This is a genomic window from Marinobacter piscis (genome assembly GCF_007671655.1).
Taxonomy (GTDB): domain Bacteria; phylum Pseudomonadota; class Gammaproteobacteria; order Pseudomonadales; family Oleiphilaceae; genus Marinobacter; species Marinobacter piscensis.
In genome coordinates this window covers 978856-1209541 of the sequence record NZ_VCGX01000001.1, presented here as the reverse complement: position 1 = coordinate 1209541, position 230686 = coordinate 978856, and the positions used below count along the sequence as shown (strand labels likewise).

204 protein-coding genes, 2 tRNA genes, 3 pseudogenes and 1 riboswitch (2 of these 210 running past the window's edge) are annotated in these 230686 nt (G+C 55.4%); of the genes and pseudogenes, 106 read left to right on the top strand and 103 right to left on the bottom strand.

Annotated elements, in window-relative coordinates:
- From dnaG to FFI95_RS05515, 5 genes and pseudogenes are all read left to right on the top strand, one after another.
- On the top strand, positions 1 to 45 hold the 3' end of the coding sequence (dnaG, locus tag FFI95_RS05535; RefSeq protein ID WP_144821364.1) for a DNA primase. The gene continues 1683 nt to the left of window position 1, outside the view; the window shows 45 of its 1728 coding nt (coding positions 1684-1728); its start codon lies beyond the left edge, outside the window; it ends in the stop codon at positions 43 to 45.
- Between the two features lie 120 nt (positions 46 to 165).
- Positions 166 to 2001 carry an RNA polymerase sigma factor RpoD gene (rpoD, locus tag FFI95_RS05530; protein WP_144821363.1) on the top strand — a complete coding sequence of 612 codons (1836 nt, stop codon included), beginning with the start codon at positions 166 to 168 and terminating at the stop codon, positions 1999 to 2001.
- 99 nt (positions 2002 to 2100) lie between these two features.
- Positions 2101 to 2177: transfer RNA gene (locus tag FFI95_RS05525), tRNA-Ile, on the top strand.
- 314 nt (positions 2178 to 2491) lie between these two features.
- On the top strand, positions 2492 to 3688 hold the full coding sequence (locus FFI95_RS05520) for an IS4 family transposase (protein WP_186311965.1): 1197 nt from the start codon (positions 2492 to 2494) through the stop codon (positions 3686 to 3688).
- Between the two features lie 26 nt (positions 3689 to 3714).
- Positions 3715 to 3933 (top strand): annotated as a pseudogene (locus FFI95_RS05515) (IS256 family transposase); the annotation flags it as partial.
- A 583-nt stretch (positions 3934 to 4516) separates the two neighbouring features.
- Here the strand turns inward: FFI95_RS05515 and FFI95_RS15575 are convergent.
- The 4 genes from FFI95_RS15575 to betT all read right to left on the bottom strand — a co-directional run bounded on the left by FFI95_RS15575 (position 4517) and on the right by betT (position 10764).
- Positions 4517 to 4636, bottom strand: a complete 120-nt coding sequence (locus FFI95_RS15575; protein WP_484177365.1) for an integrase core domain-containing protein — start codon at positions 4634 to 4636, stop codon at positions 4517 to 4519.
- A gap of 401 nt (positions 4637 to 5037) precedes the next feature.
- Complete coding sequence (gene betA, locus FFI95_RS05505; protein WP_017429343.1) at positions 5038 to 6711, bottom strand: choline dehydrogenase; 1674 nt, start codon at positions 6709 to 6711, stop codon at positions 5038 to 5040.
- A gap of 95 nt (positions 6712 to 6806) precedes the next feature.
- Positions 6807 to 8285 (bottom strand): betaine-aldehyde dehydrogenase, encoded by a 1479-nt coding sequence (betB, locus tag FFI95_RS05500; RefSeq protein WP_026106061.1) that lies wholly within the window; start codon positions 8283 to 8285, stop codon positions 6807 to 6809.
- A 418-nt stretch (positions 8286 to 8703) separates the two neighbouring features.
- Complete coding sequence (betT, locus tag FFI95_RS05495; protein WP_017429341.1) at positions 8704 to 10764, bottom strand: choline BCCT transporter BetT; 2061 nt, start codon at positions 10762 to 10764, stop codon at positions 8704 to 8706.
- A gap of 184 nt (positions 10765 to 10948) precedes the next feature.
- Here betT and FFI95_RS15570 point away from each other — a divergent pair, with 184 nt between their 5' ends.
- A complete protein-coding gene (locus FFI95_RS15570) occupies positions 10949 to 11113 on the top strand; it encodes a helix-turn-helix domain-containing protein (RefSeq protein WP_222120388.1) in 165 nt (54 codons plus the stop codon).
- 89 nt (positions 11114 to 11202) lie between these two features.
- Here FFI95_RS15570 and FFI95_RS05485 read toward each other — a convergent pair whose 3' ends face one another.
- Entirely contained in the window at positions 11203 to 11733 is a 531-nt protein-coding gene (locus FFI95_RS05485) for an RNA-guided endonuclease InsQ/TnpB family protein (protein WP_222120377.1), read from the bottom strand.
- 335 nt (positions 11734 to 12068) lie between these two features.
- Between FFI95_RS05485 and FFI95_RS05480 the strand changes: the two genes are divergently transcribed.
- The 7 genes from FFI95_RS05480 to FFI95_RS05450 all read left to right on the top strand — a co-directional run bounded on the left by FFI95_RS05480 (position 12069) and on the right by FFI95_RS05450 (position 21514).
- The gene (locus FFI95_RS05480; RefSeq protein WP_186311964.1) at positions 12069 to 13265 is read left to right on the top strand and encodes an IS4 family transposase; all 1197 of its coding nucleotides are present in this window, start codon (positions 12069 to 12071) and stop codon (positions 13263 to 13265) included.
- A 141-nt stretch (positions 13266 to 13406) separates the two neighbouring features.
- Entirely contained in the window at positions 13407 to 14375 is a 969-nt protein-coding gene (locus FFI95_RS05475; protein ID WP_186311963.1) for an Abi family protein, read from the top strand.
- 436 nt (positions 14376 to 14811) lie between these two features.
- Positions 14812 to 15186, top strand: coding sequence for a DUF4398 domain-containing protein (locus tag FFI95_RS05470; RefSeq protein ID WP_144821360.1), 375 nt, complete (start codon positions 14812 to 14814; stop codon positions 15184 to 15186).
- 26 nt (positions 15187 to 15212) lie between these two features.
- Complete coding sequence (locus FFI95_RS05465) at positions 15213 to 16022, top strand: OmpA family protein (RefSeq protein ID WP_144821359.1); 810 nt, start codon at positions 15213 to 15215, stop codon at positions 16020 to 16022.
- 284 nt (positions 16023 to 16306) lie between these two features.
- Positions 16307 to 17638: an alkane uptake protein AupA gene (gene aupA, locus FFI95_RS05460; RefSeq protein WP_144821358.1), complete on the top strand. Its 1332-nt coding sequence runs from the start codon at positions 16307 to 16309 to the stop codon at positions 17636 to 17638.
- A 13-nt stretch (positions 17639 to 17651) separates the two neighbouring features.
- Positions 17652 to 20918 carry an Ig-like domain-containing domain gene (locus tag FFI95_RS05455; protein WP_144821357.1) on the top strand — a complete coding sequence of 1089 codons (3267 nt, stop codon included), beginning with the start codon at positions 17652 to 17654 and terminating at the stop codon, positions 20916 to 20918.
- Between the two features lie 140 nt (positions 20919 to 21058).
- The gene (locus FFI95_RS05450) at positions 21059 to 21514 is read left to right on the top strand and encodes a DUF2489 domain-containing protein (protein ID WP_144821356.1); all 456 of its coding nucleotides are present in this window, start codon (positions 21059 to 21061) and stop codon (positions 21512 to 21514) included.
- A 12-nt stretch (positions 21515 to 21526) separates the two neighbouring features.
- Here FFI95_RS05450 and FFI95_RS05445 read toward each other — a convergent pair whose 3' ends face one another.
- From FFI95_RS05445 to FFI95_RS05435, 3 genes are all read right to left on the bottom strand, one after another.
- Positions 21527 to 22891 (bottom strand): HDOD domain-containing protein, encoded by a 1365-nt coding sequence (locus FFI95_RS05445; protein WP_144821355.1) that lies wholly within the window; start codon positions 22889 to 22891, stop codon positions 21527 to 21529.
- A gap of 131 nt (positions 22892 to 23022) precedes the next feature.
- The gene (gene recG / locus FFI95_RS05440) at positions 23023 to 25098 is read right to left on the bottom strand and encodes an ATP-dependent DNA helicase RecG (protein ID WP_144821354.1); all 2076 of its coding nucleotides are present in this window, start codon (positions 25096 to 25098) and stop codon (positions 23023 to 23025) included.
- A gap of 8 nt (positions 25099 to 25106) precedes the next feature.
- Positions 25107 to 26066, bottom strand: coding sequence for a hydrogen peroxide-inducible genes activator (locus FFI95_RS05435; RefSeq protein ID WP_144821353.1), 960 nt, complete (start codon positions 26064 to 26066; stop codon positions 25107 to 25109).
- Positions 26067 to 26142: 76 nt separating this feature from the next.
- Between FFI95_RS05435 and FFI95_RS05430 the strand changes: the two genes are divergently transcribed.
- Positions 26143 to 27015 (top strand): NAD-dependent epimerase/dehydratase family protein, encoded by an 873-nt coding sequence (locus tag FFI95_RS05430; protein WP_144821352.1) that lies wholly within the window; start codon positions 26143 to 26145, stop codon positions 27013 to 27015.
- Positions 27016 to 27028: 13 nt separating this feature from the next.
- On the opposite strand, the gene FFI95_RS05425 is transcribed toward FFI95_RS05430, so the two are convergent.
- From FFI95_RS05425 to gmk, 4 genes are all read right to left on the bottom strand, one after another.
- On the bottom strand, positions 27029 to 27415 hold the full coding sequence (locus FFI95_RS05425; protein WP_144821351.1) for a RidA family protein: 387 nt from the start codon (positions 27413 to 27415) through the stop codon (positions 27029 to 27031).
- Between the two features lie 89 nt (positions 27416 to 27504).
- Positions 27505 to 29646 (bottom strand): RelA/SpoT family protein, encoded by a 2142-nt coding sequence (locus FFI95_RS05420; protein WP_144821350.1) that lies wholly within the window; start codon positions 29644 to 29646, stop codon positions 27505 to 27507.
- Positions 29647 to 29675: 29 nt separating this feature from the next.
- The gene (gene rpoZ / locus FFI95_RS05415; protein ID WP_144821349.1) at positions 29676 to 29888 is read right to left on the bottom strand and encodes a DNA-directed RNA polymerase subunit omega; all 213 of its coding nucleotides are present in this window, start codon (positions 29886 to 29888) and stop codon (positions 29676 to 29678) included.
- Between the two features lie 88 nt (positions 29889 to 29976).
- Entirely contained in the window at positions 29977 to 30621 is a 645-nt protein-coding gene (gene gmk / locus FFI95_RS05410; protein ID WP_144821348.1) for a guanylate kinase, read from the bottom strand.
- A gap of 176 nt (positions 30622 to 30797) precedes the next feature.
- Here gmk and FFI95_RS05405 point away from each other — a divergent pair, with 176 nt between their 5' ends.
- From FFI95_RS05405 to FFI95_RS05395, 3 genes are all read left to right on the top strand, one after another.
- The gene (locus FFI95_RS05405) at positions 30798 to 31685 is read left to right on the top strand and encodes a universal stress protein (protein ID WP_144821347.1); all 888 of its coding nucleotides are present in this window, start codon (positions 30798 to 30800) and stop codon (positions 31683 to 31685) included.
- Positions 31686 to 31766: 81 nt separating this feature from the next.
- Positions 31767 to 33287 carry a BCCT family transporter gene (locus tag FFI95_RS05400; RefSeq protein ID WP_144821346.1) on the top strand — a complete coding sequence of 507 codons (1521 nt, stop codon included), beginning with the start codon at positions 31767 to 31769 and terminating at the stop codon, positions 33285 to 33287.
- Complete coding sequence (locus FFI95_RS05395) at positions 33287 to 35290, top strand: CocE/NonD family hydrolase (RefSeq protein WP_144821345.1); 2004 nt, start codon at positions 33287 to 33289, stop codon at positions 35288 to 35290. Before FFI95_RS05400 ends, FFI95_RS05395 begins: the two co-directional genes overlap by 1 nt.
- Before the next feature lie 40 nt (positions 35291 to 35330).
- Here the strand turns inward: FFI95_RS05395 and FFI95_RS05390 are convergent, their stop codons facing one another.
- Together FFI95_RS05390 and FFI95_RS05385 are read right to left on the bottom strand one after the other, a co-directional pair.
- Complete coding sequence (locus FFI95_RS05390) at positions 35331 to 36458, bottom strand: alkene reductase (protein WP_144821344.1); 1128 nt, start codon at positions 36456 to 36458, stop codon at positions 35331 to 35333.
- 26 nt (positions 36459 to 36484) lie between these two features.
- Complete coding sequence (locus tag FFI95_RS05385; RefSeq protein WP_144821343.1) at positions 36485 to 37351, bottom strand: YicC/YloC family endoribonuclease; 867 nt, start codon at positions 37349 to 37351, stop codon at positions 36485 to 36487.
- A gap of 166 nt (positions 37352 to 37517) precedes the next feature.
- Here FFI95_RS05385 and rph point away from each other — a divergent pair, with 166 nt between their 5' ends.
- Positions 37518 to 38234: a ribonuclease PH gene (gene rph, locus FFI95_RS05380; RefSeq protein ID WP_144821342.1), complete on the top strand. Its 717-nt coding sequence runs from the start codon at positions 37518 to 37520 to the stop codon at positions 38232 to 38234.
- Between the two features lie 139 nt (positions 38235 to 38373).
- Here the strand turns inward: rph and FFI95_RS05375 are convergent, their stop codons facing one another.
- Positions 38374 to 39180, bottom strand: coding sequence for an exodeoxyribonuclease III (locus FFI95_RS05375; protein WP_144821341.1), 807 nt, complete (start codon positions 39178 to 39180; stop codon positions 38374 to 38376).
- A gap of 81 nt (positions 39181 to 39261) precedes the next feature.
- Here FFI95_RS05375 and pyrE point away from each other — a divergent pair, with 81 nt between their 5' ends.
- Together pyrE and FFI95_RS05365 are read left to right on the top strand one after the other, a co-directional pair.
- Positions 39262 to 39900, top strand: a complete 639-nt coding sequence (pyrE, locus tag FFI95_RS05370; protein WP_144821340.1) for an orotate phosphoribosyltransferase — start codon at positions 39262 to 39264, stop codon at positions 39898 to 39900.
- 3 nt (positions 39901 to 39903) lie between these two features.
- A complete protein-coding gene (locus FFI95_RS05365) occupies positions 39904 to 40554 on the top strand; it encodes a DUF4124 domain-containing protein (RefSeq protein WP_144821339.1) in 651 nt (216 codons plus the stop codon).
- A 19-nt stretch (positions 40555 to 40573) separates the two neighbouring features.
- Here FFI95_RS05365 and FFI95_RS05360 read toward each other — a convergent pair whose 3' ends face one another.
- A complete protein-coding gene (locus FFI95_RS05360; protein ID WP_144821338.1) occupies positions 40574 to 41032 on the bottom strand; it encodes a hypothetical protein in 459 nt (152 codons plus the stop codon).
- 115 nt (positions 41033 to 41147) lie between these two features.
- On the bottom strand, positions 41148 to 41486 hold the full coding sequence (locus FFI95_RS05355; protein WP_144821337.1) for a DUF2782 domain-containing protein: 339 nt from the start codon (positions 41484 to 41486) through the stop codon (positions 41148 to 41150).
- 87 nt (positions 41487 to 41573) lie between these two features.
- On the opposite strand from FFI95_RS05355, the gene polA reads away from it, so the two are divergent.
- Positions 41574 to 44288: a DNA polymerase I gene (gene polA, locus FFI95_RS05350; RefSeq protein WP_144821336.1), complete on the top strand. Its 2715-nt coding sequence runs from the start codon at positions 41574 to 41576 to the stop codon at positions 44286 to 44288.
- 61 nt (positions 44289 to 44349) lie between these two features.
- Here polA and FFI95_RS05345 read toward each other — a convergent pair whose 3' ends face one another.
- The 3 genes from FFI95_RS05345 to FFI95_RS05335 all read right to left on the bottom strand — a co-directional run bounded on the left by FFI95_RS05345 (position 44350) and on the right by FFI95_RS05335 (position 48217).
- On the bottom strand, positions 44350 to 45762 hold the full coding sequence (locus FFI95_RS05345; RefSeq protein WP_144821335.1) for an OmpP1/FadL family transporter: 1413 nt from the start codon (positions 45760 to 45762) through the stop codon (positions 44350 to 44352).
- 123 nt (positions 45763 to 45885) lie between these two features.
- Positions 45886 to 47007, bottom strand: coding sequence for a PilT/PilU family type 4a pilus ATPase (locus FFI95_RS05340; protein WP_144821334.1), 1122 nt, complete (start codon positions 47005 to 47007; stop codon positions 45886 to 45888).
- Between the two features lie 175 nt (positions 47008 to 47182).
- Entirely contained in the window at positions 47183 to 48217 is a 1035-nt protein-coding gene (locus tag FFI95_RS05335; RefSeq protein ID WP_144821333.1) for a type IV pilus twitching motility protein PilT, read from the bottom strand.
- 141 nt (positions 48218 to 48358) lie between these two features.
- Between FFI95_RS05335 and FFI95_RS05330 the strand changes: the two genes are divergently transcribed.
- From FFI95_RS05330 to FFI95_RS05290, 9 genes are all read left to right on the top strand, one after another.
- Positions 48359 to 49063, top strand: coding sequence for a YggS family pyridoxal phosphate-dependent enzyme (locus FFI95_RS05330; RefSeq protein WP_144821332.1), 705 nt, complete (start codon positions 48359 to 48361; stop codon positions 49061 to 49063).
- A 62-nt stretch (positions 49064 to 49125) separates the two neighbouring features.
- Entirely contained in the window at positions 49126 to 49959 is an 834-nt protein-coding gene (gene proC / locus FFI95_RS05325) for a pyrroline-5-carboxylate reductase (RefSeq protein ID WP_144821331.1), read from the top strand.
- A 30-nt stretch (positions 49960 to 49989) separates the two neighbouring features.
- On the top strand, positions 49990 to 50574 hold the full coding sequence (locus FFI95_RS05320) for a YggT family protein (RefSeq protein ID WP_144821330.1): 585 nt from the start codon (positions 49990 to 49992) through the stop codon (positions 50572 to 50574).
- 79 nt (positions 50575 to 50653) lie between these two features.
- On the top strand, positions 50654 to 51802 hold the full coding sequence (metX, locus tag FFI95_RS05315) for a homoserine O-succinyltransferase MetX (protein WP_144821329.1): 1149 nt from the start codon (positions 50654 to 50656) through the stop codon (positions 51800 to 51802).
- Positions 51799 to 52404: a methionine biosynthesis protein MetW gene (gene metW, locus FFI95_RS05310; protein ID WP_144821328.1), complete on the top strand. Its 606-nt coding sequence runs from the start codon at positions 51799 to 51801 to the stop codon at positions 52402 to 52404. The genes metX and metW overlap by 4 nt, the downstream gene beginning before the upstream one ends.
- Entirely contained in the window at positions 52401 to 52859 is a 459-nt protein-coding gene (locus FFI95_RS05305) for a DUF4426 domain-containing protein (RefSeq protein WP_144821327.1), read from the top strand. Before metW ends, FFI95_RS05305 begins: the two co-directional genes overlap by 4 nt.
- Before the next feature lie 7 nt (positions 52860 to 52866).
- Positions 52867 to 53466, top strand: coding sequence for an RdgB/HAM1 family non-canonical purine NTP pyrophosphatase (rdgB, locus tag FFI95_RS05300; RefSeq protein WP_144821326.1), 600 nt, complete (start codon positions 52867 to 52869; stop codon positions 53464 to 53466).
- A gap of 4 nt (positions 53467 to 53470) precedes the next feature.
- A complete protein-coding gene (hemW, locus tag FFI95_RS05295) occupies positions 53471 to 54619 on the top strand; it encodes a radical SAM family heme chaperone HemW (protein ID WP_144821325.1) in 1149 nt (382 codons plus the stop codon).
- Positions 54619 to 55155 carry a hypothetical protein gene (locus tag FFI95_RS05290; RefSeq protein WP_144821324.1) on the top strand — a complete coding sequence of 179 codons (537 nt, stop codon included), beginning with the start codon at positions 54619 to 54621 and terminating at the stop codon, positions 55153 to 55155. Before hemW ends, FFI95_RS05290 begins: the two co-directional genes overlap by 1 nt.
- An 8-nt stretch (positions 55156 to 55163) precedes the next feature.
- Here the strand turns inward: FFI95_RS05290 and trmB are convergent, their stop codons facing one another.
- From trmB to FFI95_RS05275, 3 genes are all read right to left on the bottom strand, one after another.
- The gene (gene trmB, locus FFI95_RS05285) at positions 55164 to 55856 is read right to left on the bottom strand and encodes a tRNA (guanosine(46)-N7)-methyltransferase TrmB (RefSeq protein WP_144821323.1); all 693 of its coding nucleotides are present in this window, start codon (positions 55854 to 55856) and stop codon (positions 55164 to 55166) included.
- A 71-nt stretch (positions 55857 to 55927) separates the two neighbouring features.
- Positions 55928 to 57454, bottom strand: coding sequence for a YifB family Mg chelatase-like AAA ATPase (locus FFI95_RS05280; protein WP_144821322.1), 1527 nt, complete (start codon positions 57452 to 57454; stop codon positions 55928 to 55930).
- Positions 57455 to 57536: 82 nt separating this feature from the next.
- A complete protein-coding gene (locus FFI95_RS05275) occupies positions 57537 to 57797 on the bottom strand; it encodes an accessory factor UbiK family protein (RefSeq protein ID WP_144821321.1) in 261 nt (86 codons plus the stop codon).
- 166 nt (positions 57798 to 57963) lie between these two features.
- Here FFI95_RS05275 and glnK point away from each other — a divergent pair, with 166 nt between their 5' ends.
- The 3 genes from glnK to FFI95_RS05260 are packed head-to-tail and all read left to right on the top strand — an operon-like array spanning position 57964 to position 60993.
- The gene (gene glnK, locus FFI95_RS05270) at positions 57964 to 58302 is read left to right on the top strand and encodes a P-II family nitrogen regulator (RefSeq protein WP_144821320.1); all 339 of its coding nucleotides are present in this window, start codon (positions 57964 to 57966) and stop codon (positions 58300 to 58302) included.
- 12 nt (positions 58303 to 58314) lie between these two features.
- Positions 58315 to 59106: a tRNA cyclic N6-threonylcarbamoyladenosine(37) synthase TcdA gene (tcdA, locus tag FFI95_RS05265; RefSeq protein ID WP_144821319.1), complete on the top strand. Its 792-nt coding sequence runs from the start codon at positions 58315 to 58317 to the stop codon at positions 59104 to 59106.
- A 21-nt stretch (positions 59107 to 59127) separates the two neighbouring features.
- The gene (locus FFI95_RS05260) at positions 59128 to 60993 is read left to right on the top strand and encodes a cation:proton antiporter (RefSeq protein WP_144821318.1); all 1866 of its coding nucleotides are present in this window, start codon (positions 59128 to 59130) and stop codon (positions 60991 to 60993) included.
- Between the two features lie 17 nt (positions 60994 to 61010).
- Here the strand turns inward: FFI95_RS05260 and FFI95_RS05255 are convergent, their stop codons facing one another.
- The 3 genes from FFI95_RS05255 to FFI95_RS05245 all read right to left on the bottom strand — a co-directional run bounded on the left by FFI95_RS05255 (position 61011) and on the right by FFI95_RS05245 (position 63438).
- Positions 61011 to 62003, bottom strand: coding sequence for an NADP-dependent oxidoreductase (locus FFI95_RS05255; protein ID WP_144821317.1), 993 nt, complete (start codon positions 62001 to 62003; stop codon positions 61011 to 61013).
- A 99-nt stretch (positions 62004 to 62102) separates the two neighbouring features.
- Positions 62103 to 62567, bottom strand: coding sequence for an acyl-CoA thioesterase (locus FFI95_RS05250; RefSeq protein WP_144821316.1), 465 nt, complete (start codon positions 62565 to 62567; stop codon positions 62103 to 62105).
- 67 nt (positions 62568 to 62634) lie between these two features.
- A complete protein-coding gene (locus FFI95_RS05245) occupies positions 62635 to 63438 on the bottom strand; it encodes an alpha/beta fold hydrolase (protein WP_144821315.1) in 804 nt (267 codons plus the stop codon).
- A gap of 149 nt (positions 63439 to 63587) precedes the next feature.
- On the opposite strand from FFI95_RS05245, the gene cls reads away from it, so the two are divergent.
- Together cls and FFI95_RS05235 are read left to right on the top strand one after the other, a co-directional pair.
- On the top strand, positions 63588 to 65024 hold the full coding sequence (gene cls, locus FFI95_RS05240; protein ID WP_144821314.1) for a cardiolipin synthase: 1437 nt from the start codon (positions 63588 to 63590) through the stop codon (positions 65022 to 65024).
- A gap of 80 nt (positions 65025 to 65104) precedes the next feature.
- Positions 65105 to 65785 (top strand): GntR family transcriptional regulator, encoded by a 681-nt coding sequence (locus FFI95_RS05235; RefSeq protein WP_144821313.1) that lies wholly within the window; start codon positions 65105 to 65107, stop codon positions 65783 to 65785.
- Here the strand turns inward: FFI95_RS05235 and FFI95_RS05230 are convergent.
- Positions 65782 to 67998 (bottom strand): patatin-like phospholipase family protein, encoded by a 2217-nt coding sequence (locus FFI95_RS05230; protein ID WP_246069399.1) that lies wholly within the window; start codon positions 67996 to 67998, stop codon positions 65782 to 65784. The two genes, FFI95_RS05235 and FFI95_RS05230, sit on opposite strands and share 4 nt — an antisense overlap.
- Before the next feature lie 28 nt (positions 67999 to 68026).
- Complete coding sequence (locus FFI95_RS05225) at positions 68027 to 68593, bottom strand: hypothetical protein (RefSeq protein ID WP_144821311.1); 567 nt, start codon at positions 68591 to 68593, stop codon at positions 68027 to 68029.
- Between the two features lie 171 nt (positions 68594 to 68764).
- On the opposite strand from FFI95_RS05225, the gene FFI95_RS05220 reads away from it, so the two are divergent.
- Positions 68765 to 69127 (top strand): hypothetical protein, encoded by a 363-nt coding sequence (locus FFI95_RS05220; protein ID WP_144821310.1) that lies wholly within the window; start codon positions 68765 to 68767, stop codon positions 69125 to 69127.
- Positions 69128 to 69133: 6 nt separating this feature from the next.
- Here the strand turns inward: FFI95_RS05220 and FFI95_RS05215 are convergent, their stop codons facing one another.
- The 7 genes and pseudogenes from FFI95_RS05215 to argH all read right to left on the bottom strand — a co-directional run bounded on the left by FFI95_RS05215 (position 69134) and on the right by argH (position 77106).
- Positions 69134 to 71914, bottom strand: a complete 2781-nt coding sequence (locus FFI95_RS05215) for an ATP-binding protein (RefSeq protein WP_144821309.1) — start codon at positions 71912 to 71914, stop codon at positions 69134 to 69136.
- The gene (xerC, locus tag FFI95_RS05210) at positions 71911 to 72825 is read right to left on the bottom strand and encodes a tyrosine recombinase XerC (RefSeq protein ID WP_281288514.1); all 915 of its coding nucleotides are present in this window, start codon (positions 72823 to 72825) and stop codon (positions 71911 to 71913) included. Before xerC ends, FFI95_RS05215 begins: the two co-directional genes overlap by 4 nt.
- Positions 72826 to 72865: 40 nt before the next feature.
- Positions 72866 to 73612: a DUF484 family protein gene (locus FFI95_RS05205; protein ID WP_144821308.1), complete on the bottom strand. Its 747-nt coding sequence runs from the start codon at positions 73610 to 73612 to the stop codon at positions 72866 to 72868.
- Positions 73613 to 73628: 16 nt separating this feature from the next.
- Positions 73629 to 74192, bottom strand: a complete 564-nt coding sequence (locus FFI95_RS05200) for a diaminopimelate epimerase (protein WP_144821307.1) — start codon at positions 74190 to 74192, stop codon at positions 73629 to 73631.
- A complete protein-coding gene (gene lysA, locus FFI95_RS05195) occupies positions 74189 to 75439 on the bottom strand; it encodes a diaminopimelate decarboxylase (RefSeq protein WP_144821306.1) in 1251 nt (416 codons plus the stop codon). The genes FFI95_RS05200 and lysA overlap by 4 nt, the downstream gene beginning before the upstream one ends.
- Positions 75440 to 75515: 76 nt before the next feature.
- Positions 75516 to 75611 (bottom strand): annotated as a pseudogene (gene lptM, locus FFI95_RS15565) (LPS translocon maturation chaperone LptM); the annotation flags it as partial.
- An 82-nt stretch (positions 75612 to 75693) separates the two neighbouring features.
- Entirely contained in the window at positions 75694 to 77106 is a 1413-nt protein-coding gene (argH, locus tag FFI95_RS05185) for an argininosuccinate lyase (RefSeq protein WP_144821304.1), read from the bottom strand.
- 173 nt (positions 77107 to 77279) lie between these two features.
- Between argH and FFI95_RS05180 the strand changes: the two genes are divergently transcribed.
- From FFI95_RS05180 to FFI95_RS05155, 6 genes are all read left to right on the top strand, one after another.
- Complete coding sequence (locus tag FFI95_RS05180) at positions 77280 to 78248, top strand: sensor histidine kinase (protein WP_144821475.1); 969 nt, start codon at positions 77280 to 77282, stop codon at positions 78246 to 78248.
- Positions 78245 to 79009, top strand: coding sequence for a LytR/AlgR family response regulator transcription factor (locus tag FFI95_RS05175; protein ID WP_144821303.1), 765 nt, complete (start codon positions 78245 to 78247; stop codon positions 79007 to 79009). The genes FFI95_RS05180 and FFI95_RS05175 overlap by 4 nt, the downstream gene beginning before the upstream one ends.
- Positions 79010 to 79091: 82 nt before the next feature.
- The gene (hemC, locus tag FFI95_RS05170) at positions 79092 to 80033 is read left to right on the top strand and encodes a hydroxymethylbilane synthase (protein WP_144821302.1); all 942 of its coding nucleotides are present in this window, start codon (positions 79092 to 79094) and stop codon (positions 80031 to 80033) included.
- Entirely contained in the window at positions 80014 to 80826 is an 813-nt protein-coding gene (locus FFI95_RS05165) for a uroporphyrinogen-III synthase (protein ID WP_144821301.1), read from the top strand. Before hemC ends, FFI95_RS05165 begins: the two co-directional genes overlap by 20 nt.
- An 8-nt stretch (positions 80827 to 80834) precedes the next feature.
- A complete protein-coding gene (locus tag FFI95_RS05160) occupies positions 80835 to 81944 on the top strand; it encodes a uroporphyrinogen-III C-methyltransferase (protein WP_144821300.1) in 1110 nt (369 codons plus the stop codon).
- Positions 81941 to 83182 (top strand): heme biosynthesis HemY N-terminal domain-containing protein, encoded by a 1242-nt coding sequence (locus tag FFI95_RS05155; RefSeq protein ID WP_144821299.1) that lies wholly within the window; start codon positions 81941 to 81943, stop codon positions 83180 to 83182. Before FFI95_RS05160 ends, FFI95_RS05155 begins: the two co-directional genes overlap by 4 nt.
- A gap of 45 nt (positions 83183 to 83227) precedes the next feature.
- Here the strand turns inward: FFI95_RS05155 and FFI95_RS05150 are convergent, their stop codons facing one another.
- The 3 genes from FFI95_RS05150 to rho form a co-directional block, all read right to left on the bottom strand.
- Positions 83228 to 83962, bottom strand: a complete 735-nt coding sequence (locus tag FFI95_RS05150) for an FAD-binding oxidoreductase (RefSeq protein WP_144821298.1) — start codon at positions 83960 to 83962, stop codon at positions 83228 to 83230.
- 92 nt (positions 83963 to 84054) lie between these two features.
- Positions 84055 to 85542: a 4-hydroxy-3-polyprenylbenzoate decarboxylase gene (ubiD, locus tag FFI95_RS05145; protein ID WP_144821297.1), complete on the bottom strand. Its 1488-nt coding sequence runs from the start codon at positions 85540 to 85542 to the stop codon at positions 84055 to 84057.
- Between the two features lie 38 nt (positions 85543 to 85580).
- Positions 85581 to 86843, bottom strand: a complete 1263-nt coding sequence (gene rho, locus FFI95_RS05140) for a transcription termination factor Rho (RefSeq protein WP_144821296.1) — start codon at positions 86841 to 86843, stop codon at positions 85581 to 85583.
- Between the two features lie 359 nt (positions 86844 to 87202).
- Between rho and moaB the strand changes: the two genes are divergently transcribed.
- Genes moaB through FFI95_RS05120 form a run of 4 tightly spaced genes read left to right on the top strand, consistent with a single transcriptional unit; the run spans position 87203 to position 89722 of the window.
- The gene (gene moaB / locus FFI95_RS05135) at positions 87203 to 87775 is read left to right on the top strand and encodes a molybdenum cofactor biosynthesis protein B (protein WP_144821295.1); all 573 of its coding nucleotides are present in this window, start codon (positions 87203 to 87205) and stop codon (positions 87773 to 87775) included.
- 18 nt (positions 87776 to 87793) lie between these two features.
- Positions 87794 to 89008: a molybdopterin molybdotransferase MoeA gene (locus FFI95_RS05130; protein ID WP_144821294.1), complete on the top strand. Its 1215-nt coding sequence runs from the start codon at positions 87794 to 87796 to the stop codon at positions 89006 to 89008.
- Position 89009: 1 nt separating this feature from the next.
- A complete protein-coding gene (moaD, locus tag FFI95_RS05125; protein WP_144821293.1) occupies positions 89010 to 89270 on the top strand; it encodes a molybdopterin converting factor subunit 1 in 261 nt (86 codons plus the stop codon).
- A gap of 2 nt (positions 89271 to 89272) precedes the next feature.
- Positions 89273 to 89722 (top strand): molybdenum cofactor biosynthesis protein MoaE, encoded by a 450-nt coding sequence (locus tag FFI95_RS05120; protein WP_144821292.1) that lies wholly within the window; start codon positions 89273 to 89275, stop codon positions 89720 to 89722.
- 176 nt (positions 89723 to 89898) lie between these two features.
- Here the strand turns inward: FFI95_RS05120 and mobA are convergent, their stop codons facing one another.
- Positions 89899 to 90513, bottom strand: a complete 615-nt coding sequence (gene mobA / locus FFI95_RS05115; RefSeq protein WP_144821291.1) for a molybdenum cofactor guanylyltransferase MobA — start codon at positions 90511 to 90513, stop codon at positions 89899 to 89901.
- Positions 90514 to 90601: 88 nt separating this feature from the next.
- Complete coding sequence (trxA, locus tag FFI95_RS05110) at positions 90602 to 90928, bottom strand: thioredoxin TrxA (protein ID WP_144821290.1); 327 nt, start codon at positions 90926 to 90928, stop codon at positions 90602 to 90604.
- Between the two features lie 261 nt (positions 90929 to 91189).
- Here trxA and ppx point away from each other — a divergent pair, with 261 nt between their 5' ends.
- Complete coding sequence (gene ppx / locus FFI95_RS05105; protein ID WP_144821289.1) at positions 91190 to 92716, top strand: exopolyphosphatase; 1527 nt, start codon at positions 91190 to 91192, stop codon at positions 92714 to 92716.
- An 11-nt stretch (positions 92717 to 92727) separates the two neighbouring features.
- On the opposite strand, the gene FFI95_RS05100 is transcribed toward ppx, so the two are convergent.
- Positions 92728 to 94707, bottom strand: coding sequence for an ATP-binding cassette domain-containing protein (locus FFI95_RS05100; RefSeq protein WP_144821288.1), 1980 nt, complete (start codon positions 94705 to 94707; stop codon positions 92728 to 92730).
- 46 nt (positions 94708 to 94753) lie between these two features.
- On the opposite strand from FFI95_RS05100, the gene FFI95_RS05095 reads away from it, so the two are divergent.
- From FFI95_RS05095 to bamJ, 3 genes are all read left to right on the top strand, one after another.
- On the top strand, positions 94754 to 95314 hold the full coding sequence (locus FFI95_RS05095; protein ID WP_246069396.1) for a DUF2390 domain-containing protein: 561 nt from the start codon (positions 94754 to 94756) through the stop codon (positions 95312 to 95314).
- A complete protein-coding gene (locus tag FFI95_RS05090; protein ID WP_144821287.1) occupies positions 95311 to 95694 on the top strand; it encodes a DUF4124 domain-containing protein in 384 nt (127 codons plus the stop codon). Before FFI95_RS05095 ends, FFI95_RS05090 begins: the two co-directional genes overlap by 4 nt.
- A gap of 157 nt (positions 95695 to 95851) precedes the next feature.
- Entirely contained in the window at positions 95852 to 96583 is a 732-nt protein-coding gene (gene bamJ / locus FFI95_RS05085; RefSeq protein ID WP_144821286.1) for a BamJ family beta-barrel-assembly machinery protein, read from the top strand.
- A gap of 21 nt (positions 96584 to 96604) precedes the next feature.
- Here bamJ and FFI95_RS05080 read toward each other — a convergent pair whose 3' ends face one another.
- Positions 96605 to 97108, bottom strand: a complete 504-nt coding sequence (locus FFI95_RS05080) for a disulfide bond formation protein B (protein ID WP_144821285.1) — start codon at positions 97106 to 97108, stop codon at positions 96605 to 96607.
- Positions 97109 to 97210: 102 nt separating this feature from the next.
- On the opposite strand from FFI95_RS05080, the gene FFI95_RS05075 reads away from it, so the two are divergent.
- The gene (locus FFI95_RS05075; protein WP_144821284.1) at positions 97211 to 97654 is read left to right on the top strand and encodes a flagellar basal body-associated FliL family protein; all 444 of its coding nucleotides are present in this window, start codon (positions 97211 to 97213) and stop codon (positions 97652 to 97654) included.
- A 79-nt stretch (positions 97655 to 97733) separates the two neighbouring features.
- Here FFI95_RS05075 and gshA read toward each other — a convergent pair whose 3' ends face one another.
- Positions 97734 to 99287, bottom strand: a complete 1554-nt coding sequence (gene gshA / locus FFI95_RS05070; RefSeq protein ID WP_144821283.1) for a glutamate--cysteine ligase — start codon at positions 99285 to 99287, stop codon at positions 97734 to 97736.
- 69 nt (positions 99288 to 99356) lie between these two features.
- Positions 99357 to 101690, bottom strand: a complete 2334-nt coding sequence (locus FFI95_RS05065; RefSeq protein ID WP_144821282.1) for a Tex family protein — start codon at positions 101688 to 101690, stop codon at positions 99357 to 99359.
- A gap of 197 nt (positions 101691 to 101887) precedes the next feature.
- On the opposite strand from FFI95_RS05065, the gene rep reads away from it, so the two are divergent.
- Positions 101888 to 103906 carry a DNA helicase Rep gene (gene rep / locus FFI95_RS05060; protein WP_144821281.1) on the top strand — a complete coding sequence of 673 codons (2019 nt, stop codon included), beginning with the start codon at positions 101888 to 101890 and terminating at the stop codon, positions 103904 to 103906.
- A 50-nt stretch (positions 103907 to 103956) separates the two neighbouring features.
- Here rep and FFI95_RS05055 read toward each other — a convergent pair whose 3' ends face one another.
- The gene (locus tag FFI95_RS05055; RefSeq protein WP_144821280.1) at positions 103957 to 104385 is read right to left on the bottom strand and encodes a c-type cytochrome; all 429 of its coding nucleotides are present in this window, start codon (positions 104383 to 104385) and stop codon (positions 103957 to 103959) included.
- Positions 104386 to 104583: 198 nt separating this feature from the next.
- Between FFI95_RS05055 and FFI95_RS05050 the strand changes: the two genes are divergently transcribed.
- Positions 104584 to 104922: a hypothetical protein gene (locus FFI95_RS05050; protein ID WP_144821279.1), complete on the top strand. Its 339-nt coding sequence runs from the start codon at positions 104584 to 104586 to the stop codon at positions 104920 to 104922.
- A gap of 12 nt (positions 104923 to 104934) precedes the next feature.
- Positions 104935 to 106056 (top strand): phospholipase A, encoded by a 1122-nt coding sequence (locus FFI95_RS05045; protein WP_425463052.1) that lies wholly within the window; start codon positions 104935 to 104937, stop codon positions 106054 to 106056.
- 165 nt (positions 106057 to 106221) lie between these two features.
- Here FFI95_RS05045 and FFI95_RS15360 read toward each other — a convergent pair whose 3' ends face one another.
- The 12 genes from FFI95_RS15360 to FFI95_RS04990 all read right to left on the bottom strand — a co-directional run bounded on the left by FFI95_RS15360 (position 106222) and on the right by FFI95_RS04990 (position 116461).
- Positions 106222 to 106380 carry a hypothetical protein gene (locus FFI95_RS15360; protein ID WP_186311972.1) on the bottom strand — a complete coding sequence of 53 codons (159 nt, stop codon included), beginning with the start codon at positions 106378 to 106380 and terminating at the stop codon, positions 106222 to 106224.
- 8 nt (positions 106381 to 106388) lie between these two features.
- Positions 106389 to 106865: a bacterioferritin gene (gene bfr / locus FFI95_RS05040; RefSeq protein WP_144821278.1), complete on the bottom strand. Its 477-nt coding sequence runs from the start codon at positions 106863 to 106865 to the stop codon at positions 106389 to 106391.
- Between the two features lie 97 nt (positions 106866 to 106962).
- The gene (locus tag FFI95_RS05035) at positions 106963 to 107169 is read right to left on the bottom strand and encodes a bacterioferritin-associated ferredoxin (RefSeq protein WP_144821277.1); all 207 of its coding nucleotides are present in this window, start codon (positions 107167 to 107169) and stop codon (positions 106963 to 106965) included.
- A 96-nt stretch (positions 107170 to 107265) separates the two neighbouring features.
- The gene (gene pepQ / locus FFI95_RS05030) at positions 107266 to 108558 is read right to left on the bottom strand and encodes a Xaa-Pro dipeptidase (RefSeq protein WP_144821276.1); all 1293 of its coding nucleotides are present in this window, start codon (positions 108556 to 108558) and stop codon (positions 107266 to 107268) included.
- Complete coding sequence (locus FFI95_RS05025) at positions 108551 to 109465, bottom strand: LysR family transcriptional regulator (protein ID WP_144821275.1); 915 nt, start codon at positions 109463 to 109465, stop codon at positions 108551 to 108553. The genes pepQ and FFI95_RS05025 overlap by 8 nt, the downstream gene beginning before the upstream one ends.
- Positions 109466 to 109584: 119 nt before the next feature.
- Complete coding sequence (locus FFI95_RS05020) at positions 109585 to 110595, bottom strand: ABC transporter ATP-binding protein (RefSeq protein WP_144821274.1); 1011 nt, start codon at positions 110593 to 110595, stop codon at positions 109585 to 109587.
- On the bottom strand, positions 110592 to 111599 hold the full coding sequence (locus FFI95_RS05015; protein ID WP_144821273.1) for an ABC transporter ATP-binding protein: 1008 nt from the start codon (positions 111597 to 111599) through the stop codon (positions 110592 to 110594). The genes FFI95_RS05020 and FFI95_RS05015 overlap by 4 nt, the downstream gene beginning before the upstream one ends.
- A 2-nt stretch (positions 111600 to 111601) precedes the next feature.
- Positions 111602 to 112534, bottom strand: coding sequence for an ABC transporter permease (locus tag FFI95_RS05010; RefSeq protein ID WP_144821272.1), 933 nt, complete (start codon positions 112532 to 112534; stop codon positions 111602 to 111604).
- The gene (locus tag FFI95_RS05005; protein ID WP_144821271.1) at positions 112531 to 113580 is read right to left on the bottom strand and encodes an ABC transporter permease; all 1050 of its coding nucleotides are present in this window, start codon (positions 113578 to 113580) and stop codon (positions 112531 to 112533) included. The genes FFI95_RS05010 and FFI95_RS05005 overlap by 4 nt, the downstream gene beginning before the upstream one ends.
- A 71-nt stretch (positions 113581 to 113651) precedes the next feature.
- A complete protein-coding gene (locus FFI95_RS05000; protein WP_144821270.1) occupies positions 113652 to 115214 on the bottom strand; it encodes an ABC transporter substrate-binding protein in 1563 nt (520 codons plus the stop codon).
- 166 nt (positions 115215 to 115380) lie between these two features.
- Positions 115381 to 116046, bottom strand: coding sequence for an LrgB family protein (locus FFI95_RS04995; RefSeq protein WP_144821472.1), 666 nt, complete (start codon positions 116044 to 116046; stop codon positions 115381 to 115383).
- A gap of 49 nt (positions 116047 to 116095) precedes the next feature.
- Positions 116096 to 116461 carry a CidA/LrgA family protein gene (locus tag FFI95_RS04990; RefSeq protein WP_144821269.1) on the bottom strand — a complete coding sequence of 122 codons (366 nt, stop codon included), beginning with the start codon at positions 116459 to 116461 and terminating at the stop codon, positions 116096 to 116098.
- 61 nt (positions 116462 to 116522) lie between these two features.
- Between FFI95_RS04990 and FFI95_RS04985 the strand changes: the two genes are divergently transcribed.
- Complete coding sequence (locus FFI95_RS04985) at positions 116523 to 117062, top strand: YaeQ family protein (RefSeq protein WP_144821268.1); 540 nt, start codon at positions 116523 to 116525, stop codon at positions 117060 to 117062.
- A 100-nt stretch (positions 117063 to 117162) separates the two neighbouring features.
- Positions 117163 to 117239: transfer RNA gene (locus FFI95_RS04980), tRNA-Arg, on the top strand.
- Positions 117240 to 117325: 86 nt separating this feature from the next.
- On the opposite strand, the gene wrbA is transcribed toward FFI95_RS04980, so the two are convergent.
- Positions 117326 to 117925 carry an NAD(P)H:quinone oxidoreductase gene (wrbA, locus tag FFI95_RS04975; protein ID WP_144821267.1) on the bottom strand — a complete coding sequence of 200 codons (600 nt, stop codon included), beginning with the start codon at positions 117923 to 117925 and terminating at the stop codon, positions 117326 to 117328.
- 171 nt (positions 117926 to 118096) lie between these two features.
- A riboswitch (yybP-ykoY riboswitch) is annotated at positions 118097 to 118235 on the top strand.
- 38 nt (positions 118236 to 118273) lie between these two features.
- Between wrbA and FFI95_RS04970 the strand changes: the two genes are divergently transcribed.
- Positions 118274 to 118831, top strand: coding sequence for a manganese efflux pump MntP (locus FFI95_RS04970; RefSeq protein WP_144821266.1), 558 nt, complete (start codon positions 118274 to 118276; stop codon positions 118829 to 118831).
- A gap of 24 nt (positions 118832 to 118855) precedes the next feature.
- Here FFI95_RS04970 and FFI95_RS04965 read toward each other — a convergent pair.
- The 4 genes and pseudogenes from FFI95_RS04965 to FFI95_RS04950 form a co-directional block, all read right to left on the bottom strand.
- Positions 118856 to 120023 (bottom strand): annotated as a pseudogene (locus FFI95_RS04965) (IS66 family transposase).
- Between the two features lie 75 nt (positions 120024 to 120098).
- Positions 120099 to 120434, bottom strand: coding sequence for an IS66 family insertion sequence element accessory protein TnpB (tnpB, locus tag FFI95_RS04960; protein WP_186311962.1), 336 nt, complete (start codon positions 120432 to 120434; stop codon positions 120099 to 120101).
- Complete coding sequence (tnpA, locus tag FFI95_RS04955; RefSeq protein WP_144821264.1) at positions 120431 to 120796, bottom strand: IS66-like element accessory protein TnpA; 366 nt, start codon at positions 120794 to 120796, stop codon at positions 120431 to 120433. Before tnpA ends, tnpB begins: the two co-directional genes overlap by 4 nt.
- A 359-nt stretch (positions 120797 to 121155) precedes the next feature.
- Positions 121156 to 122607, bottom strand: a complete 1452-nt coding sequence (locus tag FFI95_RS04950; RefSeq protein WP_144821263.1) for a catalase — start codon at positions 122605 to 122607, stop codon at positions 121156 to 121158.
- 466 nt (positions 122608 to 123073) lie between these two features.
- Here FFI95_RS04950 and FFI95_RS04945 point away from each other — a divergent pair, with 466 nt between their 5' ends.
- Positions 123074 to 123856 (top strand): SDR family NAD(P)-dependent oxidoreductase, encoded by a 783-nt coding sequence (locus tag FFI95_RS04945; RefSeq protein ID WP_144821262.1) that lies wholly within the window; start codon positions 123074 to 123076, stop codon positions 123854 to 123856.
- Positions 123857 to 123943: 87 nt separating this feature from the next.
- On the top strand, positions 123944 to 124480 hold the full coding sequence (locus FFI95_RS04940; protein ID WP_144821261.1) for a CarD family transcriptional regulator: 537 nt from the start codon (positions 123944 to 123946) through the stop codon (positions 124478 to 124480).
- Positions 124481 to 124569: 89 nt separating this feature from the next.
- Here FFI95_RS04940 and FFI95_RS04935 read toward each other — a convergent pair whose 3' ends face one another.
- Complete coding sequence (locus FFI95_RS04935) at positions 124570 to 125340, bottom strand: SpoIIAA family protein (RefSeq protein WP_144821260.1); 771 nt, start codon at positions 125338 to 125340, stop codon at positions 124570 to 124572.
- A gap of 44 nt (positions 125341 to 125384) precedes the next feature.
- On the opposite strand from FFI95_RS04935, the gene FFI95_RS04930 reads away from it, so the two are divergent.
- Positions 125385 to 126641 carry an amidohydrolase family protein gene (locus FFI95_RS04930; RefSeq protein ID WP_186311961.1) on the top strand — a complete coding sequence of 419 codons (1257 nt, stop codon included), beginning with the start codon at positions 125385 to 125387 and terminating at the stop codon, positions 126639 to 126641.
- A gap of 76 nt (positions 126642 to 126717) precedes the next feature.
- Complete coding sequence (locus FFI95_RS15455; RefSeq protein WP_246069391.1) at positions 126718 to 127110, top strand: fibronectin type III domain-containing protein; 393 nt, start codon at positions 126718 to 126720, stop codon at positions 127108 to 127110.
- A gap of 16 nt (positions 127111 to 127126) precedes the next feature.
- Here the strand turns inward: FFI95_RS15455 and FFI95_RS04920 are convergent, their stop codons facing one another.
- The 3 genes from FFI95_RS04920 to FFI95_RS04910 form a co-directional block, all read right to left on the bottom strand.
- Positions 127127 to 129187: a BCCT family transporter gene (locus FFI95_RS04920; RefSeq protein ID WP_144821259.1), complete on the bottom strand. Its 2061-nt coding sequence runs from the start codon at positions 129185 to 129187 to the stop codon at positions 127127 to 127129.
- A gap of 130 nt (positions 129188 to 129317) precedes the next feature.
- A complete protein-coding gene (locus FFI95_RS04915) occupies positions 129318 to 130505 on the bottom strand; it encodes a TAXI family TRAP transporter solute-binding subunit (protein WP_144821258.1) in 1188 nt (395 codons plus the stop codon).
- A 36-nt stretch (positions 130506 to 130541) separates the two neighbouring features.
- Positions 130542 to 132476, bottom strand: a complete 1935-nt coding sequence (locus FFI95_RS04910; protein ID WP_144821257.1) for a TRAP transporter permease — start codon at positions 132474 to 132476, stop codon at positions 130542 to 130544.
- 300 nt (positions 132477 to 132776) lie between these two features.
- On the opposite strand from FFI95_RS04910, the gene FFI95_RS04905 reads away from it, so the two are divergent.
- Genes FFI95_RS04905 through FFI95_RS04895 form a run of 3 tightly spaced genes read left to right on the top strand, consistent with a single transcriptional unit; the run spans position 132777 to position 137012 of the window.
- Positions 132777 to 134186: a DHA2 family efflux MFS transporter permease subunit gene (locus FFI95_RS04905; protein ID WP_178975669.1), complete on the top strand. Its 1410-nt coding sequence runs from the start codon at positions 132777 to 132779 to the stop codon at positions 134184 to 134186.
- Between the two features lie 15 nt (positions 134187 to 134201).
- On the top strand, positions 134202 to 135755 hold the full coding sequence (locus FFI95_RS04900; protein ID WP_144821255.1) for a class I adenylate-forming enzyme family protein: 1554 nt from the start codon (positions 134202 to 134204) through the stop codon (positions 135753 to 135755).
- Between the two features lie 9 nt (positions 135756 to 135764).
- Positions 135765 to 137012 carry an acyl-CoA dehydrogenase family protein gene (locus FFI95_RS04895; protein ID WP_144821254.1) on the top strand — a complete coding sequence of 416 codons (1248 nt, stop codon included), beginning with the start codon at positions 135765 to 135767 and terminating at the stop codon, positions 137010 to 137012.
- A gap of 20 nt (positions 137013 to 137032) precedes the next feature.
- On the opposite strand, the gene FFI95_RS04890 is transcribed toward FFI95_RS04895, so the two are convergent.
- The gene (locus tag FFI95_RS04890; RefSeq protein ID WP_222120376.1) at positions 137033 to 139045 is read right to left on the bottom strand and encodes an acetoacetate--CoA ligase; all 2013 of its coding nucleotides are present in this window, start codon (positions 139043 to 139045) and stop codon (positions 137033 to 137035) included.
- 280 nt (positions 139046 to 139325) lie between these two features.
- Between FFI95_RS04890 and FFI95_RS04885 the strand changes: the two genes are divergently transcribed.
- The 8 genes from FFI95_RS04885 (at position 139326) to FFI95_RS04850 (ending at position 148795) form a co-directional block, all read left to right on the top strand.
- Entirely contained in the window at positions 139326 to 140582 is a 1257-nt protein-coding gene (locus FFI95_RS04885) for a branched-chain amino acid ABC transporter substrate-binding protein (RefSeq protein ID WP_144821253.1), read from the top strand.
- A gap of 125 nt (positions 140583 to 140707) precedes the next feature.
- Positions 140708 to 141964, top strand: a complete 1257-nt coding sequence (locus tag FFI95_RS04880) for a branched-chain amino acid ABC transporter substrate-binding protein (RefSeq protein ID WP_144821252.1) — start codon at positions 140708 to 140710, stop codon at positions 141962 to 141964.
- A 73-nt stretch (positions 141965 to 142037) separates the two neighbouring features.
- Positions 142038 to 142982, top strand: coding sequence for a branched-chain amino acid ABC transporter permease (locus FFI95_RS04875; RefSeq protein WP_144821251.1), 945 nt, complete (start codon positions 142038 to 142040; stop codon positions 142980 to 142982).
- 35 nt (positions 142983 to 143017) lie between these two features.
- The gene (locus tag FFI95_RS04870; protein ID WP_144821250.1) at positions 143018 to 144289 is read left to right on the top strand and encodes a branched-chain amino acid ABC transporter permease; all 1272 of its coding nucleotides are present in this window, start codon (positions 143018 to 143020) and stop codon (positions 144287 to 144289) included.
- Positions 144286 to 145041, top strand: a complete 756-nt coding sequence (locus FFI95_RS04865; protein WP_144821249.1) for an ABC transporter ATP-binding protein — start codon at positions 144286 to 144288, stop codon at positions 145039 to 145041. Before FFI95_RS04870 ends, FFI95_RS04865 begins: the two co-directional genes overlap by 4 nt.
- Positions 145041 to 145739 (top strand): ABC transporter ATP-binding protein, encoded by a 699-nt coding sequence (locus FFI95_RS04860; protein WP_144821248.1) that lies wholly within the window; start codon positions 145041 to 145043, stop codon positions 145737 to 145739. Before FFI95_RS04865 ends, FFI95_RS04860 begins: the two co-directional genes overlap by 1 nt.
- Before the next feature lie 10 nt (positions 145740 to 145749).
- Positions 145750 to 147549 (top strand): acyl-CoA dehydrogenase, encoded by a 1800-nt coding sequence (locus FFI95_RS04855; protein ID WP_144821247.1) that lies wholly within the window; start codon positions 145750 to 145752, stop codon positions 147547 to 147549.
- Positions 147550 to 147610: 61 nt separating this feature from the next.
- Positions 147611 to 148795, top strand: a complete 1185-nt coding sequence (locus FFI95_RS04850) for an acetyl-CoA C-acyltransferase (RefSeq protein ID WP_144821246.1) — start codon at positions 147611 to 147613, stop codon at positions 148793 to 148795.
- Positions 148796 to 148867: 72 nt separating this feature from the next.
- On the opposite strand, the gene FFI95_RS04845 is transcribed toward FFI95_RS04850, so the two are convergent.
- Positions 148868 to 149842 carry an NAD(P)H-dependent flavin oxidoreductase gene (locus FFI95_RS04845; protein WP_144821245.1) on the bottom strand — a complete coding sequence of 325 codons (975 nt, stop codon included), beginning with the start codon at positions 149840 to 149842 and terminating at the stop codon, positions 148868 to 148870.
- Between the two features lie 87 nt (positions 149843 to 149929).
- Entirely contained in the window at positions 149930 to 150943 is a 1014-nt protein-coding gene (locus FFI95_RS04840; RefSeq protein ID WP_144821244.1) for an NADP-dependent oxidoreductase, read from the bottom strand.
- Positions 150944 to 151048: 105 nt separating this feature from the next.
- On the opposite strand from FFI95_RS04840, the gene FFI95_RS04835 reads away from it, so the two are divergent.
- Complete coding sequence (locus FFI95_RS04835) at positions 151049 to 151507, top strand: MaoC family dehydratase (RefSeq protein ID WP_144821243.1); 459 nt, start codon at positions 151049 to 151051, stop codon at positions 151505 to 151507.
- Between the two features lie 103 nt (positions 151508 to 151610).
- Here the strand turns inward: FFI95_RS04835 and FFI95_RS04830 are convergent, their stop codons facing one another.
- From FFI95_RS04830 to FFI95_RS04810, 5 genes are all read right to left on the bottom strand, one after another.
- Positions 151611 to 152684, bottom strand: coding sequence for a phosphotransferase (locus FFI95_RS04830; protein ID WP_144821242.1), 1074 nt, complete (start codon positions 152682 to 152684; stop codon positions 151611 to 151613).
- Positions 152685 to 152779: 95 nt separating this feature from the next.
- A complete protein-coding gene (locus tag FFI95_RS04825) occupies positions 152780 to 153994 on the bottom strand; it encodes an acyl-CoA dehydrogenase (RefSeq protein WP_144821468.1) in 1215 nt (404 codons plus the stop codon).
- A gap of 77 nt (positions 153995 to 154071) precedes the next feature.
- Positions 154072 to 154860, bottom strand: coding sequence for an SDR family NAD(P)-dependent oxidoreductase (locus FFI95_RS04820; protein WP_144821241.1), 789 nt, complete (start codon positions 154858 to 154860; stop codon positions 154072 to 154074).
- Between the two features lie 225 nt (positions 154861 to 155085).
- Positions 155086 to 155532 carry a thioesterase family protein gene (locus tag FFI95_RS04815; RefSeq protein ID WP_144821240.1) on the bottom strand — a complete coding sequence of 149 codons (447 nt, stop codon included), beginning with the start codon at positions 155530 to 155532 and terminating at the stop codon, positions 155086 to 155088.
- A gap of 46 nt (positions 155533 to 155578) precedes the next feature.
- Entirely contained in the window at positions 155579 to 156253 is a 675-nt protein-coding gene (locus tag FFI95_RS04810) for a histidine phosphatase family protein (protein WP_144821239.1), read from the bottom strand.
- Positions 156254 to 156472: 219 nt separating this feature from the next.
- On the opposite strand from FFI95_RS04810, the gene FFI95_RS04805 reads away from it, so the two are divergent.
- From FFI95_RS04805 to FFI95_RS04745, 13 genes are all read left to right on the top strand, one after another.
- The gene (locus tag FFI95_RS04805; RefSeq protein ID WP_144821238.1) at positions 156473 to 157342 is read left to right on the top strand and encodes an alpha/beta fold hydrolase; all 870 of its coding nucleotides are present in this window, start codon (positions 156473 to 156475) and stop codon (positions 157340 to 157342) included.
- Positions 157343 to 157399: 57 nt separating this feature from the next.
- Entirely contained in the window at positions 157400 to 159493 is a 2094-nt protein-coding gene (locus tag FFI95_RS04800) for a 3-hydroxyacyl-CoA dehydrogenase NAD-binding domain-containing protein (RefSeq protein WP_144821237.1), read from the top strand.
- A gap of 71 nt (positions 159494 to 159564) precedes the next feature.
- On the top strand, positions 159565 to 160743 hold the full coding sequence (locus tag FFI95_RS04795; protein ID WP_144821236.1) for an acetyl-CoA C-acyltransferase: 1179 nt from the start codon (positions 159565 to 159567) through the stop codon (positions 160741 to 160743).
- Between the two features lie 82 nt (positions 160744 to 160825).
- Entirely contained in the window at positions 160826 to 162013 is a 1188-nt protein-coding gene (locus FFI95_RS04790) for an acyl-CoA dehydrogenase family protein (RefSeq protein ID WP_144821235.1), read from the top strand.
- Between the two features lie 10 nt (positions 162014 to 162023).
- Positions 162024 to 163172 (top strand): acyl-CoA dehydrogenase family protein, encoded by a 1149-nt coding sequence (locus tag FFI95_RS04785; RefSeq protein ID WP_144821234.1) that lies wholly within the window; start codon positions 162024 to 162026, stop codon positions 163170 to 163172.
- Positions 163173 to 163242: 70 nt separating this feature from the next.
- A complete protein-coding gene (locus FFI95_RS04780; protein WP_144821233.1) occupies positions 163243 to 164016 on the top strand; it encodes an SDR family oxidoreductase in 774 nt (257 codons plus the stop codon).
- Between the two features lie 303 nt (positions 164017 to 164319).
- Positions 164320 to 165639, top strand: a complete 1320-nt coding sequence (locus FFI95_RS04775; RefSeq protein WP_144821232.1) for an ABC transporter substrate-binding protein — start codon at positions 164320 to 164322, stop codon at positions 165637 to 165639.
- A gap of 65 nt (positions 165640 to 165704) precedes the next feature.
- Positions 165705 to 166604, top strand: a complete 900-nt coding sequence (locus FFI95_RS04770; RefSeq protein WP_144821231.1) for a branched-chain amino acid ABC transporter permease — start codon at positions 165705 to 165707, stop codon at positions 166602 to 166604.
- On the top strand, positions 166604 to 167545 hold the full coding sequence (locus FFI95_RS04765; RefSeq protein WP_144821230.1) for a branched-chain amino acid ABC transporter permease: 942 nt from the start codon (positions 166604 to 166606) through the stop codon (positions 167543 to 167545). The genes FFI95_RS04770 and FFI95_RS04765 overlap by 1 nt, the downstream gene beginning before the upstream one ends.
- Positions 167542 to 168318 carry an ABC transporter ATP-binding protein gene (locus FFI95_RS04760; RefSeq protein WP_144821229.1) on the top strand — a complete coding sequence of 259 codons (777 nt, stop codon included), beginning with the start codon at positions 167542 to 167544 and terminating at the stop codon, positions 168316 to 168318. Before FFI95_RS04765 ends, FFI95_RS04760 begins: the two co-directional genes overlap by 4 nt.
- Position 168319: 1 nt before the next feature.
- Positions 168320 to 168985 carry an ATP-binding cassette domain-containing protein gene (locus FFI95_RS04755; protein ID WP_144821228.1) on the top strand — a complete coding sequence of 222 codons (666 nt, stop codon included), beginning with the start codon at positions 168320 to 168322 and terminating at the stop codon, positions 168983 to 168985.
- Positions 168982 to 170112, top strand: a complete 1131-nt coding sequence (locus FFI95_RS04750; protein WP_144821227.1) for a zinc-dependent alcohol dehydrogenase family protein — start codon at positions 168982 to 168984, stop codon at positions 170110 to 170112. The genes FFI95_RS04755 and FFI95_RS04750 overlap by 4 nt, the downstream gene beginning before the upstream one ends.
- A 27-nt stretch (positions 170113 to 170139) precedes the next feature.
- Positions 170140 to 171177, top strand: coding sequence for a cyclase family protein (locus FFI95_RS04745; RefSeq protein ID WP_144821226.1), 1038 nt, complete (start codon positions 170140 to 170142; stop codon positions 171175 to 171177).
- A 28-nt stretch (positions 171178 to 171205) separates the two neighbouring features.
- Here the strand turns inward: FFI95_RS04745 and FFI95_RS04740 are convergent, their stop codons facing one another.
- The 3 genes from FFI95_RS04740 to FFI95_RS04730 all read right to left on the bottom strand — a co-directional run bounded on the left by FFI95_RS04740 (position 171206) and on the right by FFI95_RS04730 (position 174512).
- Positions 171206 to 172468, bottom strand: coding sequence for an MFS transporter (locus FFI95_RS04740; protein ID WP_144821225.1), 1263 nt, complete (start codon positions 172466 to 172468; stop codon positions 171206 to 171208).
- An 89-nt stretch (positions 172469 to 172557) separates the two neighbouring features.
- Complete coding sequence (locus FFI95_RS04735; protein ID WP_144821467.1) at positions 172558 to 173802, bottom strand: acyl-CoA dehydrogenase family protein; 1245 nt, start codon at positions 173800 to 173802, stop codon at positions 172558 to 172560.
- Between the two features lie 77 nt (positions 173803 to 173879).
- Positions 173880 to 174512 carry a QsdR family transcriptional regulator gene (locus FFI95_RS04730; protein ID WP_144821224.1) on the bottom strand — a complete coding sequence of 211 codons (633 nt, stop codon included), beginning with the start codon at positions 174510 to 174512 and terminating at the stop codon, positions 173880 to 173882.
- Positions 174513 to 174631: 119 nt separating this feature from the next.
- On the opposite strand from FFI95_RS04730, the gene FFI95_RS04725 reads away from it, so the two are divergent.
- The gene (locus FFI95_RS04725; RefSeq protein ID WP_144821223.1) at positions 174632 to 176323 is read left to right on the top strand and encodes a long-chain-fatty-acid--CoA ligase; all 1692 of its coding nucleotides are present in this window, start codon (positions 174632 to 174634) and stop codon (positions 176321 to 176323) included.
- A gap of 10 nt (positions 176324 to 176333) precedes the next feature.
- Here FFI95_RS04725 and FFI95_RS04720 read toward each other — a convergent pair whose 3' ends face one another.
- On the bottom strand, positions 176334 to 177977 hold the full coding sequence (locus tag FFI95_RS04720) for an AMP-binding protein (protein ID WP_144821222.1): 1644 nt from the start codon (positions 177975 to 177977) through the stop codon (positions 176334 to 176336).
- Between the two features lie 55 nt (positions 177978 to 178032).
- Positions 178033 to 178671 (bottom strand): TetR/AcrR family transcriptional regulator, encoded by a 639-nt coding sequence (locus FFI95_RS04715; RefSeq protein ID WP_144821221.1) that lies wholly within the window; start codon positions 178669 to 178671, stop codon positions 178033 to 178035.
- Positions 178672 to 178815: 144 nt separating this feature from the next.
- Here FFI95_RS04715 and FFI95_RS04710 point away from each other — a divergent pair, with 144 nt between their 5' ends.
- Both FFI95_RS04710 and FFI95_RS04705 read left to right on the top strand, forming a co-directional pair.
- Positions 178816 to 182115, top strand: coding sequence for a carboxyl transferase domain-containing protein (locus FFI95_RS04710; RefSeq protein ID WP_144821220.1), 3300 nt, complete (start codon positions 178816 to 178818; stop codon positions 182113 to 182115).
- 23 nt (positions 182116 to 182138) lie between these two features.
- Positions 182139 to 182984, top strand: a complete 846-nt coding sequence (locus tag FFI95_RS04705; RefSeq protein ID WP_246069388.1) for an acyl-CoA thioesterase — start codon at positions 182139 to 182141, stop codon at positions 182982 to 182984.
- 58 nt (positions 182985 to 183042) lie between these two features.
- Here the strand turns inward: FFI95_RS04705 and FFI95_RS04700 are convergent, their stop codons facing one another.
- The 6 genes from FFI95_RS04700 to FFI95_RS04675 form a co-directional block, all read right to left on the bottom strand.
- A complete protein-coding gene (locus tag FFI95_RS04700) occupies positions 183043 to 184146 on the bottom strand; it encodes a zinc-binding dehydrogenase (RefSeq protein ID WP_144821219.1) in 1104 nt (367 codons plus the stop codon).
- Between the two features lie 23 nt (positions 184147 to 184169).
- On the bottom strand, positions 184170 to 185972 hold the full coding sequence (locus FFI95_RS04695; protein WP_144821218.1) for an acyl-CoA dehydrogenase: 1803 nt from the start codon (positions 185970 to 185972) through the stop codon (positions 184170 to 184172).
- Between the two features lie 62 nt (positions 185973 to 186034).
- Positions 186035 to 187219, bottom strand: coding sequence for an acetyl-CoA C-acyltransferase (locus tag FFI95_RS04690; protein ID WP_144821217.1), 1185 nt, complete (start codon positions 187217 to 187219; stop codon positions 186035 to 186037).
- 30 nt (positions 187220 to 187249) lie between these two features.
- Positions 187250 to 189343, bottom strand: coding sequence for a 3-hydroxyacyl-CoA dehydrogenase NAD-binding domain-containing protein (locus tag FFI95_RS04685; protein WP_144821216.1), 2094 nt, complete (start codon positions 189341 to 189343; stop codon positions 187250 to 187252).
- Between the two features lie 186 nt (positions 189344 to 189529).
- Positions 189530 to 190357, bottom strand: coding sequence for an IclR family transcriptional regulator (locus FFI95_RS04680; RefSeq protein WP_144821215.1), 828 nt, complete (start codon positions 190355 to 190357; stop codon positions 189530 to 189532).
- Positions 190358 to 190603: 246 nt separating this feature from the next.
- Complete coding sequence (locus FFI95_RS04675; RefSeq protein ID WP_144821214.1) at positions 190604 to 191965, bottom strand: hypothetical protein; 1362 nt, start codon at positions 191963 to 191965, stop codon at positions 190604 to 190606.
- Between the two features lie 209 nt (positions 191966 to 192174).
- Between FFI95_RS04675 and FFI95_RS04670 the strand changes: the two genes are divergently transcribed.
- Both FFI95_RS04670 and FFI95_RS04665 read left to right on the top strand, forming a co-directional pair.
- Positions 192175 to 193380 (top strand): 3-oxoadipyl-CoA thiolase, encoded by a 1206-nt coding sequence (locus FFI95_RS04670; protein ID WP_144821213.1) that lies wholly within the window; start codon positions 192175 to 192177, stop codon positions 193378 to 193380.
- A 21-nt stretch (positions 193381 to 193401) separates the two neighbouring features.
- Positions 193402 to 194571, top strand: coding sequence for an acyl-CoA dehydrogenase (locus FFI95_RS04665; RefSeq protein WP_144821212.1), 1170 nt, complete (start codon positions 193402 to 193404; stop codon positions 194569 to 194571).
- 87 nt (positions 194572 to 194658) lie between these two features.
- Here FFI95_RS04665 and FFI95_RS04660 read toward each other — a convergent pair whose 3' ends face one another.
- The gene (locus FFI95_RS04660) at positions 194659 to 196002 is read right to left on the bottom strand and encodes a porin (RefSeq protein ID WP_144821211.1); all 1344 of its coding nucleotides are present in this window, start codon (positions 196000 to 196002) and stop codon (positions 194659 to 194661) included.
- A gap of 330 nt (positions 196003 to 196332) precedes the next feature.
- Here FFI95_RS04660 and FFI95_RS04655 point away from each other — a divergent pair, with 330 nt between their 5' ends.
- The 3 genes from FFI95_RS04655 (at position 196333) to FFI95_RS04645 (ending at position 199547) form a co-directional block, all read left to right on the top strand.
- The gene (locus tag FFI95_RS04655; RefSeq protein ID WP_144821210.1) at positions 196333 to 197529 is read left to right on the top strand and encodes an acyl-CoA dehydrogenase family protein; all 1197 of its coding nucleotides are present in this window, start codon (positions 196333 to 196335) and stop codon (positions 197527 to 197529) included.
- A 10-nt stretch (positions 197530 to 197539) separates the two neighbouring features.
- Positions 197540 to 198673, top strand: coding sequence for an acyl-CoA dehydrogenase family protein (locus FFI95_RS04650; protein ID WP_144821209.1), 1134 nt, complete (start codon positions 197540 to 197542; stop codon positions 198671 to 198673).
- Positions 198674 to 198785: 112 nt separating this feature from the next.
- Entirely contained in the window at positions 198786 to 199547 is a 762-nt protein-coding gene (locus tag FFI95_RS04645) for a class II aldolase/adducin family protein (protein WP_144821208.1), read from the top strand.
- Positions 199548 to 199588: 41 nt separating this feature from the next.
- Here FFI95_RS04645 and FFI95_RS04640 read toward each other — a convergent pair whose 3' ends face one another.
- The 10 genes from FFI95_RS04640 to FFI95_RS04595 all read right to left on the bottom strand — a co-directional run bounded on the left by FFI95_RS04640 (position 199589) and on the right by FFI95_RS04595 (position 209100).
- A complete protein-coding gene (locus FFI95_RS04640) occupies positions 199589 to 200530 on the bottom strand; it encodes a ketopantoate reductase family protein (RefSeq protein WP_246069386.1) in 942 nt (313 codons plus the stop codon).
- Positions 200531 to 200609: 79 nt separating this feature from the next.
- Positions 200610 to 201758 carry an ABC transporter substrate-binding protein gene (locus FFI95_RS04635; RefSeq protein ID WP_144821207.1) on the bottom strand — a complete coding sequence of 383 codons (1149 nt, stop codon included), beginning with the start codon at positions 201756 to 201758 and terminating at the stop codon, positions 200610 to 200612.
- Positions 201759 to 201805: 47 nt separating this feature from the next.
- Complete coding sequence (locus FFI95_RS04630) at positions 201806 to 202513, bottom strand: ABC transporter ATP-binding protein (protein WP_144821206.1); 708 nt, start codon at positions 202511 to 202513, stop codon at positions 201806 to 201808.
- Positions 202500 to 203267 (bottom strand): ABC transporter ATP-binding protein, encoded by a 768-nt coding sequence (locus tag FFI95_RS04625; RefSeq protein ID WP_144821205.1) that lies wholly within the window; start codon positions 203265 to 203267, stop codon positions 202500 to 202502. Before FFI95_RS04625 ends, FFI95_RS04630 begins: the two co-directional genes overlap by 14 nt.
- Positions 203260 to 204297, bottom strand: a complete 1038-nt coding sequence (locus FFI95_RS04620) for a branched-chain amino acid ABC transporter permease (RefSeq protein ID WP_144821204.1) — start codon at positions 204295 to 204297, stop codon at positions 203260 to 203262. Before FFI95_RS04620 ends, FFI95_RS04625 begins: the two co-directional genes overlap by 8 nt.
- Before the next feature lie 2 nt (positions 204298 to 204299).
- Positions 204300 to 205163, bottom strand: a complete 864-nt coding sequence (locus FFI95_RS04615; protein WP_144821203.1) for a branched-chain amino acid ABC transporter permease — start codon at positions 205161 to 205163, stop codon at positions 204300 to 204302.
- Positions 205164 to 205330: 167 nt separating this feature from the next.
- Positions 205331 to 206992 carry a long-chain fatty acid--CoA ligase gene (locus tag FFI95_RS04610; protein ID WP_144821202.1) on the bottom strand — a complete coding sequence of 554 codons (1662 nt, stop codon included), beginning with the start codon at positions 206990 to 206992 and terminating at the stop codon, positions 205331 to 205333.
- A 25-nt stretch (positions 206993 to 207017) separates the two neighbouring features.
- Positions 207018 to 207797, bottom strand: coding sequence for a 5'/3'-nucleotidase SurE (gene surE / locus FFI95_RS04605; RefSeq protein WP_144821201.1), 780 nt, complete (start codon positions 207795 to 207797; stop codon positions 207018 to 207020).
- A gap of 43 nt (positions 207798 to 207840) precedes the next feature.
- A complete protein-coding gene (locus tag FFI95_RS04600; protein WP_144821464.1) occupies positions 207841 to 208608 on the bottom strand; it encodes an SDR family NAD(P)-dependent oxidoreductase in 768 nt (255 codons plus the stop codon).
- A gap of 51 nt (positions 208609 to 208659) precedes the next feature.
- Positions 208660 to 209100, bottom strand: coding sequence for a PaaI family thioesterase (locus FFI95_RS04595; RefSeq protein ID WP_144821200.1), 441 nt, complete (start codon positions 209098 to 209100; stop codon positions 208660 to 208662).
- Positions 209101 to 209238: 138 nt separating this feature from the next.
- On the opposite strand from FFI95_RS04595, the gene FFI95_RS04590 reads away from it, so the two are divergent.
- Entirely contained in the window at positions 209239 to 210840 is a 1602-nt protein-coding gene (locus FFI95_RS04590; RefSeq protein ID WP_144821199.1) for a class I adenylate-forming enzyme family protein, read from the top strand.
- 6 nt (positions 210841 to 210846) lie between these two features.
- Here the strand turns inward: FFI95_RS04590 and FFI95_RS04585 are convergent, their stop codons facing one another.
- Entirely contained in the window at positions 210847 to 211587 is a 741-nt protein-coding gene (locus FFI95_RS04585) for an enoyl-CoA hydratase/isomerase family protein (RefSeq protein WP_144821198.1), read from the bottom strand.
- A 164-nt stretch (positions 211588 to 211751) separates the two neighbouring features.
- On the opposite strand from FFI95_RS04585, the gene dctP reads away from it, so the two are divergent.
- The 3 genes from dctP (at position 211752) to FFI95_RS04570 (ending at position 214742) form a co-directional block, all read left to right on the top strand.
- Positions 211752 to 212798: a TRAP transporter substrate-binding protein DctP gene (dctP, locus tag FFI95_RS04580; RefSeq protein ID WP_144821197.1), complete on the top strand. Its 1047-nt coding sequence runs from the start codon at positions 211752 to 211754 to the stop codon at positions 212796 to 212798.
- 91 nt (positions 212799 to 212889) lie between these two features.
- Positions 212890 to 213435: a TRAP transporter small permease subunit gene (locus FFI95_RS04575; RefSeq protein ID WP_144821196.1), complete on the top strand. Its 546-nt coding sequence runs from the start codon at positions 212890 to 212892 to the stop codon at positions 213433 to 213435.
- A complete protein-coding gene (locus FFI95_RS04570; protein WP_144821195.1) occupies positions 213432 to 214742 on the top strand; it encodes a TRAP transporter large permease in 1311 nt (436 codons plus the stop codon). The genes FFI95_RS04575 and FFI95_RS04570 overlap by 4 nt, the downstream gene beginning before the upstream one ends.
- Before the next feature lie 63 nt (positions 214743 to 214805).
- Here FFI95_RS04570 and FFI95_RS04565 read toward each other — a convergent pair whose 3' ends face one another.
- Both FFI95_RS04565 and FFI95_RS04560 read right to left on the bottom strand, forming a co-directional pair.
- Positions 214806 to 215774 carry an NAD(P)H-dependent flavin oxidoreductase gene (locus FFI95_RS04565; protein ID WP_144821194.1) on the bottom strand — a complete coding sequence of 323 codons (969 nt, stop codon included), beginning with the start codon at positions 215772 to 215774 and terminating at the stop codon, positions 214806 to 214808.
- A gap of 77 nt (positions 215775 to 215851) precedes the next feature.
- Positions 215852 to 217312, bottom strand: coding sequence for an AMP-binding protein (locus FFI95_RS04560; RefSeq protein ID WP_144821193.1), 1461 nt, complete (start codon positions 217310 to 217312; stop codon positions 215852 to 215854).
- A gap of 154 nt (positions 217313 to 217466) precedes the next feature.
- Here FFI95_RS04560 and FFI95_RS04555 point away from each other — a divergent pair, with 154 nt between their 5' ends.
- Positions 217467 to 218411, top strand: a complete 945-nt coding sequence (locus tag FFI95_RS04555; RefSeq protein ID WP_186311960.1) for a LysR family transcriptional regulator — start codon at positions 217467 to 217469, stop codon at positions 218409 to 218411.
- 23 nt (positions 218412 to 218434) lie between these two features.
- Here the strand turns inward: FFI95_RS04555 and FFI95_RS04550 are convergent, their stop codons facing one another.
- From FFI95_RS04550 to FFI95_RS04540, 3 genes are all read right to left on the bottom strand, one after another.
- Positions 218435 to 219409 carry an arsenic resistance protein gene (locus FFI95_RS04550; protein ID WP_144821191.1) on the bottom strand — a complete coding sequence of 325 codons (975 nt, stop codon included), beginning with the start codon at positions 219407 to 219409 and terminating at the stop codon, positions 218435 to 218437.
- 106 nt (positions 219410 to 219515) lie between these two features.
- The gene (locus FFI95_RS04545; RefSeq protein ID WP_144821190.1) at positions 219516 to 220559 is read right to left on the bottom strand and encodes a helix-turn-helix domain-containing protein; all 1044 of its coding nucleotides are present in this window, start codon (positions 220557 to 220559) and stop codon (positions 219516 to 219518) included.
- Positions 220560 to 220585: 26 nt separating this feature from the next.
- The gene (locus FFI95_RS04540) at positions 220586 to 222829 is read right to left on the bottom strand and encodes an RICIN domain-containing protein (RefSeq protein WP_186311959.1); all 2244 of its coding nucleotides are present in this window, start codon (positions 222827 to 222829) and stop codon (positions 220586 to 220588) included.
- Positions 222830 to 223121: 292 nt separating this feature from the next.
- On the opposite strand from FFI95_RS04540, the gene FFI95_RS04535 reads away from it, so the two are divergent.
- Positions 223122 to 224309 carry a CynX/NimT family MFS transporter gene (locus FFI95_RS04535; RefSeq protein ID WP_144821188.1) on the top strand — a complete coding sequence of 396 codons (1188 nt, stop codon included), beginning with the start codon at positions 223122 to 223124 and terminating at the stop codon, positions 224307 to 224309.
- A 49-nt stretch (positions 224310 to 224358) separates the two neighbouring features.
- Here FFI95_RS04535 and FFI95_RS04530 read toward each other — a convergent pair whose 3' ends face one another.
- A complete protein-coding gene (locus FFI95_RS04530; RefSeq protein ID WP_144821187.1) occupies positions 224359 to 224949 on the bottom strand; it encodes a phenylacetic acid degradation protein PaaY in 591 nt (196 codons plus the stop codon).
- Positions 224950 to 225306: 357 nt separating this feature from the next.
- Here FFI95_RS04530 and paaF point away from each other — a divergent pair, with 357 nt between their 5' ends.
- The 6 genes from paaF to paaK form a co-directional block, all read left to right on the top strand.
- A complete protein-coding gene (paaF, locus tag FFI95_RS04525; RefSeq protein WP_144821186.1) occupies positions 225307 to 226080 on the top strand; it encodes a 2,3-dehydroadipyl-CoA hydratase PaaF in 774 nt (257 codons plus the stop codon).
- Positions 226081 to 226149: 69 nt separating this feature from the next.
- The gene (gene paaG, locus FFI95_RS04520) at positions 226150 to 226941 is read left to right on the top strand and encodes a 2-(1,2-epoxy-1,2-dihydrophenyl)acetyl-CoA isomerase PaaG (RefSeq protein WP_144821185.1); all 792 of its coding nucleotides are present in this window, start codon (positions 226150 to 226152) and stop codon (positions 226939 to 226941) included.
- A gap of 2 nt (positions 226942 to 226943) precedes the next feature.
- Positions 226944 to 228464 carry a 3-hydroxyacyl-CoA dehydrogenase PaaH gene (gene paaH / locus FFI95_RS04515; RefSeq protein WP_144821184.1) on the top strand — a complete coding sequence of 507 codons (1521 nt, stop codon included), beginning with the start codon at positions 226944 to 226946 and terminating at the stop codon, positions 228462 to 228464.
- The gene (paaI, locus tag FFI95_RS04510) at positions 228461 to 228919 is read left to right on the top strand and encodes a hydroxyphenylacetyl-CoA thioesterase PaaI (protein ID WP_144821183.1); all 459 of its coding nucleotides are present in this window, start codon (positions 228461 to 228463) and stop codon (positions 228917 to 228919) included. The genes paaH and paaI overlap by 4 nt, the downstream gene beginning before the upstream one ends.
- A complete protein-coding gene (pcaF, locus tag FFI95_RS04505) occupies positions 228916 to 230163 on the top strand; it encodes a 3-oxoadipyl-CoA thiolase (RefSeq protein ID WP_144821182.1) in 1248 nt (415 codons plus the stop codon). The genes paaI and pcaF overlap by 4 nt, the downstream gene beginning before the upstream one ends.
- 93 nt (positions 230164 to 230256) lie before the next feature.
- Positions 230257 to 230686 carry the 5' portion of a phenylacetate--CoA ligase PaaK gene (gene paaK, locus FFI95_RS04500; protein ID WP_144821181.1) on the top strand. It continues 878 nt past the right edge of the window, so 430 of the gene's 1308 nt are visible here — the first part of the coding sequence; it begins with the start codon at positions 230257 to 230259; the stop codon falls past the right edge of the window.

Below are 230686 nucleotides of genomic sequence, written 5' to 3'. Positions count from 1 at the left end.
GAACGGCAGGAGTTGCGACAGCTGAGCGCGGGGACTCCCCACTAACAGCACTTGAAACTTAACGCACCAGTCACCATCTAATAAGCATTAAGTAGCGGTGCATTTGAGCGACAGCTATAATGGCTGTTTCATTTTTATTTACATAAGCGAGTTCACAGGGTGTCTATGTCAGGCAATTCGCAGAAATCACGTTTGAAAGACCTCATAGCACGAGGCAAGGAACAAGGCTACCTGACTTACGCCGAGGTAAACGATCACCTCCCGGAAGACATTGCCGATCCGGACCAGGTTGAAGACATCATCCGGATGATCAACGACATGGGCATTCAGGTATCCGAAGTGGCACCGGACGCTGATACTCTGCTGATGACCGACGGCGACTCCACGGCTGATGAAGCCGCAGCTGCCGAAGCCGCTGCCGCGCTTGCCGCTGTGGAATCTGACGCTGGCCGCACCACCGATCCTGTACGCATGTACATGCGCGAAATGGGCACTGTGGAACTGCTGACCCGCGAAGGCGAAATTGTTATCGCCAAGCGCATTGAGCAGGGTATTCGCGATGTAATGGCGGCGGTAGCACACTTTCCCGGCACCGTTGGCACGGTTATTCAGGCCTACGATCGCATTATTGAAAACGAAGGCCGCATCACCGACATCGTAACCGGTTTTCTCGACCCGGACGGCGCCGAGCCCTTCATGCCAGAGCCAGCGCCCAAGCCGGAAACCTCGGAAGAAGACAAAGCTGATGACGAGGAAGAAGAAGAGCCGGAAAGCGGTCCGGATCCTGAAGAGACCCGCCTGCGCTTTGAGCTCATCCGGGAAAAACTGGCGGTTGCCGAAGACCTGCTGGCCAAACATGGCCGGGCAGACAAGAAAACCCAGGCCGCGCTGAACGAGCTGGGTGAGGCGTTTGCACCTTTCAAACTAGGCAATAAAGCCTTCGATGAACTGGTGAACGTGGTTCGCTCCACCAACGACCTTGTGCGCGAAAACGAGCGCGCAATCCTTAGGATCTGCGTGCAGGAATGCAAAATGCCGCGCAAAGAGTTCATCAAATCCTTCCCGGGCAACGAGGCAAACCCCGAGTGGGCTGAACAGATTGTTAAAGGCAAGAAGCCCTACGCAGCCGCAATGGAAGAGCGCCTTGATGATATCGTCCGCCTCCAGAAGCGCATTCAGAACGTACAGACTGAAGTGGATCTGGACGTCGCCGATATTAAAGAGATTAACCGCCGCGTTTCTATTGGCGAGGCCAGGGCACGCCGCGCCAAGAAGGAAATGGTGGAGGCCAACCTGCGTCTGGTTATTTCCATCGCCAAGAAATACACCAACCGCGGCCTGCAGTTCCTGGATCTGATTCAGGAAGGCAACATCGGCCTGATGAAAGCGGTCGACAAGTTTGAGTACCGTCGTGGGTACAAGTTCTCTACCTACGCCACCTGGTGGATCCGTCAGGCCATCACCCGCTCCATTGCGGACCAGGCACGCACCATTCGTATACCGGTGCACATGATTGAGACCATCAACAAGCTCAACCGCATCTCCCGCCAGATGCTTCAGGAAATGGGCCGTGAGCCTCTGCCTGAAGAGCTGGGTGAGCGCATGGAAATGTCGGAAGACAAGGTTCGCAAAGTCCTGAAAATTGCCAAAGAACCCATCTCCATGGAAACCCCCATTGGCGATGATGAAGACAGCCACCTGGGCGACTTTATTGAAGACATCCAGGCGCTTTCTCCGGTCGATTCTGCAACCGCAGAAGGTCTGCGTGAGGCCACACGCTCAGTATTGTCGGGCCTTACCGCCCGCGAATCCAAAGTACTGCGCATGCGCTTTGGCATTGAGATGAATACTGACCACACACTGGAAGAAGTGGGCAAACAGTTTGATGTAACCCGTGAGCGGATTCGTCAGATTGAAGCCAAGGCTCTGCGCAAACTGCGCCACCCTTCCCGCTCCGACCACCTGCGCGGATTCATCGACGATCAGGGAAATCAGGGATAATTTGCAACAACACTGGCGGGCGCCCTACCTCATCGGTATAATGGCGCCCGCTTTGCTTCCCCTTCCCGGAACTCCCTGCAAAGCACAAACTGTTTACACGGGCCTATAGCTCAGTTGGTTAGAGCAGAGGACTCATAATCCTTTGGTCGGCGGTTCGAGTCCGCCTGGGCCCACCAGTATTTTCAAACACTTAGCCTGCTTTCGAGCGGGCTTTGTTGTTTCTGGTGCACAAATGGGACACTAAACTGCAATAAAACACCTCACAGCCCTTCGAGTAACCAGCTCTGAACGTTACTCTACCCTCGCGTTGGCCCGACACCTCCCTCGTAACTTAAAACCAAAACCATCCAACTCTAGCGTGCAAAACTGGCTTAAGATCTGAGGAATCCCCATGAAATGGGTAATAAAATCAGCATGATAGGATTGAAAAAGCCTGCATGAGTCATGCATGTTGTGAGTTACGACACACAACAACATGCGAAGGAGACCCATGCAGGCCCCTCGATTCTTGCATAACTTGCTGACGTCTTCACTCTCCGTGATCCATGCCAAGCGGCTACAGACCGTCCTCGATACCGTTGGCGCTCTGCTGGGCGAGCGACGTCTGGGATTAACGGCCATTGGCCGTGCGTTGCCGAGCTCGACGGATGCCAAGCACGCCATCAAACGAGTCGATCGACTATTAGGCAACCCTCACCTTCATCAGGAACGACCGCTGTTCTATTGGCTCATGGCCTCGCTGCTGATCGGCCATACAACGCGCCCACTGATTCTGGTGGACTGGTCGCCGATTGATGACCGCGGCAGGCATTTCCTGCTGCGTGCGGCGGTGCCCTTCGCCGGGCGATCGCTGCCCATCTTCGAGAAGGTTCATCACAAGGAAGGATGCCCATACTGTGAAGCCTATCTGCTGGATGCGCTGGCAAGGTTCCTTCCCGACAAGGCCACGCCGATCCTGGTGACCGATGCCGGCTTTCGTAACCCGTGGTTTCGGGCCGTTGAAGCGCGCGGCTGGTATATCGTTGGACGGGTCCGTCAGCCCGCCCGTTACCAGGCGTCAGGCGAAGCATGGCAACCCGTGAAGACCCTGTTTCAACACGCGACATCGGAACCGCAGGCGTGGGGCTCCGTCCGGATCGCCGAAAACCATCCGTTCCGCGCTCAGATGGTGCTCTATTATCGACCGCCACGGGGACGTAAGCATCGCAATAAACAAGGCCGGATCTCTCGGGACGGCGGCAGCCGGACGATCGCCCGGCGTCAGCAGGAGCCCTGGGTGCTGGTCAGCAATCTGCCGGACCGCTCAACGCTGGCGAATAAAGTGGTAACGATCTACCGACAGCGCATGCAGATTGAGGAAGGGTTCCGCGATGTCAAAAGTCCCTTGTTCGGGCTGGGCTTCGGCATGCATCAGTCTCGCCAGGGCAAGCGCATCGAGGTCCTGCTGCTGATCGCCATGTTGGCGAACGTGGCCATGATGGTGGCCGGCCTGGATGTCCGAGCCCGGGGGCAACAGCGGCGCTATCAGAGCAACAGTATCCGGCACCGGAGCGTGCTTTCCGTGTGGCGCCTGGGCTTGGAATGTCTTCGTCGTCATCAACCCGACGCCGTGCCTTGGCCTGCTTGGACAACCCTCCGAGCACGACTTCGCGAGGAAGTCAGGGAGCAGAGCCTATGCGGCGAGTAGCAACATATTCGTGGGGATTCGTCAGGATTGAATCCACCTTCGCCACAGTACGCCTGAGGACCAAGCGGAGCCGGTCTTGCGGCTCTCGGGACACCACGTTATCGATGGTGTTCAAACTGCTCCAGTCCGCCCAGGAACGCTGGAAGCGGATTAAGGGGTTCGACCAACTGAAGCTGGTCGTGGACAACGTTCAGTTTCAGGATGGAATTCAGGTGGATGATCAATCTGACAGGAGCGCTGCCTGATGGTCATACACCAGATTTGACAATAACTCGTCATCTGCACCAGGTCAAGGCTGAAGAAAACAGCGCAGTGGCCACAACTTGGTCACATTTTGGTCACACGCAAACAAAAAGGCCCTACGCGTTAGCGTAAGGCCTTGATTTGTCTGGTGCGCCCAGCAGGATTCGAACCTGCGACCCTCGGCTTCGGAGGCCGGACACATCCTATTTTTCTTGCCTAGGCCTATAGGCCAAATATACAGCTAAAAAATCTCAAAAACAATTAATATCAAAGACTTACCTTACGATATCTTGCGATTTTGGCTTATTTCGTCGAGCAACTTAACGCCGATTAGCGCCGCCCTTCACCATACGGCTGGACACAGCTTGGCACATAATGTGATTTGGGTGTGTCCGGTTTCCGGACACTTTTGACCCTTGGCCAAACTGTTTTCTGCGGGAAGCGATATCGTCACACAAAAAAATGGTGACATGATTCCAGCCGTAGCCATTTCCCTGCGCTTCGGCCTGCCACCCGGCAGATTGATATCTGCTTTTGAATGGCCAGCTCTCAGCCTGTGTAATAACCCCCTGGTTTCTGCACACCCTACGCTATTAATGCTGGGTGTGCCCGTGGCGCCACATAATCGAGAGACTGATGTGGCCGCTCTTCGTTGTAGTATCGAATCCAGCGATCGATCGCTACCCTAGCTTGGCCCAGCTTGATAGCTATCGGCCGCTGCTGCCTCCGTGCGCGAGTAACTGGCCATAGGTATATGGTCGGCTGGCAGGGTGATAATCAACGCATCATCCTGCGCTCCCTCGCGTATCATGGCAAAATGCCTGGTGCTGCAGACTGCCGGTTACCCGGCAGCATCGACGAAAGAGAGCTACACCAAGCGCGACGGTTAAGGCAATAGGCGGGTACGATCGACTAGCGCAGCAGATCGTGGGTCAGCTCAGTCACCGTTTGCAAGGTAACAGTTGATCATGCGGACCCCGACACCAGGCACCTGTCTAATTTTTGGGGTCCACTTCACTTCCTTGGTTACGCGAAAGAAGCTTATTTTCGAGCAACAAGTCCTGGCTCGGAGCACAGGGGCGAAAGTTGGTCGGCATGAAAAAAAGCTATTGGCGCCGGGCGGGTGCATCCTTAGCCACGTAATAGGGGACGTCCGCCTTGGGTAGCGGGTCTCGGCCGCGCACTTTATCCGCCATCTTCTCGGCGATCATGATCGTCGGGGCATTAAGGTTGCCCGTGGTAATTATCGGCATGATCGAGGCATCGATTACTCGCAGACCTTCGAGGCCATGCACACGCCCGGCACCGTCCACCACCGCCATGGCATCATTACCCATCTTGCAGGTGCCGCAAGGATGGTAGGCGGTTTCAGCATTCTGGCGAACGAATTCGTCGAGTTCCGCGTCGGTTTTTATGTCCGGGCCCGGGGCGATTTCACGGCCGCGATACGGGTCAAATGCCGGCTGGGCGATGATCTCACGAGTGATGCGGATAGCGTCGCGAAACTCCTGCCAGTCCTTTTCCTTGGACATGTAATTAAACAGGATACTCGGTGCCGCGCTGGGATCGCGAGAGGTCAGGCGTATGCGCCCTCGACTCATCGAGCGCATGGAGCCTACATGGGCCTGGAAGCCGTGGGCCTGGACCGCGCTTTTGCCGTTGTAACTAATGGCAATCGGCAGGAAATGGTATTGCAGGTTGGGCCACTCTTCCTCGTCGTTGGTGCGGATAAAACCGGCGGCTTCGAATTGATTGCTTGCTCCGACGCCCTTGCCGAAAAATAGCCATTCGGCGCCGATTTTCGGCTGGTTCCACCACTTGAGCGCCGGATACAGCGAGATGGGCTGCTTGCACTCGTACTGGATATACATTTCCAGATGGTCCTGAAGGTTTTCTCCCACGCCGGGCAGTTCATGTACCACCGGGATATCGAACTCTTTGAGGTGCTCCGGGTTGCCGACCCCGGAGCGCAGCAGGATCTGTGGCGAGGCGATGGCACCACCACAGAGCAATACCTCGCGGCGGACCCGCACCTCCTGCTGCTCCCCCTTGCGTGAATAGCTGACCCCTACGGCACGCTTGCCCTCGAAGAGAATACGATCGGTCAGCGCATGAGTCTCAATAGTCAGGTTGGCGCGTTGTTTGGCGATATCCAGATAGCCCCGGGCAGTAGAGGAGCGGCGCCCTTTGGGGGTGACGAAACGATCCATGGGACCGAAGCCTTCCTGCTGATAGCCGTTGACGTCCTCGGTTGCCGGGAAGCCCGCCTCAACACCTGCCCGCATGAAGGTATCGTAGAGTTCATTGTTGTCTGCCTTGGGCGTGGTGACGTGGATCGGCCCATCTCCGCCGTGGTATTCATTGGGGCCGATATCTCGAGTCTCCCACTTCTTGAAATAAGGCAGGCATTCAAGATAATTCCAATCCTCGAGCCCCGGTATCTCGGCCCAGCGATCGTAATCCAGGGCATTGCCGCGCAGATAGCACATGCCGTTGATCAGGGATGAGCCGCCCAGCCCCTTGCCGCGCCCACACTCCATGCGCCGGTTGTTCATATAAGGTTCCGGGTCCGTTTCAAAGGCCCAGTTGTAGCGCTTGCCTTGTAACGGGTAGGCCAGGGCGGCGGGCATCTGGGTACGAAAGTCGAAACGATAGTCCGGCCCGCCAGCCTCCAGCAGCAATACTTGCACCTCGGGGTCCTCAGTCAGGCGTGTGGCGAGCACGTTACCCGCCGAGCCGGCGCCGATAATGATGTAGTCGAACTCACGAGTCTGCGTCATAACCTACTCTTTTTTTACCTGGTGTTAACGTGAAAAACAGCTGTTTCTTTAAGGGATAAAGTCCCAATCGTCTGTCACTATACCCCCTGAAGCGATCAGAAAACCGCTGGGAAAGGGCCCATCTCGACCTGAACAGACTTGATCTGGGTATACTGATCGAGGGACGAAAGACCGTTCTCGCGCCCGATACCCGACTCTTTGTAGCCGCCCACAGGCATCTCCGCCGGCGAATCCCCCCAGGTATTGACCCAGCAAATGCCCGCCTCGAGACGCTGAATCACCCGGTGAGCCCGGTTCAATCCTTCACTGAATAAGCCGGCAGCCAAGCCGTAACGGGTAGCGTTGGCGCGGCGAATGACTTCCTCTTCGTCATCGAAGGCCAGGATCGCCATCACCGGGCCGAAGATCTCTTCGCGTACGATGCGCATGTCATCCGTGCAATCCGTGAAGACCGTGGCCTCCGCCCAGGCACCTTTGGTGTAGTTGTAATCGGAACCACCAGTCATGCGATTGCCCCCAGCGAGCAGGCGTGCGCCTTCCTGCGGCCCGAGTTCGAGGTAGGACATCACCTTCTCGAGATGTTCAAAGCTGACCAGGGGGCCGAAATTGACTCCGGGGTCGAGGGGGTCGCCAGTTTTGATGCGCTTGACGCGCTCAACAATCTTGTCCTCAAAGGCATCCTTCACGGAACGCTGTACAAAGACCCGAGTGCCGTTAGTACATACCTGACCGCTGGAATAGAAATTGGCCATCATCGCCGCGTCAGCGGCACGCTCGAGATCCGCATCGTCGAAAACGATCAGTGGCGACTTGCCGCCAAGTTCCATGGTCACTTCCTTGAGAGTTGAGCCGGCGGCGGCGGCCATGACTTTCTTGCCGGTTCCTGCCTCACCGGTGAAGGTAATCTTGTCGATATCCGCATGCTGGGTGAGCATCTCGCCAACGCGGCCGTCGCCTTGAACCACATTGAATACGCCGTCTGGCAGTCCCGCTTCCGTAAATATCTCGGCGAGCTTGAGGGTGGTCAGCGGCGTAACCTCGCTGGGCTTGAACACCACGGCATTGCCAGCGGCCAGGGCCGGGGCGCTTTTCCAGCAGGCGATCTGGATAGGATAGTTCCAGGCGCCGATGGCGCCGACCACTCCCAGTGGTTCGCGGCGGGTGTAGACGAAGGAATCCTCACGAAGCGGGATCTGCTTGCCCTCGATAGCCGGGGCGAGGCCAGCATAATACTCCAGCGAATCGGCGCCGGTAACAATGTCGACGCTCTGAGTTTCGCTGATGGGTTTGCCAGTATCCAGAGTTTCCAGATGGGCGATCTCATCGTTGTACTCACGCAGCAGCGCCACGGCACGCAGGAGGATTCGGCTACGCTGCATACCGCTCATCGCGGCCCAAGCCCTCTGACCTTCCCGGGCAGAGGCAACAGCCCGATCGATGTCCTCCTGAGACGCCTGCTGTACGCTGGCGAGCACCGAGCCATTCGCTGGGTTAATAGTATCGAAGGTCTCGTCGGAGGTGGCGTTCACTCGGCTGCCATCTATGTAGAGTTGCTGGGTTGTCAAGGTAGTCATGCGATACTCCTGCTGAAACCGGTGTGAGAAACCTTTGTGCGTCGTCGTTCAGGCGTGCTGTTTGGTACCAGCCCTATTGACTGTGACCTTAGCTGATCTTCCAGATAGCCGCAGACCAAACGCTTGGCGCGTTGTATCCTAAGCGTACCATTCAGCCTGGGGCGGGGAAACATCAAGGGCCACTCGTACTGGTCGAGACAGTTGTGGATCAGTTATGCACCGGTGAGCCCATCACATCATAGGCCTAGCCGCCGTCGTTGGGGGTGCACCTCGAGGCGAGCGTACTTCCCGAGACACAACCCTCAGGAACAGCACCTGCCGGTGCTACGCGCCATTCCTGGCGCACAATAAAAACAGGGAGGCCTACTGGCCTCCCTGTACCGGGCACCCCGGGTACGTTCACTTGCACGCGTTTGCGTCAGTTTACCTCTTGGTCAGTGAGCGCAAATTCCTGCATCTGCAGAAACTCCAGGTGGCGTTCGTATTGATCCAGCACGTTATCCAGCAGTTGCTCTCTGGTGTAGCCCATGATGTCGTAGCCTTGCGCATCGGCGACGTCGAGGTAGACCTCCATGCGCACGAATTTGTCTGCCACCTGGGTCGGACGCCCGCCAAAATGCGGTATCGGTGCTTCCTTGCGAAACACCTGGTAGCGGAAGGGGTGCTCGGATGAGGGGTCAATCTCAAGTTCGATGCAGCTGTCACCTTCCTCGTCGACGTACTTGTCACACTTCGCGGTGATGCCACGCTCGCTGAATTCATCGACGATTTCACCGAAGGTGGGCAACAGGACCTTCTCTTCGAATTCCCGTGCCCGTCCCGCGTTGGAGAAGGTGAGCATCCGCCCCAGGCGTTGCTGCCAGCGCATCTCTCCACCACGAGCGGTGCGCCCTGACAACGTACGGGGCATGGCCTGCTTGCCACTGTCCAGGCGCCGGGCTTCTACCCGTAACGACCGGTACAGGCTGACCATTACCAGAATCATCACGAAGGAGAACGGTAGTCCCATGATGACCGTGGCGCTTTGCAAGGCGCCGATCCCGCCCACGATGAGCATGGCGATGGTAAGCGCACCAGTGGTGATCGCCCAGAAGATCCGCAGCGCGGCCCGTCCATCGTGTTGGGGCGTCGGTAGGCGCGAGGATAGGTTCGCCATGACCAGCGCGGCGGAGTCGGCGCTGGTGACGTAGAACAGCAGCGCGGTCAGCGTCGCCAGCCCGGCGATGAACATGAACGCCGGGTAGTGCGAGAGCAGTTCGTAAAAGCCGCTCTCGGGGTTGAGAACGGTCTGGACACCGAATTCGGCGTCCCCGCTGCGGATAATATCCAGCGCCGAGTTGCCATAAATGGAGATCCACATGAGGATGTACGCAAACGGGATTGTCAGCGTGCCGATGACGAACTGGCGAATCGTGCGCCCGCGAGAGATTCGGGCAAGGAACATGCCAACGAAAGACGCCCACGCGACCCACCAGGCCCAGAAGAACAGGGTCCAGTCGCTCATCCAGCTGCCGGTCTCCTCGAAGGCAAAGGTCTGCAGGACCATGTCGGGGAACATGTTGACGAAATCCCCGATGTTCAGCACTAGGCCATCCAACAGGTATTGGGTTTTCCCCGTGATGAGGATCCACAGGCTCAGACCGATGGCGGAGAACACGTTCAGCAGCGACAGGAACTTGATACCTTTATCGACCCCTGATACCGCCGAGAGAATGGCCACGCCCACGCCCATGATGACAATCGCCACCTGGGTAGCGGTGCTCACCGGCACTCCCAGTACGGTGGCGAGCCCCACGTTGACCATCACCACGCCGATCCCCAGCGAGGTGGCCACGCCGAAGATCGTGCCCAGAAGTGCGGCAAAGTCCACGGTGTCGCCCAAGGGGCCGTGAATGCGCTTACCGAAGACCGGGGCCAGCGCGGAGCGCACGGCGAGGGGAAGCTTCATTCGATAGGCGAAGTACGCCAGGGCCATCCCCATCAGCGCATACATACCCCATCCGGAGAGGCCGTAGTGGAACAATGTCCATACGGTTGCTTGCCGGGCAGCGTCAACGGTTTCTGCTGCACCCGAAGGCGGATGCAGGTACTGGGTGACGGGTTCGGCGACGGCAAAGAACATCAGGTCGGTACCGATGCCGGCGGCAAACAACATGGACGCCCAAGCGAGGGTTGAGAACTCGGGCCTGGAGTTTTCCGGCCCAAGTTTGGTGTTGCCAAAACGCGAAAAGGCGAGATAGATCACAAAGGTGAGCACCCCGCCGGCAAGCAGGACGTAGAACCACCCAAACCAGCCCGAGGCCCACCCCACCACAGCACCCAGCGTTTGCTGAGCGGACTCGGGAGTGATAAGCGCCCACAGGGTGATCGCTATTGACCCGATAGCGGCCCAGATGAACACGGGCCAGTTGACCGGGGGAAGAATCGCCTTGTCTGAATGCTCCGAAGGTCGTTCGGGATCTGCGGTCTCGATGCTCATACCGCACCCCCGGCAATCGCGTAGTCACGGCGTTTCATTTTTTAACTCCTTGATGATTCCCTCAGTGTCCTGATTTCATGGAATAATTGCTACACTTGGGCCAACACAGTAGAGGCAGAAGGATCAGCACCGGTACCCTCCCTGCTTTACCGACCAAAGTGAAGCAGAGCATGAGAACCAACAACTGACCCAGACACAACGATACCAGATTTACGCCCATCATGACTTGGGCGGGGGCCAGCGACAGATCGCCAGGAAACTGGGGCTCCACAGCAGCACGATTAGCTGTGCACTGCGCCGCAGCACGACGGCCAGTGGCTATGATCCCGAACACTATGTAGTCGCGTGACTGCTCCCCGCCCGACGCGCTAATGCGCCACGGACGGGGCTTCCCACTTCAACGGCTGCTACCGACAGTACGCCGGCTTTACGCGAGCCTCATTGGACAGAAACGGACAGCCCTGCCGCCTTTAACTGCACGATGCCTTGATGCTTGATGTTCAGCGCCGCGTTGATGTCCCGGTCGTGGCGTGTATGGCAGGCGGGGCACGCCCACAACCGGACGTTTAGCAGCATGGCATCCATCTTGTGATGGCATGCATGGCAGGTTTTGGAGCTGGGGAACCGCGGGTCAAGTTTGACCAGATGCTTTCCCTTTTCCTCTGCTTTGTAGGCCAACTTGGCGATCAAGGCATGCCAGGACGCATCGCCAATGTGTCTGGCGAGCCTGGCATTTTTCATCATGTTCTTGACTTGCTGTTTTCTCTTGAGGTTTTTCTGCGCCTGCTTGAGAAAACGCGGATTGGCAGTCTTGCGACCGCTTGAGTCAATGGCAAGATGCGACAAGCCCATGTCGAGGCCGACGACGCTTGAGGCGTCGAGGTCTTGCAGACGTTCCGGCGCGTCCTGCCCCGTTTCAAACAGCAGCGCGGCGTAGTGCTTGCCGGTGACGGTGCGCGACAAGGTCATGCTTTTCAGCTTACCCTGAGTACACCGATACACAGCTCAAATTCCCGCCGTGCTTTGTATTCCCGCCCACATTGGGCGAGGGTTTACGCGGATTTTTGCTAACCTGCTCCGCCAGTTCCTATAAACCCCATAAACTTAAAAACCCATATATATATCAGCATGATATTCAATAAAATTTATGAGTTTATCTTTTCCTGCGGCGGTTTTACGCACCGGTTAACGCCTGAGGAATCCCCATGAAATGGGTAATAAAATCAGCATGATAGGATTGAAAAAGCCTGCATGAGTCATGCATGTTGTGAGTTACGACACACAACAACATGCGAAGGAGACCCATGCAGGCCCCTCGATTCTTGCATAACTTGCTGACGTCTTCACTCTCCGTGATCCATGCCAAGCGGCTACAGACCGTCCTCGATACCGTTGGCGCTCTGCTGGGCGAGCGACGTCTGGGATTAACGGCCATTGGCCGTGCGTTGCCGAGCTCGACGGATGCCAAGCACGCCATCAAACGAGTCGATCGACTATTAGGCAACCCTCACCTTCATCAGGAACGACCGCTGTTCTATTGGCTCATGGCCTCGCTGCTGATCGGCCATACAACGCGCCCACTGATTCTGGTGGACTGGTCGCCGATTGATGACCGCGGCAGGCATTTCCTGCTGCGTGCGGCGGTGCCCTTCGCCGGGCGATCGCTGCCCATCTTCGAGAAGGTTCATCACAAGGAAGGATGCCCATACTGTGAAGCCTATCTGCTGGATGCGCTGGCAAGGATCCTGCCCGACAAGGCCACGCCGATCCTGGTTACCGATGCCGGCATTCGTAACCCGTGGTTTCGGGCCGTTGAAGCGCGCGGCTTGTATATCGTTGGACGGGTCCGTCAGCCCGCCCGTTACCAGGCGTCAGGAGAAGCATCGCAACCCGTGAAGACCCTGTTTCAACACGCGACATCGGAACCGCAGGCGTGGGGCTCCGTCCGGATCGCCGAAAACCATCCGTTCCGCGCTCAGATGGTGCTCTATTATCGACCGCCACGGGGACGTAAGCATCGCAATAAACAAGGCCGGATCTCTCGGGACGGCGGCAGCCGGACGATCGCCCGGCGTCAGCAGGAGCCCTGGGTGCTGGTCAGCAATCTGCCGGACCGCTCAACGCTGGCGAATAAAGTGGTAACGATCTACCGACAGCGCATGCAGATTGAGGAAGGGTTCCGCGATGTCAAAAGTCCCTTGTTCGGGCTGGGCTTCGGCATGCATCAGTCTCGCCAGGGCAAGCGCATCGAGGTCCTGCTGCTGATCGCCATGTTGGCGAACGTGGCCATGATGGTGGCCGGCCTGGATGTCCGAGCCCGGGGGCAACAGCGGCGCTATCAGAGCAACAGTATCCGGCACCGGAGCGTGCTTTCCGTGTGGCGCCTGGGCTTGGAATGTCTTCGTCGTCATCAACCCGACGCCGTGCCTTGGCCTGCTTGGACAACCCTCCGAGCACGACTTCGCGAGGAAGTCAGGGAGCAGAGCCTATGCGGCGAGTAGCAACATATTCGTGGGGATTCGTCAGGCTTAAGATGAATATGTTTGATTTCTGGCGCGATGGCATTGGTTCAGGCATGCAGTCGGGGATCAAAATACACTGCGCCTGCAGAGGTTAATGTTAGTTGAAGGAGGTTTTTGTTCATGCGTTACAACAGGCCATGGAAGTCCTTCCACGAGCAACTGGAACTGCTCAAATCCCGGGGCATGGTAGTCACCGACGAGGCCGCTGCTCTGGATTACCTTCAGCGCGTAGGCTACTACCGCCTCAGCGCCTACTGGTACCCTTTTCGTAAGTTCAAGCAGGTCCAGGGCATCAATGCCGGGAAGCAGCTCATGAAAGCCTTAAACCAATTCTACCCGAACACACAGTTTGTGGATGCTGTGAGGCTGTATCTTTTCGATAAACAGCTTCGGCTACAGGCTATGGATGCTCTTGAACGCATCGAAGTTGCCCTACGTGTAGACATTGCCCACCGGCTTGGCAAACGCTCTACTTTCGCTCATCTTGACCCGGAACAGCTACACCCATCTTTCATCCGAAAAAAACTCAGAAGCGGCCACACGCGCTTCGAGAAATGGGAAGAAAAGTGCCTGAACCTGCAACGCCGCTCAAAGGAAGATTTTGTTAAGCACTACCGGGCCAAACACGGTGAGTCATTTCCGGTATGGGTAGCGGTAGAGACCTGGGATTTTGGTGCAGTGTCGCAGTTCTTTTCGATGATGCAGGTAAAAGACCAAAAAGCACTGGCCAAACGCTATGGTGTGAATAGCTGGCACACTTTCCAGACTTGGCTTCGTTCACTGAACTATTTACGCAACCTATGCGCACACCATAGCCGGCTCTGGAATCGCAACGTGGTGGACCAGCCTAGCTTGGCAGGCACGAACAATATCCCATGGTGCCGTAGCTTTGCTGGTAAAGAAGACCTGATTGCCAGGCCATTCCTGCTTCTGGCAATTTGCCGACATATGGTGAAAACCATATGTCCGGACACTGAATGGCACAATCGGCTGGCAGAGCAGATGCGGTCTTTTCCGGAACAACACTCGCAACGGACACTATCGATGATGGATATGGGGATACCGGAAGACTGGAATAGCTGGTGGTAATCATGGAAGGCCTAAATAAGAACCCCCGCGTAAGTTCCTTGCAGAACCAAGAGGCAGGGGCCGTGTTAGTTAGAATGTTAAACACATGAGGAAAATTTCTCAAGTGTGGTTTACCACAAAATACAAAAAGAACCCCCGCGTAAGCTTCTCTCGAAACCAAGAGGCAAGGGTCATGTTAACCGAAACATTAAAACCATAGGGGTTCAACGCGCAAGCAACTTACCCTGATGGCTCCTCAAAAATAATGACAGATCAGGTAGCCTGGCTGGCCCGCCCTTCTTCTGCTCAACACTGACTTAATTGCAAACACGTCATGTTCGATCCCCGTTTGGCTGCTACGCTTATTGTATGGTGCGCATGGTACCTGGCCGTTTTTACGGCAAATCGTACAGCCTTTAAACGTCCGCCAGCCCGGACAGAAGAAAGGAGATCGTGTATGAGCAAGCACAAGACAATTATATACACCGCCGGTATTGCCGGATTAACGCTCGCTTTAGCAGGCTGCGCAAGCAAGGGCCAGCCTCCGGAATCTGACCTTCAGGCTGCAGAAAGCTCTCTGCAACAGGCCGTTGCCTCAGATGCGAGGGAGTTTGAGCCGGTACTGCTCAACCAGGCTCAGAACAAAGTGGCCGACGCCAGGGAGCTGATGGAGAAGGAAAAGTATAAAGAGGCCGAACGACTTCTTGAGCAGGCGGCTGTAGATGCGCAACTGGCAGGCGCGCGGGCAGAAACTGCCAAAGCCAAAGAGGCCGTCAGAGAAGTCAACCGCAGCCTTGAAGAAATGCGCCAGCAAATCAATCAAAACCAGTAATCGCCATATCTGGAAAGGAGACGGTTATGAATACACGCAACATAACACTGGGCATGGCTGTGGGTTTGTCAGTAATGATTGCCGGCTGTGCGACAACACCACCAGACAACGCAATGGTAAGCGAAGCCCGCGCATCCTACGCCAGAATCAAGGATGACCCACAGGTTGCCCGCAGCGGTGACCGCCAGCTCCGCAGCGCCCGGGATCAACTGAACCGTGCCGAATCTCTGCTGGAAGACGGCAAGGATACGGTGCGTATTGAGCACGCGGCCTATCTGGCCAACCGCCACGCAGAGATTGCCAGTGAGCAGGGTCAGCGCGCACGGCTGCAAGAGCAGATTGATTCAGCGGAAGAGCGCCGCCGCAAGCTCGAACTACAGCAACGCTCTGGTGAAGCCGCTCAGGCACAAAAGGAAGCCGAGATGCTGCGCAAGCGCATGGAGGAGCTGCAGGCAGAGCAAACGGATCGGGGCATGGTACTTACCCTTGGCGATGTACTATTCGATGTGGATAAAACCGACCTGAAACCATCAGGAGAGCAGACCATCGGGCGTCTGGCAGATTTCATGAGAGAGTATGAGGATCGCAGAGTTCGCGTGGAAGGCTACACTGACAGCACCGGAGCCGAATCCTACAACCAGAAGCTCTCAGAGCGCCGTGCCCGGGCCGTGAGCGATGAACTGGTCTCCCGGGGCATAGAACGCAGGCGCATCGAAACCAAAGGCTTTGGCGAACAGTACCCTGTTGCCAGTAACGATACGCGCGCTGGCCGCCAGCAGAACCGCCGTGTGGAAATAGTTTTCTCCGATAAAGACGGCAACATTAAAACCCGCTAATCCCACTCCTTTAAGGGGAGGAGGAAACACTCTCCTCCTTCCCGGCTTTGTGAACCAGCCTCTGGCTCCCCTCCCAAAATCATGTTTTGATTCATCTTTCGGGGTGTACAGGCTGCATACATGGTCATTCAGACCCAATGTCGTGTCAAAAATGCCAAAGCCCCTCAAAGTCTAGCCACATATACTTATTGATCAATGAGTGTACCGCCGTGCCCGGCGCCCGACCACTCGGGAGCTAAGCAACGGTCAGAGTATAAAAACAACGAGCTAACCGGAGTATATACATGGTCTCAACCTCCCGTTTTGCAGTACGGGCACTGGCCCTGGCAGTTGCAGCCACATCAGCCGGCTTTTCTGTTTCTGCCTCGGCCAGCATGGGCAACATTGGTACCACCTATGGTGTTATGCCCATAGACGTCGCCACCGCCCAGTCGCTTTCAATGTTTAATGACCAGGTGTCCGCCACCTACTACAACCCCGCCTCGCTTACCCGCGATGAGCGTGGGGAACTGACAACCGGTATCCTGCACTCCGAGCAGGAGCTGCGCTCCAAGAACCCGAACGCCAAAGGTGACGTGGTCTCCGACTCCCCCAGTCAGCACGTACTGGTTGGCATGAAGACCAATCTGGGGTCTCTTACACGCTTTGATCATCCCATTTACCTTGGTTTTATTGCCGGTGTGGAAAAGTACGGCAAAGAGATGATGGCCTTTAACTCAGAGACCAGTGAAGATGGCCAGTTCCTGCAATACGGAAGAGAACCATTATTCCTCAACGTTGGTGGCGCCACACGCATCTGGCGCGGCATTTCAGCGGGCGCTTCTGTACGAATCACCCTTGATGCAGCCGCTAACCTCGACGCAGTTACAACCATTCGCGGTGATGTTTCACGCGACCGCTTATCAGTAGATGCGGAACCTTCATTAAAAACAATTCTCGGCACCACTATTAATCTTGCCGACACCATCTGCCCCGACGAAAGTTGCGGACTGGATGGCTGGGAAGTCGCAATGGCCTACCGTACAAAGTCTTCAGCAAGCACCACTGTTGATTCCGACATGTACGTTACACAACTCAACCCCGAACTGACCCTGGCGGTCTCAACCATCGATTCTTTCCAGCCAGAAACCTTTGTACTTGGCACTCAGTACCAGGGTGATGGTTGGCGCATAGGCGGTAGCATCGAACAGCAAAACTGGTCAGAGCTGGCTGACGAATTCAAAAGTGACACGGTTAAGAACCAGGGCACTGTCCCGTTAAGCGAACGCATCAAGTTTGATGACACCCTAATTCCACGTATCGGCGGAGAGTATGAACTCAACAAAAACTTCGCCTTCCGCGGGGGGGTTTCCTATGAAGAGTCACCACTGAAGACCACAAAGAACCCCGAAATCAACTATCTGGACACAGATAAAATTGTTGTAGGGCTCGGCGTCAGTGCCACTTATGACCGCACCCGACTACTGGCCTATCCGGTTCGCCTCGATCTTGGATATCAGTATCAAAAGCTGCAGGAACGTGACTTCACTCTAGTCGATTATGACGGGAACGAAACCGAAGCAACGGCCGACGGCGATATTCACGTAATCAGTGGTTCCATTACTCTGAAGTTCTGAGGAGATACAGGCCATGAAACAATTCAAATTACTGGCTTTAGTTCCTGCCATGTTCCTTGCAGCCTGCGGCGGGGATGAGCAGTCTGTTGAAGAGAAAGCGGCACCCGGGTCAGTCACCTACTCTTACCCGGCAGATGGGCAGGCTGATGTAAGTCCAAAAACAGACATTATTCTTCGTTTCTCCCACCCTGTTACAGACAACAGCCTGAACGAAAACATCAACCTGAAGGCCAACGGCGACAGTATTAGCTTTAACGTTGAGAAAGTTGATGGCGGCAAAAGCCTTAAACTCACGACTCCAGGTACTTTGATGAATGGAGTGGAGTACAGCATTACATTTGAGGATCCTCTACAGGCTGAAGGCGGACGCATAATTGAAACGCCCAACAGTGTTGGTAAGCCAGGTATCCAATTTCACACCCGCGGCAGTTTTTCGGGTGTAGCCAGTGAGGCAAACACGCAAAACGACTTTAAAATAGCGTGGTCCGCGCCCTCTCTTAACAAACAGGGCGCTGAATACTTTGAGACCATGGATTTTTCAACATTCCGTATTGCCATGACTCAGCCAATTCACCCCGAATGGAAAAAGCTGGGCGGTAGTATAGAACTGCGTGATAAAAATGGAGATCTCGTCCCTGCAACTATATTGGTGAAGGGCAATCGGATTTCGGTTGACCCCTGCGTCGCCGACCGGTGTGGCAGCAAAGAAGATATTCTAAAAGCCGGTGAAACCTACACTCTGGAACTCAGCAACTTAGCAAGTCTAAATAAAGACACGGAGGATCTCAGTGAACGTTTCAAGGGAACTTTTCCGGTTATGCCTAAGGACACTGGATCAACCGTTGTACTTCAGCAATCTGCGGCAGACTCGAATCAGGGGCGGATTACCTCAATTCTGAATGGCCAGGCGATTAACTCGGTCACCCTGAACTCTGTGCTACAAGGGAAAGCCGGCCCGTCTCAACAGGGCGGTGACCTTTTTGCAGAGCTGGCGCCCAACTCCCCGGACATGGATACAGATGATGTACTCCTGCGCATTCCGAAAGGCAGTGTGCTGGAAAGTACCAGCCTAAATGTAAAAGTGGGCGGCAAAGTGCAGGTATTGGATGCTGCCACAGGTGACAAGCAGGAAACCGGTACCATTAAGGTAACCATGCTCTCTGATGCGACGGGTTACATGAGATCAAACCCGTACACGGATGAGTTGGATGCACCTCGACATTTAACCCTATTCATGGATGCCTCCATGAATACGGAAGAAGCGCAACCAAACGCTGCCCTCTCTCAGGATTTAATGAGCATACAGCTGCGCGGTACTGCTGAAGTAATGGATGGTGTTCTCACCATCGACGCCATTGGCATGGTAGAACCCGCGTTGCTGGGCCAGGAATTTACCGATTCGACCATCGCCTTTCACTTAAAGGCAGATACCGATGTGAACTCGGCTCTGGATGCTGAAGATATCTGGAAGCGCGAACAGGAGGACACCACCCCACCCGAGCTGGTTAGCTGGATGCCTGGCGATAAGGAAAACGCCATTCCAAATACACGGCAATCCATGCAGCGCCCGGGCGACCCGGTGATTCTGTTTTTTGATGAGCCGCTGGATCCGGACTCCATTGCTGACGGGGTTAAGCTCTATGCAGATGGCAGCGAGCTGACCGTAGGCAATGGGTTGAATGCTAAATTAGACGGTACGGCTTTAACTCTTAACCCTGAAGGCGGTTTGAAGCCAGGAGTTCAGTACAGGGTTTCAGCTGCGAGTCTGACAGACCTCGCAGGCAATTCTTATGCAAATATGGGGGATGATCTATCCTTCAGTCTTGATGGCGAGCGCGACGCGCTCGCGGACGCTCCACCTCTGGCACTGACAACGTATCCCGGCTTCCCGTGTGAGACGAATCATGACCAGCTTGACTTCGACAAGAATATCCTCGGCGAGTGTTACACAAAAGGTGCCAACTCCATAAATGCTGATGACGATACTACCACGGGCGGCGACCTCCTGCCGGTGAGCGAGATGCCCGAAGATCGCCCAATTACAGTGGTCTTCTCACAACCAATGAAACTTGATTCCATCCGGCTGGGCGAGACCTTTAAAGTTAATAAGGTCGACGCGAAAGGAGAGGACATCGACGAAGGCCAAGTAACCGGCCGGCTGGAAAAGAATTACCAGCGTATCCGCTTCTATCCGGACGACGGCTGGGAACCGGGTGAATTTTATCAGTACACACTGGTCTCTTTAAGAGACACGGATAACACCGATCAAGGCTACACCGCTCACTGCACCGGCCCTAAACCAGACTCTGTGTGCGGAATCAATGACTACCCACTGAAAGCTGACTTGCTGGAAGGCCTGAATAGCGGTTTGGGTAACGGGGCAGACCCAGACCCGCAGTCCTTGAAGATTTACTTCAAAGGTGCACCTGCACAAGACTCAGTGTTTACACCGCTGCGTAACCTTCCCATTCGTGATATGAACGCAAACCTTAAAATAGATGATAATGAACCATTTGCTCATGAGTCAGACGGCAATGGCAGCTATTTACCTTCTGCAAACTCCGCCAAACTGGTAGTTAATTATAAAGACGGCGAGAAGCAGGAAGCTAGAGTTGGATGTGCTGTTGATTCATCCACTGAGAAAGAGGTGGAGCAATGTAAAAGGAACAAGTTTATCTATCAGGCTTACGCCTTAAACACGGAAGTGATTGGTACAACGATCCTCGAAGATGGTCCCGATAAGGGTAAACCTGCACTGGAGGTACTCTTGTACCCTACGACGATAGCTACAACTTCGCTGGATGTGCACCTCAGCTTGTTCAGTATCGTATCCACTACTGGCCCTCAGGTTCTCAGAATGCGCTATGCAAAAAACCCCGACTGTGCTGATAGTGGAACTGATTGCCCCCGAGATAGCTTAATTCCAGGCTATATCGTTGAGGATGAAAGTGGCCAGTCGGTTTTCAAAACAAAGGTAGACGTTTTCCTTGATGCACCCGAACTCAGATTGGAGTCAATTCTAACGGCAGAGCATAATTTGTTTAACTACGAATTCACCCTAGATCTGGTTGGGGATGTGACCTTCTTTGACGATGGGCGCATGCAGATTGAGCAATATAACCTGAACATCCCGCCTATAAATGTTCAGTCAGAAGTGCTCAGCGGTCTCGTTAAAAAGGAAATTCCACTGGTTATTCCCAAACGTGGCCTATACCTAAACTTCATCTCCAACCCGGTAAAAGACCTGCCGGCCCAGTATCAGGAGCAAGTTGCTCAGTAATGTAAGCCGGTCTTACCCCACTCTGGCCAGCCTTCGGGCTGGCCTTTTTATTGTCTGGCCTCCACTACTTTCGCACCACTGCCAATTTCCTGATAATCTCGCTTCTTATCAACCCGCCTGACTGAAACAGGGAGATCAACATGCCCCCATGGCTACAGTGGAGCCTGATTATTGCCGGTACTATCGCCATTATTGCGTTGCTTGTGTTTATCCGGCGGCAGGCGGTTTTGCTGGCTGAAGGGCGCCGGCGCCAGCAAAAGGCCGAAGCCTTTCAGGCCAAGCGGCGTCAGGATATGATCGAAAGTATTCGCGTGATTGCGATGGCCATCGAGGAAGACCAGGTGGAGTACTCGGAGGGGTGTCTGCGCATTAAAGGGTTGCTGGACCATGTCGCACCCGAGCTCATGGAAAAGCCACCCTTTGAGGTGTTTATGGTGGTGTATGAACAGATCCGTCATATGCCCACCCACCAGGCCCGGCAGGATACGGAAACCCGGTTTGTTGAGAAAATGGACAAGGAGCGGTTTGAGGTTGAAAGACGTTATGCGGATGAAATTCGCCGTGCGGCTACAGCCATCCGCCATCACGTTTTTTGAGCCAGAACCGGGTTATTGAGCCATAAGGCCAGCAATAGCCATAATCCCGTCTTCGTTGGCCACCAGCTTATCAAACGTGTCTTCAACCTTAGCGCGGTTCAGGCTCAGTTCGTCATAAATTTTCTGCCCTACAACCTCATTTGCGCCCAACTTTACACCTCGAGCAATCAGCAACTGGCGGCTGAGCCATAACAGCTTTGGGTACACGTTGAGAGCCCCCTGATACCCAGGTTGCTTCTGGTATCGGACAGCCTGAACTACCTCTTCTGGCATGCCCCAGCTTTCCAACAGCTGAGCGGCTATCTGCTCCCGGGTAATTCCCAGAAGGTGCTGTTCGATAACCGCGGAGTCAATATCCGGGTTAACCTCAAGGGACCGGCACAGCAGCCTGAAGTGTGGTGGAAATACATGGGCTAAAAGAAGATACCCAAAGTTATGCAGCAGCCCCCCCAGATAGGCCAGCCCGAATGCGGGTCGTTCGAGCGGCGGCATCATGCTTGTCAGAATACCGGTTGCGTGCGCCTGCCAGATTGCTTGCTGCCAATAACTGACATAGCCGTAGGGATGGTGCTTTGGCAATTTAATGGCGCGTCCCAGTGCCAGCCCCATCGCCAGGTTCATTACCATATCAAAACCCAGCACTCTGGAGATGGCATCGTATACCGAGCGCACGTCCCCTGCTGCTGCGTAAAAAGAGGAAGAGGCCCAACTGACCACCTGTGCGGCCAGCGGCGGGTCACTTTCTACAATATCCACCAGATCTGCCATAACCGCATTCGGGTTGACCCTTAGCTGAATAATGCGCTCGGCGGTTTCCGACAAGGGAGGCACTTCCAGCGTATCCTCCAGGCGCTGCTGAATACGCAGGCGGGTAAATTTCCGAAGGGATGAATTCAACTGCTTCCGATCATCGCCCGGGTTATTCAGGTTTACACTGACATTTTCCTCGGGAATGGTAAAAGACCGTCGCTGCGCGTGGGAAGTCAACTCACGAAAATCATCCACCGGCATGACCATAGCCAGACGCTGCTCCTCCAGCTCCAGAGCAACAAAGGGCAAGGCATCGACCCGGGGGTCTACAACAGCGGGCCAGCCAGTGAGAGACGGTAACGCTGGCAGCTCCCGCAATCCTGTGCGATCTTTTACCAGCACCTGCTCCGCGGGCTTCATCAGCTCAAAATCCCGATCAAAGTGCTCGTTCAATTGCTCCAGATCTACAACATCCGCCTTACGGCAAATAACCTGCAGCTTTTCCTGGCCATCACTCAGCAGAACCATGCGTAACAGTTCCTGCCTGCCCGCCTGACCCAGGTCTCTTAAGGAGACCCCTTTAGCCACATCGCCCAGCGCCTGCTGAACCGCGACAGGTAGTTCCATAGTGCTCTCCCGTTAATAGCGGCTTGCCATTTAACCACAAGTCTGCCAAGGAAACCCCAGTATAAATCTGAAGGCAGCAGAATAAATTGATATGAAACCATTTCCCGAACTGACCGTATTCGGTTTAAAAGCTACACATCGCCATAACGTATTTTCTCCCCCAGCCAGCGCCGGATCAAAGCTTGCACCAACTGCGGCTGTTGCATCAGCCCCGGCGCCATTGTCCGGACAGGCTCTATCCAGCCTTTATCGCGCTCAAAATCGGCCAGACGAAACTGCATCATACCTGTCTGGCGGGTGCCCAGCACTTCCCCCGGGCCGCGTATTTCCAGGTCTTTTTCGGCAATCACAAACCCGTCCTGGCTGTCCCGCAGGGCCTGGAGGCGGGCCTTGCCGTTGGCAGACAGGGGCGGATGATACAGTAGCACGCAGAAACTGGCCTGCTCGCCCCGCCCTACCCGGCCACGAAGTTGATGCAGCTGGGCCAGGCCCAGGCGCTCAGGGTTTTCAATAATGATCAACGAGGCATTGGGCACATCTACCCCCACTTCAATCACGGTGGTGGCCACCAGCAAGTCCAGCTCGCCGTTTTTGAAGCGGTTCATGATGTCGGCTTTTTCTGCCGATTTAAGCCGCCCGTGCACCAGGCCCACCTTCAGATCCGGCAGCCGTTCTGTCAGCTCCTGTGCGGTCACTTCCGCAGCCTGGCACTGCAGGGCTTCTGATTCTTCTATGAGCGTGCACACCCAGTAGGCCTGGCGCCCGTCCGCGCAGGCACTGCGCACGCGCTCGATGACATCATCCCGGCGGCTGTCGGGAATGACGATGGTCTCCACCGGTTTACGTCCCGGGGGCAGTTCATCAATAACCGACGTATCCAGATCCGCATAGGCACTCATGGCCAGAGTACGCGGAATTGGGGTGGCCGTCATGATCAGTTGGTGCGGTGCCAGGGTGCCGCCCACGCCCTTCTCCCGCAAAGCCAGGCGCTGGTGTACGCCAAACCGGTGCTGTTCATCCACAATCACCAGTGCCAGCCGGCTGAACTGCACATCGTCCTGGAACAGCGCATGGGTGCCGATCACAACGCTGACGGCACCTGAGTGCACCGCTTCCAGCGCCTCTTTACGGGCTTTGCCTTTAATTTTTCCGGACAACCAGGCCAGCCGGATACCCAGGGGTTCGAGCCAGTTGCGGAAATTCTCAAAATGCTGCTCGGCGAGTATTTCGGTTGGCGCCATCAGGGCCACCTGGGCTCCAGCCCCTATGGCCTGCAGTGCCGCCAGGGCCGCAACCACGGTTTTGCCGGAACCCACATCGCCCTGCACCAGCCGGAGCATGGGCAGGGGCTGGCTCAGGTCCTGGCGGATTTCGCTCAGTACCTGGCGCTGGGCGCCGGTCAGGGCAAAAGGCAGCTCTTCCAGAAAGCGTTCGGGCAGATCGCCGGTCGGCAACAAAGGCAGTGCCTGTCGCGCCTGTATCTGCTCCCGCACCTGCAACAGGCTTAGCTGATGTGCCAGCAGCTCTTCCATCACCAGACACTGCTGAGCCGGATGCACTCCGTCCATCAACGCCTGCACCGGCGCACTGGCCGGTGGTGCGTGTACTAACTGAACCGCGTCGTTAATTCCGGGCAACTGATAGTCTGCCAGCAGCTCTTCCGGCAGCCAGTCACGAATGGGGTGGCGACGCAGATACCCCAATGCCTGCTCGCATAACCGGCGTACCCGGGGCTGCTGAATACCTTCTGTCAGCGGATACACCGGAGTAAGGGTTGCCTGCTCACCGGTAGGCATGGGGGGTGGGTTGGTCTGATACTCCGGATGATACAGCTCGTAGCCGGCCCGGCCCGGGCGCACTTCGCCAAAGCAACGCACCCGTGTGCCTTCCGACAACTGCTTCTTCTGGGCCGCATTAAAATGAAAAAAGCGCATCACCAGAAACCCACTGCTGTCTTTGAGGGTTACCTGCAGGCTGCGGCGGCGCCCCATGATCAGGTCGGCTTTCATGACCTCGCCTTCCACCACCGCGACATCCCCCACTCTCAAATTACCCATGGGAACAATACGGGTGCGGTCTTCATACCGGTGCGGAAGGTGAAACAGCAAGTCCTGCATGGAAACGATACCCAACCGCGCCAGCTTTTCCGCCAGCGCGTTGCCTACACCCTTGAGCTCGGTAACCGGGATATCGTCCAGTGAGGCCATAATCCGGCTCAGTCAGCGTCGGCTGTCACAGGTGTATCGGCTTTTGCTTTTTCAATAACCCGGCACTGACTGGCGGCCAGTGAGAGAACATCAATGGCTTTGGGTCGCGGAAAGGTGACGCGCCAAGCCAGGGCGACTGTGCGCGAAGGCACGGGCGAGGCAAACGGTCGGGTTACCAGTACATCTTCCTGATACCGCATGGCCGTGGCGGCCGACAGTGGAATAACGGTAATACCAAGCCCGGAAGCCACCATGTGCCGGATGGTTTCCAGTGAGCTACCTTCGGTTACCAATGCGGGCGAGTCTGTATCGGCACGCTGGGTAATGGCATCCACCAACGGCGGACAGGACTCAAGTACCTGGTCCCGGAAGCAGTGTCCGGGGCCCAGCAACAGTAGCTGTTCCCGGGCCAGCTCTTCGCCGGTTACCTCTTTTTTCTGCGCCAGATGGTGATCGGCTGGCAGAAGTACCACAAACGGCTCATCGTACAAAGGCAGGGTGAGCACCTCTGCTTCGTCAAACGGCAGGGCCACAATAACCGCATCCAGCTCTGACTGGCGTAGTTTTTGTCGCAGGTTTGCTGTGTACCCTTCTTCAATATACAGGGGCATTTCCGGGGCCGCGCGGCGCAATTCAGGCAGAAGATGCGGAAACAAATAGGGACCGATGGTATAAATGGCACCCACCTTGAGGGGGGAACTCAGCTGGTTTTTGCCATCCTGAGCCATATCACGGATAACGCCTACCTGATCCAGAACCCGCTGTGCCTGCTCTACAATGCGCTGGCCGGTTTCGGTCACCTGAATGCTGCTTTTGCTGCGTTCGAATAACGGAATACCCAGCTCGTCTTCCAGTTTTTTCACGGCAACGGAGAGGGTTGGCTGGCTCACATGGCAACGTTCGGCCGCTCGGCCAAAATGCCTTTCGCGGGCAAGCATAACGACGTATCGTAACTCGGTAAGAGTCATGGTGATCTCCGGTCATAAGGAAGCTGGGCGAAGTTTCACTGATCTATGAACCAAAGGATAAGGATTGATATTGTCTATGGCAATCACTGAACGCAATAGCATGCCAAAAATCCTGGTTGCCGGTTGCGGCAAACTCGGTGGCGCCATTGCCCTAAAGCTGGCAGCGTCCGCACAGGTTTACGGCCTGCGCCGCTCGCCGGACAAGGTACCTGAAGGTATTACCGGCATAGGCGCAGACCTGACCCGCCCGGAGACGTTGGCAGAAAAGCTGCCCAAAGACCTGGATACGATCATTTACTGTCTGACTCCGTCCAGTTACGACGAGCAGGGCTACCGGGATGCGTATGTTAACGGCCTGTCGAACCTGCTGGATGCACTGGGCAACCAGCAACTCAAACGGCTGTTTTTTATCAGCAGCACCAGTGTTTATGGTCAGGATGATGACAGCCTGGTGGATGAAACCAGCCCCACCTCGCCGGCACGAGTCACCGGTCAGCAGATTCTGGCAGGCGAACAAACCGCCCTGAACAGTCGCCACCCGGCTACGATTGTTCGTTTCAGCGGCATTTACGGGCCGTCAAGGCAGCGTTTTCTGGAAGAGGTCATCGCCGGGCGTTTAAACCCGGATACACCAGCGCCTTACAGCAACCGTATTCATGAAGAAGATGCGGCGGAAGCTGTGGCTTATCTGAACAGGATGGTACTGGCGGGTGAGTCTCTGGAGGATGTCTATGTGGCAAGCGACTGCGAGCCGGTAAGGCTTGATGAAGTGGTTGATTGGGTCCGCCAGCAGGTGGAATGCGCAGACCCGGTGGCCGATGCCAGAAAAGGCGGGCGTGCCGGCAGCAAGCGCTGCGATAATACGCAGCTGCTGCAAACCGGCTTTACCTTCCGGTACCCGGACTTTCGTATCGGCTACCGTGAAATGATCGGGGCTCTGAAACCCTGATCCAGGTTCAGCTTCAGCTGAGAACCATGATGGCTTCTACTTCCAGGGGCACGCCCTTGGGCAGAGCTGATACTTCAACTGCAGCCCGGGCCGGATAGGGCTCGGGAAAATAGGTTGCCATTATGTCGTTAACTTCGGAGAAATTCGCCAGGTCGGTTACGTAAATATTGACCTTAACAATATCCTTCAGCTCGCCGCCGGCGGCTTCACACACTGCCTGGAGGTTATCGAATACCTGGCGGGTTTTTTCGGAAAAGTCTCCGGTCGCCAGCTCCATGGTTTCCGGGACCAGCGGGATCTGGCCAGAGATATAAACGGTATCCCCTGCCTTGACCGCCTGGGAGTAGGGGCCAATTGCCTGAGGGGCGTTCTCAGTCTGAATTACGGATTTGTTTGCCATGCCGTTAAACTTCCTCTCGTTCAAAGAAGCAATCGTGGCTCTTTCAGGCGTAGGCTGTCAACCAGAGGCTTGTGCGCTGCCGGCCCGGATCAGTATTTAACACGGCTAATCGAAGTGACCACCTTGATATTACGCACCCGGCGCATCACCCGTGCCAGATGCTTACGACCGTGCACTTTGATCACCAGCGTAATCTCACCAAAACGGGCGTTCTGCTCATCCACATTGATGCGCTCAATGCTACCGTCTGCCATAGCGACAGCATTGGCCACCTCAGCAACCACACCGCGCTGGCGTTCCATTTCTACCCGCAGCTCTACAGAGAACTCACTGGTAATGTCTTTTGCCCAGGTCAGCTGGGTCAGGCGTGACCGGCCCAGATCATCATCCGGCAACGTGGGGCAGGTATCTGAGTGAATTGTCATGCCGCTGCCCGAGTCCATCACACCTACAATAGGATCACCCGGAATGGGCATGCAGCAGGTTGCAAAATGCAGCAACATGCCTTCAGTGCCCTGTATGGTGACCGGCGCATTACCGCCCCCCTGAAGATCGCCAGTGGTCTCATCCGCTTCACTGCCCTCAGCCCCAGTGACAAGCTGACGAGCTACCAGATAAGCCATCCGGTTACCCATACCGATTTCACTCACCAGATCGTCAAAGCTGTTCACCTGGTTGTGAGTAACCACCGCTTGCTTCTGGGCATCGCTGATATCCGACATGCGTTTACCAAACCCGACAAGGGATTTTTTCAGAAGCTCGCGGCCAAGGTCCATGGACTCGGCATGTTTCCGGCCCTTCAGGGAATGGCGGATGCTGCTGCGCGCCTTACCGGTGACCACAAAACTGAGCCATGCCGGATTCGGACGGGCACCGGGTGCGGTAATGATTTCGACCGTCTGGCCGCTTTGCAGAGGCCGGCTCAGCGACCCCAGGTTCCGGTTAATACGGCAGGCTACGGTGGCATTACCGATATCGGTGTGAATGGCATAGGCGAAATCCACAGGGGTCGCCCCCCTGGGCAACTCCATGATTTTACCCCTTGGGGTGAACACGTAGATTTCATCCGGAAACAGATCGAATTTTACATGTTCGATAAACTCCAGAGAATCGTCGGCCCGCTCACGCATTTCCATCAGGCCCCGGACCCAGCGGTCTACCCGTGTCTGGTTGACACTGGTAACATCGGACGGCTCGTTCTTATACAGCCAGTGTGCGGCAATGCCGTCATTGGCAATATGCTCCATTGCCTCGGTACGGATCTGAATCTCGATATTCACATGCATACCGAATAGCGTGGTATGCAGTGACTGATAGCCGTTTGCTTTGGGCAAGGCAATGTAATCTTTGAACCTGCCGGGCATGGGTTTATAGAGGCTGTGCACCGCCCCGAGAATGCGGTAGCAGTCGTCTTCTGTGTCGGTAATAATGCGGAAGGCGTACACGTCCATGATTTCACGGAACGACTTCTGCTTGAGTTTCATTTTGTTATAAATACTGTTCAGGTGCTTTTCGCGCCCGATGATCCGGCCCGGCAGGCCCCGCTCTTCCAGCTTGGTCTGCAACCGGCCCTGTATTTCTTCAATGATTTCTCGGTGGCTACCCCGTAATTTCTGTACAGCCTTAGAAATGTAACGTGAACGCATCGGATGCAAAGCCGCAAAGCCAAGATCTTCCAGTTCGGTGGAGATGGCATGCATACCCAGGCGATTTGCAATAGGCGCGTAGATATCAAGGGTTTCGGTGGCTATGCGCTGGCGTTTTTCATAGGGCATTGGGCCCAGCGTACGCATGTTGTGTAAGCGGTCGGCCAGCTTAACGAGAATAACCCGAATGTCCTTGGCCATGGCCAGGGTCATTTTCTGAAAGTTCTCGGCCTGCGCCTCTGCCCGGGACTGGAACTCAATCTGAGTCAGCTTACTGACACCGTCTACCAGTTCAGCCACATCATCACCGAATTGCTCGGCGAGCGCGTCTTTGGGGATACCGGTGTCTTCTATAACGTCATGGAGCATTGCCGCCATCAGGCTTTGGTGATCAAGCCTGAGGCCGGCAAGAATGCGTGCAACTGCAAGAGGGTGGGTAATATAACGGTCGCCGCTTTTGCGCATCTGGCCCTCATGGGCCTGTTCGGCATAATAGAAGGCCCGCCGTACCTGATTGATACGACTGGTATCCAGATAAGACCCGAGCTCGTTAGCCAGGTCTCCTACTGCAGCCTCAAGCGACACCACGCCTCCGTAATCTTTTTTCAGTCGTTTTAATCCTCTTCGACTTCAGTCAGCAGATCACGACTAACCAGGTCTTTGGCGATTTCCCGCAGCGCAATCACCGTAGGCTTATCGTTTTCTTCCGGAACCATTGGCTCGGCACCCTGGGTGGCAATCTGGCGGGAACGCTTGGTAGCCAGCATGACAAGCTGGAAGCGGTTATCAACATGTTCCAGACAATCTTCAACGGTAACTCGTGCCATAACATCCCCGATAATATAAAAATGATAGTGTGAACAGACCTTTCAGTTTACTGCTAAGGGAACAATTTGTATACAGCAAAACCCGGCTTCACGCCTGATTGCCGCCCTCACTGCAAAGGCCAGCCAGTAATTGCCTGTGCCGGGCATGCTGGGTTCCCATGCGCAGGCGCTGGGTGCGCACAATACTCAGCAGATCAGTCAGTGCCTCTTTGAAGTCATCGTTTACCACCAGGTAATCAAACTCCACGGCATGCCGGCACTCTTCTCTGGCCTCTTTAAGCCGCCGGCTCACCACCTCGGGCAAGTCTGTGCCCCGGCCAACCAGACGCTCCTCGAGAGCTTGTGCCGAGGGTGGAACAATGAACACACTGACGCATTCAGGAATCAGCCGGCGCACCTGCACCGCACCCTGCCAGTCAATTTCCAGGATAACGTCCCGACCGCTGGCCAGCATTTCCCGGACCCATACCTGAGACGTGCCGTAATAGTTTCCAAAAACGTCGGCGTGCTCCAGGAAATCCCCGCGGTTAATCATTGCCTCAAAATCTTCACGGCTTACAAAATGGTAGTTTACACCCTCTTTTTCGCCTTCCCGCATGGGGCGTGTGGTATGGGATACAGATACCCCCAGCTTATGGTCTGCGTGTAGCATTTCCGCTACAAGACTGGTTTTGCCCGCGCCGGAAGGCGCAGAAATAACAAACAGCGTGCCCGTTTCACCGGCCTGGCTCATGATTCCACCACTCCTGAACTGTCATCGGCCGCCCTGCTGCAAACCGGAAAACCGATAATTATACGGCCTTTGATCTGACACCGCACCCCGTTAGCCCTACAACTGATAAGATCAGCATACTGGCACTTAAACACCACAGGTATAAACCCTGTTCAGCACAATGACGGTAACGCAGCATGGATAAACTTCTGATTGTTATGGACCCGGACCACAAGCACCAGAAAGCTCTGGCCCGGGGTATTGAGCTCGCCCGCGCAACGGGCGCAAACCTGGAAATTGTCGCTTTTACCCATGAACATCTTGGCGCTCTGCCCTCAGACCCTACCGTTCAGCAGCGTGCCCGTGATGCCCTGGTAGACATCCGCCAGCGCTGGCTGGACCAGATGCTGGCTCTGGCCGACTGCACCGACCTGCAGGTGAGTACCCATACAATCTGGGAAAAGAACATTCACCAGTGGATTATCGAACACTGCAGCCGGAACCGGTTCGATGCAGTGATCAAAACCGGAAGCCGTTCGGAAACCTTTTTCTACACACCCACGGACTGGCACCTGATCCGGGAGTGTCCGGTTCCCGTCATGCTGGTGGCGGAACATAAATGGAGCCAGGCTCACCCGATCCTGGCAGCCGTGGACCTGAGCTCCACCAAACCGGTAAAAAAAGCCCTCAATGCGCGCATTATTGAACAGGCCACGGCACTGGCCAAGGCGCTGGGAACACAGGTGCATCTGGTGCATGCCCTGCATATATCGGAAGTACTGGCAGATCTGGAAATTATCAACATGGCCGAGCATGAAAAGAAGCGCCGGGAAGCCCTCGAACCTGTTCTCACGCACCTGTGTAATACCTGGCACCTGAGCCGCGAAAGTATCCATCTAGCTGCCGGTCCCGCCCACAAGGTTATTCCCAGCATTGCTAGTAAACTGAAAGCCGACATGGTAGTGATAGGAACCAGTGGGAAAACCGGCCTGAAAGCCAGAGTGATCGGTAACACCGCAGAAAAAGTACTGACCCATCTGCGCACCGACCTGCTTGCCATTAAGCCCGGAGACGCCGGTCAGTAGCACGCAGAATACCGATCATTACGCTGAACGCGCCGGTAACTACCAGCACTTGTGTCAAAAATAATCACACTGGAGCTACCGATGCAGAAACGATCCAAACTCGACCCCTATGTGTTCTGGCCCGCTATCGCGGTATTGCTGATTATAACCGCAGTACTGGTCAGCTTTCAGGCCACCATCGCGCCCCTGATTACCCAGGGGCTGAGCATAATCACTCATCAGATGGACTGGGTCTTCGAATTTCTGACGTTTGGCATTTTTGTCATGCTGGTGTGGTTTGCCGCCGGGCGCTATGGAAAGGTCCGCTTCGGGGAAGACACAAAAACCCCGGCCTTCGGAAACTTCAGCTATGGCGCCATGCTCTTCTGCGCCGGCATGGGCACCAGCATCATGTTCTGGTCGATCATCGAACCCATGTATTACTACCAGGGGCCGCCGTTCCAGATTGAAGGCCAGACTGCCGCTGCTGCCGAATGGGCCCTGAGCTATGGGCTGTTCCACTGGGGTGTGTCTGCCTGGGCCATCTACACCCTCCCCACCATTGTCATTGCCTACTCGCTCTATAATAAGGGCAACAAATCCCTGAAGATTTCCCAGGCCTGTAAAGGCGTGCTTGGCCACAGTGCCGATGGCTGGCTGGGCCGCATCATTGATATTCTGGTGATCTGGTCACTGGTGGGTGGCCTGGGCACGTCTCTGGGCCTTGGCGTTCCCATGATAGCCGCCGGTATTGGCGACCTGTTCGGTGTAGAACAGTCGGCTCTGCTGAGTATCGGCATTATTCTGATTTGGTCGGTTATTTACCTGACCAGTGCCACGCTGGGTCTGGAAAAAGGCATCAGCAAACTCAGTAACCTCAACGTTTACCTGGCGGTTACGCTGGCACTGTTCGTTCTCATCGTCGGCCCCACAAGCTTTCTGCTGGCGTACTTTACCGACAGCGTTGGCCAGATGGCACAAAACTTTCTGCGCATGAGTTTTTATACGGACCCGGTTCATCAGAGTGGCTTCCCTCAGGACTGGACAGTTTTCTACTGGGTCTGGTTTGCCTGCACAGCGCCGTTCCTGGGCCTTTTCGTGGCGAGGATTTCAAAAGGTCGCACCATTAAATCCGTGATCGTGAACATGCTGGCCTGGGGTACCCTGGGTGGCTGGCTTTATTTTGCGGTTATGGGTGGTTATGCTATGGATCTGCAACTGACCGGCGCGTTCAATGTGGTGCAGAGCATGGCCGATAACGGCAATGCCCAGACCATCATCAATGTGCTCAACACGCTCCCTCTGGCGAAACTTGCCGTCTTATTCTTTGTGGTTCTTGGGTTTATCTTTCTGGCTACCTCACTGGACTCGGCGTCTTTCGTTCTGGCATCTACCGCGTCCACCACGGCGGGAGACGGTGAAGAGCCCGCCGTGTGGCACACCGTTACCTGGGGCATTCTTATGGCCGTTCTGGCCATCTCACTGCTGCTGATTGGCGGCCTGAAGGTTGTTCAGTCGTCAACGGTGATGGTTGCGATCCCGATACTTATCATCTACATACTATTAACCGTGTCCATTCTGCGCTGGCTGCGCCAGGATCACGGCATACAGGAGGAGCAATAATGGGTGTTTTCGATGTGGATTACAGCAAAATCCGCGAGCGAACAGACCTCCCTTACAAAGTTAATGTAACAGAACATGCACCCATACCACTGGCCGATGGCACGGTCCTTTCAGCCAAGCTCTGGCTACCTGAAGGGCTGGATAAAGCGCGCGGTGTTGTTCTGGAATACCTGCCCTACCGTAAGGACGAGTTCACCGCGCTGCGCGATGAGATCCGCCACGGTTACTTTGCCGGTTGCGGGTACGCGGCCATTCGTGTGGATATCCGTGGCACCGGCGACTCCGGCGGCATCATCCAGGACGAGTACCCGCTTCAGGAGCAGGAAGACTGCCTGGAAGTATTCGACTGGATCACCGCGCAGGACTGGTCTGCGGGCAATATTGCCATGATCGGCAAATCCTGGGGCGGCTTCAACGGTCTGCAAATGGCTGCCTACAATCACCCGGCGCTGAAAACCATTGCCAGCCTGTGCTCCACAGATGACCGCTACGCCGACGATGTGCACTACCGGGGCGGCACGCTGATGGGCTCCGATATGCTGTGGTGGGCTTCTACCATGTTTGCCTACAACGCCCGACCACCCTTTCCCCGCTTTGTAGGGGACAAATGGCGTGAGATGTGGCTCGACCGCCTGAAAAATACGCCGCCCTTTGTCGAAACCTGGCTTGAGCATCAGCACAGAGATGCTTACTGGGAGCAGGGATCCATCTGTGAAGATTACAGCGCCATACGCATTCCTGTACTCACCATGAGTGGCTGGGCAGATGGCTACACGGACGCGGTCTTCCGGCTTATGGACAATCTGGATGTGCCCAAGCGCGCAATCATCGGCCCCTGGGCCCATGAGTTCCCCGATCTGGCGATTCCAGGCCCTCAGATTGGCTACCTGCAGGAGTGCATAAGCTGGTTTGATCGCTGGCTCGCAACAGACGCCACCAATGAACCCCACGAAGACAGCTTTGTTGTGTATCTGCAGGACAGTGTCCCGCCGCAGACCAGCTACGAGTACCGGGAAGGCCAGTGGGTCGATCTGCTGGCAACCGACATCTCCGGCGTGGATGTGATGGACTCTCTGAGCGGCCAACAGGTATTGATTAACCGCCAGCACCATGGCCTTTACTCCGGCGTTTTCTGCCCCTTCGGACAGGACGGCGACCTTCCTGACGACCAAACCATCGACAACGCCCTGGCCACCACCTGGACGCTGCCAGCAGCCGATCAGCCGCTCAACCTGCTCGGCAACCCCCGCGTTAACCTGCGTCTGAAAAGTGACCAGCCCACAGGCAACGTACACGCACGTTTAACCGATGTGTCGCCCACGGGAGAGAAAACCTACATCACCGCTGGCCAGTTCAACCTCACCCATCGGCACTCCCATGCAAACCCCGAGGCTGTGCCTCTGGACGAGTGGTTTGAGGTGAGCTTTACGCTGGACGCCATAGGTTACCAGCTACCGGCCGGGCACCAGCTGGAAATCAGCCTGAGCCCCACCTACTGGCCGCAGATCTGGCCTTCTGTGTCTGTCGCCAACCTGGAGGTGGACCTGGATCAAAGCCGGATTCTGGTACCGCAATCCGCCGACCCGGTGTTCACCGAGCTGCCGTTTACCCAGGCAGAAACGGCGAAGCCCCTGGACAAAACCATCCTGCGTGAAGGCAGCCGGACCCGCCAGGTGATCAAATCCCTGACGACGCACGAGTGGGTACTGGACGACTTCTCTGACGAAGGCCTGCGCCTGCTGAATCACAACGGCATCACCTACGGCACCAAGAACCACAACATCTGGCGCGTTCACGAGAACGACCCTCTCAGCGCTGTCACCGAATCCAACTGGGAAGTGGACCTGAGCGATGCTGATATCAGCATTCATGTAGATACTCAGAGCCGCATGTCCTGCGATGCTGAAAATTTCTACCTGGTCAACAGCCTGCAGGCTTACGAAGAAGGCAAAGAGGTGTACCGCAACAGCTGGGAGAAGACCATTCCCCGCCGTTTCTGCTAAGCAGGCGACACACCACGAGCCTTTTAAGAGCAGCGGTCACTCAACTTGGGCGCCGCTGCTGATCGTAGCCGTTATCCAGAAACGGATAGTCGGTATAGCCCTCTTCCTTGCCTCCGTAGAAGGTGGCGGGATCCGGCTCGTTGAGCGCAGCGCCCAGGCGGAAGCGTTCAACGAGATCCGGATTGGCGATATAAGAACGCCCGATGGCTACGGCATCGGCGATACCCGCATCAATAATGCGTTCGGCGCGCTGGGCATCATAGTGGCTGCAAAAGATCAGGCTGCCTTTGAAGCGCTCTCGCAGAGCTCGACGAAAATCATCGGTCAGTTTGATATCACCGCCGGCCCAGTTCGGTTCATTGATATGCAAGTAGGCGATATTCCGTCTGGATAACTCCTCCGCCATGTAGAAGGCCATGGCCTCCGGCTCCTCGTCGGTGAGGCCGAAAATTTCGATGAATGGCGACATCCGGATGCCCGTGCGATCGGGGCCGAACACTTCTGCCACCGCATCGAGTGCTTCCAACGGAAAGCGGGCACGGTTTTCCAGTGAGCCACCATACTGATCGGTACGCTGATTGCTGCCAGTTGCCAGGAACTGATTCAGCAGGTAGGCGTTAGCAGCGTGCACTTCGATCATGTCGAAACCGGCGCGCTTGGCGCGGATTGCCGCCTGGCGATAATCATCGACAATGCCGGGTATTTCATCGGTTTCCAGCGCCCGGGGAGTGCTGGTCTCGTGGCGCCCGGCGCTGCCATCCTCGAATTCAACAAAGCACTGGGCACCTTCGCCCTTGAGCGCACTCGGCGCTACAGGCGCCTGGCCGTCGGGCTGTACCATTTCATGGGAAACGCGGCCTACGTGCCAAAGCTGCAGCGCAATACGCCCACCCCTGGCGTGAACGGCATCGACGACACGCTTCCAGCCGGCTTCCTGTGCGTCGGTCCAGATGCCTGGCGTATACACATAACCACGGGCAGTTGGCGAGATATTGGTAGCCTCACTGATGATCAGACCAGCCCCTGCGCGCTGGCCATAGTAGGCCTGCTGCAGTTCGCCGGGTATGCTGTCCGGCGTACGCGACCGGGTCAGAGGCGCCATCAGGATGCGATTGGGCAGAGTAAGGCTGCCTAAGCGAACCGGTGTCAATAAGGTTTCGTGAGCCATGAGAGTTCCTTTAAAAATGGAAAATATCACTCTATATTCTGCACCTGCTCGCGCATCTGCTCAATCAGCACCTTCAGATCAACCGCCGCCCGGGTCACGGCGGCATCAATACTCTTACTGCTCAGAGTATTGGCTTCGCGGTTGAGCTCCTGCATCAGAAAATCCAGACGGCGCCCAATGGCTTCGTCGCGCCCGAGTGTATCGGCCACTTCACTGATATGAGCCTCCAACCGGTCCAGCTCTTCTGCCACGTCGGTTTTCTGCGCCAGCATCACCATCTCCTGGGCGATGCGTTCAGGATCCAGCTCTACCTGTGCTTTGCGAAAGCGCTCGCGCAGCTGTTCTTCCTGCGCTTCGAGCAGCCCGGGCAAAGCCTCACGAACAGTGGCAACCAGCTCACTCATGCGGGTCAGGCGATCCTCAAACACAGGCCGAAGCCGCTCACCCTCACGCGCCCGCACCTCTACCAGTTCAGCAACGGTTTCCCTGAACAGCTCCAGCGCTGCCTCCCGGGCCGAGCTGTAATCCTGTTCACGAACCGACAACACCCCTGGCCAGCGCAGAATATCCAGTGCGTTGATATGTGCCGGGTTATCCAGCATCCGGTTCACATGATTGGCAGCGTCGTTAACGGCCTGGGCTACCTCTTCATTGATCTCGAACCCAGGTATATCGGTTTCATTACTCTGCAGCCGGATAGAGACATCCACCTTGCCCCGCTTCAGCTGTTTTCGCAGTTCTTCCCGGAACGGGTTTTCAAGCTCACGCAGAGCCTCCGGCAACCGGAACGACGGCTCCAGGTACCGATGATTTACAGTACGAATCTCACAAGTCAGCGTTCCCTGGGCATCCTGCACATCCCTGCGGGCAAAAGCGGTCATACTTCTGATCATGGTCACTCCGGCGTTGAGCGTAATCTTTGAATACAGACTCTGAGTCTAACAGGCTGCTGACACCAGCGGCGAGTACCCCGGCCTGACGTGATATACTCAACGGTTTTCAAAACTCCGCTCAACCGGGACTGGCTCCCGGACATTTACCAAAACATCAGGAAACATTATGCGTCCAAGTGGCAGAACGCCCGAGCAACCCAGAGACATTCGCCTTACCCGAAACTACACACGCCATGCCGAAGGCTCGGTGCTGGTTGAGTTCGGCGACACCAAAGTCATCTGCACCGCCTCTGTAGAAAACAAAGTACCGCCCTTCCTGCGCGGCGAAGGCAAAGGCTGGATCACCGCCGAATACGGCATGCTCCCCCGCTCCACCGGCAGCCGCATGGGCCGGGAAGCCGCCCGTGGCAAACAGGGTGGTCGTACCGTTGAAATCCAGCGTCTGATCGGCCGCAGCCTGCGCGCCGCCGTCGATATGGAAGCCCTGGGCGAACACACCATCACCATCGACTGCGACGTCATCCAGGCCGACGGCGGCACCCGCACCGCAGCCATCACCGGCGGCTGCGTCGCACTAGTTGATGCCCTGAACTTTCTGGTAGAAACCAAGCGCCTGAAGCAATCCCCCCTGAAACAAATGATCGCGGCCATCTCCGTGGGCGTCTACAAAGGTACCCCGGTTGCCGACCTGGACTACCCGGAAGACTCCGAAGCCGAAACCGACATGAACGTAATCATGACCGACAAAGGCGGCTTCATCGAAATTCAGGGAACAGCAGAAGGCGCGCCCTTTGCACAGGAAGAACTGGACAGCATGCTGACGCTGGCGCGTAAGGCTATCGATCAGTTATTTGAAATTCAGAAGGAAGCTTTGGAAGGCTAGTGACTATGTAGCGGGTCCGGAGGGGGGAAACCTTTCCGGGACACGCTACAAGCACATCCCTGTGCGCTCGGCTCCGGCCCTCCCTGGCCGGAGACGGTCCCGGAAAGGTTTCCCCCCTCCGGACCCACGATCGGCAGTCTCACATACCAATCTCAATATCGTAATCCATAATCACCGGCGCATGGTCCGAAAACCGCGTGGTGTTATCAATCCAGCCATCCTGAACCGTCTTGCGAATCCCCGGTGTCATCAACTGATAATCCACCCGGATTCCCGCATTTTTCCGCGAACCCTCAGTTTGCTCCGGCCACCAGGTAAACTGATTACTCTGCTTGTTGATCTCACGGAACGCATCCACACAACCCATCTCATCAAACAGCCGGTCCAGCCAGGCACGCTCGTGAGGCAGAAAACCGGAAAAATCAAACCTGTGGTAAAGCGGGCTGGCATCCGTTACATGATGCGCTGTCTGCAGGTTGGCCCCGAAAATAAACTGCCGGCGCTTTCGCAGCGTTTTTTGCATGTGCAGACCAAAGGCATCCATAAAATCGTCTTTATGGTCCAGCATGGTCAGATCATCTTCGCTGATCGGCTCCTCCTCGCGTCCCAGCGCACAGGGAGCAAGTACAGAAGCAACCGATACCTTGTCGAAATCCGCCTGAATAAAACGCCCTTCCCGGTCCGCCTGCTCATTGGCAAAACCGTACATAATGGCTTTGGGAAAATGCCGGGTGTAAATGCCTACCCCGCCATGTTCATTTTTCTCACCATCAATGAAATAGGCCTCAAAGCCTTCCGGTACAAGGTTATAATCTTCAACCTCATAGGCGCGCATACGGTGATCCTGAACGCAGACAACGTCGGCATCCTGCTTGGCCAGCCAGTCGAAGAAACCTTTATCAACAGCCTGAGCCAGACCATTGACGCTGATTGATACTACCCGCATACGTGTTCCCTGATTCGGTTTATGTGTATGATACCGTTTTTACGCGTTATTAAAAGATCCACACCCGCCAGAAGCCTTGTCATGCACGACTATCAGCAAAAATTTATTGAATTTGCCATCCGCCGTAACGTACTTCGTTTTGGTGATTTCACTCTCAAATCCGGCCGTACCAGCCCATACTTTTTCAACGCCGGGCTTTTTAACACCGGAGAGGATCTGCTGCACCTAAGCAAAGCCTACGCTGCAGCCTTAGAACGCAGTGGTCTGAATTATGACATCCTGTTTGGTCCTGCCTATAAGGGCATTCCGTTGGCTACAGTAACGGCTATGGCTCTGGCAGAGGGGGGCAACAGCAAACCCTTCGCCTTTAACCGCAAAGAAAAGAAAGACCATGGTGAAGGCGGCAACATTGTCGGCGCGCCGCTACAGGGTAAAGTGTTAATTGTGGACGATGTGATTACCGCCGGCACTGCGATACGCGAGTCCATCGACCTTATCCGCGCCGCAGGGGCTGAGCCCGCTGGTGTCCTGATTGCGCTGGACAGGCAGGAACGCGGCAACGGCGAGCTCTCTGCCATACAGGAAGTCGAGAGCGAGTTTGATATTCCGGTGGTCAGTATTATCCGCCTGGAACAGGTTCTGAGTTATCTTGAAGCCAACACCGGTTTTTCTGAGCATGCTGTCAAAGTGGCCAGCTACCGGGAGCGCTACGGAGTCTGAGTGATGCATAAATGCCTGACCGTATTTCTGATAACGACCACAACCCTTCTGCTGCCTCCGGCCACAGCTCAGGCGGAAGCAGATATGTACCGTTATACCGACGAAAACGGCCAGGTAGCCATCAGCAACACCATTCCCGATGCCGCCACAGAGCGGGGTTACCAAATTCTGAATGCCAACGGCCGTGTGATTGAAACCGTCGACCCGGCCCCCACTGAGGCTGAAATTGCCGCCCGCGAGGCAAAAAAGCAGCGCCAGAAAGAACTCAGCATCCAGCGCGAAAAAGACGCCCGGCTTCTGAAACGTTTCAGCCATCCCGACCAGGCAGTGCGGGCCATGCACCGTAAACTGAACGAACTGAAGGGGCTGATTCAACTTAAGCGCGGCAACATTGCGGTGATATCCAGTCAGCTGGATAACGAACAGAGCCGGGCTGCCGACCTGGAACGGATGGGCCGGGATATACCGGAGGCTATTCTGAGTAAGATTCGCAGTCTGGAATCCCGGATCCGCGATATCGAGAGGGAGATTGCCTGGCAAAACCAGGAAAAAGAAACGCTCAAGGCGTCCTATGTGAAAGACATAAAACGCCTTGAAGCGGTTACCGGCGAGCCCCGCACTTTACCACTGGAGCTGCCGGAGACGACCGACTAACGGGCAGTCTGCCCTGGGATCAGGCCGATGTGGTCTGGTCTTTGTTTGTCGTCTGCTTTTTACTGCTTGTCTTTTTCTTTGCGGCTGTCTTGCGGGCCGGCTGCTGCTTGGTGGTTTCAGCAGGCTTTTCAGCCTCTACTGATTTTTTTGCGTCCTGAGCGGCTTCGGATACGTCCTCTGCGGCTTCAGAGACTGTGTCTGCGGTTTCCACAGCTTCTTTTTCAAGCTTTGCAACCAGGTCCGCAGCAAAACTGCCCACACGGCTATTCAGGCCACGCAGCTGCTCGAACAGACTGTCGCTGTAACCGTTATAACGCTTACGCAGTGATTTAACACTGTATTCACGAACACCGGACTCGAGCTTTTCTGCATAGTCAAAAGGCTTGGCTGAAAGCTTCTTTTCCTGCTGTTCAGCGGCGTTGATGCCCTTTTCTACCATGTCCTGAAGTTGTTCCTGATACGTTCTGAGTTTACCCATTTCACATCTCCTGATTACCAAAGTGAATGCAGGCCTTTGCCTTTTATCCGATTCTGTAACCAAGAGTAAGGTGAAAAATTAGAATGTTCATACTAATAACAGGGGGATTTTAACTTTACCAGCGGAACAGCACCCAGCTGGGAACCAGCATGTCGGAATCAGACTCCTCAATCCAGCCGCCACCATCAGCCGGTACCAGGTAATACTCGCGACCGACTTCCGGCACAACCTTGATCTCCATAAGCTGGCCATTAACCCGGTATTCGTAGAAAACCTTGTCCTCTCCCGGCCGGATCACAATCTGCGGGCCATCGGCCGATGGCTGATAATCGGTCACCACCAACGGCTCTTTGGGTGTCTCCACCACTTCGGTATCCAGACCTCCACTTTCCTGCGCCCAGGCGTAACCGGCACTTAAGGCAAGCAGAGCTGCGGAACAGACGATTCGCTTCATTTTCGTGATACCCTTTTATCTATCTATTTACGTACAGAGTTGCACAAGCCAACCTACGCTTCAATCAGAATCCGGAACCGCTTTAACATGACTGATCAAAAGACCCCTCCTGTGGTGCTTGTGGACGGTTCGTCCTATTTATTCCGCGCCTATCATGCACTTCCGCCACTGACGACGAGCAAGAACCACCCGACCGGCGCCATCAAGGGCGTTATTGCTATGATACGTCGCCTGGAGCAGGATTTCCCCGGCTCGAAAGTGGTTGTGGTGTTTGACGCCAAAGGCAAAACCTTCCGCCATGAGCTGTATGAAGAATACAAGGCCAACCGCCCGCCCATGCCGGACGACCTGGCCATACAGATTGACCCGATTCACCAGATGGTAAAGGCCATGGGCCTGCCCCTGCTGATTGTGGAAGGTGTCGAGGCTGACGACGTTATAGGCACCCTGGCCAACGAGGCCACCAGTAAAGGCATTGATGTGGTGGTGTCCACCGGCGACAAAGACATGGCCCAGCTGGTTAGCGACCATGTCACCCTGATCAACACCATGACAGAAGCCCACACAGACAGGGACGCAGTGCTGGAGAGGTTTGGCGTTCGCCCGGACCAGATTATCGATTACCTGGCGCTGGTGGGCGACAAGGTGGATAACATACCCGGCGTCAACAAGTGCGGCCCTAAAACCGCGGTTAAATGGCTGCAGACCTACGACAACCTCGACGGCATTATGGAAAACGCCCATGAGATCAAGGGCAAGGTGGGCGAATACCTGAGGGAGGCTTTGGATACCCTGCCCCTGAGCCGGGAACTGGCAACCATCAAAATGGATGTGGAGCTGGACTTCGGCCTGGAGGATCTTCAGGACCGACAGCAAAACGATGCGGAACTGTTGGCCCTGTTCCGGGAGTACGAACTGCGCAGCTGGATTGCAGAGCTGGAAAACACAGACAAAGCCACAGATTCTTCCGACAACCAGAAGCCCCCCCGGGAAAAACGTTACAGTGTTATCACCGACCAGCAGGAGCTGGATGAATGGCTGGCCAGGCTTAAAAAGTCTGACCTGTTTGCCTTTGATACGGAAACCACCAGCCTGCGCTACATCAGCGCCGAAGTGGTGGGCGTTTCCTTTGCCATCGAGCCAGGTGAGGCAGCATACGTTCCTTTTGGGCATGACTACATGGGAGCGCCGGAGCAGCTGGATCGTGACGACGTGCTGGCACAGCTTAAACCCCTTCTGGAAGACCCGGAACTGAAAAAAGTCGGCCAGAACCTCAAGTACGACAAAAACGTACTGGCCAATCACGGAATATGCCTGGAGGGGATTGCCGAAGACACCATGGTGGAATCCTACGTGCTGAACTCCGTTTCCTCCCGCCACGACATGGACAGCCTCGCCCGGCACTATCTGGGGGAAGAAACCATCAGCTTTGAATCCCTTGCGGGCAAAGGCGCCAAACAACTCACCTTCAACCAGCTGGATCTGGAAAAGGCAGGCCCCTATGCCGCGGAAGATGCGGATATTACTCTGCGCCTGCACCAGGCCATCCGGCCGCAGCTGGCAGAAGTGGGCAGGTTGGAATCTGTATACACCAACATAGACCTGCCCCTGGTGCCCGTGCTGTCCCGTATGGAGCAGCGCGGCGCCCTGATCAGCGCCAGCACCCTGCGCCAGCACAGTCAGGAGCTGGCCGAGCGTATGGGCAGCCTTGAGGAAGAAGCCCATGAACTGGCCGGCGCCCCCTTCAATCTGGGCTCGCCTAAGCAGTTACAGACCATTTTTTATGAACAAATGGGCCTGCCGGTGATTAAGAAAACCCCGAAAGGCGCCCCTTCCACCGCCGAGCCTGTGCTACAGGAACTGGCCCACGAGCACGAGCTGCCCCGGCTGATCCTGGAGCACCGCAGCCTGAGCAAGCTCAAGTCTACCTACACGGACACCCTGCCGGAACTTATTCATCACCGCACCGGGCGGATACACACCTCCTACCACCAGGCCATTACAGCCACGGGCAGACTGTCATCTTCCGAGCCCAACCTGCAGAACATTCCGGTTCGCACTGAACAGGGCCGGCGCATTCGTCAGGCATTCATTGCTCAGGAAGGCTATAAACTCATGGCGGCGGACTACTCGCAGATTGAGCTGCGCATCATGGCGCACCTGTCTGGCGACAAAGGCCTGCTGACTGCCTTTGAGCACGGAGAAGACATTCACAAAGCCACCGCCTCGGAAGTATTCGGTATCCCCCGGGATGAAGTAACCAGCGACCAGCGCCGCAGCGCCAAAGCCATCAACTTTGGGCTGATTTACGGCATGTCGGCGTTCGGCCTGGGCCGCCAGCTGGACGTCGGGCGCAAGGTCGCGCAGGAATATATTGATCGGTATTTTGAACGCTATCCCGGGGTTCTCGAATACATGGACAACATCCGCAAACAAGCTCACGACGACGGTTTTGTCGAAACCCTGTTCGGTCGCCGCCTGTACCTGCCGGAAATCAACGCCCGCAACAAACAGCTGCAACAGGCTGCAGAACGCACCGCCATCAACGCCCCCATGCAAGGTACGGCGGCGGACATCATCAAACTGGCCATGATTGAAGTGGACAACTGGCTGCGGGCAGAACATGCCGACAAAGCCCTCATGACCATGCAGGTGCACGACGAACTGATTCTTGAAGTAAAAGAGGATGCTGTAGAGGAGATCCGGGAAGGACTGGTCAAACGCATGTCCGGCGCAGCGGAACTGGCCGTGCCTCTGCTGGTAGAAGCCGGCGTGGGTGATAACTGGGATCAGGCCCACTAAATAAAAACGCCCGGTGAGTTAATTCTACCGGGCGTTTTTTTGTCAGCTGGTTTGGCTATTTTTAGAAGGCCTTACTGATCTGCAGGGAGGCACTCCAGGCGCTCAGCTCGTATTCAGCCTGATAACTGGATTTAGACTTCTGAACATTCGGTTGCTGGTGATAATACTCGCGATCATCAACCTTCGCATCATCTGCAAAGATTAAGGTGCCGACCGCAGCATCCACAGTCCACCCGTTCTGGTTATCTTTCCACTGCGTACCCAGTGTTAGCCAGTGACGATCTTCAGATGGAATCCTGGCGGTTACATACTGGTCTACCGGGGATTCATCCCAAGCGTACCCTGCTTTGAATGCCCATTCCGGCGTTGCCTGCCAGATACCCCCCACATTAAATTGCCAGGTGTTCTGCCATTTTTCTGTGATATGAGTGATCGGATCGTCACCCGTACGCTTTAAAACCCCGGATATCGCCCCACTGTCGCCTTCTTTACTGAAAACATCCAACTCTTCGAAGCGACCCCAGCGAGAATATGTCGCACCAGCAAGCAGTGTTATTTCCGGATTCAGTTTGTGGCGCACTCCCACTGTCACGTTTTCTGGAATTTCCAGCGGTACTCTTGCATCTTCGGAGAGAGTTTGTGGCCCGGACATCCCCAAGGCCTCACCCGGAAACTGGCTGATTTCCAGGTCACCCTCCAGCTCCAACTCCGTCGCAGTCTGGAAGCTCAGGCCGACTTGTGTAGCTTCAGATAGTTCGTAAAGGAAACCCACTCGAAAGTTAACCGCAACATCATCTCCCTCAACATCTGAATACGTATCAGGGTACTTTTCAGCTAAAGCATTAGCCTCTTGCGGCGTAAGACCAGCGAGCATAGCTGCACCCCGAACATCCTGAAACCGGCTCAGGCGGCCCTCACCATACATAATATTAACACCTACACCCATGGAAAGACCTTTGCCGTTATTAACCGCAATGGACGGGGTAAATGAAAGTACTGTGAGCTCAGTTTTGTCGGCCATATAGCGTCCGGCAAAATCATTGTCGTAATCTGCAGCCAACCCGTAAGGCGCGTGGATGCCAAAACCCACATCAATAGAGTCATTAAGCTCGTGGGTCAGGTAAAGGTTTGGCATAACTGCAGGGTCTGCGATATCGCCGCCGTTAGCGGTGTAGGCGCCCGGGTTACCAAGAGCATCGGTAGTTTTGATACTAGAACGCTTTGCTTCCGCATCAATATCCAGAACCGCCGCACCAAAAGAAAGGTTTGTCCCCTTCAACTGGCTCATACCCGCCGGGTTGAACATAACCGTGGTTGCGTTCTCCGGGTTGGCGGCCGCACCTGCGTTGGCCGTACCCATGGCACTGGCGCTCTGCTCGTTCAGGGAGAAGCCGCCAGCAAACACTGTGGTCGGGGCAGCAACCGCTGCCAGAGTGGCAAGGCGAACCGCACGGGATAGCATTGTTGATCTCATTTCGGGGTTATCTCCTTAAAATTTTGTGACGGAGTATACGCATTAGTCGTGACTGGCCTCAATTGCTGAGCGCATAAATTTGAACCATTCGACATTTTTGAAATAAAACCGGTCTGTGCCGGTTCAGTCATCCTGTATGGTCAATCGGTCGACAGAAGACGACAGCTGATCGACTCCCTGGGCATCGGCCCCGAGCTTTATCATCAGGCGCAGGTCGTTCGCCGAGTCGGCGTGAGCCAGCGCATCCTCGTAGGTAATAGAACCTTCAGCGTAGAGCTGGTAAAGCGCCTGATCGAACGTCTGCATGCCTGACTCATTGGACTTCGCCATCAACTCCTTGAGCTTGTGTACGTCGCCCTTGCGAATCAGGTCAGCAACCAGAGGGGTATTGATCAGCACTTCAATCACCGCCTTACGGCCCTTGCCATCCGGCGTGGGAACCAGCTGCTGCGCTACAATGGCTTTGAGGTTGAGGGACAAGTCCATCCAGATCTGGTTGTGCTGTTCCGGCGGGAAAAACTGAATCATCCGGTCCAGTGCCTGGTTGGCGTTGTTGGCGTGCAGTGTTGCCAGGCACAGGTGGCCGGTTTCCGCAAACTGCACCGAGTATTCCATAGTCTCGCGGGTGCGCACCTCACCAATCAGGATGACGTCGGGCGCCTGGCGCAGGGTGTTTTTCAGCGCCACCTCAAAGCTCTCGGTATCCAGGCCCACTTCCCGCTGGGTAACGATGCAGCCCTGGTGCTGGTGAATAAACTCAATAGGGTCTTCTATAGAAATTATATGACCCCGGCTGTTGCGGTTGCGGTGCCCGAGCATGGCGGCCAACGATGTGGATTTACCTGTGCCCGTTGCCCCCACAAACATGATCAGACCGCGTTTGGTCATGGCCAGCTCTTTCACAATGTCCGGCAAGGCCAGGTCGTCAATCTGGGGGATCTTCACCTCAATCCGACGCAGCACCATGCCACACAGGTTGCGCTGAAAGAACGCACTTACCCGAAAACGCCCTATTCCCCGGGCACTGATGGCAAAGTTGCACTCATGGGTTTCCTGAAACTCGGCCAGCTGCCGCTCGTTCATGGATCCGTAGACCAGCTCTTTTGTCTGGTCCGGCGTTAATGCGCTCTTGGTAATGGGCAGTACTTTACCGTTTACCTTCATACTCGGCGGAACACCCGCCGTGATAAAAAGATCTGAGCCTCCTTTTTCAACCATCAGACGCAGCAGTTTTTCGAATTCCATTTTTATTTACCTATGTTCTTTCTATGATGACTACCCGACTGAAGCCCGAAGGAGAGGGGTGGCAGCAGGCATCGGGACACGCCGTAAATACGTCCGTGTAGGCTTGACGGCAGCATCCCTGCTGCCGACAGTCCCGATGCCTGCTGCCACCCCTCCCCACCACCAACATTCACGTTCAGAAATTATCCGCCATTTTCGCCTTCAGCCGCGCATCCTCCCGGGAAATCAGGCCCTTCTGCAACAAACGCTCAAGACACTGGTCCAGCGTCTGCATGCCCAGGGAACCCCCGGTCTGGATTGCGGAGTACATCTGGGCGATCTTGTCCTCACGGATCAGGTTCCGGATGGCTGAGGTGCCAATCATGATTTCATGGGCGGCTATACGGCCGCCGCCCATTTTTTTCATCAATGTCTGGGAGATAACCGCCTGCAGGGATTCGGAAAGCATGGAACGCACCATGGACTTTTCTTCCGCGGGGAATACATCCACAACCCGGTCGATGGTCTTGGCCGCCGAGGTGGTGTGCAGGGTGCCGAACACCAGGTGGCCGGTTTCAGCGGCGGTAAGCGCCAGGCGAATGGTTTCCAGGTCCCGCAATTCGCCCACCAGTATAATGTCAGGGTCTTCCCGCAGAGCCGAGCGCAGCGCTTCGTTAAAGCCCAGAGTATCGCGGTGCACTTCCCGCTGGTTTACCAGACACTTTTTGGAGTCGTGCACAAACTCAATCGGGTCTTCCACCGTCAGGATATGCTCATAACGGCTGTCGTTGATGTAGTCCACCATCGCTGCCAGTGAGGTGGACTTACCAGAACCGGTAGGGCCAGTAACCAGCACCAGGCCCCGAGGGACGGAGGCAATGTCCTGGAAGACCTGTCCCATGCCCAGGTCTTCCATGGTCAGAACCTTGGAGGGAATGGTACGGAACACTGCACCTGCGCCCCGGTTCTGGTTGAAGGCGTTAACACGGAAGCGGGCAACGCCGGGTACTTCAAAGGAAAAGTCGGTTTCCAGAAACTCCTCGTAGTCCTTACGCTGCTTATCGTTCATGATGTCGTAGATCAGCCCGTGCACTTCTTTGTGCTCCAGGGGCGGCAGGTTGATGCGACGAACATCGCCATCAACACGGATCATGGGTGGTAAGCCAGCGGAAAGGTGCAAGTCAGACGCACCCTGCTTCGCCGAAAATGCAAGCAACTCGGTAATATCCATAAGGGTCCCCGGAAGGCGTTTTTCTTTTATACTGACACCCTCTGCCCCGCAGTGCTTCACATTGATCACTTGGCATTTCAGTGACCTGCGAGTAACGTGTCGGAATTAAGCAGGCAGACCAGGCGCAACGACTTTACGACTATGAGCAGCATATCAGACAACCTCGGGAGCGTAACCCGACGCATACAAAAAGCAACATTGCAGGCCGGCCGTGAGCTGGATTCTGTGAACCTGTTGGCGGTGAGCAAAACGCGAAACGCCGGGGAACTGCGCGAAGCCGCAGCAGCCGGCCAGCGGGCCTTCGGGGAAAACTACGTTCAGGAAGCCCTGGACAAAATAGCCGAGCTCAGCGACCTGCCTGATATCGTCTGGCACTTTATCGGCCCGGTGCAATCCAACAAAACCCGGCAGATAGCCAGCGCATTTTCCTGGGTGCACAGCGTCGACCGTCTGAAAATAGCACGGCGCCTGAGTGAACAGCGGGACGCCCATCTGCCCCCATTGAATATTTGTCTTCAGGTTAATATTAATAATGAAGCAACCAAGTCCGGGTGCAGGCCGGATGAACTGCCAGAGCTGGTGCCAGAGATCGGCCAGTTACCGGGGCTGTCGCTCCGGGGGCTGATGGCGATTCCGGATCCGGATCAGCCGGAGGCTGAGCTGAGGGCGAGTTTCCGGAAGCTTGCCAACACCCTGAAACAGCTGAAACAGGCGTTTCCGGAGGCAGGCCCGCTGGACACACTGTCGATGGGTATGTCTGGCGATATGGAAATGGCGATTGCCGAAGGCGCCACCTGGGTTCGTGTTGGTACTGCGATTTTTGGTGAGCGCCCGCAGAAGAGCTGAAAAGGCCTGTACCTGCTATTATCGCTATCGGATGTATAACCGAATAACCGCGGGAGCATATCTTGAGTAAATCACCGACCATTTCGTTTATCGGCGCCGGTAACATGGCCAGCGCCATCATTGGTGGCATGCTGGACAGTGGCTTTCAGGCCAGCCGGATATGGGCCAGTGCGCCCAACGATGCCCACCTGCAATCCATTCGTAAGCGTTTTGGCATAAGCGTTACCACCGATAACCGCTACTGTGCTCAACAGGCCGATGTGATTGTGCTGGCGGTGAAACCCCAGATCATGGCGGATGTGTGCCGTGACATAGCCCCCATTGCCCAGAACACCCGCCCTCTGGTGGTCTCTATCGCTGCCGGCCTGGGGGCTGACACCATTAATGAATGGCTGGGTGGTGATTTACCCATTGTGCGGGTAATGCCCAACACGCCGTCTCTGGTGGGCAAAGGCGCCGCCGGTCTTTTTGCCAGCGACAGTGTCTCCGGTGCCCAGAAGACCATGATTCAATCGGTTTTCGAAGGCATAGGCGCGGCTGTATGGGTGGATGATGAATCCCTGCTGCATGGCGTTACTGCCCTTTCCGGCAGTGGCCCGGCCTATTTTTTCCTGATGCTGGAATCCCTTGAGGCAGCTGCAGCCGATGCAGGCCTTAATCCGGAAACCGCCCGTGAACTGGCTATCCAGACCATGGCCGGTGCGGCGGAAATGGCGGCCAGGAGCGATCACGACCCGGCGCAGCTGAAAAAGAACGTGATGTCCCCCGGCGGCACAACCGAGCAGGCGATCAATACCTTTGAAGACGGTGGTCTGCGCGATCTGGTGCAAAAAGCCTATAGCGCGGCTTATACACGTTCAGAAGAAATGGCCAAAGAACTGGCAGGCAAAGAGTAAACCCCTCACAAACAACGGAGAAACAGCTACATGCTGGCAGACATCCTGATTACGATCCTGCTGATCGCATCCACGTTTTACATGACCATTATACTGCTGCGCTTTTTGCTGCAGCTGGCCAGAGCCGATTTTTATAATCCGATTTCCCAGTTTGCGGTAAAGGCGACCAATCCACTGCTCAGACCTCTGCGCCGGTTTATCCCTGGCTGGGGCGGATTCGACGGAGCCTCTCTGGTACTGGCCGTTATTATTCAGGCCCTTGCGTTCTTCCTGATTCTTATTGCCCTGAGCGGTGGTATTCCCTCCTTCAACCCTCTGACCCTGGTGGTCTGGGCAGTTCTGAATGTTCTGGACCTGATTGTAAAAATCTACTTCTGGTCGGTAATCGCAGTGGTGGTTGTCAGCTGGATAGCCCCCGGCAGCGGACACCCGGCCATTCAGCTGGTTGCGCAGCTCACCGAGCCTGTCATGCGCCCGGTGCGTAATCTGATGCCCTCCATGGGCGGGCTGGACCTGTCGCCCATTATTGTCTTCCTCATTCTCAACGTGATTGCCGTTGTGATTGATCATATGAAGGTTGCAGCCGGCCTTGGCGCCATTGGGCTGGGAATGTAGACTGCTGAGATCCTATGGGCTTTCTGCCCGGCCCAGCAACGTTGTCACTCACAGACCTAACCAGGAACCTGTCGCGCCAATGCCCGATTCCCTGCCTGCGGACTCTGTCGGGATCGTTACCCCGCAGACATACCGCTTTGAAACACCCCTGAAGCTCGCCTGCGGCCAGTCACTGGAACGCCACGATCTTGTGGTGGAAACCTATGGCGAGCTCAATGCCGACCGTAGCAACGCCGTGCTGATCTGCCACGCGCTGAGTGGTCATCACCATGCGGCCGGCTACCACTCCATGGACGAGCGTAAGCCCGGCTGGTGGGATGCCTGTATCGGCCCGGGTAAGCCTGTCGACACCAACCGGTTTTTTGTGGTCTGCCCAAACAACCTGGGAGGCTGTCACGGCAGCACCGGCCCCAACTCGATCAACCCGGAAACAGGCAAGCATTATGGCCCTGACTTCCCGGTGGTTACCGTGGGGGACTGGGTGAAAAGTCAGGCCCTGCTGGCCGACCGCCTGGGAATAGACTGCTGGGCAGCCGTTGTGGGTGGCTCTCTTGGCGGCATGCAGGCGCTGCAGTGGAGTCTGGACTACCCGGATCGCCTGCGGCATGCGGTGGCCATAGCGTCCAGCCCGCGCCTGACGGCTCAGAACATTGCGTTTAACGAAGTCGCCCGGCAGGCCATCATCTCCGACCGGGAGTTTCATGGCGGCCGTTACGACGATCATGACACTGTGCCGCGCCGTGGCCTGATGCTGGCCCGGATGGTCGGCCATATTACCTATCTTTCCGACGCCGCCATGGGCGAAAAATTCGGCCGTGAGCTCCGCGATCAGGCGTACAAGTTTGGTTACGGCGTCGAGTTTCAGGTAGAAAGCTACCTGCGCTACCAGGGCGAGCGCTTTTCCGAGACGTTCGATGCCAACACTTACCTGCTGATGACACGGGCACTGGACTACTTTGACCCGGCTTATGAATTCAACGGCGATCTGTCGAAAGCACTGGCTCAAGCCACTTGCGAGTACCTGGTGCTATCATTCAGTACCGACTGGCGGTTTACGCCGGCCCGCTCTGAAGAAATGGTCAACGCCATGATTGCTGCCAGACGCAAAGTCAGCTACGCGGAAATCGACGCCCCCTGGGGACACGACGCCTTCCTGATTCCCACACCACGCTATAACGCGATTTTTTCCGCGTACATGGACCGTGTCGCCAGGGAGGTAGGAGCATGAGAGCCGATCTTCAAATCATTCAGCAATGGGTAGAGCCAGGACACCACGTACTGGACCTGGGTTGCGGCGATGGCACCTTGCTGGATTTTCTGCAGCGGGAACGCAATGCCACAGGCTTTGGCCTGGAAATCAACCCGGAGCATATAACCACCTGTATGGGCCGTGGGGTGTCTGTTATTGAGCAGAACCTGGATACGCAGGGCCTGGAAAACTTTGAAGACAACAGTTTCGACATCGTCCTGATGACCCAGGCATTACAGGCCGTGCGGCGCCCGGACCAGGTGCTGGATGAAATGCTGCGCCTGGGCAACGAAGGCATTGTGACCTTCCCCAACTTTGCCCACTGGCGACTGCGCTGGGGACTGGCCCTGAGCGGCCGTATGCCGGAGTCTGAAGCGCTGCCGTACAAATGGTACAACACACCAAACATACGCCTGTGCACCTTCCACGATTTTGAGGCACTCTGCCGCCAGAAAGGCATTCGCATCAAAAGCCGGCGTGTTGTGGATGGTCAGCACCAGGACAGCTGGCTGGCTCGCTTATGGCCCAACCTGCTGGGCGAGATTGCCGTTTATCGTATTACTCAGGAGAAAGCATCATGATAAGCAAGGTGTTACGCAATACGTTCGCCATGGCGACACTGACTCTGTTCGCGCTTTTTGCCAGCCTTCCTGCCCACGCAGGCTCTGAAGATTTTGGCGACTACCTGGTACACTGGAGCGTGTTTCCCAGCACTTTCCTCACCCCTGAGATAGCGGAAGCCAACAACCTGCAGCGCAGTAAAGGCATCGGCATTGTCAACATCTCCATTATGGAAGAAGGTGAGAACGGCTTTATAAAACCTGTGAGTGGCCAGGTAGAGGGCAAGGTTTCCAATGACATTCAGCAGGTAAACTTTCTGGCTTTTCGCAGAATACAGGAAGGTGACTCTGTTTACTTTATCGCCCAGTACCAGTATTCATCTGGTGAGCTGATGACGTTCAACGTTACCGCCCGCCCTACAGGACACAGCCAGGACCTGTCGGTCCGGTTTGCCCACACCCTTTATAACGACTGAGCGGATTATGTCTGAGCAACTTGTTATTGCCAGCAACAACAAAGGCAAAATCAGCGAGTTCACCCGCCTTCTCGCCCCTCTGAACCTCAGCCCTGTCGCTCAGGGTGAGCTAGGGGTGAGTGAAGCGGAAGAACCGGCCGTCACGTTTGTGGAGAACGCTATCCTGAAAGCTCGCCACGCGGCACGGGTAACCGGCCTGCCCGCTCTGGCTGACGACAGCGGTCTGGCCGTGGATGCCCTGGGCGGTGCGCCCGGGGTGCGCTCGGCACGCTATGCCGGGCCTGGCGCATCCGATCAGAATAACGTTGATGCCCTGCTGCTGGCTCTGGCGGATGTACCGGAGAGTCAACGCAGTGCACAATTTCACTGTGTGCTGGCGTTTCTTCGCCATGCTGAAGACCCCACACCGATTATTTGCCACGGTGTCTGGCCGGGCTCGATTCTGCAGGCACCGCAGGGCGAGGGCGGCTTTGGCTATGACCCGGTATTCCGCTGCCCGGAAACCGGTCGCAGTGCCGCCGAGCTGAGCCCCCAGGAGAAAAACCGGCTCAGCCACCGGGGCCGGGCCCTGGCACTGCTGGTGCAGCAGCTCCGGGCAGAGATCTGATCCGGTGGCCAGCACTGTGCCTGCCCGGGTCGCCCCACCCCTGAGCCTGTATATCCACATGCCCTGGTGTGTGCGCAAGTGTCCTTACTGTGATTTCAACTCCCATACAGCCAGTGACACGATACCTGAAGCCGCGTATCTGAACGCCCTGCTTGAAGACCTTGATCAGGACCTTGCACTGGCCTCCGGCCGCACCGTGGAAACCGTGTTTATCGGCGGGGGCACACCATCGCTGATGAGCGGCGATTTTTACCACAAGCTTTTCACGGGTCTGCGGGAGCGGTTGTCGTTCCGGGACGGTGCGGAAGTCACCCTGGAAGCCAACCCGGGCACTCTTGAAGAAGGCCGCTTCCGGGCTTTCCGCGAGGCCGGCATTAATCGTTTATCCATCGGGGTGCAGAGCTTTAACAGAGCGCACCTGAAAGCGCTTGGCCGCATTCATGATGGCACCGCCGCGCACAGAGCCATTGAATCCGCAAAACAGGCAGGCTTCGACAACTTCAACCTTGACCTGATGCACGGTCTGCCAGGCCAGTCGCCGGCGGAGGCCCTGGCGGATCTCAGATCTGCCACAGAGCATGAGCCGCCTCACATTTCCTGGTACCAGCTGACACTGGAGCCCAATACCGAGTTCTACAGCCGGCCGCCGGACCTGCCAGACGATGACCGGCTCTGGGAAATCTCCCAACAGGGAGCAACCTTTCTGCGCCAGCAGGGCTTTGATAACTACGAGATTTCTGCCTGGTGCAAACCGGGCAAAGCCTCAGAGCACAACCTCAATTACTGGACATTCGGCGATTATATGGCTCTGGGCGCCGGCGGCCACGGTAAAATAAGCTTCCCCGACGGCTCAATCCGTCGTTACTGGAAAACGCGGCAGCCAGAAGCTTACCTGAACCGGATAGGTAGCCGGACTGCGGGCCGCCACAACCTTGAAGCAGACGACCTGACTCTGGAGTTCCTGATGAACGCCCTGCGCCTGCGCAACGGTGTTGAAGAAGCTCTGTTCAGTGAGCGTACGGGTTTACCCCTCGCATCTATTGCGGTACAACTTGAGCAACTGCGTAATGATCAGTTACTGGTCAATCACCGCCTGCAGGCAACAGACCTGGGGCAGAGGTACCTGAACAGTTTGCTGGAGCGTTTTGTGTAATGGACACGGGGAAAGGTTTGCCTGCTTTGCCCAAAAGCCTGAAGGCCTGCCTGATTGTAAGCCTGGTGCTTCTGGCCGCCCTGATTATGATCAACCAGCCGCTGAAAACCGGCTCCGCCCCTCAGGGCATGGTCAGTTTCCAGCTGGCTGGCAGTGCCGATCTGGCCCGGGCGATTATACAAAACTGGGGCAGTACCGGCCTGCAGTGGGCAAAGCTGTCACTGGGGCTGGGGTTTCTGTTTATACCGGTTTACAGCCTGGCCCTGATACTGCTGACCCGCTATTGCGTGCGGGACCGGCCCGGCATCCGGGAGCGCACGACAGCGCGCTGGGTTCGCACCCTCTTCATCACCGCCGGGCTGGTGGATTTTACCGGTAACATCCTGCTTCTGAATAACCTGAGCGCCCCTACAGATGCAGTCAGCCTTGCGGCTACACTCAGTTCCCTGATCCGGTTTACGGCTCTGACCCTCGGCGTTGCAGGGCTGGTTATTATCCGGGCCGCCCGGCGCCACCCGTTAACGCCGGGACAGTAACCCGACACTCAGTTGGTGCGGTGGAACAGCAGGTCCCACACACCGTGGCCCAGCTTTTCACCACGCTGCTCAAACTTGGTCACCGGACGATAGTCGGGACGGGGTGAATATTCACCCGGCTCCTGGGTGTTGGCAAACCCTTCCGACTCACTCATCACGTCCATCATGTGTTCTGCGTAGTTTTCCCAATCGGTTGCCAGGTGCAGTATGCCGCCTACCCGCAGTTTATGGCGGATACGCTGAACAAATTCCGCTTGTATCAAGCGACGCTTGTGGTGTCTCTTTTTATGCCAGGGATCGGGAAAGAAGATCATGACCTGGTCCAGACACGCATCCGGCAGGCACATATCAATCACTTCATTGGCATCTATATTGTAAACCCGGATGTTTTCCAGCCCACGCTCCTCAATTTCCTTCAACAGCGCGCCGACTCCGGGCAGATGCACCTCCACCCCGATAAAGTCCTGTTCCGGGGCGGCCTCTGCCATATCGGCCAGTGACTGGCCCATACCGAAGCCGATTTCCAGAGTAAGCATGGCAGAGTGGCCAAACACCTCTCTTGGGTCGATCATGCCGTCGTCCTGGCTGAGACCGTACTTTGGCCAATTGCGCTCGTAGGCTTTCTTCTGACCTTCAGTCATTCGCCCCTGACGCAGTACATAGCTCCGGACACCGCGACGCGGTTCGTTCTGATCGCTCATCTGTCATCCTTAGCCGCAAGCTGCGGGTCTGATTAACGGGATTTGGCTTCAGTTTACCAGAGTACAAGGAATCAGGCAGATACCACAGAACTCTTACCTGCCTGCCGGTCGAACTGACGGTAACCCAGGGCTTCTACCAGATGTGGCTGGGCAACGGCAGAGGCACCTTCAAGATCTGCCAGTGTGCGCGCAACCCGCAGTATCCGATGCAGTGCCCGCGCGGAAAGCCCCAGTTTTTCCATGGCTCCGGAAAGCAGTTTTTCACCTGAGGGCTCAAGACTGCAAGCCGCCTGCAATTGCCGGCCTGACAAGGTAGCGTTCACCACTCCGCGCTCAACCTGTCGGGCCCTGGCCTGCACCACCCGCTCACGCACCACAGCACTGGATTCACCGTCACCGCCAGACTGCATCAGTATATCACCGCTTTGAACCGGCACTTCCACATGCAAATCGAACCGGTCCAGAAGCGGGCCGGATATTTTCGAGCGGTAGCGCATCACCTGCTGGGGTGTACACTGGCACTCAATACTTGGGTGTCCACTGTAACCACACGGGCAGGGGTTCATGGCACCGATAACCTGAAACCTTGCCGGAAAAACCACTTGCCGGGCCGCACGGCTGATGGAAATCTCACCCGTTTCCATAGGTTCACGCAATACTTCCAGAACCCGGCGCTCAAATTCGGGTAATTCATCCAGAAACAGCACCCCCCGGTGAGCCAGGGAGATTTCTCCGGGCCGGGGGCTGCTACCCCCACCCACCAGCGCCACAGCCGAGGCCGTGTGATGTGGCGACCGGAAGGGTGGCTGGCGCCAGCCGCCTTCTCCTACCGGCAACCCGGCCACCGAATGCACACTGGCAACCTCCATGGCGTGATCATCACTCAGGCCCGGAAGGATTCCGGGAAGCCGGCTGGCCAACATGCTTTTACCGGTACCCGGAGGTCCAAAAAATAACAAGTTATGGGCCCCTGCGGCAGCGACTTCCAGCGCCCGCCGGGGCACACTCTGCCCACGCACGTCCGCCAGGTCCGGCTGCCCTGTATCAGCTGTTGCATCCGCGAGCGTACGCGCCACAGGCACCAGCCGCGCACGGCCACACAAATGCTCGCACACAGCCTGTATATGTCCGGTGGCCAGCACATCGTCATCGCTTGCCAGCGCAGCTTCTTCCGCATTACCAAGGGGGATAAGCAAGCGTCGGCCCTGTTTACGTGCCGCCAGCACGGCCGGCAAAACGCCCTTCAGGGGGCGAAGTGCGCCATCAAGTGACAGCTCTCCGAGAAACTCATAAGACGCCAGATCATCCGCGGGAATCTGCCCGGATGCGGCAAGAATGCCCAGGGCAATCGGCAAATCAAAACGGCCGCCCTCTTTGGGCAGATCGGCCGGGGCCAGATTGATGGTGATGCGGCGGGCAGGAAACTCAAAGCCGGCATTCAACAGCGCGCTTCTGACCCGCTCCCGGCTTTCGCGTACACCGGTTTCAGGCAGGCCCACAATCGATAATGCCGGCAGCCCCCCGGAAAGGTGTACCTCTACAGTCACCTCAGGGGCAGAAACGCCAATACTGGCGCGGGAATGGACAACGGCAAGCATAATAACCTTCCATGGTATCTGAATATCAGTGAGGGGCCGGAAAACCGGCCAGACCAAACCCGGCGTCCTGCCGGGAAAGGGGTCAGCCCTGCTCTGTGTTCCGGGACTGCTCCAGTTCGGCCACTCTTTTTTCCAGTGCCTCCACCTTTTCACGGGTTTTCATCAGCACCGCTTGCTGGGCATCAAACTCTTCACGGGTAACCAGTTCCAGGCGAGACAGCACTGACATGACTGTAGCTCGGGCCTGGGTTTCAAAGTCATCCCGGGCAGCCCGGGCCATATCGGGTACAAATTGCCCAAACTGCCCCTGTAATTGTGCGAAAATATCCTGTGGGCCTTTCACTCATCACCTCACTGTTTAAAATAGTGTCCGGTTTTGACCAAAAGAATGGTGCCATGGCCGGTTTACGGGAGTGTAACACACCGCAAGCCCTGCCATACTAGTGCCCTGAACTCAGACGCCGGCTGCCAGGCCTGCACAGCGGAACAGTCTTACCAAGGAGAAAGCAATGAAGCTTGTGACTGCAATCATTAAGCCTTTCAAACTCGATGATGTCCGAGAGGCTCTTTCTGACATTGGCGTACAAGGCATTACCGTTACAGAAGTCAAAGGCTTCGGCCGCCAGAAGGGCCACACAGAACTCTACCGCGGCGCAGAATACGTGGTCGATTTTCTGCCAAAAGTGAAAGTGGAAGTGGCCATTGGAGACAACCTGTTGGAGCAGGTTATCGAGTCCATCACCAAGGCTGCTAATACCGGCAAGATCGGCGACGGCAAGATCTTTGTGACGGAACTGCAACAGACCATCCGCATACGTACAGGTGAAACCGGTGAAGAAGCGATCTGACGCGGAGCGGATATGACCGGCGATGATTATGCCTTCCGTTTCGGCGGCATTGAAAGACTGTACGGACGCCGAGCGCTGCATGCGTTCCGCGACGCCCACGTCGCGGTTATCGGCCTGGGCGGCGTCGGCTCATGGGCCGCCGAGGCGCTGGCACGCAGTGGCGTCTGCAGAATCACACTGATTGATATGGACGATATCTGCGTGTCGAACACAAACCGTCAGCTGCACGCGCTTGAGGGCCAGTATGGTCGCACTAAAACCGATGCCATGGCAGAGCGGCTGAAAGCCATCAACCCGTACGCGGACATCCGGGTTCATTTCAGTTTTCTCACCCTGAATAATCTTACAGGCCTGATTACTCCGGATATGACCGGCGTGGTTGATGCCATTGACAGCATTAAACCCAAGGCTGCCCTGATCGCCCACTGTAAACGCCGGAAGATTCCGGTTATCTGTGCCGGAGGGGCCGGAGGCCAGACAGACCCGACACAAATCCAGGTGACGGATCTCAGCAAAACTTCCCAGGATCCGCTGTTGGCAAAGGTTCGTAACCTTCTGCGCCGGGAATACGGTTTTTCCCGTAACCCCAGGCGTCGCTTCGGCATTGAGACTGTATACTCAACAGAGCAGCTCACCTACCCGGCAGGCGATGGCGAAATCAGCCTGCAGAAGCCGGCAACCGGAGGTCCCGCACGGCTTGACTGTGCCACTGGCTTCGGTGCAGCCTGCCCGGTTACCGCCAGCTTCGGCCTGTTCGCAGCCTCTCGGCTGCTAAACCGCATTGCAAAACGTGCACACCTATAAACCGACGAGCGTCCGACTTATATGCCAGCCAGTACCGTACTGATTCTCGCCAGCATTGGCGTTCTTTCGCTGTCTTTTCAGTGGCTCGCCTGGCGCTTGCGGGTGCCGGCCATTCTCTTTCTGCTTGCAGGCGGTATTCTGGTCGGGCCAGTTCTGGGTTTTCTCAACCCGGATGATGTTTTTGACGACCTGCTGTTTCCGCTGGTTTCTCTGGCTGTTGCCATTATTCTTTTTGAAGGCAGCCTGACGTTACGCTTTGATGACATTCGCGGTCATAGCAAAATGGCCCGTAACCTTATCCCCATGGGGTCTATAGTTACGGGTATTATCGGCACGTTGGCGGCGCGCTGGGTCCTGGACATTTCCTGGGCCGTAGCTCTGCTTTTCGGCGCGATTTCCATTGTGACCGGCCCTACCGTTATTGCGCCACTGCTGCGCTCTGTGCGACCAAGCGCCAAGCTGGCCAATATACTGCGCTGGGAGGGCATTATTATTGACCCGGTGGGCGCCTTGCTTGCGGTTCTGGTGTTCGAGGGGATTATTTCCTGGGGCCAGGGTAATGTGTTCGGCCACGCCTTGTATATTTTCGGGAAAACTCTGGTTATCGGCTGTGTCGTTGGCGCCCTGGCCGGTTACCTGAATGGTCTGGTGCTGCGCAAACACCTGATGCCCCAATACCTGCATAATGCCGCCACACTCACCTTCATGCTCGGCGTCTATGCCTTCTCCAATGAGCTGGCCCATGAATCCGGCCTGCTTACGGTCACCGTGATGGGCATCTGGATGGCCAATATGAAACAGGTTCCTGTTGATAGCATTATTGAGTTCAAGGAATCCCTCAGTGTGCTCCTGATTTCAGCGCTGTTTATTATTCTCGCCGCACGAGTGGAGTTTGCGGCCATTGCTGATCTTGGATGGGGGCTTGCTGTAGTTCTGGCGGTGCTGATGCTGGTGGCCCGGCCACTGAGTGTGTTTCTGTCGGCCATTGGCACGGATCTGAACTTGAGAGAAAAGCTGTTCCTCAGCTGGATTGCGCCCCGGGGCATTGTTGCGGCAGCGGTTTCAGCCCTGTTCGCGTTCCAGCTTCAGGCGCTTGGTTATGATAGTGCCACCGCTCTGGTTCCCATGGTATTTGTATTGATTATTGCCACGGTAACCCTGCAAAGCCTTACCGCGCGGCCAGTGGCCCGGCTGCTGAATGTGACAGAACCGGCAGAGTACGGCTTTCTGGTACTCGGGGCCAACCCGGTTGCCCGCATGATCGGCCAGGCTCTCAAAAAGCACGACGTGCCTGTGGCCCTGGCAGATACCAACTGGGAAAACGTGCGCCAGGCCAGAATGGATAATCTGAAAGTATACTTCGGCAACCCCATCTCTGAGCATGCATCCAACCACCTCGACCTGACGGGTATTGGCAATTTGCTGATCATATCGCCTTACAAGCACATGAACTCACTGGCAACCTACCACTTTCTTGACTGGTTTGGTGATACCAGTGTTTACAGCCTTTCAGAAGGCGACGAGGATCAGAAAGCCAGGCACCAGACGGCAGAAAAAATACAGATGACCCGGGGCCTGTTCAATGGTGTGAGCTACGCCAAACTGGCCAGCCTCGCCAGCCAGGGATACGCCATTAAAACCACGCAACTCAGCGAGGAGTTCAGTTACAGCAACTTTCTGGCGAAGTACCAGGGGCAAGCCCTGGTGTTGTTTGTCTTTGACAGTAAGGGGCGCATCAAACCGGTGCGCAGTATGGAAAACCTGAAGCCGGAGAACGACTGGATACTGATCAGTCTGGTTCCGCCACAGGATCGTAAAGAACGGAAAAATAAAGACAGTAACGGGGCAGCTCGGCCGTCAGCGCAAAGTCAGATGCCGAAAAACTGAACCCGGGGGAGGCCTTTTCAGGCTTCCCCACGGCAGTCCAGAACCAGCTTGCCCTGTACATGACCGGTTTCCAGGCGCTCGTGGGCCTGTTTTGCCTGGTCCAGCGTAAACACCTGTTCAACCTGAACTCTTACCTCACCGTCTTCAACCAGTTCGGCAATCTCGTCAAGGTGAAAAATATCCGGGCGAACGGTTATGCCGTGGGCTCGCAAGCCCTGCTCTTCGGCAGCACTGACTACCTCATCGGCTGTTACCGTAGGGATGGTTACCAGCATGCCGCCCTCGCCCAGAGTGCGCAGGGAGCGTTTGCCGGTTTCACCACCCACCAGGTCCAGGACAACATCCAGGCCGAAACATTCATCAGCAAAGTCCGTGGTGGTGTAATCAATGACTTCGTGCACGCCCAGCTCCGACAGAAAGTCACGGTTACCGGCAGAGGCCGTGGCAATAACATGGGCCCCCCGGGCCAGGGCAAACTGCACAGCAAAGTGTCCTACGCCTCCGGCGCCTGCGTGCACAAGGATTTTCTGGCCTTCTTCCAGACTGGCCACTTCAAACAGTGCCTGCCAGGCCGTGAGCGCGGCCAGCGGCAAAGCTCCGGCTGTCACCAGATCCAGTTCTTCCGGTACAACCGCCAGCTCATCCGCCGTGGCTATGGCATACTCGGAATAGCCGCCACCGTTCAGCGGAAACCCGATGAGCCCCATCACACGATCTCCGGGAGCCAGGGTGTTAACACCCTGCCCCGTTGCAACCACTTCACCTGCCACGTCGTACCCCGGCGTCCAGGGCAGCGCCTCTTCTATCTGCTGCGCCACAAACCCCAGACCACTTCGGGTTTTCCAGTCAATGGGGTTCAACCCGGCACCATGTACGCGGATCAGCACCTCTCCCTGCTGTGGCTCGGGTATCTCTGCGCTTGTCACCTGCAGCACATCACGTTCACCAAACTGGTGATAAACCACCTTCTTCATGGATGCCTCTGTGTTCTGGTTGCTGGATGTAGCCATGGGTATCTCCGGGAATGGGGCCGTCAGCGACTGTTTCGCGTTATGTTTTCCTACCGGTTTCAGGTTACCAGAAGAGGCCGGCAATAGTGACTGGTGTCCCTACAGACCTTTACCCCCGCTGACACAAGCGGCTTGCATTATCTCTGCAAACTCTTTTGGCACCCGTGACGGGCGCTGGGTTTTCAGGTCGACACAAGCGTGGGTCGATACCGCCCGGACCAGCGTTTTACCATCCTCCGGACGCACCAGCTGAAACTGCCGTGCAGAGCGGAAGCGGCCATCAAAGCCGGTCAGCCATGTCCCCATAATCAACCGGTCACCCGGGTTAGCGGCTACAAGATAATCAATTTCTGTGCGCGTGATCGCCATAGCTTTCCCTGTGGCCTCATTGAGGTCCCACGTCATGCCCAGGCGATTCACATGGGCCCAGCTTATATCTTCCAGCCAGCGCACATAGACCACGTTGTTGGCATGGCCGAGTTCATCGGCGTCGTCTTCAGCAACCACAATTTCAAGGGTGAACGGGTCGGGAAGATCCCACTGTATTGGCTTTGATTCTGTCATTACTGCTCTCCAAACCCCGGAGCATGCCTCCGGGTACCTGCCTGATATGCTTGGTGACTACAATTGTTCAGCGGCTATCGCCAGCATCCAGGAACTCACGGCACAAGGCCACGAATGTGTCTGTTTTTTCAGCATGCAGCCAGTGGCCGGTGCCTTCGATGACGCGCAGTTCGGCATTGGGGAACAGCCGGCTGATTTCATCACGGTGTTTTTCCTGGATATAGGCCGAGTCCTCGCCTTTAAGGAACAGAGCTGGGCCGTTGTACGCACCATTAGCTTCCGGCGCTTTAGCCAGGTTTGCGTAACAATCATCAATAGCCTGCAGGTTCAGCCGCCACCGGTACACGGGGCCACTCGCGGACTGCTCTTCTTTTGGTATCCGCTCGAGGTTCATCAACAGAAACTGCCGCACACCGGACATTTCCACAAATTCCGCTAACTGCTCATCAGCGTCCCGACGGGACCGGACGTGTGTGAGGTCCACCTGTTTCAGGCCTTCCAGAATAGCGTCGTGACGTGGCTTATAAGAGACAGGCGATATGTCTGCAACAATCAGGTTCGCAACCCGCTCCGGTGCCTTCAAGGCAACCTGCATGGCGACCTTGCCCCCCATGGAGTGTCCCAGCAGACTGGCTTTATCAAGACCCTGTTCATCCATATACGCCAGCACATCCGCCGCCATGGAGGGGTAATCCATGGTGTCTGAATGGAATGAGCTGCCGTGGTTGCGCTGATCCAGCGCGTGAATCTGCCATTCGTCCTGAAGTTGCCGGGCAATCCCACCCAGGTTTTCCAGTGATCCGAACACCCCGTGCAGAAGAATCAGGGGGGCACCTTCGCCAGTTATTTTATGATTCAGTATAGTGCTCATCGAAAGACAGTCTCCGTAAGGGTTCACAATGATCCAGATGCTGTTACATTAACATTGCCAGTCTGGCGAGCAAGCGCGTATTCTGCATCCTGCATAACGGCACTGATTCAGTAGCCCGCAGGACGCCTTGACCGGGAACACTTTAGATAATGCCTGATACCTCATTATTACTCGCTTTCGCCGTCGGCGTCCTGTACCTGGGCGCGATTGCCTGTATTTATCGCATATTACTGACCTATCGGACCACCCAGGGCGCGATTGCCTGGATTATCAGTCTGATCGGCCTTCCCTATGTTGCCGTACCTCTGTTTCTCGTTTTTGGCCGTTCGCGCTTTGGCGGCTACATGAAAGCCCGCCGGCGCCTGGGCGATAAACGTCTCACCCGGCTGCTTGATGATTTTGAACAGCAGCCCACCTCGTTAACAAAAGCGGAGCAAGCGCAGTTGCCCGGGCAGTTACAGGTACACAGCAAACTCGGACGACAGCCTTTTACCGAAGGTAACCGATGCCATCTGCTCAGGGATGGCGAGGCGACGTTTGATGCTCTGTTCAAGGCCATGGAAAACGCCTGTTCTTACATACTGCTGGAATTCTACATTGTGCGTTCTGACCGGGTAGGTCAGCGCATCAAAGCTATTCTTGAACAAAAGCTGGCCGAAGGGGTTCAGGTGTGGTTCCTCTACGATGAAATCGGCAGCGTCGGGCTGTCCCGCTCCTACCTCAGAGAACTGGCGGCGGCGGGTGCCAGAGTCGCCTCGTTTGGTGACGGCAATATCCGGCGCCGGCGATTCCAGATTAATTTCCGTAACCACCGTAAGCTACTGGTGTGTGATGGCAGGGTTGGTTTTGTCGGCGGTATTAACCTGGGCGACGAGTACCTGGGCAGCGCCATTGGTCAGGAGCCCTGGCGTGATACCCACTGCCTTATTGAAGGCCCTGCAGTCGCTGGCCTGCAACTGGCATGGCTGGAAGACTGGAACTGGGCCAGCAAAGAGTTTCCGGACCTGAACTGGACTCCGGGCGAGGAAGCCCCGGGAGACGAACAGGTTCTGGTTCTGCCCACCGGCCCCGCCGACCGGTGGGAGACCTGTGCTCTTTTTTTCCTGAACTGCATTAATAACGCCCGTTCACGCATCTGGATTGCGTCACCGTATTTTGTTCCGGACTTCCAGATTGTGAATGCACTGCAACTGGCAGCTCTTCGCGGCGTGGATGTGCGCATTATGATTCCGGAAAAGTCAGACAATCAGTTGGTGCGTCTGGCGGCCTACTCCTACCTGGTACAGGCAAGCCAGGCCGGCATTGGCCTTTATCGATATCAGCCCGGCTTTATGCATCAGAAGGTTGTTCTGGTGGATAACCTGTACGCTGCGGTTGGGACCGCCAACCTGGATAACCGCTCCATGCGCCTGAACTTTGAAATTACCGCCATCAACACCTCGGAACGCTTTGTTTCCAGCGTGGAGGCAATGCTGACCGAGGATCTTGCTCAGTGCCACCGGATGACCGAACAGGATTTTCAGGGGCGCTCGCTGTTGTTTCGGCTCACCTGTCGCGCGGTTCGCCTTATGGCGCCATTGCTGTAACCTGAGTCGTTCTGGCCCCTCCAGTGCCGGATATGTAACGATACTGCCTCATCCATTTAACTGAGCCCGGTAAGCCCGATATGACCGCTTTCAAGCCCAAAGGAACACTGACTGAACAGGTCGCCCGCCATATCGAAAACCAGATTGTATTCGGTGAGCTCGGTTCCGGAGAGCGCATTTACGAATCCGCCATGGCGAAACAGATGGACGTGAGCCTTGGCTCCATACGGGAAGGGCTGCTGCTTCTGGAAAAGCGCCATCTGGTACAAAACATTCCGCGTAAAGGCGCCTTTGTGACGTCTCTGGATGACTTTTTTGTCCGCAGCCTTTACGAAACCCTCGAGCTGTACCTTTCCCACACGGGCCGTAAACTTGCCCGCCAGTGGCAGCCAGAGGATCTGGAACGCCTGGAGCAGCTGTTCGGGAAGATGCAAAGCCATTTCCGGAACAATAATCTGATGGCATTCCTCGACCTGGGTGTTGAATACACCAAAGCTTCTCTCGCCTACGCTGATAATTACTTTATTGTAGCGGCCATAGATGATTTATGGCCCTCAGCCCGGCGCTGCGCGTTTGTTGCTTTCAAGCAAGGTGGCAAGCGCGTTCTGGAGGACAACCTGGCTTATATGCAAAACTCCATCAGCGCTATCCGGGACCGGGATGAGGACAGATTATCGTCCATTTTGCATGCATACGCAGTGCAACAATGCCAGCAGGTACTTGAAGCGGCAGCAACAGCTTCACTGGCGCAAGCCCGTTAGTAAAAGAGCTGGGTGAAAGAGAATCCGATATTGAGGTAAGCGGTCCAGTTATCCTCATTGTTATAGGCCGTGGCTATTTGCACGGGTCCCAGAGCCGTATCCAGCCCGGCAAAAACACTCCAGGATTTTACTGTACTGCCCCAACGGGCGTCACTGAGAGAATCCCAGGCATTTCCCGCTTCCAGCCCCATACCGGCAAACCAGGGGGTAATCGGCCCACCGTATGTCTGGCTGGCATAAACAGAACCCATCGCGGCACTGTCACCGGTAATCTGACCCGGGGCATACGCTGACAGTCGCCGAAACCCGCCCAGTCGGATCGTATTTTCAATCCCCGGCTCCCCACGGGTGACTGAGTGCGCGTACAGCAGGCCGGTCAGGGTAAAGTCTTTCCAGCTGCCTGTGCCCAGAGTCATAGCCGTTACCGAATCAAAGTGCCGGTCAGACCCCATCCCCTCACGCTCTACCTGTCCGCGAATTCCGGCAAATGCACCGGAGCGGGGAAAAAACGCATCATCAAGAGAATCATGAACAAGTTGGAGGCTGACGTTTCCCTGGTTTGCCGTATCCTCATAAAGCGGAGACGTACCTACCTCACTGTCTACGGTGGCATCCCCCCGGGTATAGGTCAGACGCACTTCCCCATTCCCGCCCAGCTCCATGCCCAGCCCCAGGTCAGCATTGCGAAAGGTTACATCCAGCTCCGCAGTCCGTTCGCCGCCAGGGCCATAGGCGCTGACTGTATCCCGGGAATACTCCGCCCCCGCGATCAGGAAGTACTCATACCCATAATCAAGCGGCTGATACCACTGGGAGCGAATGCGTGGCTCGGTACCCAGCTGTACCCCGGTCTGCCACTCGGCCCCGAGCCGGTTCAGTTCCGTTACGCGCAGCGACGAGGTGAGGTTGAAGCGTGTCTCACCATCAAAGTTGTATTCGTAATTGAGTCCGAAGGAGAGGTAATTCGGGCCCCAGCTTTTCTCCCGGGCACTGATAACCAACTGAGTTCCATCCTCAGTGCGTGTCTGAGAATAGGATACGGTTTCATAATACCCGAGCCCGTAGATCCGATTGAGGTCCGCCTCCAGCGCCTTAACGTCCAGTGGCTCACCGGTTTTCTGTCGTATGCGCTCCCGCAAAAAGGTGCCGCCCAGGCGTCTGTCATGCTCAATCTCAATGCTGACAACAGGCCCTGCTTCAAAGCCTGCGGAGGCCAGTCGTGAGCTGTAGGCCTGCCAGTCTGCGTCCGATACTGCCAGTGGGTAGAGTTCCAGGGCGCGGGACCGGGCACCACTGGCGCCCAGCTCAAACAATACCGGAGCGCTGTAGAAATCGGCGGAGCTATAACCTTCCAGGTCCGGCCGGACAAGAATATCCTGTTCACCCAGTGAATCCAGTTGCTGGTCGGTGTTACGCCGGGTCATCATGGTGGTCAGCTGACTGAATACGGAGAACGCCTCCCGCAGCTGGTCTGCTTCTTTCAGGGGCTCTGTGATATCGACTGCAATGACCACATCGGCCCCCAGATTGCGGGCAACACTGACCGGCAGGTTGTTGGCCACACCTCCATCCACAAGCAACTGGTCATTAATACTGACCGGGGCATACACACCGGGAATGCTCATGCTTGCGCGTACCGCAGTGGCGAGATTGCCCTCCCCGAGCACCACCATATCCCCGGTTTCAAGATCCGTAGCCACCGCCCGGAAAGGAATGGGTAACCGGTCAAAGTCCTCAACCAGTTCGACACTGCGGGTAAGCTCGTTGAGAATAAACCCCAGGTTCTGGCCGGCAATAATCCCGGCGCCAACATGCAGACCCTCCAGACTGACGCCCAGCCCGGGGGTGATCGGGAAGCGCCACTCCACCTGTTTGCGACGCACAGGCTTGTAGGCCCTGCCCGGATCGTCCCGAAAACTCGACAACCAGTCCAGGTCAATAAAGCGCTGTTCAATTTCTGCCACCGGCATGCCCGATGCGTACAGGGCACCCACAGCCGACCCGGCACTGGTCCCCACCACGATGTCCACCGGGATTTTCATTTCTTCGAGTACACGCAGCACGCCCACATGGGCCATGCCCTTGGCCCCGCCGCCACTGAGCACCAGGCCAACCACAGGCCGTGCCCCGTTGTTGTCAGCTGCCGTAACCGGCAGTGATATCAGGAAGGCGAAAACCAGGCAGATAGCACGCAGTGCCACTGATCGTTTCACGTTATGACACTCCATGCTTCTTCAATCGTCACGTATTATCTGGCTTGTCATCGACCAGTTTCAGGTGGGAAACATCTGGCACACTGTGCGGCAACCTATCCCGCTCAACTCCAAGGTCGCTGCCAGCCGGCGCAAGTTCCCAGTCTTCCAGGTGCTGAAAAACGGGGGGCTCTGATTGTCTGGGTTCTACCAGAGTTACACCAACCGGGTCGAGTCCGAGACTGGAACCGGCAAGAATATCATTCACTTTATCACCAGCGACGGCCAGGCGATCGCCAGGCTCTGTTTCCGGTGCAGCGCTGCCGGGCTCAGGTGTGCGTGTGCTATTGTCTGTGCTCGCCGCCGGGGCGGGCGTTACCTGTGGCCGGGTGCCGGGCATGGGCTGAACATGGGCCACCATGCCATGCTTTTCCATCACTGCCCGGTATTTTTGTGCCTGGGCTTCATCCAGCTTGTTGCGGATAACCACTGTATTGCCACTGAACATGCGTTCTATTTGTTCCGCACTGGCCTTGAATATTGCACGGGCGTTATCACGGGCAGTTGCGCTGTCAGTGCCAGGAGTACACTCTCCCCTGAAGATAAGCTGGAACATAGGGCCACTCTCTTACTGTTCGTTTGCGTTTAATGGTACCTGCAAACTGCAAACAATTGAAAAAAGTCAGTCTGGTCACGCGCAATACGCGAGTGTTTTTGCAATAATCCGCTGTAACGAAACATCACGATCCGTTACATTCAGGCAAACTCTGCGTCCGGGAGCGCAATAATGACTATCCAGACTCTGCTCGGCACTGTCGCCGTTACTCTGCTGCTTGCAACGACTGTGCAGGCGGGCAACCTGGATCTGGCCATGAGCGAAGTATTTCCCCGCGAGCATGCAACCTATATAGGCTATGAAAGCATTGAACGTGAGGACATACCTGTCACTTCGTCTGTTGACCGGAAATACCTGATTGTTGACTTTCGCCTCGCCAGTGGCAGGCAATCTACAGAACAGCTTCAGGCCAGTGTGCACCAGGCCTGTATGGCTCTGTTAAAAAACCGTGAACTGATTCACGACCTGTCAGAGTCCGGCTACGACATGGTGGCCGTTGCGTTTGACCGCCGTTCACAATTCGACTGCCTGTAATCCGGCTCAGTCTTCCCGCCCCAGCAGTCTCGGAAACGCCTCAAGCGAAGCGTTGACCGCATCCAGATTGAAGGCTTCTACATCTGCTTTCAGCTGCTCACCGTAACGGGTGACCGAGCGCGAGCGGTAATGCTGCCCCCACTCCAGCACACGAAGGGCAAAGTCCCGCATTTCTTTCGGGTCGCCACTTTCCCGCACAGACTCCCATTCATCCCCAAAATCCTGTGTTAGCTGTTCTCTCAGCCAGCCACGCTCCTGAATACTCAGGGTCTGTGCCAGCAAACGCTCGGACTCTTTGGTTTCGCCTTCATCTTCTGCCTGTTCGCCAGTGGCCAGCACTTCCGGCAGAGTGAGGGTGAACACCGACCCTTTCCCGGGTTCGCTTTCTACCTCCAGTTCGCCGCCCATCATGCGGGCCAGCTTGCGACTGATAGCAAGCCCGAGGCCGGTACCACCATAGCGTCGGGTGTTCTGTCCTTCCTGCTGCTCAAATGCCTCGAAGATACGTTTAAGCTGACCCGGAGAGATGCCGATGCCAGAGTCACTGACGGTAACCATCAGCCGGTAACTCGGGTACTCCGGTGTTTCACCGGTGCTTTCATCAACCGGGCTTACGGTTGCCCTTACGGCCACGCCACCCTCGTGGGTGAATTTTATGGCATTGCCCACAAGATTGAACAGCACCTGCCGGAAGCGGGTTTCATCGAGAATCATGGCAACAGGCATTTCCGGGCAGACGCTGACTTCCAGCGTGATTCCCTGTTCCCGTGCGCGCAGATCAAAAATGTGCCGCACGTCATCAAGCAGACGGCGCACTGAAACCGGCGAATAGTCCAGCCGCATTTTCCCGGCCTCAATCCGGGACAGATCAAGGATGTCGTTAATCAGCATAAGCAGGCTACGGCTACCTGCCCGGATAGCGTCCAGGTAATTACGCTGTTGCGGGTCGGTGACTGTGTTACTGAGCAGGTCACTGTAGCCAATGACGGCGTTCATGGGTGTCCGGATTTCGTGCGACATATTGGCCAGAAACTCACTCTTGGTGAGATTGGCTGCCTCTGCCTGGCGAGCAAGCCGTTCGGCCTCCAGCTTGGCGGCCCGCAGATCATCCTCACTCCGGCGTAACGCATTCTCCGAGCGAATACGTTCGTCAACTTCCCGGGACAGTTTCCGGTTCCAGTAAAGAAAGATGAGCACCACAACCAGGGCAATCAGGATAACCCGGCGCACAACGGTGTAGTCCGTCTCCTGCTCAATATCCAGGTGAATCCAGCGATTGTAGATTGCTTCGGTCTCTGCCGGCTTCAGGTTACCCAGTGCCTTGTTCAGTATCCGGTGCAGCTCCGGACTGTCTTTGCGCACCGCAAGCCGGAGATCATACTGGTAGGGGGTAATACTGGTAATTCTGAGATTCGACAGCCCCAGCCTGGCGACGGTGTAGCTGACCGCCGGAATGTGGGTCACCATCACGTCCACGTCCCCGTTGGACAGTGCCAGCAATCCATCTTCCACCGTTGTCATGGGGTAGAGGTTCAGATCCGGGTGATTGATCAGCAGATAATCATGGGCCGCATGACGGTTAACAACCCCGACACGCTCATTGCGCAACTCCCGAAGATCCCCGATAAAGCGGCCGTCATCCCGGATCGCCAGAGCTATGGGCACATTCACGTAAGCTCGGGTGAAAAGGAAGGCGTTTTCTGTGCGGGGCGTACGCGACAGGCCGGGCAGTATATCCACCTCTCCGGACGCCAGTGCCTGTTCAGCAACCATACGGTTTTGCAGAATCTCACTCTTGAACTCCGTATCCAGCTGACTCTCCAGACGGGCGACCAGGTCCGGAACCAGGCCGGTTGCACTGCCGTCCTGAGCAAATTCAAATGGGGGCCAGTCGCCGCGGTATGCTACCCGGAGTGTGCCGTGACGCTTAAGCCATTCCATATCGGAACCAGACAGCTCGACGCCATTTTGCTCCAGAGCTGATACATCGGCCTGCAGCCAGGATTGCCGGATTGTCCGGTGCTCATTATGACTGATGGCCTTAACTGACTGCTCCAGAACACGAAACAACGATTGCTGATCCGCATCCACCTGAAACACCACCTCTACAGGCGTCTGGTCAAGCAGCATCGACAGGCCAATGCCATTAATCATGGCCGACTGCAGATAGTCAGACACTACGGGTACCGGCCCCAGAAAAGCATCCGCCTTGCCGGACAGAATGTGGCTGACGGCCTCGCTCACACTCTTGACCGGCACAGGCGTAAAACTGTCAACGGGTTCAAGCATGGCGTACTGGTTAGGATCGCCTTCCACGACCGCAATGCGCAGGCCACCAAGATCTGCCAGGGAGCGGATCGACGCATCACCGGCACTGATAAACAGACCGTAGGTAAGCGTCATCAACGGCGTTGTGTAACGTTCTCCTTCCGGGGCCGCTGCTCCGGGTGTTCTGGTGGTGAGCATTGCGTCGGTTTGTGGTTCGTCGCGCATGGGCCCTTCAGTGGACCCGGCACTGACAACAGGCTCAATAGGCACATCCAGTTTGTCTGAAATACGCGCGAGATAATCAATATAGGTACCGGCCAGCTCGCCCTCTCCGGTCGCAAACACCAGGGGTATCTGGCCCGGGCGCACACCAATTCTGAAACTGTCCTGTTCGCCTACCCAGAGCAGATCCTGCAGACCCAGCACCGGGGCCGGCGATGCCTGGGGCGGGTCGGCCAGAACCTGCGTGTGAGGAACCAGTAATAGCCAGCATGACAGAAAAAGTACGACGAACTTCACCGGGTATCCTCATCATCAAGCGGGTTGCTGCGGCGGGCCCTGGGATGACTTTGGTCATAAACCCGGGCCAGATGCTGGAAATCAAGATGCGTATAAACCTGGGTGGTGGCGATATCGGCATGCCCCAGTAACTCCTGAACGGCGCGTAGATCACCACTGGATTCAAGCATATGGCTGGCAAAGGAGTGCCGCAGCATGTGCGGATGAAGCTTTTGGTCCGCGCCTCTGGTAATGCCCCAGCGGCGCAACCGCGCCTGAATACTGCGGTGGCTGATGCGGTCACCACGCCGGCTTACAAACAGGGCCGGTTCCGGTTCAGGGGCAAGTCCTGCGCGCACAGGTAACCACTGGCTGAGGGTTGCCAATGCCTTGCGACCGACGGGGAGCACCCGCGCTTTGTCCCCCTTGCCGATCACCCGTACCTCGCCGCCTTTGGCATCGATCGAGTTAACATCCAGGCTGGCGAGCTCGGCAAGGCGAAGGCCGGAAGAGTACATAAGCTCAAACATGCACCGGTCGCGAACTTCCAGCGGATCATCCGGTTCGGCCTCCAGAAGGTGATTGAGCTGGTCTACATCCGCCACTGCGGGCAAACGCCTGCTGGCTTTCGGGGCCCGTATATCCAGAGCCGGGTTGTCCGTCGCAAGGCGCTCCCGCAAGAGGTACTGGTAAAAACGCCGGATGGCGGACATGTGGCGAGCAATACTGCGCCCGCCAAGCCCCTGACGGCTGAGACTGGCTATATACCGGCGCAGATCGTGACGGCTGACACTCCCCCAGTCAGTGTTGTTTCCCGCGATCAGCCAGGCTGCAAGCCGGAAAAGGTCCCGCTGATAATTATCGCAGGTCCTGGGTGAATAACGTTTTTCCGAGGCCAGATGCTGAACAAACGCAGTCAGATGCCGGCTCAGTGCGTCGGGCAGCTGATCCGGCACAGACTTCGCGGCAGCTCTATCGGGATTCTGTCGCAAGGCTGGCTACCGGAGCAGCGGTGGTATGGCGGTGAACCATCGGAGGTAACAGCCGGCTGAGGGTGTCACTGATGTAGCTGAGAAACAGCGACCCCATACTCTGGTCAAAATAGCCTGGCTCGCAACTGCCGATTGCAAACACTCCCACGAGCTCGTCATGGCGCAGAGGCACCAGGGCAACCGACGCAATCGGTACATCCCGGTCCGGGAACAGGAACTCCCGCTCACTCTCACGGAACTGGCCGCAAACGGCTCTGCTGCCCTCCAGAAGATTACCCAGGCGCTCCTGAGCTTCTGCGGGGCGGACGACATGAAGGGCACCCTGTGAGCGACCGGGCACATCAGCCTCAGTGAAAAGAATCACCGAGGCGGCATCCAGTCCGAAGTCGCCGCGAATGCTGTCATCAATGGTGGCCGCCATGTCCATCAGGTTACGTGCCTCGATGACCTGCATCAACAGACGCTTGCTTTTCTCAAACAGGCGATCGTTATGGCGGGCAATGGACACCAGCTCCACCAGCTCCCGGCGCAGTGTGTCCCGCTGTTCACGGAACAGATGTACCTGGCGCTCCACCAGCGAAATGGCCCGGCCGCTATCGTGAGGCAGGGTCAGGCTGCGCAGCAGCTCATCCTGATCAACAAAAAAGTCAGGGTTGGTTTTCAGGTACTCAGCCACCTCTTCACGGGTGAGCTCTCCGGCCTTCTTTTGGGCCGTTTGGTCTGTCATCGCGCTCTCCTGACTGTCAGATCCGTTGTTTGTTTGGGCGGCCTGGCTTTCGGCGCCGGCTGCCACCAGACTCTCCGGGCAGTCTTAGCTGTCCTTCAAATACACTTGTGGCAGGGCCTCGAATGGTAACAGTGCCCGCCTCACCTGTCTCAGAGTGTGTGACGGGTTCAGTCTCGCCCATGCTGACTTCTATTCCGTCTTTCAGAATACGAATTCTGAGTACGCCACTGGCCGTCTGAACCCACAGAAGGCTTTTGTTCGTCAGACGCTGATCACGTACAAACCTGGCAAAACACAGGGCACCATTGCCATACTGTTCGGCCTCTGTGCCATCTGCGTTGAACGCCCTGTAGCGAAAGTCCACATCGGGCAGGCCCGGAGGCTCTACAATCAGCAGCTGCGCAAAACCCACGCCAGCGTTCCTGTCAGCCAGCTCACGGATCAGGGTCGGGCGCAGGCGGAAGGGCTGGGTTATGGCGTCAACAACCATAAAATCACTGCCCTGCCCGACCATTTTTGTGAACCTCAGCAAGGGCCCCTGATTCCGACGATGCCGGGCTGCGTCCTGCCCTGCACTCATTCCGGCAGGCAGTTTTCAGGCGCCAGTTGATCTTCAATCGTCTCACGGCGGCGAACAATATGTACCTGTTCACCATCGACCATAAGCTCTGGCGGACGGTTACGGGTATTGTAGTTTGAGCTCATCACAAAGCCATAGGCTCCCGCAGAGCGCACAGCCAGCAAGTCTCCGGGGCATAACGTCATCGTCCGGTCTTTTCCGAGAAAATCCCCGGTTTCACAAACCGGGCCAACCAGGTCCCAGACTTTCTCTTCTGCGCCCTCATGGGGCTGCACAGGAACAATGGCCTGCCAGGCACTGTAAAGAGCCGGCCGGATCAGATCGTTCATGGCGGCATCAACAATGGCGAAATTACGATGCTCGGTACACTTCAGAAGCTCTACACGGGTAAGCATGATGCCGGCATTTGCGGCGATTGAGCGGCCCGGTTCCAGAATCAGCTCCAGTTTGCGGTCGCCAATCCTCTCATCCAGTGCCCTGACGTAGTCTGCAGGCCGGGGCGGCTCTTCATCATCATAGGTCACTCCCAGACCGCCCCCCATATCCAGATGCTCGATATGGATATCGTTCTCGGAGAGTGCATCCACAAGCTCCAGGACCCGGTCGAGGGCATCCAGAAATGGCGAAACCGAAGTAAGCTGTGACCCTATGTGGCAATCCACACCTTTTACCACCAGGTTAGGCAGGGTTGCGGCACGGGCATACACAGCCAGCGCTTCGGTAATATCAATCCCGAACTTGTTCTCTTTCAGGCCAGTGGAAATGTAAGGGTGGGTTCCGGCATCAACATCCGGGTTGACCCGTAAGGATACCGGTGCCTGCACTCCCAGCTCACCGGCTACAGTATCAAGCCTGTCGAGCTCGGTCTCAGACTCGACATTGAAGCAGCGAACGCCGGCTTCCAGGGCCCGGCGCATTTCCCATTCCTGCTTCCCTACTCCGGAAAACACCACTTTTCCGGGCTCGCCACCGGCGCGCAGTACCCGTTCCAGCTCTCCCGCGGAGACAATGTCGAAACCGGCTCCCATGCGAGCCAGCACATCCAGTACCGCCAGATTGCTATTGGCTTTAACGGCGTAGCAGATAAGATGATCACGCTCTGCCAGTGCTTCGCTGTATTCTCTGTAGTGCTGCTCCAGCGCTGCCCGGGAATAAACATACGCCGGCGTTCCAAAACGCTCTGCAATGGTGGATGTGGGTACTTCTTCAGCGAAAAGCTCGCCACCTCTATAGTTGAAATAATCCATTTGAATCCTGATTCGTATCGCGGTGTCTGGTATGCGCCGACTTGCTGGCGACGCTCTCAGCCAGCCCGGACGAGGCTTCCGGGTTTTCCCGGTATAAAGGACCTTTCTGGCCACAGCCACTCAGTGCTGCGGCTAAAAGCAATATTACGACCGGCACTGTCTTCGCACGCATACCTGCCACTCCTGAGTTTATAATGGTGCAGAGTATACCTGACCCGCGCCTTCTGCCGCGAGGGCTACTGTCGGCAAGCCGTTTAAGCTTCCAGGCTTTTGCGCGCCCGCGCTACCGCAGCCCGCACCTGTGCAGGTGCAGTGCCGCCCAGGTGATCCCTGGCCTGCACTGAGCCTTCCAGTGTCAGCACATTGAACACATCGTCGCCGATAATATCGGAAAAGCGCTTCAGTTCCTCCAGCGTCATGTCTGAAAGGTCGCGTTCTTCAGCCACCCCGAAGGCCACCGCTTTGCCGACAACCTCGTGGGCGTCACGGAAAGGCATGCCCTTCTTGACCAGGTAGTCCGCCAGGTCTGTGGCTGTGGAGAACCCCTGCTTGGCCGCTACCCGCATATTGTCCGCTTTGGCCTCGATCGCCGGAACCATATCGGCGTAGGCCTTCAGGCACCCTTTGACGGTATCCACCGTGTCAAACAAGGGCTCTTTGTCTTCCTGGTTATCCTTGTTGTACGCCAATGGCTGGCTTTTCATCAGGGTAAGCAGGCTGATCAGGTGGCCATTTACACGGCCGGTTTTCCCCCGGACAAGCTCAGGAACATCCGGGTTCTTTTTCTGGGGCATGATCGATGAGCCGGTACAGAAACGATCCGGCAGGTCAATAAAATCAAACTGGGCCGAAGTCCACAGAACCAGCTCTTCGCTGAAGCGCGACATATGTGTCAGCAACAATGCAGCGAAGCTGCAGAACTCTATGGCAAAGTCCCGGTCACTGACCGAATCCAGTGAGTTTTCGGTAGGCCGGTCAAATCCCAGCAAGCGCGCAGTTATGGAGCGGTCGATCGGGTAGGTTGTGCCTGCCAGGGCCGCTGCCCCCAGAGGCATCACATTGACCCGTTTGCGACAGTCCTGCAAACGCTCAGCATCGCGGGCCAGCATTTCATACCAGGCCAGAAGATGGTGCCCGAACGTAACCGGCTGCGCTGTCTGTAAGTGAGTAAAACCCGGCATGATGGTCTCGGCCTCACGCTCTGCAAGGTCCAGCAGGCCAGTTTGCAGCCGGCGCAACTCTTCTGCAATCACATCAATTTCATCCCGCAGGTACAGGCGGATATCCGTTGCAACCTGGTCGTTACGGCTGCGACCTGTGTGCAGTTTCTTGCCCGTGATCCCGATGCGCTCAGTCAGCTTCGCCTCTACGTTCATATGAACGTCTTCCAGGCTTACAGACCAGTCAAAGCGCCCGGCTTCTATGTCTTCCTTGACGCTTTTGAGGCCATCAATGATGCTATCCCGCTCTTCTGTTGTGAGCACGCCAACCTCGGCGAGCATGGTCGCGTGAGCGATGGAGCCGGTGATATCGTGGTGATACAAACGCTGATCAAACCCGACGGATGCAGTAAAGCGCTCTACAAACGCATCGGTGGGTTCACTGAAGCGTCCGCCCCAGGGTTTTTCGGAGGTTGTGGCCTGATCCGGTTTTTTCTGATCCGTCATGCTCTATCTTTCCTGCTGACTGCCCGGCATTATCTGGCGGGAACTGGGTACATTGAAGGTATCGGGAGTATAACATTCTGACCCGCAGAAAAGAGACTCACGTGCGCGAAGATACGCCAGCAATCAGACACGACTTTTTCGTCCCGGACCTGTGCCGGGTACGATCTGTTTTCATGCTGCTGATCACCAGCGAGTTGCTGGTGCTGGTACTGGCTATTGTGCAGGCCAGCGACCGCTGGATTGACTGGAACTATTTTGCGCTTCTGTCATTGTTTGTGCAGTGGACCACACTCACCAGCGCAGCGCTGATCTGCCTGTTACGCAACCGTCTGGCGCGGCTTTCGGCTCCCCGTGCGACACTTGCCATTGCTGCCATTGTGGTTCTGGATGTTCTGGCTTTCAGTCTGTTCGCAGACAGTGTGCTACACCCGCAACCGGGGGTGATTGACTGGCAAGCCATTATCAAGAAACTGTTGCTGGCGCTTCTGATCACTCTTATGGTTCTGCGTTACTTCTATCTGCAACATCAGTGGCAACAGCAGCAGGAAGCGGAGATGCAGTCGCATCTGGCTGCGTTGCAGGCACGCATCCAGCCACACTTTCTCTTTAACAGTATGAACACCATCGCCAGCCTTATTGCCAGCAACCCGGAGCAGGCCGAGGATGCCGTACTGGACCTGTCGGAGCTCTTCCGCGCCAGCCTGCGCACCAGCGACCAGCTAATTCCACTGGCCCGGGAACTGGACCTCTGTCAGCGTTACCTTGCCATTGAGTCGCTGCGTCTGGGCCCTCGCCTGGCACTCGACTGGTCTATTGCTGACGGGCTGGAGCGCCAGGCGATCCCACCGCTGACTCTGCAGCCCCTGGTGGAAAATGCGGTTTATCATGGCGTTCAGCCGCGGCCAGAGGGTGGTACTGTGCGCATAAAAGTGGAGTCCCGGGGCGGCTTTGTGTATCTGATGGTGCAGAACCCGAAGCCGGAAGATCACTCAGATCTGCATAGCGGTAACCGCATGGCTCTGAGCAATATACACGCACGGCTGCAGGCTCTTTTCGGAGAGTCTGCTGTCCTCAAGCACAGCCACCAGGGGGATGTCTACACTGTGACCCTGAGACTGCCTGAAACCAGACTGCAACCATGACACAACAAAAGATTCTGATCGCCGATGACGAACCTCTGGCCCGGGAACGCCTGCGGCGGCTGGCTGAAAGCCTGCCCGGATACCAGGTCTGTGGCGAAGCCGGTGACGGTGACACCACCCTTGCCCGGGTAGCCGAACTGCAGCCGGACATTCTGCTTCTGGATATCCGCATGCCCGGCGTCGACGGCATGGAAACAGCAGCACGCCTGGGCCAGCTCAGTAATCCTCCGGCGGTTGTGTTCTGCACCGCTTACGACCGCTACGCCATTCAGGCCTTTGAGGTGCAGGCAACCGCATACCTGCTCAAACCGGTTCGCAAAGAAGCACTGGCAGAAGCACTGACCCGTGCCGGGCGAGTCAACCGGGTGCAGCTACGGGCGCTTGCCGGCGACGGCCGTCAGCCGGCACAGACGGCAAGCGGAACACCGCAACTGGCGGTTCGCAGCCACCGGGGAACGGAGCTGATTGATATAGCCGGGATCCGCTATTGTCAGGCGGATCAAAAATACGTAACCATCCACCATACCCGGGGTGAGACTGTGTGCGACTATACATTGAAGGAGCTGGAGAACACGTATCCGGACCAGTTGCTACGGATCCACCGCAATACGCTGATCGGCACGGGCTACATTCAGGCTCTGCAGCGCTCGCCGGAAGGCCATAACCTGGCTGTGCTCAGGGACGTTCCGGAGAAACTTCCGGTGAGCCGGCGGCACGCCAGTACGCTGCGACAGTGGTTTCAAAGCCATCAGCCACACTGACGTGCAGGCGGTTTCCCGCGGGACTTTTTCGACGCCACAAGGTAACCTTGGCGAACACTTTCAGTAACCGGCAGTGAGCATCATGTCAAAACGAACCCTTCGTATCGCAACCCGCAGCAGCGCTCTGGCGTTATGGCAAGCGGAATTCATCAAATCCGAGCTGGAGCGGCTGCACGATAATGTCGCTGTAGAGCTGATCAAGATCAAAACCCAGGGCGACAAAATCCTTGATGTTCCTCTGGCAAAAATCGGCGGCAAAGGCCTCTTTGTCAAAGAGCTTGAAGAGGCCATGCTCGATGGCCGGGCCGATCTGGCGGTACACTCCATGAAAGACGTTCCTATGGCCTTCCCGGAAGGTCTGGGGCTGGTTGCATACTGTAAACGCGAAGACCCCACAGACGCCTTTGTGAGCAATCATTTTGATAACGTGGATGCACTTCCGCACGGTGCTATTGTGGGGACCGCCAGCCTGCGCCGGGAGTCCCAGCTGCGCGCCTACCGGCCCGACCTGGAAATACGCGTACTGCGAGGCAACGTGAACACCCGTCTGGCCAAGCTCGATGCCGGTGATTACGACGCTATTGTGCTGGCCAGTTCAGGCCTCAAGCGCCTGGGCTTTGATGACCGGATTCGCTACTCCATGCCGGACACCATTTCCCTGCCCGCCGTTGGCCAGGGCGCTCTGGGAATTGAGTGCCGCCTCAGTGATCACGAACTGCGCGACCTTCTGGACCCTCTGAACCATCCGGACACTGCCGACCGGGTCAAGGCTGAACGAGCCATGAACCGTCGGCTTGAAGGCGGCTGTCAGGTGCCTATTGCAGCCTATGCCTTGCTGCAAGAGGATGACAGCCTGTGGGTACGCGGTCTGGTAGGCTCAGTTGATGGCACCCAGATTCTTCGGGTTGAAGGCCGCGCACCGCGCACAGAGGCCGAAAGACTGGGCCGGGATCTGGCAGAAGAGCTGTTGGAAATGGGAGCAGACAAAATTCTGGCGGAAGTTTATGGACACACACCAAGCTGACTCCCCTGACCTGAGCGGCCGGCGCGTGCTTATATGCCGGCCGGAACCGGAAGCCTCGCGGCTGGCCCGGCAGTTTGAAGCTGCCGGTGCCAGTGTCCGCGTATTTCCTCTGGTCGCCAGAGAGCCCCTGCCCGAGACGCCGGAGCGTCGTACCACTTTACTCAGCCTTGACGAGTTCTCGCACGTGATTGCTGTGAGCCCTTATGCGGCTCACCTTTTGCTGGAGGAACTGGACACCTGGTGGCCTCAGTTACCCGTCGGGCTGAACTGGTATGGCGTAGGGTCTGGTACCGCCAGAGCTCTGGCGGAACACGGTCTTGAGCCTCGCATACCGGATTACGGCTGGACAAGCGAAGCCTTGTTGAGCCTGCCTTCGCTGGCCAGCTTCAATGGCGAGCGCATTCTGGTCGCCCGGGGCGAGGAAGGCCGCGAGCTCACACGTAAGACTCTGGAAGCGCGTGGCGCCCGGGTGACGGTCATGCCGCTATACCGTCGGTTCTGTCCGGACTACCCCCCTGCTAAAATCAATGCCATGCTGAACGAGTTTGATCCGCATGCCATTATTGCGCTTTCCGGGGAAACCCTGAACAATCTCATCGCACTCTGTGCGAATAGCAGCCATACTCTATACGATAGACTCATCATTGTTCCCGCCCGCCGTATCGCGGACCAGGCCAGAGCCGCGGGATTCAATGCTCCGTTTATACCAGGAAGCCTTGCTGACAATGATATCGTGGCCGCCGTTGCAGAACAGCTGCCAGGCCGGGAAGGAGGCTCCGGAAAAGCCAAGTAAGGACGCCCGTGACTGAGACAACAAAACAACTACCGGTTCCAACTGACAATGATAAAACACCCCGGCAGAAAGTCTGGCCGGCGTGGGCTATCGCTATTGTGGCCCTCATATGCGTGGTTCTGCTGGCGCTCTGGAACTGGCAGCAATGGCACGACAGCCAGGCCACTGCACAGACGCTTGAACGCCTGCAGCAGGATACCGCCCGGCTGGAAGACCTTTACGGTAACAGTGGTAACCAGCAGAGCCGGCGCCTGGAAAACCTGGAAGATAAACTCTCCTCCCAGCGCGAACTGATTGCCACCCAGCAACGGCAGATTGACCACAACGCCCGGGAATTACTGGAAGCCGGCAACCGTACCCGCACCGACTGGTTACTGGCCGAGGCAGAATATCTGCTGCGCATCGCCAACCAGAGACTGCTGATTGAGAAGGACATCACCGGGGCCCTGTCTGCGCTGAAAGCCGCAGACGAAGTGCTGACCGAATCTGACGATGTGGGTGTGTACCCGGTGCGAGAACAGCTGGCCCGGGAAATACTGTCCCTCAAAAGCATAGAAGGCGTAGACAGAACCGGTCTCTACCTCACGCTTGAGGCTGCCATTGACAGTGTTAACCAACTGACCGACCAGGCCCTTATCAGCGAGCAGGCACCCGGCTTTATCCCCTCAGCACAGTCTGAAGAGAACTCTGAACAAGGCGGCGAGCCCAACTGGCTCACCCGAGGCTGGCAGAAGTTCAAATCCACACTGATGCAAGTGGTTGTGGTCCGGCGCATGGACGAATCGGTTAAACCCCTGCTTTCGCCGGATCAGAGCGCCTACGCCCGGCTCAACCTGCAGCTGATGCTGGAAGAAGCCGAGATGGCCGTACTCAGGGGCAATCAGCCTCTGTATAAGCGCGCCCTTACCAAGGCCCGGACTGCAATAGACGACTGGTACGATGAGACCAATCCCCGGGTAGGCGCCCTGGCTGACTCACTGGAAGAACTGGCGGCCCGCAATGTTGCTCCGGATCTTCCGGATATCAGCAAGTCCCTGGATCTGCTCAAGGAACGGCTTGCGGGCCGCCATGATGGCGATAACGGCAACAAGGAAGCAAACGGAGGCAACAATTCATGATCCGGCTGCTTCTGGTTATCCTGATTGCCCTGATTATCGGTACAGGGCTTTCCCTCGGGTTGCAGTACGACCTTGGATACATTCGCATCAGCCTGGGCAATTACCTGGTGGAAACCAACTTCTGGGTGGGGCTTGCCCTGCTTGTTGTGGTAATTGCGCTGATCATCTTTTGCATCGGCACTCTGCGCCGCATACGTCAGGGCAGCGGGCTGCTGGCTACCTGGGTGTCCCGGGGCAATGAGCGCAGGGCACGGCGCCGCACCACTCAGGGCCTGCTGGCACTGGCGGAAGGCAACTGGCCAAGAGCCCGCAAGATGCTGACATCCTCAGCCAGCCATGCGGATACGCCCCTGATCAATTATCTCGCGGCCGCTCAGGCCGCTTTTGAGTGTGGTGACCATGACGCCGTGGACGAACTGCTGCGACAGGCATTTGAAAGCACGCCCGGATCAGACATGGCCGTAGGCCTCACCCAGGCCCAGCTCCAGCTTGCAGGCAATCGTCTGGAGCAGGCGCTGGCAACACTGGTGCGCCTGCGCAAGCAATCACCACGACACCCATTTGTGCTCAGGCTGCTGAAAAACACCTACCTTCGCCTTGAAGACTGGCGCGAACTGGCGCGACTGTTGCCCGAGCTCCGCAAACGCCATGTACTCCCGGAAACCGAGCTTCATGAACTTCAGCGCCTGGTGTGGCACAACCTTCTGGAAAAGGCGGCAGAAGATATCCGGCGTGACCAGAATGACAACCCGAATACAACTCTGGAGCCACTTACCCGCCTCTGGGATGAGCTGCCCGGCTTTTTACGTAAAGATGAGGCAACGATCGAAAACTATGCCCGCCTGCTTGCAGACCTGGGTGACGAAGCCCAGACCGAAACGCTTCTGCGCAAAGTACTGCATAATCACTGGAGTGATCACCTGGTCAACCTGTACGGGCGCATAGAAGGCCGTGAGCCGGACGAACAGCTCCTGACAGCAGAGCAGTGGCTCAAAGACCGCCCCAACAATGCAGAGCTTTTGCTGGCTCTGGGCCGGCTGAGCCTGCGCAATCAACTGTGGGGCAAAGCCAGGGAATATTTTGAAGCCAGCCTGAAGCTGCGGCGAAGCCGGGAGGCTCTGGCTGAACTGTCCCGCCTGTGCGCTCACATGGGCGATGAAGAGACAAGCGCCAGACTGATGATGCAGGGACTGGCAACCGACAATGGGCTGCCGCAACTGCCTATGCCCAAAGCCTGAACCAGCCCCTCTACCCGGGGCTGATTCCGGACATGCAGCAACGCGTCAGACCCGGGGGGCGTACTCGAGAACGTCAGAGAAAAAGGCTTCTGGCGGTAACCCGGCGGCGACCAGCGAATCCATTAGCGCATACACCATGGTTGGCGAACCACTGGCGTGCACTTCCACGTTATCCCAGTCCACACCCGACGCCAGAACCGCACGCACGAGCTGGTCATGGTGTCCGCTCCACTCACTGTCGTCATCATCGCCAACCACCGGCTGGAATGTAAACCCTGCCCAGTCCTGTTCCCACTGACGGGCCATGGACCGGAGGTACATATCCTCATGGTGGCGCACGCCCCAGAACAGCTTTACCGGCTGCGCAAACTCGGTGCTGCGCAGATACTCCACCAGACTTTTCATCTGCGCAAAGCCGGTACCCGCAGCAATCAGCAACAATGGCTTGTCCGGGACACCGGACATGCAGGCTTTGCCGTGAGGCAGCTGCAGGGTCACAGATTCGCCAGAGGTCAGTGCGTCAATGACTTTCTGGGCCGACCCCCAGGCAGGTGACGTCTGGATATGCAGCTCCAGATGCTGCTCTTTGGGACTGCTGGCAATAGAAAAATAACACGGTTCCGCACCCGGGAGATTAACCGACAGATACTGACCGGCACAAAAGGACACGTCATCCCGCTCTGGCAACTGAAGCTCAACCCGATACACATCGTGATTGATAGAGCGAACATCTACAACATTTGCCTGGAAGGTTCGGGGGAGGCTCTTTCCTGTGGCCATACTGGCGCTTATCTCCGGTTAAAACAGGTCAGGCGCTGCGGCTGTACACACTTCCGCAGTCAGGCGCCGACCAAAGTTGTCTGGTGGTTCTGTCACTCGGGGCGGGCAGGTGAAGTTTCAATACCCAGAGTGTCCCAAAGCTCATCAACCCGCTTTTTTACAGCGTCGGTCATGACAATAGGCTCGCCCCACTCACGGGTGGTTTCGCCGGGCCATTTGTTGGTGGCGTCCATCCCCATCTTGGAACCCAGACTTGAAACAGGGGATGCAAAGTCCAGGTAATCAATCGGCGTGTTCTCAACCAGGGTGGTATCGCGGGCCGGGTCCATCCGGGTCGTTATTGCCCAGATTACATCTTCCCAGTTACGTGCGTTCACATCGTCGTCCGTCACAATCACAAACTTGGTGTACATGAACTGGCGCAAAAATGACCACACGCCCATCATCACACGCTTGGCGTGACCCGGGTACTGTTTTTTCATGGTGACAACGGCGAGGCGATACGAACAGCCTTCCGGAGGCAGGTAAAAATCGGTTATTTCCGGGAACTGTTTTTGCAGAATCGGAATGAACACCTCATTCAGTGCCAGCCCCAGGATTGCCGGCTCATCCGGCGGCCTGCCGGTGTAGGTGCTGTGATACAAGGGGTTCTTACGATGGGTAATACGCTCAACGGTGAACACCGGGAACTCGTCCACTTCGTTGTAATAGCCGGTATGGTCTCCGAACGGACCCTCAGGTGCATGATCGTCTGGGTAAATAAACCCTTCCAGCACAATCTCAGCACTGGCCGGCACCTGCAGGTCGCTGAGGCCACACTGCACCAGCTCGGTACGACTGCCACGCAGCAATCCTGCAAAAGCGTACTCGGATAATGTATCCGGCACCGGGGTTACTGCCCCCAGTATGGTGGCCGGATCGGCGCCCAGCGCCACAGCCACCGGGTAGGGTTTACCCGGGTTGGCTTCCTGGAACTCCTGAAAGTCCAGGGCCCCGCCACGATGACTCAGCCAGCGCATGATCAGACGGTTACGACCAATCACCTGCTGCCGGTAAATCCCCAGATTCTGGCGCTCTTTATGAGGGCCACGGGTAATCACCAGCGGCCATGTAACCAGGGGCCCGGCGTCTGCCGGCCAGCAATGCTGCACCGGAATCTGATACAGGTCTACCTGGTCTTTTTCGAGTACCACATCCTGGCATGGGGCGGACCGGAGCACCTTCGGGCTCATGCGCATCACCTGCCGGAACAGCGGCAGTTTTTCGATGGCGTCCCGGAAGCCCTTGGGCGGGTCCGGCTCCTTCAGGAAGGCCAGCAACTTGCCGATTTCCCGAAGCGCGGTCACGTCGTCCTGCCCCATACCCAGCGCAACCCGTTTGGCTGTACCAAACAGGTTGGCCAGCACCGGCATATCGTAACCTTTAGGGTTTTCAAACAACAACGCCGGACCACCTGCCCGTAATGTACGGTCGCAGATTTCGGTCATTTCCAGATGAGGGTCGACCTCTACCGAGATACGCTTCAGCTCGCCCAGTTTCTCCAACTGGTCAATGAAGTCCCGCAAATCGCTGTATTTCATGGTTCCTCAAAATCCTGAAGGCGCCAGGACGTGGGCTCTTAACGACGTTTCATTGACTGGAAGAACTCGTCGTTGGTCTTGGTGTCTTTCAGCTTGTCCAGCAGGAATTCGATAGCGGCCGTATCGTCGTCCATGGAATGCAGCAGCTTACGCAGTATCCAGATACGCTGGATATCCGCTTCACTCATCAGCAGGTCCTCACGGCGGGTACCGGAACTGCGGATATTAATGGCCGGATACACCCGCTTCTCGGCGATCTTGCGATCAAGATGCACTTCCATGTTGCCTGTGCCCTTGAACTCTTCATAGATCACTTCGTCCATTTTGGAACCTGTGTTCACCAGAGCGGTCGCGAGAATCGTCAGGCTTCCGCCTTCTTCGACGTTACGGGCCGCACCGAAGAACCGCTTGGGCTTTTCCAGGGCATGGGCGTCCACACCACCGGTCAGCACCTTGCCTGATGAAGGTATAACCGTGTTGTAGGCGCGTGCCAGCCGGGTAATGGAGTCCAGCAGGATAATGACGTCTTTTTTGTGCTCGACCAGGCGCTTGGCTTTCTCGATGACCATCTCGGCAACCTGAACGTGACGGGCCGGTGGCTCGTCAAAGGTAGAGGCCACCACTTCGCCACGCACGGTGCGCTGCATTTCAGTGACTTCTTCCGGACGCTCATCAATCAGCAGCACCATGACATGGCACTCCGGATTGTTACGGGTGATCGATTGCGCAATGCTCTGCATGAGCAACGTCTTACCCGCTTTGGGTGGTGATACAATCAAACCACGCTGGCCCTTACCGATAGGTACCACCAGATCCAGGACCCGGGAGGAAAGATCTTCGGTACTGCCGTTCCCTGCTTCCAGCTTCATGCGCTCATCAGGGAACAGGGGAGTCAGGTTCTCAAACAGGATTTTGCTACGGGCATTGTCCGGCTTGTCGAAATTAATCTCCGCAACCTTCAGCAGGGCAAAGTAACGCTCACCGTCTTTCGGCGGACGTATCTTGCCGGCCACTGTGTCACCTGTACGCAGATTGAAGCGACGAATCTGGCTGGGAGAGACATAAATGTCATCCGGCCCGGCGAGGTAGGACGCATCGGCGGAGCGCAGAAAGCCGAAGCCGTCCTGCAGAATCTCCAGTACGCCATCGCCATAGATATCTTCGCCACTTTTTGCATGCTTCTTCAGAATACTGAAGATAACATCCTGTTTGCGCGAACGCGCCAGGTTATCGAGCCCCATCTCTTTTGCGATGTCGAGCAATTCGGGCACGGAGTTCTGCTTGAGTTCAGTAAGGTTCATAAGTTATTAGATTTTCAGGAATGGAAGTAAACGAATCTTGGATTGACAGGGGCGCCCCTGAACGTGGTTTTTCAAATCTTGTCAAAACAGATGCTGGCCAGATGGAGCAACCGGTGCGGATAAAGTCCGGATAATTACAGAAGCCAGTAGAGTGGGTACAACCGTTCGCAGGGCAAGAGCGATAATCTGTCACCTTGCCGGCCAATGTCAAGCCCCCGGGGCAAATTAGCGCATATTTTCAGGGAAAACCTGTCCTAAAGCAGCCGCTCCTCCTCCTGAAGGGTTACTCCCTTCCATTCATATGCTCCGATGGCGATACTGGTAACCTAACTTTCTCTGTGATTTTCGGAGCGCTATTCATGAGCAGTGAACGCACCAGCGAACTCAACCCCCTTAATATTGCCCTTTTGACCATCTCCGATACACGCGGGCCGGATGAAGACTCCTCTGGCCAGTTCCTGGAAGACAGCGTACTGGAGGCGGGGCACAATCTGGTTTCAAGGCGCCTGCTGCCAGACGACGTTTATCTGGTGCGTGCCATTATGTCGTCCTGGATTGCCGAGCCGGATGTTCACGTGGTTATTATCACCGGCGGCACCGGCTTTCACGAGCGTGACAGCACCCCCGAAGCTGTCGCGCCTCTTCTGGACAAGTTTATTGAAGGTTTCGGTGAGGAGTTCCGCCGTCTTTCGGCCTCGGAAATCGGCACGTCCACCATTCAGTCCAGAGCCTTCGGGGGGCTTGCAAACCACACAGCCATTTTCTGCCTGCCAGGTTCTACGGGAGCCTGCCGGACCGGCTGGAACGGTATCCTCAGTACTCAGCTGGATAGCCGTCACGGTCCCTGCAACTTCTCCGCTCTGGTAAGCCGCAAACCCGATCGCGATACTGCACGGCTTCAGCAGACCATCGGCACCCGCGCCGCGCGCTAATTCAGCATTCGGAGAACGATCATGGCAGCCAATCTGACACCGGTTGAAGAAGCAGTCGCCCACCTGCTGACCCAGGCACCGGTGATAACAGAAAGTGAAAGTCTACCGCTAACAGAGTGCCTCGGGCGCACTCTGGCCCAGGATTACCAGGTTCCGGCCGATGTCCCGCCAGCCGATAACAGCGCAGTGGATGGCTATGCCCTGCGCGCTCAGGATTACACAGAAGGCCAATCCTTACCTGTGTCCGACCGCATACCGGCCGGAGCCGCGCCCCGCCCGCTTGAGCCTGGCACTGCGGTTCGTATCTTTACCGGCTCCGAAATCCCGGCCGGTGCCGATACTGTCATCATGCAGGAGCGTGTTGAGGTCACCGATACGGGCATCAGGATTAACACCGATGTAAAGGCCGATCAGAACATACGCCGACAGGGCCAGGACCTGGCTGAAGGCACTCTGGCTCTGGCAAAAGGTACTAAAATACGCTCGCAGGAGATGGGGCTTCTGGCGTCCATGGGCGTAGCCAATGTTGTAGTTACACGGAAAATGCGTGTCGCCGTCTTTTCAACAGGCGACGAACTGGTCGAACCGGGCACCCCTCTTGGCCCCGGACAGATCTATAACACCAACCGGTTTACCCTGCTGGGTCTGCTGGCAGAAGCCGGCTGCGAGGTGGTTCTGTGCGAGACCTTGAAGGACACCCGCTCGGTTACCCGGGAAACCCTGGAAAAGGCGGCCGCGCAGGCTGACCTGATCATCACCAGCGGCGGTGTTTCTGTAGGCGAGGAAGACCACGTCCGGGCCGTCCTTGAGGAGTCCGGCGAACTGTCGCTCTGGCGCATGGCCATCAAACCCGGCAAACCCCTGGCATTCGGAGCCATCAATGGCACGCCTGTCCTGGGCCTGCCCGGAAACCCTGCAGCCGTGCTGGTGACCTTCCTGGTTGTCGGTATGCCCTATATTCGCACCTGCCAGGGACGTTTGCAGGTTCACCCCGTGGGCCAGCAGGTGCCGGCGGGATTTGCGGTCACATCGCCTTCAGTGCGCAGGGAGTTTGTCCGCGCCCGTACGGAGTTGGTTGATGGTAAAACCCTGGTTACGTCCTATTCCAACCAGAGTTCCGGCATGCTGAGTTCTGCCTGCTGGGCCGGAGGGCTGGCGGTCGTCCCGGAGCATGTTACCGTTACTGAAGGCGACCTGTTGACCTACTATCCATTCACTGAGTTATTGACCTGATATGACTGAACAGACTCTGACCGTTCGTTTTTTTGCCCGCCTCCGGGAGGAGCTGGGCACCGAGCAGCTGACTCTACCGGCCGACGGGGAGCAGACTGCTGGTGATCTGCTTGCAGCTCTGGCCAGCCGGGGTGGCCCCTGGGCCCAGTTGCAGGGTGGTCAGCCGGTAATGATTGCCATCAATCAGGCCATGGCAAAACCTGGCTCACCGGTAAAGGCCGGTGATGAGGTGGCCTTTTTCCCACCGGTAACCGGAGGCTAGAAATGATCAGTGTGCAGACAGAGGATTTTGATGCCGCTGCCGAATATGCCGCTCTGCGTGACAGCGGCGCCGGTACCGGGGCAATCGCAACGTTTACCGGCCTGGTGCGGGACAGTGGTGACACTCAGGGTGTGTCCGGGTTGTTTCTGGAGCATTACCCGGGGATGACCGAGCAGATGATTGCCGGGCTGATTGAAGAGGCTTCACGGCGCTGGGATGTGCGTAAGGCGCGGGTAATTCACCGGGTTGGTGAGCTGCTGTTGCAGGAGCAGATTGTATTTGTGGGGGTTTGCAGTGCCCATCGTGCTGATGCGTTTTCGGCCTGTGAGTTTATTATGGATGCGCTGAAGACGTCGGCACCTTTCTGGAAGAAGGAGCTTTCTGAAAGCGGCGAGCATTGGGTGGAGCAGAAGGCTTCGGATGTTGCCCGGGGGGAGGCCTGGAATACGTAATCAGCCTCTCTGGCACTATGCAGGCCGGACTCAGGCGGGGGATTACCTTCCCGAAAAACGCTGTTAATACGTCCTTGTACGCTTGGCTTCGCCATCCATGGCTCCGCACATTTTCGGGAAGGTAATCCCCCGCCTAAGCCCTGGTTTGTGCCAATTTTTTGTAGCTAGTTAGTATTTTAACTCATCAGATCTTCTGGTCGGTTTCTGTTTTTGAAGGCTTCTTCAGCCTCCGGGCAGTCCAGGATTCTCGCGCCTGCGCTTTCGGCGAACACCATGACTCTTCGGTTATCGTCTCGTAGCTGGGTTTCCAGCAGGTTAATCAGTGATACCGGGTATATACCGTGCAGCGGGTGGGATTTTCCCTCGCATTGGGCGATGACGGGGCGTTCAGGCTGTTCGTGCCAGGCGTTCAGCAGGCGCTGGAAGACGTCTGGTTGTATGCCGGGGGTGTCGCAGGGACATACGAGTAAGGCGTCGTAGCCGCGTTTTCTGGCTTCGGTCATGCCCGGGAGTAATCCGGCAAGAGGGCCCTGGCCTTTGAATTCGGGGGCGTCCTGGAGCACATCGCCCAGGCGGCGGTAGTCTTCCAGGGATCGGTTGGCACTGATCAGTAATGGGGTGGCCACGACGCTCAGGGCTTCGGCTACCCAGTGTGCCATGGGACGGTTGCGCCAGTGCATGAGGCCTTTGTCCTGGCCATGCATGCGGGTTCCGGCGCCGCCGGCCAGTAACAGTGCACAGACATGTCTGCAGGTTTCTGTGGCCACTGCCTTATGGGAAATGTCGTCCATTGTGTGTCTCAGGGCGAGGTCTGATTACAAAAAAACCGCCCGGGAGCAAGGCTCAGGGGCGGTTCTTTTTCAGGCAATCAGGATGCAATCAGAGGTTGCTGTCCAGAAATGCCGCGAGCTGGGACTTGGACAGTGCGCCCACTTTGGTCGCGTCCACGTTGCCGTTTTTGAACAGCATCAGTGTCGGGATACCACGAATGTTGAATTTGGGCGGTGTCTGTTCGTTTTCGTCGATGTTGAGCTTGCAGATTTTCAGTTTGCCTTCGTATTCGTCGGCAATTTCTTCGAGCACAGGCGCAATCATCTTGCACGGCCCGCACCATTCTGCCCAGTAATCAACCAGTACGGGGATGTCAGACTGCAGTACATCCTGCTCGAAGGATGCATCGGTTACTTTTACGATATTTGCGCTCATTTCATTTTCCTGATTCATGCACCACAACAGGCCTTCGGCAAAACCGGTACCTGCCTGAACGTGCTGTTGATTGATACTGCTACTTTACGCGATTAATCCTACGTATGTGAAGCAGTAGATCCACCAGCTTGAAACACGCTTCTTCTGACCCGGATCAATTCGGATCGCGTTCCGTGAGTGTAGCTTCCCGGAGCCGACTGACATACCCCCGGGTTTTGGCTTATAGTAGCCTCACGTTTTGACGACAGGATTCCAGACACTGTGACCGCCACTTTATCTCCCCAGAATCAGGCCGCTGCCCCGAGTACGTTAGCCGCCATAGATATGGGCTCGAACAGTTTCCACATGGTTGTAGCCCAGCTGGTGCACGGGGAAATACGTACCATGGAGCGTATGGGCGAAAAAGTACAGCTTGGAGACGGCCTGGACTCAGACAACTGTCTGACTGAGGAGGCTCAGCAAAGGGGCCTGGATTGCCTGCGACGGTTTGCCCAGCGACTCAACGGAACCCCGGCCGAAGGCGTCCAGATTGTAGGCACCAATGCCCTCAGGATGGCGCGCAACGCCAATGAATTCATGGCAAGAGCTGCGGAGGTTCTGGGCTACCCGGTGGAAATTATTGCCGGTCGTGAAGAAGCCCGGGTTATCTATCTGGGGGTTTCTCACACGCTTTCTGATGATTCCGGTCAACGGCTGGTGATCGATATTGGTGGTGGCAGTACCGAGCTGATCATTGGCGAACGCTTTGAGCCCCTGGAGCTGGAGAGTCTGCACATGGGGTGTGTGTCTTTCCGTAACCGCTATTTTGCCGATGGCCGGATTACCCGCAAACAGCTGGATAAAGCGATCACCCATGCCGAGCAGGAGCTGCTGAGCATCCGTAAGCGTTTCCGTTCACTGGGCTGGCAAAGTTCTGTCGGCGCTTCCGGCTCAATCAAGGCCATCAGCAATGTGCTGGCCACTTTGCAGATCACAGACGGTACCATTACCCGCAGCAGCATGGATGAGCTGCGTCGCCGGCTGGTGGCTATGGGCAATGTTGAGAAGCTGGGCGAGCTCGGACTGCGGCCCGAGCGCCGGACTATTTTCCCGGCCGGGTTTGCCATTCTGATGGGGGCATTCCGGTTGCTGAAAATTCAGGAAATGTCCTTTACCGACGGTGCGCTCAGGGAAGGGTTATTGTATGGCATTGCCGGACGTATCCAGCACGAAGATGTCCGGGAGCGCAGCATCTCGGCACTACAGGAAAGGTACCATACAGACAAGAAACAGGGAGCGGCCGTTGAGGCCACAGCTGTGGCAGCGTGGCAACAGGTTGCCCCCGTCTGGGGGCTGGATACTCCGGGCAACGAAGAAGCTTTGCGCTGGGCCAGCCGGCTCCATGAAATAGGTCTTACCATCTCCCACAGCCAATACCATAAACACGGAGCTTACCTGCTGCGCTATTCCGACTTGCCGGGTTTCACGCAGCAGGCGCAGCGCGAGCTGGCCATACTGGTACGGGGACACAGGCGCAAATTCAGTGCCTCTATTTTTGAAGGCATCTACCCGGGCGATTCAAAGCGTCTTAGGTATCTATGCATTCTGCTCCGCCTGGCCGTGCTGATCCAGCACTCCCGCAACCTGGAGCCACCTCCGGATTTCACTCTGCAGGCGGGAGAGAATAATCTGCTGGTGACGTTTCCGGAAGGCTGGTTTGACAAGCGCCCACTCACGCTTGCCGACCTGATGAACGAGCAGGACTATCTCGCCAAACAGAATTTTGTGCTGGAACTGGCCGGAGGCTGACGGGATTCGCTCTACCCCGTCAGCTCCTCTTCCATCACTTCTACCGCTTCACTGACTTCAAGCCACTCGGTCTCAACGTCTTCAAGTTCGGCGTTAGCAGAAGACTGTTTGCTCAGTAGCTCTTTCAGGCGATCCTTTTGTCCGTCTTCGTACAGTTCGGGGACCGAGAGTTCAGATTCCAGGCTACTCAGGGTCTCATTCAGGGACTCCATTTGTTTCTCCAGCAGGGCCTGGCGCTTGCGGTATGGGCTCAGTTTTTTCCGGAGCGCAGCCTCAGCCCGCTTGCGGGCCTTCCGGTCGTCGGCGCTTTCTCCGACGCTGGTATCTGCCGGCGACTTTGATGCAGAATCAGGGGTTGTCCGGGCATCCGCCGTCTGGCGCCTGGGCGCTTCGGTTTCATCTTTACGGCGATCCGCCAGCCAGCGTTCATAGTCTTCAAGATCACCCTGATATTCAGTCACACTGCCATCATTCACCAGCCAGAACTCATCGACCGTATTTCGCAACAAATGCCGGTCGTGGGACACCACCACAATCGCCCCTTCAAAATTCTGCAGCGCCATGGTCAGAGCCTGACGCATTTCCAGGTCAAGGTGGTTGGTTGGCTCATCCAGAAGTAACAGGTTGGGCCTTTGCCAGGCAATAACGGCCAGGGCGACACGGGCTTTCTCGCCACCGGAAAACGAGCGTATCCGGCCCAGGGCATCATCACCGCGGAAATCGAAACCACCCAGAAAATTACGAATACTTTGCTCGGATGCGGTAGGAGATAACCGCTGCAGGTGCAGAAACGGACTGGCATCCAGATCCAGGGACTCCAGCTGGTGTTGCGCAAAGTAGCCTATGGCCAGATGCTCACCACACACACGTTCACCTGATATCAGCGTGCTTGCGGCGCCCGACTCCCCGTCTCCCAGCAAGGCATCCATCAGCGTGGACTTGCCTGCGCCGTTTGGCCCCAGCAGACCGATACGACTGCCCGGCAACAGAGTCAGATTAATATTGTTGAGAATAACCTGCTCGCCATGCCCGGCCTGACCATGGCGAATAGACAGCAATGGGTTAGATACTTTGTCAGCCACTGGAAACTCGAAACTGAAGGGCGAATCTATATGGGCCGGCGCAATCTTTTCCATTCGCTCCAGGGACTTCACCCGGCTCTGAGCCTGACGGGCCTTGGTTGCCTTGGCTTTGAAGCGGTCAATGAACCGCTGTATTTCCGCTATTCGTGCCTGCTGTCGTTCGAAGCCGGCCTGCTGCTGAGCGAGGCGCTCGCTGCGCTGAACTTCAAAGGCAGAGTAATTGCCCGTATACAGGTCCAGTTTGCACCGATCAAAATGCACCACATGCGTGGCCACCCGGTCCATAAAATCCCGGTCGTGGGAGATAAAAAGCAGCGTACCTTCATAACGTCGCAACCAGTTTTCAAGCCACAGACAGGCATCAAGGTCCAGGTGGTTGGTCGGCTCATCAAGTAACAGCAGATCTGACGGCCGCATCAGCGCCTGCGCCAGGTTCAGCCGGATACGCCAGCCACCGGAAAATGCAGACACAGGCCGGTCTGCGTCCCCGTCCTGAAACCCGAGACCCCGCAGCAGTGACTCTGCACGCCTTGCTGCCGACCAGGCTTCATGCACATCCAGCTCGCCGTGTATGTGCGCTACCGCATTATCGTCGCCCCGGGCTTCTGCCTGCACAAGCTCCTGTTCAAGCCGGCGCAGGTCGGTGTCACCATCAAGGACAAAATCCCGTGCACTTTGCTCTGTCGCCCTGACCTCCTGGGCCATATGGGCAATGCGACAGCCTCCGGGAAGTGACACACTGCCCTGCTCTGGCGACAGCTGCCCAAGAAGCAGCTGGAACAGGCTCGACTTACCTGCACCGTTGGCGCCGACGATGGCCATTCGCTGACCAGGCTGCACGGTCAGATTGACGGCGTCTAGTAACCAGTCGCCGCCCCGTTGTAGACTGAGATCTGTTATCGTTAACATGTTTTAATATAATCAGTTTAAAATTTTCAGGGACCGTTTCATACTCATGCCAGGTAACCTGCAAGCCAGCCCGACGTTACCCGTCACCTCTGCTATGGAGTTACCGGGTGATCTGGAAGCTGACAACCCGCTCTGGCGGTTTGCGCTGGAGTTCTGGCGGCTTCCGTCTGTGCAGGAAGCGTCTCTGGCTCTGCAAAATGAAGGCTGGAGCGTAACACGGATTTTGTGCGCGGGCTGGCTTGCACTCAATAACAGAGTTTATACTGGATCCGAGAGCACTAAGGTAACAGAGTGGCGCGGCCGTGTAACCGGCTGCCTGCGGGCCGCCCGCCAGTCATTGCCCAAGGCACAAGCTCCGTACAGCGCTCTGCGTTTAACTCTGGCAGAGCTGGAATTAGAAGCCGAGAAAATCGAGCTGGCGCTGGCCTGGCAAACAATACCGGACCAGAACCCGGAAAAGCACACTATACATACAGAGGATGAGCTGATTCATACCAATCTTGCCGCAGCCGCCCCTGAACAGGGTACCACTGCACATGCCCAGCCCTTTCTTGACCAACTGGGCGCCATTCTTAGCGACTTCAAGCAAAGAGACGCGTCGCCATGATTATGAAATGGCTCATTCGGATCTCATTCCCGGCACTCGGCCTGCTTTTATTGTTGATATTTTTTGGCCTCAATGAACCGGAGCCAACCTCTGAACCGGTTGCAGAGGACACAGAAGCCGAGATTCCTGCGTTTGAGGGACTTGTACCTTCCCCGGTTCCCACAGATGGCCCGGATATTGTTTTCAAATGGCAGGATACGGATGGCAACTGGCATTATGCCGACCAACCGCCAGAACAAGGTCCCTGGAACGCCCTGGCCATAGAGCGGACCGACAGTAACTTGCCGGCTACAGCTAATCCGGGGTCGGACACTGACTGGCAATCCCCTTACAGTGCGCCCTTTTCGCTGAGCCCGGGCACCGGGCGTAATGGAAGCTGAGACCTTATCTACAGTTGTGGCACGCACATCACGTTGTTATCAGCGCCTTAACAGATGTTCAGTGGCATCTGATCCCGGAACCCGTTACCTTTTCCTCCTCAGATAAATACAATGCGTGGGTTGAGACTCACTTGGTACTAACCCTAAGGATGATGATATGAAAAAAACGCTGCTTGCATTGGCGGTAACCGGTCTGGTTGCTGGCTGCTCTACCCCACCCGAGACACCGACGGATCCGGCACTGGACTCCACTGACCAGAAAGTCAGCTACGGCATGGGCCTGGTGCTGGGTGAGCGGATGGGTAACGATCTCCCGGACTTGCAAATGGACCAGTTTCTGCAAGGTATCCAGCATGGCCATGCAGGTGACGAGGACACCACGCGCATGAGTCGCGAAGAAATCCAGCAGGCCCTGATGGAGTACCAGAAGACGCTCCAGCAGAAGCAGGGCAAAGAAATGGAAGAACTGGCACAAAAGAACCAGGAAGCCGGCGAAGCCTTTCTGTCCGAGAACGCCGAGCGCGATGGGGTGCAGACGACAGAGTCTGGCCTGCAGTACGAAGTTCTGCAGGAAGGCTCAGGTGAACAGCCAGCTGCCACGGACACAGTAGAAGTGCATTACACCGGCGAACTGTTGTCTGGCGAAGTTTTCGATAGCTCCCGCGAACGCGGAGAGCCGGTAACGTTCGGCCTGAACCAGGTTATCCCCGGGTGGACTGAAGGGCTTCAGCTGATGAGTGAGGGTGCCCGCTACAAGCTGTATATCCCGTCGGATCTTGCCTATGGCCCGGGAGGCAACCGCGCAATCGGTCCCAACGAAACCCTGATTTTTGATGTGGAACTACTCGCTATCAACCCGGGTGCCGGCGACGACGCCGCCGCCGAATAACCCCGCAAAGCCCCTGCCAGCCTATGGCTGGGGCTTTTTATTACTACCCAGTCCGAAAAGCGTCAGTACCCCGAGCACAATGAGAAGCGCAAAGAAAACGGCACTCCAGCCCGGAATACTCAGACCCAGGAAGCGCCAGACGACAGCAGCACAGTCCCCGGTGCCTTTGAGAGCCGTCATCAGCACTTCGCTCAGCGGAAACACCTCCAGCATATAATCAACAGACGGGCCGCATGCGGGCACCTGATCAGCCGGCAGGCTTTGCAGCCACAGCTGTCGCCCGGCCATCCCCAGCCCTGCCCCAGAGGTGAGTGCCAGCAGTAACCCGTACACTCGCATTCCGGTCTGCCCGGGCCCGTGCAGGGCTGCTACCAGGCTGACAAGGCCCGCCCCCATAAACCCGAACCTTTGTAGCCAGCACAAGGGACATGGTTCCAGTCCTACCACGTACTCCATATAGAAGGCGACACCCAGCAGGCCGGCGCAGACAACAAAAACAAGTGCAAAGAGTGCTCTTCCGTTCACAGGGTTTCCTCAATTTTTAACAAATACGCTTCCTGGACTGCTATTCTCGGGCTAGCCGGCAATTTTGCCACTAAACCCTAAAGTATGACTTACTGCAACCTTATGTCGTTACAATCAAGCATTATTTCCCTTAGCTTCTTGCTGCTGCTTTCATGGCTCCCTGTTACCTGGGCAGAGCAGCCTTCTGACGCTGAAGCTAACGCTGAGCCTCCTTCGGGTATCACGGATTACATTGCCATGGAGCCGCCCTTTGTAACCCACGTCGGCAAACCGGACGGAAAGCTCGCCTACCTTAAAGCAGCGGTCAGCCTGAGAGCTTCTCAAAACACAACTCGTGAAGCTGTGCAGACTCATATGCCAAGGCTGCGCCATGAGCTTGTCATGTTGTTCGGTGAGCAGACAGATACTGACGCCTTGACCACCATGGAGGGCCAGCAGGCTTTGCGGGAAGAAGCAAAGTCGCGATTAAACAACGTACTGGATGAGCAGCAGACTGGCGAGGCTGTTACTGGGGTGCTGTTTACAGAGTTTGTTGTGCAAAAATAAAAACGCTCAGGCTGGAGTCGTTCCAGCCTGAGCACACTGTACCGGTACCTATACCGCAGACCCGGCTATGCATGCTCCGTCAGGAGCGCAGATACTGCTCAAGAAACTCACTGAACGGGAGCGTGTCCGCGGCTTCGATGCGTTTTTGCTCTGCCAGGGACTCCTTGCTGGCAGCGACCAATGCGGCCTCAACACTGGCGTCCATGCCTTCCTCGCGAAGTGTGTTCTGGTGCCTGATGGCCATTTTCATGGTCCAGTCACGGTGGCCAAGGCCGGAAGCCTGCATAGACTCCAGTACCCGCGCCGAGGGTACCAGACGGTCGCCGCTCAGAACCGCCTGTTGGGCTGAAAGCGCCTGCCGGTAGGCATCACTTCCCGTCCAGCTGTCCAGCAAATCCGCCAAAGGCTCCAGCTGATCGAGCAATGCCGTTGCTGCATCACCAATGACGGTGCGCTTACCGGCCTGCCAGATTTCCAACTCCGGATTGCGCCCTTTGGCAACCGTGTCTTTGAAATTATCGTCGAGCCTTTCACACTCGTCATCGTCTATGTGCGGTGCATCGGATAGCAGACAGTCGAGCAGAAACAGGTCAAGAAAATCCACCTGGGCCTCACTGACACCTACCGGCGAAAACGGATCCAGGTCCAGGCAGCGCACTTCCACGTATTCCACACCCCGGGACTCAAGCGCGTGGATCGGCTTCTCGCCGCTTTGAGCGGTGCGTTTGGGGCGAACGGCGCTGTAATACTCATTCTCAATCTGCAGTACGTTGGTGTTAATCTGGATAAACTCACCATCGCGCTGGGTCCCCAGGGCTTCATAGGCGGGCCAGTTGGTGTTAATGGCCCTGTCCAGAGTCTGGGTGTAGGTGCTGAGCTTATTGAAACAGATGTTCAGCGAGGACTGGGCGTTATTATGGTAACCAAGATCGCCCATGCGCAGGGAGGTGGCGTGCTCTCCGAACCAGGTGCGCTCATCCAATCGGCTGAGGTCGTGACGCACACCCTCAACAAAACTGGCGTCCAGAGCCGGCGACGTACCGAACAGGTACATCAGCATCCAGCTCCGGCGCCGGAAGTTACGCACCAGCCAGAAATACTGATCTGATTTAAAGTCTTGCAGGCTTTGCTTATCGCCAAGCACGGCTTGCCACTTCTCCCAGAAGCTGTCCGGTAAAGACAGGTTGTAATGGGTGCCCGCAATACTTTGCATCATGCGTCCGTAGCGCACCGCCAGCCCCTGCCGGTAGACATACTTCATTCGCCCGGAGTTGGAGGTTCCATATTCGGCGATTGGAATACTGGCATCTCCGTTCAGCTCACAGGGCATGCTGGCTGGCCAGAAAACCTCGTCACCCAGGTGCTTTTGAACAAACTTGTGGGTATTGCGCAGGGATTCAAGCATTTCCGAGGTACTGCTACACACAGGTGTAATCAGCTCCAGCAAGGCCTCGGAATAATCCGTGGTTATGGTTGGGTGTGTCAGCGCAGAACCCAATGCTTCCGGATGGGGCGTATGGGCAATAAACCCGTTGCTATCAACGCGCAACCCTTCCTTCTCTACACCTTTCAGAAACCCGCCCCAGTCGCTGGCAGCGAACTGGCGAAATACAGAATGCCGGGACTCGGCCATGATTGACTCCTGCTGCAACCGGCTTTGCCTTATCGGCCTGTGCCGGCTGGTGGATATAGTTGAAACGGTTTAACGTTTACCCTTTTGTGCCGACGCCAGAGCCTGAGCCAGGGCACCGGCCATGGCTCCCTGGCCTGTCTCTTTTTTCCGGGCCCTAGGCGTTGGACCGGCTTTAGCCTTACTCCCCGCCTGGCCTGAGCCTGGCCGCGTGGAGCCGGCCTTCTCACCCGGCTGATCGTCCATACGCATGGACAGCGCAATCCGCTTACGGGGAACGTCCACACTCATGACTTTAACCTTGACGATATCGCCCGCCTTGACCACTTCCCGGGGATCCTTGACGAACGTATTGGAAAGCGCAGATATGTGCACCAGTCCGTCCTGATGCACGCCAATATCAACAAAGGCACCAAAGTTCGTCACGTTGGTCACCGACCCTTCCAGAACCATACCCGGCTCAAGGTCATTGAGCGTTTCAATGCCTTCTTCAAAGCTCGCAAAACGGAATTCCGGCCGCGGGTCCCGGCCTGGCTTTTCAAGCTCAGAGAGGATATCCCGGATGGTTGGTACACCAAACTGATCGGTTACATAGTCTTTTGGGTTGAGGCCACGCAAAAACGCCGCATCGCCAATAATATCATCGACCCGGCGGTTATTCTTTACCGCAATGGCCTCCACTATACCATAAGCCTCCGGATGCACCGATGAGCGGTCCAGCGCATTCTCACCACTGGCTATCCGCAAAAACCCGGCCGATTGCTCAAACGTCCGCTTACCTAACCGGGCTACGCTCAGCAGCTGCTTACGACTGCTGAACATGCCATTCTGGTTACGGTACTCGATGATATTCCGGGCAATGGTCTGATTCAGACCCGACACCCTCGATAAAAGCGGTGCAGATGCGGTATTCAGATCAACACCAACACCGTTCACACAGTCTTCCACGACCGCATCCAGGCTGCGAGACAGCTGCACCTGTGAAACATCGTGCTGGTACTGGCCAACCCCTATGGATTTAGGCTCAATTTTCACCAGTTCCGCCAGCGGATCCTGCAGGCGGCGGGCAATGGAAACAGCCCCCCGAATCGTTACATCCAGATCGGGCAACTCCCTGGAGGCATACTCTGAAGCGGAATAAATGGAAGCCCCCGACTCACTGACCACAATCCGCGCCAGTTTAAGCTCGGGATAACGTTTGCAGAGGTCGGCAACCAGTTTTTCTGTTTCTCTGGAGGCGGTGCCATTGCCTATAGCTACCAGCTCAATACGATGCTCTCGACACCAGGCAGCCAGTTGTTCAATGGAGCTGTCCCACTGATTCCTGGGGGCGTGAGGGTAAATGGCACCATGCCCGGCTACCTGACCGGTCCCGTCAATAACAGCCACTTTAACGCCGGTGCGCAGCCCGGGATCGAGCCCGAGCGTCGGCCGGGGACCGGCGGGCGCCAGTAACAGCAGGTCTTTCAGGTTGGCTGCAAACACGTTGATAGCTTCGGCTTCCGCGGCTTCCCGTACCTGGGCCATCAGATCGGTTTCAATCTGTGTGGACAGTTTTACCCGCCAGGTCCAGCGCACCACTTCTGACAGCCATTTGTCAGCGGCGCGACCGTTATCACGTATGTTGAAGCGGGCAGCAATACGCTGCTCTGCCGGATGCGGCTGGCGACGATCGCTGTCAGCATCGCCCACAACCAGCGCATAGGACAGAATGCCCTCATTGCGGCCGCGCAGTATGGCCAGCGCACGATGCGACGGGACTTTTTTCAGCGGCTCTGTGTGATCAAAGTAATCCCGGAACTTGGCACCTTCGTTCTCCTTCCCTTCAATCACCGTGACTTTTAACTGGCCCTGCTGCCAGATAAAGTCCCGCAGCTCACCCAGCAATTCTGCATCCTCGGCAAAACGTTCCATCAGGATATAACGGGCACCATCCAGAGCGGCTTTGGTATCGGCAATGCCCGCCTCCGCGTTAACGTAGCCTTCGGCGGTGGCCTCCGGTACCAGATCTGGATCCTCAAACAACGCATCAGCCAGTGGCTCAAGGCCAGCCTCCCGGGCAATCTGGCCCTTGGTACGACGCTTGGGCTTGTAAGGCAGGTACAGATCTTCCAGACGGTTCTTGGTATCGGCCTGCTGAATGCTTTGCTGCAGTTCATCGGTCAGCTTGCCCTGCTCCGCAATTGTGTTGAGAATAGTGGTACGACGATCCTCAAGTTCCCGCAGATACCGCAGACGCTCTTCCAGAGTACGCAACTGGCTGTCGTCCAGAGAGCCGGTTACTTCTTTACGGTAACGAGCAATAAAGGGAACGGTGGAGCCTTCGTCCAGCAGGGCGACGGTGGCATTAACCTGTTGCTCACGAATACCGAGCTCATCGGCAATGCGTCTGAAGATACTGTTCATGCAACCTCTGTCTGATGCGTTACGGATAAAGCTGCAAAGGTACAGCGGCAGGGAGTTGCAGGCAAGAGGCCTGTTGTGTGGCGGGCAGGCTGTGCGACCAAAAAGGTGGCACACTGGCAGACTGTTCGCAGCCCGGCTGGTGTAGACTATGGGCTTACCGGGACCGTCTCGTTTCAATCCATTCTGGCAGTGTATCCGTGAATAAACTTAATCCGCGTCAAAATGAAGCTGTGCGCTATACCGGTGGGCCTCTGCTTGTACTGGCCGGTGCTGGCAGTGGTAAAACCAGCGTAATTACCCGAAAAATTGCCTATCTGATTGAACATCAGGGCATTCCGGGGCGCCACATTGCAGCCGTTACCTTCACCAACAAGGCCGCCCGTGAAATGAAAGAGCGGGTTGGCAAAATTGTTGACCGTAAGCTGACCCGCGGGCTGATTGTCTCGACTTTCCACAACCTCGGACTGAACATGATCCGCGAGGAGCACGCCCATCTGGGTTATCACCCCGGTTTTTCGATTTTTGATGCCGAGGATGCCAAGGCCCTGATACGAGATCTGATGCTTCAGGGAGCCAGCGCCGATGCCGGCGATGAGCTCAATGATGTCCAGATGACCATTTCATCATGGAAAAACGCCATGCGCGGGCCGGCTGAGGCCTACAGCAAAGCCGCAGATGAGCGGGAACAGCGTATTGCGATTATCTACAAGCACTACAGTGAATACCTGAAGGCCTATAACGCTGTCGATTTTGACGACCTGATTCTGCTGCCGGTGCTGTTATTCCGGTCCAACCCGGAGGTCCTGACTAAATGGCGGCGGAAAATCCGCTACATGCTGGTGGATGAATACCAGGACACCAACATCTGCCAGTACGAGCTGGTACGCATGCTGGTGGCCGAGCGCGCGGCATTTACCGTTGTCGGCGATGATGATCAGTCGATATACGCCTGGCGGGGCGCTCGCCCGGAAAATCTGGCACAGCTGAAAGAAGACTTTCCCAGCCTGAAAATTGTAAAGCTGGAACAGAACTACCGGTCGACATCACGCATTCTGCGCAGTGCCAATACTGTGATCGCCAATAACCCCCACGTCTTTGAAAAGGCACTCTGGAGCGACCATACCATTGGCGATGAAATCCGCATTGTGCGGTGCCGCAACGAAGACGCGGAAACGGAACGGGTCGCTACCGAAATTCTCGACCTGAAGCTGAAGAAAGGCCTGGCCTTCCGGGACTTTGCTGTGCTGTACCGGGGTAACCACCAGGCGCGTCTGCTGGAGATGAAGCTACAGGGTTATCAGATTCCTTATCATATTTCCGGCGGCCAGTCCTTTTTCTCGAAAAACGAAATCAAGGACGCCATGTCTTATCTGCGCCTGCTGATCAACCCTGATGACGATGCCGCTTTTATGCGGGTCGTTAATGTGCCACGACGGGAAATCGGCCCACGCACGCTTGAGCAGCTCAGCCATTACGCCCGTGCCCGTAATGTCAGCCTGTTCCGGGCGCTGAGTGATATGGGCGCCGAAACCCATGTTACCGAGAAGGGGCTTGGCCGACTGCGGCGCTTTGCCCACTGGGTCGATAATACCTGCGAGCGAGTGCACAGTGAGGACCCGATTCCGGTTATCAAGCAATTATTTACCGATATTGAATACGATGAATGGCTGCACCAGAACTCGGGCACACCCAAGCAGGCGGAACGGCGCATGCAAAATATCTGGTACCTGGTGGAATCAATCCAGCGGATGCTGGACGATGGCAAGGGTACTGCAGACGAGCTGGGCATTGAAGATGCCATTACCAAGCTGATCCTGCGCGATATGATGGAGCAGCGCGAAGAGGAAGACGACAGCGATAAGGTGCAACTGCTGACGCTTCATGCTTCCAAGGGGCTTGAGTTTCCCCATGTGTTCATACTGGGGCTTGAAGAAGAAATCCTGCCGCACAGGTCCAGCATTGAAGAAGGCAATATCGAAGAGGAACGGCGCCTGATGTACGTGGGCATTACCCGCGCCAAAGAAACCCTCACCCTGACCTACGCTGCCCAGCGCAGACAGTATGGGGAAAAAATTGAAACCATTCCCAGCCGGTTCCTGGATGAACTGCCGGAAGATGACCTTCGCTGGGAGGGCACCGGAGACCTGGACGCCGAAGCCAACCACAAAAAAGGCAAGGCAACCCTTAGCGCCCTGCTGGGTGACCTGGGCCTGTAAACAGCAGACCCCGCATAGGGCGGGGTCTGTGTGGTGTGCTCTTTCGGACGTTACTTGCTCTCGGCCACTATATGCTCAACAGCAGCCTCAATCTCTTCATCCGGGCAAGTGGCACACCCACCTTTTGCCGGCATGGCATTAAAGCCATTGATGGCATGGTCCATCAGGGTTTCCATGCCCTGGTCAACGCGAGGAGCCCAGTCATCGGCGTTGCCGATTACCGGTGCGCCAGCAGCACCTGTGGTATGGCAGGCCGTGCACACAGCATCGTAAACCTCACTGCCGGACCTGGCGCTGGAACCGCTATCGGAGCTGGCTGTTTCGGATGCCGCGGCGGCAGCATCACCGCAGTCTTCACCCTGCACGCACACTTCGCCAACCGGCTGGATACGTGCCCGGATTTCATCGTTAACGTTTGCCATAACGGCACTGGCACCAATACCAAAGCCGAGCAATACAACAGCCAGGACTCTCTTCATATTCACAATGCACCTCGCATATGAGCGTTATAATCATTAATCGCCGCATTATAGCGACAGATCCCCGGCAAAAAAACCGGACAACAAAATCATAAATTGATTTCCACCATTTTATTGCTATTTCGTAAGTATGAAGACTCTCGTAAACCTTCCGGTTATCATAGCGTTGCTCACTCCAGAACGTGCAGGATTCTATTCATGAATAACCCCGAAAAACCCTCACCGCACCCACTGCGCAAAGTTCTCCTGATTACGGAGTTCAGCGCTCTGGCCGTGCTGCTGGTTTCAATGGGCTGGTTCTCGAGCCGGGCGGATACAGGCAATAGTATCAATCCGGCGTGGTTACTGATACCTGCGTTTGCAAGCCTGCTGGTGTTCCTGAGCTTTATTGGCCTCATGTACCTGCGGTGGGTCGTTGCTGCCAGCGCGACCAACAGTCTCCGACACAAAATAACCTTTTCGTTACTGGCCATTACACTGGTCAGTGTATGGGTTTATGGCATTACCAGTACTTGGCTCAGCCTCACCACAGGATAAAGAGATCCAGAGATGGAAAAACGTACTTACGCAGGTTTTTTCTTTCCCCGCGTTGCACTGGTTTCACTGTTGTGGCCGACAATGGCCATTGCACAGGAAGCAATATCCACGGAACACCAGCAGCTCGAGTCTCTGGAAGACTGTGCACTGATTGCTGACGGTGTGCAGCGCCTTGCCTGTTATGATGCTTTCAACAACCCGAAAACGGCTCAGGACAATGCATCCGGAGATGAGGTGAAAGCCGCAGAAGGTGCGGCGGAGGCTCTGGCTCCTGAACCGGAACCCACAGCGGATGCGTCCGAAGATGAGAGTTCGGATAAGGATGTGATGAAAACCACTGTGAAACGGTATGCAACCGCCGAAAAGGCGCTGTTTTCGTTTTCTGGTAGTTTTATCAGCCATCGCCCTACGTACATCCTGCCGTTTACCCGGGCGAATGACCCGAACGCCACCCCTTCCAGCCCCCGGCTGGGTACTACAGATTATGACTACGGACTGGAAAAAGAAGAAGCCAAGTATCAGATCAGTTTCAAGGTGCCGTTGCTGACAGGCTGGCTGGATGAGCGCACAACGCTCTGGTTTGGTTATACCCAGCGCTCCTTCTGGCAGGTTTACAACCAGGATGAGTCTGCGCCTTTTCGGGAGACTAACTACGAGCCGGAAGTATTTTTGCGTCACCTGACTAACTGGGACCTGGGGCCGGTCACACTCAGTGGCCTGAAGCTTGGCATTAATCACCAGTCCAACGGGCAGTCGGAGCCTCGCTCACGGAGCTGGAACCGGATTATGGCAAGCGCCACCTTTACCCATGGGCGCTGGCTGTTTGTGGCGGAGCCCTGGTACCGGATTCCGGAGGGCAGTGACAACGACAATGAGGATATTGAGGCCTATCTGGGGCATGCTAACTACAATTTCGTGTATAAGCTTGCAGAAGACCGCACGCTGTCTCTGCGGCTGATGAATAACCTGCGCTCGGATAACCGGACGTCACTGGAGTTTGGTTACAGCTTTCCCCTGGGGGATACCATCAAGGGTTTCTTTCAGTATTACAACGGGTATGGGGAGAGTCTGATTGACTACAATCACCGGATTGAGCGGTTTGGGTTGGGGATTATGCTGAACGACTGGCTTTAATCTCTATCAGGCTTGGTTGTGAGTTGGCGTTGCGGTACCCAAAACTAAAACACGCTCCTTGCGGCACATCCGTGTGACGCTTGGGCTCCGCCATCCCTGGCTCCGCACAGTTTTAGTTTTGGGTACCGCAACGCCAGTCCGACCTTTGACATAACCTGATACAGGTCAGTCTTTCGAGCTGTTTAGCCTCTTCATTTCTGTGAGCAGTTCTTCCGTTTTTGCTTCCATCAACGATATATCTCCACGGGATTCCACGTTCAGGCAAACGACGGGCTCGGTGTTGGACATGCGCAAGTCGTACGCTTTAAAACAGGACACGTCCATGTCGGTGATTACTCCGCCGCAGAGGACTGCAGCTGAATGTAGTTCTGGATGCCCATCTGGCTGATCATTTCCAGCTGGGTTTCCAGCCAGTCGATGTGCTCTTCTTCACTGTCCAGTATGCTGCGGAACACCTGGCGACTGGTGAAGTCCTGAACTTCCTCACAATAGGCAATGGCATCTTTCAGGTCTTTATGGGCGGTATGCTCGAGTTTGAGGTCGCATTCAATCATTTCCTGAACATGCTCGCCTATCAGTAGCTTGTTCAGGTCCTGCAGGTTGGGCAGGCCTTCAAGGAACAGGATCCGCTCAATCAGCTGATCCGCGTGCTTCATCTCATCAATGGATTCTTCATATTCCTTGGCGGCAAGCTTGGTGATGCCCCAGTCCTTGTACATGCGTGAATGCAGAAAATACTGGTTGATGGCCGTCAGCTCGTTGGCAAGAACCTTGTTCAGGAACTGGATGACTTTCTTATCGCCCTTCATTGCGGCTCTCCTCAGGTTAAAATTTTTTGTCACCCATCAGGATAGCGCGTTTAGGGCACATTAAAAAATTGCCGAAAAGAAATAAATGCCCGGTACGTCAGGCAGGGGTGGCCAGCATATTGGCCAATGCCAGGTAATCCGGCGTACGGGTTTCGCGCAGGATGCCACGCGCCATGGAAGCACAGCGCCCGCACTGTGTACCTACGCCCAGTTCTTTCCCGAGCTGGCGCATGGAAGACGTGCCGTTTTCTGCAGCTTCGCGGATGTCCCGGTCAGTGACTCCATGGCAAAGACATACGTACATAAGCAATCTCGCTGTCGATGATAACGTTACTGATAATTATTATCATCAACATCAAAGATTGCAACCCCACTGCATTAATTTTATGCAGTAACGCGCTTAAATTTCCGCTTCCCGGGTCAGATTACGGTTGCCGTTGCGGGTAACCACAACGTTGTCTTCTATACGTATCCCGCCGCAGCCCTGCAACTCACCCAGCAACGATCGGTCGATATGCTGACCAAGCGGGCCCGCCAGCAGCGGCTCCAGTAATGAAGGAATAAAGTACAGGCCAGGCTCAATCGTCACCACCATGCCGGGCTCCAGGGTTCGCATCAGTCTCAGGAAAGGCGCATCAGCAGGCGGCGGAACCGGCTTTCCCGCCACATCATGCACCTGTACACCCAGAAAGTGGCCGATACCGTGGGGGAAAAAGACCCGCGTAATGCCTGCAGAGACCATGTCCTCTGCACTCAGGTCACTGACCAGCCCACTGGCGCTCAGCAGTGTGGCAATTCCAAGATGGGTTTTGCGATGGATCTCAACATACTCGACCCCCGGTGCGACCATATCGCAGAGTCGCCTCTGGAGTTTTTCGAGCCCCAGCACCAGGGAGGCAAAGCGCCCTTCTCCGGTGCCGGCGGTGGTGCGGGTGATATCGGAGCAATAGCCCCGGTAACGTACTCCGGCATCAATCAGCAAGCTGCGTGGGTGCGCGGGTGCGGCGGTGTCATGGTATTGGTAATGCAAGGTACCGGCGTGTTCGTTTAGCCCGATAATACTCGGGTAAGGGGCATCGGCTTCGCGCTGTCGGGTAGCGCGCTGATAGGCAAGGTTGATATCAAATTCGCTGGCCCCCGCCAGAAACGCTTCCCGGGCTGCGCGGTGCCCGGCTAACGCCTGTTCATTGGCGTGGGCCAGACAGGCTATTTCATAGGCGGTTTTATGCACTCGCGTTTCATCCAGCGCGGCGCAAAGTTCTGCGGGGTTGTGCTCGCCGGGCAGAGTATCCAGAAGTGCCGGGTCGCCTATAACGGCTAACCGGTTGCAGTCATCAAGCTCAGGCGCTGCCGTACTTTCACTGTAGCGGAGCTCCAGCGCGTCCAGCCAGGGCTCGGGCTCCAGCTCAAGGTTCGCGTGCCAGAAATCCACCGGCTGGTGCAGTGTGAGCAGCGGCTTGCGTCCTTTACGGATCAGCAGCCAGGCATGTTCGAAACCCGCCAGCCCCGTCCAGTGCAAAAAAGGGCCATACCCCTGAAAGTGCCAGGACTGATCATCAGCGTAGCGTACGGGAGCGGCCCCGGAGCTGATAAGAAGGCTGTCGAAATTGTGATCGCTCAGGGCCTGCTCATAACGTTGCTGAAGGATTCCCACGTGATCAACCTGAAGAGCCAGTAAATCTGTGTCAGGCATATTGAGCTTCCAATTGTTTCCAGAGAGTTAAAAGGTCGTCCGAGCGCGCATGCTGCGAACGGATCAGGCGAATCTCCACAGGCACATCCCAGCGTGTGTCCCCGGCCCGGATAAGGCTGCCAAACTGTTCACTTTTTTCTGTCATCCTGCCCGGCAACCAGCCCATTCCGTAGCCCTGTTTTACCAGCGCCTTTATGCTTGCCGACTGTATGTTCTCATTCAGCGGCATAAGCCTGGCGTTTTCATTGATGCGCATCAGGTGCGCTTCGATAGCAGGCTGCAAAAAGCCTCTCGAGTGATAAGCAATCAGCGGCACCGCCTGGTCTGCGCTGCCTGGCAGCGGGAACCGGGGCTGCCCGTTTCCGGTTGCAACACTCACGGGCACCAGCCGCTCCTGAGCAATCGTGATTGACTCATAGCCGCCCCGGCTGAGCCGGTCGCCCCAGGCCAGATCCTTATGCCAGTAACACAGAACCAGGTCGCACTCGCCGCTTTCCAGCGCATCCAGAAATTGCTCACCGACCCAGCTCGTCGCTTTCAGGTTCAGTTGTAACCGGTCGGCGATACCAGCCTCTCTGGCCCAGCGCTGATAAAAATGGGAGAACAGACCCTGGGTAGAGCCGACGCTGATCCGGGCAGACACCCTGGCCTCCATCTCGGCAATCTGGCTCTTCACATCCCGTACATCCCGGGTGATACGCTGGCACAGCTCGAGGAACTGCTCACCTGCCGGCGTCAGTGACAACGGCAGGGTTTGCCGGTTGATCAGAGTGGCTCCCATGGACTCTTCAAGCAGCTTGATCCGCCGGCTGAACGTGGGCTGGCTGACGTGCTGAAGCTCCGCTGCACGGGAAAAATGGCGGGCGCGGGCCAGTACCATAAAATCTTCCAGCCAGCGTATTTCCATGGGCTCCCCAGCAAGTGACAGGTTTAAAGGTGGCGGATGACAACACTGAAATTACTGTTGACCGTGGCATCATAGCCTATGGTGCCCGCTCTCATAAAACCTGTCTGCAATACTGGCAGTTACAACCGCCCCTCCTCTACAGCGTGGCATGCCACCCGGGTACCGCTATCCGTTGCGATCAGCCGGGGGACTTCCTGACGGCAACGTTCGTTGGCATAGGGACAGCGGCCGTGGAACACGCATCCGGAAGGCAGATTAACCGGCGTTGGTACTTCGCCCTGCAGCTTTATGTAATTGGGCCTGTCATCTTCCAGCCTCGGAATCGCGGAAAGCAAGGCCTGGGTGTACGGATGCCGTGGCTCAGCAAACAGAGTTTTGGTATCTGCAAGCTCACACACCCGCCCCAGATACATAACGGCCACGCGAGTACCAAAATGCTCAACCACGGCCAGATCGTGGGTAATGAACAAATAGGTCAGATTGCGTGTGTCCTGGGCGTCCATCAGCAGGTTCAGTACCTGCGCCTGAATCGACACATCCAGCGCCGAAATAGGCTCATCTGCGACAATGAATTCCGGGTCGACCGCCAGCGCACGGGCAATCGCAATGCGCTGGCGCTGCCCCCCCGAAAACTCGTGGCCGAAGCGGCTGCCCCAATCGGGGTCGATTCCCACGGACTGCATGACTTCCTGAACCTTGTCACGCACCTCTTTGCGTGCCAGGTCCGGGCGGTGAAAGCGGATAGGCTCCTCCAGAGTCTGCTGAATCGTCATACGTGGGTTCAGGGACGCGTAGGGATTCTGGAAGATCATCTGCATTTTACGCCGGTAAGGAAGCACTTCCCGGCCTTTGAGATTGTCGATGCGCTGGCCGTCGTAATGCACCTCGCCGGCCGTGGGCGACAATAACCCCATAACAGTACGGGCAACGGTTGACTTACCACAGCCAGATTCGCCGACTACACACAGGGCTTCGCCTTTGTGTACCTGCAGGTCGACACCGTTGATGGCATGAACGGCTTCCTGCTTACGCTGAAACCGGCCACCCTTGAAACTGACCTGCTCCAGAAAGCTGCCCGACAGATCAAACTGTTTCTCCAGCCCGCGAATGTCTATTAAAGGCGAGGTCATGAGCCGGCCTCCTGCATGTGTTTCTCCTGCTCGATCAGGTTGCTGACTTCATAACACGCCACATCGACGTTACCAGAGCGTACATACTCGGGCATGGTCTGCCGGCACTGATCAGTGGCGAACCGGCAACGGGGATGGAACGGACAGCCAGTCGGGACATTTTTCAGGGATGGCATGGAACCGGGAATCTGAAACAACCGCGCGCCAGGCTCACCCATTTGCGGCAAGGCGTTAATCAGGCCCTGTGTATACGGATGCTGTGCGTCATTGATGATTTCACGGGTAGGCCCCTGCTCGATAATGCGGCCGGAGTACATCACTAACATTCGCTGGGTAACCTGAGAGACAACGCCAAGATCGTGGGTGATCAGCATCAGAGCAACATTGTCCTGCTCACACAGCTCCAGCAATAACGCCATGATTTCCGCCTGTATGGTTACATCCAGGGCAGTGGTAGGTTCATCCGCAATAATAATTTCCGGATCCAGAAGCAGGGCCACAGCAATAATCACCCGCTGACGCATGCCCCCCGACAGTTCATGGGGGTACTGGTCCAGGCGTTTTTCCGGTGAGGGAATCTGCACTTTTCGCAGCCGGTCCAGAGCAATATCCCGGGCGGCTTTGGTACTAATGCGTCGATGCGCCTTGATGGCTTCAACCATCTGGGTGCCGATACTCAATACCGGGTTCAGAGTCATCATCGGATCCTGGAAAATCATGGCGATGCGGTTACCACGAATCTTGCGCAACTCCCGCTCGCTCATCGCCGCCAGATCGCGGCCCTCAAACAGAATCTGCCCACCGGCGATGTACCCCGGACGTGCAACCAGATTCAGTATGGAAAAAGCTGCCACGGATTTGCCGGCACCCGACTCACCCACCAACCCCAGCCGTTCGCCTTTATCCAGACTGAAGCTGATACCACGCAGAGCTGTGAGGTCACCACCACGCACGGCAAACCGTACATCCAGATCTTTGACTTCCAGTAAAGGTGTCTTTTTCATCTCTAGCCCTTGTACAGCCGTGGGTTCATGACATCCCGCAACCAGTCACCCAGAAGATTGATAACCAGTACGAGCACCACTAGCACGAGCCCGGGAATCAGGGTGATCCACCAGGAGCCGCTTTGAATATAGTCAAAGCCGGACTTGATCAGAGAGCCCAGAGATGGCTGGGTTTCCGGCATCCCCAGACCCAGAAACGACAAAGCTGCCTCGGAAATGATCGCGTTGGCAATCTGCACCGTGGCAATTACAAAGATCGGTGACAATGTATTGGGCAGAATGTGACGGAACATAATGCGGTTGGTGCGAAAGCCCATTACCTTGGCCGCATCCACATACTCTTTCTTTTTTTCCGCCAGCACGGAGGCGCGCACAGTCCGGGCTATCTGCGGCCATTCGGCGACACCAATAATGAAAATGAGCATATAAATGGCGATTTCACCAAACATAAGGTTGCCAAAGCTGGCTTTGAACACCGCCCCCACAATAATAGCCACCATGAGGGTCGAGAAGGACAGCTGTACATCGGCAATGCGCATCAGAATGGAGTCAACACGGCCACCCAGATACCCCGCCAGCAAACCAAACAGAATGCCCAGAGTTGCCTGCAAAACCACTGCACCAAAGCCGATCAGCAGTGAGACCCGGGTGCCGTAGAGAATAGTAGAGAGCATGTCACGGCCCTGGGCATCTGTTCCCAGAGGGAACGCAGGATCAGCCCCGTCCATTCCCACTGGCGGCAGCTCTGAGTTCATGATATTTATCATGGCCAGATCGTACGGGTCCGTGGGAGCCAGTAAGGGCGCAAAAACAGCCGCCAGCACCATAAGAAGCAGTACAAAAAAGCTGACAATCGCAACCTTGTCGCGTTTGAAGCTGTACCAGAGAAAGGAGTCGCGAAAGCGATCCCAGCGTGAAAGAGTCGCTGTTGTCATGCTTTCTTACCTGTGAGTTTGACTGTGGGGTTGACCAGGCCGTAAACCAGATCCACCAGAGTGTTGGTAATCACAAAAATCAGCCCCACCACCATCAGGTAGGCTACGATCAGGGGTATATCACTACGGGTAATCGCCTCCAGAAACATCAACCCCACACCCGGCCACTGGAAAACGGTTTCGGTAAGGATGGTGTACGCCACCATAATGCCAATCTGCACACCGCCTACGGTAATCACCGGAAGCATTGTGTTCTTGAGGGCATGCAGGAAGTTTACCCGGCCTGCACTCAGGCCCTTGGCACGGGCGTAGCGAATGTAATCACTCTGCAGGACTTCCATCATTTCTGCCCGGACCAGGCGAATGAACAACGGCAACATAATGGACGCCAGGGACACACAAGGGAGCACCAGATGCATCAGTCCTTCCCTGGTGAAAAACCCGGAATACCAGGTGCCAAACAGATGGGTGAGGTCGTCACCACGGCCGTAAGATGGCAAACCGCCTTCTGTACTCAGCGCACCATTCAGCCACTGTCCCCAACCGGTGTCCGCGGGAAACCACGCAACGGTCACGCCTATGGAAAAGATCTGTATCAGCACAATCGCGGTAAGGAATACCGGAATGGAGATCCCAACCGTGCTCACGCCCATAAAGAATTTTGACAGCCAGGCCTGGGGCCGGATGGCGGCATACACACCAATGGGCACCGACAACAACATGATCATCAGGCTGGCGCCGATAACCAGTTCCAGAGTTGCCGGCAGATGCTCAGCAATCACCTCCAGTGTCGGCTTACTGTAAAAATAGGAGTCGCCCAGATCTCCCTGAAGAGCATTACCCGCAAAGCGCAGGTACTGCACCAACACTGGATCATTCAGACCCAGCTCATCCCGAAGGACCTCCCGCTCCTCCTGGGACACGGACATGCCCACCATTTCCTGAAGCGGGTCTCCAAGGCCGTCCTGAATGGCAAACGCGATCACACTGATCACGAACATAACCACAACTGCCTGGGATATCCGTTGAACCAAAAACGCTAACATGCAGGATTTACCATTGATGTGTATTTAAATGCCTCTCCCCCTGGCGGGAGAGAGGTTGGAGAGGGGGCCTGTTACTCGATGACCAGATCACCAAGGTACGGGAAGTTCATAACGTTCAGAACCGGCTCAATCTTCACGTTCTTCTTGCTGGCCCAGGCCAGGTCCTGCCAGTGCAGCGGAACAAAGGCAGCATCGTCGTACAGGCGCTGCTCCACTTCCTGCAGCATGGCCGCACGCTTGTCGAGATCCGTTTCAACACTGGCCTTTGCAACCAGCACATCAAGCTCCGGATTGCAGTAGTTGCCGGCATTGTACTGGCCGGCACCACTGTCGGCCTCGGTACAGAAGGTAAGAAACTCATAGAAGTTGGCGGAGTCTTCAGTGTCCGAGTGCCAGCCGATCAGCATCATGTCGCCGGCGCGGTCATCAAACGCAGGCCAGTACTGGGCTTTGGGCAGGGTTTTAAGGTCAACCTTGATATTGATGCGCGCAAGCATGGCGGCCGCTGCCTGGGCGATTTTGTCATCGTTCACGTAACGGTTGTTCGGCGCCATCATGGTTATTGTGAAGCCATCTTCGTAACCGGCTTCTTTCATCAGTTCCTGGGCCTTCTTCACATCGTGGCGAGGCTCCAGCGACTCATTGTGACCCTGGTAACCCGCCGGTGACAGCTGCGCCGCCGGGGTCGCAAAACCCTTCATGATTTTGGCCGCAATGCCCTCCTGATTAATGGCATACGCAACCGCCTGACGCACCCGGGGGTCTTTAAATGCTTCGACACGATTCTGATTCAGATGGAACAGAATAATTCGCGTACCACTTATGGTAACCAGCTCTGAATTGCGGTCACGCCGAATGCGATCCAGATCGGTTGGCGGCACTGGCGCCACAAAATCCACACCCCCTGACAGCAGGGCGGAAATGCGGGTATTGTTTTCCTTGATCGGAGTCAGCACCACATTCTTTACGTTGCCCGGCGACTCTTCGTCCCAGTAATCTGCAAAGCGCTCAAACTCCATCCGTACGCCCTGCTGGCGGGAGACCACTTTAAACGGCCCTGTGCCGGACAGGTTATCCGAGGCAAAGGAATTACCATGTTTGAGGATGGCGTCTTTCTTTTTTCCCGCCTCGGTTTCACCGGAGTAGAACTCGCTGTCGAGGGGGAACAGGTAGGTTGCGGTGTTCAGCAGCAAAGGGAAGGGTTTGCTGGTGACCAGCTCAAACGTGTAGTCGTCAATAATGTTGAAGCCACTGAAGGGCTTGAATATGGCCTTGAAGTCCTGACTCTTCTTAAGGCGCTCATAGGTAAACTTCACGTCGTCTGACGTCAGTTCGTTGCCGGAGTGAAACTTCACGCCTTCACGAAGCTTGAAGCGCATGGTGTTTTCGTCAACACGCTCCCAGCTTTTGGCCAGCCGGGGTTCGAACTCAAGGTCTTTGGTCCAGCGCACCAGAGGATCAAACGACATGTGGGACAACTGCAGAATGCCGCCCGAAAGCTGTTCATGAATGTCCAGGGTAACCGGGTCGGCATCGTAGGCCATCTTCAGCTCTTTCGTCGCCTCGGCGGAGAGAGCGACAGGAGCCGAGGCCAGAGCCAGGGTGCCGACTAAAGCTGCGAGCAGTTTCTTCATTGCGTTATTTCCATCGCTGTTTATCGTGTTTCAGGCACGCCGGATTTCAGGCGCACCCTCGCCTCAAACAGAAATTAGCTTCGGAAAGCACGTACGGCAATCGAAATTACAACTTGCGGCTATGCGTGATTTGAATCATCCCTCTGAACAGCAGCCCTGCCCCACCTCAGAGCCGGAACACCAGAGGCAGGATAAGTGCCGTAAAAACGCCCGTCAGCCCCATGCCCAGAGATGCAAACCCACCGGCTGTGTGGCTGATTTCAAACGCACGGGCAGTGCCAATAGCGTGACCGTTAAGGCCCAGTGCAAACCCCAGAATGCGCTCATCACTGATCGGCAACCATTTGGCCAGAAGATCAACAAACAAGGTGGCCACCACGCCGGTAATCAGCAGCCCGCCCATCAGCAAAGGTACAGAGCCGCCCAGTTGCTCCGCTATGCCAATGGCGATGGGCGCGGTGACCGACTTTGGTGCCAGTGAGGCCAGCACTTCCGGTGTTGCGCCCAAACCCCAGGCAATGAGTACTGCATAGACCGCTGCCAGCGTGGCTGCTATGGGCAAGGTAACCACAATCGGAACCCACAGAGCCCGGATGTGGTGTATCTGCTGGTACAGAGGAATTCCCAGCGCCACAGTGGCCGGCCCGAGTAATACGGTGATCCACACGGCCCCTTGCTGGTAATTCACATAATTCACGGACAAAAGCGCAATCACAGCCGCTAACATAACCGCTGAGAGCAGCACGGGCGGCATCCACAGGGGTTTTCCCATACGGGCAAACAACCAGTTACCGGCAAAAAAAGCGCTCAGGGTAAGCCCTATTGCAAACATTGGTCCGGCGGACAGTGCATCGGGAAATGCAATGAAGCGTTCAGCTAAATCACTCACGTATACGTCTCCGCTCAGACAGATGCAGCACGCCTTTCATCAGCAACAGTGTTGTAAGAACGCTCAGGAACGTTCCCACCAAAAGCGCCACCGCCACTGCCAGCCACTGACCGGAAAACCGGGACGCCATAAAAAATACGCCCACAACACCTGGCATGATCAGCAACACCAGCACGGAGATCAGAGCCTGGCTGGCCGAAGCCAGAGCGTCGCTGATTTCGCCACGGAGCATCAGGGTAAAGGTCATCAGAATCATGCCGAGCACACCGCCACTTACCGGGACCAGAAAAATCAGGCGCACCGCTTCACCAAGCAAATAAAACAGAACCAGAATCAGAAAACCGCGCAACATCGACATGCTGTTATACTCATCCCCCAACTAATTGCACTAGATTAAACCATTCCAAGGCAGGACGGCCATGGCGCTGAAAGCAACCATCTTTAAAGCCACACTCAATATTGCTGACATGGACAGGCATTACTATGCGGACCACCAGCTCACCCTGGCCCAGCATCCGTCAGAAAGCGACGAGCGCATGATGATACGCCTTCTTGCGTTTGCCCTGAATGCCGGCGATGCACTGGAGTTTACCAAAGGTCTGAGCACTCAGGATGAGCCGGAACTCTGGCAAAAGAGTCTGAGCGGTGATATTAACCACTGGATTGAGCTGGGGCAACCCGACGAAAGCCGCCTGCGCAAAGCCTGCAACCGGGCGCGCCAGGTTACGCTGTATACCTACGGTGGCCGCGCTGTCCCCTTGTGGCTGGAAAAGAACCGGAGCAAGCTGAACCGCCTGAGCAACCTTACGGTTATCGACCTGCCTGCGGATGCGACGGAGGCCCTGGCCAGGTTGGCAGAGCGCAACATGAACTACCAGGTAACCATTCAGGACGGCGAAGTGTCCTTCAGTAATGAAAATGCACTGGCAACGATTACTCCGGTTACGCTCTTGCCGTAACAAAACGACTACCCCTGCAAGTCAGACGGGGCTGGACAGAAGTCCTCTGCACACGTAAGATTGCGCACTCGAAATTGACGCACAGCCGTTAACTTCGTACGCGCCCGTAGCTCAGCTGGATAGAGTACCGCCCTCCGAAGGCGGTGGTCACAGGTTCGAATCCTGTCGGGCGCGCCAAATTACAAGGCCTTACGTGATAACGTAAGGCCTTTTTATTTCCTGTGTTCGAAATGTGCCCATGGTAGGCGTGTGCAGGGAGAGGATCAGCCGTTCAGTTTGGCCGCTATTTTTGCAACATGCTCGCCCTGGTGGCGGGCAATGCCCAGCTCCCGCTCATCTGGCTGGCGCGAACCATCGCCAGCGGCAATGGTGGATGCGCCATATGGCGTGCCGCCGCCTACCTGTGAGATATCAAACAGGGCGGGCGTGGTGTAACCAACCGGAACGATGACCATGCCATGATGGGCGAGTGTGGTCCAGGTAGAGGTGATGGTCATTTCCTGGCCGCCACCGGTACCTGTTGACGTAAACACACTGGCCACTTTACCCGCCAGAGCACCTTTGGCCCAGAGGCCGCCAGTCTGATCAAAGAAGGTGCGCACCTGTCCGGACATATTGCCAAAACGGGTGGGTGTGCCCACGATGATGGCATCGTAGTCTGCCAGCTCCGCTGGCGTGGCTACCGGCGCAGCCTGATCAACCTTTCCGCCGGCACCTTCGAAAGCGGCTGCATCCATGGTTTCAGGGATGCGCTTAACGGTTACCTCAACCCCGTCCACTGAGCGCGCGCCTTCGGCAACTTCGTTTGCCATGGTTTCAATATGGCCGTACATGGAATAATAAAGAACCAGAACTTTCGTCATTTAGATATCCTTTTGCTCGTTGATTGCCCCCTGAAGGTAAGCGTCCGGCGATCCCATCTTGAACCCGCCGTTGCTATCTTCAGGATACTCGTTTCTTATTTATCAATTAACTGGGAGCGCTAAGGGTAAAGTCGAGCCTCTATTTGTGATCTCTGAGAGCGGTTGCTATAGTAGCGCTTCGTTGGGGAGTAGCCTGCTTCTGGTAGACAGAAGAGTTCGTATCAACACACTTGGCCACATGCCATGGTACGAACACCTCTCGGTTGGCGAGACCATCGATATATCCATGCCTGAGGTCGGACGTGTGGTTATATCGTGGACTCAATATGCCCGACCGGGAACAATCTAATGAACCCAATTGCCCTTCTTTTTCTTGCCCTTGCCATGTCCACAGACGCTTTTGCCGCAGCTATAGGCAAGGGGGCAACCCTCAATAGGCCCCACCTTCTAGAAGCTTTAAGAATAGGACTCATTTTCGGGTCGATTGAGGCAGTCACCCCACTGATTGGCTGGCTAATTGGCCGGTCGGCTTCGGCCTACGTAGAGGCCTGGGATCACTGGATAGCATTTGCCCTGCTGGTGGTTCTCGGTTTGCACATGATCCATGAAGGCCTGAAGCCGAGTGAAGAAGAAACAGAAAAGCCCTCTAGGCAGCCATTCTTCAAGACTGCTCTGACTGCAATCGGCACGAGTATTGATGCTATGGCAGTCGGCGTTGGATTAGCATTTATCGATGTAAATATCTGGCTAGCGGCGGCACTCATTGGTTTGACCACGACTGTCATGGTGACACTGGGAGTCATGCTTGGTCGAGTTGTGGGCTCTGTGTTGGGACACCGAGCGGAAATATTTGGTGGGCTTACGCTAATCGCGGTAGGGGTATGGATATTATCAGGCCATCTATAGTGCCTTATAAAACATAGAAGACGGTCATCGCTCTTTGTCGATAACGGCCAACTCCCAATTGTGGGGTAATAGCTCATCGATGGCGTTGTTTTTCTGCGTCGGCAGCCGGGTCAGAACATCCTTTAGGTAGGCATACGGATCATGCCCGTTCAGCTTTGCGGACTGGATCAGTGTCATGACCGCAGCCGCACGTTGACCACTGCGCAGTGAACCCGCGAACAGCCAATTGCTGCGGCCCAATGCCCAGGGCCGGATCTGGTTTTCCACCCAGTTGTTGTCGATGGGCACAGCACCATCGTCCAGGTAGCGCGTCAGCGCTTCCCACCGTTTGAGGCTGTAATCCAGGGCTTTGGCCGTGCCGGAGCCATCCGGAACTTTCTGTCGATGCACCAGCATCCACTGATGCAGCGCATCGGCAAGCGGTTTGGCTTTGGTTTGCCTGATTTCCTGCCGCTTATCCGGTGGCAGGTCTTTGGATTCCCGCTCGATCTCGTAGAGCCCACCGATGTATTCCAAGGCTTTGGCGGCCAGTTCGCTCTTGTTGGCTTCGTGCAGAACGCCGTGTTCCAGTAGTGAGTCTCTAAGAGCATTCACCAGCGGTTGCAGCTGCACACCCCAAGCGCCTACCCACTCCGCCAGAGTGGAGCGCGGGATGGCGAGGCCAGCACGACCGAAGATGCGTTCTTGACGGTATAGCGGCAGATGATCCGAGTACTTGGCCACCAGTACCCTCGCCCGGCACGTAATCCAGCTTTTCACTGACGTCTTCGCCTATGCGCTTGAGTTGGCAGCCACAGCGGCACTGGGTGTTTTCAGGTTCATGGTGGATCAGAATGCGGGGCAGTTCGGGCGGCAGCGACGTGCGTTTGGGCTGCTGTTTAGGCTTGGCTGGTGTTTCATTAACGGTGAGCTGTGCCAGTTCCGCTTCAATGGCGGCAAGATCGCTGTCGATCAGCTCATCCAGCAGGTTGCGCTGAAACGCATCCAGTTGTTCGCTGCGCTTTGCGAACTTATGGCGCTTTAGAATCGCCAACTCGTGGGTCAGTTTTTCGATGACCGCGTCACGGTACACCAGCGTTCGATCTTTCAGGTTCAGCGCCTGTTCCTTGGCTTCCAAGGACGCCATCAACTCCGTTGCCAGGGCACGGAGTTGATTGGCAGAGAGTTGGTTAAGATCGGGACGTTGTGACATACCGAGCAGTATGCCAAGCCACGGCTACCGTGACGATGCGCCATTCTGATGATGGTCTGGGTAACCGGCTTGTGGTTACAGAACCGAGATCACACCGGCGGCACCAAGACGTTGCCACGGCAGCCCTTGAACCAGAGCGGCCAACTGTTCGTCCGTTAACAGCAGTTGCTTGCCACGCCAGGTTTCGCCCCAGTGGAACTTGCCCCGGTTCAATCGACGGGCACAGAGCCTTATACCAAGACCATCGTGGATCAACACTTTCATTCGGTTACCCCGTTTGTTGGCGAACAGGTACGCACAATGAGGTCGGGCTGAGCCAAACACCTGAACGACACGTGCCAACGCCGTGTCTGGCCCAGCCCGCATATCCAAGGGCTCGGTGGCCAGCCAGATCTCGTCAATGTAGATCATGGCAACAGTTCGCGCAAAAACGCCGCGCATTGCTGACCTTGATCGGCGGGCCATTCCACCACAACCGGACCGCCGGCTCGTGGAATCTCGATTCGGATGGTGTGACCTTTATCAACCGGCTTCGTCGTATGCCCGTCCGCAGCCGGCAAACGAAACGGTACAAAGGCTGGGGGTTGGCTTCCCTCTACTTGCTTCGACTCTCTGATCCAACGCCGAAGTTGGTTGGCGTTGAGGTCATTATCCAGGGCAATACGGGAAACAGACGCACCAGGATTTTGGCACTCGGCCACCAGCCGGGCTTTAAATTCTGGAGCATGTCGGCGACGTTTTCGATAAGGGCGGGTTACGCTTACGTTGTTCATAGATAGTGTCCACTAAAGAATAAGTGGACACTATCTTGAAGGCTTCAGCATCAGGCTCAAGATGGGGTCGCCGGACGGTTACCCCTGAAGCCTCGCTTCAGATGATGGGTTCACTTTACTATCGCCCAATCGTAAGAATAAGCAGTCAACTATTGAGTGACTATCAATACAGTGTTGATAATTACTACAAAGAGGTTTGATTTGGCCTTGCGAGCAGGACATCAGTTCTTTCAGTTATTTCTAAGCGTCAGCAAACCATTACAGCAATCATCTTGATAACTGCAAGTCGGTTGCCGCTAAAACACACAAGCCCCGATGACCGGGGCTTGTGTCTGGCACTTCACTTATAAGCTTGCAGCTTATTTGGGTACTTCCAGGCCCATTGCCCTGGCAACCCCTTCACCATAAGCAGGGTCTGCTTTCGCACAATGTCCGATGTGTCTCAGTTTGATGTCATCTGGCACACCTTCCATATTGCGCGCAGTGTTTTCGAACAGAACTTGCTGCTCCTCGGCGCTCAGCAACCGGAACAGATTACCTGGCTGTGTGAAGTAGTCCGGTTCGGTTTCCCAGAAGTCAAAGCGATCTGCGGCGCCTTCCAGAGCAAGCGGTGGCTCAGAGAAATCCGGCTGTTCCTGCCACTCACCGTAGCTGTTTGGCTCGTAGTGCAGGCGACTGCCCTGGTTTCCATCAACGCGCATGGCACCATCCCGGTGATAACTGTGCACCGGGCAGCGGGGCTTGTTAACTGGAATCTGGGCGTGGTTCACACCCAGGCGATAGCGCTGGGCGTCACCGTAGGAGAACAACCGGCCTTGCAGCATGCGATCAGGCGAGAAACCAATACCGGGCACAATGTGCGCCGGATTAAAGGCGGCCTGCTCAACATCGGCAAAGTAGTTCTCCGGGTTTTTGTTCAGCTCAAAATAGCCCACCTCGATCAGAGGATAATCACCTTTTGGCCAGATCTTGGTCAGATCGAACGGGTGGTAGGGTACTTTGGCCGCATCGGCTTCCGGCATAATCTGCACGTACATTGTCCAGCGCGGGAAATCACCGTTCTCGATTGCTTCGTACAGATCACGCTGTGAACTTTCACGATCTTTGCCAACCACTTCAGCGGCTTCCTGATCCGTGAGGTTCTTGATGCCTTGCTGGGTTTTGAAGTGGAACTTCACCCAGAAGCGCTCATTTTTGTCGTTAATCAGGCTGAAGGTGTGAGAACCAAATCCGTGCATATGCCGGTAGGACGCCGGTATACCACGATCACTCATCAGGATAGTAACCTGATGCAGGGCTTCCGGCAGGCTGCTCCAGAAGTCCCAGTTATTGGTTGGGCTACGCATGTTGGTACGCGGGTCACGCTTAACAGCATGGTTAAGGTCAGGAAACTTCAGCGCATCACGAAAGAAAAAGACCGGCGTGTTGTTACCAACCAGATCCCAGTTGCCCTCTTCGGTGTAAAAGCGCATAGCGAAGCCGCGGATATCACGTTCCGCATCCGCCGCACCGCGCTCACCGGCAACGGTTGAAAACCGCACAAACATATCTGTTTTCTTGCCGACTTCCGAAAACAGGGATGCCCGGGTGTACTTGGTAATGTCGTGGGTGACAGTGAAGCTGCCAAACGCACCCGAACCCTTGGCGTGCATTCTGCGCTCGGGAATCACTTCACGATCAAAGTGAGCGAGCTTTTCCAGAAACCATACGTCTTGCAAAAGCATGGGGCCACGGGGGCCTGCGGTCAAGCTGTCCTGGTTATTGGCTACCGGGCAGCCCGACACAGATGTGAGTTTAGGTTTGTCAGTCATGATCTTCCCCTTTTGTGATGAAACAAGCTCAACTAAAAGTTAGCTGTAAAGGGGAGTACCGGCCAATATATTAATAACAATATTTCAATAGTCGCGATCTATCGCTAAGGGCAGTTTGATTAACGCCTGACTTGTCGTTGATTCGCTTTTCAATTCCAAACAAGCCATTTTCACACGATTCAGGCGCACTGACCCTACTCGAGCAGATTACTGAATGGAGCCTGCAAATAAAGTCGGTTATTGTTTTTATGGTGAGGTCTTCCAGGATCAGGAACACGTGTGCCAACACGTGCAGGACGAGGTTGAGAGTATCGCCAGGGGGAACAGGCTCCTTTTGCAGTGCTACACTAAACCGCAGCACTATAAAAAGCACTCTCCAGAACCCTGCATGGCCCCTTCATCCATCAACCCAATAAAACTCACAGACCCTCTATTTCAAACCAACAAACACAAAAAAGGATACGTTATGAAACTCAAAAACTCTGTTGCGATTGTAACCGGCTCCTCCTCTGGCATCGGGGCCGCCATCGCGCGCCTGTTTGCAGAACACGGCTGCCATGTGGTGATCAACTTCAGCAATAATGAAGGCGGTGCACTCACCGTGGCTGCTGATTGCGAAAAGCATGGGGTGGAAGCCTTGGTATACCGGGCCAACGTGGCGGAAGACGCAGAGTGCCGCGCTATGGTGAATGCCACACTGGAACAGTTTGGCCGTATCGATATTCTGGTAAATAACGCCGGCACCACCAGGTTTTGTGATCACAACAACCTCGATGGTTTGGACAAGCAGGACTTCCTTGACCTGTATGCCGTCAATACCATTGGCCCGTACCAGATGACCCGGGCTTCGGAGAAGGCTCTGCGAGCCCACGGCTCCGGTCACATTATCAATATGGCCTCCATTGCGGGGCTGGCCGGTATCGGCAGCTCCATAGCTTATGCTGCATCCAAAGGCGCGCTGCTCACTATGACTCGCTCCCTTGCACGCGTGATGGGTCCCGAAGTGCGGGTCAATGCTGTTTGTCCCGGGTTTGTTCAGGGCGAATGGCTGAAGAAAGGTCTTGGTGACGACAAGTACAACACATTGCTGAAAAAAGCCCAGGCCGCTGCACCCCTGCATGACACCGCGTCGCCGGAGAGCGTGGCGGATGTCTGCCTGGGTCTGATCATTGGTGGTGACCTGACTACCGGCGAAACCATCATCATCGACGGCGGTGCGCACCTGGGAATGGCTCCGATACGTCGCTGAGCCCCCATTTTACGGCACACCAAGCTGCGCCCTAACACACTCTCCTTGACTAATGCAACAGTTTTCTGTAACATTAGGAATCAGTTGATGTTTTTACAAAGGAACGCTTACTACAAGGAGAGCATTATCACTATCAATCAAGGTGATCGTATTTACCACCCGGGCCATGGCCTCGGTATCGTGAAGTCTATTCGCAAAAAGAGTTTTTTTGGTGAAGATAAAGCCAAGTTTGTAAAGCTCTATTTCGAGCGTGACGACCTCACCTGGCTGGTACGCGCTAACAACCTGCCCAATACCATCCGTACCACCATGAGTCCTAAAGAAGCCAGAAAAATTCTTAAACACCTGAAGAGCTGGGAGGGCACTCTCAGCGAGCAGTGGAAAACCCGCGCAACGGCTAACCAGGCCGCTATCGATAAGGGGGATCCATATGGCTACGCTGAGGTCGTAAAGGGTCTGAGCCTTATGCAGGAACAGGGTTCCCTGAGCGCCACTGATCGCAGGCATCTGAATCTTGGCATCAAGTATCTTTGCGAAGAACTGTCCAATGCGCTGGGTAAAACCCAGGCTCACGTTCGTCAGCTCATTGAGAAGGCCACAGCCTCACAACCTTCAGCAGCCTGATGTCAGACTCCCTGCCATACTTTTTTCCCAAGGCCTTACGTGAAAGCGTAAGGCCTTTTACATACCTCTAGCTGAAACCCCCGCTCAGATTACTCTGCCGGCCCGGCACCGAGCCAGGCCCATGCCTCACTTTCCTGATCTGCCGCGAACGTCCTCATATCAATATCCGGAAACAGCGGATTCATAGCATCAATGATTTTACGCATCCAGCCCGGCGCCCCCACAATGGCGTAACGGTCTACCTTTTCCATGGCTGACAGTTTCATTGAAAAGAGCCCACTTTGCATCAGAATGGACGGATCAAAACCACCGTATTGCTTCACCCGATTAAGCAGTCGCACCCTGTCATGCTCCGCCAGGAACTGCTCCAGTTTTCGAATCACTCCCGGCATTTCCTCCGCTGTCATCACTCCGTCTATTTCAAAGGCAAGCACCTCGTCCCTCGTGGTTGGCAGAAAGCGAACGGCAGGGTCTTTGCTTGCGGGCATCTCTGGCGTTTCTGCAGCCCACTTCATGGCCTGCTCCTTCTGTGCCTCTGGAAAAACCTTCATCTCCGGCCTTGGGAAAAGCTCCCGGACAAACGAAATCATTACCTGCGGCCACTCTTTGTCTGACACAAGAGCACACCGGGTCAGTTGTTCAATGTGACTGAACACCTCCATGTCGGCCTTCGCGCCTTCGATCAGCGCATTAGCGCTGGTGTCAGCAAGCTTTGTAAGATCCACATAGATACCTACCTGTTCATGCTGTTGCAGCTTTTCTTCAGCAATGCGGCGGTAACTCTGAATGTCTTCCAGGGTCAGCTTTCCATCAAGCTCCAGAGCAATAATATGATTCGGAGCGGCTATTTCCTTTACCATTGTTCCATTCTCCTCTTTGCTCACCAGATATCCGGGGTTTGATCATGAAGAAATTTGTTAACGCAAACATATACGGCAACAGCAATGCCAGTGAAATCCTTATTGAGAACGGCATTATTCGTGAGATTGGCACTGACCTGCCCTCAGCAGAAGAGGAAACAGATCTGAAAGGTCGTCTCGTGGTGCCACCTTATGTAGATGCTCATCTCCATCTTGACTACGTATACACTGGCAGTAGTACAGGTGCAAAGAACAATACAGGCACGCTGTTTGAGGGTATTGCCCGCTGGCACGATGTAAAGAAGCACCAGACATTTGCAGATGCAAAAGAACGGGCGCTGAAAGGCATTCGCGAAGAAGTCTCCAGAGGTGTCCAGTTTATTCGCACTCATATCGATGTCTGCGACCCTGAGCTTACCGGGCTGAAAGCCATGCTGGAGGTTCGTGAACAGTTGCAGGACAACGTCACCATTCAGATTGTTGCCTTCCCACAGGAGGGCATGTACGCCTATAAAGGCGGTGACGAGCTGGTGGAAGAAGCATTAAAAATGGGGGCGGACTGCGTAGGCAGCATTCCGCATTTCGAGTGGGCTCGTGAGTTTGGTGAGAAGTCTATCCGTAAGACGGTTGAACTGGCCGTTAAGTACGACAAGCTTATCGACGTACATTGCGATGAAACAGATGATCCAATGAGCCGCTTCGTGGAACTGCTGAATGCCCTGGCAATGATGGAAGGCATTGGCTCCCGGACGGCTGCCAGCCATACATGCTCTTTCGGTTCTGCCGATAACGCCTATGCGTTTCGTATGATGGGGCTGTTCCGGAAATCGGGGCTGAATTTTATTGCCCTGCCAACGGAAAATGCCTACCTGCAGGGCCGGCAAGACACTTACCCCAAACGCCGGGGCCTGACACGTGTGAAGGAGTTCTGGGAACAGGGGATAAATGTGTGTTTTGGTCAGGATTCTATTAACGATCCCTGGTACCCGGCTGGCAATGGAAACCTTATGAATGTCCTGGACAATGGCATACATCTGGCGCAAACCATGTCACGTCCGCAGCTGGAATCCTGCCTTGACCTGATTACTACCAATGGCGCTAAAACACTGAACATTGAAGACCGATATGGCCTGGATGTGGCCAAACCGGCCAACTTCCTGGTTCTGGATGCCACCAGTTCTTTCGAGGCGGTGCGCCAGCGGGCTGACGTGCTGGCCTCGGTTCGTAATGGTGAATACCTGTTTAAAAAACCTGAGCCCAGCTATGACATTGAGCTGGATATTTTCCGAAAAACACGGTAACAATTCAGAGCGGTATTTAACGCCATTTAACATTCTCAGTCGTTAGCATGCTTCTTCCAATTTTCGGGAAGATGTCATGCTATCGCTCTGTAGAAAAACCCTGCCAAGCTGCCTGGCTGTAACGCTAGGCCTCCTGCTTACCGCATGTGGTGGAGGAAGCTCGTCTTCTTCAATACCTGATAACACCCCGGAAGCTGACTCTGCAACCCTCACCTGGCAGGCGCCGCTCACCCGGGCAAACGGGGAGTCCTTGTCAATGGGTGAGATTGAAAAATACGTCGTCCGATATGGCCCCGAGCAAAGCATTGGCGAACGCTCTTTTGAGGCTACTGTAGAAGATGGCCAGGCCATGGAGCACACAGTGGCCGGGCTTTCAACAGGAACCTGGCACTTCGCCCTCAAGGCCATAGACACAAACGGTCTCGAGAGCGAGTGGTCAGACTCTGTAAGCAAAACCATAGTCCGGTAAATCCGGACTATGGTCGCTAATCGGCCTTCCCTGCCTCAGACTCAGCGGACTCCTCACTCAGCATTTCATCATGCTCAGCCATATCCCATGGCAAACTGCCTGGTGATATTTCCAGAAAGTGCAGATACTTCTCGAACTGGTCAAGAATGTCCTTGATGATTTCGTTCTCTTCGTAACCAAAAATATCATAGGCCCGGCCGCCACGGCGCATATATACCTCCGCGCGATAATACGCGTCCGCTGCGCTTGCCTCTGAATCCGGACCGTTCTTGTGGTACTCGGGCGCTTCATGCTCCGTCAGGCGAATATCATAAGAAAAGTCTGCCTGATCGTCCCACTTTACCTGCAAGTGGGCACGGCAGATCTCACTGTCAAATACCACTGAGGCATCCCAGCCACGGCGTTGAAGCTCAGCTTCAACCTGCCGCATGCTGCTTATAACCGTGGTTTCAATAAACCGACTCACTTTGCGGCGCCCCGGAAAATCAACAATGGCCGCCAGCCGCTGTTTCCACTGATTGGTTTTTAACTGGGGGCTGGAGGTCATATAACCCTGCAGACTGCTTTCACGATGCCCCTCAATCTGCAGTGCCCGCCACAGACCCGCTGCCGCAATCAACATGATTATGGCGAATGGCAGGGCGCTGGTCACGGTCATTGCCTGAAGTGCTTTAAGGCCACCGCCAAACAGAAGTGCAGACGCCAGCACGCCCTCAAGGACGGCCCAGAAGACCCGCTGCCATACCGGAGTATTAATAACACCGCCTGAAGCCAAAGCGTCAATGACCAATGAGCCGGAGTCCGAGGAGGTGACAAAGAAGGTGATGATCAGCAGAACGGTCAGTACCGAGATAAAAAAGGAGCCCGGCAGCTCGTGCAGCAACTTGAACAGAGCCACGGCCTGATCGCTCTGTACGTCGCCAATCAGCGTGGTCAGGCCCTCATTCATAATGAGGTTCAGCGCCGTGTCGCCAAAAACAGAGAACCACAGAAAGGTAAATACTGAGGGCACCAGCATCACACCGAATACAAACTGGCGAATGGTGCGCCCGCGGCTGATTTTGGCAATAAACATGCCCACAAATGGTGCCCAGGCAATGGTCCAGCCGAAGATGAACAAGGTCCAGTTACCAATCCAGTCACTGCGGGTATACGCCTGCAAGTTAAAGGTGCGGGCGACAATACCGTTCAGGTAGCTGCCGGTATTTTGCAGGAAACTCTCAAGTATATGAATTGTAGGGCCGGCCAGGAATACAAATGTCATCAGCCCGATTGCCAGCACCATATTCATAATGGACAAGCGCTTGATGCCCTTATCCATCCCGGCGACAACCGACACGGTGGCTGCCGCCGTGATAAGTGCGATCGCAATCACCTGAACAGTAATATCCACCGGAATTTGTGGCCAGAGGTAATTAATCCCGGCGTTGATCTGAACCACAGAAAGCCCCAGCGTGGTGGCAATACCAAACAAGGTGCCCAGAATTGCAAACACATCGACCGCATGGCCAATAGGGCCGTAGATTCTGTCACCTATCAGTGGATACAGAGCGGAGCGGATCGACAGTGGCAGGCCGTGGCGGAATGAAAAGTAGGCCAGGATCAGACCGACCAGGCCGTAAATTCCCCAGATATGAAAGCCCCAGTGGAAGAAGGCAATCTGCATGGCCTGTTTTGCAGAATCAACAGTTTCCGCTGCCCCGGCCGGAGGTGATGCAAAATGCAGTACCGGCTCTGCCACCCCAAAAAACAGCAACGCTATGCCATAGCCCGCTGAGAACAACATGGCAAACCACTCGAGAAAATTGAACTGCGGCTCCGCATGGTCGGGCCCCAGTTTTATATTTCCCCAGTTTGAAACGCCCACAACCACCATAAACACCAGGAAGATGGCCACAGCGAGCATGTAAAACCAGCCAAAGGTTTGTGTGATCCACTCAAGTGTATTATTGAAAAGCGTACCGGCAAGTTCAGGGCTGACGATAACCCCGGTTACCAAAAGGACAGTCACAACGACTGCGGGAAGAAAAACGGGCAGAAGTACCGTTGATTTCAGTGCTTTTTTGGAGTCTGTCATAAAAAACATCCGCCATTCCAGGAACTTTGGATCACAGTATCGACAGTTATACCCAACACTTGCAACTAAAAATCTTGCTAAACAGGATAAATCCGGAGAAGTAGGGGCAGCCCCTACTTCTCCTTACCCATCAAAGGCGGGAGCGGAAGGTCTCCAGCCCCTCGGTATGTCGTTCAAGAATTGCCATAAACTCCTTGTTGTCCGGGTCCGGTACAATTCGCTTATCCCGGGCCTCGTCCATCGCTTTCTTTCTTGCTTCAATCCAACCGTCTACCTGGGCAATGGCTTCCTGATTGAACGCTTCTTCTTCATCTGACCAGGCCCCTATTTCTTTCAGATAACGGACGGTCCCTTCATGCAACGGTAGCGGTGAGCTCTTCACGAAAGACTTGAAAACATCCAGCTGCATACGTGCCGTCAACCCGTGGGTTTTCTTATAATCATCGTAGGATTGATGGAACCACTTTGCCATCGCATAAGCGAAGTCATCGCTGACATCGGCGGGTGCTGAATACACAAACGTCGACGTGACTCCATCCACCCCTATTGCTGATGAGACACCGAAAGTGAAGGTGGTGGGAATTGTCATCGGTGAATGATCCAGGAGACGTTCCCAGGCATCCTTGTTCTCAGTATCCATGCTCAGCCAGCGAATCCCGCCGGGCGCACCTTCCATTTCCGATAAAACCGAGCTGATCGGAGAACACCAGGCAGCATCAGCTTTGCCTTCAACCACCGACCGACAGTTCTCTACATAACTACTGGCAGGCACATACTCGAAAACCTCGTCAGCTTTTTCAGGAGACACACCCAGATAGGCCGGCATCGACTTGCGTGCCGTTCGAGTCATAACCGGTGAAAACACACCCTGTGCCAGCTTAACATCTCCTCTTTTCAGGTCTTCCACGGTCTGAATATCCGAGTCGCCAGAGACCACCCACCCCCAGGGTGTATCGTTATGGTGCCAGATGATTCTTTGTGCCACCGGCTTTGTAGCAGCGTAGGAATCCCTCCCTTCTATCTGGTATTGCATTTCCGCCACAGAAACAGAACTCATGGTTATATCACGCCGCTCGGTAAGACGCTTATAACGCTGTGTTTCACTATCTTCCGGAACAATTCGGGCAGCACTACTGGTCTGGTCCTGAAAAATAGCTGCCCACCCGTTAGTCGAAGCAAAGCTTCCTGTCTGAGCGCTCGGCGTGCCTACGACAAGCAAGCGGGGCAGATCACCATCGTCTGCCTGGGCAAGGCCTGCCGAGCCGATGGCAACCGTGCCTGACAGTGCCATGGAAATGAAAAGACGAGATTGACGCATAATAACTCCTGAGTTTTCTATTGTTGTTGTACAGGTTTATGTATGGGGCACTAATGCTGGATGCAATCGATTGTGCCGCCAGATAAAAGCCGCCAGCATGGCAGCCAGTATTCCACTGATGAGTGTTGTTAAAAGTCCCGGGAAAGAGAAAGCAAAACCTACGGCGACCAAGGGAATGCGGGCAAGTTTCGGGGTCTTCCCGACGCCAAGGAGATAGCCTTCCAGTCCGCCCGAAATCAACATGATACCAATCACGATCGATGGCATTACGTAAAGCAGTGGTGTCAGATCCCCCTGCATGACCAACGCAGGCTGGAAAAGGAAGAACAAGGGGACAAAGTAAATTACCACGCCCAGACGCATAGCCGTAAAGCATGTTTTCATGGGCTTGGCACCGGCAATCGTACCGGCCAGAAATGCAGCAGCCCCTACAGGCGGAGTGATGGCAGACAACATAGCGTAATAGATGATGAAAAAATGCACTGCGATCGTATTCAGGCCACCTATCTCAATGATCGCCGGAGCCAGTGTCACCGCCAGAAAAATGTAAGCAACAAGCGCCAGCCCGGCCATCCCCATTATGAAGCACGCTAACACTCCAAATAGAATAACCAGGTAAAGGTTTCCTCCACCGAGGCTGACCAGCCCAGACGTTACCGAGCCCGTAACCCCGGTAATCGTAAGCGCACTCACAACGAACGCAATCGGGAGAATAATAGCCGCTGTTTGTGTCACCAGAACCCCTATTTGCCGGATAGCGTCATAGAACTTCCGGGGAGTCATACGGGTATCCTTTTGCAGAAAGGACAACCCAATCATCAACAGGCAGGCATACCAAGGCGTGTAATACTCCCAGCGCATATAAAGGAGCCCCCATACCAGGAACACCATCACCGAAAGATACGGCCACCCTCTGACCAGAACACTACGAACTGAAGGCAACTCTTCCCGTGGCCTGCCTTTCATGCCGGTTCGGGCGGCGTAAGCATCCACCTGCAATAGCAACCCGAAATAGAACAGTAGTGACGGAATGATCGCGGCAATCATGATCGTGGCGTAATCCACGCCGATTGTAATTGCCATGACAAAGGCAATAGCCCCCATAACCGGCGGCATGACGGCTCCGCCCATAGACGCACAGGCTTCAATGGCTCCAGCATAATGTGCCGGATAGCCTACCTTTTTCATTGTCGGAATGGTGATGGAGCCTGTGCCTGCGATGTTGGAAAAAACAGAGCCCGAAAGGCTACCCATAAAACCACTGGCTACGACCGCTACCTTTGCCGGGCCTCCCCGATAACGCCCAAAGCTGGCATTGGCCAGATCAATAAAGAAGCCGCCAGCTCCGGTCGCCAGCAAAACCCCTGCAAAAACCAGAAACCCGAGGATGATTTCAGCAGCTATCTTGGTGGTGATACCCATCATGCCTTCCGCACGGAAAACATGGGCTTCAATCATATACTCAAACTGGTAAGGGATTCCCATAAGTAATCCGGGGAAGTAATCGGCAACCAGCGGGTACATACCCAGCAAAACAACAACCAGCAGGAAAGGTATACCACCACTGCGACGAGCCAGTTCCATCATCATCAGCCAGAGCACAACCCCCAGATAAAGGTTACTCCAGCCAGCCTGGACCATATCCCAGGCATTGGAGGCGAAATAAAAACTGACACAGAGAACCAGGATGGCTGCAAGCACATCATAGAACGGCACTTTCTTCTGGCCGGTTCTGGCGGGAAGTGCGATAAAAGCAGCGGCGGAGAAAAACCCGATGAAGGCCCAGTAATACTCGCCTTCCAGAAGCCGCTGACCATTCCAGGTGAACCCGAAAATGTACGCCAGGCCGGAAAACAGCCCGCACACACTCAGCGTCACAAATACGATACTTTGCCAGGAGAACAGCTCGCCCAGACGCGTGACTTCGGAGTCATGCGTAGCCTGCTCGTGCGGAGAGGAAATCTCAGTCATGGGTTGACCCACTCTGTAGTTATTTTTGATTCTATGAGAAGCGTATCCGGTGATACAGCTTTCAATGAAACTGTTTATTTTTATAAGAACAGTCTCTTATTCCGCAGATTAGAACGACCGCATCACCCAGGTCAACCTATAAACCACAAAACTAACCTTCAAAACCACATACCGCCGTGTTATACACAGTATCGCCAAGCGGTATTTCACGCAGTGTCGCTAAAGATACTACTGTTTAGTATAAACAATTAATTCAGCCAGGGCGCGCCTACAAAGAATAAAACGCCCATGAGGCCACCAATGCAACAACTTCAAGCACGTTACGGAAAGCGCTATAAGTGGTGGGTGATGCTGACAGTCATGACAGGAACCATGACCATGTCCTTGTCATCTACCATCGTTAATGTGGCCCTTCCCGATGTCATGGAGACTTTCCCTGTAAGCCACACCATGGTGCAGTGGATGGTCACAGCTTTCCTGGCCAGTATGGCTATCGGCATGCTGCTGAACGTGTGGATGGTGGACAGGTTCGGCCCTCGCGTCACTTACATGGGAGCGCTTCTGGTTTTCATGGCGGCGGCCCTCGCCGGGGGCCTGGCGGTTAATTTTTCCATGCTGATTTTCGTACGTGTAGTGCAAGGGTTAATTGCAGGCATGGTTCAGCCGCTGGCCATGCTTATGCTATACGCAGTGTTTCCGGCCAACCAGCGTGGCCAGGCCATGGGGCTTTATGCCATGGGGGTAGTGCTCGGCCCTACTGCCGGACCAGTGGCGGGAGGTGTACTTGTAGACTGGTGGTCCTGGCGAGCTGTTTTCCTCGTGGTACTGCCCTTCTGCCTGGCAGCTTTTTATCTGGGCCGCACCTTCCTTTCACGACCCGACAGCGCCCCACCTGTACACCGGCGCCTCGACATCCCGGGGCTGCTTTTGCTTGGAGGCTGGATGCTGGCGCTGTTATGGGGGCTCTCCGAAGGCCCACTCTCCGGCTGGAACAGCAGCGCAGTAATCGCAGCTCTGATTGCAGCACTGGTATTGTTTTTGATCTTCACCAGGCACCAGCTCCGAAGCCTGGCCCCGCTGCTGGCGTTGCGCATATTCTCGTACAAAGGGTTTACCGCAGCCTTTACCGTGGCAATGCTGACTGGCGCGGGCCTGTACGGATCCGTCTACCTTTTACCTATGCTGGTACAGACTGCAATGGGTGAGTCCGCCTCTGCGGCAGGCATGCTGCTGATGCCGGCCGGCCTGGCTATGGCGCTCTCGTTTCCCGTAATTGGCCAGCTGACCGACCGGATCTTACCCAAAATACTGGTCACGGGTGGCCTCGTACTTTTTGCACTGTCCAGCATAGTATTGAGCGAGGCAAGCGCTGATACCTCTCTGATGCTGATCGCACTGATGGCCGCCCTGGGTCGCGTCGGTCTGGCGATGACCATGCCACCGGTGGTGATAGGAGCAATGAGCATTGTGCCTCAGGATATGATCAATCAGGCGACGGGCCTGATCAGTTTTGCCCGCCAGTTTGGTGGCTCTCTGGGGGTCATGCTCTCAGCGATTCTACTGCAGGAGAATACTCTCTGGACGACATCGCTGGGTATTTTACCTGGATTCCCAGGATACCAGGACGCTTTTGCACTCCTGGCGCTGCTTTACCTTATCGGTCTGTACCCGATGGCACGGATGAAGTCACCCGGTCAAACAGCCACTTAACAAGGAACAATAACAATGATCCTCACTGACTTACCCGAACAAAGTCTGGAACGTTTTGGCGAGTATCCGATGCTTTACGCAGGTGATCGCCAGGTCACCAACCTTGAATTACGCAATAGCGCCAACCGTTTGGCCAACGGGCTTCGCCGCCTGGGCGTGACAGCTGGAGAACGGGTCATCGTCTGTATGCCCAACTGCCCGGAAGTATTCATAGCTTATCAGGGCATTCTTCGCGCCGAAGCCATCGTTCTGCCGGTTATGACCCTACTCCACCCACGGGAGATCGGATTCATTATCGAGGCTTCCGGGGCCAGCGCTATCATTACCAGCCAATCCGTTCTTCCAGCTATAGAGCAAGCCGTAGCTGACATGGATGCGCCACCCCAACTGGTTGTTGCTGGCCTTGTCCGGGATCAGCCAGGCCTCACGGCTGGCACCCCCTGCCACAGCCTGAGTTCACTGATGGCCGACGCTGATGCCGAAATTCGCAAGCCTGCTCTTAAAGAAGACGATGTGGCCGTTATCCTTTTCACCTCTGGCACAACCGGCCAACCCAAAGGGGTCATGCTTACGCATCGGAACCTCTATAGTAACGCGGCTTCCGCAGTACAGCTGGCGGAGGAGGCAAATGACGAGCCTGGCACCACCATCGGCGTATTACCGCTGGCTCACATCTACGGCTTTACCGTCGCCAACACGCTGTTTCTCAAAGGCGGCCGCATGGTCATCATGCAGAAATTTGATGTAAGAGCGGTGTGCGAAGCCATCCAGAACCATCGGGTCAGGGCATTCGCCACCGTTCCGGCAATGGTCCACGCTCTCACACATGCCCCGGAGGTTGACGAATACGATGTCTCGTCTCTGGAGTCGCTTGGTTGCGGGTCTGCACCTCTGCCAGTGTCTCTCATTGAGACCTTTCGCGCCCGTTTTCATGCCGAAATCTACGAAGGCTACGGCCTGTCGGAAGCATCTCCCACGGTAACAGCTCACCGCAAAGGGGAGCCCATCAAACCCGGCTCTGTCGGGCGTGCATTTCCCGGAGTCGAACTGCGCATTGCCGATGAAAAGGGTAACCCCCTGCCCGTAGGAGAAGTCGGCGAACTGCTGGTGCGCGGGGAAAACATTACCCCTGGCTACTACAACAATGAGGAAGCAACCCGGGCAGCCCTGAAGGATGGCTGGTTCCACACTGGCGATATGGCCCGCCTCGACGACGACGGCTACCTCTATATTGTTGATCGCAAGAAAGACCTTATTCTCCGTGGCGGATTTAATATCTACCCTCGCGACCTGGAAGAGTTGATTTCCCGACACCCGGCTGTCGCTGAAGTGGCTGTCGTTGGAGTACCATCAGAACGTATGGGTGAAGAAGTCATCGCCGTCGTCGTTCGAAAACCGGACGCCGACCTCTGTGAAGAGGAACTGCTGGCCTTCTGTCAGGAAAGGTTGGCAAAATACAAGACACCGCGCAATATTGTGTTCATGGATGCCCTGCCCCGCAATGGCGTTGGCAAGATCCTCAAGAAAGCACTACGGGAGCAGGCATCAGAACAAGCGCGGGCAAACTAAGGGGCTGCCATGAATTTTGACTACTCGGCCGACTCCCATCAGGTCCAGGACCTGATGCGGAAGTTTATGAAAAAACATGTGCTGCCCCGCAACAGCGACTGGCTGCATTCTGCAGAATCGGGTGTTTATCCTCTGGATATTATCGAGCCCATAAAAGCTCAGGCCAGAGAAGACGGCCTGTGGAACCTTTTCCTGCCTGAACTGAAAGAACATGAGCCGGGCACGCCCATGAGCAACCTGGACTATGCGCCGCTGGCAGAGATCATGGGCCGGCTACCCTGGGCGGCTGAGCTGTTCAACTGCAGCGCGCCGGATACCGGCAACATGGAATTGTTGCACCGTTTTGCGACCAAAGAGCAATACGAAATCTGGCTCAAACCACAATTGAACGGCATCACCCGTTCCTGCTTTGCCATGAGCGAGCCGGACACTGCCTCCTCTGATGCCACTAATATCAGCACCACCATTCGCAGAGACGGTGATGACTATGTGGTCGACGGTCGCAAATGGTTCATCACAGGCGCAAATCATCCCAATTGCCGCTTCACAATTGTAATGGGTCGCTGTGACGACGGCCCCGGAGACAGCCGCCACCATGAGCACTCCATGGTGATTGTGCCCATGGATGCCCCAGGTCTGGAAGTGTTGCGAAACATTCCTATAATGCAGCACCACTCCCCCGAAGGACACTGTGAGATTGTCTTTCGTAATGTGCGAGTACCCGCAAAGAACCTGCTGGGCAAGCCCGGCGAAGGGTTTGCCATGGCCCAGGCCCGACTTGGCCCGGGACGCGTGCATCACTGCATGCGCACGATTGGTCAGTGCGAACTGGCGCTGGAAATGATGACGGAGCGCGCCCTGGAAAGGCGTACGTTCGGTAAGCTCCTGAGTGAGTTTGAAAACGTGCGGGACTGGATTGCCGAGTCCCGGCTGGAAATCGACCAGGCACGGTTGCTGGTGCTACAGGCAGCCTGGAAAATGGACCAGTTTGGCAACCAGGCCGCGCGAGTGGATGTATCTGCCATTAAACTGGTAACCGCAAGACTGCAGACCCGTGTTGTGGACAGGGCCATGCAGGTATTCGGCGCCATGGGGCTGACACCGGATACACCCTTGGCCTATCTGTGGACCTGGGGACGCGCCCTGCGCTTTCTCGATGGCCCGGACGAAGTACATTTGCGCAATGTTGCCCGGGCCGAGATCAAAAAAGCAAAGGAACACCGGGGATCAACCGCCGCTTACTATAACCTGCGCTGACCCCGGGAAACTCTACTACTCTACTCCGCGGGGGCAGTACCTCTTTCGCTGGCAAAGCTGATATAAAAATCCAGGCTGTCCGGGTTAGCCATGGCATCCGGGCTGGCCACCTGGGATAAAGGGTTACCCAACAGCAACTTTCGCACAGGCAGCTCCATCTTCTTGCCAGTAAGCGTGTAGGGTATCTCCTCTGCCGCAATGATTTCATTCGGCACATGGCGTGCTGAGAGATTGTTCCTGATGGCTGAGCAGATTCTGGCTTTCAGATCCTCGTTCAGAGTAGCATCGTCTCGCAGTACGATGAATAAAGGCATGTAGGACTCTCGCCCAAGATACTCCAGGTCCACCACCAGTGAATCCATCACCTCAGGAACCTCCTCCACCACCCGGTAGATTTCCCCCGTTCCCATACGAATTCCCTGGCGGTTAATGGTGGTGTCTGAGCGCCCGTAAATAATTGCGCCTCCCCTTGGCGTAATCCGGATCCAGTCGCCGTGTCGCCAAATCCCCGGGAATGTATCGAAGTAACTTTCGTGGTACCTGCGCCCGCCTTCGTCGCCCCAAAAGTACAGAGGCATGGACGGCATCGGTTTGGTAACAACAAGCTCGCCGACCTCATCCTCCAGGGGCTCGCCTTCATCATCAAAGGCATAGACGGCTGTACCCAGCGTTCTGCACTGCATCTCGCCCGCGTACACAGGCATAACCGGATTGCAGCCTACATAGAAAGCCGCTATATCCGTGCCTCCACTGATAGGGGCCACCCAGACATTGTCTCCGAGTTCATTCATGATCCACTTATAGCCTTCATCCGGCAGAGGCGATCCGGTTGAACCTACAGAGCGAATCTGACTGAGATCCGCATACTCCCCGGGGTGCACTCCTGCCTTCTTACAGTTAAGAAAAAAGGCCGCACCTGCCCCGAAAAAGGTGACGCCGGTCTCCCCTGCAAACCGCCAGAGCGTACTCAGGTCCGGGTAACCCGGGTTTCCGTCGTAAATGCAGATTGTCGAACCCAGCAGCAGGCCACCAACCTGCGCGTTCCACATGATCCAGCCGGTGGTGGTAAACCACAGATAACGATCGTCTGGCTGCAGGTCCATGTGTAAGCCCTGACCCTGCAAACCCTCCAGCAGCGCCCCACCATGACTATGCACAATAGGCTTGGGCATACCGGTGGTGCCAGAGGAGTAAACCACCCACAGAGGGTGCTCAAAGGGGAGCTGTTCAAATACCACAGGCTCGTTATGCACGAGCATATCTGTCCAGGCAACGGCGCCATCCATAGAGGCGTTATCATCCAGATACGGCAACAGCACTACCTGCTCCAGGGTTGGCAAGTCATTGTGCAGTTGTTTCAGCACCTCCATACGATTGAAATCCTTACCGCCATAGCGATAGCCATCCACGGCAATCAGTACCTTCGGATCAATCTGACGGAAGCGATCGATAACACTGCGGGTTCCCATATCCGGTGAGCAACTGGACCAGATAGCCCCGATACTGGCGCAGGCGTAAAAGGCGACAACGGCTTCAGGAATGTTGGGCAGGTACGCAACCACGCGGTCTCCCGGCCTGACTCCCATGCTACGAAGCTCATAAGCAAAAGAGGCCACCTGCTTTTTCAGGTCGCCCCAGGATAACGTCTGCAGCCCCCGGGTTTCTGAACGTGAAATAATGGCCGGCCGGTCGGGCTCGTCCTCATGGAAACGAAAAGCCTGCTCAATCATGTTCAGGCGCGCGCCTTCAAACCACTTGGCGCCTGGCATGTGATGCCCGTCCAGCACCTGAGTGTATGGCGTAGAATGCAGGATGTCGAAATACTCCCAGAACGCCGCCCAGAAATCCTCCAGGCTGTCTACCGACCATTGCCAGAGGGCATTATAGTCAGCAAACGTCAGCCCTTTATTTTCTGTCAGCCACTGCATGAACTGGTGCATGCGACTGCGCTCGATCCGCGCCTTATCGGGCGTCCACAGGGGTTCCGGGGAACGCTCACCCATCGTTAGCTCACTTTTTTTATTGATATTCATTCGGGGTCCTCGTTGTATCGTTCTTGTTTTCGGCATTGTCAGCAGGGCAGCTCTGCCGCATAACGCCAAGTAAACCACTAAACCGAGATGAAAAACAAACACCTCACCACCTACGCAAAAAGCCGCCATAAAAGATTTAAAATAAAAGACACATCCGCACAACGAAACACTATAAAGCGGGTTGAAACAAATATGCACTCGCTATATATTCGAACTGCAGTCTGAAAAATACAACAATAATGCCGCCATGTCGCTATGGTGGCAGATCCGGGAGAAAACCATGCTACAAAACAAAAAAACCGGTTTGCTTACAGGCTCTCTGATTAGCCTGTCCATGGCTGTTTCATCAATAGCCTATGCAAACGAAGACCCAATCCGAATTTCTTACATTGAACCGCTCTCCGGGCCCTTTGCCAACGTCGGTGACTTAGGGCTGAAACACTTCCGGTTCGCTGCAGACAAAATAAATGAAGATGGGGGCATTCTTGGACGCGATGTGAAAATTGTCGCCATGGACAATAAGCAAAGCCCATCCGAGTCTGTACAGCTGATCCAGCGCTCGGTTGATGACGGCATCAACTTTGTCACCCAGGGCAACGGCTCCAACGTTGGCGGTGCCATGATTGAGGCGGTTGAGCGCAACAATCGACGCAATAAAGACAACAAGGTGCTGTACCTCAACTACGCTGCGGTAGACCCTGCTCTTACCAACGAACAATGCAGCTTCTATCATTTTCGCTTTGATGCCGCCTCCGATATCAAACTGGAAGCACTTACCAACTACATGAAAGACCAGGAAGACATCAACAAAATCTTCCTGATCAACATGGACTACTCACACGGTCACTTTATCTCCGAGCGCATGACAGAGCTTGTGGATGAGCGTTTGCCGCAGGCTGAAATTGTCGGTGATGTTATGCACCCGATCGGTCAGGTTCGCGACTTCTCGCCCTACGTATCGCGCATCCAGCAGTCCGGCGCTGATACTGTTGTGTCCGGAAACTGGGGCAACGACCTTTCCTTACTGGTTCGTGCCATCGATAGCGCTGGACTCGATATCAAAATTTACACCTATTATGGCGGTGGTCTTGGAACACCCGCAGCGGTCGGCCCCAAAGGTGAGGATCTTCTCCATCAAATTAGCGAGTGGCACGCAGACGTGAACGTTGATGAAGGGCTGAACGATTACGAAAGCTGGTTCCAGGAGTTTAAGGAACGTCATCCGGAAACTGACTGGTACTACCATCGCATCTATAACCAGATGTACATGCTGAAAGCCGCCATTGAAGAAGTGGGTGATGCAGAAGACGTTGACGCTATCGCCGGAGCACTGGAAGGCATGGAGTTTGAGTCCCCTACCGGCACGATCACTATGCGCGCAAAAGATCATCAAACCCTCCAGCCTATGTATATCTCTGTTATGGATAAAGATGCGAAATACGATGCTGACAACACTGGCGTGGGCTTCCGTACTGTAGCTGAAATTCCAGTTGAGCAGGCTACAGTTGATACGTCCTGCAACATGAAGCGCCCTTAACTCAGTAATGCTCCAGTGTTCTGCACCACTGGAGCATTACACAGAGCATTTTCGCTCTGCGCAATTGAAAAAATACAAGAATAAATGCCGCCTCATCTATGGGGTGACAGCACGAGGAGAAAGTCATGCTGCATAATAAAAAGACCGGGCGGTTCGCCGGCATCATGATTGGCCTTTCAATGGCCTTTTCATCTGCAACCTATGCTCAAGAGGATCCGATCCGGATCTCCTACATTGACCCACTCTCTGGACCCTTTGCCCTCGCCGGTGACGGTGGCCTGAAAAGCTTCCACTTCGCGGCCCAAAAACTAAATGAAGACGGTGGAATCCTCGGTCGCGACATCGAAATTGTTCCTATGGACAGCAAACAAAGCGCGTCCGAAGCCGTACAACTGGTCCAGCGCTCAGCCGACGAAGGCATCAATTTCGTCACTCAGGGTAACGGTTCCAACGTAGCCGCTGCCATTATTGAGGCGATCGAGCGCAATAACCGTCGTAACAAAGACAACAAAATGCTATACCTGAACTACGCCGCAGTAGATCCCGCCCTCACCAACGAGCTCTGCAGCTTTTACCACTTCCGGTTTGATGCTGCTTCCGATATCAAACTGGAAGCGCTCACCAACTACATGAAAGACCAGGAAGACATCAGCAAAATATTCCTGGTTAACATGGATTATTCTCACGGTCACTTCATTTCCGAACGAATGGCAGAGTTGGTGGATGAACGTTTACCACACGCTGAAATCGTCGGTGATGTCCTGCACCCCGTCGGCAAAGTTCGGGACTTCTCGCCCTACGTATCGCGCATTCAGCAGTCCGGTGCCGACACCGTCGTGTCCGGCAACTGGGGTATTGACCTAGCCCTGCTCGTTCGCGCCATCGACAGCGCTGGACTCGACGTTAACGTCTATACCTATTATGGCGGCGCCGGCGGTGTACCGGCAGGCATCGGTCCCCGGGGGGAAGGTATCCTCCGCCAGGTTACCGAATGGCACGCCGACGTGAACGTAGATGAAGGCTTGGAAGATTATGAGAAGTGGTTTCAGGAGTTCAAGAAACAATATCCACAATTCGACTGGTACTACCATCGGATCTATAACCAGATGTACATGCTAAAAGCCGCCATTGAGGAGGTAGGCAACACTGACGATGTAGATGCCATTGCACTGGCGCTGGAAGGCATGAAATTTGAGTCTCCTACCGGCACTGTGACCATGCGTGCGAAAGATCATCAGATCTTACAGCCCATGTACATCTCCGTTATGGACACCAATGCGAAATACGATGCTGAAAATTCAGGTGTTGGGTTCCGCACTGTGGCCAGCATACCTGTTGAGCAGGCTACGGTTGAAACATCCTGCAATATGGCGCGTCCATAACCCTCTGCTACAAACTCCGGTGGTGGCAACATCACCGGAGCATTAAAACAAAAAAACAGGAGTTCGTTTCACCATGCTCGAAACCATCGCCTACTCCATTTTTAATGGCGTACTTTACGGCACTTTACTGTTCATGATGTCCAGCGGCCTCACCCTGATTTTCGGGATGATGGGGGTACTGAACTTTGCCCATGCCAGCTTCTATATGCTGGGGGCCTACTTTGCGTACACCCTTGGTTTAACGACCGGCTTCTGGCTTGCTCTGATTCTTGCACCAATTGCCGTCGGTGCCATGGGCGCCCTGGTTGAGCGCTACGGCCTGCGTCGTGTACACCAATACGGCCACGTACCGGAATTGCTTTTCACCTTCGGCCTGGCCTATGTAATAGAAGAGCTGGTTGCGCTCTTCTGGGGCACAGTCCCGGTTCCCTATAAAGCGCCAGCCGTTATGAACACCACCGCTTTTACCATGTTTGACCTGGACTACTCCTGGTTCAAGGTGTTCATTCTGCTTGTAGCCGTCGTTATGTTTGTTGGTCTGTGGCTGCTGTTAATGAAAACCCGTGCCGGACAAGTCATACAGGCAGCCCTGTCCAGACCGGATATGGTGGGTGCCCTGGGTCACAACGTGCCCCTGGTATTCACACTTGTCTTTGCTTTCGGCTGTGCATTGGCAGGACTTGGTGGTGTTGTTGGCGGCATCCAGTTTGTAACCGATCCCGGCATGGCCTTCATGATGGGCCCCATTGTCTTTGTTGTCGTGGTTCTGGGGGGGCTGGGTTCTGTCCCGGGCGCGCTGGTGGCGTCACTGATTATCGGCATACTGCAGACCTTCTTCCTGTCGATAAACTTCTCCCTGGCTGAAACGATCGGCACTTTGAACATTGAAGATTCCGGATTCTTTGGCGTCCTCTGGCACATGGAAGCAACACGCATTGCACCCGTGCTTCCGTTCCTGTTGCTGGTCCTCACCCTGATATTCAGGCCACGTGGCATTTTCGGGAAGCGTGAAGCATGACAACCACAACAACAATACAACAGGACAATACATCTATGGCTACCAACACTGCAGCCGGAGGCATCAATGCACTGAAGTTATGGCCCTGGCTGATCGTACCGTTTATAGCTATCGTGCTGCCGTTTGTCTTTGACTCAGGCCATACCATCAACCTGCTTTCTCACATGGGTGTCGCGATTATCTTCGCGCTGTCCTATAACATGTTGCTGGGTAATACTGGCCTGCTGTCGTTCGGGCATGCGGTCTATTTTGGCCTGGGAGCATTTGTCGCCATGCACTTGCTACGCGCCATCAATGATGCAGGCGGTACAGGCTTGCCGATCGAACTGCTCCCGCTGGCAGGCGCTGCTGCCGGTCTGGGCTTTGGAGTTATATTTGGCAGTTTCTCCGTGCGCCGCGCAGGGGTTGTTTTTGCCATGATCACCTTGGGGCTTGGCGAACTGGTGCATTCCAGTTCACTGATGTTCACTGATTTTTTCGGCGGCGAGGCCGGGCTGTTCGGCTACCGCGATGAGGCCCCCTCTTTGCTTGGTGTGGACTACGCCCCGAGCCGTAATGTGTATTTTCTGGTGGTGGCCTGGACACTGATTGCGGCCATCCTGATATATCTGCTGAGAAAGACGCCACTGGGCTGGATGGCCAATGCGGTGCGGGATAACCCGGAGCGTGCGCAGTTTGTAGGCTATAACCCGACTATTGTCCGCTACATTCAGTTTGTGCTTTCCGCGTGCTTTGCAGGGCTGGCAGGCGGCCTTTTCGTGATCACCAATGAAATAGTCAATGATGAGGTGGTTGGACAGCTCCAGTCCGGGGCGGTACTGCTGGGTACCTTCATCGGTGGTATCGGCTACTTCATCGGACCGGTTGTAGGCGCGTCGCTTGTCACTTTCCTGGAAAGCTCCCTGTCGGCCCATACTGAAGCCTGGGTGCTTTATTTTGGTCTGTTGTTTATCTCCATCGTGATGTTTGCACCCATGGGCCTTGTCGGGATTGTCCACACACAATATCTCAACTGGAAGGCCGGTGGCTGGAAAGGCAATACAGGAATCCGGTTATACATTCTTGTGTCAGGGCTTGTGGGCATCTTTGGCCTGATCTGTGTGATTGAGCTTTCTTATCACTACTTCCGTAGCTGGGACCCCGGTGCTCCTTTTATTCTGATGGGAATCAGCACTAATGCTACTCACCTTCTGCCCTGGCTGGTCTCATTCGCTATCACCATCATCGGTTTCGGGCTGATGCTGCTCCATGGCAATCCATTATTAAAGCGCCATATCAGCGCCAACTCTGACGGAGGTAAGGCATGACAATCCGCAACGCACTGGAGCTAAAAGGCGTCAAGAAAAACTTTGGGCGTGCGGAAATCATCCGTGGCCTGAACCTTGAAGTTCGTGAGCATGAGAGACATGTCATTATTGGTCCTAACGGGGCGGGTAAATCCACGATGTTTAACCTGATCAGTGGACGCCTGAAAGTTTCTGAGGGTTCCATAAAGCTGTTCGGGAATAATATTCACAACTTACCTGCTCACAAGGTCAACCGCCTGGGTCTCAGCCGCAGCTTTCAGGTAACAAACCTGTTTCAGAACATGACTGTCATCGAAAACCTGCGTTGCTCGCTGCTGTGGTCCGAAGGCCATAAATACGCCTTCTGGAAAAGCGTCTTGGGCCAGGACAGTGTGACTGAACGAGCGTACGAGCTTGCTACTCGCCTGAACCTTACGGAACAGCTCTCAACCCAGGTCTCTCTTCTCACCTATGCTCAACAACGCTCACTGGAGATCGGCTGCACGGTTGCCTCCGGGGCCAAGGTTATCTTACTGGACGAACCCACTGCCGGCATGAGCCGCACTGAAGCTAATGATGTTGTTCAGCTGATTCAGCGGATGACCGGTGAAAACACGCTGGTTGTGGTGGAACATGACCTGAACGTGGTCTTCGAGCTGGCAGATCGCATATCTGTACTGGTATACGGTGAAATCATTGCCACCGGCACCCCGGAAGAAATCCGCAACAACGAGGCTGTTCAGGAAGCCTATCTCGGCACGGAGGTCCACTGATGCTGAAAATTCAGGATTTGCATGCTTACTATGGCAAAAGCCATGTGCTCCGTGGCGTGAATATGCACGTTGAACGCGGCGAAATTGTCAGCCTGCTAGGTCGTAACGGGGTGGGCCGCTCCACTCTGTGTAAAGCAGTGATGGGGCTTATCCCACCTGTCGGCCATGTTCAATTTGATGACAAAATCCTTTCTGGCTTGCAGCCTCACGAGGTTGCCCATGCCGGCATTGGTTATGTACCTGAAGATCGCGCTATTTTCCCGGGGCTGTCCGTTCTGCAGAACCTTGAACTGGGCATGAAGAGAAAAGGGCTGACAGGCGACAAATGGACGCTGGACAAAGTGTACGAATGGTTTCCCCGCCTGAAGGAGCGCGAGCACACACCGGCAGAGGTGCTGTCCGGAGGCGAGCAGCAGATGCTAAGCACCTTCCGTGCTCTGATGGGAGACCCCCAGTGTATGCTGGTGGACGAGCCCACAGAGGGTCTGGCTCCAAAGATCGTGGATGACGTCGCCGCCATTCTTAAGCAAATGGCTGCAGACGGCCTGGCGGTGCTTCTGGTGGAGCAGAAGCTTTCCATTGCGCTGGATGTTGCCGACCGGGTCTACATCATGGGCGATGGTGATATTGTTTTTGAAGGTACTCCCGAAGAATTACAGGAGCACCCTGAAATCCGCAAAGAATGGCTCGAGGTCTAGGCATCTGAATATGGCTAAGCTACTTAATGATCGTGATATCGAATTCCAGCTTTACGAAGTGCTGGAGACTGAGTCCCTTTTACAGCGCCCTCGCTACCGCGAACACGACCGCGCAATATTTGATGCAACTCTCAGTACCGCGCGGAACATTGCGGCTGAATATTTTGCGCCCCACAACCAGAAAGGCGATGCGAACGAGCCTACGTTTGATGGTCAGAAAGTTACCCTGATCCCGGAAACCAAGCCCGCCTGGGATGCCTTTGCAGACGCCGGCTTTCTGGCATCGCACCATGATTTCGATGAAGGCGGATCACAACTGCCGGAAGTGGTGTTAAGGGCGAGTATGGCCTACTTCAACGCTGCCAATGTATCCAGCACCGCCTACTCCTTCCTTACCATTGGCGCCGCTAACCTGCTGAAAAGCTTTGGCAGCGACGAGCTGAAACAAAAATACCTGCCTCCCATGCTGGATGGTCGTTACAGCGGAACCATGGCATTAACCGAACCGGACCAGGGCTCAGCCCTGGGTGACTTGCGCACTCTCGCTAAACCGGCAGGTGATGGCAGCTACCGTTTATTCGGAAACAAAATGTATATTTCCGGCGGCGACCATGAGCTGACTGACAACATTATTCATATGGTTCTGGCTCGGATCGAAGGCGCGCCCTCAGGCGTTCGCGGTATTTCACTGTTCCTGGTACCCAAGTTCCATGTAAATGATGATGGCTCCCGTTCCCAACGCAACGATGTGGCTCTTGCCGGGCTACTGCATAAAATGGGGTACCGCAACACCACTTCCACCGTTCTCAACTTTGGTGAGAAAGATGGCGCTGTTGGCTACCTGGTAGGCGAGCCGAATAAAGGCCTGGGCTACATGTTCCAGATGATGAACGAAGCTCGTATCGGCGTTGGCCTGGGAGCAGCCACCCTGGGTTACCAGAGCTATCTGGAAGCTCTGGATTATGCCCGCGATCGCCCCCAGGGCCGGCATGCAAGCAACAAAGACCCCGATACCCCTCAGGTCAGAATTGTTGAACATGCTGACGTTCGCCGCATGCTGCTGATGCAAAAAGCCTATGCTGAGGGCAGCATGGCCCTTTGCCTTTACGCCAGTACACTGGTGGAAGACGCCAATACCGCACCCGATGAAAGTGAGCGCAAAGCGGCCGCAGAGCTCCTGGACCTGATTACCCCCATGGTCAAGACCTGGCCGTCGAAGTACGGCCTTATGGCTTCTGATCTGGGCATCCAGGTTCTTGGCGGCGCTGGTTACACCCGCGAGTATTTGCTGGAGCAACTCTACCGTGACAACCGCCTGAACCCGATTCATGAAGGCACAGAGGGCATCCAGGGCCTTGATCTTCTCGGCCGTAAACTGGGCCCCAAAGGTGGCGACGGTTACGCCGAATTCCAGCGCCGTATTCTGAGTACTCTCGACCAGGCGACTGGCATGGAGACGTGCGGATTTCTTGCCGGCCAACTGAAAAACGCCCTGAGTACTCTGCAATCCGTCACTTCGGACCTTCAGCAGCAGCTGTCTGTGGACCCGGATCATGGCCTGTCCAACGCGACCATGTATCTGGATATATTCGGCAAGATTCTCGTGGGCTGGGTATGGCTGAAACAAGCTATTGTTGCGGAAAAGGCACTGGCTTCCGGAGCCTCCGAATCTGATGAAGCATTTTATAAAGGCAAAGTTCATGCAGCCCAGTACTTCATGAGCTGGGAACTGGCACCGCTGGAAGGCTATGCCCGGTTGCTCAGCGCGGGCAACCGCAGCAACCTCGATATGCAGAGTGCCTGGTTCTGACCCAGTGCTGTAATCAAAGACCAGCAAGTTTGTTTACATGCTTACACAATAAGGAAAAGTCATGAGAGAAGCTGTCATCGTATCCACCGCCCGCACGCCTATTGGCAAGGCGTTCAGAGGCCTGTTTAATAACACCCATTCCCCAACAATGGCGTCGTTCGCCATCACAGCTGCGGTTGAGCGTGCCAAGGTCGATCCGGCAGAAATCGAAGACCTGATCATGGGTACCGCCATGCCGTGCGGCACCGCCGGTATGAACCTGGGTCGTTTGGCGGCCCTGGCCTCCGGCCTGCCACAAAGCGTCAGCGGCATGACCATGGACCGTCAGTGTGCTTCGGGTCTGATGGCTATTGCTACCGCAGCCAAACAGATTATGTTTGACGGTCAGGACATTGCCATTGGTGCCGGTCACGAAAACATTTCCCTCGTTCAGCAGAAAAACTTCGAGTGGATGGCTTCCGAGCGTGACGAAACCGTTATTAAACACGCGCCTCATGCCTATATGCCAATGCTGGAAACCGCTGAAAACGTCGCCAAAGTATACGGCATCAGCCGTGAACTTCAGGATGAATACGCTCTGCAGTCCCAGCAGCGCACCGCGGCCGCCCAGGAAAAGGGGTTGTTCGACGACGAAATTGTACCGGTCACAACGACCAAAGCAGTGATGAACAAAGAAACCCGGGAAGTGACTTACGAGGAAGCCACCCTGGACAAGGATGAAGGCAACCGCCCTTCCACCAAACTCGAAGGCCTGTCGGGGCTCAACCCGGTCATCGAAGGTGGCTGCATTACTGCCGGCAACGCCAGCCAGCTGTCTGATGGAGCCAGTGCCTGTGTGCTGATGGATTCCAGACTTGCCGAGCAACGTGGCTTACAACCACTGGGCGCTTATCGGGGCATGGCCGTCGCAGGGCTAAAACCTGAGGAAATGGGTATTGGTCCGGTTTATGCCATCCCAAAGCTGCTCAAGCAGCATGGCCTCAAGATTGACGACATCGGCTTGTGGGAACTGAACGAAGCCTTCGCGGTGCAGGTGCTGTACTGTCGCGACAAGCTGGGCATTCCTAACGATCGCTTGAACGTTAACGGTGGCGCCATTTCTATTGGTCACCCCTATGGCATGAGTGGCGCGCGCATGGTTGGCCACGCCCTGCTGGAGGGCAAGCGCCGTGGCGTGAAATACGTTGTTGTCACCATGTGTGTTGGCGGTGGTATGGGCGCAGCCGGTCTGTTTGAGGTTCTGTAGTGCCGGGCCCATGAGGCCCGGAGAGAAAATCAGGAGTTAACGGCGTGCAGGCAAGCACGCCGCCCTGCCTCCTTACAGAACACCTGCCAGGCGATCACGAATAATGGTTTCTGCCTCGCGCATGGTACGGGTAATTAACTCTTCACAGGATGGAACATCGTGAATCAGTCCGGCCACCATGCCACAACTCCAGGCGGCCTCGTCCATTTTACCCTCGTGTAGCACCATCTTGCCTTTGGCGCCTGTAACCAGGTGCCGGATATCGTCAATCTGGGTGTCTGCACCCTTCTCCTGCTCGATTCGGAGAATCTCATCCACTGCCTTGTTTTTCATCACCCGCTCGGTATTTCTCAAGGGGCGCATGACCAGGCGCGTCTGCAACTCGTCCGCCTCCACAATTGCCTGCTTGACCGAGTCATGAACAGGGGCGTCGGAAGTAGCCAAAAAGCGGGTGCCCATATTCATTCCGTCGGCTCCCAGAGCCATGGCAGCAACCAGGCTACGGCCGTCCGCCATGCCACCAGATGCTACAAAGGGGATATCCAGCTCTTCTGCCGCGCGCGGCAACAAGATAAAGTTCGGTATATCATCCTCGCCCGGGTGACCGCCGCATTCAAAGCCATCAACGCTGACGGCATCACAACCAATTTTCTGGGCCTTAAGAGCGTGGCGTACTGACGTACACTTGTGGATAACCTTTATGCCGGCCTCCTTCAGCGCAGGCATGTACTTTTCCGGACTACGGCCAGCGGTTTCCACAATCTTCACACCGCCATCAATAATCGCCTGGATATACTCAGGATAGGGTGGCTCCTTGAACGATGGCAGGAAGGTCAGGTTAACGCCGATGGGCTTATCGGTGAGTGTTTTACAGCGAGCAATCTCTTTCGCCAGATCCTCAGGTGTAGGCTGGGTTAATGCGGTAATAATGCCCAGACCGCCCGCATTAGACACAGCGGCAGCCAGCTCAGCATACCCTACCCAGTGCATCCCACCCTGAATAATCGGGTGTTCGATGCCAAATAACTCAGTAATTCTGGTTTTCATAGCGTTCCCCTAGTCAGCATCTTCAACGCTCCATTCTGTATATGGAAATAGAGTTTCATTATTAGCCGGTTTGCTGTTATCACAGCCTCAAGATACCTTGATCACCAGCTTGCCCCGGTTTCGACCCTGTAGCAGCCCCTGAAAGGCGCTCAAGGCGTTTTCAAAACCTTCAACCACATCCTCCTGATACCTCACTTTGCCTTCCTCCAGCCACTGGCTCATGTCACGACGAAACTGGGGCAACAGTTCATGGTGGTCTGACTGGATGAAGCCTCGGAACATCAGGCGTTTGATCAGAATCTGCCCCATAAACGGAACCAGTCGATCAGGCCCTTCGGGCAATTCGGTCTGATTATAATGTGCAATTCGGCCGCAGACGGGAATGCGGGCGAACGGGTTCACTAACTTCATTACCGCTTCAAATACCTTGCCGCCGACATTTTCAAAATACACATCAATGCCATTGGGACAGGCCTTTTCAAGCTGGTCCTCAAAGTTATCATCCTTGTAGTTAACGCAGGCATCAAAGCCATAGTGATCAACAACATGCTGGCATTTGTCATTCGCACCAGCCACGCCCACTACCCGGCACCCTTTCATTTTTGCAATCTGACCTACAACCTGGCCCACAGCACCCGATGCGGCCGATACGACCACTGTCTCGCCGGGCTTTGGTCTCCCAAACTCAAGCAGCCCGACATAGGCGGTAAACCCCGTCATTCCCATAACGCCGAGCCAGGCACTGGGTGGCGCCAGCCCCGGATCAATTCGATACAGTGCATCGGCGCGCGCCACAGAGTGCGTTTGCCAACCGGTACGAGCAATGACCATATCGCCAGGGGAAAGGTCCGGATGGCGGCTTTCCAGCACTTCACTGACCGCCTCACCGGTCATTACCTCTCCAAGTCCGACTGGCGTGGCATAGGACGCACTGTCATTCATCCGGCCGCGCATGTAAGGGTCCAGGGACAGGTACCGGGTCTGCAAAAGCACCTCATCTTCGCCAGCTCTCGGAATTGCACTTTCCTCCAGCTTCAGGTGTGTCTCATCGGGCATTCCGACCGGGCGTTTCACGAGTGTAAACTTCTGATTCTTCGTCATATCACACCTTTTTTATCATCGTTTTTTGTTGTTGCACTGTTAACTCAGGTACATGAGAATAGCTGTTGGAGTTGATCTTCATGAAACTAAAATCAGGTAACTATAATGACAACGATCACACTTGAAGAACTGCCTAACTACACAGGAAAGCATGTAGGCCAAAGCCCCTGGAAGAATATCAGCCAGGAAATGATTCAGGCCTTTGCAGATGCCACCGGTGATCACCAATGGATTCACGTTGACGTAGAGCGGGCAAAGAACGAAGCCCCCTGGGGAGCCCCGGTAGCCCATGGGTTCCTGACACTGTCACTGATTCCGCAACTCAATCAATCGGCAATGACCGTGACCGGGCCGGCTGCCACCATCAACTATGGCATGAACAAAGTACGCCTTCCCGCGGCCGTTAAATCCGGCTCTGACATTCGCTCGACCATCGAGTTAATCAGCGTGGAAGATATCGATGAGAAGCGCGTCTTAGCCACCTATAAAACCGTCATAGAAATCAAAGGTGAAGACAAGCCTGCAGTGGTAGCAGAAAACCTCGCTATGTACGTCAAACCGTAAACGTAGACACCTTCACGGATGCCGTAACAGCATCTGGAATTCCGGGGCGGCCCGATCGTCAGTTTCAATGACAACGATTCAGGTCCGCCACCGTTCAGATCACTTATAACTGAATGCGCTTACTGCCTTTCTGGGCTACCGACCAGCCAGCGTCTGCCAGTACGTGGGCACGTTTACCCACTTCCAGAGCATCTGCATTACTGGCATTGCCTGCCAGCGCACGGGCATAGACCCCCTGCACAATAGCGGCCAGCCTGAATAGTGAAAAAGACACAAATACGTGCCAGTCATCTATTCCGTCACGGCCCGAGGCCTTGCAATAACGTTCAATAGTCTCTTGTTCTGTTGGAATCCCAATGTCATCCAGGTTTTCACCTGCCATACCCCGCATTCCCTCGAAGCCTGAGTCCAGATGGTAGGGCAGGCAATAATACGCAAGGTCCGCCAGCGGATGACCCAGCGTGGAAAGTTCCCAGTCGAGGACAGCAATCACTTCCGGGCGGTCCGGGTGTAACATCAGATTACCTAACCGATAGTCACCATGAGCAATGGCGTACTCGTCTTTCGCCGGCAGGTTTTCGGGCAGCCACTTCATCAGCTTATCCATCGACGGCATATCATTGGTCTTGGAGGCTTCATACTGCTTTGTCCAGCGGGCCACCTGGCGGGCCACATAGCCTTCGGGACGACCAAAATCCCCCAGCCCCACTTTCTCCACATCAACCGAGTGCATTTTTGCCATGGTATCAATCGCAGCTTCATGAACCGGACGACGTTCCGCCCACTCCAGGTCTGGCAAAGCGGGGTGACTCAGAACCCGACCTTCCATAAAGTCCATGACATAAAAAGGTGTGCCGATCACCTCGCTGTCCTCGCAAAGCACACGCGCTCTTGGGACAGGCACATCGGTGTTATCAAACAGGGCGCGGATCACTTTGTACTCGCGCTCTACCATATGGGCCGACGGAAGCGTTTTGCCGGGTGGCTTTTTACGAAGCACGTAACGCTTGTTATCTGAGGTCAGCAGAAAGGTAGGGTTGGACTGCCCACCCTGGAACTGCTTGATCTGGAGATCACGACCAAAACCCGGAATTTCTTTTTGCAGCCACGCAAGCAGCTTCGATTCATCGAATCGGTGGGCGTCGAGGACGTCCACCAAACTGGGACCAGTACTCATAAAAACCTCTGCAAGTAATGACGTCACTATCAACCCCGTTACAGACAGGGGTTGATAGTGTTGGTGGACGGAACTCGCCGCGTTTGCGCCCCGACTTAATGGGTGCGCGGGTAGTTTCTCAACTCCATTTTCGCGATCGCATCCATGTGAACTTCATCCGGGCCATCAGCAAGACGAAGCGTACGCACACCAGCCCAGGCGGCTGCCAGGAAGGTATCCTGACTGACTCCGGCGCCGCCATGCACCTGAATAGCACGGTCCAGGATCTTTTGTGCCATGTTAGGCGCAACCACCTTGATCATTGCGATTTCCTGACGGGCGACCTTGTTTCCGACGGTATCCATCATATGCGCCGCCTTGAGAGTCAACAGGCGCGCCTGCTCAATTTCCATGCGTGAACGGGCGATGTCTTTACGAATGGAGTCGAACTCCACTAACGGGCGACCAAAAGCTTCACGGGCGTTGGCACGTTCGCACATAAGTTCCAGCGCGCGCTCGGCTACACCGATTGTGCGCATGCAGTGGTGGATGCGCCCTGGCCCAAGGCGGCCTTGCGCAATCTCAAAGCCACGACCTTCACCGAGAAGAATATTGGATGCAGGTACGCGCACATTATTGTAGTGAATTTCCGCATGACCGTGAGGTGCATGGTCGTATCCGAATACGTGCAAAGCACGGACAATTTCGACGCCCGGAGTGTCCAGAGGTACAAGAATCATGGACTGCTGCTTGTGTCGTTCGGCGCCTGGGTCGGTCTTACCCATCACAATGGCAATCTTGCTGGTCGTGGTCATAGCACCGGATGACCACCACTTCTTACCATTGATGACATACTCATCGCCTTCACGACGTATTTCACAGGCGATGTTGGTGGCGTCAGAGGACGCTACGTCTGGCTCGGTCATGGAAAAGCAGGAACGGATTTCACCTTCCAGTAAAGGCTTGAGCCACTGCTCCTTCTGCTCTTCGCTGCCATAACGCTCAATCGTTTCCATATTGCCGGTATCGGGCGCGGAGCAGTTGAAAACTTCCGGGGCCATGTGAGAACGCCCCATAATTTCACACAGGTAGGCGTACTCGAGGTTTGTCAGACCAGCGCCACGGTCACTTTCAGGCAGAAACAAGTTCCATAAACCGGCACTCTTGGCTTTAGCTTTGAGCTCTTCCATGATCGGAGTCGGAGCCCAGCGGTTATCAGAGTTCTCTATCTGCTCGTGATACTTCGCCTCGTTTGGATATACGTAGGCGTCCATAAATTCAGAGACTTCTTTCTGAAGCTTTTTTACTTTTTCTGACGGTTCGTACGACATCATCGTGCCTCTTTATTTATTGTTCACTTGAAGCAGTGGAGGCCATTAAGGCACACCCACCAGGTTTACTAACAGAGCTACACCTTCATTCCAGGCATGTTGAGGGAGGCGGTGTTACCTCCATCTACAGGCAGTGCCTGCCCGGTGATATAACTGGCGTCATCGGAAGCCAGAAAACAAATAGCTGCAGCCAGCTCTTCAGGCTTTCCATAACGGCGCAGTTCACAGCGACCGCCCAGCTTGTGTTCTTTCTCGTTGGCGCGGGCATAGTCAAAAACGGGCCTGGTCATGCCGGTTTCAACCAGGCCGGGGCACACAGCATTGACCCGGATATTAAATCCACCCAGATCACAAGCTGCGGTCTGAGTCAGGTTAATCACGCCAGCTTTGGAAGCGCTATAAGGGTTACCGCCGGCACCTGAACGAATGCCCGCCACTGACGCTGTGTTAACGACCGCGCCTTCCTTGCGCTCCTGCATATGAGGCGCTACATGTTTGATCATCAGCATGGCACCAATCAGATTGACGCCCAGAATCTGCTCCCAGTCGGCCCGTTCATTTTCCGTCACCGGAGGGTAGCTGCCGCCCGAGATACCTGCGTTATTAATCAGAATATCAATCTGCCCGAACTGCTCTTTGGTTTCAGAGACCAGAGCTATGACGCCCGCTTCATCCGAGATATCCAGCTTGCGCTCAATATAGGCTGTTTCCGGGGGGAGTTGTGACACAGTGTCCTGAAGACCGTCTTCTGACCAGTCCGCCAGGACCACCCTGGCGCCCTCTTGAGCAAGTCTCAGAGCGGTAGCACGACCGATGCCGCTTCCGGCCCCGGTCACAATGGCGACTTGCTCTATAAAACGCTTCATTTTTGTTCTCCTTAAGTCCTGCATTGTTTTTGTGGTTACAGGGACGGCTATTTTTCAGCGCCAATTCAGAACAGACTTCGGACAGCGCGATAAGCCCCATAAATTATGGTCAGGGTATCTCTATAAAGCTTAAGTATGACCTTTAATTTGCCATGCACTCCAGCCACGGGTCAACACATTCGGAAATATATTTCGCCAGCCAGAACACGAAGCTCGAAACGGCTGCTACTGACTGGCAACTGTGGCGTTAGTAAGCTGTTCACGGACATAGTCTGGCATTTCGACGACTTTCTTCTGACGAACATCAAGAAACACAAAGCCATACTTAGCCAGAGCTACAGGTTGACCGCTTGCCGCCTTGGTAACCCGAAACACATAGTCACCGCCATATTTGTTCAGGTCTGTGGTTCCCACTTCAAAGCGCAGAATTTCCGGATAGAATGACTCTGACTGATACATTGTCGCCAGATCCGTCACAACAATGATAACGCCATCGGCAATTTGCTCCTGAAGGCTCATCTGCACCATAAACTGCGCGCGCGCCTCCGAGAGCATGGAGATCAGGGCATCATTGCCCAGGTGGTTCGCACCATTGATGTCGGTAATCCGTACCGGCATCTTAGTGGAAAATACGAACACTTCATCAGGAAACGCCAGTTTCACTCGAGCCATAGATCTGATCACCCGGTAAATAAATAAGAATGGATTGGGGTACGGATTATACGTGGGTTAATGCATGACGGCGCCCTGCCCGGTCCAGATGCGGCACATTATTAAAACTCAGTAGCCGGCGGGCGCTGCGCCCCATAATGACTTCGCAGAATCCGGTATTGCGGAACTGAAAGTTAAAGTTGATGGCACCCCTCTGAGGACCTTCCACCAACGCTGTCAGGGCGCTGCCAATCACACCTCCTGAAGTTACAACCAGTACAGCGTCCTCGCGCCCGGCACCTTCGCAGGCGTGAACGATCGCCTCTTCAACACGGCTGCCAAAATCGCCCCAGGTTTCGGTTATGTCGGTCAGCTCATCATCAATCCAGGCCTCGTAAGCGGAACGGAAGGTGCGCCAGTAATCCTTGAAATCCCGCTTCTGGTGCAGGTGCTGGTTACTTTGACCCGTGAAGGCCTGGTACATCATCTCGCCGTCATACTCATTCAGCCCTGCGTGGGTCACTATCGGTGAGTTGGTATCGGCCATGCCTTCAAGCACACCTTTCGCTGTGTCCTGCTGACGTTGCAAGTCGCCTGCCACCACCCGGTGAAACGTCAGTTCACGCTCTGCGAAATACTCACCAAGCCACCGTGCCTGCTGCCAGCCAACGCTGGATAACTGATCATAATTGGCCTGACCAAAAGCTGCCTGCCCGTGTCGGACAATGAATAATTTTGCCATAATTTTTTTGCCACCAATCAGTGAGTTTATTCCTTATCCTGCCCCAGACCGCCAGTGTTGGCTACTCCCTCACCCGATGACCTGAGCTCATTCCAGTGCCCCGTTCAATTTTGATCCCTGCTCTAAAAACACTGGACAAGCCACCGCACAGCTGATTAGGATTAGGTTTTGTTTTGCAACCTAATCCAATAAATAACGAACAACAAACAGGATCTGTGCATGTTTCTCAGCAAGCCAAAAACCTTGTCTACGCACCGTGGCACCTTTACCTGGCGGGAAGGTGGTGACCCTGACGGATCTCCCCTGGTGATGATCCATGGCTGGCCAGAAAGCTCCTACTGCTGGGAGCATACCGGCAAGCATCTGAAGCATGGCTTGCGAGTCATTGCACCTGATCTGCGGGGGCTGGGCGATAGTGAACGAACCCAGGGTGCGCACCATTACCAGAAACAGGCGCTGGCCGCCGATGTTATCAGCATGCTGGATGAACTGGGCGTTACAGACTTTCAGCTGGTTGGCCATGACTGGGGCGGCGTCGTAGCTCAGGAGGTCGCCCTGGCAATTCCAGACCGCGTTCAGAAGCTGGTGATCATGAACATTGCAATCATCAACAACCTCAAAGGCAATATGGAGGTTATCGACAAGGTCCGATCCGGTAGCGGCAAAGCCTACTGGTATCAGCATTTCCAGCAGGCTCCGGGGCTGGCCGAGGCCATGATTCCCGGAAACGAGGAAACCTGGATCAATTATTTTGTTCAGGGCATCGTCGCACCGATTCCTGCAGATGCAGTGGCTGAATACATCCGCATGTACCGCATTGCCGGAACACCGGCCACAGGTGCCAACTATTACCGGACATTTGTTGATGATGCCAAGCGCTGGGCGACCCTCTCGGGACACCACTGGAACATTCCCGGGCTGTATATCTACGGCAACAAGGACAAAGTAATCATTCCTGAGTATCTGAATCACATCGAGGAATGCTTTGACGATATTCAGGTCGAACAAGTGGATGCGGGACATTTCCTGCATGAGGAACAGCCTGAGGAAGTCGCCGGGCATATGAACCGCTTCCTCGACACCCATTAATCACCCCGAAAAAGCGGATCCGGCACCCGTGCCACTATTAATAATAAAGGAGCTAGCATGAGCACCACACACTACGACACCAATGGCAATTTCGCCATTATCCGACTGGACAACCCGCCGGTTAATGGCCTCAGCCTTGAGCTGCGCCAGGGTATTGTTGATGGCATAAAAAAAGCCGAACAGGACAATGCCATCGGCGCTATCATCATTACCGGCTCCGAGCGCGCCTTCTCGGGTGGCGCCGATATTACCGAGTTTGGCACCCCCAAAGTGATGCAGGAGCCCATCCTCACAACGGCTATCCATTATGTTGAAACTGCCAAAAAACCGGTTATTGCAGCTATCAGTGGTAACTGCATGGGCGGTGGCCTGGAGCTGGCTCTTGGCTGTAACTACCGGGTGTCTAAACCAGACGCCACCATGGCTCTGCCAGAAGTGAAACTGGGCATCCTGCCTGGTGCCGGCGGTACTCAGCGCCTACCCCGTGTTATTGGTGTCGAGCAGGCCCTGAACCTGATTGTCTCCGGCTCCGTTGTTCCCGCCAGGAAGTTTGAAGGTACCCCTCTACTGGACGAGGTCATCGAAGGCGACCTGATGGAAGGCGCTCTTGCCTTCGCTCGCAAGGTAGTTGCCGAGAAGATGCCACTGAAGAAAGTTCGCGACCTGAAAGTGAAGCACCCCAATCCCGAGGGTTTCTTCATGTTCGCTCGCAACACCATTGGCGCCATGTCCAGGAACTATCCGGCACCCCTCAAGTGTCTGGAAGCAGTTGAAGCGGCAGCGACCAAACCCTTCGACGAGGGCATGAAAGTTGAGCACGAAGGCATCAAATACCTGATTCAGACGCCCGAATCTGCCGCCCTGCGCCACGCTTTCTTCGCCGAACGCAAAACCAGCAAGATTGCTGATGTGCCCGCCGATACACCTACCCGTGAGATCAATAAAGTCGGTGTTATTGGTGCGGGAACCATGGGCACCGGCATTACGATCAACTTCCTGAACGCCGGTCTCCCGGTCACCATTGTAGAAATGAAACAGGAAGGTCTGGATCGTGGCGTCGAAGCCATCCGCAAAGTCTACGAAGGCCAGGTTAAAAAAGGCCGCATGACCGAAGATAAAGCCAAGGCAAAAATGGACCTCCTGACCCCCTCCCTGAGCTACGACGATCTGAAGGACGTAGACCTGGTCATTGAGGCCGTCTTTGAGGAAATGGGCGTTAAAGAGCAAGTGTTCACCAGGCTCGACGAGATTTGTAAACCCGGCGCCATTCTGGCTTCTAACACCTCAACTCTGGATGTAAACAGGATTGCCGGTTTCACCAAACGTCCGGAGGATGTAATTGGCCTTCACTTCTTCAGTCCGGCCAACATCATGAAACTGCTGGAAGTGATACGTGGCGACAAGACGGCCAAGGACGTTCTGGCGACAGCGATGAAACTGGCCAAGTCTATCCGCAAGACGGCCGTGGTCTCCGGAGTCTGCGATGGCTTTATCGGCAATCGCATGATCAACCAGTACTCGCGCGAAGCCCTGACCATGCTTGAGGAAGGCGCCAGCGTACAGCAGATCGACAAAGCCATCGAAAAATTTGGCTTCGCCATGGGGCCTCTGCGCATGGCCGACCTGGCTGGCGGCGATATCGGCTGGGCAATCCGCAAACGCCTGTACGCGGAGAACCCGGACATGAAAAAGAACCTCATCGCCGACCGCCTGTGCGAAATGGGCCGATACGGGCAGAAAACCGGTTCCGGCTTCTATCGTTACGAGCCGGGCAACCGCAAGGCGCTGCATGATCCTGAGGTAGACAAGGTGGTGGATGAGTGCCGCGCTGAAATGGGCATCACCCCACGCAAAATCAGCAACCAGGAAATCGTGCAGCGGTGTGTTTATGCCCTGGTAAATGAAGGCGCCCGCATCCTGGAAGAAGGCATCGCTCAACGTGCCTCCGACATCGACATGGTGTACCTGACCGGTTACGGCTTTCCGGTATTCCGCGGTGGTCCCATGCATTACGCAGAACAGGTTGGCCTGACCAACGTGGTCCGCGACATGGAACCCTTCGCCGACAACCCCCACACCCAGCCTGGCTTCTGGGAGCCGGCCCCTTTGCTGCTCAAGTGCGCACAGGAAGGCAGGGGTTTTGACCAGTAAGGCGAACAATACCGGAAACCACACGTTGATCGCCGCGCCCCTCATGGGGTCCGGCATACAGGAGAAAAATCATGAGTGATGTAGTCATTGTATCCACTGCCCGCACGCCCCTGGCCAAATCCTGGCGCGGCGGCCTGAATATGACCCATGGTGCCACTCTGGCAGGCCACGTTATCCAGCATGCCGTTGAGCGCTCCCGGGTAGACCCGGCCGAGATTGAGGATGTACTGATGGGCTGTGCCCTGCCGGAAGGGTCTACCGGTAATGACGTTGCCCGCATGGGGGCTATCCGCGCCGGGCTGCCGGTATCCGTCGCTGGCGCCACCATTAACCGGTTCTGCTCTTCCGGCCTTCAGGCTATTGCCATGGCTGCCCACCATATTGCCGTGGACAAAGTACCGGTAATGGTTGCCGGCGGTGTCGAATCCATTTCCACCGTCCAGGCGACCGTTAACCAAAACTACATTGCCGAGCCCTGGCTCATGCAAAACAAGCCAGAGCTGTACTGGTCAATGTTGCAGACGGCAGAAACCGTGGCCCAGCGCTACAAGATCAAGAAAGAAGACATGGATGAATACGGCGTGCGCAGCCAGAACCTGGCAGAAAAAGCCCGCGCGGACGGCAAATTCGATGATGAAATCGTGCCTATTACGACCACTGCCGGGGTTGCAGACAAGGCGACCGGCCAGCTGATGAGCCAGGAAGTCACTGTGGCCCAGGACGAAGGCATCCGCCCGGATACCAATCTGGCAGGCGTCAGCAAGATCAGATCGGCCATGGAAGGTGGTGTTGTCACGGCGGGTAACGCCAGCCAGTTCTCGGATGGCGCTTCCGCCTGTGTTCTGATGGACGGCAAAGTGGCTGAACAGCGTGGCCTTCAGCCTCTGGGTATTTTCCGTGGTTTTGCTGTAGCCGGCTGTGAACCGGACGAAATGGGCATTGGTCCGGTTTACGCCGTACCCAAGCTACTTAAGCGCGCCGGATTGACAGTTGATGACATCGGCCTGTGGGAACTCAATGAAGCCTTCGCCGTCCAGGTATTGTACTGTCAGCGTGAGCTGGGCATTCCCATGGATCGGTTGAACGTCAACGGCGGTGCTATCGCCGTCGGCCACCCCTATGGGACGACCGGGTCACGCCTGGTCGGACACGCTCTTATTGAAGGTAAGCGGCGCGGCGTTAAGTACGTGGTGGTTACCATGTGCGTAGGCACTGGAATGGGCGCTGCTGGCCTGTTTGAGGTAGCCTGATCACCTCTACCTGACTCAGAGTGTCGAGCTCCTGAAAGCCACTCAGGGGCTCTTCCACAATCAACAATAAAGAGAAACAGCTATGGATCTGAACTACACATCTGAACAGGAGGCCTTCCGTCAGGAAGTCCGCCAGTTCCTGCAAGACCAACTGCCGGATGACATTAGCGAACGAACCCAGAAGCGACTGCGGTTAACCAAAGACATGATTGTTCGCTGGCAACAGATTTTGCACAAGCAAGGCTGGGGTGCCAGCACCTGGCCCAAAGAGTTCGGCGGCACTGGCTGGAGCGAAGTGGAACAGCTGATCTTTGAGGAAGAGTGTGCCCTTGCCGGCGCCCCTCGCCAGCTGGACTTTGGCCTCCGTATGGTTGCTCCGGTCATTATGAAATTTGGCAGTCAGGAGCAAAAAGGCCAACACCTGCCTGGCATTCTTGATGGCTCTGTGTGGTGGTCCCAGGGCTATTCTGAGCCAGGTGCCGGTTCTGATCTGGCATCCTTGCGCACAACCGCCGAGCGCGAGGGCGATCACTATATAGTTAACGGCCAGAAAACCTGGACCACTCTGGGACAGTACGGTGACTGGATCTTCTGTCTGGTTCGTACCAACAAGGAAGTGAAAGCACAGGAAGGCATATCCTTCCTGTTGATCGATATGAAAACCCCGGGCATCGACGTGAAGCCCATCATCATGCTGGACGGTGAGCATGAGATTAACGACGTATTTTTCGATAACGTCAAAGTGCCGGTGGAAAACCGGGTAGGCGAAGAAGATAAAGGCTGGACATACGCCAAGTATCTGCTTGGCCATGAGCGCACAGGCCTGGCCAACGTCGGGCAGTGGAAAGCCATGATGCGACGCCTGAAGGAAATAGCCCGGCAAGAACAGGATGACGGCCACGCCATCATCGAGAACCCCCGCTTCCGCGACCGCCTGGCCCAGCTGGATGCAGAACTGCGCGCGCTGGAGGTGACTGTTTTGCGGGTGCTGACCAACTCATCTGGCCCGGGGCCTGAGGCCTCTATCCTCAAGATCCGCGGGACCGAAATCGGCCAACGCCTGTTCGAACTGGCTATGGAAGCCACTGGCCAGGATGCCCTCGCCCATATTCCGGATGCTCTGGAGCCGGACTACGACGGCCCTCTGGCCGGTAGTATGAACGCCACACCAGCGGCCGGTGATTACTTCAATATGCGCAAGCTGTCCATCTTTGGCGGATCCAACGAGATTCAGCGCAACATTATTTCCAAACTGGTACTGGGGCTATAAGGAGCGGGTTATGAACTTCGAACTGACAGAAGAACAGCAAATGCTGCAGGACTCGCTGCGCCGCTTCCTGGCCAATGAGTATACGTTTGAAAAACGCCGCAAGATTATTGAATCCGGCCAGGGGACTGATGCAGGCACCTGGCAAGCGCTTGCGGAAATGGGTCTGCTGGCCTTTACGTTCCCCGAAGAATACGACGGGCTGGGCGGCAATGGCATCGATACCATGCTGGTTATGGAGTCCTTTGGCCGGGCCCTGGTGACAGAGCCGTATCTGGCCACTGTGGTACTGGCCGGTGGCCTGGTACGTGACGCCGGCTCCGACGCCCAGAAGCAAGCCATCCTGCCTGCTATCGCCAGTGGCGAGAAGCTCATGGCACTGGCGACCTACGAGCACGGCGCCCGCTACAGCCTGGCCCACATTAACACCCAGGCTAAAAATAACAGCGGTGGCTATGAGCTCAACGGCACAAAAACCGCCGTTATCCATGGTGGTCAGGCCAGCCAGCTGATTGTGTCCGCACGCACCAGCGGCGACACCCGCAGCGAAGATGGCATTACCCTGTTCCTGGTCGACGCAAATGCCAGCGGGGTCAGCATAACCGACTTCGCCACCCACGATGGCTTCCGTACCGCCGAAATAAATCTGAATGACGTGCAGGTAACCGCCGATGCCGTCATCGGCAAAGCCGACCAGGGTTTCGCTGCGCTGGAAAAAGCCATTGATCAGGGTATTGCTGCCCTGTGCGCAGAAGCTGTAGGCGCCATGGATGCCATGATGGAAGCAACTCTGGAATACACCCAGACCCGAAAGCAGTTTGGCACGCCTATCTCAAGATTCCAGGTACTTCAGCACAGCATGGCGGACATGTTTATTCAGGCCCAGCAGGGCCGCTCCATGTCAATTCTGGCGGCAGACAGTGCGGATTCTGACGACCGGGACGCTCGTCGTGAGTCCATTTCACAGGCCAAGCTACTCATCAACCAGGGAGCCCGCGAAGTTGGGCAATCTGGTGTTCAGCTTCATGGCGGGATGGGGGTCACCGATGAAATGTGGGCCGCACATCTCTTTAAACGACTGACCATGATTAACCTGTTGTTCGGGGACGCTGATCACCACCTCAGCAAGGTCAGCGACGCCCTTCTCACCAAAATGGCATGACATGTCACACCCGTGCCTGGCCGTGCTCCGGCCGGGCGCATCCATTAAAATAACGATAGGATGTTCTTCAATGAGCCTGAAAGATTTATTTGACCTGACCGGAAAAGTTGCCGTAATTACCGGCGGCTCAAGGGGGCTCGGCCTGCAGATGGCCGAAGCTCTGGGCGAACAGGGCGCGAAGCTGGCGATTAGTGCCCGCAAACAGCACGAGCTGGATGAAGCACAGAAGCATCTGGAAACGCTGGGCATCGAGGTCATGACAATCGCTGCTGATATGTCCAAACGTGAGGATATACCCGGCTTCGTGGATCAGGTTATCGAACGCTTCGGCAACATCGATATTCTCGTTAATAATGCTGGCGCCACATGGGGCGCCCCGGTGGAAGATCACCCGGATGAGGCCTGGGATAAAGTCATGAACCTGAATGTGGACGCCACCTTCTTCCTCACCCGTGAAGTGGGCAGGCGCTGCATGATCCCGCGCAAGTCAGGCAAGGTGATCACCACAGCGTCCATCGCTGGCCTGTCCGGCAACCCCGAGGGCATGAACACGATCGCTTACAACACATCCAAGGGTGCTAATGTGAACTTCACCCGGGCCCTGGCCTCTGAGTGGGGCAAATACAATATCAACGTAAACAGCATCTGCCCGGGCTTCTTCCCCTCTAAAATGGCTAACGGCCTGCTGGACGCCATGGGGGAAAAAATGCTTGAACGCATCCCCCTGAAGCGGTTTGGTGGCGAAGAAGACATAAAAGGCCTGATCGCCCTGCTTGCCACCGAGGCCGGCCGACATATCACAGGGCAGAATATCGCCGTTGATGGCGGGTCATCTGTTTCCTGAGCAACCCCCTTTTTTGAGCTGAACCCATGCTCACTCTTTGGCCCGGACGCCTTTGGCGCTCCGGGCTTTCATGCCGCCTTGCAAAACCCATCCTGTATTTTTTTACTCAAACGACCAAATATAAAATATTTTCGCCAAAAACATTCAATATGCACTAATCTTTAATATTAAGGCGACTCAACCTTCGGCTATGGCGAAACACGGTGTCATTAGTGAATGGTCATGGTTTTGGGGATGGAGTCGTTAGTACCCCGTTATTTCTGCAGCATCCGTAAGCACACAACAATAATCAAGGAGCATGCGATGAAAACGACCCAACAACCCAGGACCTGGCAACACGTCCTGTTTAGTGCAACCACCTCTATCTTCCTGGCCTCTGCTGGCCTATTGGGCCTGGCAGCCAATGCCAGTGCCCAAGACAGCTTTAAAGTCGGCTTTGTCACCTTCCTGTCCGGTGGAGCGTCTGGCCCCTTTGGCGTGCCCGCCTCTCAGGGTGCAAAACTTGTGGTCAAAGCCATTAATGAAGGGACCCTGCCCGCCCCTTATGACTCCCAAGGTGTCAACGGTCTGTCCTTACAGATGGTAGAAGTTGACGAGGCCGGCGGCCCCACCAAGCAGGTAGAGGAGTACCGCAACCTGGTGCAACGGCAGAACGTAAATGCCGTCATCGGCTATATCTCCTCTGGTGACTGTCTGGCTATTGCTCCGGTGGCGGAGGAAATGGAGACTTTCACCATTGCTTTCGACTGCGGCACCTCCCGCATGTTTGAAGAACTGGACAGTCCGAAGTACGTGTTCCGCACTGGTCTGGACGCTGTGGCTGATAACGTTGGCGCTGCACGCTACCTGGCAGAAACCCATGGTGATGCGAAGCGTATTGCCGGTATCCAGCAGAACTACGCCTGGGGCCAGGACTCCTGGCAGGATTTCACCCTGGCCATGGAACAGCTCATGCCTGAGGCTGAAATCGTTAACAATCAGACGCCGCAAATTTTCCAGGGTAGCTACGGCACTGAAATTTCCGCCCTGCAAACCCGCCGTCCTGACATCGTGCACTCCTCCATGTGGGGCGGTGACATGGAATCCTTCGTTGCCCAGGCCAATGCCCGCGGCCTGCTGAGCCAGGCTACCGCCCTGCTGACCACGGGTGAGTCCGGCTTGCACCGCTTCGACGGACAGGCCCCGAATGGCACCATTATTGGTGGCCGCGGACCCTTCGGTGGCTTTATGCCGGAGAACGACCTGAGCGAATGGTTCAGCAAGGCCTATGAAGAAGAGCACGGCATTCCCCCCAGCTACCCCGCATCCAAAGCGGCTCAAGCCATTCTGGCGCTGAAGTATGCTGCTGACAATTCGGGTGCCGACGGCGTGCCCAGCTCAGAACAACTGGCCGCAGCCCTTAAAGGCGCCGAGTTTCCGTCCGTCAGTGGCACTGTGAATATGGGGCTGTCAGACGGCCACCAGGCGGTTCAGCCAATGCTTTACGGTGAGTATCACTTTGAGGATGGCAAAGCCGAGTTGCGCAACGTTAAATCCTACCCGGGTGACTGTGTATCCGCACCTGATGGTTACAACGCACAGGAGTGGATCAAGGCAGGCTTCCCCGACTCCAGCTGTGACTGACTGGGTCTTCCGATCACTGGTGGCAATCACGCCACCGGTGGTCCCCAAAACAGGAGTAACCATTGATGTTAACCGTCTGGGCCATTCTGATTGACGGGTTTATCTATGCCTCATGGCTGTTTCTGGTGGCCGCTGGCCTGACCGTCATCTACGGCGTCATGCGAATCCTGAACATGGCCCATGGCAGCCTGTATGCCCTTGGGGCCTATGCTGCTGCCTCGGCACTGGGATTGTACTACGCCGGCGGCGGCGACCAACTCTGGATGGCCTTTGTCATTATCGCCGTCTGCGCCATTACCATCGGTGCAATAACCGGACTGGCCATCGAGCGGGGTCTGTTACGACTGATGTACGGCCGGGATGAAATACTGATGCTGATCATCACCTTTGCCGTACTGCTTATTCTTGAAGATGTAATGAAGCTTATATGGGGTACGACCCCTTATTTTGCGTACCAGCCATACGCTGCCATGGGCCGGATCAATATCGATGTGCTGACAGTATCACGCTATGACCTGATGGTACTGGTGGTGTCCATCGTGATTGGTGCCAGTCTCTGGTTCTGGCTGGAGCGCACCCGAATTGGCAAGATTCTCCGTTCGATTATCCATGACCGGGAGATATCCCAGGCCATGGGGGTCAATGTAGAGCGCATGTTTACCATTACCTTCATGATAGGCGCCACTCTCGGTGCGATCGCTGGTGGCATCACGGCACCGATCATTTCTGTTGTTCCCGGCATTGGCATTGAGGTCATTGTGCTGGCCTTTGCAGTGGTCGTCACCGGTGGGCTCGGCAGTATTACCGGCGCTGCTATCGGCGCAATCATCGTCGGCCTGGCCAGAGCCACCTCGATTCACACTATGCCCGAGCTGGAACTGTTCATTATCTACGCAGTGATGGCCGCCGTTCTCGTCTTCCGGCCCCACGGGCTGTTCGGCCAGGCAGTAGCGAGGAAAATCTGATGCATCTGGACAAAACTGAAATTTCCCTAATCGGAGTTGCCGTTGCAACAGCACTTGCGGCCCAGCTCAGCCCTGACTGGCTGGTATTTACTCTGACTCTGGCAATCTCCACGGCTCTGGTTGTCATGGGGGTCGTCATGTTGATGCGGGCCGGCCTGGTGTCTTTTGGCCAGGGGTTGTTTTACTGCCTGGGCGGGTATGCGGTTGGTCTCGGCGGGCGCTTCCTGGGTATTACTGACGCGCTGCTCCTGATCGGCCTGGGTGTCATAGTCACTGTCGCCGTTGCCATGATTCTCGGGCTACTGATGACCCGCTATCGGGAAATATTCTTCGCCATGTTGTCGCTGGCGTTTTCCATGATTCTCTATGGCATCCTGGTGAAGAGCCACGGCCTGGGCAGCACTGACGGATTCGGAGTGGTTGACTGGACCCTGCTCTGGCTTGAGTCAGAGACAGCAGACGGCGCAAACATGGCTCTGCTGCTGGCGATAGGCCTCGCCTTGACGATTGCCCTGTTTCTCAACCGATATTTCAAGTCAAGTATTGGTCTGGCGTGTGAAGCCATCCGCGAAAACGAGGTGCGGGTGGAATACATGGGCATTTCCCGCCAACAAGTGCTGTATATCAACTATGTGCTGGCTGCGGCCGTTGGCTCCGTCGGCGGCTCTATGACAGCCCTCGCGGCTGGCCACGTCGACCCTACCCTGGCCTACTGGACTGTCTCTGGTGAGTTTGTCTTTATCGCCCTTCTTGGCGGCACCGGCCATGTCGCAGCACCCTTCATTGCGGCACTGATTTTCACGCTGGTACGCACTTACGCTGTTGAATTGGCCCCTAACGCCTGGCAGATGATCCTGGGCATTGTATTGCTACTGATCATCCTGTTCCTGCCCAAGGGTATCTGGAGTCTCTTTACCCGTAAGAAAGGGGCTGCCTCATGACTGAAATTCTGAAAACCGAGGGACTGTCCCGCTACTTTGGTGCCGTGACCGCCGCGGAAGATATCAGTGTCACCATAACGGCGGGGGAAATTGTCGGTGTTATTGGCGCTAATGGTGCCGGCAAAACCACGTTTATCAACATGGTCACAGGCTACCTGCCTCCCTCCAAGGGCAGCATTTCCTTCGGTGGCAACCCTATCAAGGGCCTGGGGCCCCGCAAACTGATGCGCAAGGGGTTAACCCGGTCATTCCAGATTCCTCAGCTGTTCCTGGAGCTGCCTGTAATCGACAATCTGGCGATTGCTCTGGCCGCTGCAGAGCAAAAACAGTTCCAGATGTTGCGTCCGGTGCGCACTCCGGAGCGCCTGGGGTCAGCGGAAGAAATCCTCGAACAGATGCGCATTTCCCAGTACCGGGACGAAATGGTAACCGCCATGCCTCAGGGGGCCCGCAAACTGCTGGATATTGCCCTTGCCATGCTGGGCAGCCCCAGGATGTTGTTGCTTGATGAACCCACCAGCGGTGTCAGCCTGGAGGAAAAGTATACGCTCATGGACACTGTCATGGAGGCGGTCCACGCCAGGGGGCTGACCGTCTTGTTTGTGGAGCATGACATGGAAATCGTAAGGCGCTATGTCACCCGGGTTCTGGCCTTTGCCAATGGCGTAGTAATCAAAGATGGCCCGGTTGAGGAAGTATTGGCAGACACAAAGGTCCAGGAGTTAGTCACCGGTAAATACCACGAACATAAAAACCCCGGAGGAGACGCCTGACATGAGCCTGGATATATCAGATCTTGACGTCTCTATCGAAGGGATCGGGATTCTCAAGGGTATCAACCTGCTGATACCCACCGGCAAGATGGCAGGCCTGATCGGTCACAACGGTGCCGGTAAGACCACCCTGATCCGCGCCATTATGGGCCTGCTTCCTGTGAGCAAGGGCACCATCTCATTCAAGGGCGAGGATATTACCCGGCAGCCCTCCCACCGCCGCGCCAACCTGCGCATCAGTTATATGCCCGAAGACCGACGTTTGATCCCTGAGTTAAGCGTAACAGAGAACATGTTGATGCCGGCCTGGGCCAACAAGATCAGAGATGGGGAAGAACGCCTGAAGTGGGTCTACTCGCTGATGCCGGAAATTGCTGACTTTGGTGAACGCAAGGCCCTGCAACTGTCCGGTGGCCAGCAAAAGCTGGTTGCCCTGGGGCGGGCGCTGATTCCCGGCCGTGAGCTGATCCTGCTGGACGAACCCTTTGAAGGCGTAGCTCCGGTGCTGGCCAAGCGGCTATCGTCAGTGATTGCAGATCTTCGTGGAGAAGGTCTTACAGTGCTGATTGCCGAATCTGATGACACTCATTCTGCGGACCTGGTGGACTCAACCTGGCGCATTGAGCGTGGTGCCGTGTCCCAAAGTCGCAAAGGAGACGAACCATGAAAATTCGTGCTGCCGTACTTAACACAATCGGCGCTGAACGACCCTACACAGATTCCAGGCCTCTCGTTATAGAAGAACTGGAACTGGATCCGCCTGGCGATCATGAAGTGTTGATAGAGGTCCGGGCGGCCGGCATCTGCCACTCAGACTTGTCGGTTGTTGATGGTAATCGTCCACGCCCGGTACCCATGGCGTTAGGACATGAAGCCGCGGGTATTGTGAAAGAAGTAGGGAACGGAGTCCGGGATCTCAGCCCCGGAGATCATGTTGTCGCTGTCTTTGTTCCCAGTTGTGGTCACTGTGCACCCTGTGCAGAAGGCCGCCCGGCCCTGTGCGAACCAGCGGCTCAAACGAATAACGCCGGTACCCTGTTAAGCGGTACGCACCGCCTGCACCGGGCCGACGGTACCACCATTAACCACCACCTTGGCGTCTCGGCCTTCGCTGACCACGCCGTTGTTTCCCGCAACTCTCTGGTCAGGATTGATCCTGAGCTGCCTCTGCATCATGCGGCCCTGTTTGGCTGCGCCGTGCTAACCGGCGTTGGAGCCTCTATTAATTCGGCTGGCATCAAAGCGGGCCAGTCGGTTGCCGTTATAGGCCTGGGCGGCGTGGGCCTGAATAGCGTACTGGGCGCACTCGTAGCCGGTGCCGGTGAGGTAATCGCCATCGACCTGGACAACAGCAAACTGGCCCTGGCGAAAGAACTGGGCGCAACGCATTCCTTCAACTCTGGCGAAGAAGACGTTATTGACGCGATCAGGCAACTCACCAATGGCGGCGTTAACTGCGCCATCGAGATGGCCGGTTCTGAGAAAGCCCTGGAGTTTGCCTATCAGATCACTCGCCGCGGCGGCACGACAGTCACCGGCGGCCTCGCCCATCCAGACAAGAAGGTTAGTTTGCAACAAGTCAGCCTGGTAGCGGAAGAGCGGACCCTCAAAGGCAGCTATGTGGGTAGCTGCGTGCCTATACGGGATGTCTCCCGCTACGCCAGCCTGTTTCGACAAGGCAAACTACCGGTAGACAAACTACTGAGTGACACTCTGACCCTGGACGAGATTAACGAAGGCTTTGAAAAGCTCGCTGCCGGCAAGGCGGTGCGCCAAGTCATCCTGTTTAACTGACAAAAAACAAAGAAAAGGAGAACAATCATGCAATTCAAAACGTCCCTTCTGGCTGTTTGCACAGGATCCCTGATTGCAGGTCTTTCAACCATCGCAATCGCTCAACAACCTCCTATGGAAAACCTGCAGAGCAGTGCGCCCAATAATTGGGGCAAATGGGGGGAAGAGGATCAGGTTGGCGCCCTCAACTACCTGGGGCAAACCGAAGTGCGCAATGGCATAGACACTATCCAGAGTGGAAAAACGTTTACTCTGCAGATCCCTATTACATCCGGCGTGGGCCCGGTCTTTCCCGGACGGATACCGACACAACACTTCATGGCAACGGATGCCGGCATTTACATGGCCGGAAAAGCCGAGCCAGCCCCGGGCGGGATGAAATATTCGGACGATGTCGCATTCATGTACCTACAGGGTACGTCGCATGTCGATAGCCTTGCTCATGCCTGGTATGGCGACCAGATTTATGGTGGCAAAAGTGAAAGCACCACCGTTGACGGTCATACCCATGCAAGTGTCGCCGAGATTGGGAAAAAAGGTATTGCAGGCCGGGCTGTGCTGCTGGACGTGGGCCGACACATGGGCAGTGACGACCTGCACCGGCTCGCTACGAACACCTGCATAAACCTTGATGATCTGAAAGCAACAGCGGAAACCCAGGGCACGACCATCAATAAGCGGGATATTCTGGTTATCCGCACCGGTTCTATCGCACGATTCTGGGAAGAAGAGCCAGATGAAGAGTGGAATGCCATGAATGAGCCTGGTCTGTGTCATAGCAACGAACTGTTGAACTGGCTGGATGAAATGGAAACACCCATGATCGCTACTGACAATATTGCGGTGGAAAAAGTTGTTCAGGAAATTGACGGAGAGACCTACATCATTCCGCTGCACGGGGCCCTGATGCGGGACATGGGCGTAGTTCTGTCGGAAATCTGGTGGCTGGATGATCTGGCAGCCGACAGTGCCGAGGATGGTCAGTACAGTTTCATGCTGGTAGCAGCGCCCTTAAAAATGGAGCAAGGCACCGGCGCCCCGGTAAACCCGATGGCCATCAAATGAGCGCCTTGTCCTGGATTTTCTGACAGATCTATCTGCGGGCGCCCGCCGCCTCAACTGACTCAACAACTCCCGGGTCTGCGGGCGGCGTGGTATCGCCAACCGCATACCCGGCCGGAAACCGGCGGATTTTCAGTGTCAGATACGCCCCTGCCAGCAACACCACAAATGTGAAACCAAAAGCACCCCGGAAACCAGCGCTGGATTCAATAATCCAGCCGGCCACCGCTGGGCCCATTAGCTGACCGGAGGCAAAGAACAGGGTCACAAAGCTGAACGCAATGGGAATGTATCGGGGCGCAACCTGGTCGGTTGCACTGGCCTGAATGAGGGCAAACATGCCATTGACTGACAGCCCCATCATCAGAAAATGCAGAAAAAATGTGACGATAGACTGATCCAGCAAAGGCAGCCCCATAGCCACCGTGACCAAAACCAGTGCCGTTGTCAGTGCATTGCTCCGGCCCCAGTGATCCGAAAGCCAGCCCCACAGCGGCCCTGCAGCAATAGAAAGCAAACCGGTCATCGCCATGAAAGCCCCGGCCGTTGCTTCACTGTGCCCCTCCTCAATCATGAAACTGATCATGAAGATGGCCTGAACTATGTAAGTCATACCTATAATACCGTAGACAGCGGCAACGGTGATGACTCGTGGGTTCTTATAAATCAGCCACTTGTCGGCTGCAGGCGATGAGTCCGGAGAGTCAGTTGTCAGACGAGGTGGGTCTTTGGCAAATGTGATTATCAGCACCGCAACCAATATCGCAACAGCACCAAAAATTCCCCAGCTGACCCGCCAGCCATGGTCGCCAAAAAGGTGTGTCATCAAGGGAACCAGAGCGCCGACGACCAGCATGCCCAGGCCCACACCGCTGGACATCAGACCAATCACAAACCCTCGTTTTTCGGGATACCAGATGGCCAGCAGGGAAACCATGGGCGCAAAGCTGAAAGCAGTGCCCAGGCCAAGCAATGCCATCAATGCCAGCAACAACCAATACTGAGAAGCCAGGGTCAGCCCTGCAAAGCCCAGAGCGACCGTGATTAGTCCAAACGTAATGGTTGACCGGGCGCCAAACCTTGCCGCCGCAATCCCTCCGGCTAACACGAATAACACATAGCCAAAGGCGGTAACCGTGCCAAGAACGCCAGCCTGCTGATAGGTCAGCCCCAGGTCGGTTCGCATCGACGGTAAAATAACCCCATAAGCCATACGTGCAAATGCGATAACAACAAGGCTGGTCAACAGCCCACAGGTGACCATGATCCCCAGATTCGGGCGATTATCCGTCACAAGAATTGCCTCCCTCGCTAAAGTCGGGGCGCCGATGCTTCAGCGACCTCGAGCCCCGGCTTTGTGAGCCGGGGCCTGTGTACCAGAGATTACTTACCCTGGCGGTAAGGATCCTGGTTGTAGGCTTTAACTTCTGCCCGTGCGACCACATTGTGATGCACCTCGTCCGGCCCATCTGCAAGCCTGAGCGTACGCTGGCTGGTGTACATATCAGGTAATGCGGACCACTGACTGACACCGGTGGCACCATGGATCTGGATAGCCTGGTCAATAATCTGACAGCACTTCTCAGGGACCATGGCTTTCACCATGGAAACCCATATCCGGGCTTCCTTGTTCCCAAGAACGTCCATCGCCTTGGCCGCCTTGAGAACCATCATGCGCATGGCTTCGATCTCGATCCTGGCACGGGAAACCGTTTCCATATTCTTACCGAGATCCAGCAAAGGACGTCCGAACGCTTCTCTGCTCTGGCCACGCTCAAGCATCAGATCCAGGGCTTTTTCAGCCGCACCGATGGAGCGCATGCAGTGGTGGATACGCCCCGGCCCAAGACGGAGCTGGGATATTTCAAACCCGCGACCTTCGCCCCAGAGGATGTTGTCTTTCGGTACTCGCACATTCTCAAGCTTGATATGCATATGACCGTGAGGCGCGTCATCATGACCAAAAACGTGCATAGGCCCGACAACTGTCAGCCCCGGGGCGTCCATCGGAACCAGGATTTGCGACTGTTGTCGGAAAGGTTCAGCGTCCGGGCTGGTCTTCACCATGCAGATCATGATCTTACAACGTGGGTCACCGGCGCCGGAGATGTAATACTTCTCTCCATTGATCACCCATTCGTCGCCATCCAGCACCGCACTGGTTTCAATATTGCGCGCGTCTGAAGATGCTACGTGAGGTTCAGTCATCCCGAAACATGAGCGAATCTCGCCCTGCAACAATGGTTTGAGCCACTGCTCTTTTTGCTCGGGGGTACCGACCCGTTCCAGCACTTCCATGTTACCCGTGTCCGGAGCAGAACAGTTAAGTGTCTCTGAGGCCAGCGGATTCTTGCCCAACTCTACAGCCAGGTAGGCGTAATCCAGGTTAGAAAGCCCTTCACCGGTTTCCGCGTTCGGCAGGAAGAAGTTCCACAAGCCGGCTTCCTGAGCTTTCTTCTTGGCGCCGTCGAGCAACTCGAGCTGACCCGGCACATAGCTGAAACGATCCGCTCTGCCCTCGCCGAGGCGCTGGTACTCTTCCAGGATCGGATCGACGTTATCGCGGATATGCTGCTTCACGGCCTCGAGTAAAGGCCGGGACTTCTCAGACATCCTGAGGTCATTCATTTCCGTTGGTGTCGTTATTGTATCCAAGACAAATTTCTCCTTATTATGATGAGCCTCCGGGCTCAGTTTGTAATTATTTAAGAGTTCACATGCCTCTCGGCGCAGTCACGACCGGCGGTCAACAACCTGAACGCGGTTGCTATTTGTGTTATTTCCGTTTTGTGGCCACTGATTACATCGCCGTACAGAAACGACTCTCCGAGCCGCACAATCAGGAAAGCCAGGTCGTCTTCATCAATTGGCGGGACCCAGTTGGTGTTTCGGGACTGTTCTGTGATCAACTTCCATACCGCATCCACAGACCGGGTCTGGAACAGGCTGAACTTTGAGGTAAGTATCCGGATGGCGTACTGAGGATCCTGCTGAATAAACTGCTGCAACGGCTCACTTTTCATCACTTTCCTGAGCAGTCGCTCGCACACCGAGGCAACATAATCCGGCCCATGCCCGACCGTGTCTTCATAGGTAGCGTCCAGCAACTCCCGGTAGAATGACCAGATAACCTCACCGATAAAAAGATCACGGCTGCCTACCCAGCGAAAAAGCGTAGCCCGGTTAACCCCGAGCTCTTTCGCAATGGCCCCCATGTTGATCCGTTCGCCATTCAACCAGCGCTTGCGCCCAATCTTTAATGCGTCCAGCGGCGTCACTGTACACGAGGACGCCTCGCCCGCCAGAGCTCGGGCGAGCGGGGTTGTCTCGGATTGCATCAATATTTGTTTTTGTTGCATCATGCGGCATAGTATAGAGATGTTATTGTCAGCAAAACAAGCCGGCAATGCAGGTCTTTACACTAGCGTCCAACAAAAACAAATACGAGGTTGGAAAGATGTTGCACTCCCAAATCCCTGCGGATGCCCCCTGGTTCCGTAGTTACCCCCAGGGTATCCCCCATTATCCCGAGCTTTCGGGTCATGCCGTTCACGAGATGCTGTCCAACTCTGCAGAACAGTGGCCTGACCGTATCGCAATTGATTTTATGGGCCGCCAGATCAGTTACGCTGAACTGGATAACCTGGTCTCCCGCGCCGCTAAAGGACTCCAGGACCTTGGTGTAAAACCGGGCGTTCACGTAGGACTGTATTTACCTAACACACCCCACTGCGTTATCAGCTTTATGGGAGTCCTGCGTGCAGGCGGCGTCGTCGTTAATTACTCACCGCTGGACGCCGAACGTATCCTGGAACACAAAATCGCCGACAGCGAGACAGACCTGATGATTACTGTCGACCTGCAGGCATTCCTGCCGCAAATGGCCCACTTTATCGGGAACAGCCGCCTGAAAGGTCTGATCGTCGGGTCACTGGAAGACTTTGCCACCGCAGGTAAAGAGACCGAGGAAGCCAGCAGGGCGGCAGGCGGGCAAGCTGAAGTGCCTGCTGATCACACCACTCAATTTACAGACTTGCTGGATAACGAAGGGGATTACACGTTCTACCCGGAATCGAGTGCTCAGGATAGCCTGGCGGCACTCCAGTATACCGGTGGTACGACGGGCGCGCCCAAGGGGGCTATGCTGACCCATCGCACCCTGTCGAGCGCCGTAGATCAGTTGTTATCGGGCTCGGCCACCACCATGGCACCGGGCGAAGAGCGGCTGCTCTCAGTGTTACCCCCGTTTCACATTTACTCCATTGTGATCAACACACTGTCCGGAATACGTAACGGCGCCACTATCTATTTGCAGATCCGCTTTGACCCCAAACAGGTTCTGGAGGCCATCCACAATGAGCAGATCACCGTGTTTGCCGCAGTGCCAACCATGCTTTCGGCATTGCTTGCCTACCCGGAACTGCACAACTACCGCCTCGATTCTTTGAAAATGTGCAACTCGGGTGGCGCCCCGCTACCGGTCCAGCTTCAGCAACAATTTAAAGAAAAAGCAGGCTGCACGGTCAAAGAAGGCTGGGGCATGACAGAAACCGCATCCATAGGCACCTTCACCCCCGAAGGCCTAACACCACCACCCGGCTCTTGCGGGATCGCAGTGCCGGGAGTCGATCTGCGTATTCTCTCTCTGGATGGAGAAGAGGAGTTGCCCGCCGGTGAACGTGGCGAGCTGTGCTGCAAGGGCCCTCACATGATGAGCGGTTACTGGAAGCGCGATGATGCGACCGGAGAAGCCACCACATCGGATGGTTATTACCGGACAGGCGATATTGCGTACATGGACGAAAACGGCTTTCTGTTTATCGTCGACCGCACCAAAGACATGATTATTTGCAGCGGCTACAACGTTTATCCGCGCAACATAGAGGAAGCCATACACGAGCATCCGTCTGTATCGGAAGTCTCAGTGATTGGTGTGCCTGATGAGTATCGGGGGCAGAGCCCCCGCGCCTACATCACACTGGTACCAGGCCAGCCTGAGCCGACGCTGGAAGAGATGCAGGAATTTCTGCGCTCACGTCTCAGCAAGGCTGAGATGATCCACGGCCTGGAGGTCCGGACGGAACTGCCCAAAACCCCCGTGGGCAAGCTATCCAAAAAAGAACTCTATGCCGAGGTGAACGCCGGGTAAACAGCCCCGGCTATTCCTTCAGCAACCGGCGCAGTATTTTTCCGGCGCCGGTTGCCGGCAAGGAGTCACGGAACTCGACATACCTCGGGTACTTGTACGCCGCCATGTTGTCTTTCGCCCAATCAATAATATCCTGCTCAGACACCCTGCCTTCGTAGTCCGGCTTCAGCACAACGAAAAGCTTCACACTTTCCCCCCGGCTTTCATCCGGCACACCCACTGCGGCGGACTGGGCGACAGCAGGATGATTGAGCATCAGGGCTTCAACATCTTCCGGGAAAACGCTGTATCCGGAGCACTTGATCATCTCCTTGATACGGCCGGTAAAATAAAGATAACCCTCTGTATCGATATAACCGATATCGCCTGTATAAACCCAGCCATTCTTCAAGGTGTCACGGGTTGCATCCGGGCGCTGCCAATAGCCCCTGAACACATACGGGTTGCCGACGACAATCTCGCCGGTTTCACCAGCGGGTAGCTCTTTACCTGCGCCGATATCAACAATTCGCAGTTCATTACCAGGCACTGGCTTGCCGCAACTGCCCCATTTTATTGCATCCCGGGGCATGTAGGTGTCCATTGTGTGCGTTTCACTCAGGCCATAAGAGGCTTCGTGCATCTGACAGCCCGTCAGAGCTTTCCATTCATTGGCAAGGCTCTCGGTCACCGGAATGCCGAAACTGGTGGACGGATTAAACCGCAATGCGCTCAGATCGCGGGACTGAATATCCGGCAGGCTCAGAACCGCACGATTCATCGGCGCAATGCTGTACCACATCTCCACCTTGTACTTTTCCAGCGCCTGGGCTGTTGTCACAGGATCGAACCTCGACAGAATCACCGTGGTCCAGCGTCCGTACACGCCTGCGTACAGGCCCAGACACATGCCTGCGATATGGCAAAACGGAGCAATTGCCAAAGCGGTGATGTCCAGCTCAACGCCACTGGACTGGAACAACCCGGCTGTTTTGAACGTCGCAGCCCCGACCGGCAACATTGCGCCTTTTGGTCGCCCCGTGGTACCGGATGTGAATGTCATCAGGGCAATATCATTCCTGAGGTCGACCTGCTCTGGCTCTGCGATCGGCTCACTCTGGTTAATGGCGGCAACAAGATCCGTTGTGCTGGCAGGCGCTGGCACCGTTTGAACAAGATCATCAGGCACTGGCAGAGTGGGTGAGTCAGGCAGGTAATCGGCGTATCGGGTTGTTATAACCAGTTCCAGCTTATTCAGCTTCTCCTGTACAGCCGCGACCATCGGGTACAGGTCCGTGCCACAGATCACCGCCCTGGCGTCGGCATTACCCAACTGATATTCGACTTCAGCAGTCTTGTACTGTGGATTGAGGGGCGTAATCACAGCACCAAGCATTTGAATAGCGTAATGGGCGATGATGTATTGCGGGCAATTCTGAAGATAAAGCCCGACATGATCGCCTTTACCAATGCCCCGACTTCTCAGAAAACCGGCCAGACGCTTTGTAGAATCCGCAAGTTCCCTCCAGGTGATTTCACGTCCATAAAAAATGTACGCAACCTTATCCGGTGCCTCACTGGCATTCAGTAATAAATAATCATGCAGTGGCCGGGGACCACTACGATACGTCACCTGCTTTTCGTTCTCTGCGAACTGGCTGTTATCAAGACTCATTTTCAGATACTCCTTTTTATTGTTTTAACCGGATGCTGCCCTGACAACACAGGGCTCAGGCACCATACGCCGCTTTTATGATTCGCCTGGTCGCTTTGAAGTGGTCTTCCAGCCGCCTGATTCCGGAGAACTGGGTGGTGGGGGAGCCGAAGTACCACAGAGGGGTTATGATCAGGACCACATCTTTTATTCGCGTTTCAGGCTGAAGCTCGCCCGAGCCGATCGCCAACTGAACAGCGTGCTCCACGCACTCTTCAAAAAAGCGCGACATTTCCTTCATCCCTTCGGCAACCTCCGGGCTGACGGAGCTGAAGTCAAAACGTGCCCGGGAGGTCAGGCTCCAGGGCGTGCCGCCGTCATCGGTCTGGTTGAACTCCCGGAATCGCGCCTGCAGGTCCTCAAACAGACGATCCAGACGCTCTTCCAGAGAAAGAGCAGGCGTGAGCCAGATCTTCTCAAGGGACAGGTGAACTTCTTCAAACGTTGCCGCAAACACCTGCCTGACCAGCTCCGACTTGTTGCCAAAATGGTAATGCAGGTTTGCCCGGGTTGAGCCGACTTCTTTGGCGATATCGCCATAGCTGACCGCATCAATCCCACGTGTAACAAATAATCGCCTCGCCACTTCCAGCACACGCGAGTGTGTATCGCTTGCTTTCCGACGGGAGGGAGCGGGTGATGCGGCAGTCGACATGAACTCTCCGGTGACAATTACAGGTATAGAGGCATCATTGCCAATTACTTACTTACTTGCAAGTCAGTTTCTTTTGGATAAAACTGGCTAAAGTAAAATACAGCCCTACCTGATAAAAAATTTAATAATCCGACGAGGCGCCCTGTGAAGTTCAATAAGTTACTGATTGCCAACCGTGGTGAGATTGCCATCCGGATCGCCCGTGCAGCGGATGAGATGGGCATCGAGACTGTCGCTGTCTATTCTGCAGACGATGAAACATCTCTGCACCTCGCCCACACCGATCACGCGGTACTGCTCCCCGGAAAAGGTGCCCACGCTTACCTGAACACCGAGGCAGTTGTTGATGCCGCTCTTCAGTCCTCAGCGGATGCGGTGCATCCAGGGTACGGGTTCCTTAGCGAGAACCCTGAACTGGCACGCCGGTGTGCTGAAAATGACATCACGTTTATAGGTCCCACCCCGGAAACGCTTGAAGCGCTGGGCGACAAAGCAGCCGCTCGCGCCCTCGCACAAAGGTGCGATGTGCCCGTGGTCCCCGGTACCGAGGGGCCTACGTCTCTGGCGGAAGCCACAGATTTTGCCGCCAGCCTCGGCGATGATGCCGCTATCGTAATCAAGGCCATTTCCGGCGGCGGTGGCCGCGGCATGCGCATTGTGCAGCCCGGGGAGAATATCGGGCATGCTTTTCAGGCATGCGCCCGTGAAGCCCAGGCAGCCTTTGGAGACGACCGGCTGTATGTGGAGCGTCTTATACAAAAAGCCCGGCATATTGAAGTTCAGATACTCGGTGACGGTTGTGGTAATGCAACTCACCTTTGGGAGCGAGAGTGCAGTCTTCAGCGCCGTAACCAGAAACTGATTGAGATCGCACCCTGTCCCACACTCGCCACCGGCACCCGGGATCGTTTACTGGATGCGGCGCTGAGAATGGCGCAGCAAGTCAACTACGCGGGCCTGGGTACCTTTGAGTTTCTGGTTGACGAGGCCGGCAGTGATTACTTCTTTATTGAAGCGAACCCCAGGCTGCAAGTAGAACACACCATTACCGAAGAGGTCACGGGCGTAGATCTTGTGCAATCACAGCTTGCAGTGCTCGGCGGTGCAAGCCTGACTGATCTTGGCCTGGAACAGAACCAGGTCCCCTCACCCGCCGGCTATGCAATCCAGTGCCGGGTAAATATGGAAACCCTGGATGCAGAAGGCAACATCCTGCCCGGCGGCGGTACCCTGGAAACATTCGAGCCTCCCACAGGGCCGGGAGTCCGGGTAGATACCTTCGGATACCGAGGGTATACCACCAATCCTCACTTTGATTCGTTGTTAGCCAAGCTGGTTGTTCACAGCCGCTCAAACGACTACCGCCAGGCTGTACGTAAGGCCTACCGCTCGCTCCGCCAGTTCCGGATTGAAGGGGTAAAGACCAATACGGCCTTTTTACAGGCCCTGCTTTCCAGAGCCGCGGTTGCGGACAACCAGGTCTACACACGTTATGTCGACGACCAGATGCCCGGCCTGGTTGTCGAAAGCCAGCACGAACACCCGCAACTGTTCGGATCAGCACAACCGGATAACCGCACTGAGCCCGGCCCTGATCACACGGTAGCACCTGAAGGTACAGAACCCGCCAGGGCTCCGATGCAAGGCCGGTTGGTGACAACGTCTGTGGTCGAGGGTGAAACGGTCGCCAAAGGCCAGACTCTGGCCATCCTCGAGGCCATGAAAATGGAGCATGAAATACAGGCTCCAACGGCGGGCGTCATTCGCGCTCTGCCTCTGCCAGAGGGTGATTACGTAACCGATGGCCAGGCGCTTGCCTATATTGAGCCTCGGGAAAGCGGCCAGAATGAAGAAGTTGTTGAGCAGAAAGTCGACCTTGAGCATATTCGGCCTGACCTGGCCGAGAGCCTGGAGAGCCATCACCTTACTCTGGATGAAGGACGACCGGATGCGGTCGCAAAGCGCCACAAACTGGGCATGCTTACGGCCCGCGAGAATGTTGCCAATATTTGTGATGACGGCAGCTTCATGGAATACGGGGCACTGACGTTTGCGGCCCAGAGGCGGCGCCGATCAGTCGACGACCTCAGGCGCTCCACACCTGCGGACGGACTGGTTGCCGGCGTTGGTGCCGTTAACGGTCAGTTATTCGATGAAGACCAGGCCCGCTGTGCCGTACTGGCGTATGATTACACAGTATTGGCCGGCACTCAGGGAACCATGAACCACCAGAAAACAGACCGGGTACTGCAGGTGGCCGAAGACCAGCACCTGCCGGTCATTTTCTTTACCGAAGGGGGTGGCGGGCGCCCGGGTGATACGGATAACGCCACCAAGATCGCCGGGCTGGACTCCCCGAGTTTTCTGCAATACGCCCGATTGACGGCACTGGCTCCCCGGATAGGCATTGTTTCCGGACGCTGTTTTGCCGGTAACGCAGTGTTTGCCGGTTCCAGCGACTTACTGATTGCCACCCGAAACGCCACCCTGGGCATGGCAGGGCCAGCGATGATCGAAGGTGGGGGCCTTGGGGTCTATGCCCCGGAGGAAGTCGGTCCTATGTCGGTACAAGTTGCCAACGGTGTCGTTGACTGCCTGGTTGAAAATGAACAGGAAGCGGCCCGGGTCGCACGCCAGTTGATGTCGTATTTTCAGGGCAATCTGCCGGAATGGAGCTGCCCGGACCAACGCCTTCTTCGTTCCAGCATCCCCGAAAACCGCTTGAGGTCTTACGACATCCGGGCACTGATTCAGACCCTGGTCGACACAGACAGCTGCCTTGAGCTGCGGCCGGACTTCACCCCCGGCATGGTCACCGCGTTTGCCCGCATTGAAGGGCGCCCGGTTGGGCTTATCGCCAACGACCCGCGCCACCTGGGAGGTGCTATATGTGCAAACGGTGCCGACAAGGCTTCCCGCTTTATGCAGCTTTGTGATGCTTACGATGTACCTCTGGTGAGCCTGTGCGATACCCCGGGATTCATGGTGGGCCCGGAAGCCGAGAAAACCGGGCTTGTCCGTCACACCAGTCGCATGTTCGTAACCGCGGCCAGCCTTCAGGTGCCGGTGCTGTCGATTGTGCTGCGCAAGGGCTATGGCCTGGGTGCAATGGGCATGACTGCGGGTTCTTTCCATGCGCCATTTTTCAATGTGTCCTGGCCCACAGGGGAGTTTGGGGGCATGGGACTTGAGGGGGCGGTGCGCCTCGGATACCGCAATGAAATCGCCAACGCCGGAGACGAAACGGCCCAGAAAGCGATGTTTGATAAACTGGTGGCGGAACAGTACGAGAAAGGCAAAGCATTGAACATGGCAGCATCGCTTGAAATTGACGCGGTTATCGATCCGGCGGATACTCGCAGCTGGATTCTGCGGGGCCTGAAATCCGTCAAAAAGCCCGGCCCCCGTAATGGCCGCAGGCGACCGATGATTGACACCTGGTGAGCTCCTTCTGAAAAGCTCTATCAATGAACCATTTTTTATTTGAGGCATCCATGAACAACAACAGCACACGTAATCATCCTCTGGATCAGGCCGTTGCCCTGGAGTCACTCGGTCCCGGTCGCTGGCAGGGTCATACCAGCAAGGGCTACGCCAATATGGTCGGGCCGTTTGGAGGCACAACCGGCGCTACTCTGCTCAATGCAGTGCTTTCCCATGAGGAATTGCTTGGGGAGCCAGTCTCCCTGACGGTCAACTTTACTGCCCCCGTGGCAGACGGAAATTTTGACGTGATTGCCCGGCCGGTGCGCACGAACCGCAACAGTCAGCACTGGTGGGTGGAGATGACCCAGAACGACGAGGTGGTTACCTTCGCTACCGCCGTTACTGCCCGCAGAAGAGAGACCTGGGAATCCACAGAACTCGCGTTCCCGCAAGTGCCCCAGGCGTCAGACCTCGAGCGTTTCGCGCTGGAAGGGCGCCCACCCTGGACTCACAATTACGATATGCGCTTTGTAGATGGTGCACTGCTGGGCGAGCCTAACCCGGACGAACCTTCGCTCAGCCGTGTATGGATACGGGATGAGCCGGCCCGACCGCTGGACTTTGTATCTTTGTCAGCCCTGTGTGATGCCTTCTTCCCACGCATTTTCATTCGTCGGTCGAAGCTCGCCCCCATAGGTACTGTGTCTCTGACAACCTATTTTCACGCTGACCAACAACAACTGCAGGAAACGGGGAGCGACCACATACTCGGCAGCGCGAGATCCAATCATTTTGGCAAGGGTTTCTTCGACCAGAGTGCTGAAATGTGGAGCCGTAACGGGCTGTTACTCGCCACGACCCATCAGGTGGTATATTTCAAGGAATAGGTGTTAATGCCTGTACCGCACGACTGTTGTCGGGCGGTACAGGCATAACCTTGCAGAATTACATGATAATCACGCCACGGGCATTCTTCCCTGCAACCATGTCATCAAAAGCCTGAGCGGCCTCCTCAATGGCGTAGGTGCTCGTAACAAGCTCGTCCAGTTTCAGCTTACCGGCCTGGTACAGCTTGATAATACGCGGAAAGTCATATTGTGGGCGGGCAGACCCCAGCCAACTGCCTTTCAGGGTGCGCTCATCCGCCGGTAGTGTCAGCGTTGTTAATGAGGTCTTATCTTTTGGGTCGGACACACCGACCACGACGGCGGTGCCGCCCCGGCCAAGGCATTTGTAAGCCTGCTCTACTACTGCGCCCGCGCCGACACACTCAAATGCGTAGTCCACACCGCCGGTCATTTTCTTGACCGCTTTGGCCGCATCTTCCACGTCGTTGATATTAACTGTGTGCGTTGCACCAAACTGTTTTGCCATCTCCAGCTTGGCGGGATTGCTATCGACGGCAATCACCATCTCGGCACCCGAGGTAACGCATCCCTGGATCGCATTAAGGCCTACACCACCAATACCAAAAACCGCCGCACGGGAACCCGGTTCCAGCTGTGCCGTATTGAATACGGCACCGACTCCGGTCATCACGGCACAGCCGACAAGTGCGGCATTCTGCATGGGTACTGCCTTGTCGATTTGTATGCAGTTATCCACATGCATGGTCGCGTATTCTGCCATCACGCCACAGGCTCCGAAAACGTTAAGGCTCTCGCCATTGGCGTCTTTGGTTCTTACGCTGCCATCGGGCAGGGTGTACATTGCCTTTCGAGCATTCTCACACAGTACCGGGCGGCCACGCACACACTGCCTGCACTTGCCGCACATGGAAATAAAGGAGCTGACAACGTGATCCCCTTCCTGGAACTCAGTAACGCCCTCACCGACTTCCACAACCACGCCAGCGGCTTCATGGCCAAGTACAAGGGGCGGTGGATAGGGTATTTTGCCGGTAGTGGCAGAGAGATCGCTGTGACATACACCACAGGCGGCAATTTTGAGGGTAATTTCACCGCGCCTGGGGCCTTCAACGGTGATGGTTTCCACCTGAACAGGCTGACCCCATTCACGGCAAACCACGGCTTTGGCTTTTCTGTCCATTTCAGATGCTCCCGTTCTGGCTACTAGAATTGCTCTTCAAGAATATCGAGCGTTGTTGTATCAATTGTTTTCAGCAGCTCGGCCGTTGTTATAACTCCAGGCAACTCATACCGGGCGAAATAGTCACAGGCCTTAATCTTACCTTCGTAAAATGCCGGACTCTGCTCACCCTTTCCACCCAGACCAGCTATGGCCTTCAAGCCCTGGCGAAGCCAGAGCCAGCCAACCACAACGTGACCAAAGGCATTCAGGTAAAGGGTGGCATTTGCCAAAGCTTTTTCTTTGTTACCTTTACTTTTCTCAGCATTGATTACATCTGTGGCACTCATGATAGCAGTCACCGCCTGCTCAAGACGGTCTGCAGATTCGGTAAGCCGTGGGTCCTGTCTGCCCTCGTTGATGGTTATCTCAATACGCTCCATCAGCGCCTTATAGAACCGGCCACCGGCGGTGGAGACTTTCCTGCCCAGCAAATCAACACCCTGAATCCCATCTGTGCCTTCATGGATCGGATTAAGGCGATTATCACGATAGAACTGTTCTACGGGGTACTCCCGGGTATAGCCATAACCTCCATGCACCTGGATCGACAGGCTGTTTGCTTCAAGACAGTAACGTGAAGGCCAGGATTTAATGACCGGTGTGAGCAGATCCAGCAGCCCTGCCGCCAGGCTGCGCTGCGCCTCGGTATCCGCAAACTTTTTCTCGTCCACCAGCATTGCGCCCTGCAGACACAAAGCCAGCCCCCCTTCTACATAGGCCTTCTGAGCCAGCAGCATGCGGCGCACATCCCCGTGCCGGATCAATGGCACTTGCGGCGCAACCGGATCTTTTTCCCCGACAGCCCGCCCCTGCCGACGCTCGCGCGCGTAATCCAGAGCGTGCAGATACCCCGTATAGCCAAGCATGACCGAACCCAGTCCCACACCAATACGGGCTTCATTCATCATATGAAACATAGCGGCCAGACCGTTATTGGCCTCGCCTACCAGATAACCGACCGCACCACCGTTTTCACCGAAGTTGAGCATGGTGGAAGTCGTACCGCGGTACCCCATTTTGTGAATCAGGCCTGCCAGCGAGACATCATTTCTCTCACCCAGGCTACCATCATCATTAACGAGAATTTTCGGCACCAGAAACAGGGAAATACCCCGAACGCCCGGGGGCGCGTCCGGTAAACGAGCGAGCACCATATGAATGATGTTTTCGCTCAGTTCGTGATCACCTGCGGAAATGAAAATCTTATTGCCAGACAATCGATAAGTGCCGTCCGGCTGTGGTTCAGCGCGGGTACGCAAATCACCCAGAGACGAGCCCGCATGGGGTTCTGTCAGGCACATAGTGCCAAAGAACCGCCCCGCCATCATCGGCTCAGCAAAGCGTGTCTGCTGTTCCTCTGAACCCTGAACCATAATCAGGTTGGCCGCGGCAATGGTCAGGCCGGCATAAGCCTGGGTACCCACATTGGCACCCTTGAGCATACCGACACACAACTGCGCGACCGCTGCCGGCAACTGCATGCCACCGCGCTCGTAATCCTGACCGGCCGCCATCAGCCCGGTTTCTCTGAGCACACCCAATGCCTGCTTTACTTCCGGACGCATTTCCACACGGCCGTTTTCAAAACGGGGCTCTTCTTCATCCACCAGGCGAGCGTGAGGGGCGAACTCCTCCGCAGCCACGTTCAGCGCAAGATCAAGAGCCGCCTGGAATGTTTCCCGGCTGTGCTCAGAATAGCGCTCAAAACTGAGCAATCGTTCTACGTCGTGTAACTCGTAAAGCTGAAATGCCAGATCCTGCGGATTGATGATCTTTTGCTGCACGCGTTATTACCCTCACACTGGTTTATTGTTTTTTACTGCGGGTTATTAAAGGTCGCTTACAATCAGACGACCTCAAACAGACCCGCAGCGCCCTGTCCCCCGCCAATGCACATGGTGACAACAACATACTTGGCACCACGACGCTTACCTTCGATCAATGCGTGACCCGCAAGCCGGGACCCGGTTACACCGTAAGGGTGGCCAATGGAGATGGAGCCGCCGTTGACGTTAAGCTTTTCCATGGGAATTCCGAGACGGTCACGGCAGTAAACCACCTGAGACGCAAAAGCTTCGTTAAGCTCCCAAAGGTCAATATCGTCCATGGTCAGGCCATTACGCTCCAACAGACGCGGGATGGCAAATACCGGGCCGATACCCATTTCATCCGGTTCGCAGCCTGCAACTGCAAACCCACGGAAAATGCCCATAGGCTCAATGTTATTCTTCTCTGCAAATGTGCTGTTCATTACCGTGCACACAGAGGCGCCATCCGATAGCTGGCTGGCGTTCCCTGCGGTAACAAAGTTGCCCTCGCCCCGCACAGGGTTCAGCCCTTGCAGTCCCTCAAGCGTTGTATTCGGACGGTTACACTCATCCCTGGTCAGGGTGACGTCTTTTTTGCTGATTTCTTCCGTTTCTTTATCTTTTACCAGCATTGTGGCGTCGAAAGGCACAATCTCGTCGTCAAACTTGCCCGCCTCCTGGGCAGCCGCCGTCCGCTGCTGGGACACAAGTGCATACTCGTCCTGAGCCTCACGGCTGACGTTATAGCGCTGGGCAACGATATCTGCGGTTTCAATCATCGACAGATACAACTCGGGCTTGTTTTTCATCAGCCATTCGTTGGTTGCATGAAAACTGTTGAGCTTATCGTTCTGAACCAGCGAGATAGACTCCACACCGCCAGCAACCATTGCCGGCACCTTCTCAGACACTACGCGCTGGGCGGCAATGGCAATAGACTGCAGCCCGGAGCTGCAGAAGCGGTTGATTGATAACCCAGCCGTGGTTACCGGCAGACCGGCACGAATCGCGGCCAGGCGAGCCATATTCTTGCCCTGGGCGCCTTCATGGAAGGTCGCCCCGAGAATCACATCCTCAACAATGGCCGGATCAATCCCCGCACGGGCAACTGCGTGTTCAATCACATGCCCGGCAAGGTCGACACTGTGAGTGTTGTTCAAAGCGCCCCGGTAGGACTTACCAAGCCCGGTGCGCGCGGTTGAAACAATAACTGCATCTGACATAGCACTTACCTCGAAATAAAAGTGTATCGCTTACAGGTCGCCAAACTTCTTGCCATCAGCAACCAGCTGTTTGAGAAGTGCTGCGGGCTCCCAGTGATCTGCACCCACTTCACGGTGATACTTCTCCACCGCTGCCAGAATCACATCCAGCCCGATCTGGTCGGCCCAGAACATGGGTCCGCCACGATAAGCCGGGAAGCCATAGCCATAAATCCAGACCACATCAATATCCAGGGCACGGTCCGCAATACCTTCTTCCAGGATTTTTGCGGCTTCGTTCACCATGACATACATGCAGCGCTCAAGGATTTCCTGGTCGGTGATATCGCGGGGGGTAATGCCCTGCTCCTTCCGGAATTCCCCGATAATTTTCTCTACTTCAGGGTCGGGAATCGGTTTGCGGCTGCCCTCTTCATATTTATACACCCCCGCCATGGTCTTCTGCCCCAGGCGGTTCTGCTCTGCGAGCTTGTCCATCCAGCTGGGCGCCACATTTTCACCCGCATTTCGCAGCTCTTCGCGGATGCGGTAGCCCACATCGATACCGGCCAGGTCCGACATGGCAAACTGTCCCATGGGATAACCCAGGTCTGTCAGTACCTTATCGACCTGTTGAGGTGTAGCACCTTCGTTAACCAGAGCCATGGCTTCAGCACCACGTTTGTGCAGCATCCGGTTGCCCACAAAACCGTGGCAGTTACCCACCATCACACCGACTTTCTTGATTTTCTTGGCCACCGCCATGACTGTGGCTTTCACCTCGTCAGACGTCTTGCTGCCGCGAACGTTCTCCAGCAATTTCATGACGTTAGCAGGGCTGAAGAAGTGCATGCCCACAACGTCTTCAGGGCGTTTGGTGGCAGACGCAATTTCATCAATGTCCAATGTAGACGTGTTCGATGCGAGAATTGCACCGGGCTTACACACGCTGTCCAGCCTGGTGAAGATTTCCTTCTTGACCGCCATGTTTTCAAACACGGCCTCAATTATCAGATCCGTATTCTTGAAATCATCGTAGTCCAGGCTACCGGTGATCAGTGCCATCCGGTCTTCTACCTGCTGCTGGGTAATACGTCCTTTTTTAGCAGAGTTCTCGTAGTTCTTACGGATAATACCCAGGCCTTTATCCAGGGCTTCCTGCTTCATCTCTACGATGGTGACGGGAATACCTACGTTGGCGAAATTCATGGCAATGCCACCGCCCATGGTCCCGGCACCAATGATGCCTACGCTGTTTACATCGCGGACCGGCGTATCTTTTGGCAGTCCCTTCACTTTGGAAACCTCGCGCTCTGCGAAGAAGGAGTGGATCAGCCCGGCACGCTGGGGGGAGTCCATGCACTCCATAAACAGCTCACGCTCACGCTTCATGCCGTCGGCAAACGGAAGCGTAAACGCTGCTTCCACAGCATCCACGCATTTGAACGGAGCAAACTGACCGCGGGCCTTCTTCTGCAATGCCGTGCGGAACTGTTCGAATACGTCACTGCCCTTGTCGGCATCAACTTTGTCTGTCAGGTCACGAACCCGACGTACCGGCTTGTCTTCATCCGCAACTTTCTGGGCGTAGGCCAATCCTGCAGCTTTCACATCACTGCCATCCTCAACACTGTCGACAATGCCGGCTGCCAGGGCGTCTTTCGCCGATACAAAATTACCCGTGGTAATCATTTCCAGCGCTTTTTGCGCACCCGTCAGGCGGGGCAGCCGCTGAGTACCACCGGCACCCGGCAGCAGGCCAAGCTTTACTTCCGGAAGGCCAACTCTGGCACTGCTGAGCGCAACCCGGTAATCGCAGCCCAGCGCCACTTCCAGACCTCCGCCCAGGGCAGTACCGTGGATGGCGGCAACAAGAGGTTTATCACTGTTCTCGAATTGCTCAACGACGTCGGGCAGGCCAGGCTCCTGCATGGGCTTGCCAAATTCACGGATATCAGCACCCGCAATAAACGTACGGCCTTCACACAGTAGCAGGAGCACCTTTGCTTCCGAGTCTTTTTGCCCCTGTTCCAGAGCAGCGACAAGCCCGGAACGTACTGCATGACTGAGGGCGTTAACCGGCGGGTAGTTCACGGTAATCAGGCCAACATTGCCTTCGCGACTGTAAGTTACGACATCAGACATAATTTTATCCTCGCCTTATATGGAATTTAGTTTTATTAAGCGAAACCTTTGAACGATTTAACAGAAGTTCTCTCAAGGTTTCAACCATCATTTATAACCGGGCACAAAAAAACCGCAGGACGCATCCTGCGGTTTTTTTGTGCCGGCCTGGCCCCGTCGGGGGAACAGGTTCATTTCAAAGCAGCGCTAAACCCCTAACGACTCAATATCTCCTGCCAGCATCGACAGCTGATGCGCCGTGGACTCCCGAAGCTTTTCGGCCGACACCAGATAGGAAGGCGCTGCGCAGGTCAGGGTCATCGTCGTACCGTCCTGCAAATGAACGGGCACACCCGCAGAGTTTATATTGCGATCCCACTCACCCAAGGATAGACAAAAACCGTATTTGCTGTAATCCTCCATCGCCCGGTTCAGCCCTTCTTTTTTCTCGGGCCAGGATTCGGGGCCATACTTGACCTCCAGAGCATCATCGAGAACCTTGCGCCTTTTATCTGAAACCGCGCAATAATAGGCGCGACCTGCCGATGTGGTTGCCATGGGCAACTTAAGACCAATGTCCATGCGAAGCAGAGAGGCTTCCGGAGGCAGACGGTTTTCCACATAAATCATATGCAGGCGATCTGCACAGGTAAGCCCTACAGACATATTGGTCTGGCGGGCGAACTCATCCATGTAAGGCCGCGCCAGCTGACGCACCCTGAGGTTGGAAACGTAAGCATAACCCAGCGCCAGGACGCCCGAACTCAATTGGTATTTTTCCAGCTGAGTGTTGTAGCTAAGATATCCGAGCTTGGTCAACGTATAGGTCATACGGGACACGGTGGGCTTAGGCAAGCCGGTAAGCTTGGAAATATCCTGGTTCCCCAGAATTGCTGACTCCTGCCCAAAAGCACGCAAAACATCCAGGCCACGGGACAGCGCCTCTACGAACTTCCGATCCTTCTCCGGCTTAACCGGTTCATCGTCCGCTGAAGCTGCCAGAAGCTCCGCTGACGTCTCTTTTTCCTCTAACATATGTGGCGCCCTCCAAAAACGTCACCCAGTCCTGTGCCCAGGGTCATAAATCGTATGCATATATGAGATGCGGTATTTTAATGCCTACAGCCCCCAAGTACCACAAACTCAGTAAAAACGAGCCTCAGCAATGAAACACGTGGGCACTGTGCCTCAATTTTCGCCTGATTATTAAACGAAATATTGCCCTTTCAATAAAACCTGGTACGTATTTCTGCATGCCAAAACATCCGCCCACATCTCTTATTAAAGCATGGTTGGCAAGAAAACGATTTCTAATGCCAGCAACAACAGCAGCAAAGGCACTGCTATTAATATAAAAGCACTGTTCCAGCGAAAGGCCACCACCCAGCGAGGCACCCGGCCAAAACGGGAAAGCAGCATGACCGATGGTCCGAACGGGGACAGCATCATGGCCAGGGAAAAGCCGATGACCAGGGCTGCAGATATCAGAACCGGATCCAGACCCTCTGCAACAAGCTGAGGGAGCAACCCGGCCTGAACGCTGAGCACGGTTATCGGAATGATCCCGATAACCGACAGCAGTGGCAGACTCAGCATTCCCACAACTGCAAACACCCACATGCCACCCGGGGTGGTAACCAGCCCGCTCAAAGCATCCTTTGGAATCAGGCTGGAAACCGATACCCCCAGTATTGCGGAGGCCGAAAAAATGGCCATTTCATTATGCATTGCTGATACCTGAGCTACCCCTTCCTCAAGCACCACAGCCACCGACCTTTCTTCCCACAACATATACAGAAGCGTAATGGATGGCACAGCCAGCATGGCTGCAACCGATATCTTGAAGTCAGTCACGCTGACGATAACGGCCATCAAACTAAATACGGTTAACACCAGGCTCAGCAGCCGTAATGTACCCGACGGCCATTGATCCAGAACGACGCGCTCACTGCTGACCCGGCGAAACCGCTGCTGCTCGAGCAGCCAGCCAACCACAATCAGAATGACCGCTGCGGCAAGGCCGTAGGGCAAAAGCATAAACCAGCTTAACTGTGGCAACTCGCGGGTAAGTATCGCCACCGCAACACTTGTCGGAGCAACCAAAGGAACAAGCGCAAACCCACGCAAAGCACTGGTAAGAACACTTCGCAGCCATTGCTGGCGCGACTCACCAGCGACACCACGGGCCTCGAGGGTACCTGAGAGGCTGCCACACAGTAGATTCATCATGCCAAAGCTCAGCACAGAGGCAATCCCACAACTGACCACTGCGTACTTCGGGTAAAGCCAGGTCACACGCCCCCCCAACAAGACATCGTGAATCCGGTGCAACACTTCAAAGCGTCGAACCAGGCATTGCATCATGCCCAGGCTACCAAGGAATGCAGCATAAAATGCAGCATCTGCTGACGCCTTGATCAGCCTGTCCACACCCAGCAGGCCACGTACAAAAAACCCTGCTGTAACCACCAGGGAAACAAGCAAAAGCAGGCGGGCATAGGTGTGCAGGCGCTTACCTGCTCCCAGAAAACATAAAATAAACAGACCACCCGCGACCGCACCCAACCCGGTACTGGAAAGACATATTGCAATCAGCTCCATCAAAACCGCCAGAGTTAACAGCCTGCTGCCTGCCGTTTCCATGCCTGCCCTACCCTATCCCGAGACCCGATAACAGCGCTCAGATCTGCTTGCATTTCACGCAAACCCAGATTAGTCTTTTATCAGTTAAATACAAAACATAATTTCGCCAAACGAAACTACACTAGCATAATCGTCAAAACAACCAGCTCATTCAGCCTTAACACCGCCTGCCTCCATCGGCAGCCTGTATACACCCCAGGGGAAGCATCATGAGTGCGTTTATTTATGACGGTCTGAGGACCGCTTTTGGCCGACATGCCGGCTCTCTGTCACGGATCAGGCCGGATGATCTGCTGGCAGATGTCATCCGGGCACTGGTGTCGCGCAATGCCTTCTCTTTAACAGAGTATGAAGACGTTATTGCAGGCTGCACTAACCAGGCGGGCGAAGACGCCCGCAATATCGCCCGCCATGCCGGGCTGTTGGCAGGCCTTCCCGTAGAAACAGGTGGGCTGACCGTAAACCGGCTCTGTGGGTCCGGGCTGGCAGCTGTTATCGATGCGGCACGCGCTGTACGCTGTGGCGAAGGCGGCCTGTTTATAGCCGGTGGTGCTGAGAGCATGAGCCGCGCGCCGTTTGTTATGGCTAAAAGTGAAACTCCTTTCAGCCGGGGCTTCCGGGCGTTTGACAGCACCATTGGTGCCCGCTTCCCGAACCCGCGCATTGAGAGCGCATTTGGCTCGGACACAATGCCTGAAACCGCCAATAATATTGCCCATGACTTTGGCCTTAGCCGTGAACTGACAGATCAGTTTGCTGCCCAAAGTCAGGCTCGCTATGAAAAAGCCCGTCGCTCAGGGTTCTTTAAAGACGAGATCTTGCCTGTTGACGTACCACAAGGCCGGAAAAAACCTCCGCTTCTGGTCAGAGAAGACGAGCACCCTCGCCCTGAATCAACCACAGAAGCACTTGCCGGATTACGTCCTTTATTTGAGGATGGTGTGGTCACTGCCGGCAACGCCTCCGGTATTAACGATGGCGCCGCAGCACTGATTATCGGATCCCGCGACGCGGGTGAACGTGCAGGCATAAAACCCCGCGCCCGCATTGTGTCGGCAGCCATTGCAGGCGTACCGCCCCGGGTAATGGGACTGGGGCCGGTGCCTGCCAGCGAAAAAGCTCTGGCACGTGCGGGGCTGACACTCAACGATATGGATGTCATCGAGATTAATGAGGCGTTTGCCGCACAAGTTCTCGGATGTACAACTAAACTGGGTTTAGACCCTGCGGACCCAAGACTGAACCCGAATGGCGGGGCCATTGCAGTCGGTCACCCGCTGGGCGCATCCGGCGCACGGATTGCTCTCACGGCCACCCGCCAGCTTGAACAGATCGGCGGACGGTACGCCCTTATCAGCCTTTGCATTGGCGTTGGCCAGGGCATTGCTGCTGTAATTGAACGCGTTAACAACTGATTTTTACTGAGGAGACACACAATGGCTTCCGCACCCTGGGATGACCTGCTGCACTTTGACAGCCAACTGGATGAAACCGAGCGTCAGGTTCGGGACAGCATTCGCGGCTTCTGTGATGAACGCCTGATGCCAGGCATCATTGAAGCTAACCGCCATGAACAGTTTGATCGCTCTATCTTCAACCAGATGGGCGAACTGGGCATGCTGGGCGCCACCCTGCCAGAAGAATACGGTGGCCCGGGGCTCAACCATGTCTGTTACGGACTGATCGCCCGCGAAGTCGAGCGGGTTGATTCCGCTTACCGCTCGGCGCTGAGTGTGCAATCGTCACTGGTTATGCACCCTATACATTCGTTCGGCCAGGAAGCACTGAAAAAGCGCGTACTACCAAAGCTTGCGTCGGGCGAAATGGTCGGCTGCTTCGGCCTGACCGAACCAAATCACGGTTCTGACCCTGGCAACATGGAAACCCGTGCCAAAAAAGTTGACGGTGGCTACCTCCTGAACGGTTCTAAAACCTGGATCACCAACTCCCCTATCGCCGATGTATTTGTCGTCTGGGCCAAGCTGGATGGCAGAGTGAATGGCTTTGTTATTGAGGGTGCGGACACCAAAGGTCTCGACGCTCCCAAAATCCCCGGCAAATTCTCGCTCCGCGCATCCGAGACCGGATCCATCTTTATGGACGATGTGTTTGTACCCGAAGAGAACAAGCTGGACGTGGACGGACTGAAAGGCCCCTTCAGCTGCCTCAACAAGGCCCGCTTTGGCATCAGCTGGGGCTCACTGGGTGCCGCTGAGTTCTGCTGGCACGCAGCCCGCAACTATACCCTTGAGCGTAAGCAATTCGGGCGCCCACTGGCAGCGAACCAGCTGATCCAGAAGAAACTGGTCGATATGCAGACTGAAATCACCCTGGGCCTGCAATCTGTTCTGCAGCTGGGGCGCATGATGGACGCCGGAGAGGCGTCTCCGGATGCCATCTCCCTGCTTAAGCGTAATAACTGCGGCAAGGCGCTGGATATTGCACGGGTAGCCCGGGACATGCATGGCGGTAACGGCGTCTCCGACGAGTACCATGTGATTCGCCACGTGATGAATCTGGAAGCCGTGAACACCTATGAAGGCACTCACGACGTCCACGCCCTGATCCTGGGCCGTGGTCAGACAGGCATTGCAGCGTTCAGCTAACCTGTACGGACACTGGTAACAAAAATACCCCTCACTCGGAGGGGTATTTTTTTAGCTGATCACTTTGTGATTGAAGCTCACTGTCGATCAGAAGGACAGTGTGGCTGAGGCCATCACCTGCTCATACTGCTTGCTGCCACTGCCGGCAATCTCACTAAAGTCCCAGTATGCATATTCAACACCCAGCGTTAGATTCTGATGGGCAGCCCATAGCAAGTTAGCGTGAACCGATGTGGAGCTGTCAAAGTAGCTTAACGCCCCCCCCGCCAAGGGTGCACCAGTTGGGTTAACCAAGTCATCTACGATCTCAGTATGTGAAACCGTCAGGTTTGAGCGCCAGGAGGGCGTCCAGAAGTGACGGTAGGCAGCTGTGGCACCGAAGGTCTTAAGGGGCTCAACCTTTCCTCCGGCCTGGGCTGCCAGATCCACATCAGGATATGTAAATAGCCCCATATAGCGACCCAGGGCACCATAGCTATACTGCAGCCTCAAGTCGTCTCTGCCAATGGTCGGAATACGAGCACTTAGTGAAACAGCGCCAGTGGTCTTGGTCTCATTGGCATCATTATCCTCAAAATTACGCAGTACGCCCGCGATGGAATAAAAACCGTAGTTTCCACGAATCTGGTAGCGAACTGCCAGATCCGGATAGGACTGGTCATCATATGAATCATACGGGGCCAGATCAGTCCGGAAGCCATCCTCAGGGTTTTCCAGGGAGACCATGACCTTCCCTCCGGGCGCAGCCATGTTGTACCGAATCATCGGCTGGGTGACGTAAATGAAGGCCGCCATCTTGCCCTGGTTCAGTATCTCAGGCAGTGCTGCAAGGTCGGTGAAAGTAGTATAGGTCTGACCAAAGTCCCAGTTATTCCACGAGCCGTAAGCCTGGCGCATACGCGGTGAGTAACTGTTAGATACCGTCTCATTGCCCAAACCATTCTGATCCTGATTAAAGTCCATCTCAAGATAGGTGGTCAACGTGTGGCCGGCTACATCTTCAGTTTTGGTACCAAAGCTGAAGCGCGATTCCCGGGCACTGAAACCCGTCTTCCAGTCGCTTACATCTGAATTAGCGGCAGTAGCAAAATTACGCGGTAGGCCAGTGGAGTAGGCGTTTCTTGTCCCATTCCCCCCGGAACCAACCATCACGTCCGCCTTGATAAAACCACCAAACGAGAGCGTTGTGCCCCCGATTTTGATACCACTACCGTCACGTACCAGATAGGGGTTATCACGCTCCAGCTCCGGTGCTGTATCCACCGCACCTTCAAGCCTGTGTTCAAGTGCTTCTACTCTATTCCGTAACTCCTGCACCTCTGCGCTGTCCTGGGCAAGGACGTTGGTCGCACCCAGAGTTGCCAGCGGCAATGAGGCGGCAATAATCGATTTTACGAGCGTCTTGGTGGAAAATTTCTTTATTGTTGTCATCTTTATCCTCACACACATATGGGATTTTCATTTATTTTTAGAAACACCGGTGCCAGCTGCTGTATTCCGTCTCCAAACACTCATTTCGCTGTGCAGCACTGAGAGTTGTTTATAGGTTTGCCTTGAAAGCGATACCCAGCACCCGGAGTCTTGAATATAGACAAAGGCTTTTGGATCAACAACCCTTTATGAGCACTATTTTTTTAACATCGCTTGAAATTATTCCCTTCGTGTCCCTTTATCATTGACACGAGCACCAGTTTTGAATGAACATTCTAGTATTCTGCTATGCGGTATATATTTTCACTGAACCCCGTGTGAGGCTATTCAATGAACCTGAACTACACTGAAGAAGAACTCGCTTTCCGTGACGAGGTACGCGCATTCCTCGATAAAAAGCTGCCGGCCGATATTGCCGCTAAAGTAAAGGGCTTTCGTCGCCTGTCCAAAGAGGACCATCAGCGCTGGCAAAAGATCCTGTCCGAACAAGGCTGGTACGCCACACACTGGCCAGTAGAGCACGGGGGCGTAGAATGGTCTCCGGTTCAGAAGCATATCTGGGATGAAGAATCCTCCCGGTACGGTGTTCCCCGCTCGATCCCTTTTGGCGTCAACATGGTGGCGCCGGTTATCATCAGGTTTGGTAACGAAGAACAGAAACAAACCTATCTGCCGCGCATTCTCAGCGGTGAAGACTGGTGGTGTCAGGGCTATTCCGAGCCAGGTGCCGGTTCTGACCTGGCGTCGCTCAAAACCCGCGCTGTGCGCGAAGGCGATCACTATATTGTGAATGGCCAGAAAACCTGGACCACCCTTGGCCAGCACGCCAACATGATTTTCTGCCTGGTGCGCACCAACACAGAGGTGAAGGCCCAGGAAGGCATTTCGTTCCTGCTCATTGATATGGACACCCCTGGAATTACTGTGCGCCCGATTATTACGCTGGAGGGTGAGCACGAAGTTAACGAGGTGTTCTTTGAAGATGTAAAGGTTCCCGTTGAGAATCTGGTAGGTGAAGAGGATAAAGGCTGGACGTATGCCAAGTATCTGCTGACTTACGAGCGCACCGGCCTTGCCGGTATTGGCTTGTCGAAGGCGGCACTGTCGCACCTGAAAGAACTGGCATCCCGTCGTCTTAAAAATGGCCGGCCGCTGCTGGAAGATCCGACATTCAGCCAGCGTATCGCTGAAGTGGAGATTGACCTTACCGCCGCCGGCATAAGTAATCTTCGCATTATCGCCTCGGTTGAGGGTGGGGGCGTGCCAGGCGCTGAAAGCTCAATGCTGAAGGTAAAAGGAACGGAAATCCGTCAGGCTATTAATGATCTGGCCCGCAGGGCCATTGGTCCCTACGCCCTTCCTTTTGTGGAAGAAGAGCTGGAGCTGGATTACGACGGCGAGTTCCTGTCAGACGAAAACGCTGCGCCCTTGTCCGCTCAGTATTTCAACAATCGCAAGCTCTCTATTTTCGGCGGGTCCAACGAGATCCAGAAAAACATTGTGTCGAAAATGATTCTCGGGCTTTAAGGAGGCGATCATGGATTTCCGTTTAAACGAAGAACAGCAAATGCTACAGGACACTGTGGCGCGTTTGGTTCGCGGTGAGTACAGTTTTGAAAAGCGCCTGGAGTTCAGCGAGACTGAAGCCGGCTTCAGTGTTGACTTCTGGAAGCAACTCGGTGAATTGGGGCTGACCGCCGTGCCTTTCTCGGAAGAGCTGGGCGGTTTTGATGGCGGCGGTGTAGAAGTGCAGTCCGTTATGACTGAACTGGGACGCGGTTTGTGCCTGGAGCCTTACCTGCAGTCCGTGATCTTTGCCGGCGGGCTTATCAACCAGGCAGGGAACGATACCCAGAAGGACACCTGGCTGGCAGGTATTGCCAGTGGTGAGTTGCAAGCCGCAGTAGCGCTCCAGGAACCTCAGAGCTTTTACGATCTGAAGGATGTCGAAACCCGGGCGGAAAAAAATGACAGTGGCTATGTACTTAATGGTCGCAAAGCCGTTGTGATCGGCGGTCATTGTGCGGATCTTATCCTGGTATCCGCGCGCACCAGCGAGGCGGCCGATGGCATCAGTCTGTTTGTCCTGACGCCGGATACGGCCGGACTGGAACGGCGTGTATACCCCACCATCGACGGCTCCAAAGGCTGCGATATTACACTGACCGATGTTCAGGTCAGCGCTGAAGCACTGGTAGGCCAGCAAGACGGAGCCGCAGAAGTTATTGAGTACCAGGCAGGCCGGGCCATTGCCGCTCTGTGCGCCGAAGCTGTGGGTGCGATGGAAGCCGCTAACGAACTTACGCTCGACTACCTGAAGCAGCGTAAGCAGTTTGGTGTGCCCATTGGCCGTTTCCAGGTGCTGCAGCATCGCATGGTCGATATGATGTCCGAGCTGGAGCAAGCTCGTTCCATGTCTATTCTCGCTGCCAGTGTGGCAGATGAAGAACAGAGTGATGAGCGCCGCCGGATACTGGCTGCGGCCAAGAATGTGATCGGCCGCAGTGGGCAGTTTATTTCCGAGCAGGGTATCCAGTCCCACGGGGGGATTGGCATGACCTGGGAATATAACTTTGCCCATTACGCCAAGCGCCTGATCATGATCAACCATCAATTGGGTGATGATGACTTCCATCTTGAGCACTATGCATCACTTTTGCAGGCAAGCTAACCCCCTGATCAGAGGTGGGTCGGAGACCTCTTGCTGAAAAGCCTGAGGCCTTTACAGAGGGGGTGGCTTGCCACCCCCTCTTTTTTATACAAAGACAAAAACAGGATGCCTTATGACCGAGAACACTTCAGATTCAGTAGCAAAAACCTCCAGAGAAGCTGAATGGCGGGTCCGAACCGAACTTGCTGCCGCGTACCGTCTTGTGGCTCTCTTTGAATGGGACGATCTGGTTTTTACCCATCTTTCCGCTCGCGTACCCGGCCCTGAGCATCATTTCCTGATCAACCCATATGGGCTGCTGTTCCATGAGATCACCGCCTCATCACTGGTCAAAGTGGACAAGGACGGCAATGTCGTTGAGTCCGGAGGACTGGGCAGGGTGAACCCGGCGGGTTTTACCATACATAGCGCCGTACACATGGGACGCGAAGATGCAGGTGCCGTTATGCATCTTCATGCACCGGATGGCGTTGCCGTATCAGCCCATAAAGACGGTTTACTCCCCTTGAGCCAGACAGCCATGCTGTGCCTGGATCATCTCAGCTATCACGATTATGAGGGCGTGGCTCTGAACCTGGATGAGCGGGAGCGCCTGATTCAGGACCTGGGGGATAAATCCATGATGATGTTGCGCAACCACGGTGTTCTGACGGCAGGAAAAGACGTTCCGGAAACCTTTACGTATCTCTACTTTCTGATGAAAGCCTGCGAAATACAGGTCAAGGCCCAGAGTTGCGGGCCAGTGTGGATGCCCTCTGAACAGGCCATTCGGACAACGGCTGAACAGTCACAATCGCTGGGCAGTGCCGCCAGACTCACCTGGCCTGCACTGCTGCGATTGCTGGACAGTAAAAACCCGGGTTACGCTGTGTAAGGAAAGCGTCCGTGTTCAGGGCGCGGAGTGCCTGAACCAGATCACTCCCGCCCTTCCAGTGCGGCGCGCATTTTCAGCGTAACCAGAACTGTATTCAGGTGCGGCACGGAAATGCCATGGCGTCTTGCTATCGACACCACGTTACCGAGTACCGCTTCCCGCTCAATCGGGCGGTCATTCAGGTAATCCAGTGCCATGCTGTTTTTGTAGGCGGGCATTTTCCACGTGCCCTTGATATTCTGATCAATCAGAGACTCATCCATAGGGTAACCCTCAGCAGCGGCAACGCTCATAACTTCCCGCATCATGGCCCTGATAAGCTCTTCTCCGCCCTCTGTTTCCAGAATGGTGCGGGTATCTGCACCATTGGCAATAACAGATAAGGGGTTGAATGGTGTGTTCCAGAGGCACTTGCGCCAGCGCTCACCAACCACCTGTTCGGTCAGATCAATATTAATACCACCCTCTGTAAACAGCTGTGACAACTGCTGGCAGTTCTCATCAATGCCGTCCGGATAACGCCCCATCACGAGCTTCCCGTAGGCTTTATGCTCTATGACGCCAGCATCGGTGCGGCTGGCAGCCACAAATGCCAGACAGCTGATAAGCGGGTTATCCGGAAAAGCATCCGCCAGCTCACGCTCGATATCCAGGCCGTTTTCGATCAGCACCAGTCGTGTTTTTTCCCCCATCCAGGGTGCCACCAGGGACACCCGGTCGACGCCGGGGAGTACTTTTACGCACAGGACCAGAAAGTCAGGCGCTTCATCGGGCAAGTCGCCTTCCCGGTACACATGATCCGGCTGAAAGGAAAGCTCTCCCAGCGGGCTGGTAATACGAATCCCCTGCTCCCTGACCACCTCATAGTCTGATCGCAGGACAGTACTCACTGTGCAGCCAGCTTTTTTCAGAATGGCTCCGTAGAAGCCACCAATCGCTCCGGCACCTACAATCAGGACATCAGGCTTGCCTGTCATAGTCATTACATCTCCGTTGTACTGGTAAATATGAAAACGGGGGCATGCCCTGACCGGCCTGCCCCCGCTATTTCTGACCCTGGGCTTACTCCATGGTAATGCGTACGATTTCACCATCCTTAACTGTGGCGAGAGTAGCTTCAGTCATGAAACCACCATTTTCAGTCACAGCCGTAACCCCGTACGGGTTTTTGCTGGAATCCATGTTTTTCAGTGCATCGCCGATGGCCGCCCTTATTACCTTGGGGTCTGTTGAGTCGGTGGCATCCATTGCTTCTACCAATGCGTGCAGTGCCAGGTAGTTATACGCAGCTTCCGACCCGGGCATCTTGTCGTACCTGGCCTGATATCTTTCGATAAAACCTTTGGCCGCTTCAGTGTCGTACACACTCAGGGGAACTACACCAATTGCACCCTCAAGCATTTCCACACCGCCGGCCGCCAGGGCCACTTCATCAAGCTTGGCCTGATCCATAAGAATAAAGCTGCCATCGAACCCCATCTGCCGGGCCTGTTGCACAACCAGACCTGTAGGGTCGGACGCTCCACCGACAAACATGACATCCGGATCGGCTGCAATCACACGACTGACCCCGGTGAAGAAGTCAGCCGACTTGTTGTAGTCCATCGGATTGTCGGAAACGATGGTTCCACCCTCATTCTTCCACTCTTTCTCAATCATGGACGCCCAGATCTTTGCGTACTCATGAGTGGCTCCGGCAAGGCCCAGCTTTTTTCCGTGATGCTCTTGAGCATATTCGGTAAACATTCGCACGTAGCCGTCAAACGTAGGTGGAATACGCAGAGTCAGCGTATTTCCCTTTTCAGTCACCGCCGGCACACTGGTATAGGACATAACCAGAAAGTCGTCTTTCTCGTTGAAATCCTGAAGCGCAAACGTTCCCCCTGAATGTGGAGTAAACACAGCAGGAACATTCGATTCCTGTTTCAGACGTTTGGCGTTGGTTGCGGCCTGGGCAGGTGAATACCGGTCATCCAGGGAAACCATGTTGATGGTGGTTTTTTCGCCATTCAGGTCAATACCACCTTCTGCATTGATTTCATCCGCCGCCATGCGCAGTCCGGAGAGCGTGTTTTCACCATACAAGGCTGCGCCGCCACTTAACGGCCCTGTAAAGCCAATGTTTACCTCACCTGCTATGGAGCCTGTTGCGAAACTCATGCTCAGAGTTGCCATCGCAACCGCCCGGCCCAGTGTTTTTGCTATTTTCATTGTTTTCTCCTGGTTTTTTTATTCATCACGCATCAAATGTCAGGGCCTCAGGCCCCGATGTAGGCTTTACGCACTTCCTCATTACCCAGCATGGTTTCCCGGTCACCTTCCATAACCAGGTTTCCGTTTTCCATCACATACGCCCGGTGGGCGATCTTCAAAGCAGCAAAGGCGTTCTGTTCAGCCAGCAACACCGTCGTTCCCAGGCTGTTGATCTGCTTTATGGTTTCGAACATCTGCTTCACGACCAGCGGGGCCAGCCCCAGGGACGGTTCATCCAGCATGAGTAAACGTGGGCGGCTCATCATGGCACGACCAATGGCGACCATCTGCTGCTGTCCACCCGACAGCGAGCCCGCAGGCTGCTGCGCCTTATCTTCCAGAATCGGAAACAGTTCCAGCACTTCATTCAGCCGTTTCTTGTTGCCTTGTCTGTCCCGCCTGTGCACGAACGCGCCCATCATCAGGTTTTGCATCACGCTCATCTGGGGAAACAGCTTCCGACCTTCGGCGCACTGCACCACGCCACTACTGACAATGGCGTTGGGCTTCATTCCATTAAGTTGCTTATCTTCAAACTGGATATGCCCCGCAGAGGGTTTCAGCAGTCCGCTGATTGCATTGAATAACGTGGTTTTCCCGGCACCATTAGCGCCCAGAAGCACCACCAGCTCTCCGGTTTCAACAACCATCGACACATCGGAAAGCGCCTTGAAACTGCCGTAACACACGTCGAGCTTATCAAGCTGCAGCATCGTCTCCACCTCCCAGATAAGCCTCGATTACCACCGGGTTATTGCGGATCTCTTCCGGTGTGCCTTCAGCAATCTTTTCGCCATGATCAAGCACCATGATTTTGTCAGCCAGATTCATGATCATGTCCATTTTGTGCTCGATCAGGCACACGGTCAGTCCCCGGTCCACCATTTTGCGCATAAGTGCTGCGAAACTTTCGGTTTCTTCGGGGTTCACGCCGGCAGCAGGCTCATCCAGAAGAACAATTTTCGGATCAGTGGCCAGTGCCAGCGCAAAAGCCACGCGCTTGCGCTCCTCCTGCGTTATATCCGCAATGAACTGATCAGCAACGTGGCCAAGCTCCACAAACTCCAGAGCTTCCTGTGCTTTATCCCGGGCAGCCTTTTCTTCACGCTGCAGACGCTTGCTGTTGATCAGCACGTCCCACAAACCCGACCGTGTGCGCAGCCGGTGGCCAACAATCAAGTTATCCAGCACAGTTGCCTGCTCAAACAGGTTGGTTGTCTGGAACGTGCGGCCGACACCCAGCCGCGCCACTTTGTCGGAGGGCATGTTAGTCACATCAACACCATCCAGCAGGATCCGCCCGGATGTTGGCTGATACAGCCCCGAAATCAGGTTAAAAAAGGTACTTTTGCCAGCGCCGTTCGGTCCGATAATCGCATTGATCTTACCGGCTTCGAACGTGACAGAAACATCGTTTACGGCAGCGAGGCCGCCAAACATCTTGGTCAGGTGCTCTACCTTAAGCATTGCTTTCAGCCTCCCGTGCCTTTTGGTCAGCCGTTACTTTACTGTGCTTTCGCTTTTTACCCGGTGCCAGTGACTGTGCTTTGTGGTGCATCCAGGTCAGGAAGGACCCTGAGATACCACGGGGCGCAAAAATCACCAGCAAGACCAGCAACGGCCCGAAAATGATCATCCGGTATTCCTCCAGGAACTGCAGCGACTGGGTAATCCATACAATTCCCACGGTGCCCAGCAATGGGCCTGTAAGCGTGCCAATGCCACCCACCAGCAGATAGGTGATCATGTCGAAGGTGTGGTTGATGTTGGCTTCTTCCGGTCCGACAATGCGCACCATGCCGGCGTAAAGCGCTCCAGCCATCCCTGCGTATACGGTTGAAAGCACAAACGCCAGTATCTTGTTGCGCATCAGGTTGATGCCCAGGGATTGCGCCAGCTCATCCCCGTTACGGATGGCCAGAAATGTTCGTCCCAGCAGCGAGCGGGACAGGCGTCCCATAAACCAGATGGCAAACACCAGGAAAGCCAGTACCAGATAATAGAAAGGCGTGGTGTCGGTAAAATCAACAACACCGAAGCCATTGGGCGCGGCAATATCTCTTACACCAATGGCACCATGGGTCAGCCCCTCCCACTTATCGATAAGCAGGTAAATAATGAAACCCACACACAGAGTGAAAATCGCAAAGTAGTGCTCTTTCAGGCGTAACGAGACGATACCGACCAAAAAGCCCAGCACGGCTGACATAACCAGTGCAGCTATAAACGCCGGCCAGAAGCTCCAACCCGCATCTGCGGTAAGCAGCCCCAGCGTGTAGGCGCCAATCGCAAAGAAACCGCCATGGGCCAGGTTAAGCTGACCGCAATAGCCGGTGATTATATTCAGGCCATACACTGCAATCGCCCACACAAATGCAGATGCCATTACGTACACCTGGTATTCGTTGCTGGCCATAAACGGGAAAGCAATAGCAAGGGCCAGGAGCACCAGTTTGGCACCTGGCTTCATCAATAGGGTTCCGATCTTGTACAACATGGTCAGTGTGCCCCCTTCGCAAACAGGCCTTGCGGACGCCATGACAGGATCAGTACCAGCAAACCAAAGGCGATAATATCTTTGTAGGCCGTAGAGATGTAAAAACCACCAAATGCCTCAGCAAAACCAATGATCATGCCCCCTGCAATGGCTCCGGGGACACTTCCCATACCACCGAGGATGATGATCACAAACGCCTTCATAATGACCAGATGCCCCATAGCCGGGTACACCAGATTGATTGGCGCATAAAGCGTGGCAGCGACGGCCGCCAGCGCCCCCGAAATCGCAAAGGTCATCATGGCAACCCGGTTGGAATCGATCCCTACCAGGAATGCCCCATCGCGATTCTGCGCCATGGCAATAATCGTGGCGCCCGTCATGGTCTTCCTCAGGAAAAGCTGCAGTGCCACCACCAGGGCAAAGGCACTGACAACAATCAGCAGACGCTGCTCGGGGATAATCAGTCCGTCGAAGTTCATGATGCCGGTAAACGGTGAGCTCATGCGGCGGAAGTCTGCCCCCCAGAACATCTGCACCACGGCTTCGAGAAACAACAGAATGCCGATCGCGGCAATCTTGTCATGAATCGGAGGCGAGTGACGCAAAGGATGGAACACCAGGCGCTCACACAGGATGGCCAGCACCGCGACCACAACGGCAGAACCTGCCATGGCGACCCAGTAATGCACACCCAGATCCACCATGAAAAAATACGACATGAAGGCGCCGACCATGTAGAGCGCGCCATGAGCAAAGTTCGGTATATGGAGTATTCCATAGACCAGAGTCAGACCGAGAGCTACGAGACCGTATATGCTTCCCAGGGTCAGCCCGTTCATTATTTGTTGTAAGAAAAGGCTCAAATCTGCCCCTCCATTGTTTGTTTTTATGGGAATAAGCACTGAGGCGAGGTTTGGCCAGCAAACTGCCTGCACTTCAGGGGGAAACAATTACACTGACGATCCCGCATGTCAACAAAATAAAACACTGTTTCGCCATGCGGACCGTCAGTTGTGATCAAATTAAACCTTTACGCGTTTTTCCACTCTTCTTCCTGCAACGCACGCCACATCAATTTTCCTGTTGGCGACTTAGGCAGCTCATCCACAAACTCGACAATGGTGGGCACTTTATAGGCCGCCATCTGCTCCCTGCACCAGCGGGTAATATCTTCAGCACTGGTACTGTCCTCAGCCTCTGGCTTAAGCACAATGCAAGCCTTGACCGTTTCCCCACGTTTGGGGTCCGGGGCAGAGATAATGCATACCTCGTGAATGGCGGGGTGGCGGTACATAAGCCCTTCAACTTCAGAAGGCCATACTTTGAACCCGGACGCATTAATCATCCGTTTAACCCGGTCCACCATGAAGAAGTAACCTTCTTCGTCGTAATACCCCAGGTCCCCGGTACGGAAGAAACGCTTGCCATCGATCTCCACAAAGGCTGCATCGGTCTCCGCTGGCCGGTTCCAGTACCCAATGGTGACCTGCGGACCATGGGATACAATCTCGCCGGTTTCGCCAGGCCCTTTCTCTTCGAGGGTATCCACATCAATAATGCGACTATCCACATCAAACGCCGGTATACCCAGACACTGGGCTTTTGGGTTATTCCTCGGGTTCATGTGAGTGGCTGCCATGGTTTCGGACAGCCCGTACCCTTCAATGTAATCAAGACCCGTTGTCTCTTTCAGTTTCTCGGCAACCGCTGCCGGCATAGCCGCGCCCCCGCCACTGATCGCGGTGAGACTGCTGATATCGTAGTTTTTGAGGTCCGGATTAGACAGGAAGTCCACCGCCATGGTGACAATATTGGTCCAGGAGCTGACCTCATAACGCTCAATAAGCCTGGCTGCGGTGGTGCGGTTCCAGCGGGTCATTATCACCATTGTGGAACCTGTGATGATCGGCCCGTTCATCGAGCTCGTCATACCGGTCACGTGGAAAAATGGCAGGGTTCCCAAATGCACACTATCGGGTGTGCTCGGGCTCCAGAACACCCGGTGCATGGCCGTTGCCATCACCGATCGATGGGTGTGCATACACCCCTTCGGAGCCCCGGTGGTACCAGAGCTATAAGGAATCACAGCCAGATCCTGCGGACCTGCAGTATGCTCCGAGGGTACATGACCGGCTGCCAGGGCAGCCTCCCAGCTCACCATTCCGGGCTTATCTCCAGTCCAGGCAGGGGCGCTCACTTCGGCCGGTAATTCAAGATTCGTCTCGGGATCAATGTACGTGCTGTAGGAAGCAACAACAACGGTGTTCAGGTTCGTTGCTTCGAGCATGGGCGAGATGTAGTCAACCAGCTCCTGACCGGACAGGCAGAGCGTCGCGTCGGTGTCCGCAATGTAATGCTCAAGCTCGGCTGCCCGGTTCATGGGGTTCACCGGAACCACAATCGCATCCGCACGTAGGATCGCATAGTAAGCAATCACCCACTGGGGGGAGTTCTGCATGTACAGCAGCACCCGGTCACCTTTTTTCACACCCTGGGCCTGCAAGTATCCAGCCATCGCCTCGACTTCTTCGAATAAGCGGCGGTAGGTCATGGATGCATCGTAAAAAATGATAGCCATCTGGTCAGGGTAGCGGCGAGTCGCAATCTCCAGGTTGGTATAAACACTGGTTTCGGGCAGCATCAATGTCTTTGGCAGGTCTTCCGGCCAGACTGAATAATGGCGTGTAAACATCGTTATTGTTCTCCCTTGGTTCAAATCAACCTGTCCGTAACGCGGACAGTTCAAATTCTTTAGTGCCCCCGGGAAGAGGGCCTTTGTGTCGCAAAGGTGCGATAGCTATCGCTTTGTCTCTCAGCACAGCGACATCAGAGTCCGGCTCAACTATATGTCGGGAGCTGCGATCAAACCCTAACCACCAGTATGGCAGGCTGCGTGCATCACGACCGGCCTGCAGCCGGGGCTGCTGAATAGAGCCGCTGGACCTGTGGCACAAGCGGGCGGAGACTATGTCTTCTACCTCGCAGGCGGGAAAGTTGACGTTCCAGGCCTGCTTCTCACCCGGCTGCCACAGTTTCCGGATAATGGATTCGCCAAAGCGCTCAACGGGCGACCACTGAATACCTTCCCGGGTCAAAAAAGCCTGGCTTAGCGCAATAGCGGGGATGTTCATGTGCTGAGCACTGAGCACCGCACCCACGGTGCCCGAGTACTGCACAGAGTCACTGATGTTAGCTCCGAGATTGACACCCGAGAGAACCAGGTCAGGGGGCGTTTCACCAAACCAGTGAGCAAGAGAGTAGAGCACGCAGTCTGCCGGAGTGCCTGAAATTGCATAGCGCTTGGCGCCCTTTTCGTACACACGCAAAGGGTCGTGTATCGAAATGCTCTGGCCGGCGCCACTGCGATCATGCTCGGGAGCAACAACCCAGACCTCTTCTGCCAGGTTTTGGGCAATCTTCTCCAGCCTCTCCAGCCCCGGGGCATTGATGCCATCGTCATTGGTAATCAGAATGCGCCTTACAATGGGTGCCGTCATATCAACTCACCAGTTCTGGGATCAGATTCATTATTGTTTGCCTTTAACAGATGGTTTCACCGCCGTCCGCGACTATGGTCTGGCCGGTTACATAAGCGCTGGCGCGGGTTGACAGAAACACCGCCAGGCCGGCGATATCAACAGGGTCGCCGATTCTTCTTAGTGGCGTTTTATCCTCGGCCTGCTTTACACGAACCGGGTCTTCCCAGAGCGCCCTGGCAAAGTCAGTCTTGATCAGGCCGGGGGCAATGCTGTTGATGCGGATACCTTTCGGCCCCCATTCCACCGCCAGGTTTCTTGCCAGCGCAGCTTCTGCGGCCTTGGATACACCGTAGGTGCCAATGGTTGTGTTGCCGCGAATTCCGGCAATGCTGGACAGCAACACAACGGCACCCTCACCTTTATCCGCCATTTGCGGCAGCACCATATTTGTGAGCCAGAACGTGCCCTTAACATTGGTGTCGATGATTTTATCCCAGGCTTCGTCTGTCATTTCAGAGGTCGGACCATAAACCGGGTTAGTCGCAGCATTACACACAAGTACATCGATGCTGCCCCAGGCTTCATTGGTTTTATCCACCAGGTTCTGCAGATCGTCTTTTTTGCCAACGTGACAGGGGATGGCCATCGCCTCGTAACCCTGTTCCTTCAGCTCATTTGCAACCTTCTCACAGGCCTCGGTTTTCCGGCTGGAAATAACGACCTTTGCCCCCAGCCGGGCCATTTCTTCGGCTATTGAGCGCCCGATGCCCTTGGTTGATCCGGTGATCAGGGCGACCTTTCCGGTCATGTCAAACAGCGGATTATTCATCATGCGCTCCTTGTTCTTAGTGTTTATTTTTTTGTTTTTATCAACGAATGTTCAGATAGGTACGCCTTCTGGCTTTTCGCTACCCGACCGGATCCGGAAGGTGCCTTCAGCAATGGCAAGCAGGTTGCCGCTGTCGTCATGAACCTCTCCGGTACTGTTAAATATCCGTGTTCCACCGGCCCGTTTACGCCCGGTCACGCGGATGGTTCCACTCGAACACTGGCCGGTGAAGGTTGTGGTCAGAGACAAGGTAATCGCTTTACGCATGCGTCCGGGATAAGGGCAGTAAGTCCCGGCCTGAGCCAAAGCAATATCCAGCAGGGACGTAAGCACTCCACCATGAATAACGCCGCCGAGATTCAGGTGCCTCGGCTGCAGCTCCACTTCGATAACCGCTTCATCTTGCTCCCAGGAGGCCTGGCGATAGCCAAGCAGGTTGTGAAAACCCGGCAATTCCGAACTATCAACAAAAAGAGGTTCTTGCTTACTCATTGTTTTTAATTTCCCGGCAGGTTCAAAGAGACTGTCGTTATATTTTTTCATTAATTTGGCATGTCATCCGCTTTTGAGTCAACATAATCGGAAGAATATTTCACCAGACAAAACACCATAACAGTATGAGGTGCAGAAATGAAAAACAAGCTGACCCAAATGCCGGTATACGCGCCTGCTACTCCTGATGAACCAGTAGAGGTCCTCGGCCATCGCATACAACAGTTTGCGACAACCCGGCCCGACCACCCGGCACTTATCAGCGAGCAAGGTACAACGAGCTGGCAAGCTCTGCTGGACCAGGTGAACCAGATTGCCAACCGCCTCCGGGAGGCGGGGCTCGAAACCGGCGACTCTGTTGCAGCATTATCAGAAAACAGCGCAGACTACGTCGCCCTGTACCTGGGCGTGCTTACGGCGGGTGGTTGCATGGTGCCGCTTTCAGGCATGGCCAGCGCTGACAGTCTGAGCCTGATGCTCAGTGACTGTGGGGCGCGCTTCCTTTTTGTTTCACAAAAAAACCGCGAACTTTTACAGGCGTTCCGGGACCAGCTGAAAGAATTACCCGACGACCACATTATTGCTTTGAATAAAAACGGTGAGGGAATCGGACAGCCACTGAGCGATTGGGTGCACAATGCGTCAACGCAGGCGCAACCTGTGGACGTAACCCTGGACGACGCCTTCAATATCATCTACAGCTCCGGGACGACAGGCACGCCCAAGGGTATTCTCCATGATTACCGGTTCCGCCAACGACAGATGGTACGTATGAGCCGCTTCGGGTTAGATGGCGATGCCATCAACCTGGTTTCAACACCTCTGTATTCAAACACCACGCTGGTATCTGTATTACCTACGCTGTTTCATGGTGGCACCCTGGTCATCATGGGCAAATTTGATACCCGGCGGTTTCTCGAGCTGGCAGAAACACACCGCGTAACCCACGCCATGTTAGTACCTGTGCAATACCAGAGGATTCTGGCGGACGACACATTTGATAAGTTTGACCTGTCCAGCTTCAAGCTGAAGCTCTGCACCAGCGCGCCCCTGCGTCCGGACGTGATACGCGATGCAATGGCACGCTGGCCTGGCAACATACGGGAAGTCTACGGGCTGACCGAGGGGGGCATATCCACCAGTCTCGACTGCGCTGCGCATCCTGATAAATGGAGTTCAGTAGGCAAGCCAACCGAAGGCGCTGAAGTACGCGTCATCGACGAAGACGGCCGAGAGCTGCCAGCAGGCGAAACCGGCGAACTTGTCGGTCGGGCAATTTCAATGATGCGCGGTTACGTAAACCGGCCAGAGCAGACCCGGGAAATGCTTTGGGAAAGTCCTGAAGGCGATATTTTCTACCGCAGCGGAGATATGGGGCGCATTGATGAGGATGGCTTTGTCTTTATTCTCGATCGTCGCAAAGACATGATCATTTCGGGGGGCTTCAACATTTATGCGGTTGATCTTGAAAAGGTACTGCTTGCACACCCTGCCATAGACGATACCGCAGTCATTGGCGTCCCCAGTGAACACTGGGGAGAAACGCCTTTGGGTCTGGTCGTACTGAAGCCCGGGCAGAAGGAGTCACCGTCGGCAATACTTGACTGGGCCAACGCGCAACTTGGCAAAAGCCAGCGCCTCTCAGCTATTGAGTTTCGTGATGAGCTGCCCCGCTCCACAATCGGCAAGATCCTGAAGCGGGAGCTGCGTACGCCCTATTGGGAGGCGGCCGGCCACTAAGCCCGCTTACCGACGCTTAAGTTTGTCCAATGCGGCCTGGCAGTCTTCTGATTGCAGCCGTTCAGAAAACACTCCGCGCTCCCGCTCCAGAGCCTGCTTGATCTGGTCGCGCCAGGGAGCGCGGATAAGCCGCTTACTGGCCCGCAGAGCTTCACGGGGTTTGCTGGCCAGGTTCTCTGCAATGGCGACAGCTTCCGCCACGGCAGTGCCATCAGAGACCACCCGGCTTACCAGACCGCACTCCCTGGCTTCATTGCCGTTGATCTCCTCACCCAACAACAACAGATCGGTAGCCCTTCGGGTACCCAGGTGCAACGGCATTGTCACCGTAGACCCAGCTTCAGGCACTAGCCCAAGATCCACAAACGCCGTCTTGAATCTTGCACTTTCGGCTGACACCACCACATCCATGTGCAGCAACATGGTTGTGCCGATGCCAATCGCCAACCCTTCAACTGCCGCTATTACCGGCACATCGCAATCCATCAGTGCTTCGATAAACATCAGCCCTGCTGAGGGCTTCGGGTTTTCATCGGTGGCGCGCTCGCGAAAATCATCCAGGTCATTGCCTGCCGTGAATACACCGTCTGCGCCGTAAATAACGATCGCATTTATGGATACGTCTTGATTGGCACGGGTTACAGCGTCGGTCAGCTGCTGATACATATCGCGAGTGAGTGCATTTTTCTTCCCGGGGCGGTTAATAATAAGCTGGAGTACACCATGACTCTGCTGACTATCAATCATTGGACTATCCTTCTTGTTAGGGGTTTTGCCGATTCAGATCAAACGTCTTATTGCAAAAGTCCGATCATGTGATAAATTCAGAAAACAAAGGATCACCCTGCAATCTGCAGTTTTGCATAGTGAAACCGGAAGCGTATCATTACAACAACGAATGAGGCAAAATCATGATGTTCTTCGCCAAAGCACGCAATAGCCTGGTTGCTTACGTATCAGCCCTGACTCTTGGAGTTTCTGCTGCTCTGGTCGCTGCACCTGTAGCCGCCCAGGATACTGTAACCTGGAAGGTACAGGCACACTGGCCCGCAGCAAGCTCATCGTACACGGATAGCCTGAAACGACTGAAGAGGGTGTTGGACGAACGCACCGATGGCCAGCTCCAGCTCAAGCTCTATGAGGCGGGCGCTCTGTTCAGCGCTAAAGAAACCTTTAATGCCGTCAGCCGTGGCATCCTCGAAATGGGCGTTATTTCCCCGGGCTACGCCCAGGACAAAATGTCCCTCGCGGGCATCGCTTCAGGCTTACCCTTTGCGTTTCGCAACGTCTGGGAAGTTGCATACTTTCACAAAAACCTGGGCTTTGAGCAGATGCTGCGCGATGAAGCCGCCGAACATGGTGTTTACTGGTCAACCGATAAAGTGTTCACGACAGAGATGGTTGTTAAAAAGCCCATCAACAGTTGGGAAGACTTCACCAGCCTGAAAATCCGCTCCTCGGGCGCCCTGCAAAAATTCCTGACCGACGCGGGTGCCTCCGCTTCATATATCCCCGGCAGCGAGCTTTATTCGGCCCTGGACTCCGGCATTGTTGATGGTGCCCACTGGGGGGCTGTGCAAGGAGCCGCGAGCATGTCGTTGTATGAAGTTGCCAAGTACCACGTTAAGCCGGCATTAAATATTGCTGGTACGGATGTTTTCCTGATTAACCAGAAAGCCCTGAACAAGCTGCCCGAGGATATGCAGAAAATTGTAAAGGATACCCTCAATGAGCAGTTCTGGATCCGTACCAACGAGTACCAGTTCAAAGAGCGCAAAACTCTGGCAACGATTCAGGCGGAGCAGGGTGTGAAAATCACCAAACTGCCTGAGGATGTTCAGGCCAAGCTGACTGAAGCTGCGAAGGAAACCTGGGAAGAGGAAGGCAAACGCAGCGAGAAAGCTCAAAAAGCGCTGAACATGCTGAAAGACTACCTGGCGGATCTTGGCTACCTCTGAATAACAGCCGCTGCCAGGACTTCAATGAAGGCCAGAGGGCTGGAACCTCTGGCCTTTTCCTCTTAAAACCAACAACCCTCCGGAGAATGCTATGAATGTGCTGACTGCATTCATAACGGGAGTGACCCGCCTGAATGACTTTGTCGGGCGCTGGCTGGCTCTGCTCGTTTTTGTCATGTTCGTTCTTTTGATTGGCGAGGTGGGGTTCCGATACTTGCTGAATGCCCCGACAAGCTGGACCAACGAGCTTACCCAGATGTTGTTTGGTGTGTACGCAGTCATGTCCGGTGGCTATATTCTGGCCCATAAGGGCCATGTGAATGTGGACCTGCTGCACTCTCACCTTTCACCACGCAAGCGCGCGTTAATGGATATCGCCACATCGCTGCTGTTTTTTATTTTCACCCTGGCCCTGCTTTGGTTCGGTATTGATATGGCCAGAGAGTCCATGGCGAGTTGGGAAACCTCTTACTCAGCGTGGAATCCGCCAATCTGGCCGGTAAAGCTGGCGATTCCTGTAGGCACAGGCCTTCTTGTATTGCAGGGGCTGGCCAAACTTCTTGAAGATATCGCCATCGCATTCAACCTGGACTATTACCGTCCGGTTTCCGATACCTCCGAAGGAGAGCAATCGTGAGTATTGAAGTCCTGACTCTGCTTTTTTTCGGCTCACTGCTGTTTTTCCTGCTACTGGGCCTGCCGCTGACATTTGTGCTGGGCGGTGTTTCGGTTGTTTTCCTGTACTTCACCTGGGGCTTTGACTCCTTTTACATGGTCGCCTCGCAAATTCTGGGCACCATGAACAGTTTTACTCTGGTGGCGATACCCTTATTTGTATTCATGGCCATGGTGCTTGAACGCACCGGGGTGGCTAAAGACCTTTACCGCATGATGCATCTCTGGTTCGGCGGTCTGCGCGGCGGTCTGGCGATAGGTACTCTGGTCATCTGTGCGGTGTTTGCAGCCATGGTCGGTATCAGTGGCGCTGCGGTTGTTGCCATGGGAACGATTGCCCTGCCCTCCATGCTGGAGCGGGGTTATGACCGCAAGATGGCACTGGGGGTCATCAATACCGGCGGCGGCTGGGGTATTCTCATACCGCCCAGTATCCTGATGATTCTATATGCGTTGATTACCGGTGTTTCCGTAGGCCAGATGTTCGCGGCAGGCGTTATGCCGGGTGTTCTTCTGATGGTGCTCACCGTTGTGTACATCCTTGTACGCTCTACGTTACAGCCACACCTGGCTCCTGCCCTGCCCCCCGGGGAGCGCGGAACCTGGCCGGAGAAGTTCAGGGCTCTGAGGGCTGTCTTACTGCCTATTGGCGTTGTACTGATGGTGCTTGGTTCTATTATAGGCGGCATCACTACACCTACAGAAGCTGCAGCCATGGGCGTTCTCGGCGCTTTAATCTCGGCTGCAGTCTATCGGCAGTTCAAGTGGAGCATTATGCACGAGGCGGCTATCCGCACGTTCAAGCTTACGGGCATGATTATGTGGATACTGTTTGCCGCCCATGCATTCAGCGCCGCTTATCAGAGCATGGGCGCCCAGGACCTTATAGAAGGACTGATGCAGCTTATTCCCGGTGGCCCCTGGGGGATCATCATCGCCATGATGGTTATTGTATTCTTCCTGGCCATGGTGCTTGATCCGGTGGGCATTATGCTGATCACACTGCCGGTATTCATGCCCATCGTAAAATCTCTGGGATTTGATCCGATCTGGTTCGGCATCCTATTCGTGATTAACATGGAGATTGGCTACAAGACACCACCTTTCGGCTTTAACCTGTTCTATCTGAAAGGCGTGGTGCCACCGGGCATAACCATGAAGGACATATACGGTTCTGTGATCCCGTTCGTCGTCATAGAAATACTGGCTATCGCCATTATCATGGTTTTCCCGGAAATCGCGACCTGGCTGCCAGGTCTGTTCTTCTGAATAGCTGATTCACTCCCTGCGGTGCTTATTGGTTAAGATATAAGCACCGCAGGCCCTCCTGATTTAATCCAGGCGCTCCATACCTGCCCGCGCCGTTTCATACTCATCTTTGAGCGTTGCCACTACGTTTGCAACCGTTGTGAGCCCGGTTATTCCGCCTACACCCTGACCAGCACCCCAGATATCACGCCAGGCTTTGCTCTTGCTACTCCCCTTGGAGCCAAAGGACATTTTACTTTTATCCGACTCTGGCAGGTTATCCGGATCCAGGCCGGCCTTCTCTATGCTCCCGCGGAGGTAGTTACCATGGACTCCCGTAAACAAGTTGGTGTAAATCACGTCAGAGGCAGAGGATTCAACAATCATATCCTTATAGCCCTGGTCAGCATTGGCTTCTTCAGTCGCTATAAAGCGCGTGCCCATGTACGCCAGATCAGCCCCTAATACCCGGGCGCCAAGAATGTGATTACCTTTTGTAATGGAGCCGCCCAGAATAACGGGGCCATTATAGAAGCTACGGATTTCTGTGAGCAGCGCAAAGGGGCTTAAGGTGCCGGCATGTCCGCCAGCGCCGGCTGTTACCAGTATTAATCCATCGACCCCGGCAGCCAGTGCTTTCTTCGCATGCCGCACATTAATGACATCGTGAAAAACCAGGCCACCATAGCTGTGCGCTGCCTCGATCACCATTTCAGACGCCTGAAGACTGGTTATGATGATGGGCACCTTATGTTTCACACAGACATCCATGTCGTGTTTAAGGCGGTCGTTGGAGCCATGACAAATCTGGTTAACGGCGTAGGGCCCCACTTTGGCTTCCGGATTTTCCGCCTGATAGGCCGCCAGCTCGGATTCAATCTCAGTGAGCCACTCATCCAGCTTTTCAGCAGGCCGTGCGTTCAGCGCTGGGAATGAACCCACAAGGCCGGCCTTGCATTGTTCGATGACCAGTTTTGGCGTGGAAATGATGAACATTGGCGAGCAGATCACTGGCAAAGCCAGCTTGTTTTTCAGTATATCGGGAAGACTCATGTTTTTATTCCTGACCTTATTTATTCGTGTGTGAAATAGCTAAAAATACACTCGCGGTATCCGTGGTGATTTAGTCTTTATGCAAACTGCTGCTTAAGTTTTTTCTTTGATATCTTCCCGTTCGCATCCCGCGCAATATTACTGACAATTATGATTTCACGAGGGATTTTGTATTTGGCCAACCGGCCCTCAAGGTGTTTCCGGACTTCCTGGACTGTGTCGTCGGTTGCGTTCTGGAATTTGATCAACCCTAAAAGTGATTCGCCGAATTCCGGGTCAGGGACGCCAATCACAGCGCAATCCTGAATACCGTCGACTTCCAGGATTGCATGCTCTATCTCCGCGGGATAAATATTGACGCCTCCGGAAATAACCATATCTGACATGCGATCGCATACATACAGGTAACCATCTTCATCGAAGTAGCCCATATCACCCACTGTTACCAGATCACCGAGTGAGGCCTCCTCTCTGGCTTGCTGGTTATTCTGGTAGGTAAAATCGGGGTAGGCGGGTTGGCGTCCGTATATAATACCCACTTCACCTTCGGGACATTCCTTCCCATTTCCATCAATAATTCTTATATCAGCGCCCAGCACTGGCTTGCCCACACTTCCCGGCTTTTCGAGTGCACCCTCAGGGCTCTGCACAGTCAGCATGCCGGTTTCACTGGAAGCATAAGTTTCATGGATAACCGGCCCCCACCACTCAAGCATCGATGCCTTGAGCTCAGGTGAGCAGGGTGCCCCTGTGGAAGCCACAAAACTAACCGATGAGATATCGTAACGCTGCTTTATCTCATCAGGCAGACGTAACAACCTCACATACATGATCGGCACCAGGTAAACGGTGGTGATTTTGTGCGTCTCAATCAGGCGCAGAATGTCCTCGGGATCAAAACCCTGAGTGAGCACCAGCAACTCTCCGAACAGCAGGCTCTGAAGGGTCATGTTGTTAGGTGCGCTATGATACAGGGGAGCTGGCATCAGGACGCGAACACCTTCTTTAACACCCCAGGCTTTTTCAGCAATCTGCTGGATCAGAGGTAAGAAGCACGGGTCGAGCGGCATACGACGAACACCTTTGGGGTTGCCTGTGGTGCCTGAGGTATAAGGCATCATCCCCCGGGGCACTCTCTCCGGACCTTCATACGGAGGCTGCCTGTCCAGCCAGGTCTCATAATCCTGCTGCATACCAGTGTTGGAATCTAAAACCAGAATAGGCACGCCATCGGGAATGACTGCTTCTACTTCGCCCAGAAACTCGGCCTGAATGATAAGAGCTTTGGCATTGGAGTCTGTGAGGATATGAAGTGCTTCCCCGGCCTTGAAGTGCCAGTTAATCGCGCAGTGGTAGATTCCGATCGTGCGGCAAGCCATCATGACATCAATGAAGGCCGGATGGTTTCGCATCATGACAGCGATAACGTCACCTTCGTTCACGCCGAGCGAGGTCAGACCACCTGCCAGTTTAAGCCCTCGTTGCTGTACTTCAGCCCCCGAGTAAGCTGTGTCTTCAAAGATGAGCTTAGCGGTCATTTTTCGATCCTGTTGTTTTGTTTATCCAGATTTCATGGGGTGCCTTGAGCTATGGCGACCTGAAGAAACACTGTATGCCACCCTCCTAATACTCGACAATGCACAAATCTTAGCCCACACTGTTTCAATATTCGCAACAATCGAAGGTGACGACTTGGAGATCAAAGACTTGGAGGCTCTTGTTGCGATTATCGAGGCCGGCAGCATGAGCGCTGCGGCTCAGCGAATGAATACGAGCCGATCAAACATCAGCCGCCGGCTTAAAAAGCTGGAATCTGACCATCGTGTACAGCTTCTCAGAAGAACCACACGCAGGCTGGAGCCCACAGAAATTGGCTGGGCTATGTATGAGCACGCGGTTAAGGTTACTCAGGAACTTGCAGCCCTCGAGGCTACAGTTCTGGATATGGGCAGAAACTTAAGAGGTCATGTACGAATCAGTGTCCCGATAGGCCTGGGACAACTGACACTGGGGCCAGCCCTGCTTGACTTCGGTAAAGCACACCCGGGCGTTACCATGCAGCTTACGTTCAATAACCGGATATATGATTTGCTGGACGAAGAAGTGGATATAGCAATCCGGGTTGCTAACTCACCTCCCGAACATTACGTTGCCCGGGAGTTATCGCACATTGAATGGGTTCCTTGTGTCTCTCCTGAATACATTGAGCACCGCGGCAGCCCTGAAGCGCCTGCGGAGCTCACCGAGCACGACCTGGTGACGCCGCCGGTGCGTCACAACCGGCTTACCCTGAGTTTTTTCTCGCAACAGGAACGCGAACGGCATGTCGTGGATCTGTTGCCAAAACTGCAGTGCGCTGATATGAACTTTCTAAAGCGATCGATTGTTTCGGGTAATGGTATCGGCGTTTTGCCGTATTACCTGATCAGTGACGAGCTTAAATCTGGTGCACTGGTCAGATCTCTTGAGGGGTTTGACTCAGACCCGGAAATGTGGGGTAACAAGATGTTTTTGATTACGGCTCCGAACCTGTACCCCTCCCAGACAGTCAGGTCGCTGATGGACTTTATCCGGGAGGCTTTTTCAGAAAACGGCGCCGTTGGAAAGATGCTGAAGGGGCAGTTTAATGACACTTAAGACGAATCCGAACCTGAGTGAGCTCAGGTCAATGATTCAGGTGCCCCGAACAGGCGGTCAGAAAACCTGACATACCAGGCGGCCGCCTGCACCTGAACAATATATGCCAACGCAATCAACAGGGCAGCATCTGCGCCCTCTTCACCAAAAACGCCCATGGCAATAGCCAGCGCTATGGACAAATTCCGCATGACCGTGCCATAAACCAGGGCAATGGCATCGCCCCGGGGGAACAGCGCTTTGCCAATAAGCGTACTGATAACAAAGTTCAGCGCGTAAATCAGCAACAGAGGCACAAGGTACGCAAACAGCGACCCGGGATTATTCAGAATATCCTGTGATTTTAATGCCATGGAAACAAACACCACCCCCAGAACGCCAAGAGTGGAAAATGGCGGAAACTTTGGCTTGACCTCCTGATGAAAGGTGCTTGCGCCATGCTTTGATATGAGTGCTCGCTGAGTGAAGTAGCCCAGTGCTAACGGCAGAAAGACGATAAGCGCGATCTGCATAAATACCTGGGAAACCGGAATTTCAATCACTGCACCGAGCAATCCTTTAAGATAGAACGGTGCAAGCAGAGACCCCGCAATCAGCCCGACAACCGTCATCCGCACCGCTGCTGGCACGTTGCCTTTCGCAAAGCCTGTCCAGGAGATTGTCATGCCAGAGGTTGGTAGCAGTGATGTTAATAGAAGCGCCAGCCGCGCAAATGGTTCATCGGGAAAAAAGAGCAGACCGGCGCCGTACCCTATAGCCGGTATCAGAATAAAGTTGAGTAACTGGGTTACCCACAACAGCTTGCCGCCCCCGGGCTGCAACAACTGGCGCAGGTTCATGGTGACCATCATGGGATAAACCATCAGAAAGGTCAGCGGCAGTATAGCCCAGCGTAGCGGATCTGGCTCAATTATCTGTCCGGCAACGAAGCCGGCAATCATGGCAAGCGGAATACTCCAGACAAGATGTTTCTGCATCCAGAACAACAAAGGCCACATACACCGTTTCTCCCGGGCTGACAGTTAACGAAAACAAAACGCCTGTATTTATGCACTGCGTATTCGGTAAGACTAACCCTTAGAGGTGTGAGTGACTGTGACAAAGTCACCCGGTAAGCTTTTCTGTACACCTTGATTGCCGGTAAGCAGTGGGCGTGGTATCCGTAATATCCCGGAAAGCACGATTGAACGAACTCAGTGTCCGGTACCCTACATCCAGGGATATATTCAAAACCGGCTCTTCCGGCGTTTGCACCAGACGCTCAGCTGCCTCAGCAATCCGCAGCTGGTTAATGTAATCATTAAAGTTGCGATAACCCAATGTCTGATTGATCAGGCGCCGAACCCTGTACTCAGGGATTCCCATCGCGGTCGCAAGCTGCTTGAGGGTCAGCTTTTCTTTTTTATAAAACCCGTTTGCCATGATTTCCGCCAGCTTGTGAGCATCGTCATTCCCTGTCTCGGCCTGTAGCTCGCGTGGGGCCTGTGCCGCCGGCTCCTGTGGCTGCAGATCCCCGGCTGGCTTTTCTTGTGGCACCAACTTCAATAAGCCCTCACGTGAGCTGATAATACACAGCAGGATTGCCAGTGCCGCCAGAGCAACCACTACGCCCCGGGTTACGTCGTGATAAATACCGAAATTCAGGCTGATAATGGCAACGCCCACAGCACTTCCAAGGATAAGAAGCAGTGCCAGACGGGCTTTTCTACGAGCTTCCACAAGGTCATTGCGCCAGTGGCGAACCACGTAGCTAAGACCATGTAATACGATGACGTACTCAAACCACTGACCCAGCGTCCAGCCGAGGTACACGCCCCACTCTGGCCAAAGGCCGGCCTCGATAAACGGACGCGACAATGCTGGCGCAGCAAAGCTGTATAAGGCCATTGCCCCCCAAACGCTCACCAGCTTTGGGTGCCGCGCAAACACAAGCTGACACAGAGCCCAGAATAAAGCCGGTACTGCCGTCTGCAGATCAGAGGTAACCCATCGCCAGTCAGCAGGCATTAAAGGGTCCAGCAAATATGCCCCCGACGTGATGATGATCACGAGGAATACCTTACCAACCCACAAATGGCGAAAATCTCGCCAGGAAACCAGAAACAGGGAAACCAGACACCCAAGGCCAAACCCAGTGAGTGTGAGCAAACCACACCTCTCTACATCTTATTTTGTTATTGTCGTCTGCCAAGTATAGATGAGTATGGTGCTTTTTGGATTGACCTGCCTGCAGCGTCCAGAGCGAAATTACTGTTCTGGCGCAGGCGAAACGACTGATCCGCATGTCGCTCGAGTTTTTGTGCGTTACTGCACTCGGTAAGGATCAACGGTGTGTTGTTGATTGCGTGCGCGGTACTGGAGATGCATAAATCAGGATCCAGCCCTGACTGCAGCAGCCCCTGAGCTGGCAGCCACTGCCAGAGCTGAGCCTCAGCTCCCGAACAATCCGCCAGAGTCACGGAGGCGCCGGCCGTCGTGGCCGTCAGACACTGCCCGGATTCCTCACTGCGATACTGTGCCAACCGCCCACTGGCAGAATCCAGGCGCAACTCCCACTGTTGATTGGCACCGTCATGGGACTGCCAGAAACCGACCCAACCGCTTTGGTACGCATCAAGGGAGTGGTGCTCGCTATCTGCATTGGTTATGCGTTGGCCCGAATAATCCCAGCTTTGCGGGAGACTACCATCGCACGCTTGCAGGTTCGGATAGCCATTGTTCCAGGGCGTGCCGTTGCTATCCAGGCACAGTGCATTGCTGCCCACCCGGTTGGCGAGCGTGCCTTGAGAGGCGTTAAACAGCCAGCGCTGGTCGAGAGCCTGGGGCTGACAGGTGTAATGATCGACCCACGCGCCTGCAGTCACCTCATCGTCGTTTCCGGGAACATCAAGACAGGTGCCCGTTCCCCGGTTAAAGACCGTCACGTATTCAGGTAACGGGTTAATAAACTCACGGTTGGTATTGGCGCGGGCACGTTCCCACATCTGCAAATACGCCTCCGCTGAATTCATCACGGATTCGTATACCCGCGCAGGGGCGCGCTCACGGATATCCTGAATAGAGAAATACCGGCCGGTTGACACGTTATTGCCCACGTTAATCAGTCCGCTTTCAATTCTGGCGCCACCAAACTGGTTATCAAACCGATGGATGGGGTAAACGGCGCGCACACCCAGATCGTGGTACTTATTCAACTGCTCTTCTACATACGCCTGGGAACAGACCGGATCCTTCAGACCACAATTGAAAAGCTCGGAAGCCTCTATACCCAGTACAACCGCCATTTTGCCATCGGCAATCACCTGTCTGGCTTCTTTCGGTGTGTTTACCAGCCTGAAGAATCCCTCGCCCGGCCCGCCGGCCTGAGCATCCACATATGCCTGCATTTCGTGCAAACGCAGTATCTGCAGATCAATGCTTTCCATCGTGTCACAGCTGTTGGTCCCGCCCCAGCTTTGGGGTAACAGGGTAGACTGAAGGTTACACAGCACCTCGTTTTCTACCAGGTGAGTGACCATCATCTTCTGCCCGCCAAGGAAAGCCCGTTCGATCCAGCGATAGTAATACCCTGTATGGGACAGGCTCTGATGATTGGGCCAAAAGGGAAAGTCCGGCCAGCCCGCGGTGTTATAGCGGAAGTTGATGTCGTTGAAACCCATCAGGTTCCCGATAACATCCAGCGAACCATCGGGGCCGTGCACATCGGCACTGTCAGCCAGCGCCCGGGTCACACCGAAAGGGTGGAACGGAGCACCACCCATCATCGTTCCTCCCATAAATTCGTAGGAGGTTATGTGCGTATGCACGTCAATCGAGCCACGTACCGGAGTGTCGGGGCTTCCCTTAAGCTGCTCCAGGTCTCCGGTAATATTCAACTCAGCTTCGGGAAACTTCGCGCAATTTTCTGTCGGCACCAGGCGGAACCAGGCTTCACTGTTCCGGTACTGCGGGTTGAGTAAATCTATAAAATAAATACCGCGGCTGTTCTTGTTGTGCCTTAGCGTCCGATTCAGGAACAGGCTGGTAAACCGGAACTGCTGCTCACCGGAATCCGTGCGTTCGTCGATGCGCCAGTTGGTGTTCTGTCCGGGTACCGTACCTGCGGTAATCTCCGCGGGCAGCCGGGTATCAAGAAAGCGTCCGGCCTGATCACGCATCATGAAGGTTCCAAACCCTGTGGGTTTGAAGTAAAAGCGTGCCGCCTGCCCCGGGTTCTCTGCCCTGAAATCAAAGCTCCAGCCACCATTAATAGTACCGGAGGTTTTGTACCGGCGCATGAACCGGTCATTGTCTGATGACTGAATGGCATAGCAACCCTGGGCAAGTCCGTAGACGGCTTCCTGGGTCATTTCCGCTGCCGGAGCAGTTGAAAAGAGCAAGGTTGTGGCCCCGAACAGAGCGGGAATAAGTCGAACCATGGTCCTGTCCTTTATTGTGTTTTGTTTCGGTTTACCGGGATGGATCCATCGCGACCATAGGACTGGAGCTTGGTAGGCGCTACCGTAATGTGTTCGCATAATCTGCAAAAGGTGTGCAGTTTCTTGAAATCGTGTCAAAGCAGGCCAGATAACCAGGGTCAGGGTCATTGCATCAGCGGGGCAGCGGATTGACTTCTGCAGGAGCAATGCTGCAATCTTCTCCGTTTCATCCATGCGCGATCACGATTCTGGAAGCCCTCCAAAACAAACGTGTAGACGAGAGCCAGCCCTCATGCCCCTTAAAAGCGCCACAACCCCCTCCCGAAATGCCATTATGATGTTTGTGGGCATGATGCTGGTTGCCCTCAATCTGCGCCCGGCACTGACGAGCGTCGGGCCGGTTCTGAAAACCATTGGCGATAGCCTGTCGCTGTCCTCCATTGGTCAGGGCGTACTTACCACACTGCCCGTGCTGCTTCTGGGTCTGGCAGCACCTATGGCCCCATACGCCGCCCGCAGGCTGGGCATGGAGCGCACCGTTCTGGCAGCTCTTATTATTCTGGCTCTGGCTATGGTTGTACGCCCGTATCTTGGCGTCAGCGGCTTATTCCTGGGCACAGCGGTTGCGGGGGGCTGTATCGGTATAATGAGTGTGTTGCTGCCCGGCATTGTAAAACGCGATTTTCCGGAATCCGCCAGCCTGATGACCGGGCTCTACACCGCCGTTCTTTGCACGGGTGCGGCAGTTGCAGCCGGGGCTACGGAGCCTCTGCGCATCGCATTTTCTAATGAGTGGCAGCCGGCACTGGCTTTCTGGGCAGTCCCTGCCGTTATTGCGGCTGTTGCGTGGTGGCTTCAGCTGGATGGCAAGCAAATCCCTGCAACACCACGCGCGCCACAGACGTCACTTTTCAGGGATGGGTTAGCCTGGCAGGTCGCCTTTTATATGGGGCTGCAGTCGTCCCTGGCGTATACCGTGTTTGGCTGGCTGCCAACGATTCTTCAGGATCGGGGAATTGAGCCGGTTACGGCAGGGCTGGCGTTGTCAGTATCTATCCTTGTGCAGGTGCCGACGGCCATTGCAGCTCCCTGGATTGCCAGCCACATGTGGGACCAGCGGGCTATGGTGGTACTGGTCATGCTGGCAACACTCACCGGAATCATGGGCAGTATCTATGCTCCCATCGAAGGCGTCTGGTTCTGGGTTATTATTCTCGGCCTGGGACAGGGCGGCTCTTTCAGCATAGCGCTCACCCTGCTGGCCGTGCGAGCCCGGGATACTGACACGGCCGCACGCCTGTCAGGAATGGCCCAGAGCGTTGGCTACACCATGGCAGCGCTCGGCCCACTCCTTGTCGGTGTACTGCATGAGCGGTTTGAAAGCTGGAACATAGCCGGGCTCTTTCTTGGTCTGATTGCTCTGGGCGCCATTCTGGCGGGCCTGGGAGCGGGCCGCCAGCGATATGTGCTGGAACCCTGAAGCCAGAGACAATAAGCCTGTCTGGCCTTCCCGCGTTCCTGAGCACGCACTACTCTCCCTTCAGATCATGCCCATCTATCCGTAATTCAGGCCTGTTGGCATCTATTTCAGTCAAGGGCGAGCATTCACTCATGGTTTGCAGGCACCGCTGTGTCAGGGTCTGATACTCCTGAGTACCGCGCAGCTTCCAGCTCACTTCTTTATCACTCAAGGTGCGCAACACCTTGGCCGGCGCCCCTACAATTAACGAAGCCGGCTCACAGGTAAAACCGCTTTTCACGAACGCAGCCGCACCCACAATGGAGCGGGCAGAGATGATCGCTTCATCCATAACGACGGCATTCATGCCAACCATGGCATCTTCTTCTATTACACAGCCATGCAAGACGGCACCATGCCCGATATGCCCATTGCGCCGGACCACGGCGTCCCGGCCCGGGAAAGCATGGACAACACAGGTATCCTGCAGGTTTGCGCCCTGCTCCATCACAATTCGACCGAAATCACCGCGCAAAGAGGCGCACGGTCCAACATAGCAGTCAGGTCCTATGTGTACATCGCCAATCAGTACAGCTGTCGGGTGTACATAAGCCGTCGGGTGCACCACAGGTGTCACACCATCAATGCGGTAACAGGGCATGAGAGGCTCCCTTTAACGTGTTTGTGTTTTTGTATCTTAAGCTACTCTTTCTGTATCAGGACATCCAGCACACACCCCACGGGCGTGTCGATAGCGCCTGTTACTGCGTCTGCCGCAACTATCTACGACTAAAGACTAACAGTAAAAATAAGTCGAAAAATCATAATACTACATCCCTGCCGATTCCCCATACAGCAATGTGATACAAAAATCTGTACGTAAAATCTTGACCGGTATCAATTCAAACCTATACTCTTTTGATAGATTTTTGAGGCGGAACACCGCCCCGCGGAAGTTGCCTTGAGAATAATCAGGCCTTACCGACAACGATTAAAACAACCCAATGCCGGAACCTTTATGCCACAGATACTGCTCTCGGAAGGGCCGGATCAGGGCGTTCGTCTGTTAACGCTTAACCGCCCTGAAGCCCTCAACGCCCTTAACACTGCCTTACTTGACGTTCTGAGCAAAGAGCTGGATGCAGCCGAAGCTGACCCCGACACCCGTGCTGTTGTGATCACCGGGAGTGAACGAGCCTTTGCTGCAGGTGCCGACATCAACGAGATGGCCGCCCGCGACCTGGTCGGCATGCTCGAAGACCCGCGGACTCAGCACTGGGCTCGCATCGCACGGTTTACCAAGCCTCTGATCACCGCCGTTAACGGCTTCTGCCTGGGAGGCGGCTGCGAACTGGCAATGAACGGCGACATCATCATTGCCGGCAATAATGCCCGTTTCGGCCAGCCTGAAATCAATCTCGGCATCATGCCAGGTGCCGGTGGCACCCAGCGGCTGGTGCGCGCGGTTGGCCAGTCTCTGGCTATGCAAATGGTACTCACCGGAGAGCCCATCGGTGCTGAGCGCGCTCTGGACGCCGGTCTCGTGAGCGAGGTCTGCCAGCCAGAGCTGACGGTAGAGCGCGCCCTTGCCATTGCACGCACAATCGCCTCCAAGGGACCGATTGCCGTGCAGCTGGCCCGCGAGGCGGTGCAACGTGCAGAAGACATGGACCTTGCAGCCGGCCTGCGCTTTGAGCGTCACGCTTTCACCATTCTGGCGGCAACCGACGATCGCCGTGAAGGCCTCGATGCGTTCCAGAACAAACGTAAGCCAGAGTTCACCGGGCGCTGAGCCCGGCCTGGCAAATCATCCGCCCGAAGCAAGCAACCCGGGTTCCACTGCTATCACAAGGACTTTTCCATGACTGAGCAGAGTGTGCTTCTCGATATCGATCAGGGAATTGCCAAAGTCACCCTGAACCGTCCCAAGAGCCTCAACAGTTTTAACGTTGAGATGCATGAACAGATGCGCGCTGCGCTTAAGACGATCCGCAACGACCACAGCGTGCGGGTACTCCTGCTGACCGGTAACGGCCGCGGCTTCTGTGCCGGCCAGGATCTGTCCGATCGCAACGTGAATCCGGGTGATGAAGCGCCGGATCTCGGCCTGTCTATCGAAAAATACTACAACCCGTTGCTGCAGACCCTCCGTAACCTGCCCATGCCGGTTATATGTGCGGTGAACGGCGTTGCTGCCGGAGCCGGCGCAAATATTGCCCTGGCGTGTGACATTACTCTTGCCGCACGGTCCGCAAATTTTGTTCAGGCGTTTTGCAAAATTGGGCTGATTCCCGATTCAGGCGGGACCTGGACGCTGCCACGCTCCGTTGGCATGGCCCGGGCGAAAGGCCTGGCCATGCTCGGTGACAAACTGAGCGCCGAAAAAGCGGAACAGTGGGGCATGATCTGGCAGTGCGTGGATGACGACGCTCTGGAAGAGGAGTCGATGAAACTGGCCCGCCATTTTGCAACCCAGCCCACCAAAGGTCTGGCCATGATCAAGCGCGCCCTGCACGCGAGCCCGGACAACAGCTTTGAAGAACAAGTGCTGGTAGAGCGGGACCTGCAGCGCCTGGCCGGCCGCACTGATGATTACCGTGAAGGCGTTGCGGCTTTCATGGAAAAACGCGCACCAGAATTCAAGGGGAAATAAGCATGCAGCCACTTGCCACCTCCGTCCCTGTTGCCGTGATTGGCGCCGGCGCCATGGGCTCCGGCATTGCCCAGGTAGCCGGCCAGGCAGGTCATCAGGTTTTCCTTCTCGACCAGCGTGAAGGTGCAGCAGAAGCTGGCCGTCAGAGTATTGCCAACATTCTGCAGCGCCGTGTAGACAAGGGGAAGATGGAGCAGGCCGACCTGGATGCACTGCTTGATCGCATCAAACCGGTTAACGAGCTCAAAGAGCTTGCAGAGGCGGGACTGGTCATCGAGGCCATTGTTGAAGACCTTGATATCAAGCGCAGCCTTCTCGCTGACCTTGAAGCACTCTGTGACGACAGCACAATCCTGGCTACGAACACCTCGTCCATCTCCGTAACCGCCCTGAGTGCTGAAATGCAGCACCCAGAGCGCCTGGTCGGCATGCACTTCTTTAACCCGGCGCCCTTAATGGCTCTGGTAGAAGTCATCAAAGGCCTGGCCACCAGTGACGACGTTGCCAAGTGTGTTTACGCCACCGCAGGCCAGTGGGGCAAAAAACCGGTCACCGCCACCTCAACACCGGGCTTTATTGTTAACCGGGTTGCACGGCCATTTTATGCAGAAAGCCTGCGCCTGCTGCAGGAGCAGACAGCGGACAGTGCCACACTCGATGCCATTGTGCGCGAGGCTGGTGGCTTCCGTATGGGACCCTTTGAGCTGACCGACCTGATCGGCCACGATGTTAACTATGCCGTGACCACGTCGGTGTTCAATTCCTACTATCAGGACACCCGCTTTCTGCCTTCCCTGGTGCAGAAAGAACTGGTGGAGGCTGGCCGGCTGGGCCGCAAAAACGGTCAGGGCTTTTACAGCTATACCGACGACTCACAAAAGCCCGAACCGGCAACCGTAGCAGCCGTCAGCAGCGAAGCCGATACATTGATTGTGGAAGGCAACCCGGGGCCTCTGGCTCCTCTGGTCACGCGTCTGAGTGAGTGCGGGCTGAACGTCATCGAGCGGGATGGCCCCGGCCGCCTGCAGTTTGGCGACGCCGTACTGGCACTGACCGACGGCCGTATGGCAACAGAGCGTGCGGCGGCCGAGGCCTGCAACAACCTGGTTCTGGTGGACCTGGCATTTGATTACACCAAAGCAAGTCGTCTCGCGATTGCCAGCGCCGAACAGGCATCGGCACAGGCTGTAAGTGATGCCAGCGCCCTGCTCCAGAAGGCCGGCATTGCCGTAAGCCACATTGCCGACCGTCCGGGTCTGGTCATTATGCGCACCGTTGCCACCCTGGCAAACGAAGCCGCTGATGCGGCTCTGCACGGCGTCGCCACAGTCAGTGATATAGATCTTGCCATGAAAGCCGGCCTCAACTACCCGGAAGGCCCACTGCGTTGGAGCGACAGCCTCGGCTTCAGCCTTGTTCACCAGGTCCTGACACACCTCCAGCAAAGCTATGGCGAAGATCGCTATCGACCCGCGCTGCTGCTGCGCAAGAACCGGTTCGCCGAAAAGGGGTTTTACTCATGAGCAACGAGCACCAGTCACCCGAAGCCCAAAAACTGGCACAGGACTGCGCTGAGTCCATGTACGCGCGGGATGAAGCCAGTCGTAACCTGGGAATGGAAATCACCCACGTATCCCCGGGTAAGGCTACGGTCACCATGCCAGTCACCAGTATCATGATCCAGGGGCACGGCTCCTGCCATGGTGGTTACCTGTTTACCCTTGCTGACTCTGCTTTTGCCTTCGCTTGCAATAGCTATAACAAGGCAACAGTGGCATCGGGCTGTTCCATCGAGTATATGCTTGGTGCCCGTGAAGGTGACGTGCTGACTGCCACCGCGGTTGAGCAGTCACGCGGCAACCGCACCGGTGTATACGATATAACCCTCACCAACCAGGACGGCCATGTTATCGCCCTGTTTCGCGGCAAGTCCTATCAGGTACGTGGCGAAGTCATCCAGTCGGAGAACGATCAATGAGCAACGAAAAACACCTTGAAAATGCCTACATAGTAGACGCTGTACGTACACCCGTAGGCCGTTACGGTGGCTCCCTCTCAACGGTCCGCGCAGACGACCTGGGTGCCATTCCCATGAAAGCCCTGAAAGACCGCTACAGCGACCTTGACTGGGCCGCCGTAGACGATGTGCTTTACGGCTGTGCCAACCAGGCCGGCGAGGACAACCGGGACGTGGCCCGCATGTCACTGCTGCTGGCCGGACTGCCTGTAGACGTACCCGGCAGCACCATTAACCGGCTGTGCGGCTCCGGAATGGACGCCATCGGCAGCGCTGCCCGCGCACTGCGTACCGGCGAAACCAACCTGATGCTGGCCGGCGGCGTAGAGTCTATGTCCCGGGCGCCGTTTGTGATGGGCAAGGCCGAATCCGGGTTCAGCCGCAAGGCCGAGTTGTTCGACACTACCATTGGCTGGCGCTTTGTGAACCCGGTTCTGAAGAAGCAGTACGGCATTGACTCCATGCCGGAAACCGCTGAGAACGTGGCGGCCGACTTCAACATTTCCCGTGAAGACCAGGATGCCTTTGCTCTGCGCAGCCAGCAGCGTACGGCAGCCGCCCGCAACGCCGGCTTTTTTGCCAGCGAAATTGTGCCGGTGAGTGTTCCCCGCCGTAAACAGGATCCGCTCATTGTCGATACGGATGAACATCCGCGGGAAACCAGCCTGGAAAAGCTTGCCGGACTGGGAACCCCCTTCCGTGACAACGGTACCGTCACCGCCGGTAACGCATCCGGTGTAAACGACGGCGCCTGCGCCCTGTTGCTTGCCAGTGGCGACGCTCTGAAACAACACAACCTCAAGCCCCGCGCACGGGTTGTGGCCATGGCTACAGCCGGTGTTGAGCCCCGCATTATGGGCATGGGCCCGGCGCCGGCCACCCGCAAGGTTCTGAAAACCGCGGGCTTGGAGCTGGCGGATATGGATGTGATTGAGCTCAACGAAGCCTTTGCCGCCCAGGCACTGGCCGTGCTTCGCGACCTGGGCCTGCCCGACGATGCCGAGCACGTGAACCCCAACGGCGGTGCAATTGCTCTAGGCCACCCTCTGGGCATGAGCGGCGCACGTCTTGTCACTACCGCGCTGAATGAGCTGGAGCGTCGCCACCAGCAAGGTCAGAGTGCACGTTATGCCCTGTGCACCATGTGCATTGGTGTAGGCCAGGGTATCGCCATGATCATCGAGCGCACTGACACAGCGGAATAACAACACCGGTCCGGCTTCGCCGGGCCCACATCACAAACTGACACTGGTCCGGTGCCGCACGCCGGGCCAACAAGAACAAAGCAGGAAATCGTTATGAGCCTACCCATGCATAAACTCGGCAAGCTGGACCGGATGGAAACCGCCAGCGTGGACGAACTTCGCCATGAGCAGCTTCAGCGCCTGCGCTGGAGTGTCTGGCACGCCTACACCAACGTGCCCTTTTACCGTAATGCGTTTGATACCATTGGCCTGAAGCCAATGGACATCAACACACTGGAAGACATTTCCAAGATTCCCTTCACGGCCAAAGATAACCTGCGGGACCATTACCCGTTCGGCATGTTTGCTGTGCCCATGAAAAAGGTCGTGCGGGTACACGCTTCCAGTGGTACTACCGGCAAGCCCACCGTTGTCGGCTACACCAAAGGCGACATTGAAACCTGGGCCGACATTGTTGCACGTTCAATCCGTGCCGGCGGCGGCAGCTCTGGCGACAAGATTCATATTGCTTACGGATACGGCC

Bases quoted from the DNA above. Each gene is read 5' to 3' on its own strand.
- FFI95_RS05250 (WP_144821316.1), bottom strand. From the start codon at position 62,567: ATGACAGAATCAAAGCCAATACAGTGGGATCTTCCCGACCCGTTCACC.
- FFI95_RS05335 (WP_144821333.1), bottom strand. From the start codon at position 48,217: ATGGATATTACCGAGTTGCTTGCATTTTCGGCGAAGCAGGGTGCGTCT.
- FFI95_RS05015 (WP_144821273.1), bottom strand. From the start codon at position 111,599: ATGAAAAAGACACCTTTACTGGAAGTCAAAGATCTGGATGTACGGTTT.
- FFI95_RS05010 (WP_144821272.1), bottom strand. From the start codon at position 112,534: ATGACAACAGCGACTCTTTCACGCTGGGATCGCTTTCGCGACTCCTTT.
- FFI95_RS04855 (WP_144821247.1), top strand. From the start codon at position 145,750: ATGGCTAAGCTACTTAATGATCGTGATATCGAATTCCAGCTTTACGAA.
- FFI95_RS05465 (WP_144821359.1), top strand. From the start codon at position 15,213: ATGAATACACGCAACATAACACTGGGCATGGCTGTGGGTTTGTCAGTA.
- argH (WP_144821304.1), bottom strand. From the start codon at position 77,106: ATGACGGATCAGAAAAAACCGGATCAGGCCACAACCTCCGAAAAACCC.
- FFI95_RS05365 (WP_144821339.1), top strand. From the start codon at position 39,904: ATGCATAAATGCCTGACCGTATTTCTGATAACGACCACAACCCTTCTG.
- glnK (WP_144821320.1), top strand. From the start codon at position 57,964: ATGAAGCTTGTGACTGCAATCATTAAGCCTTTCAAACTCGATGATGTC.
- FFI95_RS04860 (WP_144821248.1), top strand. From the start codon at position 145,041: ATGCTGAAAATTCAGGATTTGCATGCTTACTATGGCAAAAGCCATGTG.
- FFI95_RS04780 (WP_144821233.1), top strand. From the start codon at position 163,243: ATGAGCCTGAAAGATTTATTTGACCTGACCGGAAAAGTTGCCGTAATT.
- FFI95_RS04745 (WP_144821226.1), top strand. From the start codon at position 170,140: ATGCAATTCAAAACGTCCCTTCTGGCTGTTTGCACAGGATCCCTGATT.
- FFI95_RS05405 (WP_144821347.1), top strand. From the start codon at position 30,798: ATGGATAAACTTCTGATTGTTATGGACCCGGACCACAAGCACCAGAAA.
- gmk (WP_144821348.1), bottom strand. From the start codon at position 30,621: ATGAGCCAGGCCGGTGAAACGGGCACGCTGTTTGTTATTTCTGCGCCT.
- FFI95_RS04930 (WP_186311961.1), top strand. From the start codon at position 125,385: ATGAAGAAATTTGTTAACGCAAACATATACGGCAACAGCAATGCCAGT.
- FFI95_RS04985 (WP_144821268.1), top strand. From the start codon at position 116,523: ATGGCGCTGAAAGCAACCATCTTTAAAGCCACACTCAATATTGCTGAC.
- FFI95_RS05175 (WP_144821303.1), top strand. From the start codon at position 78,245: ATGACACAACAAAAGATTCTGATCGCCGATGACGAACCTCTGGCCCGG.
- FFI95_RS05000 (WP_144821270.1), bottom strand. From the start codon at position 115,214: ATGAAGAAACTGCTCGCAGCTTTAGTCGGCACCCTGGCTCTGGCCTCG.
- FFI95_RS04890 (WP_222120376.1), bottom strand. From the start codon at position 139,045: ATGAATATCAATAAAAAAAGTGAGCTAACGATGGGTGAGCGTTCCCCG.
- gshA (WP_144821283.1), bottom strand. From the start codon at position 99,287: ATGGCCGAGTCCCGGCATTCTGTATTTCGCCAGTTCGCTGCCAGCGAC.
- FFI95_RS04645 (WP_144821208.1), top strand. From the start codon at position 198,786: ATGACCGAGAACACTTCAGATTCAGTAGCAAAAACCTCCAGAGAAGCT.
- dctP (WP_144821197.1), top strand. From the start codon at position 211,752: ATGATGTTCTTCGCCAAAGCACGCAATAGCCTGGTTGCTTACGTATCA.
- rho (WP_144821296.1), bottom strand. From the start codon at position 86,843: ATGAACCTTACTGAACTCAAGCAGAACTCCGTGCCCGAATTGCTCGAC.
- polA (WP_144821336.1), top strand. From the start codon at position 41,574: ATGACTGATCAAAAGACCCCTCCTGTGGTGCTTGTGGACGGTTCGTCC.
- FFI95_RS05225 (WP_144821311.1), bottom strand. From the start codon at position 68,593: ATGTTCCAGCTTATCTTCAGGGGAGAGTGTACTCCTGGCACTGACAGC.
- FFI95_RS05055 (WP_144821280.1), bottom strand. From the start codon at position 104,385: ATGAAGAGAGTCCTGGCTGTTGTATTGCTCGGCTTTGGTATTGGTGCC.
- FFI95_RS04840 (WP_144821244.1), bottom strand. From the start codon at position 150,943: ATGACGAAGAATCAGAAGTTTACACTCGTGAAACGCCCGGTCGGAATG.
- FFI95_RS05020 (WP_144821274.1), bottom strand. From the start codon at position 110,595: ATGACCTCGCCTTTAATAGACATTCGCGGGCTGGAGAAACAGTTTGAT.
- bfr (WP_144821278.1), bottom strand. From the start codon at position 106,865: ATGAAGGGCGATAAGAAAGTCATCCAGTTCCTGAACAAGGTTCTTGCC.
- ubiD (WP_144821297.1), bottom strand. From the start codon at position 85,542: ATGAAATACAGCGATTTGCGGGACTTCATTGACCAGTTGGAGAAACTG.
- FFI95_RS04815 (WP_144821240.1), bottom strand. From the start codon at position 155,532: ATGGCTCGAGTGAAACTGGCGTTTCCTGATGAAGTGTTCGTATTTTCC.
- FFI95_RS04715 (WP_144821221.1), bottom strand. From the start codon at position 178,671: ATGTCGACTGCCGCATCACCCGCTCCCTCCCGTCGGAAAGCAAGCGAT.
- FFI95_RS05305 (WP_144821327.1), top strand. From the start codon at position 52,401: ATGATAAGCAAGGTGTTACGCAATACGTTCGCCATGGCGACACTGACT.
- FFI95_RS04970 (WP_144821266.1), top strand. From the start codon at position 118,274: ATGAACCCAATTGCCCTTCTTTTTCTTGCCCTTGCCATGTCCACAGAC.
- FFI95_RS04655 (WP_144821210.1), top strand. From the start codon at position 196,333: ATGAACCTGAACTACACTGAAGAAGAACTCGCTTTCCGTGACGAGGTA.
- rpoZ (WP_144821349.1), bottom strand. From the start codon at position 29,888: ATGGCACGAGTTACCGTTGAAGATTGTCTGGAACATGTTGATAACCGC.
- pcaF (WP_144821182.1), top strand. From the start codon at position 228,916: ATGAGCAACGAAAAACACCTTGAAAATGCCTACATAGTAGACGCTGTA.
- rph (WP_144821342.1), top strand. From the start codon at position 37,518: ATGCGTCCAAGTGGCAGAACGCCCGAGCAACCCAGAGACATTCGCCTT.
- FFI95_RS04770 (WP_144821231.1), top strand. From the start codon at position 165,705: ATGTTAACCGTCTGGGCCATTCTGATTGACGGGTTTATCTATGCCTCA.
- FFI95_RS05430 (WP_144821352.1), top strand. From the start codon at position 26,143: ATGGCAATCACTGAACGCAATAGCATGCCAAAAATCCTGGTTGCCGGT.
- FFI95_RS15360 (WP_186311972.1), bottom strand. From the start codon at position 106,380: ATGGACGTGTCCTGTTTTAAAGCGTACGACTTGCGCATGTCCAACACC.
- FFI95_RS05025 (WP_144821275.1), bottom strand. From the start codon at position 109,465: ATGGAAATACGCTGGCTGGAAGATTTTATGGTACTGGCCCGCGCCCGC.
- FFI95_RS04805 (WP_144821238.1), top strand. From the start codon at position 156,473: ATGTTTCTCAGCAAGCCAAAAACCTTGTCTACGCACCGTGGCACCTTT.
- cls (WP_144821314.1), top strand. From the start codon at position 63,588: ATGCCTGATACCTCATTATTACTCGCTTTCGCCGTCGGCGTCCTGTAC.
- FFI95_RS05435 (WP_144821353.1), bottom strand. From the start codon at position 26,066: ATGACTCTTACCGAGTTACGATACGTCGTTATGCTTGCCCGCGAAAGG.
- FFI95_RS04935 (WP_144821260.1), bottom strand. From the start codon at position 125,340: ATGGTAAAGGAAATAGCCGCTCCGAATCATATTATTGCTCTGGAGCTT.
- FFI95_RS05485 (WP_222120377.1), bottom strand. From the start codon at position 11,733: ATGACCTTGTCGCGCACCGTCACCGGCAAGCACTACGCCGCGCTGCTG.
- FFI95_RS04915 (WP_144821258.1), bottom strand. From the start codon at position 130,505: ATGCGTCAATCTCGTCTTTTCATTTCCATGGCACTGTCAGGCACGGTT.
- FFI95_RS04530 (WP_144821187.1), bottom strand. From the start codon at position 224,949: ATGCCCTGTTACCGCATTGATGGTGTGACACCTGTGGTGCACCCGACG.
- FFI95_RS05355 (WP_144821337.1), bottom strand. From the start codon at position 41,486: ATGAAGCGAATCGTCTGTTCCGCAGCTCTGCTTGCCTTAAGTGCCGGT.
- trxA (WP_144821290.1), bottom strand. From the start codon at position 90,928: ATGAGCGCAAATATCGTAAAAGTAACCGATGCATCCTTCGAGCAGGAT.
- FFI95_RS05330 (WP_144821332.1), top strand. From the start codon at position 48,359: ATGAGCAGCATATCAGACAACCTCGGGAGCGTAACCCGACGCATACAA.
- FFI95_RS05520 (WP_186311965.1), top strand. From the start codon at position 2,492: ATGCAGGCCCCTCGATTCTTGCATAACTTGCTGACGTCTTCACTCTCC.
- paaF (WP_144821186.1), top strand. From the start codon at position 225,307: ATGCCACAGATACTGCTCTCGGAAGGGCCGGATCAGGGCGTTCGTCTG.
- recG (WP_144821354.1), bottom strand. From the start codon at position 25,098: ATGGCCTCACTGGACGATATCCCGGTTACCGAGCTCAAGGGTGTAGGC.
- FFI95_RS04680 (WP_144821215.1), bottom strand. From the start codon at position 190,357: ATGTTAGAGGAAAAAGAGACGTCAGCGGAGCTTCTGGCAGCTTCAGCG.
- metW (WP_144821328.1), top strand. From the start codon at position 51,799: ATGAGAGCCGATCTTCAAATCATTCAGCAATGGGTAGAGCCAGGACAC.
- FFI95_RS04535 (WP_144821188.1), top strand. From the start codon at position 223,122: ATGCCCCTTAAAAGCGCCACAACCCCCTCCCGAAATGCCATTATGATG.
- FFI95_RS04610 (WP_144821202.1), bottom strand. From the start codon at position 206,992: ATGTTTACACGCCATTATTCAGTCTGGCCGGAAGACCTGCCAAAGACA.
- FFI95_RS05425 (WP_144821351.1), bottom strand. From the start codon at position 27,415: ATGGCAAACAAATCCGTAATTCAGACTGAGAACGCCCCTCAGGCAATT.
- FFI95_RS04760 (WP_144821229.1), top strand. From the start codon at position 167,542: ATGACTGAAATTCTGAAAACCGAGGGACTGTCCCGCTACTTTGGTGCC.
- FFI95_RS04940 (WP_144821261.1), top strand. From the start codon at position 123,944: ATGTTTTTACAAAGGAACGCTTACTACAAGGAGAGCATTATCACTATC.
- FFI95_RS04625 (WP_144821205.1), bottom strand. From the start codon at position 203,267: ATGCTTAAGGTAGAGCACCTGACCAAGATGTTTGGCGGCCTCGCTGCC.
- FFI95_RS04790 (WP_144821235.1), top strand. From the start codon at position 160,826: ATGGATCTGAACTACACATCTGAACAGGAGGCCTTCCGTCAGGAAGTC.
- FFI95_RS05390 (WP_144821344.1), bottom strand. From the start codon at position 36,458: ATGGCTCACGAAACCTTATTGACACCGGTTCGCTTAGGCAGCCTTACT.
- FFI95_RS04795 (WP_144821236.1), top strand. From the start codon at position 159,565: ATGAGTGATGTAGTCATTGTATCCACTGCCCGCACGCCCCTGGCCAAA.
- betT (WP_017429341.1), bottom strand. From the start codon at position 10,764: ATGAGCATCGAGACCGCAGATCCCGAACGACCTTCGGAGCATTCAGAC.
- tcdA (WP_144821319.1), top strand. From the start codon at position 58,315: ATGACCGGCGATGATTATGCCTTCCGTTTCGGCGGCATTGAAAGACTG.
- FFI95_RS04775 (WP_144821232.1), top strand. From the start codon at position 164,320: ATGAAAACGACCCAACAACCCAGGACCTGGCAACACGTCCTGTTTAGT.
- FFI95_RS04895 (WP_144821254.1), top strand. From the start codon at position 135,765: ATGAATTTTGACTACTCGGCCGACTCCCATCAGGTCCAGGACCTGATG.
- FFI95_RS05090 (WP_144821287.1), top strand. From the start codon at position 95,311: ATGATTATGAAATGGCTCATTCGGATCTCATTCCCGGCACTCGGCCTG.
- FFI95_RS05280 (WP_144821322.1), bottom strand. From the start codon at position 57,454: ATGCTTGCCGTTGTCCATTCCCGCGCCAGTATTGGCGTTTCTGCCCCT.
- FFI95_RS05445 (WP_144821355.1), bottom strand. From the start codon at position 22,891: ATGGAACTACCTGTCGCGGTTCAGCAGGCGCTGGGCGATGTGGCTAAA.
- FFI95_RS05180 (WP_144821475.1), top strand. From the start codon at position 77,280: ATGCTGCTGATCACCAGCGAGTTGCTGGTGCTGGTACTGGCTATTGTG.
- FFI95_RS05120 (WP_144821292.1), top strand. From the start codon at position 89,273: ATGATCAGTGTGCAGACAGAGGATTTTGATGCCGCTGCCGAATATGCC.
- FFI95_RS05395 (WP_144821345.1), top strand. From the start codon at position 33,287: ATGGGTGTTTTCGATGTGGATTACAGCAAAATCCGCGAGCGAACAGAC.
- FFI95_RS04690 (WP_144821217.1), bottom strand. From the start codon at position 187,219: ATGTCAGATGCAGTTATTGTTTCAACCGCGCGCACCGGGCTTGGTAAG.
- moaB (WP_144821295.1), top strand. From the start codon at position 87,203: ATGAGCAGTGAACGCACCAGCGAACTCAACCCCCTTAATATTGCCCTT.
- FFI95_RS05455 (WP_144821357.1), top strand. From the start codon at position 17,652: ATGAAACAATTCAAATTACTGGCTTTAGTTCCTGCCATGTTCCTTGCA.
- FFI95_RS04670 (WP_144821213.1), top strand. From the start codon at position 192,175: ATGAGTGCGTTTATTTATGACGGTCTGAGGACCGCTTTTGGCCGACAT.
- FFI95_RS04590 (WP_144821199.1), top strand. From the start codon at position 209,239: ATGAAAAACAAGCTGACCCAAATGCCGGTATACGCGCCTGCTACTCCT.
- FFI95_RS04600 (WP_144821464.1), bottom strand. From the start codon at position 208,608: ATGAATAATCCGCTGTTTGACATGACCGGAAAGGTCGCCCTGATCACC.
- FFI95_RS04865 (WP_144821249.1), top strand. From the start codon at position 144,286: ATGACAATCCGCAACGCACTGGAGCTAAAAGGCGTCAAGAAAAACTTT.
- FFI95_RS04850 (WP_144821246.1), top strand. From the start codon at position 147,611: ATGAGAGAAGCTGTCATCGTATCCACCGCCCGCACGCCTATTGGCAAG.
- lysA (WP_144821306.1), bottom strand. From the start codon at position 75,439: ATGGATTATTTCAACTATAGAGGTGGCGAGCTTTTCGCTGAAGAAGTA.
- FFI95_RS04900 (WP_144821255.1), top strand. From the start codon at position 134,202: ATGATCCTCACTGACTTACCCGAACAAAGTCTGGAACGTTTTGGCGAG.
- FFI95_RS04845 (WP_144821245.1), bottom strand. From the start codon at position 149,842: ATGAAAACCAGAATTACTGAGTTATTTGGCATCGAACACCCGATTATT.
- FFI95_RS05400 (WP_144821346.1), top strand. From the start codon at position 31,767: ATGCAGAAACGATCCAAACTCGACCCCTATGTGTTCTGGCCCGCTATC.
- FFI95_RS04700 (WP_144821219.1), bottom strand. From the start codon at position 184,146: ATGGACAGAAAAGCCAAAGCCGTGGTTTGCCGTGAATGGGGTCAGCCT.
- wrbA (WP_144821267.1), bottom strand. From the start codon at position 117,925: ATGACGAAAGTTCTGGTTCTTTATTATTCCATGTACGGCCATATTGAA.
- paaI (WP_144821183.1), top strand. From the start codon at position 228,461: ATGAGCAACGAGCACCAGTCACCCGAAGCCCAAAAACTGGCACAGGAC.
- FFI95_RS04920 (WP_144821259.1), bottom strand. From the start codon at position 129,187: ATGACAGACTCCAAAAAAGCACTGAAATCAACGGTACTTCTGCCCGTT.
- FFI95_RS05065 (WP_144821282.1), bottom strand. From the start codon at position 101,690: ATGAACAGTATCTTCAGACGCATTGCCGATGAGCTCGGTATTCGTGAG.
- metX (WP_144821329.1), top strand. From the start codon at position 50,654: ATGCCCGATTCCCTGCCTGCGGACTCTGTCGGGATCGTTACCCCGCAG.
- FFI95_RS05200 (WP_144821307.1), bottom strand. From the start codon at position 74,192: ATGAGTGCAGGGCAGGACGCAGCCCGGCATCGTCGGAATCAGGGGCCC.
- FFI95_RS04650 (WP_144821209.1), top strand. From the start codon at position 197,540: ATGGATTTCCGTTTAAACGAAGAACAGCAAATGCTACAGGACACTGTG.
- FFI95_RS04945 (WP_144821262.1), top strand. From the start codon at position 123,074: ATGAAACTCAAAAACTCTGTTGCGATTGTAACCGGCTCCTCCTCTGGC.
- FFI95_RS04630 (WP_144821206.1), bottom strand. From the start codon at position 202,513: ATGCTGCAGCTTGATAAGCTCGACGTGTGTTACGGCAGTTTCAAGGCG.
- FFI95_RS05235 (WP_144821313.1), top strand. From the start codon at position 65,105: ATGACCGCTTTCAAGCCCAAAGGAACACTGACTGAACAGGTCGCCCGC.
- FFI95_RS05075 (WP_144821284.1), top strand. From the start codon at position 97,211: ATGTCGTTACAATCAAGCATTATTTCCCTTAGCTTCTTGCTGCTGCTT.
- betA (WP_017429343.1), bottom strand. From the start codon at position 6,711: ATGACGCAGACTCGTGAGTTCGACTACATCATTATCGGCGCCGGCTCG.
- betB (WP_026106061.1), bottom strand. From the start codon at position 8,285: ATGACTACCTTGACAACCCAGCAACTCTACATAGATGGCAGCCGAGTG.
- FFI95_RS05165 (WP_144821301.1), top strand. From the start codon at position 80,014: ATGGACACACACCAAGCTGACTCCCCTGACCTGAGCGGCCGGCGCGTG.
- FFI95_RS04880 (WP_144821252.1), top strand. From the start codon at position 140,708: ATGCTGCATAATAAAAAGACCGGGCGGTTCGCCGGCATCATGATTGGC.
- tnpB (WP_186311962.1), bottom strand. From the start codon at position 120,434: ATGATCTACATTGACGAGATCTGGCTGGCCACCGAGCCCTTGGATATG.
- FFI95_RS04995 (WP_144821472.1), bottom strand. From the start codon at position 116,046: ATGTTTGCAATAGGGCTTACCCTGAGCGCTTTTTTTGCCGGTAACTGG.
- FFI95_RS04755 (WP_144821228.1), top strand. From the start codon at position 168,320: ATGAGCCTGGATATATCAGATCTTGACGTCTCTATCGAAGGGATCGGG.
- trmB (WP_144821323.1), bottom strand. From the start codon at position 55,856: ATGAGCGATCAGAACGAACCGCGTCGCGGTGTCCGGAGCTATGTACTG.
- FFI95_RS04620 (WP_144821204.1), bottom strand. From the start codon at position 204,297: ATGTTGTACAAGATCGGAACCCTATTGATGAAGCCAGGTGCCAAACTG.
- FFI95_RS05245 (WP_144821315.1), bottom strand. From the start codon at position 63,438: ATGAGCACTATACTGAATCATAAAATAACTGGCGAAGGTGCCCCCCTG.
- FFI95_RS04705 (WP_246069388.1), top strand. From the start codon at position 182,139: ATGAACCATTTTTTATTTGAGGCATCCATGAACAACAACAGCACACGT.
- FFI95_RS04565 (WP_144821194.1), bottom strand. From the start codon at position 215,774: ATGAGTCTTCCCGATATACTGAAAAACAAGCTGGCTTTGCCAGTGATC.
- FFI95_RS04635 (WP_144821207.1), bottom strand. From the start codon at position 201,758: ATGAAAATAGCAAAAACACTGGGCCGGGCGGTTGCGATGGCAACTCTG.
- FFI95_RS04810 (WP_144821239.1), bottom strand. From the start codon at position 156,253: ATGGCAAAATTATTCATTGTCCGACACGGGCAGGCAGCTTTTGGTCAG.
- FFI95_RS04540 (WP_186311959.1), bottom strand. From the start codon at position 222,829: ATGGTTCGACTTATTCCCGCTCTGTTCGGGGCCACAACCTTGCTCTTT.
- FFI95_RS05375 (WP_144821341.1), bottom strand. From the start codon at position 39,180: ATGCGGGTAGTATCAATCAGCGTCAATGGTCTGGCTCAGGCTGTTGAT.
- FFI95_RS05150 (WP_144821298.1), bottom strand. From the start codon at position 83,962: ATGGCCACAGGAAAGAGCCTCCCCCGAACCTTCCAGGCAAATGTTGTA.
- FFI95_RS05155 (WP_144821299.1), top strand. From the start codon at position 81,941: ATGATCCGGCTGCTTCTGGTTATCCTGATTGCCCTGATTATCGGTACA.
- FFI95_RS04720 (WP_144821222.1), bottom strand. From the start codon at position 177,977: ATGAGTCTTGATAACAGCCAGTTCGCAGAGAACGAAAAGCAGGTGACG.
- FFI95_RS05260 (WP_144821318.1), top strand. From the start codon at position 59,128: ATGCCAGCCAGTACCGTACTGATTCTCGCCAGCATTGGCGTTCTTTCG.
- FFI95_RS04835 (WP_144821243.1), top strand. From the start codon at position 151,049: ATGACAACGATCACACTTGAAGAACTGCCTAACTACACAGGAAAGCAT.
- paaG (WP_144821185.1), top strand. From the start codon at position 226,150: ATGACTGAGCAGAGTGTGCTTCTCGATATCGATCAGGGAATTGCCAAA.
- FFI95_RS04660 (WP_144821211.1), bottom strand. From the start codon at position 196,002: ATGACAACAATAAAGAAATTTTCCACCAAGACGCTCGTAAAATCGATT.
- FFI95_RS05475 (WP_186311963.1), top strand. From the start codon at position 13,407: ATGCGTTACAACAGGCCATGGAAGTCCTTCCACGAGCAACTGGAACTG.
- FFI95_RS04910 (WP_144821257.1), bottom strand. From the start codon at position 132,476: ATGACTGAGATTTCCTCTCCGCACGAGCAGGCTACGCATGACTCCGAA.
- FFI95_RS05005 (WP_144821271.1), bottom strand. From the start codon at position 113,580: ATGTTAGCGTTTTTGGTTCAACGGATATCCCAGGCAGTTGTGGTTATG.
- FFI95_RS05345 (WP_144821335.1), bottom strand. From the start codon at position 45,762: ATGAGATCAACAATGCTATCCCGTGCGGTTCGCCTTGCCACTCTGGCA.
- FFI95_RS04735 (WP_144821467.1), bottom strand. From the start codon at position 173,802: ATGAATGACCTCAGGATGTCTGAGAAGTCCCGGCCTTTACTCGAGGCC.
- FFI95_RS05255 (WP_144821317.1), bottom strand. From the start codon at position 62,003: ATGGCTACATCCAGCAACCAGAACACAGAGGCATCCATGAAGAAGGTG.
- FFI95_RS04830 (WP_144821242.1), bottom strand. From the start codon at position 152,684: ATGAGTACTGGTCCCAGTTTGGTGGACGTCCTCGACGCCCACCGATTC.
- FFI95_RS04905 (WP_178975669.1), top strand. From the start codon at position 132,777: ATGCAACAACTTCAAGCACGTTACGGAAAGCGCTATAAGTGGTGGGTG.
- FFI95_RS05385 (WP_144821343.1), bottom strand. From the start codon at position 37,351: ATGATCAGAAGTATGACCGCTTTTGCCCGCAGGGATGTGCAGGATGCC.
- FFI95_RS04750 (WP_144821227.1), top strand. From the start codon at position 168,982: ATGAAAATTCGTGCTGCCGTACTTAACACAATCGGCGCTGAACGACCC.
- FFI95_RS04785 (WP_144821234.1), top strand. From the start codon at position 162,024: ATGAACTTCGAACTGACAGAAGAACAGCAAATGCTGCAGGACTCGCTG.
- FFI95_RS04595 (WP_144821200.1), bottom strand. From the start codon at position 209,100: ATGAGTAAGCAAGAACCTCTTTTTGTTGATAGTTCGGAATTGCCGGGT.
- rdgB (WP_144821326.1), top strand. From the start codon at position 52,867: ATGTCTGAGCAACTTGTTATTGCCAGCAACAACAAAGGCAAAATCAGC.
- moaD (WP_144821293.1), top strand. From the start codon at position 89,010: ATGACTGAACAGACTCTGACCGTTCGTTTTTTTGCCCGCCTCCGGGAG.
- FFI95_RS04675 (WP_144821214.1), bottom strand. From the start codon at position 191,965: ATGGAAACGGCAGGCAGCAGGCTGTTAACTCTGGCGGTTTTGATGGAG.
- FFI95_RS04725 (WP_144821223.1), top strand. From the start codon at position 174,632: ATGTTGCACTCCCAAATCCCTGCGGATGCCCCCTGGTTCCGTAGTTAC.
- FFI95_RS05470 (WP_144821360.1), top strand. From the start codon at position 14,812: ATGAGCAAGCACAAGACAATTATATACACCGCCGGTATTGCCGGATTA.
- FFI95_RS04800 (WP_144821237.1), top strand. From the start codon at position 157,400: ATGAGCACCACACACTACGACACCAATGGCAATTTCGCCATTATCCGA.
- FFI95_RS05450 (WP_144821356.1), top strand. From the start codon at position 21,059: ATGCCCCCATGGCTACAGTGGAGCCTGATTATTGCCGGTACTATCGCC.
- bamJ (WP_144821286.1), top strand. From the start codon at position 95,852: ATGAAAAAAACGCTGCTTGCATTGGCGGTAACCGGTCTGGTTGCTGGC.
- FFI95_RS05480 (WP_186311964.1), top strand. From the start codon at position 12,069: ATGCAGGCCCCTCGATTCTTGCATAACTTGCTGACGTCTTCACTCTCC.
- FFI95_RS04875 (WP_144821251.1), top strand. From the start codon at position 142,038: ATGCTCGAAACCATCGCCTACTCCATTTTTAATGGCGTACTTTACGGC.
- pepQ (WP_144821276.1), bottom strand. From the start codon at position 108,558: ATGCCTGACACAGATTTACTGGCTCTTCAGGTTGATCACGTGGGAATC.
- FFI95_RS04560 (WP_144821193.1), bottom strand. From the start codon at position 217,312: ATGACCGCTAAGCTCATCTTTGAAGACACAGCTTACTCGGGGGCTGAA.
- FFI95_RS04820 (WP_144821241.1), bottom strand. From the start codon at position 154,860: ATGAAGCGTTTTATAGAGCAAGTCGCCATTGTGACCGGGGCCGGAAGC.
- FFI95_RS05095 (WP_246069396.1), top strand. From the start codon at position 94,754: ATGCCAGGTAACCTGCAAGCCAGCCCGACGTTACCCGTCACCTCTGCT.
- tnpA (WP_144821264.1), bottom strand. From the start codon at position 120,796: ATGAACAACGTAAGCGTAACCCGCCCTTATCGAAAACGTCGCCGACAT.
- FFI95_RS04825 (WP_144821468.1), bottom strand. From the start codon at position 153,994: ATGTCGTACGAACCGTCAGAAAAAGTAAAAAAGCTTCAGAAAGAAGTC.
- FFI95_RS05045 (WP_425463052.1), top strand. From the start codon at position 104,935: ATGGAAAAACGTACTTACGCAGGTTTTTTCTTTCCCCGCGTTGCACTG.
- FFI95_RS05360 (WP_144821338.1), bottom strand. From the start codon at position 41,032: ATGGGTAAACTCAGAACGTATCAGGAACAACTTCAGGACATGGTAGAA.
- FFI95_RS04885 (WP_144821253.1), top strand. From the start codon at position 139,326: ATGCTACAAAACAAAAAAACCGGTTTGCTTACAGGCTCTCTGATTAGC.
- FFI95_RS05290 (WP_144821324.1), top strand. From the start codon at position 54,619: ATGGACACGGGGAAAGGTTTGCCTGCTTTGCCCAAAAGCCTGAAGGCC.
- FFI95_RS05220 (WP_144821310.1), top strand. From the start codon at position 68,765: ATGACTATCCAGACTCTGCTCGGCACTGTCGCCGTTACTCTGCTGCTT.
- FFI95_RS04550 (WP_144821191.1), bottom strand. From the start codon at position 219,409: ATGTGGCCTTTGTTGTTCTGGATGCAGAAACATCTTGTCTGGAGTATT.
- FFI95_RS04765 (WP_144821230.1), top strand. From the start codon at position 166,604: ATGCATCTGGACAAAACTGAAATTTCCCTAATCGGAGTTGCCGTTGCA.
- FFI95_RS04950 (WP_144821263.1), bottom strand. From the start codon at position 122,607: ATGACTGACAAACCTAAACTCACATCTGTGTCGGGCTGCCCGGTAGCC.
- aupA (WP_144821358.1), top strand. From the start codon at position 16,307: ATGGTCTCAACCTCCCGTTTTGCAGTACGGGCACTGGCCCTGGCAGTT.
- FFI95_RS04585 (WP_144821198.1), bottom strand. From the start codon at position 211,587: ATGATTGATAGTCAGCAGAGTCATGGTGTACTCCAGCTTATTATTAAC.
- FFI95_RS04685 (WP_144821216.1), bottom strand. From the start codon at position 189,343: ATGTCTGATGTCGTAACTTACAGTCGCGAAGGCAATGTTGGCCTGATT.
- FFI95_RS04990 (WP_144821269.1), bottom strand. From the start codon at position 116,461: ATGTCGATGTTGCGCGGTTTTCTGATTCTGGTTCTGTTTTATTTGCTT.
- FFI95_RS04575 (WP_144821196.1), top strand. From the start codon at position 212,890: ATGAATGTGCTGACTGCATTCATAACGGGAGTGACCCGCCTGAATGAC.
- surE (WP_144821201.1), bottom strand. From the start codon at position 207,797: ATGACGGCACCCATTGTAAGGCGCATTCTGATTACCAATGACGATGGC.
- FFI95_RS04640 (WP_246069386.1), bottom strand. From the start codon at position 200,530: ATGACTATGACAGGCAAGCCTGATGTCCTGATTGTAGGTGCCGGAGCG.
- pyrE (WP_144821340.1), top strand. From the start codon at position 39,262: ATGCACGACTATCAGCAAAAATTTATTGAATTTGCCATCCGCCGTAAC.
- FFI95_RS05035 (WP_144821277.1), bottom strand. From the start codon at position 107,169: ATGTACGTATGTCTTTGCCATGGAGTCACTGACCGGGACATCCGCGAA.
- hemC (WP_144821302.1), top strand. From the start codon at position 79,092: ATGTCAAAACGAACCCTTCGTATCGCAACCCGCAGCAGCGCTCTGGCG.
- mobA (WP_144821291.1), bottom strand. From the start codon at position 90,513: ATGGACGACATTTCCCATAAGGCAGTGGCCACAGAAACCTGCAGACAT.
- FFI95_RS04730 (WP_144821224.1), bottom strand. From the start codon at position 174,512: ATGCAATCCGAGACAACCCCGCTCGCCCGAGCTCTGGCGGGCGAGGCG.
- FFI95_RS05340 (WP_144821334.1), bottom strand. From the start codon at position 47,007: ATGGAATTCGAAAAACTGCTGCGTCTGATGGTTGAAAAAGGAGGCTCA.
- FFI95_RS05100 (WP_144821288.1), bottom strand. From the start codon at position 94,707: ATGTTAACGATAACAGATCTCAGTCTACAACGGGGCGGCGACTGGTTA.
- FFI95_RS04870 (WP_144821250.1), top strand. From the start codon at position 143,018: ATGGCTACCAACACTGCAGCCGGAGGCATCAATGCACTGAAGTTATGG.
- FFI95_RS05205 (WP_144821308.1), bottom strand. From the start codon at position 73,612: ATGACAGACCAAACGGCCCAAAAGAAGGCCGGAGAGCTCACCCGTGAA.
- FFI95_RS05050 (WP_144821279.1), top strand. From the start codon at position 104,584: ATGAATAACCCCGAAAAACCCTCACCGCACCCACTGCGCAAAGTTCTC.
- FFI95_RS05320 (WP_144821330.1), top strand. From the start codon at position 49,990: ATGCTGGCAGACATCCTGATTACGATCCTGCTGATCGCATCCACGTTT.
- FFI95_RS04665 (WP_144821212.1), top strand. From the start codon at position 193,402: ATGGCTTCCGCACCCTGGGATGACCTGCTGCACTTTGACAGCCAACTG.
- rpoD (WP_144821363.1), top strand. From the start codon at position 166: ATGTCAGGCAATTCGCAGAAATCACGTTTGAAAGACCTCATAGCACGA.
- FFI95_RS15455 (WP_246069391.1), top strand. From the start codon at position 126,718: ATGCTATCGCTCTGTAGAAAAACCCTGCCAAGCTGCCTGGCTGTAACG.
- paaH (WP_144821184.1), top strand. From the start codon at position 226,944: ATGCAGCCACTTGCCACCTCCGTCCCTGTTGCCGTGATTGGCGCCGGC.